The organism is Streptomyces sp. NPDC092370 (genome assembly GCF_044755265.1).
GTDB lineage: Bacteria > Actinomycetota > Actinomycetes > Streptomycetales > Streptomycetaceae > Streptomyces.
On the sequence record NZ_JBIVQO010000001.1, the window covers coordinates 1,178,128 to 1,394,845 of the forward strand.

A 216,718-nucleotide genomic window follows, 5' to 3' on the forward strand; every position below is an offset into this window, starting at 1 on the left:
TGCAGCAGGTGGCGGAGGCGGTCATCCAGGACGCCGAGGAGAAGAAGGCCAACAAGGGCTGAGAACTCGACGCGAGAGGCCCGCTCCCCTTCGTTTTCGGAAGGGGAGCGGGCCTCTCGGCGTGTGGGTGGGGACCTCAGTCCTCGCCGAGGTAGGCCTTGCGTACCGACTCGTCGTGCAGCAGGTCCTGCCCCGTCCCGGAGAGGACGACGTTGCCGACCTCCATGACGTGGCCCTGGTCGGCGAGGGAGAGCGCAGCCTGGGCGTTCTGTTCGACGAGGAGGATCGTCGTGCCCTGTGACTTCAGCTCCGAGATGGTCGCCATGATCTTCTGCATCATGATCGGGGAGAGACCCATGGAGGGCTCGTCGAGCATGAGGAGCTTCGGCTGGGACATGAGGGCGCGGCCCATGGCGAGCATCTGCTGTTCGCCGCCGGAGAGGGTTCCCGCTGCCTGCTTGCGGCGTTCCCCGAGGATGGGGAAGAGGTCGTAGGCGCGCTGGATGTCCTTCTCGATGCCTTCTTTGTCCTTGCGGAGGAACGCTCCGAGCTGGAGGTTCTCGGCGATGGTGAGGCGGGGGAAGATGTGCCGGCCCTCGGGGGAGTGGGCGAGGCCGAGGGCGACGATCTTGTGGGCGGGGATGCCGTTGAGGGGTTTGCCGTCGAAGAGGATCTTCCCGGATGTCGGCTTGAGCAGGCCCGACAGGGTGCGCAGGGTGGTCGTCTTTCCGGCGCCGTTGGTGCCGATGAGGGTGACGACCTGGCCTGCTTCGACGCTGAAGGAGATGCCTTTGACGGCTTCGATCTTGCCGTAGGAGACCCGGAGGTCTTCGACCTCGAGGAGTGCGGTCACTTGGCTTCTCCCTTGGTGCTGCTGGTGGTGCTGGTCGCGTCGGCGGCGGCTTCGGCGGCCTCGACCTCGGCGGCTTCGGCTTCCCCGGGGTCGCCTTCGAAGGGTTCGCCGAGGTACGCGGCGACGACACGTTCGTCGGCCTGGACGACCTGGGGGGTGCCTTCGACGAGCTTTTCGCCCTGGACGAGGACGGCGACGCGGTCGCTGAGGTTGAAGACGAAGCGCATGTCGTGCTCGATGAGGAGGACGGCGATGCCCTTGTCGCGGATGGCGAAGACGAGTTCCTCGGCGGCCCTGGTCTCCTGGGGGTTCATGCCGGCGGTGGGCTCGTCGAGCAGGAGCAGGCCGGGCTCGGAGGCCATGGCGCGTGCGATCTCGAGCTTGCGCTGTTCGCCGTAGGGGAGGTTGCGGGACAGGTGGTCGCGCTTGTGGGCGAGGCCGATGAACTCGAGGAGTTCCATGGCGCGTTCCTCGCTGGCGCGTTCGGCCTTCTTGAAGCCGGGGCCGCGCAGGAGGGCCGACCACAGTCCTTCCTTGGTCCGCGTGTGGCGGCCGACGAGGACGTTCTCGAGGACCGTCATGTTGGCGAACAGGCGGATGTTCTGGAAGGTGCGGGCGATGCCGGCCTGGGTGACCAGGTGGGGCTTGGGCGGGAGCACGGTGCCCTTGTAGGAGACGGTGCCCTCGGTGGGGACGTACAGGCCGGTCAGGCAGTTGAAGAAGGTGGTCTTTCCGGCGCCGTTGGGGCCGATGAGGCCGACGATCTCGCCGGCGTTGACGGTGAAGTCGACGGAGCGTACGGCGGTGAGGCCGCCGAAGCGCATCGTGACGCCGCGTGCTTCGAGTACAGGTGTTGTCATGTTCTTACGCCCCCGCCTTGGTGACGGCCGGTTCGTCGGTCAGCGTGGTCTGTTTGGGTACGTCGAGTTGGCCGGTCTCGTGGAATTCGAGCTGGCGCCGGCGGTTGGCGATGATGCCTTCGGGGCGGAAGCGCATCAGGAGGATGAGCGCGATACCGAAGGCGAGGAGCGACTTCTCCTGGAGGAAGACCAGCTTCTCGGGGAGGAGGTAGAGCAGGGCCGCGCCGAGGAGCGGTCCGGCGACCGTGCCCATGCCGCCGAGGACGACCGCGGCCAGGAGGAACGCGGAGTTGGGCGGGGTGGAGCCGGCGAACTGGTACGGCGTGGGGACCACGCTGTAGGTGACGTGGGCGCTGACGGTGCCGGCGAGGCCGGCGAGGGCGGCGCCGAGGGCGAAGGCGATGAGCTTGACGCGGAAGCCGTTGATGCCCATGGCGGTGGCGGCGGTCTCGTCCTCGCGGATGGCGATCCAGGAGCGGCCGATGCGGGAGTCCGCGGCACGCGTGTAGACGAGGACCACGATGGCCATGATGAGGACCATCAGCAGGTAGTGGTTGGCGAAGCGGCCGAGGGTGAATCCGCCGATGTCGTGGGCCTGGCCGAAGTTGAACCCGAAGAGGTTCAGGTCGGGGATGGACGGGATGCCGTTGGGGCCGTTGGTGACGTCGGGCCCGGACTGGCCGTCCATGTTGTTGACGGCGATGCGGAAGATCTCTCCGAAGCCGAGGGTGACGATGGCGAGGTAGTCGCCGCGCAGTCGCAGGGTCGGGGCGCCGATGAGGACGCCGAAAACGAGGGAGGCGGCGGCGCCTGCGAGGGCGGATGCCCAGAAGGGCAGGTGGACTCCGGAGATGGTGGAGAACTCGGAGCCGGAGACGAGGGCGGCGGTGTAGGCGCCGACGCCGAGGAAGGCGACGTATCCGAGGTCGAGGAGTCCGGCGAGGCCGACGACGATGTTGAGGCCGAGGGCGACGGTCCCGAAGATCAGGATGTTGACGCCGATGTTGGCGTAGTGGTCGTCGGTCTGGGTGAAGGGGAATGCGATGGCCGCGGCGAAGCCCATGGCGAGGGTGAAGCTGCGGTTGGCGGCGACCTGTGCGGAGAAGCGGTCGAGGAGGCCGGCGGTGTGCAGTGCCCAGAGGGTGAAGGTGACGACGAAGAGGTAGCCGACGAAGAGTTCGCCGTACTCGGTGTCGATGCCGTAGGTGAAGACGCCGAGGCCGATGATCGTCACGACGGTGATCACGGCCCGCTGGACCCAGGGCGCGGTGGCCTTGGGGGCGGGGATGCGCTCGGGCTTGGCGATGTAGGCCTTGAGGGCTGCCTTGGTGCCGTCGGTGCCGGTGCGCTCCTGGGGGAGGGCGAAGGCGCCGAGGACGGGCAGGAGGGAGGCGATGGCCGCGACCCAGCCGCCGGGTTCGAGGTTGACGACGCCGCCGAGGCTGATGCTGATGGCGATGACGGTGAACCAGGTGACGGTGAAGCCGCCGAGTGCGGTGAGCACGAGGGGTGCGTTGTTGCGGGCGGGCAGGAGCCAGCCGAGGCCGCGGACGCCGTAGGCGGCGAGCGCGAACAGTGTGGTGAGGAGGCCGGCGGTGAAGGTGAGCCACTGCAGGCCGCCGGGGTAGCCGTTGATGGTGAGGTCGCCGGGGAACTCGGCGGTCCAGGTCCAGGCGAGGAACGCGGAGGCGGCGGTGGCGATGCCGCCGGCGAGGAGCAGGGCGCGGGCGGCCGCGGCGGGCAGGGGTATGAGACCGCGCAGGGCGGGCGTCGGGGTGGGGACGGCGTCCGGCGCTGGGGTCTTCTTGGTCGTCTCGGTCATGTGATCACGCCCTGTCCGCGACGCGCTCGCCGAGCAGGCCTTGTGGCCTGAAGAGGAGCACGAGGATGAGGAGGCCGAAGGCCCAGACGTTGGCCCAGCTCTGGCCGCCGAGCTGCTGCATGCCGGGGATCTCGTCGATGTAGGCGGAGGCGAGGGTTTCGGCGATGCCGAGGACGACGCCGCCGAGCATGGCGCCGTAGATGTTGCCGATGCCGCCGAGGACGGCCGCGGTGAAGGCCTTGAGGCCCATGAGGAAGCCCATGCGGTAGTCGACGTTGCCGTACTTGAGTCCGTAGGCGACGGCGGCGACGGCGGCGAAGAAGCCGCCGATGGCGAAGGCGATGACGATGATGCGGTTGGTGTCGATGCCCATGAGCTGCGCGGTGTCGGGGTCCTGCGCGGTGGCCTGCATGGCTCGGCCGGTGCGGCTGCGGCGCACGAAGAAGGCGAGGGCGGCCATGCAGGTGACGGCGGCGAGGATGAGGAAGATGTCGGCGTCCTTGATGGTGACGGAGCCGATGTCGTGGGTGGCGTCGAGGCCGGGGAAGGCGCGGGCGCGGTCGGCGCCGGGGTAGAAGTTCCGGACGACCTCCTGGAGGGCCAGGGAGAGGCCGATGGCGGTGATGAGCGGTGCCAGGCGTGGTGCTCCGCGCAGTGGTCGGTAGGCGAACCGTTCCGCCCCGACGGCCATGAGGATGGCCACGAGGGCGCCGCCGATGAGCATCAGCGGTACGGCGAGGGCCATCGAGGTGCCGTCGGGCAGGATGTAGAAGTAGACCGTGAGGGCGCCGAAGGCCCCGGTCATGAAGATCTCGCCGTGCGCGAAGTTGATGAGCTGGACGATGCCGTACACCATCGTGTAGCCGATGGCGATCAGCCCGTACATCGAGCCGAGAAGCAGCCCGTTGGCCAGCTGTTGCGGCAGGGTGTTCACCGCATGGCCTCCATGTCGCTGGTGGTCGTGTGCACTGGATGCGTGCGTGGTCGCGTGCTGGGTGGGGGTGTGAAAACGGGCCGCGCGGTCGGGGTCCTCCTTCCGCGCGGCCCGGGGTTCGGCGTACTGGGGGCCGGAACTACTGGAGGTCGGCGGTGCCGGTCTCCACGGCCTTCCAGGCACCCTTCTCGACCTGGTAGACCGTCAGCTGCTTGTTGGTGGTGTCGCCGTACTGGTCGAAGGAGACCTTGCCGGTGAGGCCTTCGAAGTCGGACTTCTGGACGCCGTCGACGACCTTGGAACGCAGGTCGTTGATGTCGGTGGGCACCTTGCCGCCGTTGGCGTCGGCCGCGGCCTTGACGGCCTTGATGATGGCCGTGGTGGCGTCGTAGGCGTAGGCGCCGTAGGCGCCGTAGTCGCCCTTGTAACCCTTGTCCTTGTACGTCTGGATGAACTGCTTGGCCGCGGGCAGGGTGTCGGCGGGGACACCGATCGCGGTCACGAGGTCGCCCTCGGAGGACTTGCCGGCGGCCTCGATGTAGGTCGAGGCGAACATGCCGTCGCCGCCGAACAGCGGGATCTTGACGCCGGCGTCCTTGAGCTGCTTGGTGAGCAGCGCGGACTCGTCGTACTGGCCGCCGTAGTAGAGCAGGTCGGCGCCGGAGTTCTTGATCTTCGTGACGAGGGAGCCGAAGTCCTTGTCGCCGGTGTTGACGTGGTCGGTGGCGACGACCTTGCCGCCGAGCTTCTTGTACTGCTCGTTGAAGATCTTCGCGAGGCCGGCGCCGTAGGTCTGCTTGTCGTCGACGACGAAGGCCTTCTTCTTCTTGAGGCCGTTGTAGGCGTAGCCGGCGGCGAAGCTGCCCTGCAGTTCGTCGGTCGTGGCGGTGCGGAAGTACGTCTTGAACGGACGCTTCTTGTCCGTCTGCCAGTTCTTGCCCTGGGTCAGCTCGGGGGCCGTGTTCGCGGGGGAGATCTGGACCATGTTGGCCGAGGCGAACACCTGCTGCATCGTCTGGGCGACGCCGGAGTTCAGCGGGCCGACGGCACCGACGACGGTCTTGTCACCGACGAGGTTGGTGGCGTTGGACTGGCCGGTGGCGGGCTGCGCCTTGTCGTCCAGGGCCTGGAGCTTGAATTTCACGCCCGGGACCCAGTTGTTCTTGTTGGCGTCGTCGACGGCTATCTGAGCGCCGTACTGGATGCCGAGGCCGGTGGTGGAGTTCTCACCGGAGAGGGGGGCGTCCACGCCGATGGTGAACGTGGTGCTCCCGCTGTCTCCGCCCTTGTCACCGCTGTCGTCTCGGGAGCCGCAGGCGGTGAGAGTCAGAGCTCCGGTCGTGAGAACGGAGGTAAGAATCACCAAGGAACGCTGTCGCACAATCAGTCCTTTCACAGGCAGGCCCCGCCCTGGTCGGGGGGTGAGTGCCGCGCTGGTACCGAACTCCCGATGTGGAGCGGTGACTGGCCGTGACTCTAAGCCCGGGGTAAGGGCAGGGTCAGCGGCGCGGGCTGGCTTGTGACTTTCTTGTTATGACGTCGTGGATGCCGGGTCCCGGCCGGAGGCCTTCGTGGAGGGTTTGGTGGATTTTCGCCGAGGTCCGCATTCTGAGAACCCGCACTTCCGGTTGGCCATGGCTGAGATCATGTGCTGGTCGGGTCGCGCGCGGCCCGAAGGAGATCGAAGAGGTCCCGGGCGCGGGCACGGCCGAAGGTGAAACCGTGGGGTTGTATTGCGCGTGCGTTACGGAGCGTTACGCTGAGGAATGAGGTGCCCGGGGTCGGGGGCGGTTTCGGGGCGCTGGGAAACGGAGATTTCCACGGTGTCGTCGGGGGGTGTGCCGGCCGGGGCGGGCGGTGAGTCCGGCGGTGGAGGTGCCGGTGCCCGGAGGGTGACGGCGGGGCCGCGTCGCCGGTCACGGTGGACCGAACGAACTTGCGCTCGTGGGGGAGTCGCGGGGATGCGGGGGCGGGCGCCCGGGCGGGTGGCGGCCGGTTCCGGCGGTCGGTGGACCGGCCGCTCGGGCGCGGTGCGCCGGTGCCGGTGACGTCGCGACTCCGTTGCTGGTGGGCCGCGTGTGCCGGTTGCGCGGATCCGGACCGGAGGACGGACGGTGCCCCGCCGCTCGGTGGCTGCGGCGGGGCTGTCGGCCTCCCGTGCGACCGGTGGCCGCCGGTGGGGGCGGGTGGGGTGGGGCCGCCGCGGGTTACGGCAGCTTCACGAACGGTGAGAGGAAGGAGCGGGCGCCGGGGGTGTCCAGGCGGTACGTGACGTTGGTCGCGTAGCAGGGGGTGTCGCCGGTGATGGTGGTGGCGGCGAGAATCCTTTTGCCGCCGAGCACGGCGAAGTTGGGGCCGCCCGAGTCGCCGTAGCAGGCGCCGCCGTTGCCCTGGGGCGCGGTCATCGCGAGCCGGGCCCAGGAGGCGTTGAGGGCGTCGAAGGTGACGGGCGCCTTCATCCGGACACCGCCGCCGGGGTGGGTCTGGCCGCCGGGGCCGTTGACGGCCTCCTGGGTGCCGTACCCGGCGACGAGCCAGTCGGTGGCGTTCAGGCCCTGCGGGCCGAGCTTGCCGAGCTGGTTGGCGGTGGGCAGGGTCGCCGGAGTGAAGTTCCAGCGGGCCTTGACCTTGTCGGCGGGCAGCTGGATCACCGCGATGTCGCGGGTGTCGGAGGCGGGCCCCGGATAGTCGGGGTGGGTGTGGGCGGTGCCCGGGACGGCGACGGCGGCGGCCTGCGCGGCCGGGTCGCCCGGGTACTTCTTCGCCGCCGCGTCGAGCCCGGACTGCACGTCCTGGTCGAGGGAGACGTGGAACCGCACGTTGTCGGGCCAGTCCGAGGTGCAGTGGGCGGCGGTCAGGAAGGTGTCCGCGTCGATCATGGTGCCGGAGCAGACCCAGTCGGCCCGGTCGGGGGTCGCGGGGTCGCCGTCGTCGTCCCAGGTGGCCACGAGCGCGCCCACCTCGGTGCGTTCGGGGGCGGGCGCGGCGTTGTAGGAGTTGATGGCGGAGGACGGCAGCGCGGTGGCGAGCACGGTGGCACAGGCCGCGGCGGTGACGGCGAAGGCGCGTACGGAGGTCAAGAGAAACCCTTCTACGGGTGGGACGGGTCTTCTCCTGTGGGGGGAGCGCCAGTGAATCGCCCGGAGGCGGCCGCGACAAGAGCGCGCCCGCCCCTCCAGGGTTTTCCCTACGTCGCTCAGTTCGCGGCGCGGATGAGCTCCTCGTCGGCCGGCTTCACGTCGCGCAGGAGGCAGGTCAGCCGGGCCGTGCACACCCTCTTGTCGTTTTCGTCCGTGATGACGATTTCGTAGGTGGCGGTCGACCGCCCCCGGTGCACGGGCGTGGCCACACCGGTGACGAGCCCGGAGCGCACCCCGCGGTGGTGGGTGCAGTTCAGGTCGACACCCACGGCGATCTTGGAGCTGCCGCCGTGCAGCATCGATCCGATGGAGCCGAGCGTCTCCGCCAGCACCGCGGAGGCCCCGCCGTGCAGCAGTCCGTAGGGCTGGGTGTTGCCCTCCACCGGCATCGTCCCGACGACCCGGTCAGCCGACGCCTCGGAGATCTGGACGCCCATCCGGGTCCCGAGGTGGCCCGCGGAGAACAGGGCCGGGAGGTCCACGCCGAGCGCGGCGTACTCGTCGATGACCTCTTGCGGGAACTTCACATGCTGCTGCTCACCCATCGGGCCCGGCTCCGTTCGTCCTCGTCACTCGGTTGCCTGCGTCACTGAGCGAACGCTCAGTCGGCCGCCGATTGTTCCAGACGCACCACGACGGACTTGCTGGCCGGGGTGTTACTGGTGTCCGCCGTGGCATCCAGCGGCACCAGCACGTTGGTCTCCGGGTAGTAGGCGGCGGCGCAGCCCCGGGCCGTCGGGTAGTGCACGACGCGGAAACCGGGCGCCCGGCGCTCCACCCCGTCCCGCCACTCGCCGACCAGGTCGACGTAGACGCCGTCGGCCAGCTTCAGGGTCCGCGCGTCCTCGGGGTTGACCAGCACCACCCGGCGGCCGTTGCGGATGCCCCGGTAACGGTCGTCGAGGCCGTAGATCGTGGTGTTGTACTGGTCGTGCGAGCGCAGTGTCTGCAGCAGCAGGCGGCCCTCGGGCAGCCGTGGGTACTCCACGGGCGCGGCGGTGAAGTTGGCCTTGCCGGTGGCCGTGGGGAAGCGGCGCTCGTCGCGCGGGGCGTGGGGGAGCGCGAAGCCGCCGGGGCGCGCCACTCGCGCGTTGAAGTCCTCGAAGCCCGGGACGACACGCGCGATACGGTCCCGGATCGTCGCGTAGTCCTTCTCGAACTCCTCCCACGGCGTGCGGCTGTTCTCCCCCAGCACGCGGCGGGCCAGACGGCTGACGATGGCCGGCTCCGACAGCAGGTGCGGGCTCGCCGGCTCCAGCCGCCCCCGGGAGGCGTGCACCATGCCCATCGAGTCCTCGACCGTCACGAACTGCTCGCCGCTTGCCTGCAGATCCCGCTCGGTGCGGCCCAGCGTCGGCAGGATCAGGGCCCGCGCGCCCGTGACCGCGTGCGATCGGTTCAGCTTCGTCGACACGTGCACGGTCAGCCTCGCCCGCCGCATGGCCGCCTCGGTGACCTCCGTGTCGGGCGACGCCGAGACGAAGTTGCCGCCCATGGCGAAGAAGACCTTCGCCTCGCCGTCGCGCAGCGCGCGGATGGCCCGTACGACGTCGTAGCCGTGCTCGCGGGGCGGCGCGAAGCCGAACTCCCGCTCCAAGGCGTCCAGGAACGCCGGGGCGGGGCGCTCGAAGATGCCCATCGTGCGGTCGCCCTGCACGTTCGAATGCCCGCGCACCGGGCACACGCCCGCGCCAGGGCGGCCGATGTTGCCGCGCAGCAGAAGGAAGTTGACGACTTCCCTGATCGTGGGGACGGAGTGCTTGTGCTGCGTGAGGCCCATCGCCCAGCACACGATGGTGCGCCGGGAGTCGAGGACCATGCGGAGGGCCTTCTCGATGTCCTCGCGGGCCAGACCGGTCGCCGTGAGCGTCTCGTCCCAGTCGGCGGCGCGGGCGGCCTCGGCGAACTCCTCGAAGCCGTGCGTGTGCTCCCGCACGAACGCCTCGTCGACCGCGCCGTCCGTCTGAAGGATCATCTTGTTCAGGAGGCGGAACAGGGCCTGGTCGCCGCCGAGACGGATCTGCAGGAACAGGTCCGTGAGCGCGGCGCCCCTGACCATGCCCTGCGCGGTCTGCGGATTCTTGAAGCGCTCCAGGCCCGCCTCGGGCAGCGGGTTGACGCTGATGATCTTCGCGCCGTTGTCCTTGGCGTTCTCCAGCGCCGACAGCATGCGCGGGTGGTTCGTCCCCGGGTTCTGCCCGGCGACGATGATCAGGTCGGCCTTGTGGAGGTCCTCCAGCAGGACGCTGCCCTTGCCGATGCCGATCGTCTCCGACAGGGCCGAGCCGGACGACTCGTGGCACATGTTCGAGCAGTCGGGCAGGTTGTTCGTGCCGAACTCGCGGGCGAACAGCTGGAAGAGGAACGCGGCCTCGTTGCTGGTGCGGCCGGAGGTGTAGAAGACCGCCTCGTCCGGGGAGCCGAGCGCGGCGATCTCCTCGCCGATGATGTCGAAGGCGCGCTCCCAGGTGACCGGCTCGTAGTGCGTGCCCCCCTCCGGCAGGTACACGGGGTGGGTGAGCCGCCCCTGCTGGCCCAGCCAGTAGCCGCTGCGGCCGGCCAGGTCGGCGACCGGGTGCGCGGCGAAGAACTCGGGCGTGACCCGGCGCAAGGTGGCCTCCTCGGCCACCGCCTTCGCGCCGTTCTCGCAGAACTCCGCCTTGTGCCGGTGCTCGGGCTCCGGCCAGGCGCAGCCCGGGCAGTCGAAGCCGTCCTTCTGGTTCACGCTCAGCAGCGTCAGCGCGGTGCGCTTCACGCCCATCTGCCGCTGGGCGATCCGCAGCGTGTGCCCGATCGCCGGGAGCCCCGCGGCCGCGTGCTTCGGCCCGGTGACCTGCGGCGCGTCCTGAACCGGATCACTCTTCGGCGGCTTCGACGCCATCACACGCTCCTCTTCGACTGCGCTGTGAGGTACGTCTCCGATCCTCGCACGGGGTGGTGACGGCGGACGGGGGGAGGCCCGGGCGGAAAGGCGGTCCGCGGTGTCCCCGGCGGGGTGCGCCGAGCCCGGCACACGCGGGGCCGGGACCGAGTGTCAGTGGGGCGTGGCAGGATCGGGGGCGTGGCAGAGACAGCATCGAAGACGACCGACCAGACCTCCGGCGGCAGCCGGCCGCGACTGATGCTCATGGACGGGCACTCGCTGGCCTACCGTGCGTTCTTCGCGCTGCCCGCGGAGAACTTCATCACCGCGACGGGCCAGCCGACCAACGCGATCTACGGCTTCGCCTCGATGCTGGCCAACACGCTGCGCGACGAGGCGCCCACGCACTTCGCGGTCGCCTTCGACGTCTCCCGCAAGACCTGGCGCTCCCAGGAGTTCACGGAGTACAAGGCGAACCGCTCCAAGACACCGGACGAGTTCAAGGGCCAGGTCGAGCTGATCGGCGAGCTCCTGGACGCGATGGGCGCCGTCCGCTTCGCGGTCGACGGGTTCGAGGCGGACGACGTCATCGCCACGCTCGCCACCCAGGCCGAGGCCGAGGGCTTCGAGGTGCTGATCGTCACCGGCGACCGGGATTCGTTCCAGCTGGTCAGCGAGCACACCACCGTGCTGTACCCGACCAAGGGCGTCTCCGAGCTGACCCGCTTCACCCCGGAGAAGGTTTTCGAGAAGTACGGATTGACGCCCGCGCAGTACCCCGACTTCGCGGCCCTGCGCGGCGACCCCTCCGACAACCTCCCCGGGATTCCCGGCGTCGGCGAGAAGACCGCCGCGAAGTGGATCAACCAGTTCGGCTCCTTCGCCGAGCTCGTCGAGCGCGTCGAGGAGGTCAAGGGCAAGGCCGGCCAGAACCTCCGCGACCACCTGGAATCCGTCAAGCTCAACCGCCGGCTCACCGAGCTGGAGCGTCGGGTGGAACTCCCCAAGGGCGTCACCGACCTGGAGCGCGCGGCCTACGACCGCAAGGCCGTCGCGATGATCCTGGACACCCTGGAGATCCGCAATCCGTCACTGCGCGAGCGGCTCTTCGCCGTCGACCCCGGCGCCGAGGAGGCCGAGACCACCCCGATCAGCACCGAGGGCGTGCAACTGGACGGCACGGTGCTCGGCACCGGCGAGCTGCCCGCCTGGCTCACCGAGCACGGCACGCGGCCCCTCGCCGTCGCCACGGTCGACACCTGGGCGCTCGGCACCGGCTCGGTCGCCGAGGTCGCCCTCGCCGCGCCCGGCGGCCCCGCCGCCTGGTTCGACCCCTCCCAGCTGGACGAGGCCGACGAGAGGGCCTTCGCGGCCTGGCTCGCCGACGCCGGCCGGCCCAAGGTCTTCCACAACGCCAAGAGCGCCATGCGCGTCTTCGCCGAGCACGGCTGGAGCGTCGAGGGCGTCACCATGGATACCGCGCTCGCCGCCTACCTGGTCAAGCCGGGCCGCCGCTCCTTCGACCTGGACGCGCTGTCCCTGGAGTACCTGCACCGCGAGCTGACCCCCGCCGCCGCCGACGGCCAGCTCGCCTTCGGCGCGGACGAGGCCGCCGAGGCCGAGGCCCTGATGATCCAGGCCCGGACCGTCCTCGACCTGGGTCAGGCCTTCGAGAGCCGCCTGGAGGACGTCGGCGCCTCCGACCTGCTGCGCGACATGGAGCTGCCCACCTCCGCGCTGCTCGCCCGCATGGAGCGGCACGGCATCGCGGCCGACCGGCCCCACCTGGAGGCCATGGAGCAGATGTTCGCCGGCGCCGTCCAGCAGGCGGTCAAGGAGGCCCACGCGGCGGCCGGGCACGAATTCAACCTGGGCTCGCCCAAGCAGCTCCAGGAGGTCCTCTTCGGTGAGCTGGCCCTGCCCAAGACCAAGCGGACCAAGACCGGCTACACCACGGACGCCGACGCCCTCGCCTGGCTCGCCGGCCAGACGGACAACGAGCTTCCGGTGATCATGCTCCGCCACCGCGAGCAGGCCAAGCTCCGCGTGACCGTCGAGGGCCTGATCAAGACCATCGCCGCGGACGGCCGGATTCACACCACGTTCAACCAGACCGTCGCCGCCACCGGCCGGCTGTCCTCGACCGACCCGAACCTGCAGAACATCCCGGTCCGCACCGACGAGGGACGCGCGATCCGCCGCGGCTTCGTCGTCGGCGAGGGCTTCGAGTCGCTGATGACGGCCGACTACAGCCAGATCGAGCTGCGTGTGATGGCGCACCTCTCCGAGGACGCGGGCCTGATCGAGGCGTTCACCTCGGGCGAAGACCTGCACACCACGGCCGCCTCCCAGGTCTTCGCGGTCGAGGCGACCGCGGTCGACGCCGAGATGCGCCGGAAGATCAAGGCCATGTCGTACGGCCTGGCCTACGGACTGTCCGCCTTCGGCCTCTCCCAGCAGCTGAACATCGAGGCGGCCGAGGCCCGCGCCCTGATGGACGCGTACTTCGAGCGGTTCGGCGGCGTGCGGGACTACCTGCGCCGGGCGGTCGACGAGGCCCGTGCCACGGGATACACGGCGACGCTCTTCGGACGCCGCCGCTACCTCCCCGACCTCAACAGCGACAACCGCCAGCGCCGCGAGGCCGCCGAGCGGATGGCCCTCAACGCGCCGATCCAGGGCACGGCGGCCGACATCGTCAAGATCGCCATGCTCAAGGTGGACGACGCCCTGAAGGAGGCCGGCCTCGCTTCCCGCATGCTCCTCCAGGTCCACGACGAAATCGTGCTGGAGATCGCCCCCGGGGAGCGGGCCGCCGCCGAGGAACTGGTCCGCCGCGAGATGGCGAACGCCGTCCAGCTGCGTGTCCCGCTGGGCGTCTCGGTCGGCGCGGGACCGGACTGGGAGTCGGCGGCGCACTAGACGCTCCACGGCTGGGCCGGGGATGCCTCCGAGGGCGTGGTCGCAACGGGCGGCCGAGGAGTGCCCACGCTGTTGCGCATGGAGGCGGTCTCGGGCAGCCGGGGATGTTCCGTCTCGGCGAGTGTCCGGGGCGTGACCTGATCGGGGTCCGACGGGCGTGCCGGGTCGGGTGGGGAGCACCCGCGAAGTTGTCCCGGCCCGGGCCGCGACATCGGGTTCCGGCTCGGCCGGCGCATCGGGGACCCGGCGGGGCGAATGCGGACGGCTGCGGTGGGACCGACGCGTGGGAGTGCTCAGACGCCGAGGTCCTGCCTCGCCCGGCACGTCGGACCAGGCCTCGGCCGGGGCGCTGCGGTCCGGTCTCGGCCGGGGCGTCGCGGTCCGGTCTCGGCCGGGATGCCGGGGCCCGCCCCGGCCGGCACGCCGGGGTCCTGCTTCAGCCGGGCACCGACGTTCCGCTTGAACCGATGGGCCGGAATCTGCGAAGCCGGCGCACTCGGGCGTCCCGCTCCCGGCCTGTCCGGCACCCGCGGAACCGTCACTCGCGTGGCCCCCGAGAAGACGCCCCCGCCCCCGGCGGTGGTAAAGATGCGGGGCATGGGTATACGCACGTTCCTCAGCCGCACGGCACCCGGCGTGGCGCTCCCGCCGGTCCCGGCGTTCGAGGCCGCCGCGAGCACGGTTCGCGTCCCCGTCCCCCTCACCGCGGCCCTGCGCCACGCGACGGCGCACCTCCGGCAGCGTCTGACCGCTTGCGGTCGGTGGCCCACCGGTTCCCCGGGCACCAGCGGCCTCTCACCCGCCGTCACGGTCCTCCCCGGCGCCGTCGACCCGGCCACCGTCCTTGCCCTCGGCGGCCCCGAGGTCTGGTCCGCCCTCACCGGCACCGACGGTCCGCCCAGCCTCCCCGGCGCCGACACCATGCCGGCCGGCACGCATGAGGCGTCCCCCACCCACGGCACCCGTGGTGCCCCCGGCACTGCCGAAACCCCTGGCCAACCCTCGCGCCCCTGGGCCCGGCTGGCCTGGGACTGCCTGACGCTCGTCCTCACCCTGCTGCCGCGCCCCCGCCCCGGGCACACCACGATCACGGTGTACATCACGACCACCGACAGGGTGCTCAGCGAGCGGCCGGGCGGCTCGGCTCCGTCTCGGCGGCCGGGGCCGGACCGGCGGGGACCGGAACCGGACGCCGCACCCTGACTCCCACGGCGTAGAGCAGCAGCGCCGGGACGAGCCCCGCGCCCGCGCCGAAGCACACCGTCGGAATGATCTCCCACGGCTTCGCCTCCGAGCCCCAGTACGTCCACCACCGCAACGCCCGCTGCACCGCCCCGACCAGCGCGAAGCCGCAGATCACGGCGGCGGCAGCCCACCGGTCCCGTACCGCGAGCACGGGGATTGCCACCGGCTCCCGCAGGGGCGCCCCGCGCAGCGCGTGCGCCAGGAACACGGCGATCACGACCGCGGCCACCGCCGAACCGCCGTACTGCAGATACCAGTACAGCGGTGAGCCCGCGACCTCCCGGCCCAGCACCGGAAACAGCCGCATCCCCCACCGGTCGAGGTGCGTGAACGCGTCCCACACCACGTGGGTCGCCGCACCGAGCACCGCGGACACGTACCACCGCGCCACCAGTGACGGCCGCACCCGCGCACGGGGCACACCGCAGCGCAGCAGGGCCGCCACGCGCCCCTGCCGGGCCCGCGGCAGCAACGCCACGAGCGGTTCACGCACCAGCAGCCAGAACCCGACCAGCGCCCAGGCGATGAGCACATCGACGGTGAGGACGCCCGCACACGCATGCGTGACGTCACCGAACTCCATCGCCCCGGGCAGCACACTCGCCGCGTAATAGGTCATGTCGGGCGCGAAGGAGCCCGCCACGAGCACGGCGGGCACCAGCGGACCCCTGCCGGTGCCGTCCGTGCGGACGGCGGGCAGTACGGCTGCCGCATGGCTCAGCGTGAACGGCAACTCGGCTCCTCGCGGGGGTCGTTGCGCCAGGTCGGGCGTACCCGGCGGCCAGTGGATCAGTATGCGGGATGCCGCCTCGCAGACGGCGTCACGATCGCCCATGACCAACTGGTGAAAAGCGGTCACGAACGGGTGCCCGAGCAAAGGAAGTTGTCGTAGGGTCGCCAGAGTCGTCGCGCGGGGAGCGCGTCGAACTCGGGAACGCGGTAAAGAGCAGAGCAGGCGAGAAAACAGAGTGGTGACCGTCGGAGGGCAACCCCTCGGGCGGTTGGATCGTCACAACGGGCGAACACTGCAGACGTAGACCGGACGCTCGGCGTCCACGGGAGGGGTTCACTCTATGGCGGCGCAATTCGGCAGGAGGCTGTGCAAGGGGGCGGCGACCACCGCCGTGGCCGCGGTCGCGGTCGCGGCACTGTCCGCCTCCCAGGCTCCGGGCGTGAACGACCACGGCAGACAGGCCGCCGCCGACGCCACGCCCTCACCCGAAGCCAGTGCCTCCGACCGCAGCGCCACCGGCAATTCGCCGTACTACACGGACCTGCCCCCGCTCAAGAGCCCGAATCCGTCACCCTCCACGGGCCCCGGCCCGGGCGGCACGAGTCCCACGGAGTCAGGCATTCCCGCGACCGTCCTCGATGCCTACAAGAAGGCCGAGAGCGCGCTGCGCGACGCCAAACCCGGCTGCAACCTGCCCTGGCAACTCCTCGCGGCCATCGGCCGGGTGGAGTCCGGGCAGGCCCGTGGCGGCCAGGTCAGAGCCGACGGCACGACCATCAAGCCGATCCTGGGCCCGCAGCTCGACGGCAACGGCTTCGCCCTCATCAAGGACACCGACGACGGCGCCTACGACGGCAACAGCTCGTACGACCAGGCCGTCGGCCCCATGCAGTTCATCCCCTCCACGTGGGCCTGGGCGAGCCGCGACGGCAACGGCGACGGCAAGCAGGACCCCAACAACATCTACGACGCCGCCCTCGCCGCCGGCCACTACCTGTGCCGCAACAACTGGGACCTGTCCCAGCAGGGCGACCTCGACCGGGCGATCCTCAGCTACAACAACTCACGGGAGTACCTGAACCTCGTCATGAGGTGGCTGGAGTACTACCGCAAGGGCGCGCACGAGGTTCCGGACGGCACCGGCACGCTGCCCGGCAACCGCAGCGACGACGGCGCGGGCGCGGGCCCGGCACCCACCACACCCGGCACCACCATTCCGGGCCACTCGACGCCGAAGCCCGGCCCCAAGCCGGAGAAACCCGAAAAGCCCACGAAGCCCGGTGGTGGTGCGACCGCTCCGAAGCCGCCCACCAGTCCGCCCGCCACCCCGCCCGGTACGCCGTCCACGCCGCCCACGACGCCTCCCACTCCCACCGACACGGTGCACCACCTGGAGGACGCCGGAACCGCGAAGCTGACCGCCATGGCCGGCCACGCGTTCGACCGGCGGATCAGCACCCGCGCCGAGACGGTGGCCGGCAAGGCCGTCGCCAAGGTCAGGGTCCGCTTCACGATCGTCGGCGACACGGACACCACCTTCACCGGCGGCGAGAGCGTGGCCACGGTCGCCACCAACAGCTCCGGCGTCGCCGTGGCGCCCGCCCTGCGGGCGGGGGAGAAGACCGGGTCCGTCACGATCCGCGCCACCGTGGTGGGCCGTGCCGTCCCGGGCCTCGACTACAAGGCCACCGTCACCGAGCGAGCCGCCGACGCCCTCGCCCGCACCGGTGAGGCCGCGCTGGCCTGCGCCCCCGGCGGCAAGTTCGCCGACCCCATCGAGGTGAAGGCCACGTACAAGGGCGCCGTCGCCGACGGTGTCGCGGCCACCGCCACGCTGGTCAAGTCTCCGGACGACCCGGCCGCCAACGACAAGGGCCCCTACTTCAAGGACGCCGACGGCAAGCCCGTCCGCACCCTGACGGGTCTGAAGACGGACGCGAAGGGCTTGCTGAAGCTGCCCGAGCTGTACGCGGACGACACGGCCGGCACGTTCCTGCTGCGCATCACCACGGCGGGCGGCGCGACGCTCACGGTCGAACTCACGGTGGCTGCCGTGGCCGAGACGTCCTCGCCGAGCCCCTCGGCCAGTCCGAGCGCGTAGCTCTCCGGCACGACGGACGACGCCCCTCTTGCGAGAGGGGCGTCGTTGTGTGTGCAACGTGTTCTCATCTCCGCCGCGCGTTGCTACGGTGCCAAGAAACCTGACGGTGTATCAGTTCTGCCGTCACGATCCGTGGGGAGGCTCCGTATGCGCGCCCTCATCGCCGCCGCCACCGGTCTCGCCCTCGCGTTCGCCGTGGTCCTGACGCTGACCGCCCTCGGCTCCCCCTCGGGCGGGACGTCCCCGAAGCCGCTGCTGACGACGGTGCCCGCACACCCCTGACCGCCCGCCCGGGAGGGAGGCCGAGATGCGCCGCAAGGCCGGCCTGGTCCTGCTCGCCCTCGCCGTGTTCTTCGCGGCCCTGTCCCCGCTGCTGCGCTGGTACGCCTTCCCTCGCCTCGCCAAGGTCCCGGCGCACCAGTACCAGGACATGGTCCTGGAGGCGAAGGACGCCACCCTGCTCGACTACGCCACGATGCGGGCGAAGAAGGTCCCCAAGGTGACCATCGTGCAGACCCTCAAGGGCAACGTGGAGGCCTCCGAACGGATCGAGGAGTCGGCCGGCCGGGACGTCGTCGTCTGGGACGGCCTGTCCTACGTCGTCGGCCCGGACGGCAAGATGGTGTCGAAGATCCCCGAGCGCTACATCTTCGACGCCCACACCCAGGATCCCGTGCACGCCACCGGCGAGATGGTCGACGGGGACCCGGTACGCCGCCGGGGCATCGAGTTCAAGTGGCCGTTCCTCACGGAGAAGCGGGACTACGCGTACTTCGACGCCCAGGCCCGCGTCACCGCGCCCATCGAGTACAGGGGCACCGAGGACTTCCGAGGTGTGGAGGTCTACTACTTCGAGCAGACCATCCCCTGGACCAAGGTGAAGATCCCCAGGACCCTGCCCGTGAAGGGCCTCACCCCCGAGGCGGTCGCCCGGACCGGCACCACCCGCTGGTACACCACCGTCCGCAGGTTCTGGGTCGAACCCCTCACCGGCGCCCCCGTCTACGGAGAGGAGATCCACGAGGAGGAACTGCGCGGCGGTGCCCTCCTCGGCGACCGCGACAAGGTGACCGCCTTCGCCGGCCACGTGAAGATGCGCGAGGACTACATCGCCCACACGGTCGACCTGGTGAAAGCCCAGCGTCTGCTCATCCTGCTGATGACGTCCTACCTGCCGTGGGGTTTCCTGACCCTGGGCGTCCTCCTGCTCGCGCTCGCTCTGTACCTGGAGGCCCGCGGACGCCGCTCCTCGGGCCCGGCCCCCACGGCGACCGAGGAACCGTCGTCGGTCAGCGCCTGAGCCGCGCGTTGGTGTGCCGGGTCGGTTCGGCGCCCGCCGGGTCCTCGGGCCACGGATGCTTCGGATACCGGCCCCGCAGCTCCGCCCGCACGCCCTTGTAGCCGTCCCGCCAGAACGAGGCGAGATCGGCGGTGACGGCGGCCGGCCGCCCGGCCGGGGACAGCAGGTGCACCAGCAGGGGCACCCCGGCGACCCGGGGCGACTCCTGGAGCCCGAACATCTCCTGCAACTTCACCGCCAGCACGGGCTGCTCGGGCCGGGAGTAGTCGATCCGGACCTTCGACCCGCTCGGCACGGTCATCCGCTCCGGAGCCAGCTCGTCGAGCCGCCCGGCCTCCCCGCAGGCCCAGGGCAGCAGCCGCGCGAGCGCCTGCCCGGCATCGATCCGCGCCAGATCGGCCCGCCGCCGCGCCCGGCCGAGCTCCGGCTCCAGCCACTCCTCCACGCGCGCGTGGAGCGCCTCGTCGGAGACGTCCGGCCAAGGGGCCCCGAGATGCAGGCGCAGGAACGCCAGCCGCTGCCGCAGGACGCCCGCCTCCGCCGACCACCGCAGCAGCCCGAACCCCTCCCGCCGCAGCCCGTCGAGCAGCGCGTCGCGCACGAGCCCGGCGTCGGCGTCCCTCAGCACCCGCACCGCCAGCTCCACGGCCCCGAGCCGCTCCACCCTCCGCGCCACGACGTCCCCGTCGCCCCACCCGACCTCCTCGCGTTCCTCCAGCAAGGCGCCGGCCGCGAGCCGGGCCGTGTCCTCGTCGACGGCGGCCCCGAGCTGCACGCGCGCGTGCCCCTGGCCCACGGGCCGGTCGGCCATGGCGACGGCGATCCACGGGGAACCGCGCAGCGCGCTCCCGTCACCGGCCTCGGCGCGAGTCCCGGACGCCATGAGATACGACCCGCCGTCGGCCTTGGCGACCCGCTCGGGAAAGGCGAGAGCGGCGACAAGCCCGACCTGCTGTTCTTCGGAGAGGATCCCCGGCCCCGCGTCCTGTGCCCCGGCCGAGTGGGCAGCACCGGAAACGACGGCCCGCAGCCGCCGCACCTCACCGCGCCACCGCGCGGCATAGGCGTCACCCCCACGCCGGGCACGACGCAACGCACCGGCCAGATCGTCGCCGTACTCCCGCGGGGCCTCCTCGCTCAACAGCGCCACGACCTCCGCGGCCCTCCCGGCCCCCAGGAACGGGACGGAGTCGAGCAGCGCCCGCCCCAGCCGGGGATGCACCCTCACCCGGCTCAGCCGGACTCCCCGTTCGGTGGCCCGTCCGGCGGAGTCCACCGCTCCCACCGCCGTCAGGACGTCCCGCGCCGCCGCCATGGCCCCGCTCGGCGGGCCGTCCAGCAGCGCCAGCCCGGACGCGTCCGGATCGCCCCAGCACGCCACCTGCAACGCGAACGCCGTCAGGTCGGCCACCTTGATCTCCGGCGACGGATACCGCGGCAGACGCGCGTCCTCGGCCTCCGCCCAGCAGCGGTACACCGCCCCCGGTGCCTCACGCCCGGCCCGTCCCGCCCGCTGCCGGCCGGCCGCCTGCGACGCCCGTACGGTCGTCAGCGCGCTCAGCCCGCGCGCGTGGTCCACCCGCGGCTCACGCGCCAGCCCCGAGTCCACGACGACCCGCACCCCCGGCACCGTCAGCGAGGACTCCGCGACGGACGTGGCCAGCACGATCCGCCGCCGCTCCCCGGGCCGCAGCACCGCGTCCTGCACGGCCGCCGGCGCCCGCCCGTGCACCTGGAGCACCTCGACGTCGCCGAGCCCTCCGAGCTGCCCGGCGACCCGGGCGATCTCGCCCACGCCCGGCAGGAAACACAGCACGTCCCCGTCCCGTTCGGCCAGCGCCCGACGGACCACGGACGCCACATGCGTCAGCAGCGCCGGATCGACCCGCATCCCGTGCGGCGGCCGTACGGGACGCACCGGTGGCGCCCACACGGTCTCGACCGGATACGCCGCCCCGTGCGCCTCGACCACCGGTGCCCCGCCCAGCAGCCGCGCCCACCCCTGGGCGTCGGTCGTCGCCGAGGCGGCCACCAGCCGCAGCTCGGGCCTGAGCGTCTGCCGTACGTCCCACAGGAACGCCGCCGCCGTGTCCGCGTCCAGGTGCCGCTCATGACACTCGTCGAGCACCACCACGTCCACGCCGGCCAGCTCCTGGTCCCGCTGGAGCCGCTGCACCAGCACCCCGGTCGTGACGACCTCCACGCGGGTGTGCCGCCCGACGACCCGCTCGCCGCGCACGGTGTGGCCGACGCTCTCCCCGGGCTCCTCGCCCAGCAGCCAGGCCATCCGGCGCGCCGCGGCCCGGGCCGCGATCCGCCGCGGCTCGGCCACGATCACCCGCCGCTCGGGCCCCTTCCCCAGCAGCCCCGCCAGCGCCAACGGCACCAGGGTCGTCTTGCCGGTTCCCGGCGGCGCCACGAGGACGGCGGTGCCGTGCCCCTGAAGGGCATCGTCCAGGGCGGTCAGGGCGCCGCGTACGGGCAGGGAGTCCAGGGCGTCGTAACGGATCACGCCCTCAGTGTCGTACGCACACGCGGGACTCTCCCACGCGCGCGTGCCTCATTCCCGGTCGCACACGAAGATCGCCGTGCCGGGGATGAGGTTCCCGCGCAGGGGCGACCAGCCGCCCCACTCGGAGGTGTTCCAGGCCGGCCACTCCGGCTCCACCAGGTCGACCAGCCGGAAGCCGGACGCCACGACGTCCCGGACCCGGTCGCCGAGGGTGCGGTGGTGCTCGACGTACACCGCGCGGCCCTCGTCGTCCTGCTCGACATAGGGCGTGCGGTCGAAGTACGACCCCGACACCGACAGCCCCTCCGGCCCGGGCTCGTCCGGGAAGGCCCAGCGGATCGGATGCGTCACCGAGAAGACGAGCCGGCCGCCGGGCCGCAGCACCCGGCGCACCTCCCGCAGGACCTGGCGCGGGTCGGCGACGAAGGGCAGCGCCCCGTAAGCCGAGCAGGCCAGGTCGAACGCGCCGTCCGCGAAGGGAAGCGCACCGGCGTCGGCGCACACCAGGGGGAAGGAAGTACCGATGCGCAGGGCGTGCTGGAGCTGCCGGTGCGAGATGTCGAGGGCGACCGGGCGCGCACCCTGGGCGGTCAGCCACCGCGAGCACTGGGCGGCGCCGGCGCCGATCTCCAGGACGTCCCGGCCCTTCAGCCCTTCCGGGGGGCCGAGCAGTTCGGCCTCCACCTCGTCCAGACCCTCGGGGCCCCACACGAAGCGGTCGTCGCCGAGGAACGTGCCGTGCTCGATCTGGTACTCGTCCGCGTTGCGGTCCCACCAGCCGCGATTGGCCCGGGAGCTTTCCGTGACATCGGCATCGCGCCGGGTGGCCTCGGGTTCGGACGCTTCGGACTCTTGGATGATCGGCTCCCTCGTCGTACTCTTCCGTCCAGCCGGTCCCGGCGGTGGCACAAAGGGGGCGTCGTACGGCCTGCGTGGCCTCGGACGACAGGACTTGTGCCGGGTATGCGGCGATCCGCCCCGCGTGGGCGGCTTCGCGCATTGACCCTGCCCGGCTGCCCCCGTATGCTACAAGTTGCGCTGCGGGCCTGCGCACCTCAGACGTAGCAGGCTGCGCTCGCATCTGTATGTATGTCCCCTCGGTTGTCGAGGCGCCACCTTTTTTGAGTGGCGCTTCCTTGGCTGTCCGGCTTCTGCAGAGCGAAACGGGCTCCCGGCGTAGCAGTACCTACGACTTCAATGTCCGTACCGGAGCCCTTTCCCACATGACGAGCAGCACCGAGACCACCGCCACCACCCCGCAGGTAGCGGTCAACGACATCGGTAACGAGGAAGCCTTCCTCGCCGCGATCGACGAGACGATCAAGTACTTCAACGACGGCGACATCGTCGACGGCGTCATCGTGAAGGTCGACCGGGACGAGGTCCTGCTCGACATCGGTTACAAGACCGAAGGCGTGATCCCGAGCCGCGAACTCTCGATCAAGCACGACGTCGACCCCAACGAGGTCGTCGCCGTCGGTGACGAGATCGAGGCCCTTGTTCTCCAGAAGGAGGACAAGGAAGGCCGCCTGATCCTCTCGAAGAAGCGCGCCCAGTACGAGCGTGCCTGGGGCACCATCGAGAAGATCAAGGAAGAGGACGGGATCGTCACCGGTACCGTCATCGAGGTCGTCAAGGGTGGTCTCATCCTCGACATCGGCCTCCGTGGCTTCCTTCCGGCTTCCCTGGTCGAGATGCGCCGCGTCCGCGACCTCCAGCCCTACGTGGGCAAGGAGCTCGAGGCCAAGATCATCGAGCTGGACAAGAACCGCAACAACGTGGTCCTGTCCCGCCGTGCCTGGCTGGAGCAGACCCAGTCCGAGGTCCGCCAGACGTTCCTCACGACCCTCCAGAAGGGTCAGGTCCGTTCCGGCGTCGTCTCCTCGATCGTCAACTTCGGTGCCTTCGTGGACCTGGGTGGCGTCGACGGCCTGGTCCACGTCTCCGAGCTCTCCTGGAAGCACATCGACCACCCGTCCGAGGTTGTCGAGGTCGGCCAGGAAGTCACCGTCGAGGTCCTCGACGTCGACATGGACCGCGAGCGTGTCTCCCTGTCGCTGAAGGCGACCCAGGAAGACCCGTGGCAGCAGTTCGCCCGCACCCACCAGATCGGCCAGGTCGTGCCCGGCAAGGTCACGAAGCTGGTTCCGTTCGGTGCGTTCGTCCGCGTGGACGAGGGCATCGAGGGTCTGGTCCACATCTCCGAGCTGGCCGAGCGCCACGTGGAGATCCCGGAGCAGGTCGTCCAGGTCAACGACGAGATCTTCGTCAAGGTCATCGACATCGACCTCGAGCGCCGTCGTATCAGCCTCTCGCTGAAGCAGGCCAACGAGTCCTTCGGTTCGGACCCGGCCTCGGTCGAGTTCGACCCGACGCTCTACGGCATGGCCGCGTCGTACGACGACCAGGGCAACTACATCTACCCCGAGGGCTTCGACCCCGAGACCAACGACTGGCTCGAGGGCTACGAGACCCAGCGCGAGGCGTGGGAGACCCAGTACGCCGAGGCGCAGCAGCGCTTCGAGCAGCACCAGGCGCAGGTCATCAAGTCCCGCGAGGCGGACGAGAAGGCCGCTGCCGAGGGTGGCGAGGCTGCCGCTCCGGCCGCGTCCGGCGGCGGTGGCGGTTCGTACTCCTCCGAGGGCCCGGACAACTCCGGCGCGCTGGCCTCGGACGAGGCGCTGGCCGCGCTTCGCGAGAAGCTGGCCGGTGGGCAGAGCTGAACGCCCACTGAGCTGTAGCTCCTGACCGAGGGGCCGTACCTTCCGAGGTGCGGCCCCTTGGCGTTGCCGGGAGCGGGCCGGACGGGCGGATGCGCCCCGGCGGGGGTGTGTCGCGCAGCTCCCCACGTCCCGGCAGGCCGTCGCTCTCCCGCCGGCAAGATCATGATTCTCCTCCCGCGGGAATGCCCACGCCCGCACGGGCGTTGTGGAGTGTGAACACGAGGAGGAGCGGTCACTGTGCTTGATCCGCAGGGTTTGTACGCATGGGAGCCGAAGGGCCTGGCCGTCGTCGACATGGCGCTCGCCCAGGAGTCGGCCGGACTTGTCATGCTCTACCACTTCGACGGATACATCGACGCGGGCGAGACGGGCGACCAGATCGTCGACCGGGTGCTCGGCTCCCTGCCCCACCAGGTCGTCGCCCGCTTCGACCACGACCGGCTCGTGGACTACCGCGCCCGCCGCCCGCTGCTGACGTTCAAGCGTGACCGCTGGGCCGACTACGAGGACCCCGCCCTCGAGGTGCGGCTCGTGCAGGACGCCACCGGGGCGCCTTTCCTGCTGCTGTCCGGCCCCGAGCCGGACGTGGAGTGGGAGCGCTTCGCCGCCGCCGTGAAGCAGATCGTGGAGCGGCTCGGCGTCCGCCTCTCGGTCAACTTCCACGGCATCCCCATGGGTGTCCCGCACACCCGGCCCGTCGGCCTCACCCCGCACGGCAACCGCATCGACCTCGTCCCGGGCCACGCCAGCCCGTTCGAGGAGGCGCAGGTGCCCGGCAGCGCCGAGTCCCTCGTCGAGTACCGCCTGCTCCAGGCCGGGCACGACGTCCTGGGCGTCGCGGCCCATGTCCCGCACTACATCGCCCGCTCCCCGTATCCGGACGCGGCCCTGACGGTCCTGGAGGCCATCACGGCGGCGACCGGACTGGTGCTGCCCGGCATCGCCCACTCCCTGCGCTCGGACGCCCACCGCACCCAGACGGAGATCGACCGGCAGATCCGCGAGGGCGACGAGGACCTCACCGCGCTCATCGAGGGCTTGGAGCACCAGTACGACGCCGTCGCGGGCGCCGAGACCCGGGGCAACATGCTCGCCGAGCCGGTGGACATCCCCTCGGCGGACGAGATCGGCCTGGAGTTCGAGAAGTTCCTGGCGGAACGAGAAGGCGACAACTGATCCCAGGAGGACCTGGGCGAGGACGCCGTCAGAGGCAGGGCCTAAGCTGCGGGACATGCTGAAGGTGGGCCTGACCGGGGGCATCGGTGCCGGCAAGAGTGAGGTGTCACGGCTGCTCGTCGCGTGCGGAGCCGTGCTGATCGACGCGGACCGCATCGCGCGCGAGGTCGTCGCACCGGGGACGCCGGGACTCGCCGCGGTCGTCGAGGCCTTCGGCGAGGAGATCCTCGCCGACGACGGCAGCCTGGACCGGCCGCGCCTCGGCGCGATCGTCTTCGCCGACGCGCAGAAGCTCGCCACCCTCAACGCGATCGTCCACCCCCTGGTCGGCGCCCGCTCCCGCGAGCTCGAGGAGGCCGCCGCCGAGGACGCGGTCGTCGTCCACGACGTCCCGCTGCTCACCGAGAACGGTCTGGCGTCGCTCTACGACCTGGTGATCGTCGTCGACGCGGCCCCCGAGACCCAGCTCGACCGGCTGGTGCGGCTGCGCGGCATGAGCGAGGAGGACGCCCGGGCGCGGATGGCCGCCCAGGCGACGCGTGAGCAGCGCCGGGAGATCGCCGACATCGTCATCGACAACGACGTCCCGCTGCGGGAGCTGGAGCAGCGTGTGACGGGCGTGTGGGCCGAGCTGGTGCGCAGGTCGCAGGCGTCCCGGCCGTCTCCCGCGGAATAGCGCCGCCCTCGGGGGGCGTTGAACCCGTGCAGTGAGGGAAGGACTGTGCCGTGCCCGAGACCAGCGGTTCGACCGGACGTACCCCGGAGACGCATGTCATCGACTTCCGTGCCGCCGAGCAACTCCTCGCCGCGCGGGACCCGCGCGGCGCGGTGAAGCTGCTCGACGGCGTCATCGCCACACACCCCGAGAACACCGCGGCGCGGCTGCTGCGGGCGCGCGCCTTCTTCGCGGCGGCGCAGCTCAGGCCGGCGGAGCTCGAGTTCCAGATCGTCCTGGAGCGGGAGCCGGACAACGCCTTCGCGCACTTCGCGCTCGCCCGTACGTATGAGCGGCAGGGCCGTCCCGGTCAGGCGAAACGCCACTTCCGTCTGGCGGCCGCGCTGGACCCGAACCCTGAGTTCCTGAAGGCCGCGCGCTTCGACTCGTGACCGGCCGCCCCGTCCGTCTCAGGCGTGATCGTCCGGCGGCCGGTAGGGCGGGATGTCGGGGCCCGGCTGGTAGTGCGGGCCCTGCCGGATGTGCCGCAGGACGACGGCCAGGTCGATCGTGACGATCACCAGCAGCACACCGCAGGCGATGGCCCAGCCGGTCCGCCCGGTGATCAGGAAGGCAACCGTCCCGAAGAGCGCCCAGAGCAGCCCCCACAGGCTCAGCCAGAAGCGCGCCCGCAGGGCACTGCGCGCGGTTCGCGGTTCACTGCCTGTACGCATCTCGATCACCACTCCTGCTTGCAACGTACTCTTCGTGGCGAGGGCGCACCAAGGTCCACAGGGACACTGTTCGAGGCGCCGACACACTGTCCGAGATCCTGCTGGACCTCGCGGTGTCGCACGAGGACATCAGCGACGTGGTCGCCCTGCGGCGGACGCTCGCGGCGGATGCCGGGGTCATGAGGCTCCTGGGGGAGTGCGTCGAGGAGCTGGTGCGGGACATCGGAGAGGCCTGCGTCGAGATGCCGCTCGCCGAGCGCGTCACCGAAGCCCCGGCCGCGCTGGGTCCCTACTTCGCCGTGTACGTGTTCGTCGCGGCGCTGCCGCACGCGCGCGTCCCACCGCGAGCGGGGTGCCCCGGCCGGCGCCGGCCGCCGCACCCTCGCCGACCTGGGGCGGAACATGGCGTTCCAGCGACGGCGGCGCGGCAGGGGAGGGATGGAGCTTTCCCAGTGGCTCACGCGCCACTTCCGGGGCGAGCTGTACCAGCTGGGACGGCTCAAGTTCGAGCGGGCCCGCCTCGGGCAGCGCACGGGGCGGCGATGCGGTCGCCGGGCTGGACGCGGCACCGGGGAGCCTTGCCGGAACCTCCATATTCCGGACTTCCCTCGGGCCGCTGTCCCCGGCGGCCTGCGACCGTTCCCCGGGGTTTCCGCGGCAGCCGTCCGTGATCCTCGACTCCTGCCGCCCACCGCCCCGTTCACTCGGTCGAGTGGAGACTGCCGTCGCGGGAACGAGCGTGCGGACGCGGCCCGTTGGACGGGCATGGAGAGGAAATCGCGTGAGGGGTACGAGGGGACGGGACCCGGGGCCATCACCCCGGACGGCTGCGCGGTAGAGCTCTACTCCCGGCTGCCCGTCGGGAACGAACCGAAGGTGATCGCCGCCGCGGTGCCCCGCGGTGCGCACATCCTGGAGCTCGGCAGCGGAGTCGGACGCATGACCCACGCCCTGCTGGAGCAGGGCTTCAGGGTCACGGCGGTGGACGAGTCCGCCCCCATGCTGGAGCGCGTGCGCGGCGCGCGGACGATATGCGGCCCGATCGAGGAGCTGGACCTGGGCGAGACGTTCGACGTGGTGCTGCTCGCCTCGTTCCTCGTGCACGCGGGAGACGCCGAGGTGCGGCGCGGCATCCTGCGCACGTGCGTGCGCCATGTCGCGGAGGGTGGCTGCGTGCTGATCCAGCGCGAAGGCGAGGACTACCACGAGAACGTGCCACGCGAGCGCGAGGACCCCAGCGGTTTCACCGTGCGGATCGCGTCGTCGGAGCCGGTCGGCGACGGGATCAACGCGGTACGCGTCGAGTACGAGTTCCCGGACGCGGTCTGGACCCAGACGTTCCGCGCGCGGCCTCTGACGAAGGAACAGTTCGAGGGGGCGCTGGAGGAAGCGGGCCTGACGGTGGACCGCTATCTGACGCAGGACCGGACATGGGTCCGGGCGGTGCCGGCGGTCTGGGCGACGGCACCGGCGGGAAGGTGACCCGGCCGAAGTCGCCCCGCGTCGGGCGATGAGTCCGGCGACGGGGGGCGGTCTACCTCTCCGACACCAGTACGGACCGCTTCCCCAGGAGACCTCCATGTCCAAGGCCACCGCTTCCGTCCCCGCCGCCGGCTCCACCCCGGCCGGCGTTGTCATCGCCGAGTCCGCGACCGCTCGCGGGCGGCGTGCCCGGATCGCGCTGCGCACACTGCAGGTGCTGCTCGCCCTCTTCTACGCGATCCCGAGCGCCCTGCCCAAGTTGATCGGGCACGCGTCGGCCGCCGAGTCGTTCGAGCGGCTCGGCTGGGGCGGCGTGGGAATGTACACCATCGGCGTGCTCGAACTGGCCGGAGCCGTCGCCCTGTTGATACCGGTGCTCCAGTCGGTGGCGGCGATGGCGCTGGGCGCGTTGATGGTGGGCGCGTTCATCGTGCAAGTGACCGTCTTCGACGGGCAGTACGCGGCGACGCCGCTCATCCTGATCGTGCCGCTCGCCCTCATCGCCTGGGCGGGGCGGGGGCACAACGCCGACCTGGTGCGACTGCTGAGGCGACAGGCCTGACCGTCTCGCGTGCGACTGCGGCGGTGCCCGGGAGGCCGAGAGGCTCCTCCCAGGCACCGGCGCGCCGCTCGGTGTCAGACCTTCGGTTTGCCGAAGCCGGGGCCGGCGCCAGGACCGGGGAGCGGGCCGGGACCGCCCAGGCCGCGGAGGCGTTCCAGCTCGCGGCGGTCCCGCTTCGTCGGGCGGCCCGCGCCGCGGTCGCGGATGCCGGCGGGTGCGACGGCCTCGCGGGGCGGGGGCGGCGGGGAGTTGTCGATGTAGCACTGGGTGGCCACAGGGGCCCCGACCCGCTTGCGGATCAACCGCGTGACGACGACGACCCGCTCGTGCCCCTCGTGCCGTAGACGCACCTCGTCGCCGACGCGGACGGCGTGTGCGGGCTTCACGCGCTCCCCGTTGACCCGGACGTGGCCGCCCCGGCAGGCGGTGGCCCCCATGGAGCGGGTCTTGACGAGGCGCACGGACCAGATCCAGCTGTCGACGCGCACGGTCGTGCCGCCCTGCGGGCCCGCAGCCTCGGCAGCGGCGATCGCCGCCGCGACCTTGGGATCCAGGGACGTGGTGTCGCTGTTGCCGGAGCTGCCTGCGGCCTCGGGGGACTCGGGCACCGTCTCGTCGGGCCCGGCCGTCCTTTCGTACTCCGCACCTTGAGAAGCCATGTCCCCGACCTTAGCCCTCCGGGTCGCCCTGCCGGGCGGGACATCGTCCTGCGAACCGAGTCTGCCAAACAAGTTTTGCAAAAACTCTTTTGTAAAATCACCGGGCGATCTACCCTCCCGGCATGGACAGCGACGAGCAGCAGCGCGTACTCGACCCCGAGCGGGACGCCGCCGCCCTGAAGGCCCTCACCCACCCTCTGCGCATCCAGCTGCTCGGGCTGCTGCGGCAGGACGGGCCCGCCACGGCGAGTGAACTGGCCGCGCGGACGGGGGAGTCGTCGGCGTCGGCCAGTTATCACCTGCGGGTGCTGGCCAAGTACGCGTTCATCGCCGAGGCCGAGCACCGCGACGGGCGGGAGCGGCGCTGGCGGGCCGTGCACACCGTCACCTCCTGGAGCAACGAGACGATGGAGTCCACCGCGGCGGGCCGGGCCTTCGTCAGCCTGGCGCGGCGGCGGCAGATCGAGCACCTGGAGAGGACCCTGGCCCGGCACGAGGCGGACATGACCGCCGGGCGACTGGGCCAGGAATGGGTGGAGCCGTCCGGGATCAGCGACCTCATGCCCCGGCTGACGGCCGAGTCGCTCACCGAGCTCTTCGGTACCGTCGCCGCAAAGCTGGAGGAGCTGACCGCCCGGGACGCGGACGATCCGCGCGCCCAGCACGTCGTGTTCCTCACCGCCGGACTGCCCCTCGCCGCGCACGACCCCACCGGTCCGGGCCCCGGGGACAACGAGGCCGCTGACAATCCCGAGGCCACTCGGAGCCCCGAGGCTGAGAACCCCGAGGCCCCCGACCACGAAGGCACCTCGTGACGCGGCTGATGACCGAGTCGTCCGGAATACGGACCGCTCGCCGCCGGTACGTCGTCCTCTGCGCGCTCCTCTGGCTGCCGCCGGGCCTGGGCATGGCCACGATGGTCCTGCTGTTCGGCGAGCGCGGCATGTCCCTCGCCACGATCGCGGGGCTGTTCGCCGTCCACTCGCTGACCGTGGCCGTGCTGGAACTGCCCACGGGCGGACTCTCGGACGTCCTCGGGCGGCGGCCGGTCCTGGCCGTGGCCGGTGCGCTCGGCGGGGTCGCCTTCGTGATGACCGGCCTCGGCACCACCGCCTGGTCGCTCACCGCCGGCATGGTGCTCATGGGCGCGGCCCGCGCCCTGGCCAGCGGTACCGCCGAGGCCTGGTACGTCGACACGGTCCACTCGTGCTCCGGTCCCGGCGCCGAGCTGCGGACGGGTCTGGCCCGGGGCGGCTCGGCGACCTCTGCGGCGCTCGCGGCCGGCCTTCTGCTCGGCGGCGCCCTGCCCTGGCTGCTCGGCCTGGGCCCCGAGGCCGGTGCCCGGCTGAGCGAGACGACGTCCGGGGCGGTGCTGCCCCTGTCCGTTCCCCTGCTGCTGGGCGCCGTGTTGCGGATCGTCTTCGTCGCGTACGTCCTGGTCGCGCTGCGGGAGCCGTCCCGGCCGCCGGCCACCCGGCGTTCCGTGCTGGGGGGTGTTCCCGTCACGGTGCTGGACGGACTGCGGCTGGGCGGCCGGGACGCGCTGGTCCGCCGGATCCTGCTCGCCTCCGCCGCCGCCGGCAGCGCCGTGGCCGTCGTCGAACTGCTCGTGCCGAGCCGAACCGCCGCGCTGACGGGCGCGACCGGCTCGGGAGCGATGGTCTACGCCGTGCTGGCCTGCGCGTGCTTCGTCTGCTCCGGTGTCGGCAGCCATCTCGCGCCGCTCACCGCACGGGTCGCGGGCGGCGGTGAACGGGCCGTGCTGGTCGGTCTCGCGGCCGGTGCGGGGGGCCTGCTGCTGCTCGGGGTCACCGCGTCCTCGGTTCATCCATCGGCCACGGCCGTCGCGGTCGCCGGCTTGGGGCTGGTCTACCTCGGTCTCGGGGCGGCGGGCCCCAATGAGAACGAACTGCTGCACCGCAGGGTCGCCGGCGCGGGCCGTGCCACCGCCCTGTCCGTCCAGTCCCTCGCCCAGCAACTGGCCGGCGCGCTCACGGGCCTGGCCGTCGGGGTGCTGCGCCCGGGCCCGTTGCCCTGGCTGCTCACTGGCGCCGTACTGCTGTCCGGGGCCCTGCTCTGGCTGCGCCGGAGCGACGCACCCCGGATCGGCGAAGGGCCCGTGCGGGTCACCGGCGTCTGAGGCGGCGCGGCGGTGTGTCCGGGCCGCCCCCCCCGGTGATCTCGCCCCCCGTGACGACTGCGTCCCCCACCTGCGCCTACCGTGGAGTGATGGATGCGAGCGGCCTTCCCCTCCTCGACCGGCGGATCGCGGACTGCCGGGCCTGCCCGCGGCTGGTGTCCTGGCGCGAGGAGGCGGCCCGCGCCAAGCGAGCCGCCTTCGCGGACTGGACGTACTGGGGCCGGCCGGTGCCCGGTTTCGGGCCGGCGGACGCCCGGCTGCTGATCGTGGGGCTCGCCCCCGCGGCCCACGGCGGCAACCGCACCGGCCGGATGTTCACCGGCGACCGCTCCGGGGACGTTCTCTTCGAGGCGCTGTACGACGTCGGTCTCGCCTCCCAGCCGACCGCCGTGCACGCCGATGACGGTCTGGAGCTGTACGGCGTGCGCGTCACCTCGCCCGTGCACTGTGCCCCGCCCGCCAACAAGCCCACCCCCGAGGAGCGGGACACCTGCCGTCCCTGGCTCGTGCAGGAACTGCGGTTGCTGCGGCCGACGCTGCGGGCCGTGGTCGTGCTCGGCGGCTTCGGCTGGCAGGCCGCGCTGCCCGCGTTCGCCGAGGCCGGCTGGCCCGTGCCCCGGCCGCGTCCGGTCTTCTCCCACGGCGCCCGGTACCACCTCGACGGCTTGGAGCTGTTCGGCTGCTTCCACGTCAGTCAGCGCAACACCTTCACCGGCCGGCTCACTCCCGACATGCTGCGGGACGTCCTGCGGACGGCCGGGCGGGCGGCGGAGCTGCCGGCCGAAGGCGGCTAGGGAGCAGCACGCTGTGGATCCGCAGCTTCGAGCCGGCGCCCGCGACGAAAGGGAGCCAACGCGGCCATCCGCACCGAGCCGACCATGGTCCGCATCACCGCCACCGGCGCGCCCCGGGGAAGACACAGGCGCCGGTGGCCGCGAAGACCTCGTGCTCCAGGGCCGCGCCGTTGACATGGGCGTGCGGGCCGACGCATACCGCGTCACCGGGCGCGGCGGGGTGCGCGGGCCGGCCTCGCACCAGCGTGTTGTCCGTGACCACGACGTCCGACCCGGCCCGCGCCTCCCCGTCCTGCGCGGTGAGCACGGCCCCGTGCGGCACCCGGCGGCGCTCACCGAGGGCGACGACCCCGCACAGGACGGCCGTCGGGGCGACGTACGCGGACTCGGGGACGACGGGAGGCCGCCCGCGGTGCTCGGTCAGCAGGGAACTCTCCTCAGGCGGACGATCCCTCGGGTACCACGGCGATCGCCGTGATCTCCACCAGTTGTCCCGTGTACCCCAGACACGCCACGCCGATCAGCGTCGACGAGTGCGGACCCGCACTGAGACCGGACGCCTCGACCACACTCCATACGGCGGACAGCACGGCCGGTTCACCGCTCACCACATACACCTCGGTCGCCACCACGTGCGCCAGATCGCTCCCGACGGCGGCCAGTTGCTCCCGCAGGTTGTCGATGACCTGCTCGGCCTGCCGCACCGGATCTCCGGGTCCGACGAGCGAGCCGTCGGGGCCCAGCGGTACGGAACCGGCGAGGAACGCCAGCCGCGTGCCGGCCTCCACGACGGACACGTGGGAGTAGGCGGGCGGCGGGAAGAGGCTCGGGACGGTGACGCGGCGGATCACGTGAGGTCTCCGATCTGCGGGCGGCGACAGGACAACCCACCGATCATGAGGGGCCCGGCACGCGCCCGCACCCGTATTTGCGGTTCCCGGCGGCCGGGGCTCCCCCTACGCTTCCCTGGACCCCGCCTGCCCAGGCCCCCCCCCGTGCCCGTCCCGGACCGCGCCTTCCTCCACACCACCGCCGACCGCCTCGCCGCGCTGACCGCCGAAGCCGTCACCCTCGGCGGCTGCCGGGCCCGGGGCACCGAACGGCCCGGCGGCGACTGGGATCTGGCGGTCTACTACCGCGGTGCCTTCGACCCATCCGCCGGCACTGTGGGCGAGCGCCCCGGCGCGCTGGCACGGCATGGCCGCGGCCACCCCCTCCTACGTCACGGCCGGAGACGCCCCCAAGGGCGCCGTCACACAGGTCGCGGGCGCCATCGCCCTGGCCGCGACACAGACGGCGCACCCCGTGCGGGCGGCGCGCGGAGAATGGGTCACCGACGACCAAGAGCTGTTGGCACGGGCGGGGTCGGGAGAGGTGGACGCGATCCTGCGCACCCTCCGGACGGACCGGCCGCACTCGCCCGGACCGTGACCGACGCCGAGGAACTCCTCGCCCGGGCCGTGACCGATGCCGAGGAACTCCTCGCCCGGGCCGTGACCGCCGTCACCGCCGGGTGAACTGGACGCGGGTCGGCTGGACGGCGTCCGGGCGCAGCGCGATGCCGTCGACGGTGAGCTGTTCGCCGTAGATGTCGGTGAGCCTGAGGGGGCCGCCGCAGCCGGTGCCGTCGGGGGAGAGGAAGTAGTTGTACTCGGTACGCGTCAGCCGGCTCCAGCCGCTGCCGGTCCTGACCTCCAGCCGGGCCAGCGGGTTGCGGTGGCCGAGTGCCTGGATGCCGCACCAGTGGCTGCTGGAGCCGGTCTTGTAGCGGATCGAGAGGGTCTCGGACGTGCCGGGGCTCAGCAGGCTCCAGGTGACGGGTATCCGGCCCGTGGAGAGACCGGCGAGCTTCGCGAAGGCCTCCTTGCTGAGATCGAGCTGGCCGGGGGCGCAGGGCAGCGGGCACTCGTTGGTGACGCGGACGGTGACGGAGGCGCCGCTCGCCGCGCGGACCAGGATGTACGCCCCGCACGCCCGGGACGTCTCGTAGTCGGCGTGGTTCATCGCCGCGACCATCAGGTCGGACCCAGGGCCGTACAGGCAGGCGCCGTCACCGTCCTTGGCGTCGTAGTGGGTGGCGACACCGTTGTAGCCGACCCCGGGCCTGATGCGGCCTGCCAGGGGCGCCGTGCCGGACGCCGGACGCGGGGCGGACGACCGGGTGGCGGCGGGCGAGGGCCGCGCCGGCGCGGTGGTCGGGGTGGGCGCCGCAGAGGAGGAGGCCGAGGCGGCCGGGGAGGCAGTCGAGTGTTCCGGCGCCGGCGGCGTGGGCCTGTCGCTCGTCGGCGGTGCGCTCGGCCGGGTGCTGCCGGCCGCCGTCCGCACCGTCTCCGGTTCGCTGCCGGGACGCAGGGCGATCACCAGGGACACGAGCAGTCCCACGGCTGCCACGGCGACGGCCCAGACGAGGGTCGTGCGCCGCTTGCGGAGGGGACGGCGGTGCGATGCGGATGCCACGGATCAGTCCTTCGAGTCCTTGCGTGGTTCAGGAGAACGCGCGCTCATGACTCACCAGTGGCCGCCGGGCCCGGAAAGGTTGCCGGGGCCGGCGCTTGATTGCGTACATAAAGAACGCCGTTCTCGAGCCGCCCGACATGTTCCGGAAACCTATCCTCCAGGAACCCCGCCTACCGTGGACAGCCACACCCCGCCCCCGGCCACCGTCGCCCGAAGGCTCACCCCTGCCCTCGTCGAGACGACAGGAGCCCCGTGTCCCGCCGCATCACCCCGCACCTTCCGCCCTGGCTCGCGCACGCCCTGCGCGCTCAGCGGGGGCCCGTGCCCTGGAGCGCGGTGACGCGGGGTGCCCTGTCCGCCGGGCCCTTGCTGCTCCTGGCCGTCCGGACCGGCCTCACCTCCCTCGGTGTCGTCGCCGCCGTCGCCGCCATGCTCGCCGGCATCAACGACCGGCCCGGAAGCCGGCGCCTCTCGATCGAGCGGATCGGAGTACCCGCCGTGGGCGGTGCGGCGGGGGTCGTGATCGGGACGTACACCGGGCAGGGGGCCGGGGCGGTCGTGCTCACCGTGGTGCTCACCGCCGTCGGGCTCGTCGCCGGGGGAATGAGCGCCGTCGGGCCCGTGGCGTCCGCCGTCGGGACACAGCTGCTCGTCGGCGCCGCCATCGGCGCCGGGATGCCCCTGCCGGAGCCCGGGTGGGAGCGGGCACTCGCCTACCTCGCCGGAGCGGGATGGCTGCTCGTGCTGCGGCTCGTCCTGCCCACGCCCGGCTCCCTGGCCGGTGACTTCCGCTTCGACGGGGAGCGGGAGGCCGTCGCCGGTGTCTACGAGGCCGTCGCCGAACTGCTCGACGCCGTCGGAGGGCCGGACGCCATCCGCCGCCGGGCCGCGCTGACCGCCGCCCTCGACCACGCCCAGGACGCCCTCGCCGGGCCCCGGCTGCGGAGGTACGCGTCCTCCTCCACCGAGCGGCGGCTGCACGCGCAGTACGCCGCGGCCCTGCCCCTCGCCGAGGCCGCCACCGCGCTCGCCTGGGCCGAGGAGGCCGTCGCCGAGCGGGCCTCCGAAGGCCCCCGGCGACTCGCCGCCGCCGTACGCGGCAACACCCACACCGGGCCGCTGCCCGCCCCGTCCCGTGCGGCGCCCGCCCTGCGCGCCCTCGACGACGCCCTCCTGCACGCCGCCGAGGTGTTCGACCAGGGCGGGGGCGGCGATCTGCACACCCGTCCCCGCGGCGCCGGGGACCGGCTGCGCGCCGCCTTCGGCAGTGCCGGACGCGAGTACGGGCTGCGCGTCGGCCTCTGCTTCGGGGCCAGCTCGGCGGTCGCCCAGGCCCTGCACCAGAGCCAGTGGTACGGGCAGCACGAGCACTGGTACTGGCTTCCCGCCACGGCCGTGTTCCTCGTCAAGCCCGACCTGGGGCCGCTGGCCTCGCGGGTGCTGAACCGGGCCGCCGGGACCGTCCTCGGGGCGCTGCTCTTCGCCGGGTTCGCCGCCGTCCTGCCCCGCCCGGAAGGGCTCATCGCGCTGGTCGCCCTCAGCGGCGCGCTCATCCCCGTCGCCACCCGGCACTTCGCCGCCCAGACCGCCGTCGCCACCGTCCTCGTCCTCGCGCTCGTCATGGTCGGCGGCGAGCCCCAGGCCTCCGCCGGACGGATCGGCGAGACGCTGCTGGCCTGTGTGATCGTGCTGATCGCCGGACACCTGCCCATGCCCGGCCAGCGCGGCGGGGGAGTGCGGGCCCGGCTCACCACGGCGAGCGAGGCCGCCTACGCCTACCTCACGCATGTTCTCGACGAGCCCGACGCCCCGCGCGTCGGGACCTCGGGCACCCCGTCCGACCACCGCGCCACCCGCTGGACCCTGCGCCGCGAGGCGTACCGCACCCTCGCCGAGGCCCGTTCGGCCATCTCTCTCGCCGCGCACGAACTGCCCGCACTCGCCCGGCACACCGAGGGCGCGGACGAGGTCGCCCATCTCCTCGAACGCCTCGTCGACACCACGACCGCCTGTGCCGTGCACCTCGACGACACGGGTCGCCTCGGGCCCCGCCACAAGGAACGCCTCACAGCCGTCCTCGCCGAACTCGCCGGGCGGGGAGAACAGGTGGGACTGCGGCCGCCCCGGACGCCCCTCGCCGGATAGTGCGCCTGCTGGCCGGACCGCCCCCGGCCGGAGCTCCGTCTCCTCGTCGCGGCAGGCGCTCCGGCACCGGCGACGTGCTCAGCCGCCGCCCCGTGCCCACACCGGAGCGTGGTCCTGGCGCCCGTGCCGTGAGCCTCGGGGGACGGCGTCGGCCCCCGGCCGGCGGGCCGGCCTCGTCCTGGTCGACCTCGAGCATCGGCCCGTTCGACCTCACCGGCACTGAGCCGGCGGAGATGTGGGAGGGACCCGAGGGGCGCGCGTCGGCCTTTGGTGCGCCTGCGGGAAGTGAGGGCATCCGATAGCGCGACGAGTGAGGAGACTGATACGGAAAGTGAACACATACGCCAAGAGGCTGAGAGCTTGGTCACACTAGGCGGTGAACGCGTGTCAACTACGTCTCAGAACCGTCACTTCGCGAGCCGTTCACCCCATGGTTGGCGTTTAACTCTACGAGTACAGCGCTACATGGAGGTGCAGGGTGAACGGGCGAACGGTGCTCGAACGCTTTCCCGCCGGTGGGCCGCGTGGCTCCTGGCCTGCGGAGGAGTTCGCGCAGGCGCGGCGTCGGGAAGGCCTGCCCGCCGAGGTCGTCATGGACCTCGCCACGGACATGTTCCTGGTGATCGTGCGCAGCGGGGACGTGGCCGACGCCACCGCCTGACGTGTGGCCTCAGCCCGCCTTCGGCGTCGGCACCTTCGCGACCGGCGGGGGCGACGAGGCGAACTGCTCCGCCTGGAGCGCGTACAGCTCGGCGTAGAGCCCGCCGGCGGCCAGCAGCTCGTCCGGCGTCCCGGACTCCACGAGCCGGCCCTGGTCCAGGACGTGCACCAGATCCGCGTGCCGTACGGACGCCAGCCGGTGCGTGATCAGCACGACCGTCTGGCCGCTGTCGGCCAGGGCGCGGATCCGCTCGAAGACCTCCAGCTCGGCCCGGGCGTCCAGGGCCGCCGTGGGTTCGTCCACGATGAGGATGCGGCCCCTGCGGTAGGCCGCCCGGGCGATGCCCAGCCGCTGCCACTGGCCGCCCGACAGTTCGTGCCCGCCGCTGAAATTGCGGGCGAGCAGCGTGTCCAGCCCGCGCGGCAGGTCCGCGATCACGGCCTCCGCCCCGGCCTCGGCGACCGACGCGGCCAGCCGGTCCTCGCACACGGGCACCGAGGGACGCCCCAGGGCGACGTTCACCCGGGCCGTGAACGGCCAGCGTTTGAAGTCCTGCGCCACCATCGCGATCCGCTCGGCCAGCCGGTGCCGGTCGGCGGTCGCCACGTCCACGTCGTCCCACAGGATCCGGCCCCGCTCCGGGGTGTAGAGCCCGGCCAGCAGCTTGACCAGGGTCGTCTTGCCGGAACCGTTCTCACCGACCAGTGCCACGATCCGGCCCAGCGGCAGGCTGAGCGTCACGTCGTCGAGGGCGGGGCGGGGCGAGTCCCCCGGATAGCGGAAGGTGACGTTCTCGAAGCGGATCTCGTGCGGATCCTCCGGCAGCGACGTGCCGCCCGCCGGGATCGCCCACTGGTCCGCCTCGGTGTACAGCCGATGCAGATCGCCGACGAAGAGGGCCTCCTCGTGCAGCGCGTTGACCTCCACCACGAGCGTGTCCAGGCTCTGCGAGCCGGTCCGGATCGCGATCACGGCCGTACCCGCGACGGACAGGGCCATCGCCCCCGTCAACAGCAGCCCTCCCAGCGTCGCGTACGTCGCCACCGTGGCCAGGCCCGTCCACGCCGCCGCGATCAGGCCCGTGCGCGCGGCGAGCCCGGCGAGGCGCGCCTGCTCGGCCTCGGCCGTCTCCGACATCGCGCGGAAGTGCCGTAGCAGGAAGGAGCCCACCCCGTGCACCCTGATCTCGGGGGCCGCCTCGGGCTCGATCAGCAGACTGCCGAGCAGCCGGCCCGCGCGGGCGTGCTGCACCCAGGCGTGGAAGGACTCGTAACGCCGCCGGGCGACGGTCAGCGCGCTCCAGGCGCTCGGCAGGGTCATCGTGACCAGCAGCGGCAGCAGAGCCGGGTGCAGCACGGTCAGCACACCCGCCGCCGCGACCAGCGAGATCATCGCGTTGATCACGCGGGTGCCGTAGGAGATCATCCGGCGGGCGGATGCGGCGCCGTACTGCGCGGTGTCCAGCAGTTTGTGGAAGGCGTGGTCCTCGATCGCGGCCAGCTCCACGGCCGCTGCCCGCTCCAGGTACCGCTCGGTCGCCACCCGCTCCACCTTGGGCTCCAGCCGGCCGGTGGCGTAGGTGCTCGCGGCTCGCAGCAGCGCCGCGAGGAACATCACGACGGCCACCGTGACCAGGGCGGGGACGGCTCCGCGCAACCGGTCGTCGATCGGGCCGCCGCCCATCAGCCGGGCCAGCACGCTGTTCACCGCGAGCAGGCTCACCGCCTGCGCCACGCCCCGGCCCGCCTCGGCCGCCAGCACGATCCGCGCGGCGCCCCGGTCGGCCTGTCGCGCGAGCCGCAGGCTGGACGCCAGCAGGGACGGCAGCCGGGTGATCATGGCGCGGAAGTTCAGCTCCAGGAACGCGTCGGCGTGCTGGTTCCAGCCCATGTCGTAGCGCAGCGGCCCGCCGAAGAGCAGCCGCTCCGACTCGGACACCTCCGGCGCGGTGCGCTTCTTCCCCACCGTCGACCGACCTCCCCGCCTCGTGCCAGCCCGTGAGCGGCCCACTATCGCGGGGCCGGTCCGGGCCCGGGCAGGGCGCACCCCGGGGCGCCGGAAGCGCGCGGGCGCACGACCCGCCCCGGGGAGGCGGGGGGCGGCGCGGAGGTGTGCGGTGGTGCGGCGGAGGTCTGCCGGGTCCCGGCTACGCGCTGACGGGGCGGGACCAGGACGGCGCCGTCCCCGTGGCGCGGCACAGCGCCAGGTAGAGGGGGATCGGCGGGGTGTACGGAAGCGTGCCGTCGGGGCGGTGGATCAGGTCGGGGATCTCCGGCAGGTCCGGGACGACCGCGCCGGTGACGTACCGCGCCGGGTAGGGCCACTCCAGGGCCTGATCGGAGTCGGACGGCACCAGCCACCACCAGTGCGTCCCGTCGGCGTAGACGCAACCCACGCGGGGCAGCCGGGGCATCACCAGCGGGCCGACGTGGGCCGGGACCGCGACCGCGTCACAGCCGAGCGGTGCGGTCATGCCGTCGGGCACGGGCAGGCGCGGGGCCGGGCCGGGCGTGCGCAGTCCGCGCCCGACGCGGACCAGGGTGTCCAGATTCAGCACGCGGCCTGCGTGCACGGGGCTCATGTGGGCCCCAGGTCTCGGCGGCGCTCCTGCGGGGGGATCTCCGGGGCGTCCCGCAGGTGGCGTGCCTGGTGGGTGCCGTCCCCGTCGCCCGGGTCGTCGGCCGGGCCGCGCTTCGGGCGGGTGCCCCAGCCCAGGTCGCCGCGGGGGCCCGCCGGATCGGGCGGGGCGTCGGCCGTGCGCGGCAGCTCGGCCCAGACCAGCAGTCCGGGGCCGTCCTCGTGGGCACCCCAGGCATGGCAGAGGGCGTCGACGAGGAGCAGTCCCCTCCCGTGCTCCTCCTCGGGCTGTGTCCGGCTGGCGGCGTGGGGCTGGCCCGGGGCGCAGCCCTCGTCCCGCACCGCTATCCGCACGAGGTCGTCGCCGTCGTGCAGCTCGCACACGATGTGGGTGCTGGCCGTGTGGACGATGGCGTTGGTGACCAGCTCGGAAACCACCAGGGCCGCGCTGTCGCACGTGTCCTCGCACACCGACCAGCCGGTCAGCCGGGCCTGCGTCAGGCGTCTGGCCTGGGCGGGAGAACCCGGATGTGCGGCCAGCTCGAAACGGAACCGGCGCTCGGCAGCGACCCCGAGGGGGGCCTCTCCCGTGGCGGCGCCAAGCCCGAGAGGGCCTGCGGCGGCATCTGTTCCTAAGGGCACGGACGGAATCACGCTTGCCACTATCGCCCCGCCGTGAACACTTGGCAAGTGTCACTCTGAAAATTGCAGAGTGCTGTGTGACGGTCTGGAAGGGCGTGGCACACTGCTCGCAACAGCACCATGCGCGGCGCCAATTGAGACTGCCGAAGACTCGTTCGAGACACTTGTTCGAATCGACTCTTCGAAAAGGTTCTCGAATGGCGCCGCCGGGCTGTCAGCGTTCTTTTGTGGCCGGCTCGTCAGAACTCTTCGTGGAGGTGGAGCGTGAGTGAACCGCGGTCCGCACCGACGGTCGGTCAGGTCGTACTCGGCCGACGCCTGTTGGACTTGAGGGAACGCGCCGGGATGAACCGCGAGGAGGCCGCGCGCATCCTCCGCGTCGCCCCCGCCACCGTCCGCCGTATGGAGATGGCCGAGGTCACGCTCAAAATCCCGTACCTGCAACTGCTCCTCAAGGCGTACGGAATCTCCGACGAGGAGGCCGAGGCCTTCGTCCGGCTGGCCGAGGACGCCAACAAGCCCGGCTGGTGGCAGCGTTTCCACGACATCCTGCCCGGCTGGTTCTCGATGTACGTCAGCCTGGAGGGCGCCGCCGGCGTCATCCGCAGCTACGAGCCCCATTTCGTCCCCGGACTGCTCCAGACCGAGGAGTACGCGCGCGCGGTGCTCCGGTCCGGCGCCATCGGCCAGACCCGGCCCGAGGACATCGAGCGCCACGTCGCCCTGCGGATGCGGCGCCAGGACCTGCTCACCCGCGAGGACGCACCCCGGCTGTGGGTCGTGATGGAAGAGACCGCGCTGCGGCGCCCCGCCGGCGGCCCGGAGGTGATGCGTGACCAGATCGACAAACTGCTCGACGCCACGAAGCTGCCCAACGTGACGCTGCAGATCGCCTCGTTCGCCAATGGACCGCACCCGGGCACGTACGGGCCGTTCGTGCTGTTCCGATTCGCCGTGCCCGAACTGCCGGACATGGTCTACAGCGAGTACCTGACCGGCGCGGTCTATCTCGACGCGCGCACCGAGGTGGCGACCCATCTCGAGGTCATGGACCGCATGGCGGCGCAGGCCGCTACGGCACATCGCACGAAGGAGATCCTCCAGGATCTCCGCAAGGAGCTGTGAATGGATCGCATCAAGCCGCGCAAACACGTCTACAACGGCATGCCCGCGCGTGACTTGGGCAGCGAAGGCTGGCACAAGCCGTGGAGCGGCGGAAACGGAGGGAACTGCCTGGAGGCGATGAAACTCGCCGACGGCCGGATCGCCCTCCGCCAGTCCACCGACCCGGACGGGCCGGCGCTGATCTACACCACGGACGAGATGACGGCCTTCATCGAGGGAGCGAAGGCGGGGGAGGCGGACTTCCTGCTGTCCTGACGTGATTGCCGTTGCCGTCGCTCGACTTCCTCACGTTGCCTACGTTTCCATTCACGTTGTCACTGAATCGCTGGTGCTGAAATGACCACCCTCTGCGCCTCACGGAGTGCCACATGACCGGGCAGGACTCCACGTCGGCCGTCCACATCGACACGACCAGACCCCACCCCGCGCGGATGTACGACTGGTACCTCGGCGGCAAGGACAACTATCCGGTCGACGAGGAGATGGGCCGGCAGATGCTCACCCTCGACCCGAGGGTGCCGGTGATGGCACGGGTCAACCGCGCGTTCATGCACCGGGCCACGCGCTGGCTGGCCCAGAGCGGTGTCCGGCAGTTCCTGGACATCGGCACCGGCATCCCGACCGCACCCAACCTCCACCAGATCGCCCAGGAGACCGCCCCCGACGCCAGGGTCGTGTACTGCGACAACGACCCCATCGTGCTGGCCCACGCGGCGGCCCTGCTGCGCGGCACGGACGAGGGCGTGACCGAGTACCTCCAGGCCGACGTGCGCGACCCGGACGCCATCCTGGAGGGCGCGAGGAAGATCCTGGACCTCACCCGGCCCGTCGCCCTGTCGCTCGTCGCGCTGCTGCACTTCGTCTCCGACGAGGACGGCGCCCACGACCTGGTCCGCAGGCTGGTCACCGAACTGCCCTCCGGGAGCTACTTGGTGATGACCCATGCGACCGCCGACTTCACCCCGGAGGAGTCGAAGGCGGCCACCGAGAAGCTGCGCGCCGCCGGCGTCACCCTGGCCCTGCGCTCCCGCGAGGAGTTCACCCGCTTCTTCGACGGCCTCGACCTCGTCGAACCCGGCGTCGAGGTCCCCCACCGCTGGCACCCCGAGCTCGGCGAGCCCGTGCCCGGACAGGACGACGGGGTGATCCCGGGATACGGGGCGGTGGCTCGCAAGGTGTGAGAACCTCCGGGGTTCCCGGCGCGGGCCGCCGCTCTCCCGGGGCCCGGCATCCGTCCCGGGCCGGTCACGGAGGCGGCAGCGCACCGCACAGTGCCTCCAGGGCCGGCCCGTAGGCGTGCTCGGAGGGGGTCGCGTACCCCACGACGAGGCCGTCGCCCGCCGGCATGTCCGTCTCCGGGTGCCGGAACGCGGCGAGGCCGTCGAGGGCGATGCCCTGCCACGCGGCGGCCTTGACCGCGGACGCCTCGGTGCCGGGCGGCAGCCGCAGCACCGCGTGCAGCCCGGCCGCGATACCGGTGACCTCGATGTGCGGCGCGTGTGCGGCGAGCGCCGCGACGAGCCGGTCCCGTCGGCTGCGGTACCGCAGCCGCATCCGGCGTACATGCCGGTCGTACGCCCCCGAGGCGATGAAGTCCGCCAGACTCAACTGGTCGAGCACGCTCGCCCACGCCTCGCGCTCGCCCTTGGCGGCCACGACGGCGCCCGCGTACCGCTCCGGGAGCACCATCCAGCCCAGCCGCACCGCCGGCGAGAGGCTCTTGCTCACCGAGCCGATGTGGATCACCCGCTCGGGGTCGAGCCCTTGGACGGCACCGACCGGCTTGCGGTCGTAGCGGAACTCCCCGTCGTAGTCGTCCTCCAGGACCAGTGCGTCATGCGCGCGTGCCCAGTCGATCACGGCGGCCCGGCGCGCGGGGTGCAGCGGGCCGCCGGTCGGAAACTGGTGCGCCGGCGTGAGCAGCACCGCTCGCTGCCGCCCCAGCCGGTCGACCCGCGCGCCGTGTTCGTCGAGGGGGAGCGGCACGGTGCGCACCCCGGCGGACGCCAGGATCTCCCGGTGGAACCCGAGCCCGTACGCCTCCACCGCCAGCGGCCCGCGAAGGACGCCGCCTCCGAACAGCAGCCGCAACGCGTGCACGAAACCGGAGCAGATCACGATCCGGCCCGGCTCGGTCCGCACCCCACGCGCGCGTGCCAGGTACTGCGTGAGTGCCTCCCGCAGTTCCGGCCGGCCGGCAGGGTCGCCCGGACCGAACACCTCGTTGGGCGCCTGCTGCAGGGCCCGCCGGTAGGAGGCCAGCCAGGCGGTGCGCGGGAACGCCGAGGCGTCCGGTGTGCCCTGTGCGAGGTCGTGCCGGGGGCCACGCGCGCGTGGCGGTGCCTTCCTGGGCACGCGACGGGCGGGCCGCAGGGGCTCCGCCCGCTCAGCGACCCGGGTACCCGAGCCCTGCCGTGCGGTGAGCCAGCCCTCCGCGACGAGCTCCGCGTACGCGTCCGCCACCGTGTTGCGGGCGACGCCGAGGTCGGCGGCGAGCGAGCGGTACGGGGGCAGCCGCGTGTCCGGAGGGAGCCGCCCGCTGCGCACGGCCTCTCGCAGGGCCCGGGTCAGAGCCGCCCGCCGGCCGCCCGGCCCGGTCAGTTCCAGATGCAGGTCGGCCCCGACCCGTTCCGCGGAATTGACCCATGATGATGCCATGGAAATGCACTCTACAGCGGGTCTTTCCAGCTCGTAGGTTCGAGGGCATGACGACGAACACGAGCACGAACAGCACCCATGTGTCCCCGAAGCGGCTGGACTTCGGCACGTCCGCCCCGAAGGCCTTCCGGGCCCTCATCGCCTTCGACGCCGCCGCCCGTGAGGGCCTCGACCCGGCCCTCGTCGAGCTGATCCAGATCCGCTCCTCGCATCTCAACCACTGCGCGTACTGCCTGCACATGCACACCAACGACGCCCGTAAGGCCGGCGAGAGCGAGGACCGCCTCCACATGGTCGCCGTGTGGCGCGAGGCCCGCCACTTCTTCACCGAGCGGGAGCGGGCGGCCCTCGCCCTCACGGACGCGATGACCCTCGTCGCCGACGCCGGAGTCCCGGACGACGTCTACGCGCAGGCCGCCGCACAGTTCGACGACCACGAACTGGCCCAGGTGCTCGCCCTGATCTGCGCGATCAACACGTGGAACCGGGTGGCACTGTCGACGGGGAAGGCGGCGGGGACGGACGAGCGGTGACCGTCCTTCGGGGTGAGCCGGGAGCGTTCGGGGGCGGTGACCGTCCTTCAGGGTGAGCCGAAAGCGTCCTTGGGGGGGACCGTCCTTCGGGCGGGCGGGCGGGCGGGCGGGCGGGCGGGCGGGCAGGCAGGCAGGCTGTGCGTTCGAGTCGGCCGGCGGCCTACACCGCCATGGGCCGGTCGTACGGCCCGATCGGTGCCGGCAGCCGCGAGCTGCCCGTCAGATGACGATCGACGGCTGCCGCCACCGCCCGCCCTTCGGCGATCGCCCACACGATCAGCGACTGCCCCCGGGCCGCGTCCCCCGCGGCGAACACCCCGGGGACGTTCGTGGCGAAAGCGGAGTCCCGCGCGATCGTCCCGCGGGGCTCCATCTCCAGCCCCAGCTGGTCGACGAGCCCGTCCTCCCGGTCCGGCCCGGAGAAGCCGAGGGCGAGCAGCACGAGGTCGGCGGGGAGCGTGCGCCCGGTGCCTTCCACCGGGCGGCGCCGCGCGTCCACCTCGACCAGGTGCAGCGACCGCACCCGCCCCTGCGCGTCACCGTCGAAGCGCAGCGTGGACGCCGCGAACAGGCGTGCGTCCGCGTCCGCCACCGGGGCGGTGCGCAGATCACGGGCCTCCTCGTGGGCGGCGGACAGCCGGTACACCCGCATCGGGTAGGTCGGCCACGGCTCGGCCTCCTCGTCGCGCTCCGCGTCCGGCAGCGCGTAGATGTCCAGCTGGGTCACGGACACGGCACCCTCCCGGACGGCCGTGCCCAGGCAGTCCGCTCCGGTGTCGCCGCCGCCGACGATGACGACGTGCTTCCCGGCGGCCGACAGCGGAGACGTCTCCAGATCGCCCTCACACACCCGGTTGGCCAACGGCAGATACTCCATCGCCTGGTGAATGCCCGTCAGCTCACGCCCCGGCACCGGGAGCTCACGCCAGGCGGTCGCCCCGGTGGCGAGCACCACGGCGTCGTAGCGGGAGCGCAGCTCGTCGGCCCCGACGTCCGGGCCGACCGCCGTCGACGTCCGGAACTTCGTCCCCTCGGCCCGCATCTGCTCCAGCCGCCGTTCCAGATGGTGCTTCTCCATCTTGAAAGCCGGGATGCCGTACCGCATCAGCCCGCCGAGCCGGTCGTCCCTCTCGTAGACGGCGACCGTGTGCCCGGCCCGGGTCAGCTGCTGGGCCGCGGCCAGCCCGGTCGGGCCCGAACCGATCACCGCGACCGTCCTGCCGGACAGCCGCTCCGGCGGCCTCGGCGGCGCGAAGCCCTCCTCCCAGGCACGGTCGGCGATCGCGCACTCCACGTTCTTGATGGTGACGGCCGGCTGGTTGATCGCCAGCACACAGCCCGTCTCGCACGGAGCCGGGCACAACCGGCCGGTGAACTCCGGGAAGTTGTTGGTGGCGTGCAGCCGGTCGGCGGCCGCCCGCCAGTCGTCCCGGGACACCAGGTCGTTCCATTCCGGGATCAGATTGCCCAGCGGGCAGGCGTCGTGACAGAAGGGGATGCCGCAGTCCATGCACCGGTCGGCCTGCTTGCCGATGATCGGCAGCAGCGCCCCGGGGACATGAATCTCGTCCCAGTCGCGCGCCCGTTCCTCGACCGGCCTGCGCGGCCAGTCCTGGCGGGGCGTGGTCATGAAACCCTTGGGATCGGCCATGGCCGTCTTCCTTGCGTGCGCGTGTGACAGGCCGTGCGTCGTCGGGCGTTACTCGTCCCACTCGTTGGGCGGCACTCCTTTTCGCCACGATACGTCCGCCTCCCGGCCGGTGCCTGACGCCGCGGGGTGTGGGTGTCAGGCGAGAGCCAGCACGTACGCCAGTGCCGCTCCGGCCGAGGCCGCCGTACGGACGTGGTTCCACAGCGTCCACTCGCGCACATACACCGGCCAGTACGCCGCCGCCTCCGGTGTACCCGGCTCCAGACCGGCCAGCGCGTCGTTGCGCGGCACGTTCGCGACCATGGTCGGCCCGAGCGTGCCGAGCAGGTACAGCGCACTGCCCACCAGCAGCTCCACCGTCCCCTCCTCCGGCCACAGCACGAACGTCACCACCGCGATCACCGCACACAGCACGGCCGACCCCAGGAACACGATCATGAACGGCAACGTCACCGCCGCCACGTTGATCGCGTTCATCGCGGCGACCCCCTGCGCGGGCGGCAGCATGCCGAGGCCGCGCATCACGAAGGTCGAGAACCCGCAGAACACCCCGGCCACCAGCCCGGTCCCGAGCACACCCAGCACCGTGAGCACGAAGTACGGTCCGTCGATCATTGCTCTCCCGCCCGTCGCACCGGAACACCGCCCGGCACCCTTCCTCGACCCCAGTGAATTCCCGTACGGGCGCAGTGACCATGGCCGAGCGGCGCGGCGCCATAAGCGGACGTCCACGGCCCGCCGAGCGGCCGCGTCGATGGTATGACGGCCCACGACACCCACGGCACCCACGGCACCCACGGCGTGACGGAACCACGGAACCACGGCACGACGGCCGACGGCCGACGGTACGACTGCCGACGACATGATGGCTCAGAGTCCCAGGACTCTCGTGTCACCCCGCGGAGCCGAGCCCCGCCTCCGTCCACCCCCTCACCACCGACGCCACCGACGCCGCGATCCGCCGCCGCGCCTCGTGTCTCGGCACCCCGCTCATCAGCAGCCGGTCGTACGGCGTGTCCAGATGCCGTACGGACGCCACGACCGCCGAGGTCACCGCGGACTCGGCCAGCGCACGCCCCGCCGCGCTGCGGCCCACCCGCCCACTGCCCCGCTCCGAGGCGTGCAGGGCGATGGCCCGTGCCCGATCGGCCGGGCACCCGGGAAACAGCAGCAGGATCTCCGTCGCGAACGCCTCGGCGAACAGGGCGTCCTGAGCCGCTCGCCGCCGCGCGTCCCGCACCCGGCGCCGCCGTCTGGCCTCTGCGTCCGCCAGACACCGCTGCTCTGCCCTGGCCAGTGCCGTTTCCTCGACCAGCATGCCCTGCCGCTCGTATCGGCCCTTGCGCCGGTTGAACCGCACGACCACCGCCGACAGCGTGCTCTCCTCCCGTGATCTGCGGGTGAGCGCGGCGTCACCACGGGGCAGGAACACCAGATGCCCGAGGTCGGCACAGTCGAGGCAGTACGGGGCGCCGTCCTCGAGGACGAGCAGCGGCAACGGCCCCCGTCGGCACTCGGCGCAGTAGCGCCGCTTGAGGGGCTGGAAGGCGAGAAGTCCGGTGAAGGGCTGGAGCGTCGCACGGGGGGTCATAGAGGGTTCATTCCCGCTGGCGGCGGCATGAACTACGCAGTCCATCGCAGACCCAGGCGATCCGGGCACCGCCCTCGCGCGGCTCCCTCGGGCCGGGCGCTTCCTGCGCTGGGCTGACGCATCATGGGTCGTGTGCGACTCGAAGCGATCACCTGGGAACGGCTCGGCGACCAGCTCGCCCAGCGCCTCCTCGATCTGAAGCCCGCCGACGGCTCCCCCTGGCTTCGCATCGCCCTCGACGGCGCCCCGGCAGCCCGCCCGGGAGACCTCGCCGACCGGGTCTCCGAGGCGCTGCGTGTCCGCGGCCGCTCCTCGCTCGTGGTGGGCACGGAGGGCTTTCTGCGGCCCGCCTCGGTACGTCTGGAGTACGGCCATCAGGACGTCGAGGCCTACTACAGCGGCTGGTACGACACCGGCGCCCTGTGGCGTGAGGTGTTCGGCCCGCTCGAAGCCGACGGCGACGGTCGCGTCCTGCCCGACCTGTGGGACCCCGCCGCCGACCGAGCCACCCGCAGTCCCTATGTCGAACTCCCGCCCGGCGGCGTGCTGTTGCTGCACGGACCCTTCCTCCTTCGGCACTGGTTCCCCTTCGATCTGAGCGTCCATGTCCTCCTCTCGCCGGGCGCCTTGCGCCGCCGTACACCCGAGGCCGAGCACTGGGCCCTCCCGGCGTTCGAGCGCTACGAGCAGGAGACGGACCCGGTGGCCGCGGCCGATGTCCTGGTGCGGGCCGATGACCCTCGCCACCCCGCCTGGAGCGGTTGGAGCGGCTGACCAGCAGCCGGCAGCCGGGTGCCGGCGCCCGGTGGGGTGACGGTGGACGTGGGGGCGGCGGGGTCCGGGGCATGGGCGGGTGGCGGCAGGGTCCGGCACCCGGGCGGAGGTAACAGAGGCCGGCAGCGGGCCTTGGGGGCGGCTTCCGTGTGCGGGTGTCCGGTGGCGCGGCGAGAATGAAGGGCGCCGGGACTCGCGGTGCGTCCGGCGCCGCGCCGGCCGTCCGCCACCGGGAGGTACACATGACCACCGCCAAAGACATCATGCACCGCGGCGCCCAGTGGATCCCCGCCCACGAAACCCTCGACCGCGCCGCCCAGCTCATGCGCGAGCTGAACGTCGGCGCCCTGCCCATCAGCGACGAGAACGAGCGGCTCTGCGGCATCCTCACCGACCGCGACATCGTCGTCGGCTGCGTCGCCATGGGTCACGACCCCGCCAGGGTCACCGCGGGCGAGATGGCCAAGGGCACGCCCCGCTGGATCGACGCGGACGCCGACGTCGGCGACGTGCTCCGCGAGATGCGGGAGCACCAGATCCGCCGGCTGCCGGTGATCCAGGACAAGCGCCTGGTCGGCATGATCAGCGAAGCCGACCTGGTCCGGCATCTCGCGAAGGACCAGATCGCCTCCTGGGCGGAGAGTGTCTACGCCACGACCACGACGCACTGACCCCGACGCTCCCCCCGGGGCCCGGCAGGCCCTCGTGGGTCACGGCCCGGTTCAGAGCCAGCCGCTGCGCCGGAACCCCCGGTACAGGGCGAGACACGCCACGGATATCACGCCGATGACCATGCCGTAGCCATACCGCCAGTGCAGCTCCGGCATGTGGTCGAAGTTCATGCCGTACACACCGCACACCATCGTCGGCACGGCGACGATCGCGGCCCACGCGGTGATCTTCCGCATGTCCTCGTTCTGCGCGACCGTGACCTGCGCGAGGTGCGCCTGGAGAATGGAGTTGAGCAGTTCGTCGAAGGCCGCGATCTGCTCCTTCGCCCGCAGCAGGTGGTCCGAGACGTCGCGGAAGTACGCCTGTATCTCCGGGTCCACCGCGCGGATCGGCCGGGTGGCGAGGTCCTCCAGCGGCCTGCTGAGCGGCACCACCGCCCGCTTCAGTTCCAGCAGTTCACGCTTGAGCTGGTAGATGCGCCCCGGGTCGGCCCGCGCGCCGGCCTCCGAGAACACGTCCGTCTCCACCTGGTCGATGTCCGCGTGCACCGAGTCCGTGACCGTCAGATAGTCGTCGACCACGTGGTCCGCGATCGCGTGCAGCACCGCCGACGGGCCCTTGGCGAGCTGGCCCGGGTCGGACTCCAGCTCCTCGCGCAGCGGGCCCAGCGAACCGTGCCGGCCGTGTCGCACCGTGATCACGAAGTCCGCGCCGACGAACACCATGATCTCGCCGGTGTTCACCACCTCGCTGGTGGCCGTGAGTTCATCGTGCTCGACGTAGCAGACCGTCTTGAACACCGCGAAGAGTGTCTCGTCGTAGCGCTCCAGCTTGGGGCGCTGGTGGGCCTCGATCGCGTCCTCGACGGCCAGCGGGTGCAGGTCGAAGAGCTCGGCGATGCCCGCGAACTCGCTGTCCGTGGGCTCGTGCAGACCGAGCCAGACGAAGCCGTCCCGGCTCTTGCGCACCCGCTCCACGGCGTCCACCAGATCACCGCGCGCGTCGGTGCGCACGCCGTCCCGGTACGTCACGCAGTTCACCACCGAGGAGCCCAGCGGGGACCGGGCCGGGTGACTCAGGTCGACACGAGGACGCCGTCGGGCCAGCCGGGCCACCCTGCGAAGGCCGCCGACCCCGCCGAGGCTCGTCACCTTCCGCAGATTCCCTGCCATGGACATCCGGATCTCCTTGCGTGGAACTTCTCGCGCCGTTCCTGCGCCTTGGCGCGTCAGTCTGCCAGGCCTGTGTGAGCTGCGGGTAAGCCTGTGGATACGCCTCATTCCGCTTGGTATCCGGCTGTGGACGAACGACAGGCCGCGGCCGTGGCCCTGACACATCGACGCATGCCCGCGCCGAACGGTTCTGGCGTGGGGCGGCGTCCGACGCGGTTCTGCGTGCCGGAGCGTCGACGAGTACGGATAAGTCGGACAACTGGGATGATCGCGGCATGACGCGATCCAATGGGCATCTCCTCGACAACCGGCAGTCTCAGGCGGCCGAGCACTTCAGCGCCTTCGCCGCCCTCTTCGACCCCACGACGTTCCGACACCTCGAAGAGCTCGGCGTCGGATCCGGCTGGCGGTGCTGGGAGGTCGGCGCCGGCACCACCGTGGTGTCCTGGCTGGCGAAGAGGGTCGGCCCGACCGGACGTGTCGTCGCGACCGACACGGACACCTCACGGCTCGCCTCCGCCGCCCGGCCACCCGTCGAGGTGCGGGCCCACCAGCTCGGCGCGCCGGAACCCCCGGGGGAGGGCTTCGACCTCGTGCACGCCCGCCTCGCCCTCGTCCACGTGACCGACCGGCAACAGGCTCTGCGGTCCATGGTCATGTCCCTGCGCCCCGGCGGACGCCTCCTGGTCGAGGACGCCGACCCCGCCCTGCAACCCCTGCTCTGCCCCGACGAGTACGGCCCCGAGCAGCAGCTCGCGAACCGGCTGCGGCAGGGCTTCCGCACACTGCTCGCCGGCCGCGGGACCGACCTCCCCTGCGGCCGCACCCTGCCGCGACTGCTCCGGGAGGCCGGACTGACCCGGGTCCAGGCCGACGCCTACTTCCCCCTCACTTCGCCGGCCTGCGCGGCCCTGGAGTCCGTCACGATCCGCCAGGTCCGCGACCAGCTCGTCGGCGCGGGCCTCGCCACGGACCAGGACATCGACCGGCACCTCAGGAACGTCACGTCGGGAGTGCTCGATCTGACGACGGCCCCGATGATCTCGGCGTGGGCGCGCAAGCAGTAGGCGAAGGCGCCGAGGGGGTGAGCCGCGCAGCGGGGAACGGGGGCGTGGCGTGGAGGGAGCGGGGCCCGGAGGCCCGGACAGGCTCCTCAGCTCGGCAGGGGTGGTCTGCCGCCCACCCTCTCCACCGCTCGCGCACCCGCCCGGCAGCCCTCCACCGCGGCGTCCTCCGGCCCGGCACCCGCGAGCAGGGCGGCGAGGAACGCGCCGGTGAAGGCGTCACCGGCACCGGTCGTGTCCCGTGCTGCCGCCGGCGCGGCCGGAACGCGAGCGCACACCTTCCCCCCGCGAGCCACGACGGCGCCCTCATGACCCAGCTTGACGACGACCAGCGGCACGCGCAGGCTCAGCTCGGCCGCCGCCTCGGCCGCGTCGGCCGGCCCCGTCAGCAGGCACGCCTCGTCCCGGCTGGGCAGCAGGACGTCCACTCCTTCGACGAGCGCCAGGAAACGCTCGGCCCCCAGCTCCGCGAGGAAGCCGGCCGATGCCGGGTCCAGACTCACCGGCACCCCACGCACGCGTGCCGCTTTCACGGCCACCGTCACCAGGGCCCGGCTCGGCTCGGAGAACAGGAGGTAGCCCGACAGGTGCAGTCGGGCCACTCCGTCGAGCAGCGCGTCCGACCAGTCGGCGGGTTCGAGCCGCAACGACGCGCCGCTGTCCGTGAGGAACGTCCGCTCCGCCGAAGCACCCCCGTCGACCATGCAGACCACCGTGCCGGTCGGCACCAGCGGGTCCACGACGAGCCGCGGACGCACGCCCTGGGCGACGAGCTCCCGCTCGTGCCAGCCGGCCGCCTCCGCCCCCACGCGCCCGAGCAGCCGCACGTCCGGCGCTCCCTGGTGAGCCGCCCAGCAGGCGACGTTCGCGCCCGCCCCGCCCGCCACCGTCCGGATCGAGGCGGGCGTGTCCGTACCGGCCGCGAGGGGCCCTCGGTACCGCGCGACGACATCGGTGATGACATCCCCGACGACCAGCAGCCCGCGCCCCGCCGCCGTGCCCGCGCCCCCGGAGCCCGCTTCCGCTGCCGGCCCCGCGCCGCCGGCCGCCGTCATCCCCGGGTCCAGGCCGCCGCGATCCGTGCCGCCAGGCGAACGTTGCCGCGGACCGCCGCCAGGTTGGCGCTCAGGGAGGCGCCGTCCGTGTGCCGCACCAGATGGTCGAGCAGGAACGGCGTGACCGCCTGACCGGTGATCCCCTCCTCCGCGCAGGCGTGCAGCGCGTCCGCCAGCACGCGTGCGTGCAGGTCCGGATCGAGCTGCTCCTCCTCGGGGACGGGGTTGGCGACGATCAGCGCCGACTCCGGCCCGCCGAGCGTGTCCTGCGCCCGCATGACGCCCGCCACCTCCTCCGGCGTTCCCAGCGTCCAGTCCACCGGGTGCCCCGAGTCGGAGAGGTAGAAGCCGGGGAAGCGGCCGGTGCCGTAACCGGCCACGGCGACACCCAGCGTCTCCAGCCGCTGCAGGGTCGCCGGCACGTCCAGGATCGACTTCACCCCGGCACACACCACCGTGATGCGCGTGCGCGCCAGCAGCCCCAGGTCGGCCGACTCGTCCTGCGTGACGGTCCACTCCCGGTGGACCCCGCCGAGCCCACCCGTCGCGAAGACCCGTACACCCGCCCGCGCCGCCAGCAGCGCGGTCGCCGACACCGTGGTCGCCCCGTTCGCCCCGGACGCCACCGCGAGCGGCAGGTCACGGTGGCCCAGTTTGCGGATCCCGTTCTCGTTCGCGACCCGTTCCAGTTGCTCCTTGTCCAGGCCGACGTGCGGCCGCCCCTCCAGTACCGCGATCGTGGCGGGCACCGCCCCCTCCTGCCGTACGGCCGTCTCCAGCTCCAGCGCCACCTGGAGGTTGCGCGGCCGCGGCAGCCCGTGGGCGATGATCGTGGACTCCAGGGCCACGACGGGCCGGCGCGCGTCGATCGCCTCCCGTACTTCTTCGGACACCACCAGCACCACGCGCCCGCCTCCTGCCGTCGGTCAGTCGTCTTCCCTCATCTCTGGCGGGCGGCGTGCCGGGCCAAACCCTTGCGGGCCGCCGGACTCGTCACGAGCCTGGAGTGCATGACGGACCACACGCCACGTCTCGACCACGTCGTCCTCTGGGTGCGCGACCCGCTCGCCGCCGCCGACTTCTACGAGAAGGCCGTCGGCCTGAAAACGGTCAGGCTCGCGGAGTTCACCGCGGGCGAGGCACCCTTCCCGTCCGTGCGCGTCAACGACGAGACCATCCTGGACCTCATGCCGCTGACCTACGCCGAGCGCATGACGATGCTGCCCGGCTCAGCCGACAGCGCGGGGCACCCGGTGAACCACGTCTGCCTGTCGCTGTCCCGCGAGGCCTTCGACGCCCTCCTCAGCCGCCTGGAAGAACGCTCCGTACCGGTGTCGGACCTCTCCCACGACTCCTTCGGAGCCCGGGGCGCGGCCACCCGCAGCTTCTACTTCCGCGACCCGGACGGCAACGTCTTCGAGGCCCGGCACTACGACTGACCGGCCCCGGGTCTCAGAAGAGCGGCTCGGGAAGGACGCCCTCCAGGGCGAGCAGTCTCCGCTTCGTCTCCAGGCCGCCCCCGAAGCCGCCGATGCCGCCGCCGCTCTCGACCACCCGGTGACAGGGCACCACCACGGGCAGCGGATTGGCTCCCATCGCCGTGCCCACGGCCTGGGCCGCGCCCGGCTGACCGACCCGCGCGGCCAGATCGCCGTATCCGACGACCGTGCCGTACGGAACGCCCGAGGTCAGTTGGCGCAGGACCTCCCGGTTGAAGCCGGAGATCAGCGACCAGTCCAGCGGCAGGTCGAAGCCGCGTCGCGTCCCCGCGAAGTAGGCCTCGAACTGATGTATCGCCTCGGCGAGCAGCGGGGAGCCGGGGGCCTCGACGGGCTCGGTGCCCAGCCGCGACGCCAGTCGTTCGACCGCCCGGTCCCGCACCGTGTCCGTGGCGTGGAACACGACGTTGACCAGGCCGTGCCGGCTCGCGGCCAGCAGCAGCGGCCCGATCCCGCTCTCGACGACCGCCCACACGACCCGCGGTTCGTCCTGCCCTTGGCTGTCCATGCGCCCACAGTAGGACCCGCCACTGACAGCGCCGCCCGGCGGAACCCCGGATCAGCCGCCCACGGCCTTCCGCACCACATCCGGCCTGTTGGTGATGATCCCGTCGACGCCGTACGCGGCGACCCGCCGGGCCGTCCGCGCGTCGTCGACCGTCCAGGCGAAGACCTCCAGCGGTCTGCCGTGCGCTCCGTCGAACGCCTGTACGGAGGAGACGTATGCCGGGGAGAGCGAGCTGTGCGAGGGGTTGATCTGGTCGACGAACTCCGCGCAGGCGATCAGGTCCGACACCGGTGGCGTCCCCAGCAGGCCCGTCTTCACACCCGGCTTCAGCTCGTGCACCGTCCGCACGCTGTCCGCGCTGAAGCTCTGCACGATCAGCCGGCCCGTCCGATGCGGCCGGTCGAGCCAGCCCTCGTTGCTGAGAACCTTCAGCGTCTGCCGCTCGATGCCCGGGTACAGCTCCGGGTTCTTGATCTCCAGGAGGAGCTTCTGGTGATGACGCTCCAGGCGGTGCACGAACTGCTCCAGGGTCGGCACGCGCGCGCCCGCGTAAGCGGGTGAGAACCAGCTGCCCGCGTCCAGCCGGGCGATCTCGGCGGCCGTGAAGTCCTTCACCTTCCAGGGAGCCCGGCCGGGGAAGACCTCCTCGGCGTCGGTGGTGCGCCGCAGGTTGTCGTCGTGGATGACGACCAGTTCCCCGTCCCTGGTCCGCTGCACGTCGTTCTCCACCCAGCGGATGCCCAGCTCCGCCGCTCTGTCCACGGACGCCAGGGTGTTCTCGGGCGCGTAGGCGGAGGCGCCCCGGTGCGCGATGACCGGCGGGGACGGGCCGCCCCCCGCGGCCCCCGCGGAGGCGGGGAACAGGAGAGCGGCGGTTCCCAGGAGTGCGGTGGTCGAGGCGGCGACAGCGCGCGCATGCATGCGTACTCCTCGCGACGAGTGATCGGCGACATCACGGACAGCACAACTCTGACAGCAGAGGGTCAACGCGAGAGGGGTACGAGATGGCCACACGTTGAACGGAGTCGCCCCAACTCCGCTCACTGATACCGCACAACTGCGGCCAGGCCGTGTTTCTTTGCCGGAAAGTCGTTCGACCATTCCGGTGGGGGTCATACTCTCTGCGTCAACCCTGACCGCTCGTGCGGTCCTGGGAGGGGGCGCACATCAGGAATTCCGGGACGTACGAGGGCGGGAAGGCAGCCGCATGCAGGGCACGGTCGACGGATTCAGCTACGGCCTGGTCACACCCCTGGTGGCCTATTTCATGGCCTGCCTGGGCGGCGCACTGGGCCTGCGATGCACCACGAGATCCATGCTCGTCGCCCAGTCCTGGCGCCCCGGCTGGCTCGCCCTCGGCTCCGCCGCCATCGGCTCCGGCATATGGACCATGCACTTCATCGCGATGATGGGGTTCGCGGTCCGAGGGACCCCGATCCACTACGACAAGGCGATGACCTTCGCCAGCCTCGCCGTCGCGATCATCATGGTGGGCATCGGGATCTTCATCGTCGGATACAGGGGAGCCCGCGGGACGGCCCTGTTCACGGGCGGCACCATCACCGGCCTGGGCATAGCGTCGATGCACTACCTCGGCATGGCCAGCATGAGCCTGGACGGGAAGCTGCGGTACAACACCGTCACCGTCGCCATCTCCGTCGTGATCGCCATGTGCGCCGCCACCGCCGCCCTGTGGGCCGCCGGCCAAGTCAGGGGTTTCCTCTGGAGCGTGGGCGCCAGTCTCGTCATGGGACTCGCCGTCAGCGGCATGCACTACACCGGCATGGCCGCCCTCACCGTCCACCTGCACGGCACGGCCGAACCCGCCACGGGAGAGTCGCCCGCGACCCTGCTCGCCCCCATGCTGGTCGGCCCGCTCGCCTTCCTGCTCCTGGCCGGCGTCGTCGTCATGCTCGACCCGCTCATGGTCATGAGGAAGCCCGCCGTCGTCCCCGTCGAGCACAAGCCCGGCATCCCGGCCCACAGCCACGGCCGGCACCCCGCCCACCGCCTGCGGTTCCGCCCCCGCCGCACCGTGGAGCACCGAGAGTCCCGCACCCCGCAGAACCGCTGATCAGAGCCCCTTGTCAGTGCGGGGTCGTACGGTGGATGCCATGCGGCCCGTTTCAAAGATCGAACGCACGGTGGCGCCCTTCGAGGTCGTCAGCCCCTACCAGCCGAACGGCGACCAGCCGACGGCCATCGCCGAGCTCGCCCGGCGCATCGAAGCCGGTGAGAAGGACGTCGTGCTGCTCGGCGCGACCGGCACCGGCAAGTCCGCCACCACCGCCTGGATGATCGAAAAGCTCCAGCGCCCCACGCTCGTGATGGCGCCGAACAAGACGCTGGCCGCCCAGCTGGCGAACGAGTTCCGCGAGCTGCTCCCGAACAACGCCGTCGAATACTTCGTCTCGTACTACGACTACTACCAGCCCGAGGCGTACGTCCCGCAGTCGGACACCTACATCGAGAAGGACTCCTCGATCAACGAGGAGGTCGAGCGCCTGCGCCACTCCGCGACCAACTCGCTGCTCACCCGCCGCGACGTCGTCGTGGTCGCCTCGGTCTCCTGTATCTACGGCCTGGGCACCCCGCAGGAGTACGTGGACCGGATGGTCCCCCTCCGCGTCGGCGAGGAGATCGACCGCGACGAGCTGTTGCGCCGCTTCGTGGACATCCAGTACACGCGCAACGACATGGCCTTCACCCGCGGCACCTTCCGCGTCCGCGGCGACACCATCGAGATCTTCCCGGTCTACGAGGAGCTGGCCGTCCGCATCGAGATGTTCGGCGACGAGATCGAGGCGCTGTCCACCCTGCACCCGCTCACCGGCGAGATCATCAGCGACGACGAGCATCTCTACGTCTTCCCGGCCTCCCACTACGTCGCAGGACCCGAGCGCCTGGAGCGGGCCGTCAACGACATCGAGAAGGAGCTGGGCGAGCGCCTGACCGAGCTGGAGAAGCAGGGCAAGCTGCTGGAGGCCCAGCGCCTGCGCATGCGGACCACGTACGACATCGAGATGCTGCGCCAGATCGGCAGCTGCTCCGGCGTCGAGAACTACTCGATGCACTTCGACGGCCGCTCGCCCGGCTCCCCGCCCAATACCCTGCTGGACTACTTTCCGGACGACTTCCTGCTCGTCATCGACGAGTCGCACGTCACCGTCCCGCAGATCGGAGCCATGTACGAGGGTGACGCCTCCCGCAAGCGCACCCTCGTCGACCACGGTTTCCGGTTGCCCTCCGCCCTGGACAACCGCCCCCTGAAGTGGGAGGAGTTCCAGGAGCGCATCGGCCAGACGGTCTACCTGTCGGCCACCCCAGGCACCTACGAGATGTCCCGCTCGGACGGTTTCGTCGAGCAGATCATCCGCCCCACGGGCCTCGTCGACCCGGAGGTCGTCGTCAAGCCCACCGAGGGCCAGATCGACGACCTGGTGCACGAGATCCGGCAGCGCACCGAGAAGGACGAGCGCGTCCTGGTCACCACGCTCACCAAGAAGATGGCCGAGGACCTCACGGACTACTTCCTCGAGCTGGGCATCCAGGTCCGCTACCTGCACAGCGACGTCGACACCCTGCGCCGCGTCGAACTGCTGCGTGAACTGCGTGCGGGCGAGTACGACGTGCTGGTCGGCATCAACCTCCTGCGCGAGGGACTCGACCTGCCCGAGGTGTCCCTCGTGGCGATCCTGGACGCCGACAAGGAGGGCTTCCTGCGCTCCGGCACCTCCCTGATCCAGACCATCGGCCGCGCCGCGCGCAACGTCTCCGGCCAGGTCCACATGTACGCCGACAAGATCACCCCGGCGATGGAGAAGGCCATCGACGAGACCAACCGGCGCCGCGAGAAGCAGATCGCGTACAACACGGAACGGGGCATCGACCCCCAGCCGCTGCGCAAGAAGATCAACGACATCGTCGCCCAGATCGCCCGCGAGGACATCGACACCGAGCAGCTGCTCGGCTCGGGCTACCGCAAGGCGAAGAAGGACGGCGGGGGCACCAAGGCGCCCGTTCCCTCCCTCGGCAAGGCGGCCAAGGGCAAGGGCAAGGGCAAGGGCAAGGCCGAGGAGACGGTGCCGACCGACCGCCCCGCGGCCGAACTGGCCGGACAGATCGAGGAGTTGACCGCGCGGATGCGGGCCGCCGCGGCGGAGCTGCAGTTCGAGATCGCGGCCCGGCTGCGCGACGAGGTCTCCGAGATGAAGAAGGAACTGCGTCAGATGAAGGAGGCGGGCCTGGCCTGACAGCGTGCCGCGTACGCGCCGTGTTGCAAGACCGACACAAAGTGCGGACCGGGGTACGTCGCTGTCAGTGCCCCTGCGTAGGGTTCTGGTCAACCGCGACCACGCGGCAACAGGGGACGTTCGAGAGGGGAATCAGCGCGTGACCGTCAACATGACCAAGGGTCAGGCCATCAGTCTGCAGAAGAACGACGGTGGCAGCCTGACTGCGGTTCGCATGGGTCTCGGCTGGCAGGCGGCTCCCCGGCGCGGCCTGTTCGGCTCGCGCACCCGGGAGATCGACCTCGACGCCTCCGCCGTCCTGTTCGCGGACAAGCAGCCGGTCGACGTCGTCTTCTTCCGTCACCTGGTGAGCGACGACGGGTCGGTGCGCCACACCGGCGACAACCTCGTCGGCGGTGTCGGCCAGGGCGGCGACGACGAGGCGATCCTCGTCGACCTCGCACGGGTCCCGGTCCACATCGACCAGATCGTCTTCACCGTGAACTCCTTCACGGGCCAGACCTTCCAGGAGGTGCAGGACGCGTTCTGCCGCCTCGTCGACGAGACCAACGGCCAGGAGCTCGCCCGCTACACACTCGCGGGCGGCGGCCAGTACACGGCTCAGATCATGGCCAAGGTCCACCGCTCGGGCCCCGGCTGGGCGATGACGGCCCTCGGCAACCCCGCCAACGGCCGTACCTTCCAGGACCTGATGCCGGCAATCCTGCCGGTTCTCTGACGCACTCCCGGGCCCGGGGGGCCGGCGGGCAGCACACGACACCACACAACGACACAGGGGGGCGAAGGCGATGACGGCCGAGCTGGTGCGGGGGCAGAACCATCCGCTTTCCCAGGCTCGTCTCGAGATCCGCATCTCGGCCGCTACGCCGATCGTGGCCGTGGCCGCGCTCGGCGACGAGAACGGCCGGATCCACGGCGTGGAGTGGGTGGCCCACCCGGGTGCCCCCACCCAGCCGGGTCTCGAGGTCTCCCGGCAGGCCGCCGCCGACCACCGCCTCGCGGTGGACCTGGACGCCGTGCCGGAGGCCGTCCACCGCGTCAGTGTGCTGCTCGCCCTGCCCGTCGGCGGGACGGGCCCGATCCGTTTCGGCGCGGTGGCGGCCCCCTTCGCCGCCGTCACCGGCCTCGACGGGGGAGAGGTCGCCGGCTACACCATCACCGGCCTGGACGCCGAGTCGGCCGTCGTCGCCCTGGAGCTCTACCGCCGACAAGGCGCCTGGAAGGTGCGCGCCGTCGGCCAGGGCTACGCCGGCGGCCTCACCGAACTCCTCACCGATCAGGGGTTGCCGCAGGCCCACCAGCTCGCCGGCAGCATCAACGACGCGGTGGCCCGGGGAGTGGCCCGTTCGGTGCAGGCACCCCCGTCCCGCACGGCGGACGGCGACCGCTCCCGGCAGGCGGCGGCCCCGGCCCTCGGTCCGGACCAGGGCGGTACGGCGCCTCAGCCCGGTCCTGTGCCACCCCTGTCCCCGTACGGCGACCAGACGCCCGGTGGCCCGGAGCAGCCCGCTCCGCAGCAGCCGTCGTACCCCGGCGGCGCGCCCGACTCCAACGCCGTCGCCCAGCCGTCCGCGGCCGGGGGCCCGATCGACTACAGCCACCCGCGCCGCCGGAACGCCGCTCCGCCCCCTCCTCCGCCGACCGCGCCCCCGGCCGCACCCGGACAGCCCGCCCGGCCCGTCGCGGGTGACGCGACCGGCTGGTCCATGGAAGAGCGGCTCTACAACCAGGTGTGGGGCATGTTCGAGGACCTGGCCCGCACCACCGCCGCTTACCGCAGCGCCGTCGACTTCGCCGAGTCACGCATGGACAAGGAGCTGGAGCAGGTCCTCTCCGACCCGCGCAGCCGGATCGGTGGACAGGGTGACGCCGCCCGCGAGGCGGCCCGGGCGCGGCACGCCCAGCTCGTCGCCCGGGCCCGGGAGGCCCTCGACCGGGACCTCGCCCAGCTCGAGGCCGAGGCCGACGTCGTCGAACCGGCCCTTCCGGCGGCGTACGCCCGCTGGGACAACCCCGTCTGGCACGCCTACCGCGTGCCGATGGAGATCCCCATGGCCCTGCGCCTGGGCGACCTGCATCTCCCCGAGGCGGACCGGATCCGCATCCCGATGCTGGCCCGGCTGCCGCTGGAGCGCGGCCTGTGGATCGACAGCGGAGCGGCCGGATCGTCCGACGGTTCGTTCACCGACTCCCACGCCATGAGCCGTCTCGCCATGGAGACGGCGATCGCGCACGCGGCCAGGCTGCTGGCCGTTTATCCGGCCGGCGAGTTCACCGTCCATGTCATCGACCCGGCGGGATCGGGAGCGCAGTCGCTGGCGCCCCTCGTACAGACCGGCGTGCTCGCGGCCCCGCCCGCGCTCGGCGCCGCCGGGGTGACGGACGTGCTGGGCCGGCTCACCCAGCGGGTCGACCTGGTGCAGATGGCGGTCCGGGGTGGCGCCGCCGACTCCCTCCCGCCCGGCTTCGACACCTCCCAGCAGCTCCTGATCGTCAACGACTTCCCACACGGCTTCGACGACCGGGCCGTGAACCAGCTGCGTTACCTCGCCGACGAGGGCCCCGCCTTCGGCGTCCATCTGATGATGGTCGCCGACCGGGAGGAGTCCTCCGCGTACGGGCCTTTGCTCGATCCGCTGTGGCGTTCGCTGCTGCGACTGACACCGGTGGCCGACGACCACCTCGCCGACCCCTGGGTCGGCCATGCCTGGACGTACGAGCCGACGCTGGTGCCGCCCGGCAGCCAGATCCTCCAGCAGGTGCTCGCCCAGGTGGCCGCCGCCCGCACCAAGTTCACGTAAAGGGCCCTGACCAGGGAATTTGGCCTTTCTTTTGCCAAGCGCTTTACCTGTTCTTGGTGATTGGGTACTGTTGACGGCACGGAGGGGAGTACTCCCTGTCTGCTGCGGCGTACCCGTCAATACGGATCAGGCCAGATCCCGGGGCGTCGGCCCATCGTTGGGTGGAAGAGACCTCCGGCAGCGACGACGCTGACATTTGCCGTTACGACTGCCGGAGGCGCAGTGGATGTTTCCGCGACCCTATGGGTCCTGACGATCGTGGGCCTTGCCGCCCTTATCGCGGTCGACTTCTTCATCGGCCGCAAGCCGCACGACGTGTCGATCAAGGAAGCCGGGATCTGGTCGGTTGTCTGGATCGTGCTGGCCGCCCTCTTCGGGCTCGGTCTGCTTCTGTTCGCCGGCGGTCAGCCCGCCGGTGAGTTCTTCGCAGGCTTCATCACCGAGAAGTCGCTCAGCGTCGACAACCTCTTCGTCTTCGTCCTGATCATGGCGAAGTTCGCGGTGCCGTCGCAGTACCAGCAGCGGGTGCTGCTGATCGGTGTCCTCATCGCCCTGGTCCTGAGGGCGATCTTCATCGCCGCGGGTGCTGCGATCCTCGCCAGCTTCTCCTGGGTCTTCTACCTCTTCGGCGCCTTCCTCATCTGGACCGCCTGGAAGCTCATCCAGGAGGCCCGGGCGGACGAGGAGGACGAGGACTGGGAGGAGAACAAGTTGCTCAAGGCCGCCGAGCGCCGCTTCGGTGTGGCCGACCGCTATCACGGCACGAAGCTGTGGATCGAGGAGAACGGCAAGCGGGTCATGACCCCGATGCTGGTCGTGATGCTGGCCATCGGCACCACCGATGTGCTCTTCGCGCTCGACTCCATCCCCGCGATCTTCGGCCTGACCCAGGACCCGTACATCGTCTTCACGGCCAACGCATTCGCCCTGATGGGTCTGCGCCAGCTGTACTTCCTCATCGGGGGCCTGTTGAGGAAGCTGGTCCACCTCAGCTACGGCCTGTCGATCATCCTCGGCTTCATCGGCGTGAAGCTGGTGCTGCACGCACTGCACGAGTCGGGCGTCCACGTCCCGGAGATCAGTATTCCGGTCTCTCTCGGCGTGATCTGCGGCGTCCTGATCGTCACCACGATCACCAGCCTGCGAGCCTCCAAGAAGCAGGCGGCGGCCGAGGCGGCGCAGGGCAAGAGCGGAGGCGCTCCGAAGGACAGTGTCGACGTCTGACCTCGTCGGCCCCAGGAACAACCAGCACCGGGACCGGTGGTCGGCGCATTGCCGACCACCGGTCCCGCTGCTTGCTCTCTTACCTGAGCGCGGCCCCCGGCACGGGGGCGCCGAGGCCGGCTGGAGGTGCCATGAAGGCCGTGCAGATCATCGAGTTCGAGACCGAGCGTCTGGAAAGAGATGCAGCGGGTGCTCGAAGAAGCCGGGCAGCGCAACGCCGGCCGCGCGGGCGGCCCCACCCGCAGCATGCTGCTGAAGGACCGGGACAAGCCCACCCGCTGTCCGGCGCTGATCGAGTTCGAGTCGGTCGAGGAGGCCATGCGCAACAGCGACGACCCTGAGACGAGCGCGATGGCGCAGCGGCTGAACGCGCTCAGCATCGGCGAGCGGGTGTACACCGACTGCGACCTCTGGGACATGCGGGATCTCACGTAGCCCGGCCAGGGTGCCTTGAGGGGCCCGGCGACCGGAGCGCGGGGCCCCTTCACGTCTGCGACGATCACCGCATGATCGCTCGGCGCATGCGGCTCACGGCACGGTGGACGACCCCGATGCCCTTGCTCGCGGCCGTGCTCCTGGTCCAGACCGGCGGTGAGCGCGGAAAGGGGCCGACCGCGGCACTGCGCGACAAAACCAGCGGTGAGTACGGAGGGGGACCGGCCGTGCGCACCGTGATAGACCGGCTGTGAGCAGCGGTCCGCCACGGGCCGCGACCCTGAACGGACCGGAGGAACCGTGCCCCGCACCCTGGCCAACGCCCCGATCATGATCCTCAACGGCCCCAACCTGAACCTGCTCGGCCAGCGCCAGCCGGAGATCTACGGCTCCGACACTCTCGCCGACGTCGAGGCCATGTGTGCCAAGGCGGCGGCCGCGCACGGCGGTACGGTCGACTTCCGCCAGTCCAACCACGAGGGCGAGCTGGTCGACTGGATCCACGAGGCGCGGCTGAACCACTGCGGCATCGTGATCAACCCGGGGGCCTACTCCCACACCTCCGTCGCCATCCTGGACGCCCTCAACACCTGTGACGGCCTGCCGGTGCTGGAGGTCCACATCTCCAACATCCACCAGCGCGAGGCGTTCCGGCACCACTCCTACGTCTCGCTGCGCGCCGACGGGGTCATCGCGGGCTGCGGCGTGCAGGGGTACGTCTTCGGAGTGGAGCGCGTCGTGGCGCTGACCGGGGCGGCGCGGGCGGACGCGTAGGCGACACCGGCGAGGTAAGCAGCATGGCGAGCGCCTCTTACCGCCGCCCTGCTAGAGCCGCCCCGCCTCCACGATCCGCCGCAGGAAACGCCGCGTCCGCTCCTGCCGCGGATCCCCGAAGACCTGCTCGGCGGTGCCGCGTTCCAGGACCACGCCGCCCTCCAGGAAGCACACCTGGTCGGCGACATCCCGCGCGAAGCTCATCTCATGAGTGGCCAGCACCATGGTCATGCCCTCGTCCTTCAGGCCGCGGACGACGGTGAGCACCTCGCCCACCAGCTCGGGATCGAGGGCGGCGGTGATCTCGTCGAGCAGCAGCAGCCGTGGGCGTACGGCCAGGGCGCGCACGATCGCGACGCGCTGCTGCTGCCCACCGCTCAGCCGGTCCGGGTACTCGCCCGCCTTCCCCCCGAGCCCCAGCCGCTCCAGCAGCTCACGCGCGCGTGCCTCGGCCTCGGCCCGCGGCACCCCGTGCACACGCCGCGGGGCGAGCGTGATGTTCTCCAGCACCGTCATGTGCGGGAACAGGTTGTACGCCTGGAAGACCACGCCGATCCGGCGGCGTACCGCGTCCTGGTCGGCGCGCGGGTCGGTGATCTCCTCGTCGTCCAGCCAGATCGCCCCGTCGTCGATCTCCTCCAGCAGGTTCGCGCACCGCAGCAGCGTGGACTTGCCTGAGCCGGAGGCGCCGATCAGCGCGGTGACCGTGTGCGGCGCGACCTCCAGGTCGACGTCCCGCAGCACGACCGAGTCGCCGAAGGTCTTGCGGACGGACTCCATGCGCAGCACGGGAGTCTCGCTCATATGGCTCCTCCCTGGGTCTGCCGGCGGTCCATCCGGGCCGTCACCCAGTCCGTGAAGCGGGTCATGGGGATGGTCAGCGCGACGAAGACCAGACCCGCGACGATGTACGGGGTGTAGTTGAGGCTGCGGCCCACGATGATGTCGGCGGCCCGCACGGCGTCCACCGCACCGCCGATCGACACGAGCCCGGTGTCCTTCTGCAGGGACACCAGGTCGTTCAGCAGCGGCGGCACCTGGCGGCGCACCGCCTGGGGCAGCACCACGTGCCGCAGCGCCTGCCGGTTGCTCAGCCCCAGGGAGCGGGCCGCGGCGCGCTGCGAGGGGTGCACCGACTCGATGCCGGCGCGGAACACCTCGGCCACATAAGCCGAGTACGTCAGGGTGAGCGCGGTGCCGCCGAGGAGCACGGGGTCGACGGTCACCCCCTGGAGCCGCAGCGCCGGGACGCCGAAGACCACGATCATCAGGTTGATGATGAGCGGCAGCCCCCGGAAGAAGTCCGTGTACGCGGCGGCCAGGAAGCGCAGCGGGAAGAACACCGGGCCGCGCAGCGTACGGGCGACGGCGATCAGCATGCCGAGGACGAGCACCGCGGCCCCGCAGACCAGCAGCAGCCGGACGTTCAGCCACAGCCCTTCGAGGACCTTCACAAAAGCCTCGCGTGCGTACCCCGGGTCGAAGAAGGTCTCCTTGGTGCGCGCCCAGCCCGGCGCGTTGACGACGACCAGGTAGAGGACGGCCGCGGTCACGAGGGTCGACAGCGCCCCGATGGCCGTCGCGCGCCGGGCCCGGGCGCGTCGGTGGCGTTCGCGCTCCAGGCGCCGCTGTGACGGGACGTAACCTTCTGCCGCCTCGGGCTCGCCGGAGCCCTCCTCCTCCTTGTGCACCGTCACTTGAGCACCGGCGCGTCGACGGCGTCCGACAGCCACCGCTGCTCGATCCTCGCGAGCGTGCCGTCCTCGCGCAGCGCGTCCACGGCCCGTGAGACGCAGGAGGTGAGCGCGCTGCCCCGGTCGAGCACGAGACCGAACTGCTCCGGTGTGCCGCCCTGGTTCTCGAACTGACCGACGATCGTCGCGTCGGTGACCTCGGCCCCGGTGATGTAGAACGCGGTCGGCAGGTCCACGACGATGGCGTCGACCTGGCCGTTCTTCAGCGCGGACTTGGCCTGGTCGTTCTTGCCGTATGCGGCGGCGGCCCGCGTGGGGCGGACCACGTCGTTGATGTAGTCGAGGCTGGTGGTGCCGACCTGCGCGCCCAGGCTCACGTCCTTGAGGTCCGCGATGCTCTTCGCCTTCGCGGCCTTGGAGCCCTTCAGCGCCACGACGGCCTGGCGCACGTCGTAGTAGCCGGACGAGAAGTCCACGGCCTTCTTGCGTTCCTCGCTGATGGAGACCTGGTTGATATCGAAGTCGAAGGTCTTCTCGCCGGGCGCGAAGGCCTTGTTGAAGGGGACGGTCTGCCAGGCGACCTTGTCCTTGCCGTAGCCGAGCCGTTCGGCGACGGCGTAGGCGACCGCCGACTCGAAGCCCTTGCCGCCTGCGGGGTCGTCGTCCTCGAACCAGGGCTCGTAGGCGGGCTGGTCGGTGGCGATGGTCAGTGTGCCGGACGTCCGGGTCGCCAGCTTGCCCTTGTCGCAGGTGCTTCCGGCCGATGCCGAGGGCCCGCCGGACGCCTCCGGTTGCGGTGCGCAGCTCACGGCGGTGGCGAGGAGGACGACGGCGGCGGCAGCGCGGCGCAGGGAACGCGGGGCAGGGTGCATGGCGGGAGATTGACAGCCGACGGTCCCGTTTGTCGAGGTCACGGCAACATCTGTCCGGATGGTGGGAACGGGTGTTGCGTTCATGTGAACGGACCTGGAACGGCGCCGATTTCGGCGTGGGCCGGGGCCGCCGGCCGAGGGCGGGGATCGACAGGCCGGCGGCCCATCCGCTCAGGAGCCGTCATCCTGCGCGGGGCTGCTACCAGTTGACCGCGCAACCAAAGAGGAGGGGAGCGCCTGTGCGGCGCCGCTGCGTGCGAACGATTCACACGGGGCGCGTGCGCGGCTCACCACTCCACACGTTCGCGCCCCGCGCGGTCACGCACCACTCCGGCGCGTCCTTCACCAGCCGCGCGCGTGCCACTCCGGCAGGTGCGGGCGCTCCGCGCCCAGAGACGTGTCGTTGCCGTGCCCCGGGTAGACCCAGGTCTCGTCCGGAAGGGCGCCGAAGATCTTGGTCTCTACATCGTGGATGAGGCTGGCGAACGCCTTCGGATCCTTATGGGTGTTGCCCACACCGCCGGGGAAGAGGCAGTCCCCTGTGAACACATGGGGGTGCCCGTGCGGGTCGTCGTAGACGAGGGCGATCGAACCGGGTGTGTGCCCGACCAGGTGGCGCGCGGTGAGTTCCACCCGGCCCACCCGGATGGTGTCGCCGTCGTCGACCAGCACATCGGTGCGTACCGGGATGCCCTCGGCGTCCTCCCGGCCCGCGTACGTGCGGGCGCCGGTGGCCGCCACGACCTCGGCGAGCGCCTGCCAGTGGTCGCCGTGCCGGTGGGTCGTGACGACGGATGCGATGCCGTCGCCGCCGATCATGCCGAGCAGCGTCTCGGCCTCGTCGGCGGCGTCGATCAGCAACTGCTCGTCCGTGGCCCGGCAGCGCAGCAGATAGGCGTTGTTGTTCATCGGACCGACCGCGATCTTCGTGATCATCAGGTCCTTGAGCTCGTGCACATCGGCCGGTCCACCGACCGTCACCTCTCCGCTGTACGTCATGTTCGCCAGCCTATAGCGGGGGAGCGGCCACGGTCCCGTACCCGGGAAGTGGCCCTACAGCGGCGGCAACGCCGAGAGCGGGCCCCCGTCCACCTTCAGCGCGGCCCCGGTACGGCGGCCGGCGAGCCAGCCCAGCAGGTCCGCCGGAGAACCCGTGACGGTCACCTCCGGTCCGTCCTGGGCCTGCCGTCCCGTACTCCACGCGCGCGTGCCGTCCGTCAGGCGCGTGGGCGGTACGTCCGGGTGTCCGGCGAACCGGTCGGCCAGGAAGCCGATCTCCCGCTCGGTGAACTCCGCAGGAAGATCCTCCAGCTCGTACCCGATGCCCAGGTCCACGTGGTGCAGCTCCACCTCGACCCATCGCCGGAACGGCACCCGGGAGGCGGAGTCCGTGACACCGTTGCGCAGCTCCACCGTGCGCGCCCAGTCCGCCGGAGCCTCCCCGGCCTCCTGGAAGCGGGCGGCGCTCTCGCGCAGGTCGGCGAGCTGGACGTCGAGGCCGCGCGGGGCGTCCCGCTCGATGTCGGCGTCCCGGGCCGCGCCGGAGACGTACATGGGGCGCCCTTCGAGCACGTTCACCAGGGCGTCCGCGTTGCGGGCGAGGTGGGCCAGGACATGGCCGCGGCTCCAGCCGGGCAGCCGTGACGGGTGGGTCACAGCGGCGTTGTCCAGGGCGCCGACTGCGCTCAGCAGCCGTTCCGTCGCGTCACGTACAGACGCCAGGTCATGAGCGTGATCAATCATGCTGCTGACCTTAGCCCCGCCACTCCTTCGGGTGAAGGTGGTGAAGCAGTGCCGTAAATCGAAAGCACGTGCTATATGGTCGGACGTGGCGTCGGGCATGCTGGAGAGCCGGGGTTTGTTGACAACCCGTGAATCCGTCCGGCGTTGTCAGTGGCTCCCCCTAGTCTGAGAAGGACGGGGGCCCCGCCCCTGTCACTTCTCTCAAGAAAGGTGCGGACCGGCGTGGCCGACCGTCTCATCGTCCGTGGAGCGCGCGAGCACAACCTCAAGAACGTCTCGCTCGACCTCCCGCGCGACTCGCTCATCGTCTTCACGGGCCTGTCGGGGTCGGGCAAGTCCTCGCTGGCCTTCGACACGATCTTCGCCGAAGGGCAGCGGCGCTACGTCGAGTCGCTGTCCTCGTACGCCCGACAGTTCCTCGGCCAGATGGACAAGCCGGACGTCGACTTCATCGAGGGCCTGTCTCCGGCCGTCTCCATCGACCAGAAGTCGACCTCGCGCAACCCGCGCTCCACGGTCGGCACCATCACCGAGGTCTACGACTACCTGCGCCTGCTCTTCGCGCGCATCGGCAAGCCGCACTGCCCGCAGTGCCGCCGCCCGATCACCCGCCAGTCGCCGCAGGCCATCGTCGACCGTGTCCTGGAGCTGCCCGAGGGCAGCCGCTTCCAGGTGCTGTCGCCGCTGGTGCGCGAGCGCAAGGGCGAGTTCGTCGACCTCTTCGCCGACCTCCAGACCAAGGGCTACTCCCGCGCGCGGGTCGACGGCGAGACGATCCAGCTGTCGAACCCGCCCACGCTGAAGAAGCAGGAGAAGCACACCATCGAGGTGGTCGTCGACCGCCTCACGGTCAAGGACGGCGCCAAGCGCCGCCTCACCGACTCCGTCGAGACCGCCCTCGGTCTGTCCGGCGGCATGGTCGTGCTCGACTTCGTCGACCTCCCCGAGGACGACCCCGAGCGCGAGCGCATGTTCTCGGAGCACCTGTACTGCCCGTACGACGACCTGTCCTTCGAGGAGCTGGAGCCCCGCTCCTTCTCCTTCAACTCGCCCTTCGGCGCCTGCCCGGACTGCACCGGCATCGGCACGCGTATGGAGGTCGACCCGGAGCTGATCGTCCCGGACCCGGACAAGAGTCTCGACGAGGGTGCCATCCACCCCTGGTCCCACGGCCACACCAAGGACTACTTCGGCCGCCTGATCGGCGCCCTCGCCGACGCGCTGGGCTTCCGCACGGACATCCCCTTCGCGGGGCTGCCGCAGCGCGCCAGGAAGGCCCTGCTCCACGGCCACAAGACCCAGGTCGAGGTCCGCTACCGCAACCGCTACGGCCGTGAGCGCCGGTACACCACCGCCTTCGAGGGCGCCGTCCCGTTCGTCAAGCGCCGGCACAGCGAGGCGGAGAGCGACTCCAGCCGCGAGCGCTTCGAGGGCTACATGCGCGAAGTGCCCTGCCCGACCTGTGAGGGCACGCGCCTGAAGCCGATCGTCCTCGCGGTCACGATCATGGACAAGTCCATCGCCGAGGTCTCCGCGATGTCGATCAGCGACTGCGCGGACTTCCTGGGCGAGCTGAGGCTCACCGCCCGGGACAAGAAGATCGCCGAGCGCGTGCTGAAGGAGGTCAACGAGCGGCTGCGCTTCCTGGTCGACGTCGGCCTGGACTACCTCTCGCTGAACCGCGCGGCCGGCACCCTGTCCGGCGGCGAGGCCCAGCGCATCCGCCTGGCCACCCAGATCGGCTCCGGCCTGGTCGGCGTGCTGTACGTCCTGGACGAGCCGTCCATCGGCCTGCACCAGCGCGACAACCACCGGCTGATCGAGACCCTGGTCCGGCTGCGCGACATGGGCAACACGCTCATCGTCGTCGAGCACGACGAGGACACGATCAAGATGGCCGACTGGGTCGTCGACATCGGCCCCGGCGCCGGTGAGCACGGCGGCAGGGTCGTGCACAGCGGCTCCCTGAAGGAGCTGCTGGCCAACGACGAGTCGCAGACCGGGCAGTACCTGTCCGGCAGGAAGGCCATCCCGCTGCCCGACATCCGGCGCCCGCTGGACCCGTCCCGGCAGCTCACGGTGCACGGCGCCCGGGAGAACAACCTCCAGGACATCGACGTCTCGTTCCCCCTGGGCGTCTTCACCGCCGTCACCGGTGTCTCCGGTTCCGGCAAGTCGACGCTGGTCAACGACATCCTGTACACCCACCTGGCCCGCGAGCTGAACGGCGCCCGGAGCGTGCCCGGGCGGCACACGCGCGTGGACGGCGACGACCTCGTCGACAAGGTCGTGCACGTGGACCAGTCGCCCATCGGCCGCACCCCGCGCTCCAACCCGGCCACGTACACCGGCGTCTTCGACCACATCCGCAAGCTGTTCGCCGAGACCACCGAGGCGAAGGTCCGCGGCTACCTGCCCGGCCGCTTCTCCTTCAACGTCAAGGGCGGCCGCTGCGAGAACTGCGCGGGCGACGGCACCATCAAGATCGAGATGAACTTCCTCCCGGACGTCTACGTCCCGTGCGAGGTCTGCCACGGCGCCCGGTACAACCGGGAGACCCTGGAGGTCCACTACAAGGGCAAGTCCATCGCCGAGGTCCTCAACATGCCGATCGAGGAGGCCACGGAGTTCTTCGAGGCGGTCCCCGCGATCGCCCGGCACCTCAACACGCTGAAGGACGTCGGTCTCGGCTACGTCCGCCTCGGCCAGGCCGCGACGACCCTGTCCGGCGGCGAGGCGCAGCGTGTGAAGCTCGCCAGCGAGCTGCAGAAGCGCTCCACCGGCCGCACGGTCTACGTCCTGGACGAGCCGACCACCGGTCTGCACTTCGAGGACATCAGCAAGTTGCTGACGGTCCTGTCCGGGCTGGTCGACAAGGGCAACACGGTCATCGTCATCGAGCACAACCTCGACGTGATCAAGACCGCCGACTGGATCGTCGACATGGGCCCCGAAGGCGGCGCCGGCGGTGGCCTGGTCGTCGCCGAAGGCACGCCCGAGCAGGTGGCGGGGGTCCCGGCCAGCCACACCGGCAAGTTCCTGCGGGAGATCCTCGGCGCCGACCGCGTCAGTGACGCGTCCTCGGTGAAGGCACCCCGCAAGACGGCGGCCCGCAAGACCGTCGCGGCCAAGACGGCCTCGGCCCGCAAGACCGCCACCAAGACGGTCGGTGGCACGGCCGCCAAGAAGACGACGGCCAAGACCACCAAGGCCGCCGCGAAGAAGACGACCCGGACCAGCAAGGGCTGACGTCCCGGCCGAACGCGCCGTGCCCCACAGGAAATGTCCTGTGGGGCACGGCGCGTTCCGCGTGCGGTCAGGCGACCTTCGGCTCCACGAACTGCATGTCGAGCTGGATCTTGACCACTTCGCCGAGCAGACCGGGGGCGAAGTCGAGCCCGAACTCGCTGCGCCGGATCTCACCCGTCGCCTCGAACCCGGCATGCCGGCTGCCGTCCATCGGCACCTCGACCAGCCCGCCGAACTCCACGGCGAGCGTCACCGGACGGGTCACGCCGCCGATCGTCAGCTCGCCCTCCATGGTCCAGTCCTCACCCGCGCCCGACACCCGCGTCGAGCGGTACGTCATCGTCGGGCGCTTCTCCACGTCGAGCAGGTCGGAAGCGCGGACGTGCGCGTCCCGGTCGGGGTTGCCGGTGTCGACCGAGGCCAGGTCGACCGTCGCGGAGACCCGCACGTCCTCGACCCGCTCCCCGACGAACAGCTCGGCCTCCAGCCGCTCGAAGCGCCCCCGCACCTTCGCGATGCCCAGGTGCCGGATGGTGAAGTTGACGGAGGAGTGGAACGGATCGAGGGCCCACTGACCGGGAGTCAGCGGCAGGGCGGTGGTGGCGGTGTCATTCGTCATGCCCTCCACCCTGAGGGCCGCGCGGCCCGGAAGGGAGACCGGCCGGAGCCTGGTAGTGACGGGGCCACCCTCCGCGCCCGCGCGCCCGGTACGTTCGGCGGGTGAGCGACAACGAATTGGGCACGTTCCTGCGCACCTGGCGTGAAGCCGTCACCCCGGCCGAAGCGGGTCTGCCCGCGGGGCCCCGGCGTCGTACGCCGGGCCTGCGGCGCGCCGAACTGGCCACGCTCGCCGGCGTCAGCGTCGAGTACCTCACCCGGCTGGAACAGGGACGCGACCGCAACCCGTCCGCCCAGGTGCTGGGTGCCCTGGCCGACGCCCTGAACCTCTCCCTGCGCGACCGGATGCTGCTGCGTCGCCTGACCAAGGAGGCGGACGGCGGCGACCCGCTGCTCTGTGCGGCGGCCCCACCGCTCAGCCGCGCGGCGCGCCCCACCGTGCGGGCCGTGCTGGACCGCCTGGAACCGGCTCCCGCGCTGGTGGTCAACTGGATCGGCGACGTCCTCGCCCACACGGCCGGATACGAGCGACTGGTCGGCCCCCTCGGACTGCTCGACGACGAGCGGCCCAACCTGCTCCGGTACCTGTTCACCGACGAGCGGGCACGCAGCGCCTACCGCGAGTGGGACCGGGTGGCCGACGATCTCGTCGCCCGGCTCCGGCACGGCGTGCCCTTGCGGGACCCGTACCTCGCCGAGCTGGCCGACGAGCTGACGGTGACGGCGGGCGCGGACTTCGCCGACCGGTTCGCCGACCTGGCCATGACACCGCGGCGGACGGGCTCCCAGGACATCGAACACCCCGAGGCCGGTTCCCTGCGGCTGCTGGTCGAGACGCTCGCGCTTCCCCACGAGGGGCAGCAGGTCGTCATCCACCTCCCCGGGGACGACGCCACTGCCGCCGCCCTGGACCGCCTCAACGGCCGCCGCCCCGGCGCGCTGCGAGCCGTCCCGAGGGGGGAGACCGGCTGAGGCCCCTCGGTCAACCGCGCGGCCTCCTGCCCGGGTCAGCCCGTCAGCTCGTGCGCGTAGGGCGGCTCCGCCCCGGCCCGTGAGCAGGTGACGGCCGCCGCGCGGGCTGCGAAGCCCAGCAGTTCCGTCCAGCCGTCGGGGCCCAGGGCGGCCGCCGCGCGCCGGCTGAGGGCGTCGCGCACCGCGAGCCCGTGCAGCAGGGCGGCGTTGACCGTGTCGCCCGCGCCGATCGTGTCCACGACCGCCACACGTACGCCCGGCACCGCGTACTCGCCGCCGTCGGCGGTGAAAGCGGTCAGTCCGTCCCCGCCCCGGGTGATCACGACCGCCGCCGGACCGGCCGCCAGCCACTCCTGGGGCGTCCCGCCCAGCCACGCGGCGTCCTCCTCGGACAGCTTCAGCAGGCACACCGACGGCAGCCAGCTCTTGAACCGCGCCCGATAGGCGTCCGCGTCCGGGATCAGCCCGGGCCTGATGTTCGGATCCAGCGCGGTGAACACGCCCTGCGCGGACGCCCGGTGCATCAGTTCCTCGTACGCGCTCGCTCCCGGCTCCAGCACCAGCGAGCAGGTGCCGAAGGACACCGCCCGGGTGCCGGACGGCAGCGCCGACGGCGCCGAGAACAGCCGGTCCGCCGTCCCGTCGACGTAGAAGGAGTACGCCGCCGAACCGTCCGCGCCGACCGTGGCGACGGCGAGGGTCGTCGGCTCGGCGCCCCGCTGCACCGAGGACACCTCGACCCCGGTCCCGCGCAGCCGCTCCAGCAGGGCCTCCCCGAAGGCGTCGGACGACACCCGGGAGCAGAAGGCGGCGGAGGAGCCGAGGCGGCCCAGCGCCACGGCCGTGTTGAACGGGCCGCCGCCGAGCGCCGGCTGCAACGCCGCCAGGGCACCCGTGCCCTGCGGTACCAGGTCGATCAGTGCCTCACCGGCGACGACGATCACGACGGGGTTCCTTCCTCGGACGGGCTGGGGCAGCCGCAGGACGTGCGGTGGACGAAGGCGCAGGACAGGCGCACGGTCCGGGCGGGCCGGTCCGGTACGGCGAGGCGCTCCAGGAGCACGCCCACGGCCCGGGCACCGATGTCCTTGCCGGGCTGCGCGATCGCGGTGAGCCGGGGCGAGAACAGATCCGCCCAGGCGAAGTCGTCGAAACAGCACAGCGCGATGTCACCCGGTACGGACAGGCCGTGCGCGCTCAGGGCACGCAGCACGCCGATGGTCATGGCGTTGTTGCCGGTGACCAGGGCGGTGGGCGGCACACCGAGGGACAGCAGGGTCTCGGTGGCCTGCTCTGCGCCGGTCGACTCCGAGTCGCCGTGCACCAGCAGCCGCCCGTCGTACGCCAGCCCCGCGAACGCGAGACCGCTGCGGTAGCCGGTGATCCGCTCGCGCGTGGTGCTGAGCCCGGGCCGCCCCGCCACCAGCCCGATCCGCCGGTGACCGAGGCCGGCGAGATGGGTGACCAGCCGGGACATCGGTTCGGCGTTGTCGGCGCACACCTGGTCGAAACGCGGACCACCGGCGGCTCCCGGCGCGTCCACCAGCCGGTCCAGGAACACGGCCGGTACGTCGTGCCGCCCCAGGTAGGCGAGCAGCTCGCGGGGGTCGGCGGAGGGCGCGACGATCATGCCGTCCACCCGGCGCTCGTGCAGCAGCTGGACCACCTTGCGCTCGTGTTCCGGGTCGTCGTGCGGATCGGCGATCAGCAGGCTGTAGCCGGCCTCCAGCGAGGCGGCCTCGACGCCCTGGAGGATCTCCGTGAAGTACGGGTTGCTGATCGCGGACACCGCCAGTCCGATGGACCGGGTGCGGGACGTCACCAGGGAACGGGCCAGCGTGTTGGTGGTGTAGCCGAGCTCCTCCACGGCGTCGAGGACCGCCTGGCGGGTGTGCGGCAGCACCGGCCGGGTGCCGTTCAGCACGTGTGAGACCGTCGCCACGGAGACACCGGCTCTCCGCGCGACGTCGGCCATCGTCGCCATGGCGCTCCCCGCCTCCTCAGTGTCCAGGCGGGGAACGTACCGCATCGGAGGGGCGGACGTAAACGCTTACGCAAACGTTTACGCCGAGTGAAGGGCCGCAGCACCAATGTCGGGCCGCTGCCCTCCGAGCCGCTACTCCCAGTCCCAGCCGATCCCCAGGAACCCCGACCGCACCCGCGGCTCGACCAGGTGCACCGACCGGTGCCGGCCGCTCAGCTCCAGGTCCTGGCATCCGCTGCGCGGCGCCGCCGCCGAGTGCTGGACGAAGCGGTGGCAGCGCACCGGGAGGGCCGCCGCGTCGAAGCAGACCTGGAGGGCGTACTGGCCGCCGGGGGAGTCGAAGCCGCGGACGTACTCGCGGGACACGCCCGCCGTGCCGTCCTCGACGCCGTAGCGGAACAGGAAGGTGTCCCCGGCCCGCAGCCGGGTGTCGAAGAGCAGCTCGGCCGCGAGCACCCCCGTGTCGCGGTGCCAACGGACGAGTCCGGTCCGGCAGTTCTCCAGGGCGTGCACCCGCATGCGCTCCGGCGCGGCTCCCCGGTCGCCGTGGTGGACGGCCACGAAGCGGTCGATGCCGTCCCGATGGGCGCGCACGATGTGGTGCGACTCGCGCTCGGCCAGTTCGCGCCGGTACCCGATCCGGAGCCGTTCGTGGTGGCCGAGGGTGTGCAGGCCCCCGTCCGGCGGGCAGCCCAGCTCGGCCAGCAACTGGTCCAGGACTCCGGAGGCCTCGACGAGGGAGCGGTAGGAACGGGCGGGCGGCCGCAGCCCGGACGCGCTCCGCCCGGACTCCGCGAGCAGCCGGATCAGTGACTCCTCGGGAAGCGCCAGGATCTCCTCCAGCGCGCGCACGGCCCGCAGTGACTCCGGGCGCTGTGGGCGCCGGGCCCCCTGCTGCCAGTAACTCAGGCTCGTGACGCCGACCTTCACACCGTGGCGGGACAGATGGTGCTGCACGCGTTGCAGGGGCAGGCCGCGGGCGGCGATCGCGGCGCGCAGGGCGACGTGGAAGGGACCTTTTCGCAGGGCCGCGTCCAGTTCCGCGCTGGCGACGTCCACGTGCTGTGGGGCGTGCGGCATGCAGGGGCCTCTCTGTGAGTCGGCGACGGCTGGTCAGACCGTCGGCGCGGGCCGCCCGGGGCCGTCCCGTTGTGGCGCCAGGGAGGTCTTCACATCCGTACGCCGTCGTTCAGGGTCCCGAGTTCCCCCGCATTGAAGCGTGTTGACCTGGTCCCGACAACACCTGATGCCGGACAGTGACGTACCCGCTCCAGCCGGCTCCGTCCGGACATGCGAACGCCCGGGGTGTGCGCCCCGGGCGTTCGCAGTGGACGTCGTGTCTAGGAGCGGTCGCTTCCGCCCTGTTCCCGGAGGGCCAGGCGCTTGGCGCGCGCGATGTCGGGATCGCGCGGGTCCAGGGCATCGCGCAGCGCCAACGGCTCGTCCGTGTACCTGCGGGCACGGACCGCCCGCCGGGTTTTCTCGATCCGCATCCGCTTCATGTGCGCAGCCCTCCGACCCGTGGCCCGCCCGCTCCGCACCGGGAACGACGGTCCGCACCGACAACCTGTGCCTGCACCGGGACCGGCTCCGTCCGCCGGACGTCGCCTTGTCCCGTGGGTGAGCCCCATTCCCGCTCCCGGGGGGCCGTAACCCCGGGGCGGGACATGCCGTTGGAAACTGCCCTGCCGCCGGGGCGCGAGCGCACCCCGCGACCGCGCCGGACTGTCGGTGCTCGCCAGTAGGGTGTGAGACATGGCCGACCCCTCCAGCTACCGCCCCAAACCGGGTGAGATCCCCGACTCACCGGGGGTGTACAGGTTCCGTGACGAGCACCGCCGGGTGATCTACGTCGGAAAGGCGAAGAGCCTGCGCCAGCGCCTGGCGAACTACTTCCAGGATCTGGCGGGCCTGCACCCGCGCACCCGCTCCATGGTCACCACGGCCGCGTCCGTGGAGTGGACCGTGGTGTCCACGGAGGTCGAGGCGCTCCAGCTGGAGTACTCGTGGATCAAGGAGTACGACCCCCGGTTCAACGTCAAGTACCGCGACGACAAGAGCTACCCGTACCTCGCGGTGACGATGAACGAGGAGTACCCGCGCGTGCAGGTGATGCGCGGTCACAAGAAGAAGGGCGTCCGCTATTTCGGGCCGTACGCGCACGCGTGGGCGATCCGCGACACGGTCGACCTCCTGCTGCGCGTCTTTCCCGTGCGTACGTGCTCCGCGGGCGTCTTCAAGAACGCCACCCGCACCGGCCGCCCCTGCCTCCTCGGTTACATCGGCAAGTGCTCGGCGCCCTGCGTGGACCGCGTCTCCGCCGACGAGCACCGAGAACTGGCCGACGAGTTCTGCGATTTCATGACCGGCCGCACGAACACGTACATCCGCCGCCTGGAGAAGCAGATGGGCGAGGCGGCCGAGGACATGGAGTACGAGCGGGCGGCCCGGCTGCGTGACGACATCGAGGCCCTGAAGAAGGCCATGGAGAAGAACGCGGTCGTGCTCGCCGACGCGACCGACGCCGACCTGATCGCGGTCGCCGAGGACGAGCTGGAGGCGGCCGTCCAGATCTTCCACGTGCGTGGCGGGCGGGTGCGCGGCCAGCGCGGCTGGGTCACCGACAAGGTGGAGGAGATCACCACCGGCGCCCTCGTGGAGCACGCGCTGCAGCAGCTGTACGGCGAGGAGACGGGGGACGCCGTCCCCAAGGAAGTCCTGGTCCCGGCCCTGCCCGACCCCGTCGAGCCCGTCCAGGAGTGGCTCACCACGCGGCGCGGCTCAGGTGTCTCCCTGCGCATCCCGCAGCGTGGCGACAAGAAGGCCCTCATGGAGACCGTGCAGCGCAACGCCCAGCAGGCGCTGGTGCTGCACAAGACCAAGCGCGCTTCCGACCTGACCACGCGCTCACGCGCCCTGGAGGAGATCGCCGACGCCCTCGAGCTGGACAGTGCCCCGCTCAGGATCGAGTGCTACGACATCTCCCACCTCCAGGGCGACGACGTCGTGGCGTCCATGGTCGTCTTCGAGGACGGGCTCGCCCGCAAGAGCGAGTACCGCCGCTTCCAGATCAAGGGCTTCGCCGGACAGGACGACGTCCGCTCGATGCATGAGGTGATCACCCGCCGCTTCCGGCGCTATCTCGCCGAGAAGGAGAAGACGGGCGAGTGGGCAGACGACGAGCCCGCCGGGAGCGCCGAGAACGGTGAGAGCGCCGAGCACGAGAGTTCCCCCACCGGCACGGACACTCTCACCGGCACGGACACGCTCACCAGCGCGAACACCCTCACCGAGGACGACGGCCGTCCCAAGAAGTTCGCCTACCCGCCCCAGCTCGTGGTCGTGGACGGCGGCGCCCCCCAGGTCGCCGCCGCCCGGCGCGCCCTGGACGAGCTCGGTATCGACGACATCGCCGTCTGCGGTCTCGCCAAGCGCCTGGAGGAGGTCTGGCTGCCCGGCGACGACGACCCGGTGGTCCTGCCCCGCACCAGCGAGGGCCTGTATCTCCTGCAGCGCGTGCGTGACGAGGCCCACAGGTTCGCGATCAGCTACCAGCGCACGAAGCGGTCCAAGCGCTTCCGCTCCAGCCCCCTGGACGACGTCCCCGGTCTCGGGGACACGCGCAAGCAGGCACTGCTGAAGCACTTCGGCTCGTTGAAGAAACTGCGATCCGCCACCATCGACCAGATCTGCGAGGTCCCCGGCATAGGCCGCAAGACGGCCGAGACGATCGCCGTGGCACTTGCCCGGTCGGCCCCGGCCGCACCCGCCGTCAACACGGCGACTGGAGAGATCATGGAGGAGGAACCCGGCACCATGGGTTCCAGCGGGGAACCCGTGACGACGGGAGCCCCGGACGAACGACGGGGGCAGGAGACATGAATGTGAACGAGCACCACGGGCAGCAAGAGCAAACCGGAGACGGAGCACAGGTGAGTACGGGCACGCCCAACGAGAAGGTCCCGGTTCCGGAAGCGGCCATCCCCGAGTTGGTGATCATCTCCGGCATGTCCGGAGCCGGGCGGTCCACGGCGGCGAAGTGCCTGGAGGACCTCGGCTGGTTCGTCGTCGACAACCTGCCGCCCGCGCTGATCCCCACCATGGTGGAGCTCGGCGCCCGCTCCCAGGGCAACGTGGCGCGGATCGCCGTCGTCGTCGACGTGCGCGGCCGCCGCTTCTTCGACAACCTCCGCGAGTCCCTCGCCGACCTGGAGGCGAAGAACGTCACCCGGAGGATCGTCTTCCTGGAGTCCTCCGACGAGGCCTTGGTCCGCCGCTTCGAGTCGGTGCGCCGCCCGCACCCCCTCCAGGGCGACGGCCGCATCGTCGACGGCATCGCCGCCGAACGCGAGCTGCTGCGCGAGCTGCGCGGCGACGCCGACCTGGTGATCGACACCTCCAGCCTGAACGTGCACGAGCTGCGCGCCAAGATGGACGCCCAGTTCGCCGGCGAGGAGGAGCCGGAGCTGCGGGCCACGGTGATGTCGTTCGGCTACAAGTACGGCCTGCCGGTGGACGCCGACCTCGTCGTCGACTGCCGCTTCCTGCCGAACCCGCACTGGGTCCCGGAGCTGCGCCCCTACACGGGCCTCAACGAGGAGGTGTCGGGTTACGTCTTCAACCAGCCCGGCGCCAAGGAGTTCCTCGACCGCTACACGGAGCTCCTCCAGCTCGTCGCCACCGGCTACCGACGTGAGGGCAAGCGTTACGTGACCATCGCCGTGGGCTGCACGGGCGGCAAGCACCGCTCGGTCGCCATGTCGGAGAAGCTCGCCGCCCGGCTCGCCGCCGAGGGCGTGGAGACGGTGGTCGTACACCGGGACATGGGACGCGAATGACACGACGTACTCCGCGGCTGAGCCGGCTGCGCCGGGTGGTGCCCGAGGGCAACACGGGCGGCAAGGGCGGCCGGCCCGCCGAGGCCCGGGGCGCCAGACCGCGCCGCCGGGGCACCCAGCCCAAGGTCGTCGCCCTCGGCGGCGGCATGGGCCTGTCCGCCTCGCTGGCCGCGCTGCGCCGGATCACCGGTGACCTCACCGCCGTCGTCACCGTGGCCGACGACGGCGGCTCCAGCGGCCGGCTGCGCGACGAGCTGGGCGTGCTGCCGCCCGGCGACCTGCGCAAGGCGCTGGCCGCGCTGTGCGGCGACGACGACTGGGGCCAGACCTGGGCCCGGGTCATCCAGCACCGCTTCCAGTCCAAGGGTGACCTGCACGAGCACGCGGTCGGCAATCTGCTGATCGTCGCCCTGTGGGAGCAGCTCGGCGACCATGTCCAGGCACTCGACCTGGTCGGACGGCTGCTGGGCGCCCAGGGGCGGGTGCTGCCCATGTCCGCCGTGCCGCTGGAGCTCCAGGCCCTGGTCAAGGGCCACGACCCGGCGCGCCCGGAGGAGATCGACACGGTCCGCGGCCAGGCCACCGTCGCTCTGACCCCGGGCGAGGTGCAGTCCGTGCACCTGGTGCCGTGCGACCCGCCGGCCGTGCCCGAGGCGGTCGAGGCCGTCCTCGACGCGGACTGGGTGGTGCTCGGCCCCGGCTCCTGGTTCTCCTCGGTCATTCCGCACCTGCTCGTGCCCCGGTTGCTGGACGCGCTCTCGCAGACGAAGGCCCGCCGGGTACTCTCCCTGAACCTCGCGCCGCAGCCCGGAGAAACCGAGGGCTTCTCCCCGCAGCGTCATTTGGAGGTTTTGGGACGACACGCCCCTAAACTCGCCCTGGACGTGGTGCTGGCCGACGAGGCCGCCGTGCCCGACCGTGACTCCCTGACCGATGCCGCCAAGCGGTTCGGGGCCGCGGTCGAGCTGGCGCCGGTGGCCCGGCCCGACGGCACCCCGAGGCATGACCCGGAGCTGTTGGCCGCCGCGTACGACCGTATTTTTCGGATGCATGGAAGGATCGGCCCATGGCGATGACGGCAGCGGTGAAGGACGAGATCTCCCGGCTCCCCGTCACCCGGACCTGCTGCAGAAAGGCGGAGGTCTCCGCCATTCTGCGGTTCGCCGGCGGCCTTCACCTGGTGAGCGGTCGGATCGTGATCGAGGCGGAACTGGACACGGCGATGGCGGCCCGCCGACTCAAACGGGACATCCTGGAGATCTTCGGGCACGGCTCCGAGTTGATCGTGATGGCTCCGGGCGGGTTGCGCCGCGGTTCGCGCTACGTGGTGCGTGTGGTGGCGGGCGGTGACCAGCTCGCTCGCCAGACCGGCCTGGTCGACGGGCGGGGCCGCCCGATCCGCGGCCTGCCCCCGCAGGTGGTCTCGGGGGCCACCTGCGACGCCGAGGCCGCCTGGCGTGGCGCCTTCCTGGCGCACGGCTCGCTCACCGAACCCGGCCGCTCCTGCTCCTTGGAGGTGACCTGCCCGGGCCCCGAGGCCGCGCTCGCCCTCGTCGGCGCCGCCCGCCGCCTGTCGATCCCCGCGAAGGCCCGCGAGGTGCGCGGTGTGGACCGGGTCGTCGTCCGGGACGGTGACGCGATCGGCGCCTTGTTGACCCGCCTCGGCGCGCACGAGTCGGTGCTGGCCTGGGAGGAGCGCCGGATGCGCCGCGAGGTGCGGGCCACGGCGAACCGGCTCGCCAACTTCGACGACGCCAACCTGCGCCGCTCGGCCCGCGCGGCCGTCGCCGCCGGTGCTCGGGTGCAGCGTGCCCTGGAGATCCTCGCCGACGACGTGCCCGAGCACCTCGCCGCCGCCGGCCGGCTGCGGATGGAGCACAAGCAGGCTTCCCTGGAGGAGCTCGGCGCGCTCGCCGACCCGCCGCTGACCAAGGACGCCGTCGCCGGCCGGATCCGCCGCCTGCTGGCCATGGCCGACAAGCGCGCCTCCGACCTCGGCATCCCGGGCACGGAGGCCAACCTCAGCGAGGACCTGGCCGACAATCTCGTGGGCTGATGTCGACGGCCTGATCCCACAGACCGTCATCACACCGGTGCCGACGCCCAATTGGGTGGTCGGCACCGGTGTTCGCGTGTCGGTGAGGCGCCCTTGACTCGATCATGGTCTGTCATGAGCCTGGCATCTGTTCGCTGCTGTGGCGGACCCACGCTAGGGGGGTTCATGAGACGTAGAGCGAGATCGATCCTCGCTGTCGGCGCGCTCCTGATCGGCGGAGCGAGCTTCGCACCCATTGCACAGGCAGACCCGGGTGGTTCGACCCCGTCCGACCCGGACGAAGTCAAGGTCTTCCGCGCCGACGTCACCCGCAAGCAGGTACCCCTGCTGCTGGCGGCCGGCCAGGACGGTCACGAACTGAGCGAGCGGGTGCCCGAGAAGGGCACCGCGACCGTCGAGGTCTACCTGACGGACCAGCAGGCGAAGAAGCTGGAGAAACAGGGCGTCGGCCTCACCGTGCACGAGCTCTCCACCCGGGCCGAGGCCCGCGTCGAGGACGCCGCCGAGGGTGTGTTCCGCCCGTACAGCGGCAAGGGCGGCCTGCGGGAGGAACTCCTGCGCACCGCACAGGAGAACCCGGACCTCACCAAGGTCGTCTCCATCGGCAAGACCATCAAGGGCCAGGACATCCTCGCGCTGAAGCTCACCAAGGGCGCCAAGAAGACGAAGGACGGCTCCAAGCCCTCCGTCCTCTACATGTCCAACCAGCACGCGCGCGAGTGGATCACGCCGGAGATGACACGGCGTCTGATGCACCACTACCTGGACAACTACAGGAAGGACCGGCGCGTCAAGAAGATCGTCGACTCCACCGAACTGTGGTTCCTGCTGTCGGCCAACCCCGACGGCTACGACTTCACCTTCGCCGACCCCGCCAACCGGCAGTGGCGCAAGAACCTGCGGGACGTCAACGGCGACGGCACCATCACCACCGGCGACGGCGTCGACCTCAACCGCAACTTCGCCTACAAGTGGGGCTACGACGACGAGGGATCGTCCCCCAACCCCACCAGCCAGACCTATCGTGGCGGCGGGCCGAACTCCGAACCGGAGACCCAGGCCCTGGACGCCTTCCAGAAGCGGATCGGTTTCACCTACGGCATCAACTACCACTCCGCCGCCGAACTCATCCTCTACGGCGTCGGCTGGCAGGTGGCCACGCACACCCCGGACGACGTTCTGTACGAGGCGCTCGCCGGTACGCCCGACAACTCGGCGATCCCCGGCTACCACCCGCAGCTCTCCTCCGAGCTGTACACCACCAACGGCGAGGCGGACGGCCACGCGGCGAACGTCAACGGGCTGGCCATGTTCACCCCCGAGATGTCGACCTGCCAGACCGTCTCGGACCTCGATGCGAACGACGAGTGGAAGGCGGCCGACTGCCAGTCGGTCTTCACCTTCCCGGACGACGAGAAGCTGATCCAGCAGGAGTTCGCCAAGAACGTCCCGTTCGCACTCTCCGTGGCCGAGTCAGCCGCCCGTCCCGACCGGCCCTCCTCGTCGGTCGGCCTGACCGCCGCCGACTTCACCCCGGCCGCGTTCACCACGTCGTACTCCCGCGGCGCCGACCAGGAGGTCTCCGTCGTCGTACGCAAGTCGGTGCGCGACAAGGAGCTCAAGTACCGCGTCAACGGCGGGCGCACCCTGGACATGGCGCTCAAGCCCTGGAAGGGCGGTGAGACCTACGGCGGTGAGGACAACCTCTACTTCGACGAGTACCGGGCCAAGGTCAAGGACGGCGAGCCGGGCGACAAGGTCGAGGTCTGGTTCACCGGCGAGGCGAAGAGCGGCAAGAAGCTCTCCAGCGAGCGCTTCACCTACACCGTCGCCGAGCGCCCCCGGGCGAACACCCTGGTCGTCGCCGAGGAGGGCGCGGCCGCCACGCAGGCGCAGACGTACGTGGACGCGCTCAAGGCGAGCGGCCGCAAGGCGGTCGTCTGGGACGTCTCCCGGCAGGGCGCACCCGACGCGCTGGGCGTGCTGAGCCACTTCGACACCGTCGTCCACTACACGGGCGCGAGCGTCCCGGGCGTCGCCACCCAGCTCCAGCTGCGGGCCTTCCTCAACGAGGGCGGCCGGCTCATCGAGGCCGGTGAGCAGGCCGGCGGCAACGTGGACCTCGGCGGCGGCGCGCTGTCGAACGACTTCAGCCAGTACTACCTGGGCGCCTACACCCGTACCGCCACCCCCGGGGCGACCGGCTTCACCGGCTCCGGCGAGCTGGGCGGCGTCACCAGCCCGCTCGGCGCGGCCCCCGGCAACCCGCTGGACAAGGCCGGCACCTACAGCGTGACCTCGGACGAGCTCGGGACCGACGAGTTCCCGCAGTTCGCGAGCAAGGGCGCCGGGCAGTTCGCCGGCACGGTCAACCCGTACGGCCCGTTCGCGGGCTCGTCGATGGCCGCCGCCGTCCACACCGACGACGCCTACAAACGCCTCACCCGTACCGTGGACCTCACCCATGTCACCGCGGCCGACAAGCCCACCCTGCGCACCCAGCTGTTGTGGGACACGGAGCCCGGCTACGACCACGCCATCGTCGAGGCCCACACCACGGGTGCCGACGACTGGACGACCCTTCCCGAGGCGGGCGGTGCCACCCGGAGCGCCGTGCCGACGGAGTGCCAGGGTGGGTTCTACGTCAACGAGCACCCCTGGCTGAAGCACTACCTGACCGTGGCGGCCGACGGCTGCACCGCGACCGGCACCACCGGCACGTGGAACAGCCTCACCGGCGCCTCCAGCGGCTGGCGGCAGGTGAACTTCGACCTGAGCGCCTACGCCGGCAAGACGGTGGAGGTCTCGATCGCCTACGTCACCGACCCGGGCAGCGGCGGGCACGGCGTCCTCGCCGACAACGCCTCGCTCGTCGTCGGCGGCACGGAGAAGGAGACCGAGGGCTTCGAGACCTCGCTCGGCGCCTGGAAGGTGGCCGGACCTCCCGAGGGCAGCCCGGCCGTCCTGAAGGACTGGGCACGCACCGGCGTCCTGTTCCAGACGTACGGCGCCGTCACCACGGACGACACCGTGCTGCTGGGCTTCGGCCTGGAGCATGTCAGTGGCGCCGCCGACCGGGCGGCACTGATGAGGAAGGCGCTCGCCTCCCTGGACGGGTGATTTCCCTGGCCGACAGGGAACCCGTCCCCTGGCGAAATCGAGGGGGCCTGCTCTCGGTGGTGGGCGGTCCGTACCCCTACTGGCGGGTACGGACCGCCCTGCCGTGTATGAGGCATCTGGATGTCACCACCAGGGCTCGCGAGAGGTAGGGTCGTAGGCGGTCGGGGACATCCCAAACAGAGCTCGCCGGCACCTCGTGGCCGGCGTACCAACGAGGAGATCGGTTCGTGACGATCCGCGTAGGCATCAACGGCTTCGGTCGTATCGGTCGCAACTACTTCCGCGCGCTGCTGGAGCAGGGTGCAGACATCGAGATCGTGGCTGTCAACGACCTGGGTGACACCGCGACCACCGCTCACCTGCTGAAGTACGACACCATCCTGGGCCGTCTCAAGCAGGAGGTCACCCACACCGCCGACACGATCACGGTCGACGGCAAGACCATCAAGGTGCTCGCCGAGCGCAATCCCGCCGACATCCCGTGGGGCGAGCTGGGCGTCGACATCGTCATCGAGTCGACCGGCATCTTCACCAAGAAGGCCGACGCCGAGAAGCACATCGCCGGCGGCGCGAAGAAGGTCCTCATCTCGGCTCCGGCCAAGGACGAGGACGTCACCATCGTGATGGGCGTCAACCAGGACACGTACGACCCGGCGAACCACCACGTCATCTCCAACGCCTCCTGCACCACCAACTGTGTGGCGCCGATGGCGAAGGTCCTCGACGAGAACTTCGGCATCGTCAAGGGCCTGATGACGACGGTGCACGCGTACACCAACGACCAGCGCATCCTGGACTTCCCGCACAAGGACCTGCGTCGCGCGCGTGCCGCCGCCGAGAACATCATTCCGACCACCACGGGTGCCGCCAAGGCGACCGCGCTGGTCCTGCCGCAGCTCAAGGGCAAGCTGGACGGCATGGCCATGCGCGTCCCGGTCCCGACCGGCTCGGTCACCGACCTGGTGCTGGAGCTCGGCCGCGAGGTCACCAAGGAAGAGGTCAACGCCGCCTTCCAGAAGGCCGCGGAGGGCGAACTCAAGGGCATCCTCGAGTACACCGAGGACCCGATCGTCTCCTCCGACATCGTGAACGCCCCGGCGTCCTGCACCTTCGACTCCTCCCTGACCATGGTCCAGGAGGGCAAGAACGTGAAGGTCATCGGCTGGTACGACAACGAGTGGGGCTACTCCAACCGCCTCGTCGACCTTACGGTCTACGTCGGCAACCAGCTCTGATCAACCGAGCAGGCACGGCCATGTGACAGCAGGGCTCGGGCGGCGCGAGGATGCGCCGTCCGAGCCCTGAGTCACGTACAGATCAGAGCTGTTCGATCAAGAGCGCTTACGAGCGATCACGAGCTCTTTCAGGAGAGTCCCCTCATGAAGACGATCGACGAACTCCTCACCGAAGGGGTCGCAGGCAAGCGGGTCTTCGTCCGCGCCGACCTGAACGTGCCGCTGGACGGCACGCGCATCACCGACGACGGTCGCATCCGCGCCGTGCTGCCCACGGTCAAGGCCCTCGCCGACGCGGGCGCCCGGGTGGTCGTCGCCTCTCACCTGGGCCGCCCCAAGGGCGCCCCGGACCCGGCCTTCTCCCTCGCCCCGGCCGCCGCGCGCCTCGGCGAACTCCTCGAGGCGGACGTGGCCTTCGCGACCGACACGATCGGCGAGTCCGCCCGTGCCACCGTCGCCGGTCTCGCCGACGGCCGGGTCGCGGTCGTCGAGAACCTGCGCTTCAACGCCGGTGAGACGAGCAAGGACGACGCCGAGCGCGGCGCCTTCGCCGACGAGCTCGCCGCCCTCGCCGACGTCTACGTCGGTGACGGCTTCGGCGCGGTGCACCGCAAGCACGCGTCGGTGTACGACCTCCCGGCCCGCCTGCCGCGCTACGCCGGCTACCTCATCGCCACCGAGGTCGGCGTCCTGAGGAAGCTCACCGACGACGTCAAGCGGCCCTACGCGGTCGTCCTGGGCGGCGCCAAGGTGTCCGACAAGCTCGCCGTCATCGACCAGCTGCTCGGCAAGGCCGACCGCCTGCTCATCGGCGGCGGCATGGTCTTCACCTTCCTCAAGGCCAAGGGCCACGAGATCGGCACGTCCCTGGTGCAGGAAGACCAGCTCCCGGTCGTCCGGGAGTACATCGAACGCGCCGAGAAGAACGGCGTCGAACTGGTCCTGCCCGTGGACGTCGTGGTCGCGCCGGAGTTCCCGGACCTCAAGACCAAGGCCCCGGCCCAGGCCTCCACCGTCGCCGCGGACGCCATGCCCGCCGGCCAGATGGGCCTGGACATCGGCCCCGAGTCCCGCAAGCTGTACGCCTCGAAGATCGCCGACGCCGCCACCGTCTTCTGGAACGGCCCCATGGGCGTCTTCGAGCACCCCGATTTCGCCGAGGGCACCAAGGCGGTCGCCCAGGCCCTCCTCGACTCCCGGGCCTTCACGGTGGTCGGCGGTGGCGACTCCGCCGCTGCCGTCCGCATCCTGGGCTTCGACGAGAACGCATTCGGCCACATCTCGACCGGTGGTGGCGCCTCCCTCGAATACCTCGAGGGCAAGACGCTCCCCGGCCTCGCCGCACTGGAGGACTGACCTACATGAGCACGCGCACGCCGCTGATGGCGGGCAACTGGAAGATGAACCTCAACCACCTCGAGGCCATCGCCCACGTCCAGAAGCTCGCCTTCGCCCTGGCTGACAAGGACTACGAGGCCGTCGAGGTCGCCGTCCTGCCGCCCTTCACCGACCTGCGCTCCGTGCAGACCCTGGTCGACGGCGACAAGCTCAAGATCAAGTACGGCGCCCAGGACATCTCGGCGCACGACGGCGGTGCCTTCACCGGCGAGATCTCCGGCCCCATGCTGGCCAAGCTGAAGTGCACGTACGTCGCCATCGGCCACAGCGAGCGCCGCCAGTACCACGCCGAGACCGACGAGCTGGTGAACGCCAAGGTCAAGGCCGCCTACAAGCACGGTCTGACGCCGATCCTGTGCGTCGGCGAGGAGCTGGAGGTCCGCGAGGCGGGCAACCACGTCTCCCACACCCTCGCCCAGGTCGAGGGCGGTCTGAAGGACCTCCCGGCCGAGCAGGCCGAGACCGTCGTGATCGCCTACGAGCCCGTCTGGGCCATCGGCACCGGCAAGGTCTGCGGCGCCGAGGACGCCCAGGAGGTCTGCGCGGCGATCCGCGGCAAGATCGCCGAGCTGTACTCGCAGGAGCTGGCCGACAAGGTCCGCATCCAGTACGGCGGCTCGGTCAAGGCCGGCAACGTCGCGGAGATCATGGCCCAGGCCGACATCGACGGTGCCCTGGTCGGCGGTGCCTCACTGGACGCCGACGAGTTCGTCAAGATCGTGCGCTTCCGCGACCAGTGAGTATGCGGTAGCGGCGATCCGTCGTACCCTTGCGGGGTCCAGCGCTGTGCTGGGCCCCGCGTCGTCCGTCCGAATCCGAGGAAGTTGGTCCAGCCGTGGTTTTGGGGTTCTCGATCGCCCTGATCGTCTTCAGCCTGCTGCTGATGCTGCTGGTGCTGATGCACAAGGGGAAGGGCGGCGGCCTCTCCGACATGTTCGGTGGCGGCATGCAGTCCTCCGTCGGCGGCTCCTCGGTCGCCGAGCGCAACCTCGACCGGATCACCGTCGTGATCGGTCTGCTGTGGTTCGCGTGCATCATCGTGCTCGGCATCCTGATGAAGGTGAACAACTGACCGAGCCGCAATCCACACGCAACTCGTACGTAAGGCCCCATGTTCGGTACGCGCAGCAGAGCGCGGCCTATCATGGGGCTTGCGTCTAGGTGTGAGGGTTGTAACTCCAATCACTGGACGCGCGTTGGGCCTTACGTAGACTGAGGCGCTCGCAGCGAAGCGGAACGCCGACTCGCTTCGCGGCACCATCACGCAGGGAGTTACGACCGTGGCAAGTGGCAACGCGATCCGGGGAAGCCGGGTCGGGGCGGGGCCGATGGGCGAGGCCGAGCGCGGCGAGTCCGCGCCGCGGCTGCGCATCTCCTTCTGGTGCTCCAACGGACACGAGACCCAGCCGAGCTTCGCCAGCGACGCGCAGGTGCCCGATACCTGGGACTGTCCCCGCTGCGGCTTTCCGGCAGGCCAGGACCGGGACAACCCGCCGGACCCGCCGCGCATCGAGCCCTACAAGACGCATCTGGCGTACGTACGGGAGCGGCGCAGCGACGCGGACGGCGAGGCGATCCTCGCCGAGGCGCTCGCCAAACTCCGGGGCGAGATCTAGGATCTGTCGTTTGGATCACCCCGGCGTCGCGGGGCCTGGCACGCCCATCCGCGGCGTTGCCGTCGGTTGCCGATCCCCCCGGAGCTCTCGACCCCGCTCGAGCAGAGGGGACCCCCATCGCGTCGGCGCTCTCCTCCGCCTTGCAGCTGGACGCACCAGGCCCCGCTCGGGTCGGCTGACAGGGGCCGAGCCTCACAGCCGGCCTGATCCGAACGAAAGACCTTAGACGTCAGGACCGGCCGGGTACCAGCGGGTGCCTGGCCGGAGCTGTCTCCCGGCCTTCGCCACCGACCGGCTGTCAGTGGTGCCCCCTACGGTTTGTGCATCGGACGAACCATGAGGGGGAGCGGTGGCGGCGGTCGAGGTGGGTGGGGCGGCATGCGCGCCCGCGTGGCGCGGGGGCTTCGGACGGCTGTGGAGCGCCGCCGTGCTGTCCAGCTTCGGCGACGCGCTGCGGACGGCCGCGCTGCCCCTGCTGGCCGTCACCCTGACCGACGATCCGCTCCTCATCGCCTCCGTCACGGCCTGCGGCTATCTGCCCTGGATCGTCTTCGGCCTGCTCGGCGGGGCCGTCGCCGACCGGGTGGACCAGCGGCGGGCCATGTGGATGGTGGACGCCCTGCGCGGGCTGCTGGTCGCCGCCTTCGCGCTGGCCGTCGCGCTCGGACACGCCTCGATCGGTCTGCTCATCGTGCTGGCCGTCGCGCTCACCACCCTCCAGACCCTGTTCGACAACGCTGCCACGGCACTGCTGCCCTCCCTGGTCGACCGGGACGCGCTCGGCAGCGCCAACGCCCGGCTGATGACCGGTCAGCGCGTCGCGGGCGGTCTCGTCGGCGGACCCGTCGTGCCCCTGCTGCTGGCAGCCGGGACGGCCGTGCCGTTCGCGGCCGACGCCGTGACCTTCCTCGTGGCCGCCGCACTGATCGCCGCCCTGCCGGCGGCCGGCCCCGACCCGAAGCCGCGACCGGCGGGCAGCACGCTGCGCCGGGAGATCGCGGAGGGCCTGCGCACTCTGTGGCGGGACCGCGCCCTGCGCGCCCTGTGCACCGCCACGGCCCTGTGCAACGTCGGCATGGGCACTCAGCTGGCCATGCTGGTCCTCCTCGTCACCGACTGGCTCCGGGCGGGCCCGGCCGGATACGCGGCGGCGGGCACCGCCTTCACTTTGGGCAGCCTGGCCGGGGGAGCGGTGAACGGCCGGGTGGTGGCGCGGCTGGGCCGGCTGCGGTCGGTGCTGCTCGCCGGCTCGGTGCAGACCGCGCTCCTCGTCGTCATGGGTACGGTGCGCAGTCTGGCCGTGCTGGTGGGCGCGCTGGCCGTGTTCGGGCTCCTGGGCATGGTGTGGAACGTCAACACGACGACGCTCATGCAGGAACGCAGCCCGGCCGGGCTGCTGGGCCGGGTCAGCTCGGCCTTCCGGACCCTGGCCTTCGCCGGGGTGCCGCTCGGCGCCCTGCTGGGCGGAGCCGTCGCCACCGCCTGGGGGCCGAACACCCCGCCGCTGCTCACGGCCGCCTTCTTCGTCCTCGCCGTGGTCGCGCTGATACCCGTGCGCGAGGTGAACGTATCTGTTGCCGAGCCGGTGGACGGCGCCGCGACAGCCGATGTCACGGGCGGCTCCATTAGGTTGGGACCGGCAGCGGGGCAAGGTACGCAGGCAGGACAGGAAAGAAGGCTGAAGTCCGAGATGAACGCAGACGGCCGCACCAGGCTCAACCAGACGTCCGAGTGGGCGGCACTGGCCAAGCACCGTGAGGAACTGGGCGAAGCCGGGTTGCGCGAGCTGTTCGCCGCCGACTCCGGCCGCGGCACCGCGTACGCCCTCCGGGTCGGCGACCTGTACGTCGACTACTCCAAGCACCTCGTCACCGACGACACGCTGCGGCTGCTGCGCGAACTGGCCGCCGCCACCGACGTCTTCGGGCTCCGGGACGCCATGTTCCGCGGCGAGAAGATCAACACCACCGAGAACCGGGCCGTGCTGCACACCGCGCTGCGTGCCCCGCGGGACGCCGTCATCGAGGTCGACGGCGAGAACGTGGTGCCGGATGTGCACGCCGTGCTCGACAAGATGGCGGACTTCGCGAACCGAGTGCGTTCGGGCGAGTGGACCGGCCACACCGGCAAGCGGATCCGGAACATCGTCAACGTCGGCATCGGCGGCTCCGACCTCGGACCGGCGATGGCGTACGAGGTGCTGCGCGCCTTCAGCGACCGCTCGCTGACGGTGCGTTTCGTATCCAACGTGGACGGCGCCGACCTGCACGAGGCGATCCGGGACCTGGATCCGGCACAGACACTGTTCGTCATCGCCTCCAAGACGTTCACCACCATCGAGACGGTCACCAACGCCACCTCGGCCCGCTCCTGGCTGCTGGACGCGCTCGGTGACGACGCCGCCGTCGCCAAGCACTTCGTCGCGCTGTCGACGAACGCCGAGAAGGTCGCCGACTTCGGCATCGACACGGCCAACATGTTCGAGTTCTGGGACTGGGTCGGAGGCCGCTACTCGTACGACTCGGCGATCGGCCTGTCGTTGATGATCGCCATCGGCCCGGACCGCTTCCGGGAGATGCTCGACGGGTTCCGGATCGTCGACGAGCACTTCCGCACCGCGCCCGCCGAGTCCAACGTGCCGTTGCTGCTGGGCCTGCTGGGCATCTGGTACGGCAACTTCCACGACGCCCAGTCGCACGCGGTGCTGCCCTACAGCCACTACCTGTCGAAGTTCACCGCCTACCTCCAGCAGCTCGACATGGAGTCCAACGGCAAGTACGTCGGCCGGGACGGGCGCGAGGTGGAGTGGCAGACCGGCCCGGTCGTGTGGGGCACGCCGGGCACCAACGGACAGCACGCCTACTACCAGCTCATCCACCAGGGCACCAAGCTCATCCCGGCCGACTTCATCGGCTTCGCGCGGCCGGTCGGCGAGCTGAGCGAACAGCTGAAGGCGCAGCACGACCTGCTGATGGCCAACTTCTTCGCCCAGACGCAGGCGCTCGCCTTCGGCAAGACACCGGACGAGGTGCGGGCCGAGGGCGTGCCGGAGGAACTGGTGCCGCACAAGACGTTCCTGGGCAACCACCCGACGACCACGATCCTCGCGCCCGAGCTGACGCCCTCCGTCCTCGGCCAGTTGGTCGCCCTCTACGAGCACAAGGTGTTCGTGCAGGGCGCGGTGTGGAACATCGACTCCTTCGACCAGTGGGGCGTGGAACTGGGCAAGGTCCTCGCCAAGCGCGTCGAGCCCGCGCTGACCGAGGGCGCGGAGGTCGAGGGACTGGACGCCTCCACCGAGGCCCTGGTCGCCACGTACCGGGAGCTGCGCGGACGGCAGTGACCGTCGCGGACGGAAAGCGGGCGGCAGCGCGCCGTCCGCTTCCCGTAGAATCCCGGTCGATCATCACGGCGAGTGCTCGGGGGAGCGCGAAGTGGCACGCACACGCGGAAGTTGGACCGGCGGCGCACTGACGGTCCGGTCGCTGCTCAAACCCCAGGACGTGGCGCGGGCGGTGTTCCACCCCGCGTGGATACCGCAGCCGCTCGATCCGTCGGTGGAGCGGCTCAAGAGACTCCGCGTCATCGCCGGGGCGGTCGCGTCCCTCGGCGTGTACACCTTCATCGAGGGCGGGTTCGACTTCACGGAGCTGCTGGAGAACGCGATGACGGCCTCCGTGGTCCTGCTCTTCCTCACACCGCTGACGGTCGGGGCGATGCTGTGGGTCTGGCGGCGCGGCGGCACCGTGCGGCACCTGCGGACGCCCCTGATCAACTCCTTCCTGCTGCTGGTGCTGTTCGTCGGCTGCGTGGGCGCCCTGCTGGCGCTGGTGCAGACCGTGAACGGGTCGGCGAACCCCGCCGTGATCATCGGCGTCGGCCTGACGATGATGTGGATGCTGATCTTCACGGCCTACGGCGCGCTGCGGGTCTCCGGCAACTTCTTCGGCACGGCCGCCGTGCACCGCTGCCTGCCGCCGCTGCTCGCCATGGTGACCAGCTGGCTGGTGGCCGTCCCGGACCTCGTCACCGGTGATCTGCACGGGCTCAGCCTCACCCTCGGGATCGTCTTCATCCTGGGTGCTCCCGTGACCGTCAGTGCCATCGCGCTGCTGGAGATGGGGCGGCTCAAGCGGCGCTACGGAATCCGGCTGAAAGCCCATCCCGCCACCCTGGCACCGGCGCCCGGGCCGGTCCCGCCGATGCCTCCGGGCATGCCTCCGGCAGGCGCGCCGTACCTGCCCCCGCAGGGGAACCCGTACGGACATCCGTATGCGCCGGGCGGGCAGCACCCCTACGCGCCGCACCCGCCGTACGCCCCGCACCCGCACCCGCCGTACACCCCGCAGCACCCCTACGGCGGCTGACCGGCGCGAGGTCAGGCCACGGCGCTCAGCGTGTCCGCGAGCCGTCGCCGTGCCGCCCGCGCGGCGGGCACGGCGGCCAGGGCCGCCGCGCAGAGCACCGCTGCCGCGCCGAGCAGCAGCATCAGAACGGCGGACGGTCCCTGGGCGATCCCGGCGCCGATGCCGCTGGATCTTCCCTGGGCGTCGATCAGCCAGTGGGCGAGCGGCAGCCCCAGGGCCGTGGCGGCGAGGACGGCCGCCAGGGCGGTGAGGCCGGTGGCCGTGACCGTGATCGCCGTGATCTGCCGGGGGGACAGGCCGATCGCCTTCAGGGCCAGCAGGTCCCGTTCGCTCTCGCGGACGGTGCCGCCGATCGCGGTCAGCAGCTCGATGAGCCCGATGAGGGCGAGCACGGCGATCAGCCCGGCCACGACCGCGCGCAGCGGTGACAGCCCGTCCGCCGGGTTGGTCACCGTGTGCACGTCGAGGTGGCCGCGCCCGGCCGTGGCGAGCCGGTCGGCGACCTCCCGCGGGTCGGCTCCGGGCTCCAGGCGGAGCTCGTAGAGGGTCGGGCCGAGTCCTGGGTCGTTCGCGCGGAGCGTGTCGAGGGACGTGGAGATGACCCGGCCGGCGTTCTCCGGCTCGATGCTGCGGCCCACGATGTGCAGGATCTGCGGCTGGTCCCCGACGGTCATCCGGACCCAGTCGCCGACCCGTACGTCCAGCAGGTCGAGCAGCCCCTGCCCGGCCACGGCCTCGTCGGCGCCGCGGGCGGGGCGGCCCTCGGCGAGGGTGTACGGGTAGGGGGCCCGGTCGGTGCCGAGGCCACGCAGCGCGATGGTCGCCGTCTGGCCGGGCACCAGGGCGGCCGTCTCGACGCCCGGGTAGGCGGCGGCCACCTCCGGGTCGCGTTCCAGCAGCGTACGGGTCTGCTCCTCGCCGCGGCCGGTGTCGGCGCGGACGCTGAGCGTGGTGGGCAGGCCGATCCGCTCGGGCTCGCTGTGGAAGCGGTCGATGGTGGTCCAGGCGCTCATCGCCACCACGATCAGCAGCAGCGGCAGCGCCAGCCGGGCGACGGTGGCCAGAGACCGGGGACGGCGGGTGAACGCCTTGTGCCAGCCCAGCACCAGCGCGGGCGGGACGCGCACTCCCAGGGCCCGGCGCGCCACGCCGGACAGCTGCCCGCCCGAGGTCGCGGCCGGCCTCGGCACCGGCACCGGCGGCACCCGCCCGGCCCGCCAGGCGGCCAGCCCGGTGGTCGCGCCGATGAACAGGACGGCGCCCGCGGGGACCACGAGCAGCGCCACGGTGTGTCCGGGCAGCCCCTGCCACACGCCCACCGCGTCCCCGAGCCGCCCCGGGATCCGGCTGCCCAAGGCCTCGGCGAGACTCGCGGCGGCCACGGCACCCAGCAGGGCGTACGCGAGGTGCTGGAGCAGGAAGATCCGGACCACCTGGCCCGGGGTGAAGCCGATGGCCTTCAGGACGGAGAGGTCCCTCAGGTGGCCGCGGATACGGGTGCCGATCGCCCCGTGCACGGCGAGCCCGGCCGCGACCAGCGCACCCAGCCCGAACAGGCCCAGTACCTGACCGAGCAGCCGGTTGTCGCCCTGCGCCTCGGCGCGCGCCTGCTGCCAGGTGGAGACCTCGCCGATCGCCCCGGATCCCAGCACGGTCACGGCACGCTGGACGATGTAAGAGGTGTCGCCCGGGTCCGTCAGCCGCAGCCCGATCACCTGGCCGCCCGGGTCCGGCACGGCCGACGGCAGTGCCCAGACCAGGCCCGGCTGCTCACCGGGCCGGTAGCGCGGCTCGGCGCTGTCGGCGAGGCCCACGACGGTCAGCTCGCGGGCGGTGCCGGGCACGGTGAGGGTATCGCCGGGTTCGGCCAGCAGGGCGCGGGCGAGACGGCTCTCCAGGACCACGCCGTTCGGGGCCGAGGCGTTGAGCCAGTGGCCGGAGACGAGCGGGGGCCGGCCGACGGAGGGCCGCTCGGGGGTGGCGCGCAGCTCGACGGCGGCGCGGCTGCCGCGCGAGGAGACCGTGGTGGAGGCGGTGGGGTAGGGACCGGCGACGGAGTCGACACCGTCCAGCGCGGCCAGTCTCCCCGTGTCGGCCGCCGCGTCGGTGTGCAGCCACACGTGCGCACCGTGCGACTGCGTGAAGACGCGCTGCCAGGGGTTGGTCGCGTAGCCGAACAGGGCCGTGGCCAGCAGCAGGGAGGCGACGATGCCCGCGGTGGCGAGGACGAGGAACAGCGCCTCGCCGCGGTGCGTGCGCAGATCGGAGTGGGCCCAGCGCAGGGTGGCTCGCATACGGGTCAGCCCTTCCGGGGATCGTCGGACACCCGCACGTCAGTCCTTCAGCTCCAGCACACCGGATATCCCGGCGCGGCGCGGCGCGGTGGCGGTGCCGTCGAGTTCCGCGTCGTCGGCGATCCGGCCGTCGAAGAAGCTGATCACCCGGTCCGCGGCGCTCGCCAGCCGGGCGTCATGCGTGACCAGCACGATCGTCTGGCCGCGCTGGTGGAAACGGGTCAGCAGCCGCATCACCTCGCGGGTGCCCTTGCTGTCGAGGCTGCCCGCGGGCTCGTCCGCCAGCAGCAGCGGCGGGTGGTTGACCAGGGCCCTGGCCAGGGCGACGCGCTGCTGCTCGCCACCGGACAGCTCGCCCGGCATGCTCCGCTCCTTGCCCGTCAGGCCCAGCTCGGCCAGCAGCGTCTCCCGCTCGGCGCGCGCCTGCTTCGGCGCCGTCCCGGCGAGCAGGGCGGGCAGCTCCACGTTGTCCGCGACGGACAGGTTCGAGACGAGGTTGAAGAACTGGAAGACGATCCCGATCCGCTTCCTGCGCTCGATCGCCCAGCGGGCCTCGCTGTAGGTGCCGGTGGACTCGCCGTCGAGCCAGATGTGGCCCGCGTCCGGCCGCTGGAGCCCGCCCAGCAGATGCAGCAGAGTCGACTTGCCGGCGCCGGACGGGCCGGTGATCGCCACGAACTCGCCGGGCCGGACACACAGGTCGACGCCGCGTACGGCGTGGGCGGGCGCACCCTCGCCGTGGTGGGTCTTCACCAGCCCCTCGGCGCGCAGCACAGGAGCGGGACGGTCGTCGCTCACTCCAGCTCCTCCAGCTCTTCCTGGCACCGTTCCAGCCAGTCGAGGTCGGCTTGGAGGTGCAGCATCGCGCCCTCGATCAGCAGGTGCGCGATGCGGTTGTCGCGGTCTTCGGCGGCGGCCAGTTTCGACAGCTGCCGCATGGTGTTCAGATACTGGCGCCGCTGTTGGTTGATCAGGGTGATCTGCTCGGCGAGGCCGGTCTGCGGAGCGAGCGCCAGTTTCATGAAGAACTCGTCCCGTACCCGCGGCTCGTCCTCGGGCGCCTCGAACCAGGCGCGCAGCGCCTCCCGCCCGGTTTCGGTCAGGTGGTAGACCTTTTTGTTGGGCCGGCTGGACTGTGCCACGTCCTCGCCCTCGATCAGTCCCGACTTCTCGAGGCGGCCGAGGGTCACATAGATCTGGCCGACGTTCGGCTGAGGGTACGCGGAGCCCAGCAGTTGCTCAAGGTCCTGCTTGAGCTCGTAGCCGTGGGCGGGTCCGCGGGCGAGGAGGGCCAGGAGGGGCAGGCGCACGCGTGCAGTCCTCCTGTCTGGTCCAATGTGCTCCAGGCCCTAGTATCGCCCATACCTAACAGGTATACATGGCCTCGGATTCCGGGCAAGGGTGCCCAGCGCCGGTGTACAGGGAGGAACCTATGCGGTGGATCCATGCCGCGGGTAGGGGCCTTCTCGTTCTCGTCGTGGTCCTGACCGGGTATGTCGCCGCCGGAGCGCAGGCGGGCGAGCCCTCCGGGGACGCCCGGGGGCCGCTCACCCTGGCCACCGCCGGAGACCTCACCGGATACCTCGGCCCCCTGCTGGAGGGCTGGAACCGTACGCACCCCGGGGAGACGGTCGATCTCGTCGAGCTGCCGGACTCGGCCGACGAGACGCAGGCCCAGATGGCCACCGACCTGCGCGACGGCGACCGCAGCCGGTTCGACGTGCTCAACATCGACGTCAACTGGACGCCGGAGTTCGCCGCGGCGGGCTGGATCCGGCCCCTGCCCCGGGACCGCTTCCCGCTGAAGACGTTCCTCCAGCCGGTCGTGGACACGGCGACCTACGACGGGCAGCTCTACGCCGTCCCCTACGTCACCAACGCCGGCCTGCTCCTGTACCGCAAGGACGTCCTCGCGAAGGAGGGCGTGGCACCGCCGCGCACCTGGGCGGAGCTGGAGCGGTACGCGAAGACCATCGCTCCGAAGCACGGTCTCGACGGCTACGCCGGGCAGTTCCTGCCCTACGAGGGCCTCACCGTGAACGCGGCCGAGGCGGTCTACTCGGCGGGCGGCTCGATCCTCGGCGACGAGGGCGAGCGCGTCACCGTCGACTCGGCGGCGGCCCGCAGGGGCATCGGATTCCTGGCGCGCGGGGTACGGGAGGGCTGGATCCCGAGGGAGGCGCTGACGTACAAGGAGGAGGAGTCCAAGCAAGCCTTCCAGGACGGACGGCTGCTCTTCCTGCGGAACTGGCCGTACGCCTACGTCGGTGCCTCCGCCCCCGGCTCCAAGGTCGCCGGGAAGGTCGGCGCCGTGCCCCTGCCCGGGCCCGACGGGCCGGGGACGAGCGTCCTGGGCGGCTCCAACCTGGCCGTCAGCGCGCACACGCGGCACCCCGACTCGGCGGCCCGCCTGATCGCGTACCTCACCAGTGAGCGCGTCCAGCGCCAGGTCCTCACTCGCGGCGCGCTGCCGCCCGTACGGGCGGCTCTCTACAAGGACCCCGCGCTCATCCGCAGGTTCCCGTACCTGCCGACCCTGCGCACGAGCGTCCTCGCGGCCGAGCCGCGCCCCAAGAGCCCGCGCTACGACCAGGTCAGTCTGGTCGTGCAGGCGGTCGTGCACGACGCCATGGCGGGGCACCAGACCCCCGCGGCGGCGGTGGAGCGGCTGGCGCGGGAGCTCGCGCTCATCTCGCGCCGATAGCGCAGACACGCTCGGCGGCCCCCGCTCTACTTACTTGTTAGGTAACGCGCGGGTCTCATCTTGCTGCATTGTGCCCGGTAAGTCCTGATTAGGGCACCTCAACCTGGCGGTAGCTTCCGTCTTTTCATTGACACCCTCTCGACACGCCTACTTAACATGCATGCATAACCGCTGCCCTCCTCAGAGACAGGTCGATGGGTTGAACAGGCACCACTGGTGGCGTGACGCAGTGATCTATCAGGTGTACGTCCGCAGCTTCCTCGACAGCACCGGCGACGGCGTCGGCGACCTCGCCGGCGTCCGGGCCGGACTGCCGTACCTGAAGAAGCTCGGCGTCGACGGGATCTGGCTGAGCCCCTTCTATCCCTCGCCGCAGCACGACCACGGCTACGACGTGGCCGACTACTGCGACGTCGACCCGCTCTTCGGCGACCTCGCCGAGTTCGACCTGCTGGTGGGGGCAGCGCGCCGGCTCGGCATCAAGGTGCTGCTCGACATCGTCCCGAACCACTGCTCCAGCGAGCACCCCTGGTTCCGCGAGGCGCTCACCTCGGCTCCCGGCAGCCCGGCCCGCGCCCGCTTCCACTTCGCCGACGGCCGCGGCCCGGACGGCGCCGAGCCGCCCAACAACTGGCACGCCATGTTCGGCGGCCCCGCCTGGAGCCGGGTGACGGAGCCCGACGGCCGGCCCGGGCAGTGGTATCTGCACATGTTCACGCCCGAGCAGCCCGACTGGAACTGGCGCAACCCCGAGATCACCGCGGAGTTCGACAGGATCCTGCGCTTCTGGCTGGACCGGGGCGTCGACGGTTTCCGCATCGACGTCGCCGCCGGCCTCTTCAAGCACCCGGAGCTGCCCGACTCCGACGACCCGGAGGCCGACGCCCGCGCCCGCGACTCGGTCAACCCGCTCGCCTGGAACCAGCCCGAGGTCCACGACGTGTGGCGCCGCTGGCGCTCCACATGCGAGGAGTACACCGAGCGCGACGGCTGCGAACGCCTGCTCGTCGGCGAGGTCTCCGTCCCCACCGCACGCGAGCACGCCCGCTACGTCCGCCCCGACGAACTGCACCAGGCCTTCTTCTTCGACCTGCTCAGCGCCCCCTGGGACCCGGACGCCTTCCGGAAGGTCATCTCCGAGGCCATGCAGGACATCGCCGGCACCGGCTCGACGGTCACCTGGGTCCTCAACAACCACGACCAGGTCCGCACCGTGACCCGCTACGGCGAACCGGCCACGGACGGCAGCGGCCTCGGGGCCGCCCGTGCCCGCGCCGCCGCGCTGCTGATGCTGGCGCTGCCCGGCGCCGCGTACATCTACCAGGGCGAGGAGCTCGGTCTGCCGGAGGTCGTGGACCTGCCCGACGACGTCCTCACCGACCCGATCTTCCGCCGCACCGGCAGCCGGGCCCGCATCCGCGACGGCTGCCGGGTTCCGCTGCCCTGGTCGGGTCAGGCCTCGCCGTTCGGCTTCACCCCGGGCGTGGAGAGCGCCAAGCCGTGGCTGCCGCAGCCCGAGTACTTCGCCGAGTACGCCACCGACCGTGCCCTCGCCGACACCCGCTCCTTCTGGCACCTGTACCGCGACGGTCTCCAACTGCGCTCCGCCCTGCCCCAGTTGGGCGAGGGCACGCTGCGCTGGCTGGACGCCCCGCCCGGCGTCCTCGCCTTCGAACGCGGCGACCTGGTGTGCGCCGTCAACTTCGGTACCGCCCCCACGCCCGCTCCGGTCTCCGGCTCCCCCCTGCTCGCCAGCGGCCCCTGCCCGCCCGGAGTGCTCTCCGGGTCCACGGCCGCCTGGTGGATCCGTTCCTGAACGCCCGCAAGCGAACGCTTCGCAAGTCAACCCCCGAAGGGACATCAACGATGATGCGACGACGTACCACCCTGCTCACCGCCTGCACCGCCCTCGTCCTGGCGCTCGGCGCGACCGCCTGCGGAGGCGGACCGGTCTCGGCCGGCGGCGGCGACAAGGCGCTCAGCGGCCAGTCGATCACCGTGGCCGGCGTCTGGTCCGGCACCGAGCAGAAGAACTTCCAGAAGGTGCTGGACGCCTTCACCGAGAAGACCGGCGCCAAGACGCAGTTCACGTCCACCGGTGACAACGTCTCCACCGTCGTCGGCAGCAAGATCGAGGGTGGCAACGCCCCCGACGTCGTGATGGTCCCGCAGGTCGGCGTGCTCAAGCAGTTCGCGCAGAAGGGCTGGCTCAAGCCGCTGTCGAAGAAGACCGAGCAGGCCGTCGACGCGGGGTACGCCCCCGTGTGGAAGAAGTACGGCAGCGTCGACGGCACCCTGTACGGCCTGTACTTCAAGGCCGCCCACAAGTCGACCGTCTGGTACAGCCCCGACGCCCTCGAGCAGGCCGGGGTGAAGCCCCCGAAGAGCTACGACGAGATGCTGAAGGCCGGGCGGACGGTGTCCGACTCCGGTCTCGCCGCGTTCTCCGTCGCCGGTCAGGACGGCTGGACCCTCACCGACTGGTTCGAGAACGTCTACCTCTCCCAGGCCGGGCCCGAGAAGTACGACGCCCTCGCCGCCCACGAGCTGAAGTGGACCGACGCGTCCGTCGTCGACGCCCTCACCACGCTCGGCAAGCTCTTCAAGGACAAGCAGCTCATCGCCGGCGGCCAGAAGGGCGCCCTGAACACCGACTTCCCCGGCTCGGTGGAGAAGGTGTTCGGCCCGGAGCCCGAGGCCGGCATGGTCTACGAGGGCGACTTCGTCGCGGGCGTCGCCAAGGACCAGTTCGGCAAGAAGGTCGGCGAGGACGCGAACTTCTTCCCGTTCCCGGCGGTCGGCGGCGGCGAGGCGCCGGTCGTCAGCGGCGGTGACGCCGCCGTCGTCCTCAAGGACGGCAAGAACCAGAAGGCCGCCCAGGCCCTCCTGGAGTACCTGGCGACCCCCGAGGCCTCGGCCGTCTGGGCCGAGGCGGGCGGTTTCCTCTCCCCGAACAAGAAGCTCGACCTCGCCTCCTACGGGGACGACGTCACCCGCGCCACCGCCAAGTCCCTCGTCGACGCCGGCAGTTCGGTCCGCTTCGACATGTCCGACCAGGCCCCGGCCGCCTTCGGCGGTACGAAGGGCACCGGCGAGTGGAAGCTGCTGCAGGACTTCCTGCGCGACCCGTCCGACCCGAAGGGCACCGCGGCGAAGCTGGAGGCCGCGGCGGCCAAGGCGTACCAGGACTGATACGCCGTGACAGCCACCCTCGTGAAAGAGACGAGCCCCCCACCGCCCGGGCCGGTCGCCGACCGCACCCGGCGGCTGCGCCGGCGGGGGAAACTCATCGCCCTGCTGTTCGTGCTGCCCGCGCTGCTGCTGCTCGGCGCGCTCGTCGTCTACCCCGTGCTGTTCAGCATCGGCCGCAGCTTCTTCGACGCCTCCGGGACGAGCTTCGTCGGCGGCGACAACTACGCCGAGATGTTCCGCGACCCGGCGACCCTCAAGGCCGTCCGCAACACGGCTGTCTGGGTCGTCATCGCCCCGGCCCTGCTCACCGGCCTCGGACTGATCCTCGCCGTGCTGGTGGAGAAGGTCCGCTGGGCCACGGCCTTCAAACTGCTCCTGTTCATGCCGATGGCGGTCTCCTTCCTCGCCGCCGGCATCATCTTCCGGCTCGCCTACGACGAGGACCCCGACAAGGGCGTGCTCAACGCCGCGGTGGTCTCCGTCCACGACGCCTTCCAGGGGGAGTCCTCGTACCCGGCCGCCCGGGCGCGTGACGGCCAGGGCCTGACCAAGGACAAGGACGGCTCGTACCGCACGAGTGCGAGCGCCTCCCCCGGGGACGCGGTGACGCTGGGCCTGGTCGGCGTACAGCCCGCCGACCTGCCCGGCGGCGCCCGGCCCGCCTCCGCTGCGGCGGAGCGGAAGGCCGGCCCCGACGAACTGCGCGGGGTCGTCTACCTGGACTTCGTGCCCGGCGGGGGAGGCAAGCAGGGCAAGGTCGACCGGGGGGAGAAGGGACTGCCGGAGATGAAGGTCGAGGCGGCCCGCGACGGCGAGACGATCGCCACGACCACCACGGCCGCCGACGGTTCCTTCCGCTTCGAGGGCCTCGCGTCGGGTTCCTACCAGGTGAAACTGCCGTCGTCGAACTTCGCCCAGCCCTACCAGGGCGTCTCCTGGCTCGGACCGGCGCTGGTCACCCCGGCGATCATCGGCGCCTACCTGTGGATCTGGACCGGCTTCGCCATGGTGCTGATCGGCGCGGGACTGTCGACGCTGCCGCGGGACGCCCTGGAGGCGGCGCGGATGGACGGCGCGAACGAGTGGCAGATCTTCCGGCGGATCACGGTGCCGCTGCTCGCCCCCGTCCTGTCGGTCGTTTTCATCACCCTCGTCATCAACGTGATGAAGGTCTTCGACCTCGTCTACATCATCGCCCCCGGGCCCGTGCAGGAGGACGCGACCGTGCTCGCGACGCAGATGTGGCTGGTGTCGTTCGGCGGCGGCAACAACCAGGGACTCGGCAGCGCCCTCGGCGTGCTGCTCCTGCTGCTGGTCGTCCCGGCCATGGTGTTCAACGTCCGCCGTTTCCGAAGGGGGCAGCGATGAACGCGGTTCGGCGCGGGCTGGGCAGCGGGGTCGTCCAGGCCTTCCTCGTCCTGGTGGGCCTCGTGTGGATGACGCCGCTGGCCGGGCTGTTCCTGTCCTCGCTGCGGTCCTCCGAGGACACGGCGAAGGGCGGCTGGTGGACGGTGTTCTCCAGCCCCGGGCAGCTGTCCCTCGACAACTACTCGTCGCTGCTGGGGAACGCCGGGATCACCCAGGCGTTCTGGAACACGGTGCTGATATCGGTGCCGACGACGGTGCTGGTCGTGGTGGTCGCGGCCCTCGCGGGGTACGCCTTCGCGTGGCTGGACTTCCCCGGGCGGGAGGCGATCTTCCTGGTGGTGGTCGCGCTGCTGGTGGTGCCGGTGCAGATCGGTCTGCTGCCGGTCGCCAAACTCTTCGGACAGCTGGGCCTGTTCGGCACGATCCCCGGCGTCGTGCTCTTCCACGTGGCCTACGGTCTTCCCTTCGCGGTGTTCCTGCTGCGGAACTACTTCGCCGAGATGCCGAAGGAGATGCTGGAGGCGGCGCGCATGGACGGCGGCACCGAGTGGCGCATCTTCACACGGCTCGTCCTTCCCGTGGGACGGCCCGCGATCGCCTCCCTGGCCATCTTCCAGTTCCTGTGGGTGTGGAACGACATGCTGGTGGCACTGCTGTTCGCGGACAGCGCGTCACAGCCGCTGACCGTGGAACTCCAGTCGCAGATCCGCCAGTTCGGCAGCAACATCGATGTCCTGGCACCCGGGGCGTTCGTGTCCCTGGTCGTCCCCGTCGTCGTGTTCTTCGCTTTCCAGAGGCACTTCGTACAGGGCGTGATGGCGGGGTCGGTCAAGTAGCCGCCGCCCGTACCCGACGAGAGGGCCCCGCTCTGAACCCCACCTGACGGGGTTCGGAGCGGGGCCCTCTGTCCTGCCTAGGCCGAAGCCGGCGGGTACAGGGAACGCGGCAGCCGGGAAGCCGCGGCGGCGTCCAGCAGCCACAGTGTTCGGCTCCGGCCGTACGCGCCCGCCGCCGGCGCCTGGATCTCGCCCGCGCCCGAGAGGGCGATCGCCGCCGCCCCGGCCTTGTCCTCGCCCGCGGCCAGCAGCCACACCTCACGAGCCGCACGGATCGCCGGCAGGGTCAGCGTCACCCGGGTCGGCGGCGGCTTGGGCGCGCAGTGGACGCCGACCACCGTGCGGCCGGTCTCCCTGACCGCAGGCAGCTCCGGGAACAGCGACGCGACGTGCGTGTCCGGGCCCACGCCCAGCATCAGCACGTCGAAGGTGGGCACGGGCCCGTGGTTCTCCGGGCCGGCCGCCTGTGCCAGTTCCTCCGCGTACGCGGCCGCCGCCGCGTCCACGTCGGTGCCGTGAGGGCCGTCCGACGCCGGCATGGCGTGCACCCGCTTCGGATCGAGCGGCACCGAGTCGAGCAGAGCCTGATTCGCCTGGGTGACGTTGCGGTCCGGGTCCCCCTCGGGCAGGAACCGCTCGTCACCCCACCAGAGGTCGAGCCGGCTCCAGTCGATCGCGTCCCGGGCCGGCGCCGCGGCCAGGGCGGCCAGCAGGCCGTTGCCGTTGCGGCCGCCCGTCAGGACCACGGACGCCGAGCCCCGGGAGGCCTGCGCGTCCACGATCCTGGTGATCAGCCGGGCCGCCGCGGCCTGCGCCATCAGCTCCTTGTCGCGGTGCACGACGAGCTGCGGTGCCGTACTCACTGCGCCTCCGCCTTCCGGACCGGCTCCAGCGCGGGCGGTTCCCGCTTCACCGGTGCCTGCGCCGTCGCTTGCGCAGCGGGTGCTTTCGCAGCCGTTTCGACGGGAGCGGGGAGGGCGAGTCCTGCTCGCCCCTCACTTTTGGGCACCGAGCCCGAGGACTTCAGCCGGTCCACCCCGTAGCGCAGGGCGGACGCGTACGTGTCGTCCGGGTCCAGCCGCCGCAGCTCCTCCGCCATCAGTTCGGCGGTCTCCCGGCGCTTGAGCGCCACCGCCCGGTCCGGCTGGCCCTCGATGGAGAGCGTCGCCAGGGAGCCGTCGGCACGGTCCAGCTTGATGGGGCCGCAGTTGGTGTCCATCCGGACCGCCGTCAGACCGGGGCCACCGGACAGCGAGCGCTTCACGGGGACGTCCAGCCGGTCCGCGAGCCACATCGCCAGCAGCTCACAGCTCGGGTTGAACTCCTCGCCCTCCACCTCGACGGCCCGGACCTCGCAGGCCACCTGGTCCAGGGCCGCCGCCAGCATGGAGCGCCAGGGCGTGATGCGGGTCCAGGACAGGTCCGTGTCGCCGGGGGTGTAGGTCCCGGACCGGGTGGCCAGGTCCCGTACGGGCTGCTCGGAGGCGTACGTGTCGGTGACGCGGCGCTGGGCGAGGGCGCCCAGGGGGTCCTTCGCCGGGTCGAGCGGCGCGTTCACCGGCCACCACACCACCACCGGGGCGTCCGGCAGCAGCAGCGGCAGCACCACCGACTGGGCGTGGTCGACGACCTCGCCGTACAGCCGGAGCACCACCGTCTCGCCGGAACCCGCGTCCGCGCCGACCCGGACCTCCGCGTCGAGACGGGACTGCGTGCGGTCGCGGGGCGAACGGGAGACGCGCTTGATGACCACGAGCGTGCGGGCGGGATGCTCGTGCGAGGCGTCGTTCGCCGCCTTCAGCGCGTCGTAGGCGTTCTCCTCGTCCGTCACGATGACCAGCGTGAGCACCATGCCGACCGCCGGGGTGCCGATCGCCCGGCGGCCCTGTACCAGCGCCTTGTTGACCTTGCTGGCCGTGGTGTCCGTGAGGTCTATCTTCATGGCCGGCGCCAGCTCCGTCCGTGTCGCTCGAGCATTTCGTCCGCCTCGACGGGTCCCCAGGTACCGGCCTGGTACTGGGCGGGCTTGCCGTTCTTGTCCCAGTACTCCTCGATCGGGTCGAGGATCTTCCAGGACAGCTCGACCTCCTCGGTGCGCGGGAAGAGGTTCGAGTCACCGAGCAGAACGTCCAGGATGAGACGCTCGTACGCCTCAGGGCTGGACTCCGTGAAGGACTCGCCGTAGGCGAAGTCCATCGACACGTCCCGGATCTCCATCGACGTGCCCGGCACCTTCGAGCCGAAGCGGACCGTCACGCCCTCGTCCGGCTGGACGCGGATGACGATCGCGTTGGAACCCAGCTCCTCGGTGGCCGTGGAGTCGAAGGGGGAGTGCGGGGCCCGCTGGAAGACGACCGCGATCTCCGTCACCCGGCGGCCGAGCCGCTTGCCGGTGCGCAGGTAGAACGGGACGCCCGCCCAGCGGCGGTTGTCGATCTCCAGCTTGATCGCGGCGTACGTGTCGGTCTTGGACGAGGCATTGATGCCGTCCTCGTCGAGATAGCCGATCACCTTCGCGCCGCCCTGCCAGCCGGCCGAGTACTGGCCGCGCACGGTGTCCCGGCCCATGTCCTTCGGCAGCTTCACGGCGCCGAGGACCTTGGTCTTCTCGGCGGCCAGCGCGTCCGCGTCGAAGGAGGCCGGCTCCTCCATGGCCGTCAGGGCCATCAGCTGGAGCAGGTGGTTCTGGATGACGTCACGGGCGGCGCCGATGCCGTCGTAGTAGCCGGCCCGGCCGCCGATGCCGATGTCCTCGGCCATGGTGATCTGCACATGGTCCACGAAGGACCGGTTCCAGATCGGCTCGAACATCGTGTTGGCGAAGCGCAGCGCCAGGATGTTCTGAACGGTCTCCTTGCCCAGGTAGTGGTCGATGCGGAAGACCTGGTCCGGGGCGAAGACCTCGTGGACGACCTTGTTGAGCTCCTCGGCCGAGGCGAGGTTGTGGCCGAACGGCTTTTCAATGACCGCGCGGCGCCAGGATCCGCCCGTCTGGTCGGCCAGCTGGTGCTTCTTCAACTGCTGGATGACCACCGGGAAGGCCGACGGCGGAACCGACAGATAGAAGGCGAAGTTGCCGCCGGTGCCCTGTGCCTTGTCCAGCTCGTCGATCGTGGAGCGCAGCCGCTCGAACGCCTCGTCGTCGTCGAAGGTGCCCTGCACGAAGCGCATGCCCTGGATGAGCTGCTGCCAGACCTCCTCGCGGAAGGGCGTGCGGGCGTGCTCCTTGACCGCGTCGTGGACCTCCTGCGCGAAGTCCTCGTGCGCCCACTCGCGGCGGGCGAAGCCCACCAGCGAGAAGCCCGGCGGCAGCAGACCCCGATTGGCGAGGTCGTACACGGCCGGCATGAGCTTCTTGCGGGACAGGTCGCCCGTGACGCCGAAGATGACCAGGCCCGACGGCCCCGCGATACGCGGGAGCCGTCGGTCCGCGGGGTCACGCAGCGGGTTGCTGCTCGACACCTGTTCAGCCCTCCGAGGGGGCGAGGCGCTTCAGCTCGGCCTCGGTCGACTTCAGCAGGTCGTTCCAGGACGCCTCGAACTTCTCGACGCCCTCCTCCTCCAGCAGCCGGACCACGTCGTCGTACTTGATCCCGAGCCTCTCGACCGCGTCTAGGTCGGCACGGGCCTGCTCGTAGGTCCCGGCGACGGTGTCGCCGGTGATCTCGCCGTGGTCCTCCGTGGCGAACAGGGTCGCCTCCGGCATGGTGTTCACCGTGTTCGGAGCGACCAGGTCGGTGACGTACATGGTGTCGCTGTACGCCTTGTCCTTCACGCCGGTCGACGCCCACAGCGGACGCTGCTTGTTGGCGCCGGCCTTCTCCAGGGCGTTCCAGCGGTCCGAGGAGAAGACCTCCTCGTACGCCTGGTAGGCGAGGCGGGCGTTGGCGACGGCGGCCTTGCCGCGCAGCGCCTTGGCCTCGTCGGTGCCCAGGGCGTCGATCCGCTTGTCGATCTCGGTGTCCACGCGGGACACGAAGAACGACGCCACGGAGTGGATCTGCGACAAATCCAGGCCGCGCTCCTTGGCCTTCTCCAGGCCCTCCAGGAACGCGTCCATGACCAGGCGGTAGCGCTCCAGCGAGAAGATCAGCGTGACGTTGACGCTGATGCCAAGGCCGATGGTCTCGGCGATGGCCGGGATGCCCGCCTCGGTCGCCGGGATCTTGATGAGCGTGTTGGGCCGGTCCACCAGCCAGGCGAGCTGCTTGGCCTCGGCGACCGTCGCCCGCGTGTTGTGCGCCAGGCGGGGGTCGACCTCGATCGAGACCCGGCCGTCCTTGCCGCCGGTGGCGTCGAAGACCGGACGCAGGACGTCGGCGGCGTCACGGACGTCCGCCGTCGTGATCATGCGGATGGCCTCTTCGACCGTGACCTCGCGGGCGGCGAGGTCGGTCAGCTGCGTGTCGTAGCCGTCACCTTGCGAGATCGCCTTCTGGAAGATCGACGGGTTGGTGGTGACGCCCACGACGTGCTGCTGGTCGATCAGCTCGGCGAGGTTGCCGGACGTGATCCGCTTGCGCGACAGGTCGTCCAGCCAGATCGCCACGCCTTCCTCGGAGAGGCGCTTGAGTGCGTCTGTCATGGAAATTCCATCTCCTACGTGTCGTATATGAGCGTCAGCGCTGGGCTGCGGCGATCGATTCCCGGGCGGCGGCGGCCACGTTCTCGGCGGTGAAGTCGAACTCGCGGAAGAGCACCTTGCCGTCGGCCGAAGCACCGAAGTGCTCCAGGGAAACGATGCGGCCGGCGTCCCCCACGTACTTGTGCCAGGTGAGGCCGATTCCGGCCTCCACCGCGACACGGGCCCGGACGGACGGCGGCAGGACGCTGTCCCGGTACCCCTGGTCCTGCTGCTCGAACCACTCCACGGACGGCATGGACACCACGCGCGTGGGCACGCCGGCGCCCTGGAGCTGCTCGCGCGCCTCGACGGCGACGTGCACCTCCGAGCCGGTGGCGATCAGGATGACCTCGGGCTCGCCGCCTTCGGCCTCGAACAGGACGTAACCGCCCTTCGCCGCGTCCTCGTTGGGCTCGTAGGTCGGCACGCCCTGCCGGGTCAGCGCCAGGCCGTGCGGCTGGCCCTTGCCGAACTCCTTCGTCCAGCGCTTGAGGATCTCGCGCCAGGCGATCGCGGTCTCGTTGGCGTCCGCCGGGCGCACGACGTTCAGGCCCGGGATCGCGCGCAGCGACGCCAGGTGCTCGACCGGCTGGTGCGTCGGGCCGTCCTCGCCCAGGCCGATGGAGTCGTGCGTCCACACGTACGTCACCGGCAGGTGCATCAGCGCCGACAGCCGCACCGCGTTGCGCATGTAGTCGGAGAACACCAGGAAGGTGCCGCCGTAGATCCGGGTGTTGCCGTGCAGCGCGATGCCGTTCATCTCGGCGGCCATCGCGTGCTCGCGGATACCGAAGTGGATCGTGCGGCCGTACGGGTCCGCCTCCGGCAGCGGGTTGTCCGCCGGGAGGAAGGAGCTCGTCTTGTCGATCGTGGTGTTGTTGGAGCCGGCCAGGTCGGCCGAGCCGCCCCACAGCTCGGGGATGACCCCGCCGAGGGCCTGGAGCACCTTGCCGGAGGCGGCACGCGTGGCCACGCCCTTGCCGGTCTCGAAGACCGGGATCTTCTCCTCCCAGCCCTTGGGCAGCTCACCCCCCGCGACGCGGTCGTACTCCGCGGCGCGCTCGGGGTTGTTGTCCCGCCACTGCTGGTACGCCTTGTCCCACACCGCGCGGGCCGCCTGGCCCCGCTCCAGCGCCTTGCGGGTGTGCGTGATGACCTCGTCGGAGACCTCGAAGGTCTGCTCCGGGTCGAAGCCCAGGACCCGCTTGGTCGCCGCGACCTCGTCCTCGCCGAGCGCCGAGCCGTGCGCGGCTTCGGTGTTCTGCGCGTTCGGGGCGGGCCAGGCGATGATCGAGCGCATCGCGATGAACGACGGCCGGTCGGTGACGGCCTTGGCCTTCTGGATCGCCTCGTAGATCGCGGCCGGGTCCAGGTCGCCGTTGTCCTGCGGCTCCACACGCTGCACGTGCCAGCCGTAGGCCTCGTACCGCGCAGCGGTGTCCTCCGAGACGGCCGTCTCGGTGTCGCCCTCGATCGAGATGTGGTTGTCGTCCCACAGCAGGATCAGGTTGCCGAGCTTCTGGTGACCCGCCAGGGACGAGGCCTCGGCGGAGATGCCCTCCTGGAGGCAGCCGTCACCGGCGATGCAGTAGATGAAGTGGTCGAACGGGGACTCGCCCTCGGCGGCCTCCGGGTCGAACAGGCCGCGCTCGTAGCGGGCGGCCATCGCCATGCCCACCGCGTTGGCGACGCCCTGGCCGAGCGGGCCGGTCGTGGTCTCCACACCGGTCGTGTGCCCGTACTCCGGGTGGCCGGGGGTCTTCGAGCCCCAGGTGCGGAATGACTTCAGATCGTCCAGCTCCAGGCCGAAGCCGGCCAGGTACAGCTGGGTGTAGAGGGTCAGGGACGAGTGGCCGGCGGACAGCACGAAGCGGTCCCGCCCGACCCAGTCGGCGTCCGCCGGGTCGTGCCGCATCACCTTCTGGAAGAGGGTGTAGGCGGCAGGCGCCAGGCTCATCGCCGTACCCGGATGGCCGTTACCGACCTTCTGTACGGCATCGGCGGCCAGGACACGCGCGGTGTCGACGGCCCGCTGGTCCAACTCGGTCCACTCGAGGTCTGTGGTGGTCGGCTTGGTGCTCACCCTGGGTCAGGGCTCCTCTCCACATGTCGGATGCCGGTGTATCGGGGCGCCCACCGGCCGCAGCCGAGCCTACCCCCGTGGGACGTGCGTTTTTCCGAGTCACTCCAGAGTGCCGGGACTGATCACGGTCCGCCTCCTGACCGGGCCGTACCGCATTCGACAGGTGAATACGGAGCCGCTCATCCGGGTGCTCAATCGAGCTTCGGCGCGCCCTTCGGAAGGTGCCCGCCAACACGAGCGGACCCCCGCGAATGTCCGAGTCTGGGCAACGTCTAAAGTGGCGTGGTACGCGCGAGCCTTTACCGGGACTTCACAGGGGTGGGGCTTGCTGGGATGTCTCTGTAGGGGTGTGCGTGACGGCCGTTGAATCCCGTCCAGCGGGTGGGGGCACCACCCATGCCCTTAAGGCTATGGGGGAGCTAGGGGCGGACCAGAGCCCGGCCCACCGGCCGTTCGGGGCCCGTGTCAAGGCGTTCGTGGCTCTCACCAAGCCGCGGATCATCGAGCTGCTGCTGATCACCACGGTGCCGGTGATGTTCCTGGCGCAGCAGGGCGTGCCCGACCTGACGCTGGTGCTGCTGACGTGCCTCGGCGGTTACATGTCCGCGGGCGGTGCCAACGCCCTCAACATGTACATCGACCGCGACATCGACGCGCTCATGGACCGCACATCGCAGCGACCGCTGGTCACCGGCATGGTCAGCCCGCGCGAGTGCCTGGTCTTCGGCATCACGCTGGCGATCACCTCGACGCTGCTGTTCGGTCTCACCGTGAACTGGCTGAGCGCCTGGCTCGCCCTCGGCGCGCTCCTCTTCTACGTCGTCGTCTACACGATGATCCTCAAGCGCCGGACCTCGCAGAACATCGTGTGGGGCGGCATCGCCGGCTGCCTGCCCGTGCTGATCGGCTGGTCCTCCGTCACGAACTCCATGTCGTGGGCGCCGGTCATCCTCTTCCTCGTCATGTTCTTCTGGACGCCGCCGCACTACTGGCCGCTGTCCATGAAGGTGAAGGAGGACTACGCGCGCGTGGGTGTGCCGATGCTGCCGGTGGTCGCCTCCAACAAGGTCGTCGCCAAGCAGATCGTGCTCTACAGCTGGGTCATGGTCGCCGTCTCGCTGCTGCTGACCCCGCTCGGCTACACCGGCTGGTTCTACACGTCGGTGGCGCTGCTGGCGGGCGGCTTCTGGCTCTGGGAGGCGCACGGCCTGCAGAACCGCGCGAAGGCGGAGGTGACGGGCGCGAAGCTCAAGGAGATGCGCCTGTTCCACTGGTCGATCACGTACGTGTCGCTGCTGTTCGTGGCCGTCGCCGTCGACCCGTTCATCCCTGCGCTGGCGCACTGACGTACGTCACAGGGCCCTGCCCTCGCCAGTCGATCTACTCGTGAGTAGCATCCTGGCCATGGCAGACACGCAAGCGGTAGACCCGAAGGCCGAGCGCAAGGTGGCCCGGCTGGCCAAGCAGATCTCCTCCTTCTCCAAGGCCCACGGCGGCGCCGAGGGTCAGGTCGCCTACCTCGGCGAGCGCGGCGCCCGCATCGTCCTGGTCGGCGAGGACGGCAACTGGGGCGACCTGGTCGCCCCCTCGTACGAGATCGCCGAGAAGGCCGTGGAGAAGTCGGGCATCACGGCCCACGAGACCTTCGACGGCGAATTCGCGGCCAAGGTCAAGACGGGCCGCTACGAGTGGTCGCGGATGGCGGGGATCCAGGTGGGCGGACCCAAGAACGGCTGACCCCCCCGAGGGGCGCGGGGAACCGCGCGACCAGCCACATCCGGTCCGCAGCCGCCCTGCGACCCGCATCCCCGCCCCGGGACCGCGACCTGAACCCGGTTCACCCGTTAGGACCCGTAGGAACATGAGGGTCCACCCCGGGGAGCCCGGATGATCGAAACGCCGTCCCTAGTGGACCAGTACTGCCACGGAGTGCTGCGCACAGAGCTGGGCCTCGGCACCTTCGAGGCCCACCTCGGCCGCAGCCAGGGCCCACCCGCTCCCGGCACCACCCTCTTCGACACCCAGACCGGCTTCGCCGTCAGGCGCTGGTGCCCGCCCCTGCTCGGCCTGGAACCGCACTGCACGCCCGCCCGCTATCTGGCCCGACGCCGGGAACTGGGCGTACTGGAGTCCGGCCGCCGGCTCCTGCGCGGCAGCGGCATCACCACGTACCTGGTCGACACGGGGCTTCCCGGCGACCTGACGCGACCGGGCGAGCTGGCCTCCGCGGGAGCCGCCGAGGCCCGCGAGATCGTGCGCCTGGAACTCCTCGCCGAGCAGGTCGCAGACACCTCCGGAACCGTCGAGTCCTTCCTCGCCAACCTCGCCGAGTCGGTGCACGCGGCCGCCGCCGACGCCGTCGCCTTCACCTCGGTCGCGGGCGTACGGCACGGCCTCGCGCTCGCACCGCAGCCGCCCGGCCCGGGGGAGGTGCGCGGGGCGGCCGGGCGCTGGCTCGCCGGGCGCGGCGTGGGCGGGGAGCTGAGCGACCCGGTACTGCTACGGCATCTGCTGTGGAGCGCGGTCGCCTCGGGGCTGCCGCTCCAGCTGCACGCGGGGCTGGGCGCCCCCGGTCTGCGGATCGACCGTACGGACCCGGTGCTGCTGACGGACTTCGTGCGGGCCACGGCCGGCCTGGGCACGGACCTCGTCCTGCTGCACGGCGACCCGTATCACCGCCACGCCGCCCATCTCGCCGCTGTCTTCCCCCACGTCCACGTCGACTGCGGCGCCGCCCTGGTCCGCACGGGCGCCCGGGCCGCGACCGTGCTCGCGGAGACCATGGAGCTGGCTCCCTTCGGCAAGATCCTGTTCTCCACCGGCGCGCAGGCGCTGCCCGAACTCCACGTGGTGGGCGCCCGTCTGTTCCGCGAGTCCCTGGGGCGGGTGCTCGGTACCTGGGTCGCCGAGGGGGCGTGGTCCCTGGCCGACGCCCAGCGGGTCGCGGGCCTGCTGGCGTCGGGCAACGCGCGGCGCGTCTACGGGCTCGACCAGGGCTTCCCGGACTAGGCCTTCGTCAGGCCGGCCTCGACGGCCTGGCCGGGCACGCCGGCCGTCGGCTCCGACCGTTCGCGCAGCGACAGCACCACCCGCAGCACCCAGATCCACATCACGGCCGAGCCGAGCATGTGCAGGCCGACCAGGACCTCGGGCAGGTCCGTGAAGTACTGGACGTAGCCGATGACACCCTGCGCGAGCAGGATCAGGAACAGCTCACGGGTGCGGCTCAGCGGATCCTTGGGCGCGTCGACCGCCTTGAGGACGAACCACAGGGCGAACGTCAGTGTCACCACGATCCACGCCAGCACGGCGTGCAGCTTGCTCACCGTCTCCCAGTCGACGGGCATCCGCTCGACCTCACTGGAGTCGCCCGCGTGCGGGCCGGCGCCGGTGACGACCGTGCCGACCAGGATGAGCAGGACGGCCGCCGCGACCAGGAACCACACCAGCTGCCGCACGGCGCTGCCGACCAGCGGGCGCGGTGCCCCGTCGCCCTCACGGGTGCGCTGCCACATCACCGTGGCCACCGCGATGAGCGCCGACGTCGCCACGAAGTGTGCCGCCACCGTGTACGGGTTGAGACCGACCAGCACCACGATGCCGCCGAGCACCGCGTTGCTCATCACGATCCAGAACTGCGCCCAGCCCAGCCGGGTCAGGCCACGCCGGTACGGCTTCCGCGAACGCGCGGCGATGATCGCCCAGCCGACGGCGGCGCACAGCACGTACGTGAGCATGCGGTTGCCGAACTCGATGGCGCCGTGCATGCCCATCGCGCTGGTGGCGGTGAGCGAGTCGTCGGTGCACTTGGGCCAGGTCGGGCAGCCCAGGCCCGAGCCCGTCAGCCGTACGGCGCCACCGGTGACGACGATGATCACCGACATCAGGAGCGCGGAGAGCGCCGCGCGCCGGACCGTCCGGGGTTCCGGGGTCCAGCGCTCGGCGATGAAGGCGAGCGGATTGCGCAGGGCGGCCAGGGCGTCGGCGCGGGTCACGTTTGGCACGCGAACCATCGTAAGCCGCCGCTTGTGCACGCTTTCACGAGGGCCCCTCACGGGGCGCCCCCCCTACTCCCAGCGGAAGAACTTCCCGGCCGCCGCGAGTCCCACGACCGCCCAGACGGCCAGGATCCCCAGGTCGCCCCAGGGCATCCCGGCACCGTGCTGGAGCACGTCCCGCAGCCCGTCCGACAGGGCCGAGACGGGCAGCAGGCCGAGCACGTCCTGCGCGGCGGCGGGGAACTTGTCGAGCGGCACGATGATCCCGCCGCCGACGAGCAGCAGCAGGAACACCAGGTTGGCGGCGGCCAGCGTCGCCTCGGCCTTCAGCGTCCCGGCCATCAGCAGGCCCAGGCCCGAGAAGGCCGCCGTGCCGAGGACCAGGAGCAGCAGCACGGCGAACGGGTTGCCCTGCGGCGACCAGCCGAGCGCGAAGGCGATCGCCGTCAGCAGGATCACCTGGAGCACCTCGGTGACCAGGACGGACAGGGTCTTCGCCGTCATCAGGCCCCAGCGGGGCAGGGGCGAGGAGGCCAGCCGCTTCAGCACGCCGTAGCGGCGCTCGAAGCCGGTCGCGATGGCCTGGCCGGTGAACGCCGTCGACATCACGGCGAGCGCGAGGATGCCCGGTGCGAGGAAGTCGACCGCCTCGCCGGCGCCGGTGTCGACGATGTCCACGGTGCTGAACAGCGTCAGCAGCAGGGTCGGGATCACCACCGTCAGCAGCAGCTGCTCGCCGTTGCGCAGCAGCATCTTCGTCTCGAGCGCGGCCTGGGCCGCGATCATGCGGTGGAGGGGCGCCGCGCCGGGCTTCGGCGTGTACATCCCCGTGCCGGTGGCGGTCACGAGCGCAACTCCTTGCCGGTGAGCTCCAAGAAGACGTCCTCCAGGGTGTGCCGCTCGACCGAGATCTTCTCCGGCATCACGCCGTGCTGGGCGCACCAGGAGGTGACCGTCGCGAGCAACTGGGGGTCGACCTTGCCGGTGACCCGGTAGGAACCCGGTGTCAGCTCGGCGGCCGAGCAGTCGGCGGGCAGGGCCTTCAGCAGCGAGCCCACGTCCAGGCCGGGCCGGCCCGAGAAGCGCAGCGTGTTCTCCGCGCCGCCCCGGCACAGCTCCTCCGGGGAGCCCTGGGCGATGACCCGCCCCGCGTCGATGATCGCGACATCGTCGGCGAGCTGCTCGGCCTCGTCCATGTAGTGGGTGGTGAGGATCACCGAGACGCCGTCGGCGCGCAGATCACGGACCAGGTCCCAGGTGGCGCGGCGGGCCTGCGGATCGAGCCCGGCGGTCGGCTCGTCGAGGAAGACCAGTTCGGGGCGCCCGACCACGGCCATGGCCAGCGCGAGCCGCTGCTGCTGACCGCCCGACAGCCGCCGGTAGGTGGTACGGCCGCAGGAGCCGAGCCCCAGCCGCTCGATCAGCGCGTCCACGTCGAGGGGGTGCGCGTGCAGCTTCGCCACGTGCCGGAGCATCTCGTCGGCACGGGAACCCGAGTAGACGCCGCCGGACTGGAGCATCACGCCGATGCGGGGCCGCAGGCCGGCGGAGTCCGCGACCGGGTCGAGGCCCAGGACGCGCACCGTGCCGGAGTCCGGCTTCCGGTACCCCTCGCAGGTCTCGACCGTGGTCGTCTTGCCCGCCCCGTTGGGGCCGAGCACGGCGGTCACACCCGCCCGGGCCACCAGGTCGAGCCCGTCCACCGCGGTCTTCGGGCCGTACCGCTTCACCAGGGCCTGGACCTGGACCACGGGCTCACTTCGCATGGGTCCAGAGTCTAGGTACGCGCGCGGTGGCCCGGACCGCGGGGTGCGGCTACTCCTCCTCACGCGGTCGGTGGACCGCCAGCCACCGCTCGGCGAAGGCGACCGCGTCCGCCACCGGGAACAGCCGCGCCTCGGCCGCGCCCACCTTGCCGCGGACGACGGGACGGTCCCGTTCGAAGTCGTAGCCCAGCTCGTCGAAACGGTCCGAGCTGATCGACACCTCGGTCACGGTCTCCCAGCCGTCCGGACCCGGCCGGCCCACCGCGACGCGCGGGGAGGGTATCCGGTACTCGGCCAGGTGGAAGCTCGTGCAGGAGGCGTAGCCGGCGCCGAGCAGCAGCACGCGGGCGCCCATCGCCTCCAGCTTCGCCAGCGGGCTGCGCTCGCCGAGACGGCAGTCGGGCGCGTGCCCGTCGAGGATGTCCGCCGCGCGCGGGCCGAGTGCCGCGAACGAGGTCTGCGGATGCGCGCTGCGCTGCGCGCCGGGCCAGGTGCGCACGGTTTCCGGGACGACGCCGACCCCGCGGGCGGGCGTGATCCGCGGGTCGTAGGCGGGCATGGTGGCGCGGATGGCCGTCCACCACTGCGGGGGCACGGGCGGGTCGCTCCACAGGGCCGGGTCGGAGAGGTCACCGGTCTGGGTGGGGACCACGAGGGTGCCCTCCGGGCCGAGGGCGTCGAGCAGTCCTTGCACCACCGCCACGGGGCCGCCGTTGACCCAGCCGAGGGCGCTGAGCGAGGAGTGCACGAGGAGGGTCTCGCCGGTGCGTACGCCGAGGTCGCCGAGCTGCGTCCGGAGCGTCTCGCGGGTGACAAGAGGGCCGGTCGGAGGGGGTGTGGGCATGGTTTCGGAGTGTCCCCGAAGCAGCTGCCCCATGCCACCGGTTTGATCGATCAGAGATCGTTTCCGCAGGTCAGATTAGGTATGCCTAAGTGACGTAGGGCACCGTCGGATGGGCATGGGCGGCTTGCCGGGTCCGGAGGAATTACGCAACAATGGCGTTGTGAAAAACGTCGGCGAGGCACCTCACGAGGAGCTGGCGACCGGGGAGCGGTCCACCCGCAACCGCGTCGCGCGGTCCATCCTGGACCACGGCCCCTCGACCGTCGCCGAGCTCGCCGAGCGGCTGGGCCTCACCCAGGCGGCCGTGCGCCGGCACCTCGACGCCCTCACGGGTGACGGTGTCGTGGAGGCGCGCGAGCAGCGGGTGTACGGCGCGCGCACCCGAGGCCGGCCGGCCAAGGTGTTCGCCCTGACGGACTGCGGCCGGGACGCCTTCGACCAGTCGTACGACAAGCTCGCGGCGGACGCCCTGCGCTGGATCGCCGACCGCGAGGGCGGCAACGAGGCGATCGCGGCCTTCGCCCGCGCCCGGATCGCCGCACAGGCGGGCGCCTACCGCCGCGCGGTCGAGACCGCCTCGCCCGAGAAGCGGACCGAAGCGCTGGCCAAGGCCCTGAGTGCCGACGGGTACGCTGCTACGGCGCGCAGCGCGCCCCACCCCCAGCTGGGTGAACAGCTCTGCCAGCACCACTGCCCGGTCGCCCACGTCGCCGAGCAGTTCCCGCAGCTGTGCGAGGCGGAGACGGAATTTTTCGCGGAGCTGCTCGGTACGCACGTACAGCGGCTCGCCACCATCGCGCACGGCGACGGCGTCTGCACGACGTTCATCCCCAAGATTTCCCACAACGCATCTGCAAGCACGGCCGGGAGGAACCCCGCATGACTCTCCCCACGGAGACTGCCCACCCCGAGCTCGAGGGCCTGGGCAAGTACGAGTACGGCTGGGCCGACTCCGACACGGCCGGCGCCTCTGCCAAGCGCGGCATCAACGAGGACGTCGTCCGGGACATCTCCTCCAAGAAGAGCGAGCCGGAGTGGATGACCAAGCTCCGTCTCAAGGGCCTGCGCCTGTTCGAGAAGAAGCCCATGCCGAACTGGGGCTCGGACCTCTCCGGCATCGACTTCGACAACATCAAGTACTTCGTGCGCTCCACGGAGAAGCAGGCGGAGTCCTGGGAGGACCTGCCCGAGGACATCAAGAACACGTACGACAAGCTCGGCATCCCCGAGGCGGAGAAGCAGCGCCTCGTCGCCGGTGTCGCCGCGCAGTACGAGTCGGAGGTCGTCTACCACCAGATCCGCGAGGACCTGGAGGAGCAGGGCGTCATCTTCCTCGACACCGACACCGCGCTGAAGGAGCACCCGGAGCTCTTCAAGGAGTACTTCGGGACCGTCATCCCCGTCGGCGACAACAAGTTCGCGTCGCTGAACTCCGCCGTGTGGTCGGGCGGCTCCTTCATCTACGTGCCGCCGGGCGTGCACGTGGAGATCCCGCTCCAGGCCTACTTCCGCATCAACACGGAGAACATGGGCCAGTTCGAGCGGACCCTGATCATCGTCGACGAAGGTGCCTACGTGCACTACGTCGAGGGCTGCACCGCCCCGATCTACAAGTCGGACTCGCTGCACTCCGCGGTCGTCGAGATCATCGTCAAGAAGAACGCCCGCTGCCGCTACACGACCATCCAGAACTGGTCGAACAACGTCTACAACCTGGTCACCAAGCGCGCCGTCGCCTACGAGGGCGCGACCATGGAGTGGATCGACGGCAACATCGGCTCCAAGGTGACGATGAAGTACCCGGCCGTGTACCTCATGGGCGAGCACGCCAAGGGCGAGACGCTGTCCATCGCCTTCGCGGGCGAGGGCCAGCACCAGGACGCGGGTTCCAAGATGGTCCACATGGCGCCGAACACCTCGTCGAACATCGTGTCGAAGTCCGTGGCCCGCGGCGGCGGCCGCACCTCCTACCGCGGTCTCGTCGAGATCGGCGAGGGTGCCCACGGCTCGAAGTCCAACGTGCTGTGCGACGCGCTGCTCGTCGACACCATCTCCCGCTCCGACACCTACCCCTACGTGGACGTCCGCGAGGACGACGTGTCCATGGGGCACGAGGCGACTGTCTCCAAGGTCTCCGAGGACCAGCTCTTCTACCTGATGAGCCGAGGTCTGAGCGAGTTCGAGGCGATGGCGATGATCGTGCGCGGCTTCGTCGAGCCCATCGCCAAGGAGCTCCCCATGGAGTACGCGCTGGAGCTCAACCGGCTGATCGAGCTGCAGATGGAGGGCGCGGTCGGCTGACCCGCCCCCTCGACAGCAGACGTCCCACTCCCGAAAGAGAGCATTACGACAGCCATGGCTGAGGCCCAGAACATCCCGGTGGGCTCCACCACCGCCGGCTCGATCGCCGTCGCGGCCGAGTCGACCGTCGCCACGCGCATGAGCGCGCCCCCCTCCTTCGACGTGGCGGACTTCCCCGTCCCGCACGGCCGTGAGGAGGAATGGCGGTTCACCCCGCTGGAGCGCCTGCGCGGCCTGCACGACGGCACCGCCGTCGCCACCGGCAATGGCGTGAAGGTCGACATCCAGGCCCCCGAGGGCGTCACCGTCGAGGCCGTCGGCCGCGACGACGCGCGGCTCGGCAAGGCGGGCGTCCCGGTGGACCGCGTCGCCGCCCAGGCCTACTCGGCGTTCGAGAAGGCCGGGGTCGTGACCGTGCCCAAGGAGACCGTGCTCACCGAGCCCATCCGCATCGCGGTGCACGGCGAGGGCGGCACCGCCTTCGGCCACCAGGTGATCGAGCTGGGCGCCTTCGCCGAGGCCGTCGTGGTCATCGACCACACCGGTGACGCGGTGCTCGCCGCCAACGTCGACTACCTCCTGGGCGACGGCGCCAAGCTCACCGTCGTCTCCGTCCAGGACTGGGACGACAAGGCCGTCCACGTCGCCCAGCACAACGCGCTCGTCGGCCGTGACGCCTCCTTCAAATCCATCGTCGTCACCTTCGGCGGCGACCTCGTCCGACTGCACCCGCGCGTGCGGTACGCCGGCCCCGGCGGCGAGGCCGAGCTGTTCGGCCTGTACTTGACCGACGCGGGCCAGCACCAGGAACACCGCCTCCTGGTCGACCACAACCTCCCGCACTGCAAGTCCAACGTCGTCTACAAAGGCGCCCTCCAGGGCGACGACGCGCACGCGGTGTGGATCGGCGACGTCCTCATCGAGGCCAAGGCCGAGGGCACGGACACGTACGAGATGAACCGCAACCTGGTCCTCACGGACGGGGCGCGCGTGGACTCCGTCCCGAACCTCGAGATCGAGACCGGCGAGATCGTCGGCGCCGGCCACGCCTCGGCGACCGGCCGCTTCGACGACGAGCAGCTCTTCTACCTCATGGCGCGCGGCATCCCGGAGCAGGAGGCCCGCCGACTGGTGGTCCGCGGCTTCTTCGCCGAGCTCGTCCAGCAGATCGGCCTCCCCGACATCGAGGAGCGCCTGATCGCCAAGATCGAGGAGGAGCTGGAGGCGGCGGTCGCATGACCTTCGTACGCGCCTGTGGGCTCGGTGAGCTGGAGGAGGACACCCCGAAGCGGGTGGAACTCGACGGCACGCCCGTGTCCATCGTGCAGACCGAGGGCGAGGTGTTCGCGATCCACGACATCTGCTCGCACGCGAACGTCTCCCTGGCGGAGGGCGAGGTCGACGACTGCCACATCGAGTGCTGGCTGCACGGCTCGCGTTTCGACCTCCGTTCCGGCAAGCCCGACGCCCTCCCGGCGACGCGCCCCGTCCCCGTATACCCCGTAAAGATCGATGGGGACGACGTACTCGTCTCCCTCACCCAGGAGTCCTGAGGCATCCATGGCAACGCTTGAAATCCGAGACCTGCACGTCACCGTCGAGGCCGACAACGCCACGAAGGAGATCCTCAAGGGCGTCGACCTCACCGTGAAGCAGGGCGAGACGCACGCCATCATGGGCCCCAACGGCTCCGGCAAGTCGACCCTCGCCTACTCCCTCGCGGGTCACCCGAAGTACACGATCACCGGCGGCACCGTCACCCTCGACGGCGAGGACGTCCTGGAGATGTCCGTCGACGAGCGCGCCCGCGCCGGCCTGTTCCTCGCGATGCAGTACCCGGTCGAGGTCCCGGGTGTCTCCGTGTCGAACTTCCTGCGCACCTCCGCCACCGCCGTCCGCGGCGAGGCCCCCAAGCTGCGCACCTGGGTGAAGGAGGTCAAGGAGGCCATGGAGCGCCTCAACATGGACCCCTCCTTCGCCGAGCGCAACGTCAACGAGGGCTTCTCCGGCGGTGAGAAGAAGCGCCACGAGATCCTCCAGCTGGAGCTCCTCAAGCCGAAGATGGCGATCCTCGACGAGACCGACTCCGGCCTCGACGTCGACGCCCTGCGCGTCGTGTCGGAGGGCGTGAACCGCGTCCGCGAGACGGGCGAGGTCGGCACCCTGCTGATCACGCACTACACGCGCATCCTCCGCTACATCAAGCCCGACCACGTGCACGTCTTCTCCGGCGGCCGGATCGTCGAGTCCGGCGGCGCCGAACTCGCCGACAAGCTGGAGAACGAGGGCTACGAGGTTTACACGAAGCTCGACGGAGTCGACACGAAGGGTGGCGCATCCGCGTGACATCGCTGCCGGGCCTCCTCGACACCGAGGCGCTCCGCAAGGACTTCCCCATCCTGGACCGCCAGGTCCACGACGGCCGGAAGCTCGTGTACCTGGACAACGCGGCGACCAGCCAGAAGCCGCGCCAGGTACTGGACGCCCTGAGCGAGTACTACGAGCGCTACAACGCCAACGTCCACCGCGGTGTGCATGTGCTCGCCGAGGAGGCCACGGCGCTGTACGAGGGCGCGCGCGACAAGGTCGCGGAGTTCATCAACGCGCCCTCGCGTGACGAGGTGATCTTCACCAAGAACGCCTCCGAGTCGCTCAACCTCGTGGCGAACATGCTGGGCTGGGCCGACGAGCCCTACCGCGTGGACTCCGAGACCGAGATCGTCATCACGGAGATGGAGCACCACTCCAACATCGTGCCGTGGCAGCTGCTCGCGCAGCGCACCGGCGCGAAGCTGAAGTGGTTCGGCCTGACCGACGACGGCCGCCTCGACCTGTCGAACATCGACGAGGTCATCACGGAGAAGACGAAGATCGTCTCCTTCGTGCTGGTCTCCAACATCCTCGGCACCCAGAACCCGGTCGAGGCGATCGTGCGCCGCGCCCAGGAAGTCGGTGCGCTGGTGTGCATCGACGCCTCCCAGGCCGCGCCGCACATGCCGCTGGACGTCCAGGCGCTCCAGGCCGACTTCGTGGCCTTCACCGGACACAAGATGTGCGGTCCGACCGGCATCGGCGTCCTGTGGGGCCGCCAGGAGCTGCTGGAGGACCTGCCCCCGTTCCTCGGCGGCGGCGAGATGATCGAGACGGTGTCGATGCACTCCTCGACCTACGCCCCGGCGCCCCACAAGTTCGAGGCGGGTACGCCGCCGATCGCCCAGGCGGTCGGCCTCGGCGCGGCGATCGACTATCTCAACTCGATCGGCATGGACAAGATCCTCGCCCACGAGCACGTGCTCACCGAGTACGCGGTCAAGCGGCTGCTGGAGGTCCCCGACCTGCGCATCATCGGCCCCACCACGGCCGAGGAGCGCGGCGCGGCGATCTCCTTCACGCTCGGCGACATCCACCCGCACGACGTGGGCCAGGTCCTCGACGAGCAGGGCATCGCGGTCCGGGTCGGACACCACTGCGCCCGGCCGGTCTGCCTGCGGTACGGAATTCCTGCGACCACGCGAGCGTCGTTCTATCTGTACTCCACGCCGGCCGAGATCGACGCGCTGGTCGACGGCCTGGAGCACGTACGGAACTTCTTCGGCTGAGGGGTTGGCGAGCGATCGCATGAAACTGGACTCCATGTACCAGGAAGTCATCCTGGACCACTACAAGAACCCGCACGGGCGGGGCTTGCGGGATGGCGACGCCGAGGTGCACCACGTCAACCCGACGTGCGGTGACGAGATCACACTGCGCGTGAAGTACGACGGCACCACGATCGAGGACGTCTCGTACGAGGGCCAGGGTTGTTCGATCAGCCAGGCGAGCGCGTCCGTACTGAACGACCTCCTCGTCGGCAAGGACCTCTCCGACGCGCGGAAGATCCAGGAGACTTTCCTGGAGCTGATGCAGTCCAAGGGGAAGCTCGAACCCGACGACGCGATGGAGGACATCCTGGAGGACGCGGTCGCGTTCGCCGGGGTGTCCAAGTACCCGGCCCGGGTGAAGTGCGCCCTGCTGAGCTGGATGGCCTGGAAGGACGCTACGGCCCAGGTACTGGGCGGAGCCGACGCCGAGAAGGAGACGACGGCATGAGCGAGACCGTTGAGATGAAGCCGGCCTCGGAGGAAGAGGTCCGCGAGGCGCTGTACGACGTCGTCGACCCCGAGCTGGGCATCGACGTGGTCAACCTGGGCCTGATCTACGGCATCCACATCGACGACGCGAACATCGCGACGCTCGACATGACACTGACCTCGGCGGCCTGCCCGTTGACGGACGTCATCGAGGACCAGGCGAAGTCCGCCACGGACGGCCTCGTGAGCGAGCTGCGCATCAACTGGGTCTGGATGCCGCCGTGGGGCCCCGACAAGATCACGGACGACGGACGCGAGCAGCTGCGGGCTCTCGGGTTCAACGTCTGAGAGCGACGGACACACAGGAGGGCGGCACCCTTTCCGGGGTGCCGCCCTCCTGTGCTCAGCTCAGCCCGGCCACCATCCGGAACGACACGTCCGAGCGGTACAGGTGGCTGTTCTCGTAGGGGTCCAGGCGGAGCCGGAAGTCGCGGTGGCGCAGGAAACGGCCCGGGTAGTTGACCGATTCCAGCGCGACCGGGCCCGACGGGGACCAGGAGCGGGGGCAGAACGTGGCGTCCTGGCGGAAGAGGGACGAGCCGTCGTTCGTGTTCGCGACCAGGACGAAGCTGCGGTGGCGCAGATAACGGCCGTCGGCGGTGGTGAAGGAGTAGCAGGAGGAGTCGGCGAGGCCGGTGACGCGCTGGAAGGTGGCGTCCTCACGCTGCTCGGAGCCTGAGCCGATCCGTTCAAGGCGCACGTAGCCCTCACGCACCCGCCAGTAGCGGTCGGGGAAGTTGACCGAGCGTATGGAGGTGCCGTGCGAGGCCGGCGTCTTGGGGGGCTTCGGCGAGCCGGAGGACGCCTTCGGCGGCTTCGGCGACTTCTTCGCGGGCTCCGGGCTCGGGGCGGCGCTGGGTGCGCCGGTGGTGGGGGTGGGGCTGGGGGACGCGTGGCCGCGGCCCGCGCCGGCCTCCTGGGTGCCACCCTTGGACGGGGTCGCGAAGGAGATCAGGCCGCCCGGGGCCGAACTGCTCAGGGTGGTCGGCTCCGCCGCCCGGTGTTCCGGCTCGACGGGCTCCCTGTTCATCACGGTGATGGCCGTGGCGCAGGCGGTGATCGTCGCCAGGGCCAGCGCGCCCGCCAGCCAGAGTCGTCGGGTCCCCGGTGCCCGAGTGGTGTCCGGGGCCCAGCCGCTCTCCCAGGGGCGGTCCTGCGGCGGCCGGGACTTCTTTTCTGACATGCGCTGTTCCTCCGGCGGGGCACCCTTGACGGCGGCGCAGTTGTGGTGGCCCGGTGTGTGATCGGTGACACCGTAGTGGACGCGTGGGGCCGCTGGGACGCGTTTTGTGAGAGCGATTACTCACCGGTATCCAGGGTCGCCTTGCGTACGCTCGTACGTATGGTGTGTACGCTCGTACACATGGGTTATCTGCTGCTGTCCGGGGCCATCGCCGCCGAGGTGGGCGCGACCACGGCCATGAAGTACAGCGACGGCTTCAGCAGGCTCGGGCCGTCGCTGCTGACGGTCCTCGGCTACGTCGTCTCCTTCGGGCTCCTCGCGCAGACGCTGAAGACCGTCTCGGTCGGCGCGGCCTACGCGATCTGGGCCGGGGTCGGCACCGCCGCCATCGCCACGATCGGCATCGTCTTCCTGGGGGAGGGGATGAGCGTCGCCAAGGCCGCGGGGATCGCGCTGATCATCCTGGGGGTCGTGGTGCTGAACCTGGGCGGTGCCCACTGATGCCCCGGCGGCACGATCCCGAGCGGCGGCAGAGGATCATCGACGCGGCGATCCGGGTGGTGGGGGAGAAGGGCATCGCCGGGCTGAGCCATCGCACGGTCGCCGCCGAGGCCGACGTGCCGCTCGGCTCGACGACGTACCACTTCTCGACCCTCGACGAGCTGCTCGTCGCCGCGCTGCGGCAGGCCAACGAGGGCTTCGCCAAGGTGGTCGCCTCGCGGGGCGGCCTGGAGGACCCCCGCACCGATCTGGCCGCCGAACTCGCCGCATGGGTGGGGGAGTGGCTCGCGGGCGACCGTACGGGGGTGGAGCTGGAGTACGAGCTCTACCTGGCCGCCCTGCGCCGGCCCGCCCTGCGGCCCGTCGCCGCCGAGTGGGCCGAGGGCGTCGCCGAACTGCTGTCCCGGCGTACCGACCCGGTGACGGCCCGGGCCCTGGTCGCGCTGCTCGACGGGATCTGCTTGCAGGTGCTGCTCACGGAGGCACCGTACGACGAGGCGTACGCGCGCGAGGTGCTGCGCAGGGTGATCCCGTGAGGTGACGTGGCGGCGGACCGGTAGTACGACGGTCCTCTGATCCGGAGGACCCGAAAGGCCCGCCGGCCCCGAAAGACTCCCGCCGGACCTGTCGGAGCCGAAGACGCCCGCCGGGCCTGTCGGACCTGAGGACGCCCGCCGGGCTTGTCGGACCTGAAGACTCCCGCCGGGTCTGTCGGACCTGAAGAGACCGGCGACGAGACGCAGAGCAATCGCCGACGAGTGGTTGTTCGACCCCGTGTCCTCGATCAGACGCTTTCCGACGACCTCGAACGTCACGGCGAGGGACGAGGCCGCACAGCGGTCCTGGCCCCCGCCCGGCGACGGCAGGGTTGACGCCGAGGGGGGTGGTTTCCCGCGCCACGAGGGGAGCGGGTGGCCGCCGTGGCTGGGCGGTCTGCGGCGATGGGGGGTGGGGCCGAGGGTGGTGGTCCTGCGCCGCGGGGGAGCGCGGGTGGCCGCCGAGCCGTTCCGCAGAGGGCCCGGCCGACCGACTCGTCGCCGAGGGCGTCGTCCTCGGCGACGTGGTGCGGACAGGAGCGCCGGGGCCTTGGCCGAGCAGGGCGGGACCCCGCCGTTGCGTGCGCACCCCGACCCGGTCGGCTCGCACCCTGAGACGCCCCGCACCCGAGTTAGCCCCGACGCGCCCCGGCCGGTTAGGTTGCCCCCATGACCGACACGACTGCTCCTCGCACCACCGGCGCCGTGGCCGCCGGCCTCGCCACGATCGCCGCCGACGGCACCGTTCTGGACACCTGGTTCCCCGCGCCCGAGCTGGCCGACCAGCCCGGCCCGTCCGGCACCGAGCGGCTCTCCGCCGAACGGGCCGCGGAGCTGCTCGGCGGTGGCGCCACCGCGGCGATCGGCCCGGACGCCCGCCGGGGCGTCGAAGTGGTCGCGGTCCGCACGGTCATCGCCTCGCTCGACGAAAAGCCGATCGACGCGCACGACGCCTACCTGCGTCTGCACCTCCTCTCCCACCGCCTGGTCAAGCCGCACGGCCAGAGCCTGGACGGCATCTTCGGCTTCCTCGCCAACGTCGCCTGGACCTCGCTCGGCCCGGTCGCCGTCGAGGACCTCGAGAAGGTCCGGCTGAACGCGCGCGCCGAGGGCCTGCACCTCCAGGTGACCTCCGTCGACAAGTTCCCGCGCATGACGGACTACGTGGCCCCCAAGGGCGTCCGGATCGCCGACGCCGACCGGGTCCGCCTCGGCGCGCACCTCGCCGAGGGCACCACGGTCATGCACGAGGGCTTCGTCAACTTCAACGCCGGCACGCTCGGCACCTCGATGGTCGAGGGCCGCATCTCCGCCGGTGTCGTGATCGGCGACGGCTCGGACATCGGCGGAGGCGCCTCCACGATGGGCACCCTCTCCGGCGGCGGCAACGTCATCATCTCGGTCGGCGAGCGCTGCCTGATCGGCGCCGAGGCGGGCGTCGGCATCGCCCTGGGCGACGAGTGCGTCGTCGAGGCCGGCCTCTACGTCACCGCCGGCACCCGTGTCACCATGCCCGACGGGCAGATCATCAAGGCCCGCGAGCTGTCCGGCGCCTCCAACATCCTCTTCCGCCGCAACTCGGTCACCGGCACGGTCGAGGCCCGGCCGAACAACGCGGTGTGGGGCGGCCTGAACGAGATCCTGCACAGCCACAACTGACCTCCGCGCGACCCGTACGGATGACCCGGCGTGACCTCGCGATGGTTTCGGCAGATGAACGGGTGGACGCAGTGTCCGATCAGACGCCGAACCGACGAAATGAGGACCGGGGCATGAGGAACGATCGGGGGCGGGCCGTGGCACGCCGGCTGGCCGGGGTGGTCGCGGCGCTGGCGGTGTGCTGGCTGCCGGCGGGGGCCGCGCACGCCGATGAGACCAACACGGACTCGCACAACGGCCACCGGTTCGGTCTGGTCAACGTCAACGTCGGCCAGATCGACGACCCGGCGGAGGACGTGCTGGAGCACACGCTGCTGTTCGGCGACGGGTACGCCTGGAACTGAACAGAAAGAACAGACAGAACGGGCAGAACAGACGGGACGGCCCGTGCCGCAGGCGCCTGCGGCACGGGCCGTCCCGTCTGTTCTGCCCGTTCCCGTGCCGCGCCCCTTCAACGTTCGTGGTGCGCTGATCAGGCCCCGGTGAGAGTCGCGTGAAGCGACAGCAGGGTGTCGGTCGTGGCCGGGGCCGCGGGCCGGAGCGGGGCGCGGACCGGGCCTGCGGGGAGGGCCAGGGCGTTCAGCAGTGCCTTGGCCGTGACGGTGCCCGGCAGACCCGCGGACATGATCGCCTCGATGAGAGGTGTCGCCTCGTGCTGGAGGCGGGCCGCCCGGGCCGTGTCGCCCGCGTCGAACGCGTCCAGGACGGCCCGGAGACGGGCCGGGATCACGTTCGCGACCGTGCTGACGTAACCCGCGCCGCCGACGGCGTACAACGCGAGGTTGTGTTCGTCGCACCCCGCGTAGTACGCCAGGTCCGTGCGGGCCAGTACCTTCTGGGCGCCCAGGAAATCGGACGAGCAGTCCTTGACCGCGACGATCCTGGGATGTCCGGCGAGGCGGAGGATCGTCTCAGGTTCGATGCGGACGCCGGTGCGGGCCGGAATGTCGTAGAGCATGAGCGGGAGCTCACAGGCGTCCGCGATGTCCCGGAAGTGAGCCTCGATCGCCTCCTGGGGAGGCCTGCTGTAATACGGCGCCACCACCAACAGGCCGTCCGCGCCGGCCTTCTGCGCTTCCCTGGCCAGTTCGACGGTGTGCCGGGTGTCCGGTGTGCCGATGCCGGCCAGGACCTTCGCGCGGTCGCCCACCGCCTCTCTCACGGCGGCGATGAGGGCCGACTTCTCGGCGTCCGTGGTGGTGGGTGATTCGCCGGTCGTGCCGGAGAGGACCAGGCCGTCGCAGCCGTTGGCCACCAAGTGGGCGGCGAGGTGCTGGGCGCCGTCGAGGTCCAGGGTTCCGGAGGGCGTGAAGGGAGTGATCATGGCGCAGAGGGCGCGGCGGAAGGCGGGTGCGGGCGATGAGGTCATGGGGGTAGTGTCGGCGCGCCGATTATGTAGCTCCACTTAATTCTGCTTAGGAGTATCCGTAAGTTGGAGTGAAGTGTGTGGTCGGGATCGGAGGGCCGGCGTGCCCGAACTCCTTGCCGGGGTCGCGCTGCCACTGGCCTGGGAGCCTCGGGGGAGGCGCAGGGGTAGCGGGCGGGCCGTCCGGGTACCCGGGTGTTCCTGACTTCGAGAGGAGGCGGAACACGTGACCGGGACCATGGATCACCGGGCCGTGCACGAGGAGCGCCACTCCGTGGGCGAGCTCGTCGGGCAGGCCGCGGAGCAGCTCTCCACACTCGTACGGCAGGAAGTGGCTCTCGCCAAGGAGGAGCTGGCCGAGAAGGGGCGGCGAGCCGGGCGTGGCGGCGGGCTGCTCGGAGCGGCAGGCGCCGTCGGGTACGCAGGGCTGCTCGCACTGGCCGGTACGGGTGTCGCCGCGCTCTCGCTGGTGCTGCCCGTCTGGGCCGCGGCGCTGATCGTGACGGCGGTGCTGTTCGTGATCGCGGGGGTGCTGGCGGCGATGGGGCGGGGGCAGCTGCGGAAGGCCGCACCGCCCACGCCCGAGAAGGCTCTCGGCAGTGTCAGGGCGGACGTGGAGGAGATCAAGGAGAGGGCGCATCGATGACGGACGCGACGAGTGGGGCGAAGGGCCCCGATGAGCTGCGGCGGCAGATCGAGCGGACGCGCAGCGAACTCGGCGACACGGTGGCGGAGTTGGCGGGGAAGACGGACGTGAAGGGGCGTGCGCTGGCGCGGGCGGCCGATCTGCGGGACAAGGCCGGGGCGATGACGGTGCAGTTGCGCAGCACGGCCGCGCAGGCGGGGCACACCGTGCACGACAAGGCGACGCACACCGGACCCCGCCCCGTGCGGACCGTCGTCCAGGCAGGGATGCGCCACCCGGGACCGGTGCTGGTGGCCGGGGCGGCGGGGGCCGTGGTGGCGGTCGGCGTGCTGCGTTGGCGGCATGCGCACGCGCATCGCTGAGTGGAGTGCTCTGAGTGGACTCGGTGTGGAGTGCCCCTTCGTGGCGCGGGTTCGGTTTGCGGCGTGCGGGTTGCCGTGCGGGTTGCCGCGCCTGCGCGCCGCTGGGCCGGATCCGCCCGTTCCGGTAAGGCGCCGTGCACAGCACCCCCTTGACCTCAAGTTTGGTCGAGGTTGAAAGGTGGGGTGTGTTCGTGACCGGCGCTACGACTGGAGTGTTCATGAGCCGTCGAACCGAGCAGCACCCCGACCTCACCGACCCGCGAGCCGGTGCTCCCTTCTTCAGCACCTGGAGGGTGGGCACCCCCGAGCGGCAGTGGCAGACCGTGCAGGCCATCGGACGTACCTGGGAGCGGCGGCCCTGGCCGGCCGGGGATCTGCTGGCGTATCACGCGTACGTGGGGGACGACGGGTCCACCCTGATGCACTACTCGCAGTGGACCGCCGAACAGGCCTACGAGTCCTTCGTCAAGGTTCATCGGCAGGAACGCGTCGACGAGATCGACACCGCCGTGCCGGGGATCGAGCGGGTCGGACTCGGGCGGTACCGGCGCTACCGGAGCCGGGAGCGCGCTGCCGGGGACACACGGGCGCCGGGCCTGATCGTGACCGTGCGGGTCGACTTCGAGAGTGGGGCGGAGGGACGCCGCGAGGAGTGGGTCGACCTCGTGCTCAAGGCCATGGACGGCGACCCGGAGGGGCACGCCGGGCTGCTCTCCGCGCACTTCCACCTCAGTACGGATGGCGGGCACGTGCTGAACTACGCGGAGTGGGAGAGCGCCGAGGCCTATGACCGGGCGCTGGCCGCCCCGGCGAGCGAGGCGTGGGAGCGGGTACGGGCGTACCCGGGGATGAAGGGGAGCACCGGCAGCCGGTACGAGCACGCTCTGGGGCTGGTGCCGGACTGATCGGCGGGTGCGGGGCCGGCCGGACCGCCGGTCCGGCCGGCCCCGCACAGTGTCACGGGCGGAAACGCAGGATCTGCGGGTCGTGGTCGCTGATCTGGTCGTTGAACTCCGCGTTGACGTGCACGCTGTCGTACTCGAAGTCGCAGTCGCGGCGGATCGACGGGCTGATCAGGATCTGGTCGAGGACCTGGCTGTTGCCCTGGTAGACGTAGGAGTAACGCTCGCTGCGCGGCAGCGACTTGATCGCCGACCACAGTTCGCCGCCGCCTTCGAGGAGCTCCGCGGTCCGGGAGAACTCGAAGTCGTTGATGTCGCCCAGGGCAATGACGTCCGCGTTCTTCTGCGTGTCGAGGATGTCCTTGACGAAGGCGTTCACCAGGGTCGCCTGCCGGTGCCGCTGTGTCTCGGAGCTGCGGGACGGCGGCTGGTACTGCGAGGTGAGGCCCTGGTCGCCGCCCTTGGAGTTGAAGTGGTTAGCGATCACGAAGACCGAGCGGCCGCGGAAGACGAACTCGCCGGCCAGGGGCTTGCGGCTGTTCTTCCACGCCTCGTCGGCGGGGGCGATCCGGCCCGGGCTGAGCGTCAGATGCGCCTTGCCGCGGATCTTCGTCACGCCGGTGGCCGTCGTGGCGTCACCGCCGGCGCGGTCGGCGAAGGAGACCCGCTCCGGGTTGAACAGGAACACCTGGCGGATGTTGCCGCCCGGCTCACCGCCGTCGGTGCCGTCGGCCGGGTCGATCGAGCGCCAGTCGTACGTCGGGCCCCCGGCCGCGGCGATCGCGTCGATCAGCTTGGTGAGGGTCTGGTCGGCCGCGACCGTGCCGTCGTTCTTCGCGCCGTTGTTGTCCTGGATCTCCTCCAGGGACACGATGTCGGGCGACTTCAGGTTGTTCACGATCGCGGAGGCGTGGGCGGCGAACGTGTCGTCGGTCGGGTCGAGGTTCTCGACGTTGTAGGTGGCGACCGCGAGTTCGGAGGAGCGCTGCTTGCGGGTCGTCTCGCGCTCCAGGCCCGCACTCTTCAGCGTGCCCAGCTCGCTCGCGACGAGGGTGTAGCCGCCGAACTGGTTGTAGTCCAGGGGGCCCGCGGTGCTGCCCGCGAGAGTGTCGCCGACGTGCGCCTTGGGGAAGTCCGCCGTCGGTCCGAGGGACTGGATCTGGAGACGGCCGGTGTTCTGGTCGTCGTAGGAACCGTAGACCGTGCCGCCGCGGTGGTTGCGGTTCTCGTGCGGCTTCACCGTCACCCAGAGCTCGGTGTACGGGTCGGTGGCGCCGACGACGCGGGTGTCGGTGACCCGGACGGACATGCCCTCCAGCGCCTCGTAATAGTCCAGGGCGTACGCCGAGGGCTTGAGGGGGAGCGCGTTGATCGAGCCGTTCGCGGCGGCGTCTCCGGCCGGGGCGTAGGCGGCGGGGACCGAGCGCGAGGTGATCGCCGTGGCGGCGGGGAGCGCGTTGCCGCTGGAGACGACCGTGGTCGTCGGCTTGGTGATCTCCGTCAGCGACTGGTTGCCGGAGGCCGCGCCGCCGGGGACGAACTCCGAGACCGTGCCGCTGACCGTGACGGAGTCACCGACGGCGACCCCCTTCGGCGCGGAGCTGGTGAAGACGAAGACGCCCTCGCTGGTCGCCGGGTCGGCGTCCGGGTTCGGGTCCTGGATCCAGAAGCCGCGGGACGAGCCGTAGCTCCGGATGCCGGTGACGATTCCGGCCACGTCCGTGACCTGCTTGCCGGCGTACGGGGATGTGCGGGTGCTGCCCTGAACATCGTGGATGCGGACCGATTCCGCGTGCGCGGGGCTGGTGAGGACGATCGTGGATGCCGCGGAGCACGCGGCGGCGACGGTGAGCGCGGCGAGACGCGCGGACGACTTGCTCGGCAACGGGGTTCCCTCCGGGGACGTGACAGAGCGCCGGGACGAGGGCGGACACGTGTGGAATGGCTGTGTCGCTACCTGTGGGGCGGGTGCGGTGGACGCGCGTAGAGGAAGGGGACGGGTGGGCCTGGTGGGGCCGGCCCGGTGAACAAGTGTCCGCCGACTTCTACGCGCGTCAATCTCCAGCCTGTTCATGTCACTTGTCAAGGTTTCGGCCATGTACGGCGGCTGACGGGGAGATGAAGCGGGCGGCATGGGTGGAAATCCGTCTAGGCTGAGCGGCTGAGTCGTATGAAGGCGCCCTAGGAGAAACAGCCGATGTCAGACAGCTCCCCCCTGCCGCCGGTGCGGCTGCACACCGAAGCGGAGCTGGCGCGCGACGCACTGTCCACGCCGTTGCTGTCCCGGGCCGCCCGGCTCGCCCGCTGGGCCGGGCCGGACACCCGTGTCGACGCCGGGGGAGGGCTTGTCGACGAACAGTTGCCCGCAGCCGCCGAGGCGCTCGGGCTGAGCGGGGACGACGCCGCCGCCGACGCCAGTGAGGCGTGGCGGGTCGCCGTGGACGCCGGGCTCGTCGAGGTCGGCGACGAGCAGGAGGGCACCGTGACGGCCGGTGAGGATCTGGCCCTGCTCACCGGTGGCTCGCCGCAGGACGTGCTCGCCGTGTGGCTCGCCGCCCTGGAGACCGTGCTCGCCGACGCGAGCGTGCCCGATCTCGACGGACTCCTGGCCGAGGACGGCGAGGTCGACCTCTCCGCCCTGGACTGGGACCCGGAGGCCGAGGCCGAGTTCCTCGACGGCGTGCTCGGCAACCTCTATCTGCTGACCGCCGGCGAGGACGCCCCCGGTGGAGCCCCGGTGCCGTTGCCGGCGCTGGCCGCCTCGGTGATCGTGCCCAGCGACATGAGCGAGCCCACCAACGACGTCCTGGAACAGGTCTCCGACGCGATGATGCGGCTGGACGACCAGTTCAGGATGCTGGAGCCGGTGGGCTTCGTCGAGTACCAGCCCGTCGACGAGGCGCTCATGGTCGACGCCGACGAGGAGCCCGCGGCGCCCGTCGACGACACCGACGTCTCCCGCTACGGCATGGTCCGGCTCACCCCGCTCGGCCTGTACGGCATGCGCGCCCGGCTGCTGAAGGCCGGGTTCGACGCACCGGCCGTCGGGGACCTCGCCGACAAGGGGGCCGACGCGCTGCTCGACGGCACCGCGGAGTTCCCTCCCGGCGCCGCGCAGGCCGAGACCGAGCAGTGGCTTCAGCATCGTGAACCACTCGCCGCGGCACGGGAGTTGCTGGCGGCGGCCCGTGGTTCGGACGCCGGGGCACCGTTGCGGCGGTTGCGGTGTCAGCAGGCCCTGTCGCTCGTCGGGCCGTCGGCCGAGCCCGCCTTGCGCGAGGTGCTCGACGACGCCGAGCTGGGCGGGCTCGCACGGGTGTGGCTGACCGAGCACGGTGCGAAGGACGTGCCCGCGCCGTCCGAGGCGATGGTGTACTGGCTGACCATCGACACGGTGGCCGCGCAGCTCGCCGCGGAGGGGAACTCCGAGGAGCTGCGGGCGCTGGTGGAGGGGCTCGCGCAGCAGCACGGTGGGTTCTTCACGGCGGTGTGGCGGGTCGATCACCCTGCGACCGCCGATGTGCTGGAGGCCATGGGGCGGTTGCACCCCGACAAGAAGGTCGCCAAGGAAGCACGGAAGGCCGCGTTCAAGGCACGGTCGCAGCACGGAGGCTGAGCGTCCCCATCCGGTGCGGCGCCGTTGTGGCTGGTCGCGCCCACGCGGCGGAGCCGCATAGGAGAACAGGCCCGCGCCCCTTCGGGCGCCGTTCAAGTCGCGTTCACAGATGAGCGGGACGGTGTTGCCGAACGAGGTCCGCCACCCTCCACGGCATCCTCACCGTCACAGGAGACACCATGTCGCTCACCCGCAGGGACTTCGCCAGAAACACCGCGATCACCGGTGCCGGTGTCGCTCTGGCGGGCAGCGTCGGCGCCCTCGCCACCGCGCCGAACGCCCTCGCGTCCACCGACACCGACAGCGCGGGGGACGAGGCGGCGGACGCGCGGCACCGAGTCGGCTACGGGCCGCTCGTCCCCGACCCGAAGGGCATCCTCGCCCTGCCCGCCGGCTTCACGTACCGCGTCATCACCCACAGCGGCAAGACCAAGCTGGAGTCCGGTGAGTCCACGCCGTCCAACCACGACGGCACCGCCGCCTTCGACGGTCCCCGCGGCACCACCCTGCTCGTCAACAACCACGAGCTGAAGGGGCCGCGCGCCAACTGGAAGTACCCGGTGCCGCTTATTGAGGGCCTCGTCTACGACCCGGCCGCGGCCGGCGGCTGCACCGTCGTCGAGGTGCGCCCCGACGGACGAGTCGCCGAGTGGGTCGGCATCGCCGGCACCTCCACCAACTGCGCCGGCGGTACCACCCCCTGGGGGACCTGGCTCACCTGCGAGGAGAACTCCGACAAGGCCGGCGTCAACGGCATGACCAAGGATCACGGCTACGTCTTCGAGGTCGACCCGTGCGACCGGCGGGCCAACCGCGCCCCCAAGCCGCTGAAGTTCTTCGGCCGCTACGACCACGAGGCCGTCGTCATCGACCCCAAGCGCGGCCACGCCTATCTCACCGAGGACGCCGCGGGCCCCAACGGCCTCTTCTTCCGCTGGACCCCGCCCCGCGGCTTCGAGTACGGCCCCGGGAAGTTCCGGGGCCTCGCCGACGACGCCGGTGTCCTCCAAGCGCCCAAGTGCTTCGACTCCGGCGGCTCGTTCGTCGACGACCTGTCCCGCGCCACGAAGATCGGCACCGTCTACGGCGTCGACTGGGTGGACGTGCCCGACCGCGACGCCCGCACCGTCCCCGTGCGCAAGCAGTTCAGGGACGACCAGGTCACCCGCGCCCGCAAGCTGGAGGGCATGTGGTGGGGCGACGGCGGCGCCTACATCGTCTCCTCCTACGCCCGTGAGGAGAGCCCTGTACAGCACGACGGCCAGGTGTGGTTCTACGATCCCAGGCGCCGCACGCTGACCCTGAAGGTCCTGCTCGGAGTGAACCCCGACCCGTCCCAGGACGGCGCGTTCGACGGCCCCGACAACATCACCGTCTCCCCGTACGGCGGCCTCGTCATCGCCGAGGACGGCGAGGGCGTGCAGCACCTGTTCGGCGCCACCGACAGCGGCCGCACCTACCCGATCGCCCGCAACGAGCTGAACGTCGGCACCGAGGAGGAGCCGGAGTACAGCGAGTTCGCCGGAGTCACCTTCTCGCCCGACGGCCGGACTCTCTACGCCAATATCCAGACACCCGGCATCATGCTCGCCATCACCGGCCCCTGGAAGCGCCAGAAGCGGTCATAAATTCGCTCGCGGTTCCCAACTCGCGCCTCCTACAGTGAGATCACAACGTCACGCACCTCCCGGTGCGATGGCAGCGGCTACTTCTCTTCCAAAGAATCCGACGCCGCCGCCGATTTGATCTCGGGAGGCGCAGCATGTGGTGGGTGCCCGGTGCGAAGGCAACGGTTACTTCCTGGATCGGAGGGTTGCGGGTTCGAGTCCCGTCAGCGACTTCGGGTCGCTGTAGCTCAATGGGTAGAGCATCTGAACAAGTCCGTCGCCGACTTCTGTCCTCGGGCACCCACCTCTTTGTACCGCATGCAGCGTCTCCCCCGAAACACGAATGAATTCGGGGGAATTCACCATGGCGCGATTCAATTCCAAGGCGGCCCGCGCGCGTCCCGTCTCGCGCGTCACGTCCACCGGGCGTGTGCTGCGCACCTACGAGGGCGGCCGGGGCCGTGAGCGGGACGCCCGCTCCGAACTGTTCCTGCTCGCCGTCTCCCACTTCGTCACCCAGCAGACCTTCTACGAGACCGGCGACGACCGCGACGACCGCTTCGTGAAGCTCGTGCGCGAGCTCGCCGTCACCGACCCGGAGTGGACGGCCGGCCTGCTCGGCTGGCTGCGCGGCGCGGGCAACCTGCGCACGGCCTCGCTCGTCGGCGCCGCCGAGTACGTCAAGGCCCGTCTGGACGCGGGCGCCGAGGACGGCCCGTCCAACCGGCAGGTCGTCGCCTCGGTCCTGCGGCGGCCCGACGAGCCCGGCGAACTGCTCGCGTACTGGACCGCCATGCACGGCCGCAACGTGCCGAAGCCGGTCAAGCGCGGCATCGCCGACGCCGTGCGCCGGCTCTACCACGGCAACGCACTGCTGAAGTACGACACCGCCTCCAAGGGCTACCGCTTCGGTGACATCCTCAACCTCGTGCACGCGGCGCCGGACCCGGCCAAGCCGTGGCAGGGCGAGCTGTTCCGCTACGCCCTCGACCGCCGCCACCACCCCGACACGGCCGTACCGCCGGCGTCGGACCACGTCCTGGCGGCCCACCGCGAACTGATGGCGCTGCCCGTCGAGGAGCGGCGTGCGGTCGTGACCTGCGAGGGCGGTGCCCAGCGGCTGGCCGCGGCCGGGATGACGTGGGAGGCGCTGGCGGGCTGGTTGCAGGGGCCGATGGACAAGGCGGCATGGGAGGCCGTGATCCCCTCCATGGGCACCATGGCGCTCGTGCGGAACCTGCGGAACTTCGACGAGGCCGGTGTCTCGGACGAGGTGGCCGAGCGGGTCGCGGCGCGGATCAGCGACCCGGCGGAGGTCGCACGTTCGCGGCAGTTCCCCTTCCGGTACCTCGCCGCGTACCGGCACGCGCCGTCGCTGCGCTGGTCGTACGCCCTGGAGCGGGCGCTCGGCCACTCGCTGGCCAACGTGCCCGCGCTGCCCGGCCGGACGCTCGTGCTCGTCGACCGTTCGGGCTCGATGTTCTGGTCGCGGCTGTCGGACCGTTCGGAGCTCAACCGCGCCGACGCCGCGGCGATCTTCGGTACGGCGCTGGCGCTGCGGGCGGAGCGCGCGGACCTGGTCCAGTTCGGCTCGACGAGCGACCGTGTGGCGTTCCGCGCGGGGGAGTCGGTGCTGAAGATCCTCGACCGCTTCGGCGACCTGGGCGGCACCGACACCACGGAAGCCGTGCGCCGGCACTACAAGAAGCACGACCGGGTGCTGATCGTCACCGACGAGCAGTACACGCACCACCACCGGGGCGACCCGACCGAACAGGTCCCGGCGGACGTACCGGTCTACACCTGGAACCTCGCCGGATACCGGGCCGGCCACGGCCCGTCGGGGAAGGGCAACCGGCACACGTTCGGGGGGCTCTCGGACGCCGCCTTCCGGATGGTCCCGCTGATCGAGGCCTCCCGGAACGCCGACTGGCCCTGGGCGGCCTGAGGACCGTGGCCCGCACCGCGTGGGGAGTGCGGGCCACGGTTCGATACGCGCCCCTTGTCGGGCGCAGTACTGACATCTAACATTTCAGTTCATGGAGGCCATCCGGCCCGTACCCCGCACCCTGCTCAGGGACCGGGCGTACGAGGCGATCAGGGACGCCATCGTGGCCGGGGAGATCGAACCGGGAGCGGTCGTGCGGGACGCCGAGCTGGCGCAGCGGCTCGGGCTGTCCCGGGCACCGGTGCGGGAGGCGTTCTCCCGGCTGGTGGACGAGGGGCTGCTGGAGAGCAAGCCGCAGAGCTACACCCGGGTGACCCCTCTGGTGACCGCCGACGTGCGGGACGCCGCCGCCGTCGTCGGGGCCATGCACGAACTCGTCACACGCGCCGCCGTGCCCCGGCTGGACGCCGCCGGCATCGCCGCGATGCGCGCCGCCAACGAGCGGTTCGCCGCGGCCGTGGACACCGGGGACGTGGACACGGCCCTGCGCGCCGACGACGCCCTGCACGACGTCCTCGTCCGGGCGAGCGGCAACCGCGCGGCCGGTGCGACCGTCGCCCGCTACACCCCGCTCATCCGGCGCCTGGAGCGACGGCGCTTCGGCGAGGGCGGCAGCTGCCGCTCGGCCGGGCTGCACGAGCGACTGATCGACGCCTGCGCGGCCGGTGACGTGGCCACGGCGGTCCACGTCACGGCGGAGATCTGGCGGGGGCTCGAAGAGCTCGCCGACTGAGACCGACCCCCACCCAGGGAGGACCCATGTCCCTTTCCTCGTACGAGCGTTACCCCCTGCTCTTCGGGCCCTCGCCCGTACACCCCCTGGAACGGCTCACCGCGCACCTCGGCGGTGCCTCCCTCTGGGCCAAGCGCGAGGACTGCAACTCCGGTGTGGCGTACGGCGGCAACAAGACCCGCAAACTGGAGTACCTGGTCGCCGACGCGCTCGCCCAGGGCTGCGACACGCTCGTCTCGATCGGCGGGGTGCAGTCCAACCACACCCGCCAGGTCGCGGCCGTCGCCGCCCGGGCCGGGCTCGCGTGCGTGCTCGTGCAGGAGAGTTGGGTGGACTGGCCCGACGCGGTGTACGACAAGGTCGGCAACATCCTGATCAGCCGGCTCGCCGGGGCCGATGTGCGGCTGGTGAGGGCGGGGTTCGGCATCGGCTTCAAGGAGAGCTGGGAGCAGGCGCTCAGGGAGGTCGAGGAGTCGGGCGGCAGGCCGTACGCCATCCCGGCCGGTGCCTCCGACCATCCGCTCGGCGGCCTCGGCTTCGCCGGGTGGGCCTTCGAGGTCGCCGAACAGGAGCGGGAGCTGGGCGTCTTCTTCGACACCGTCGTGGTGTGCTCGGTGACCGGATCGACCCAGGCCGGCATGGTCGCCGGGTTCGCCGCGCTGGAGGAGGCGGGCGGACGGCCCCGGCGCGTGCTCGGCATCGACGCCTCGGCGAAACCGGCCGCCACCCGCACCCAGATCGCCCGCATCGCCCACCGCACCGGGCGGCTGATCGGTGTGAAGCGCGAACTGACCGAGTCCGACGTCGAACTCGACGAGCGGTATCACGCGGGTGTCTACGGCGTCCCCGACGAGACCACCCTGGCGGCGATGCGGCTCGCGGCCAGGACGGAGGGAATGGTCACCGACCCCGTGTACGAGGGCAAGTCCATGGCCGGGATGACCGACCTGGTGGCGAGGGGCGAGATCGGCCGCGACGCCACCGTCCTCTACGCCCACCTGGGCGGTCAGCCGGCTCTGAACGCCTACAGCGCGCTGTTCTGACCGCCGCTGCGAGCGGGCACGGGAATCATCCGGCGGGCCGTCGGGTTGTCGCGGACATCCGACGTCCCGGAGGAGCCGCCATGCCCGACGAGCCAGCCGTTCGCGAACTGCGTCTGGTCGTGACCGCCGACGACTACGACGCCGCGCTGCACTTCTACCGGGACGTGCTCGGTCTGACCGAGCAGGCCGCGTTCGCGTCGGAGGACGGACGGGTCACGATCCTCGACGCCGGGCGGGCCACCCTGGAGCTGACCGACCCGAACCACGCCGCGTTCATCGACGAGGTGGAGGTGGGGCGGCGGGTGGCCGGGCACATCCGGGTCGCCTTCCAGGTGGACGACTCCGTCACCACGACGGCGAGACTCGCCGCCGCCGGAGCGGAGGTCGTCGCCGAACCGACGCGCACCCCCTGGAACTCCCTGAACTCCCGCCTCGAAGCGCCCGGCGCCCTCCAGCTGACGCTGTTCACCGAGCTGGGCGACTGACGGATCTCCGGCAAGGCGTCCGAGCGCGCCATCGCCGGTGCCGGGCCGGGTCCGTGCCGGACCGGTCCGCCGGTCCCGGGCCGGGTGTCTGCCCGGCCGCGCAACCGGAGGGAGGCGCGTCCGGCGGCCCTTGCCGGGCAGGCTCCGGCGTCGGCACCCGGGGGCGCCGTCGCTGGTGCCGGGCCGGGCCGGGTCCGTGCCGGGCGGGGGTGGCGGTACGAATCCGCCCAGGCCGCCCGCGGCGCCGACGATGCCGGTGACCGAACCGACCTCGTCCGCCGGGGCCACCAGCGCCGCCAGGACAAAGACGGCGCCGCTGCCTCGCCGAGCGCGGCGGCCATCGACAGGAACGCGATCGTGCCGACCGGTGCCAGGGCCTAAGTGAGCGACTGCGCGAAGGCGCCCACCAGGACCACGGCCAGCGACCCGCCCAACACCCGGACCGGTCCGCCGGTCCCGGGCCGGGTGTCTGCGCGGCCGCGCAACCGGAAGGGGGCGCGTCCGGCGGCCCCTGCCGGGCAGGCTCCGGCGCCGGATACAGTGCTGAGCGTGTGGACCGACAACCAGCGTGCGGAGCCGAGTGCCGAACGGCCCGACGGTGTCCGGCGCCGGGCCACGATCCACGACGTCGCACGCCTGGCCGGGGTGTCGCGCCAGACGGTCTCCCGGGCGGTCAACGACAAGGGCGAGATCGACCCCGGCACCAAGAAGCGCGTCCTGGAGGCGGCGCGGCTCCTGGACTACCGGCCGAGCCGGTTCGCCCGCGGACTCGTCCAGAAGGGCGCGGTGACGGCCGGCCTGGTCATCCCGGACCTGCGCAACCCGTTCTTCCCCGAGGTGGCCGCCGGGGTGCTGGAGGCGGCCGAGCAGCGCGGCTGGCAGGTCGTCGTATGGGACTCCCGGATCGACGAGGCCAGGGAGCGGGAGGCCCTCGACGTGCTCTCCCACCAGGCGGACGCGGTCGTGGGCTACTTCAAGGACCCGGACGACGTACTCGCCCGGCACCTCGGGGGCGTGCCGCTGGTGCTGCTGGAGCGCGGACCCCGGCAGACCCGGTTCGCGGCCGTGGGCATCGACGCCGCCACCGGCGTCGAACAGGGCATGAACCATCTGTTCCGCGCGGGGCACCGCAGGATCGGCATGCTGGACGGCGTGCACGGGCCCGGGCCTCGCAGGCAGACCTTCCTGGAGCAGGCGCGGCGGCTCGGCCTGCCCGTCGACGAGCACTGGGTCGTGACGTGCCCCGAGCACAGTGTGGCGGGCGGCGAGGCCGGGATGGACCGGTTGCTGACCGCGCGGCCCGCGATCACCGCGGTCTTCGGCTTCAACGACCTGATCGCGGTCGGGGCGATGCGCGCCGCCCGCCGCCGTGGCCGGAGCGTTCCGCAGGACCTGGCCGTGCTCGGCTTCGACGGCCTCTCCCTGGGCGAGCTGGTCGAACCCGCCCTGACCACCCTGCACATCGACAAGCGGCAGCTGGGACGGCTGGCCGTGGAGCAGGTGGCCCGGCTGCGCGCGGGTGAGGAGCCACTGCGGGGCGCCGACGCGTGGGTGACGCCCGACCTCGTGGTCCGCGACTCCGCCTGATTCCGTCCTGCTCCGGTCCGCCGAGGGCGCTGGTCGCCCCGGGCGCGGCCGACGCCATCGGCCGTGCGCTGACGGAGAGGTGAGCGGCCGGACCAGGGGCCCGCCGTCTCGGTAAGGTGCCCAGGGAGTCCCCGGTTCGTGAGGAGTGGTCGCGTGGCGCAGGTCAGGCCCATGCGGGCGGATGCCCGGCGTAACCACGAGCGGTTGCTGAGGGTGGCCGTGGAGGCGTTCGCCGAGCACGGGGAGGGTGCCTCGCTCGATGACATCGCCAAGCGCGCCGGGGTCGGCTCCGGCACGCTGTACCGGCACTTCCCGACCCGGCGGGCGCTGCTGGAGGCCGCGTACCTGGACCGTGTCGAGGCGATCGCGGCCCGGGCCGGTGTGCTCGCGGCCGAACGGCCACCGGGCGAGGCGCTGGGGGAGTGGCTGTACGAACTGGGCGCCGGGATGATCCGGATGCGAGGGCTGAAGGCGCTGCTGGGCCCGGCTGTCACGGACTCCGGGTCCCTCGCGAACACGGCCTGCGGCGACTCGGTCAAGGCCGCGGCGGGGCGGCTGGTGCGGGCGGCGCAGGAGGAGGGCACGCTGCGGCGGGACGTCGAGCCGATCGATGTGCTGCGGCTGGCGCACGGGGTGGCGACGGCGTCGGAACCGGCGGACGGGGCGGACCGGCTCATCCGGCGGTATCTGACGCTGCTGATGGAGGGACTGGCGGCGGGGCGCCGCTGATCCCGCGAGCCCGACGCCGGACGCCCCCTGGCCAGGGGGCGTCCCGGGAGGCCGGTTCGGTGATTACAGGGCCTGCGCCGCCGGCTTCACCATCCCCCTCACCGTGCGGGACTTCACGAAGTCGCCCATGGCCGTCATGTCCCACTCGCCGGAGAACTGGCGGATCAGCTTGGCCATCAGGACGCCGGTCTGGGGCTCGGCGCCGGTGAGGTCGAAGCGGACCAGTTCCTCGCCGGTCGCGCCGTCCAGGAGGCGGCAGTAGGCCTTGGCGACCTCCGTGAACTTCTGGCCGGAGAAGGAGTTGACCGTGAAGACCAGACCGGTGACCTCCTGGGGCAGGCGGCCGAGATCGACCGTGATGACCTCGTCGTCCCCGCCGCCCTCGCCCGTGAGGTTGTCACCGGAGTGCCGGATCGCGCCGCCCACGATCTGGAGCTTGCCGAAGTAGCAGCTGTCGATGTGGTTGCGCTGCGGCCCGTAGGCGATGACCGAGGCGTCCAGGTCGATGTCCTTGCCGCGGTAGGCCGGCTCCCAGCCGAGCCCCATCCTGACCTGGGACAGCAGGGGGCGGCCGCCCTTCATCAGGGAGACGGTCTGGTTCTTCTGGAGGCTGACGCGCCCCTTGTCGAGGTTGATCTTCCCGGCGCCGGGCGCGGGCGGAGGAGGCGTGGCCGGGGCGGCCGGGGGCGCGGCGGGAGCGGTAACGGGCGGGGCGGGCGGCTGCACCGGGGCCGGCGGCGGGGTCACCGGCTGGGCCGGGGCGGCTGCCGGTTCCTCCACCGTGACACCGAAGTCCGTGGCGATGCCCGCGAGGCCGTTCGCGTATCCCTGGCCGACGGCCCGGGCCTTCCACTGGCCGCCGCGCTGGTAGACCTCCACGATGACCAGGGCCGTCTCGCTGCCGAGCTGCGGGGGCGTGAACGAGGCCAGGACGGAGCCGTCGTCGGCGTTGCGGATCGTGGCCGTCGGCTCGATGCCCTGGAAGGTCTGGCCCGCGGCGTCCGGGCTCGCGGTGACGACGATCTTCTCGATGCCCGGGGGGAGGGCCGTCGTGTCGACCACGATCGCGTCGGGCGCACTGCCGCCGCCCGAGCGGTACGTCACGCCCGGGCCCGAGGGCTGGTTGTAGAAGATGAAGTCGTCGTCGGAGCGCACCTTGCCGTCGGCGGTGAGCAGCAGGCCCGATACGTCGAGCCGCACCGGGGCGGCGACGTCCACCGTCACGCGGGCGGCGGCCAGGGGGATGTTCGAGCCGGGGGTCATAGCTGTCATGCCCGGTGAACGAGCGAGGCGGTTTTGCCGTTCCCTTACCTCGCGGCCAATCGGGTCACCGGCGATTTCGGGGGTGGTCGCGGGCGGCGCGTTCATTGCCCCGTTTGTAATTGCCGGTCCAGCGGGCCATGACGAGCTGGGGGTCAAAGCCCTCGACCTCGGCGAGGAATTGCGCGGCCCGGGGGCCGTTCAGCGTGGTGGCGGGGCGGCCGTGGTGGCTGATGCGGACGGTTCCGCCCGCGTGCTGCTCGTAGGCGAATCCGTGAGGTCGAGGCATGGCGCGAGCGTACGGGGGCGGAGGCGGGTGTCCCACCGGTTTTCGCCCGCCCCCGCCCGTCCCGGGCCCGCCCCTCCGACGCGACGTCCAGGGCTTCCGCATCGCGGTGAGCGAGGACTGCGCGAGCGCGGTCCGGCCGCGCGGCACGGCCGACTTCGCGACGCCCGCGGTGGCCCGTCGCGCCTACGGCACGACCACGATCTTGCGGCCGACACCGGCCGCGAACTGCTCCAGCGCCTCGGGGTACCGCTCCAGCGGGATGCGGTCGCTGATGAAGATCTCCGGGTCGAGGACACCGTTCGCGAACAGCTCCGCCGCCCTCTCGAAGCTGTGCAGCACCGCCATCGAGCCCGTGATGGTGATCTCCTGGTTGTAGACGCGGTAGGGGTCGATCGTCACGCGCGTCGCGTAGTCGGCCACGCCGAACTGCAGGAACGTGCCCGCCTTGGCCACCCGGTCCAGGCCGTCCTGGATCGCCGCCGCGTTGCCCGTGGCGTCGACGACCAGGTCCCAGCCCTGTGGGCGGTCCAGTTCGTCGGGGTTCGCCGCGGACGCCGAGACGCCGAGGCGGCGGGCCGTCTCCAGCCGGGCGGGGTTCACATCGACCACGTCCACGCTCGCCGCGCCGGTGCGCTTGGCCAGCTCCAGCATCATCAGGCCCATCGTGCCGGAGCCGTAGATCAGCACGTGTGCGCCGAGACGTGACTGGAGGACGTCGTAGCCGCGGACCGCGCAGGACAGCGGCTCCACGAGCGCCGCGTCCTCGGTGCGGACGTGGTCGGGGAGCCTGACGCAGTTCGCCACGGGGGCGACCGCGTACCGCGCGGCTCCTCCGGCGGTCGTGACGCCGATCGCCGCCCAGCGTTCGCAGAGGTTGTTGTGGCCGGTGCGGCAGTAGCGGCACTCGTGGCAGTACAGGGACGGGTCGACGGCGACCCGGTCGCCCACCGCCACCTCGGTCACCTGCCTGCCGACCCCGACCACCTCGCCCGCGAACTCGTGCCCGGGCACGATCGGCAGCTTCGGGGCGAACTCGCCCTGGAGGATGTGCAGATCCGTGCCGCACAGTCCGCAGGCCGCGACCTCGACGACGACCTCGCGCGGCCCTGGCGTCGGGTCCGGGACCTCGGCGACGACGGCCCTGCCCACGGACTCGATGACGGCGGCCTTCATTTCACGGCTCCCAACGACAGACCCTGGACCAGCTTGTCCTGGGCGGCGAACCCCGCGGCGAGCACCGGCAGGGAGATGACGAGCGACGCGGCGCACACCTTCGCCAGGAACAGGCCCTGGCTGGTGATGAAGCCGGTCAGGAAGACGGGGGCGGTCTCGGCGACCACACCGGTCAGCACCCGGGCGAACAGCAGCTCGTTCCAGCTGAAGATGAAGCAGATCAGGGCGGTGGCGGCGATACCGGGCAGGGAGATCGGAGCGACCACGCGCGCGAGGACCGTCGGCAGCCGTGCTCCGTCCACCCGGGCCGCCTCGATCACCGCGACCGGGATCTCGGCGAGGAACGACTGCATCATCCACACCGCGATCGGCAGGTTCATGGAGGTGTAGAGGATGACCAGCAGCCAGATGTTGTCCAGCATCCCGGCGTTCTTGGCGAACAGGTAGATCGGCAGCAGGCCGGCCACCGCGGGCAGCATCTTCGTGGAAAGGAAGAAGAACAGCACGTCCGTCCACTTGCGGACGCGGTTGACGGACAGCGCGTACGCCGCCGGGAAGGCCAGCAGCAGGACCAGCAGCGTCGAGGCCACGGACGCGACGAGGGAGTTGACCAGAGCCGGCCAGGGGCTCGCGCCGCCGCCCGCGCCGAAGAACTCGCGGTAGCCGTCCAGGGTCAGCGAGGCCGCGAAGGACGGCGGGTTGGTCGCCGCGTCCGCCTCGGAGTGGAAGGACGTCAGCGCCATCCACGCGATGGGCAGGAAGAACGCGATGCCGAGCAGCCAGGCCAGCAGGCGCAGGCCCGCCCCCTTGCCACGGACACGGCGGACACGGAGTGCGGTGGTGCTCATGCGCGGGAGACCTCCTCGCGGAACAGGGACGACACCACGCGCAGGGCGAAGGTCGCGATGACGATCGAGCCGATGACCACCAGGACGCCCGCGGCCGAGGCGAGGCCGTTCTCGTGGGCCTGGTAGAAGCTCTGGTAGACGGTGTAGGGGAGGTTGGCGGTGCCGAGTCCCCCGGACGTGATCGTGAAGACCGCGTCGAAGTTCTGGACGATGTAGATCGAGCCCAGCAGGGCGCCCAGTTCGAGGTAGCGGCGCAGGTGGGGGAGTGTCAGATGGACGAAGATCTGCCAGTCGCCCGCCCCGTCGACCCGGGCCGCCTCGATCTGCTCGTGGTCCCGGCTCTGCAGGCCGGCGAGCAGGATCAGCATCATGAACGGTGTCCACTGCCACACGAGGGAGGCCTCGACGGCGAGCAGCGGGGTGGTGGAGATCCAGTCGGGCTGTGGGCCGCCCACATAGTGCAACAACCCGTTCAACAGGCCGTATTCAGGGTTGTAGAGCACATGCTTCCAGAGCAGGGCCGCCGCGACGGGCACCACCAGGAAGGGCGCGATCAGCAAGGTCCGTACGAGGCCCCGGCCGCGGAACCTCCGGTCGAGCAGTAGTGCCAGGACGAGTCCGAGGACCAGGCTGGCCAGGACCACCGCCACCGTCAGCAGCACGGTCGTCCACACCGAGTGGCGCAGGTCCGGATCGGTGAGGACCTCCTGGTAGTTGTCCACGCCGGTGAAGCGGCGGGCGTCGGGATAGAGGGAGTTCCAGTCGAAGAAGGAGATCACCAGCGTGGCCACGAAGGGCAGCTGGGTGACGACGATCATGAAGATCAGGGCGGGCAGCAGCGGGGCGCGGGTCGCCCAGGCGCGCAGCCGGGTGGAGGGGCGGCGGACCGGGGTGTGCAGCTCTGGTGTGGCCACGGGGGCCGTCGTGGTGGCGGTCATCGTCCCTCGTACTCCTCGGAGATCTTCTCGGCGAGCGCTTGTGACTTCCTCAGGGCCTCCTCGACGGACTGGCGTCCGGCGATGGCCGCGCTGATCTCCTGGGAGACCTTGGTGCCGAGGTCCGTGAACTCGGGGATGCCGACGAACTGGATGCCGGGTGCGGGCCGCGGCTGCACGCCGGGGTCCTTCGGGCGGGCCTTCTCGATGGCCTCCTTGGTCATCTCCTGGAAGGCACCGGCCTCCTTGCGGTAGTCGGGGTGGGCGTAGGTCGACGCCCGCTTGCCGGCCGGGACGTTGGACCAGCCGGAGGTGTCCCCGACCAGTTCCTCGTAGCCCTTGCCGGACGCCCAGGAGACGAACTTCCAGGCGTTGTCCGGGTTGCGGGAGGCCTTCTGGATGCCCCAGGCCCAGGTGTAGAGCCAGCCGGAGGACTTCGTCTTCTCGACGGGGGCGGGGGCGTAGCCGACCTTGCCCTTGACGGGGGAGTTCGCCGCTTCCAGGGACCCGGCCGCGGAGGTGGCGTCGTACCACATCGCGACCTTGCCCTGGGTCATGTTGTTCAGGCACTCGGCGAAGCCGGACTGGGCGGCGCCGGACTCGCCGTGCTCGCGCACCAGGTCGACATAGAACTTCGTCGCCTTCTCGAAGGCGGGGGAGTCGAGCCGCGCCTTCCAGTCCTTGTCGAACCAGGTGCCGCCGAAGGTGTTCACGACCGTGGTGAGCGGGGCCATCACCTCGCCCCAGCCGGGCAGGCCGCGCAGGCAGATGCCCTTCATGCCGGGCTCGGCGCCGTCCGCCTTCGCCGCGAGGTCCGCCACCTGCCGCCAGGTGGGGTGCGCGGGCATCGTCAGGCCCTTCTTGTCGAACACGTCCTTGCGGTACATCAGGAACGACGACTCGCCGTAGAAGGGCTGGCCGTAGAGCTTGCCGTCGTCGGCGGTGAGGGACTGGCGCATCGGCTTCAGGACGTCCTGCTCGTGGTAGGCCGGGTCCGCGGCGACGTAGCCGTTCATCTCGCGCAGCCAGCCGTTGCGGGCGTAGATCGGTATCTCGTAGTTGGACAGCGTGGCGACGTCGTACTGCCCGGCCTGGTTGGCGAAGTCCTGGCTGATCTTGTCGCGGACGTCGTTCTCGGGCAGGACCGTGAAGTTGACCTTGATGCCCGTCTCCTCGGTGAAGTGGGCGCGGGTCAGCTTCTGCAACTCGACCATCTGCGGGTTGTTGACCATGAGGACGTTGATGGCGTCGCCGCCGGAACCGGTCCCGCCCGCGCCGGCCCAGCAGCCGGAGAGCAGCGGGGCGAGCAGCGTCCCTGCGGCGGCCAGGGCGAGCGTGGCTCGCGGTGGCCGTCGTCGGCTCTGGGTTCGCATGGATCGCTCCTGGATGTATGGGGAGATAAGGGGCATCACGGGGCGTGCGGGCGCCCTGGAAGGTCGTGGGGTCGATGTGCGGTCAGACCCGGATGACCTGCGGTCCGAGCAGCGAGTAGCGGTGGGCCTCGGCGGTCGGCAGCAGGGTGCTCGTCACGATCGCCTCCAGCGTGGCGACCTCGGTGAACCGGCAGAAGCTGACCGCCCCGAACTTGGTGTGCACGCCCGCGAAGACCACACGGCGGGCCGCCCGGATCGCCTGGGCCTTGACCTCGCTGACGGCCGGGTCGGGGGTGGTGAGGCCGTGTTCGCGGGAGATGCCGTTGGCGCCGATGAAGGCGAGGTCGACGACGAAGCCGGACAGCATCTTCGTCGTCCAGTGGTCGACGGTGGCGAGGGTGCCGCGCCGCACCCGGCCGCCGAGCAGCAGCACGCAGATGTGCTCGGCCTCGGCGAGGACGCCCGCGACCGGCAGGGACGCGGTGACCACGGTCAGCGGCCGGTCCCGGGGCAGCGCCTCGGCGATGAGCTGGGGGGTGTAGCCCTCGTCGACGAAGACGGTCTCGGCGTCGCCGAGCAACTCCGCAGCGGCGGCCGCGACCCGGCGCTTCTCCGGGACGTGACTGGTGGCCCGGAAGGCGAGCGTCGTCTCGAAGCCGGCGCTCTCCACGGGGTAGGCGCCGCCGTGGGTGCGGCGCAGCAGGCCGTGGTCCTCCAGGACGCGCAGGTCCCGCCGCACGGTCTCCTTGGCCACACCCAGCTCGGTGGCGAGTGCGGTGACGTCGACCGTGCCCTCGCGTCGTGCGGCCAGCACGATCGCGCGCCGGCGTTCTTCCGCCGTACTGGTAGTCATACCGGCACGTGCCTCCCGCTCCGCTGCCCGTTCGGGCCCTGTGCGGCCCATGGGGGAAGTTCTACAGCGGGCATGCGGCACTGACCAGGCCTGTTGGGGACTCGATGCTGCCCGGTTGTGCCCGTTCGATACGGGGTGTGCCCGTCACGGACCTGCGCCGGTGCTCCTCGGGAAGTGGGATCGGGCAGCGGTGGTGCCCGAACAGGGCGGCGGGCGGGCCCGTTCGGTGCCCGCCCGCCGTCGTGTGACGACTTTTCCGGTCAGTACGGCCAGATCGGCGGGTCCGTCACGAACGGGCCGCCCAGGTAGGCGTGCGCCTCGTTGCCGTCCTGCAGCTCGCCCTGCTCGGCGATGAGTTTTTCGGCGAACGGCTCGGAGTCGTCCTGCGGCTCGTAGCCGAGCGCCCGGGCGCTGGTGAGGTCCCACCACAGCCGGGTGTTGGCGGAGGAGCCGTGGACGACGGTGTGGCCGACGTGCTCGGCGGTCAGCGCCGCGTGGAAGAGGCGGGCGCCGTCGGCGGGGCTCATCCACACCGAGAGCATGCGCACGCTGGTCGGCTCGGGGAAGCAGGAGCCGATGCGCACCGAGACCGTCTCCACGCCGTGCTTGTCCCAGTAGAACTGCGCGAGGTCCTCGCCGAAGCACTTGGACAGGCCGTAGAAGGTGTCCGGGCGGCGCGGGGTGTCGACCGGGATGAGCGCGCCCGGATCGAGAGGTGCGTCGCCCCGGGGGCGCGGGGTGTAGCCGACGGCGTGGTTGGAGGAGGCGAAGACGATCCGGCCCACGCCCTCCTCGCGGGCCGCCTCGTACAGGTGGTAGGTGCCCTCGATGTTCGCCTTGAGGATCTTCTCGAAAGGGGCTTCCAGGGAGATGCCCGCGAGATGGATGATCGCGTCGACGCCCCGGACCGCCTCGCGTAGGGCGTCCCGGTCGGCGAGGTCGGCGGTGATCGCCTCGGGTGCCCCCTCGATCGGGCGGATGTCCAGCAGGCGCAGGTCGTAGCCGTAGTCCGGGAGCAGGTCCCGCATCAGCGTGCCGAGGCCGCCGGCGGCGCCGGTGAGCAGGACGGTGCGGGGAGCGGGCATCCTCGGGTCTCCTTGATCGCCGACCGTGTGCATATGCGCGCACGGCATTCATATGCGTGGACACGCTAAGGATCAGGCGCAGAGCCCGTCAAGTATGCCGTGGAGAAGGGTGAATCCGCAGGTGCGTCACGGGTGTGCGTGCTTGACCGGCCCCGAGGCGGCGCCTTAGCGTGGACTCGTTCAGAAATATAGACGCCAATCATGAATATGGAACCGGGAGAGCTCGTGACGTCAGCCCCTCTCGCCGCTCGACTCGACATCCCCAGCGGACCGCTGTTCTTCCCGGTCACCGCCTACGGACCCGACGGCTCCGTGGACCTCGACACCTACCGCACGCACGTCCGCCGCGGGGTGGAGGCCGGGGCCGCCGCCGTGTTCGCCTGCTGCGGCACCGGCGAGTTCCACGCCCTGACACCCGAGGAGTTCGAGGCCTGTGTACGGGCCGCCGTCGAGGCCGCCGACGGGCGCGTACCGGTCGTCGCGGGCGCCGGGTACGGCACCGCGCTCGCCGTGCGCTACGCCCGCCTCGCCGAGGCCGCCGGCGCGGACGGCCTGCTCGCCATGCCGCCCTACCTCGTCGTCGCCGGGCAGGAGGGGCTGCTGCGGCACTACCGGGAGGTGGCCGCCGCGACCGCCCTGCCGGTCATCGTCTACCAGCGCGACAACGCCGTGTTCACCCCGGCCACGGTCGTCGGACTCGCCCGCACGGACGGGATCATCGGCCTCAAGGACGGGCTCGGCGACCTCGATCTCATGCAGCGCATCGTCAGCGCCGTCCGCACCGAAACCACCGGCGACTTCCTGTACTTCAACGGCCTGCCGACCGCCGAGCAGACCCAGCTCGCCTACCGCGCCCTCGGTGTGACGCTCTACTCGTCCGCCGTCTTCTGCTTCGCGCCGGAGATCGCCCTCGCCTTCCACCGCGCCCTCGCGGCCGGTGACGACGCCACCGTGCGGAGACTGCTGGACGGCTTCTACCGCCCGTTCGTCGAACTGCGCGCCCAGGGCCGCGGGTACGCCGTCGCGCTGGTCAAGGCCGGGGTACGGCTGCGCGGCCTCGACGTCGGGGAGGTGCGGCCCCCGCTGCACGAGCCGGCCGGGGATCATGTCAAGCAGCTCGCCGAACTGATCGAGCGGGGCCACGCGCTGCTGGAGGAGACCAAGTGAAGGCGTCGGCATTCGTCTACCCCTGGGACGTCAACGGGGACCCGGAGGCACCCGGGCGGATCGCCGCGCTCGGCGTGCGGCAGGTGACGCTCGCCGCCGCCTACCACTCCACGCGCGCCCTCACACCCCGCCATCCCCGCCACCGCATCGTCACCGCCGAGCACTCCGCCGTGCTGTACCCGGTGGACGACCGCTGGGCCGGGCGCGAGCTGCGCCCCTACGCGGCAGGCGCCTGGGCCCCCGGCGACGCCTTCGGCGAGGCCGCCACCGCGCTCACCGAGGCCGGTCTGGAGGTGCACACCTGGGTCGTCCTGGCGCACAACTCCCGCCTCGGCGCCGAACACCCGGACACCTCGGTCGTCAACGCCTACGGCGACCGCTACCCCTGGGCGCCGTGCATCGCGCAGCCCGCCACGCGCACGTACCTGACCGACCTGGCCGCCGACGCGGCGGTCCGGCCCGGGGCGCGCGGCACCGAACTGGAGTCCCTCGGCTGGTACGGACTTCAGCATCTGCACGCCCACGACAAGACCGGCGGCATCGGTCTCGGGGACGCCGGGCAGTACCTGATGGCGCTGTGCTTCTGCCCGACCTGCCGGGACGGCTACGGCCGGCATGGCCTGGACGCCGGCGAACTGGCGGCCGCCGTACGGACCGCGCTGGAGCCGGTCTGGCGGGGCGCGCCCTCCGACGGAGGCTGGACGGGCATCGAGAAGCTCCTCGGCGAGACCCTCGCCCACACGACACGCGCGTACCGCGACGACACCGCCCGCACCCTCCAGGAGCAGGCCGTCGCGGCGGTCCGCGCGGCGGCGCCCGAGGGCTTCCAGGTGCTGCTGCACGCGGACCCGGTGCCGTACCACGTCGGCGCCAACCCCGGGGTCGACCCGGCGCACATCCTGTCCGTCGCGGACGGCGTGGTCGTGCCCTGTGCGGGTGGCATCGGCACACTGACACCGTTCGCGCGGCAGGGCCGCCGGGGCGCCGTCCTCGCGGCCAACTTCACCGTCGTCTCGGGGATGGGCGGCAGCCCGGGCACCCTCGCCGCAGACGCGGCCGGGGCCCGGGAGCTCGGCGCCACCGAACTGCGGCTCTATCACGCCGGGCTGGCGTCCGACGGCGACCTGGAGGCGGTCCGCTCCGCCCTCGCCGAGCTCTGACACGGCGCGGCCGCCGTCACCAGCAGGCCACGGCGGCGGCCATCAGCGCCAGCCGGTGGCTCACCAGCTCGACCAGGGCCGCCCCGGCGGCCGGCCGGGCCACGTTCGGTGCGTGCACCAGGGTGTGGGCGGTGGCCGTGACGCGGCCCAGCGGCGCACCCGGCGTCTCGTGGTGCACGGAGGCCAGCGCGGCGATCGGCACGGCGGGCGGCCCGACGCCGATCCGCGCCGCACACCAGGGCCACTGGGTCGGACGGCACCGGCCGCAGGGCCACGGCGACAGCCAGCAGGGCGATCCCGGACGCCGCTAAGCGCCGTGCGCCCAGGTGACGCAGGGCGGAGCCGGAGAGCAGGCCGACCGCGACCGAACCCGGCGCCCTGCACGGCGTACGGCACGCCGGTGTACGCGGGGGAGTGCCCGAGGGCGTCGACGACGGCGTACACCGTCGCCCCGTTCACACCGGCGCAGAGCATGGCGGCGCCGCCCGCCAGGACCACGGGGCGCAGCACGGGGTGCGCCCACAGGTGCCGGACGCCCTCGGCGGACCGCCGCCGAGGGCTGCCGAGGGGCGGCGCGGGCTTGTCCTCCCATACGCGCAGTGCCGCGTACAGGGCTGTGGCCAGCACGAACGTCGCTGCGACCAGGAGGGCGACACTCGCGCCACCGTACGCCGCGCAGAGGCCCGCGCCCGTCGGCGGGCCAGGAGTTTCATGCTCTGCGCAGCGCTCATGCGCAGGCCGTTGAAGTCGCCCGGCAGGGCCGGTCGACCGCCGTCGCCGCCAGCGCCGACTCGCCGCGTCGTGGACGGCGCCCGCCGCCCCGTATACGAACAGCAGCGCGTACAGCAGCCACAGGTCACCCGGGGCGTCGACCCTCAGGAGGGTGAGCAGTAGGTCCACCAGGAGCAGGTTCACCCCGATCAGCAGCGGCTTGCGGCGGACCCGGTCGGCGAGAGGGCCCAGCAGCGGTCCCACCGGGGTCGGCAGCACAGGGCGAGCACGCACAGCGCGGCCCGGCCGTCCGAGCCGGTCAGGTCCTTGACCCCCACGCCGGACGCCAGCCACAGGGCCGACGCGCCGAAGCCGGAGACCACCGGACCGCAGAGGCAGAGCCCGCGGTCGCGGTCGCGCAGGACGCGCACGAGGGCCGGGTCGTCTCGGCCGTCACGCCTCGCCGTCGTGCGGCTGAGGATCCGGGCGGCGGATCGGGCAGGTTCCTCGGACAAGGCCCGGACGAGCGATGACTTTCGTGCCCGGGGCCGGTCTACCTCCCGAGACGACACTCGGAGGAGCACCCATGACCGACATCACCGGGACGACCGGTACGTCCCTCGACCTCGGGCCCCAGACGGAGGTCCTGGCGCGGCTCGTCGCCGGCGTCACCGACGAACAGCTGGCCGACCCGACGCCCTGCCCGAAATACGAGGTGCGCCACCTGCTCGGCCACCTGGCGGGACTGGCCGCCGCCTTCCGTGACGCCGCACGCAAGGACCTCGGCGCCACGACCGACACCAGCCCCGACTCCGCGCTGCCGGACCTCGCGCCCGGCTGGCGCGAGGAGCTGCCCGAGGTCCTCGCCGAACTGGCCGAGGCCTGGCGCGACCCGGCGGCCTGGACGGGCATGACCCGGGCCGGAGGCGTCGACCTGCCCGGCGAGATCGCGGCCCTCGTCGTCACCGACGAACTGGTCGTGCACGGCTGGGACCTGGCCCGCGCCACCGGGCAGCCGTACAGCCCCGACCCGGCCGCGCTCCGGGCCTGCCACGACTTCCTCGCCGCGGCGGTCGACGACCCCGGCCGGGGCGAGATCTTCGGCCCCGTCGTCCCCATCGAGCCCGAGGCCTCCCTGCTGGACCGGGCCGTGGGACTGAGCGGTCGGGACCCGAGGTGGACACGCATGCCGTAGGGCGGCCGGGTGGCCACGTCATGGGGCGGCCGGACGGCCACTGCCTCGTCCCGTGGGACGGTACGAGGTGGGGGACGGGGACGACGAGGGGGGACATCCCTGGAGCCTTCAGCTCCTCCTCGGTGAACCGTGTGCCGCCGTGCCATCTGCCCCTGTGATCGCCGCACCCGGAGTTCCGGCTGCCCGGGTGAACCCGGCGGTGTCGGCGCGGTGGCGCATAGCCTCCACGCCATGTCTCTCACCTTGACCGTCCTCGGGACGGCCTCCCCGCATCCCCGCCCCGACCGCCCCTGCTCCGGTTACCTGCTGCGCGGCGGCGGGGCCGAGGTGTGGGTGGACGCCGGGCCCGGGACCTTCGCGGAGTTGCAGCGGCACACCGACCCGGCACGGCTCACCGCCGTGTGGATCTCGCATCTGCACGCGGATCACTGTGCCGATCTGCTGTCCGCGGTGTACGGCCTCGCGTACGGCGGGCTCACCCCGGCCGCGCCCGTGCCGGTGTACGCCCCGGCCGGGTGCGTTCAGCGTCTCGCCGGGTTCTCGGCACGGCCCGACGCCGGTTTCCTGGACGGCATCCTGGACTTCAGGACCGTGCACGACGGCCATGTGGCCCGGCACGGCGGCCTCACCCTCACCGCACACGCCGTCACCCACGACGTCGAGTCGTACGGGCTGCGGGCCGAAGCCGGCGGGCGGGTCCTCGCCTACTCCGGTGACAGCGGCCCCTGCCCCGCCCTGGCCGAACTCGCCCGCGACGCCGACCTGTTCCTGTGCGAGGCGGACATCGACACGCATCGCGAAGGCGAACAGGTCCATCTCACTCCCGAGGACGCCGGTGCCGTCGCCCGCCGGGCGGGGGTGCGGGAGTTGCTCGTCACGCACGTCGGTCCCACGCTCACCCCCGAGGCCGCGACCGCACGCGCCGCCGTCGCCTTCGGCGGCCCCACCGCCACCGCCCACCCCGGTGCCACCAGGAGTGTGTGAACGGCACCACAGCTTCTGTGTCGAAAGCATTGACGAAACAAACGCGCCCTCCTACCGTCATCGCGTCGTACTTCGTACGTCATATATGAGACGCGATATGCGAGATCCGATACGCGATCCATCGAGACGCGAGATCCGAGAGGCGCGCATGACCTCTGTGCCCACGCCGATCCCCTCCCGCACGCAGTACGTGCTGGAGGGGATCAAACACCGCATCCTCACGGGGCAGTTGACGCCCGGGCAGGCGCTCGTCGAGACCGAGCTCGCCGCGCAGTTCGGGGTGTCCAAGACCCCGGTGCGCGAGGCGCTCAAGACCCTCGCCGGGACCGGGCTGGTCGTGATGAGCCAGTACAAGGGCGTCACCGTGCGCATGGTGGACGCGGACATGGCGCGCGAGGTCTACGACGTCCGGCTGCTGCTGGAGCCCGAGGCGCTGAAGCGGGCCGTGCAGCGCGGGGCCTCCCTGGACGTCGCCCGGGAGGCGCTGACCAGGGCCGACGCCGCCACCGACACCGCCGAACGCTCCCTCGCCAACCGGGAGTTCCACCGCGCCCTGTACCTGCCGTGCGGCAACCCGCTGCTCGGCCGGATGCTCGACGAGGTGCGCGACCAGGCCGCCCTCGTCTCCGCCGTCGCCTGGGCCGCCTCGCCCTCCTGGGAGCGGGAGGCCGGTGAGCACCGGGAGATCCTGCGGCTCGCCCTCGACGGCGACGCCGACGGCGCGGCGCGTGCCCTGCACGCCCACATCGCGTCCTTCGTGCAACGCGCTTTCCCCGAGGCAGGACTGCAACAGGAAGGTCAGGAATGAGCGGCGTCGCGTTCGAGGCCCAGCGGGCGGCCCTGGCCGATGTGGTGGCGATCCCGGTGACCCCGTTCGCCGAGGACGGATCCGTCGCGCGGGACACCCACCGGGCTCTGCTGCGCCGTCTGCTCGACGGCGGCATCAGCACCCTCACCCCTAACGGCAACACGGGCGAGTTCTACGCCCTGACCCCCGAAGAGCGCCGGCTCGTCACGGAGCTGACGATCGACGAGGCCGGGGAACGGGCCGTCGTCCTGGTCGGTGTCGGGCACGACATCCCCACCGCCATCGCCTCCGCCCGGCACGCACGGGAGCTCGGCGCGCAGATGGTGATGGTCCACCAGCCCGTCCACCCGTACGTCTCCCAGGCCGGCTGGGTCGACTACCACCGGGCCATCGCCGGGGCCGTGCCCGAGCTGGGTGTCGTGCCGTACGTCCGCAACGCGCAGCTCACCGGTGCCCGGCTCGCCGAACTCGCCGACGCCTGCCCGAACGTCATCGGCGTGAAGTACGCCGTCCCCGACGCGGCCAGGTTCGCCGCGTTCGCCCGGGACGCGGGTCTCGAGCGGTTCGTGTGGGTGGCGGGGCTCGCCGAACCGTACGCACCCTCCTACTTCTCCGCCGGGGCCACCGGTTTCACCTCGGGGCTGGTGAACGTCGCCCCGGCCGTCTCCCTGAACATGATCGAGGCGCTGCGCTCGGGCGACTACCCGGCCGCGATGAAGGTCTGGGAGCAGATCCGCCGCTTCGAGGAGCTGCGCGCCGCCAACGGCTCCGCCGACAACGTCACCGTCGTCAAAGAGGCCCTCGCCTCCCTCGGCCTGTGCCGCCGCGAGGTCCGCCCGCCGAGCAAGCCGCTGCCGGAGAGCGAACGCGCCGAGGTCGCCGCCATCGCCGCAGGGTGGTCGATATGACAGGCCGCAAGCGCCCCGAGGAGCTGCGCAGCCACCAGTGGTACGGCACCGAAGGGCTGCGCACCTTCAGCCACCGCGCCCGCACCCGCCAGCTGGGCTATCTGCCCGAGGAGCACCTGGGCAAGCCCGTCATCGCGATCCTCAACACCTGGTCCGACATCAACCCCTGCCACGTCCATCTGCGCGAGCGGGCCCAGGCCGTGAAGCGAGGGGTGTGGCAGGCCGGTGGTTTCCCGCTGGAGTTCCCGGTCTCCACGCTCAGCGAGACCTTCCAGAAGCCGACCCCGATGCTCTACCGCAACATGCTCGCCATGGAGACGGAGGAGCTGCTGCGGTCGTACCCGGTCGACGGGGCCGTGCTGATGGGCGGCTGCGACAAGTCGACGCCCGCCCTGCTCATGGGGGCGGCCAGCGCCGATCTGCCGGCGGTCTTCGTGCCGGCCGGGCCGATGCTGCCGGGCCACTGGCGGGGCGAGGTCCTCGGCTCCGGTACCGACATGTGGAAGTACTGGGACGACAAGCGGGCCGGCGTCATCGGCGACTGCGAGATGCAGGAGCTGGAGAGCGGCCTCGCCCGCTCGCCCGGCCACTGCATGACGATGGGCACGGCCTCCACGCTGACCGCCGCGGCCGAGGCCCTCGGCGTCACGGTGCCGGGCGCCTCCAGCATCCCGGCCGTCGACTCCGGGCACGACCGGATGGCCGCCAGGGCGGGCATGACGATCGTCGAACTGGTCCACAAGGACCGGAAACTGAGCGACATCCTCACCGCCGAGGCCTTCGAGGACGCCGTGACGACCGTGCTCGGACTCGGCGGCTCCACCAACGCCGTGATCCACCTGATCGCCATGGCGGGCCGCGTGGGTGTCCGGCTCACCCTCGACGACTTCGACCGCGTCGCCCGCACGGTCCCGGTGCTGGCCAACGTACGGCCCGGCGGACAGACGTATCTGATGGAGGACTTCCACTTCGCCGGCGGTCTGCCCGGGTTCCTCTCCCGGATCCCGGACCTGCTCCACCTGGACCGGCCCACCGTCTCGCACGACACCCTGCGCGAGCAGATCGCCGGCGCCCGGGTCCACCACGACGACGTCATCCGGACCCGGGACAACCCGGTCGCGCCGGAGGGCGGGGTGGCCGTGCTGCGCGGCAACCTCTGCCCGGACGGCGCGGTCATCAAGCACATCGCCGCCGAACCGCACCTGCTCAAGCACACCGGGCCCGCCGTCGTCTTCGACGACTACCGGACCATGCAGCGCACCATCAACGAGCCGGCGCTCGGCATCACCGCGGACCACGTCCTCGTGCTGCGCAACGCCGGCCCCAAGGGCGGACCCGGCATGCCCGAGTACGGGATGCTGCCGCTGCCCGACCACCTGCTCAAGCAGGGCGTGCGGGACATGGTCCGGATCTCCGACGCGCGGATGAGCGGCACGAGTTACGGCGCGTGCGTGCTGCACGTCGCGCCCGAGTCGTACGTCGGCGGACCGCTCGCCCTGGTACGGACCGGCGACAGCATCACCCTCGACGTCGAGGCGCGCGTCCTCCATCTCCACGTCGACGACGAGGAACTTCAGCGGCGCAGGGCGCGGTGGACCCCACCGCCCACCCGCTACGAGCGCGGCTACGGCGCGCTCTACAACGAGCAGATCACGCAGGCCGACACCGGCTGCGACTTCGAGTTCCTGGCCCGCCCGGGCACCGTGCGGGACCCCTACGCGGGCTGAACCGCACGACCCACGCGCCACCCCGCACCACCTTTGCTCCTCAGCACGACCCGGCACGACCCTGCCCGTGAAGAAAGCGCTTCCCACGCACGCATCGACGCACGACGTACCACGACGTACTGAGAACGGAGAACAGTCATGGCCCAAGCCGCAGCCGTGGCGAAACCGCCCGCGCCACCCCGGCGGCGCCGGGCCTCCGCCACGCCGCGCAGGCTCCCGTACCTGCTCATCGCGCCGGCCGCCCTGCTGATGCTGGGGTTCATCGCCTACCCGGTCATCAGCGTCTTCTACTACAGCCTGCAGAACTACAACCCGACCAAGCCGTGGCGGAACGGCTACGCGGGCTTCGACAACTTCGTCCACGCCTTCACCGAGGACCCCGTCTTCTGGGACACGCTGGTCTTCAGCGCCCAGTGGGTCGTCGTCGAGGTCGGTCTCCAGCTGCTGTTCGGCCTCGCGCTCGCCCTGATCGTCAACCAGACCTTCGTGGGCCGGGGCCTGGGGCGGGCCCTGGTCTTCTCCCCGTGGGCCGTCTCCGGCGTGCTGACCTCCGCGATCTGGGTGCTGCTCTACAACTCCCAGACGGGCATCACCCGATACCTCGCCGACATGGGCATCGGCTCCTACGGCACCAGCTGGCTGTCGGACACCTCGACCGTGTTCCCGGCGGCGATCGTCGCCGATCTGTGGCGCGGCGTGCCCTTCTTCGCGATCCTCATCCTCGCCGACCTCCAGTCCGTCTCGAAGGACCTCTACGAGGCCGCCGAGGTCGACGGCGCGAGCCGGCTGAAGCAGTTCTGGCACATCACCCTGCCGCACCTGAAGGACGCCATCATCCTGTCCACGCTGCTGCGCGCGGTGTGGGAGTTCAACAACGTCGACCTGCTCTACACCCTGACCGGCGGCGGTCCCGCGGGCGAGACGACCACGCTGCCGCTGTACATCGCCAACACATCCGTCGACGCCCACAACTTCGGCTACGCGTCGGCCCTGACCACGGTGGCGTTCGTGATCCTGCTCTTCTGCTCGATGGTCTACCTGCGGCTGAGCAAGTTCGGAGGCGAGGGCAAGTGAGCGTCAAGGAAGCCACCAAGCAGGCGCCCGCCCCCGTGCCCGCCACCCCCGAACCGCCGCGCCCCGCCAAGGGGCACCGTGCCTGGGACGAGGCGCCCCGCTGGCAGATCTACCTGCCCCTGGGCATCTACCTGCTCTTCACGCTCGTCCCCTTCTACTGGATCCTGCTCTTCTCGCTGCGCCCGGCCGGTTCGACCTCGCTCGTGCCCTGGCCGATGACCTTCGACCACTTCGAGAAGGTCTGGACGGAGCGCAGCTTCGGCACCTACTTCACCAACAGCGTGCTCGTCGGCGTCGCCACCCTGATCATGACGACGCTCGTCGCGCTGGCCGGCGGCTACGCGCTCGCCCGGTTCGACTTCAAGGTCAAGCGGGCGTTCATGCTGGGTCTGCTGTGCTCCCAGTTCGTGCCGGGCGCGCTGCTGCTGGTGCCGCTGTTCGAGATCTTCGCCGAGCTCCAGATGATCAACTCGCTCGGCAGTGTCATCCTCGCCGAGACGGTCTTCCAGCTGCCGCTGTCGATGATCCTGATCAGCAACTTCATCAAGAACGTGCCGTACTCCCTGGAGGAGGCGGCCTGGGTCGACGGCTGCAACCGGATGACGGCTTTCCGGATCGTGGTGCTGCCGCTGCTGCGGCCCGGTCTGATCGCCGTCGGCTCGTTCGCGTTCGTCCACTCCTGGAACCACTTCCTGTTCGCCCTGATGTTCCTGAACAACCAGGACAAGCAGACGATCCCCGTCGGCCTCAACAGCCTGATGAGCGCCGACAGCGTCGACCTGGGCGCGCTCGCCGCGGGCGGCATCATCGCGGCCGTCCCGGTGGTGATCGTGTTCGCCTTCATCCAGAAGTGGCTGATCACCGGGTTCAGCGCGGGGGCGGTGAAGGGATGAGGGGCCGACACCTGGCCGTCACCGCCGGCCCGTTGGGGGTGCTCTGCGTGCCCGCGCACGCTGAGGCCCGGGACATAAGCCGCGACACCCTCCCCGCGAACGACGGCTGGGCCGCCGAGGGAGCGGGCACCCCCGGCGGCGCCGCCGCCGACGCCGACCACGTGTACACGGTGACCGACCCCGCCGGGCTCGTCCGCGCCCTCGACGGCGGCAGCGACACCCCGAAGATCATCAAGATCGCCGGGACGATCGACGCCAACACCGACGACCACGGCGACCGGCTGGACTGCGCCGACTACGCCACCGACGGCTACCGCCTGAAGAAGTACCTCGCCGCCTACGACCCCCGCACCTGGGGCTCCGCCAAGCCCAGCGGCCCCCAGGCGGAGGCCCGCCAGGCCTCCGCCGCACGGCAGGCCGAGCGGATCGTCCTGCCCGTCGGCTCGAACACCACCCTCGTCGGCCTCGGCGACTCGGCCGTCCTCAAGGGCGCGAGCCTCCGGGTCAAGAACGCGGACAACCGCTACTCCCTCGGCGTCTCCACCGAGTCGAGGATCTACGCGGAGAACAACGCCTTCCACGCACCCGGCCACGTGGAGGTCGCCGACCTGGTCAAGAGCTGGAACGGCACCGCCCTGCACCAGAACGGCACGCTCTTCGACGGCTTCCCGGTCGACCTGCTCGCGATCCACAACGCCTACAACTCGGGCAGCGAGCGCGATCTGACGGCCGACGTCGGCTGGACGCCGACCCTGCACGGCCGGATCGACGGTGCCCAGATGGCCGACCGGGCCGTGGCACGTGGTGCCGGCGCGGGGAGGATCCCATGATCGATCCCATGAGCGATCGCCTGAGCACACCCCTGCCCGTCGTCCTCGCCGGAGCCCGCGGTCACGGCCGCTGGCACATCGAGAACATCCGCCGCCTCCAGCGCAAGGGCATCGTCCGGCTCGCCGGAGTGTGCGAGCTGACTGCGCTGACCGAGGAGGAGCTCGGCGACCTGGGCAGCCCCGAGCAGTCCGCCGACTTCGGTGCCCTGCTGGACGCCACCGGCGCCCGGCTCGCGGTGATCTGCACACCGATCCCCACCCACACCGACCTCGCGCTCACGGCGGCCGGGCGGGGCGTGCACCTCCTCCTGGAGAAACCGCCCGCCCCTTCCTACGCCGAGTTCCGCCGCATGGCCGACGGGGTCGCCGCGGCCGGTGTCGTCTGCCAGATCGGCTTCCAGTCCCTGGGCTCGCACGCCCTGCCCGCCGTCCGCGAGCTGGTGGCGGAGGGTGCGATCGGGCAGCTGGCCGGGCTCGGCGGGGCCGGTGCCTGGGTGCGCGACGAGGATTACTTCCGGCGGGCGCCCTGGGCGGGCAAGCGGCGGCTGAACGGCGTCGACGTGATCGACGGGGCGCTGACCAACCCCCTCGCCCACGCCGTCGCCACCGCCCTCGCCCTGGGGGGCACGACCCGCGCCGAGGACGTCACCGGCATCGAGACCGAGCTGCTGCGGGCCAACGCCATCGAGTCCGACGACACCTCCTGCGTCCGCGTCACCACGGCACAGGGCCACCCGGTCACCGTCGCCGCGACCCTGTGTGCCGAGCAGGCGGACGAGCCGTACGTGCTGGTGCACGGCAGCAGCGGCCGGATCACCTTCTGGTACAAGCAGGACCGCGTGCTGCTCCAGCGCGCGGGACACGGCCCGGAGGAGTCCGAGCACGGCCGCACCGATCTGCTGGAGAACCTCGTCGACCACCTCACCACCGGCGCGGACCTGCTGGTCCCGCCGGACGAGACCGGCGCCTTCATGAAGGTCGTGGAGGCCATCCGCACGGCCCCCGACCCGGTGCCGCTGCCGGACACCGTCTGGCACCGCGTCCCCGGCGAGAGGCGCCGTGTCGTGCCGGGCATCGACGGACTCGTCGCGGCCGCCGCCGACACCCTCTCCCTCTACTCCGAGCTCGGCGCCCCCTGGGCGCACCTGTCGAACGAGGTGAGCACCCGATGACCAGCAACGACACCGCGGTCCTGCGCGTCGCGGGCCGGCCGGTCGGGCGGTACGTCACCCGGCCCGAGCTGCCGGCCCGGCTCTCCCCGCGACCGTATCTGCACCCCGTCACCACCCTGGCCGGCACGGCCGTGACCGAAGTCGGCCCGGCCGACCACGCACACCACCTCGGCGTCGGTGTCGCCGTTCCCGACGTCGAGGGGTTCAACTTCTGGGGCGGACGCACCTACGTCCGCGACCAGGGCCCGACCGAGCTCGACAACCACGGCGCGCAGCGGCACATCGCGTTCCAGCTGCGCGACCCGGACGGCTTCGTGGAGGAGCTGCGCTGGGTGGCCGCCGGCGGCGAGCTGTTGCGCGAGCGCCGTACGGTCGCGGCCACCGAACTCACCGAACGGGCCTGGGCGCTGGACCTCACCTTCTCCCTCACCAACGTCACCGGGGGCCCGCTGTCCGTCGGCAGCCCCGCGACCAATGGGCGCCCGGGCGCGGCCTACGGCGGGTTCTTCTGGCGGGCCCGCAAGGAGTCCTCGGCGCCGGAGGTTTTCACGGCCGGGACCGAGGGCGAGGAGAACGTCCACGGCCGCCCCGCCGACTGGCTGGCCCTGCGGGGCGGCACCTGGACGCTGGTCTTCGCCGGCGCCACCGAACGCACCGACCCGTGGTTCGTGCGCACCGAGGAGTACCCGGGCGTCGGCTCCTCCCTGGCCTGCGACGAGCGGGTGCCGATCCCGCCGGGCGGGACCGTGGTGCGCCGGGTGGTCACCGTCGTCGCCGACGGCCGTCTCGACCGGGACACGGCAGCGGCCCTCGTCCGCAAGGCGGTGAGCCCGTGACCTCCGAGACCTACCGCAACCCGATCCTGGACGCCGACTGGTCCGACCCGGACGTCGTGCGCGTCGGCGACGACTTCTACCTGACCGCCTCCAGCTTCGGCCGCGCCCCCGGTCTGCCGCTGCTGCACTCCCGGGACCTCGTCAACTGGACCCTGGTCGGCCACGCGCTCGAACGACTGGAACCGGCCGCCGCGTTCGAGAAGCCCCGGCACGACTGCGGGGTCTGGGCCCCCTCCCTCAGGTATCACGACGAACGCTTCTGGATCTTCTGGGGCGACCCCGACCACGGCATCTTCCAGGTCAACGCCCCACGGATCAGGGGCCCCTGGACCCGCCCGCACCTGGTGAAGGCCGGCCGGGGTTTGATCGACCCCTGCCCCCTCTGGGACGAGGAGACCGGAGAGGCCTACCTGGTCCACGCCTGGGCCAAGTCACGCTCCGGCGTCAAGAACCGCCTCACCGGGCACAGGATGCGTCCCGACGGCACCGAACTCCTCGACGAGGGCAAGGTGATCGTCGACGGGGACCGCATACCCGGCTGGTTCACCCTCGAAGGGCCCAAGCTCTACCGGCACGACGGCTGGTTCTGGATTTTCGCCCCCGCCGGTGGTGTGGAGACCGGCTGGCAGGGCGCCTTCCGCTCGCGCGGCTTCTTCGGGCCGTACGAGGAGAGGATCGTCCTGGAGCAGAAGGACACCGGCGTCAACGGCCCCCACCAGGGCGGCTGGGTGCGCACCCCGTCCGGTGAGGACTGGTTCCTGCACTTCCAGCAGCGCGGCGCCTACGGCCGGGTCGTGCACCTCCAGCCGATGCGCTGGGGCCCGGACCACTGGCCGGTACTCGGGGACGACGGCGCCCCCGTCGCCGAACACCGCCGCCCGGCCCTGCCACCGCAGCCGCCCGCAGCGCCCGCCACGGACGACGACTTCCCCGGCGGACGGTACGGCCGCCAGTGGCAGTGGACGGCCAACCCGGGCGAGGGCTGGGCCACCCAGCACTCCGGTGACGGCCTGCGGCTCACCTGCGTGCGCTCGGTCGACACGCACGACCTGCGTGCACTCCCGAACCTCCTCACCCAGAGGCTGCCCGGCGTCCCGTCCGCCGTTGAGGTGGAGCTGCGCCTGCACAGTGAGGAGCCGGGGGCGCGGGCCGGGCTCGCCGTCCTGGGGGACGCGTTCAGCTGGATCGGTCTCCAGCGCGGGGCCGACGGCACGGTCCACCTCGTGCACCGGTTCGCGGAGGGGGCCGCCGAGCGGGAGCGCGACGCGGCCCATCCGCGCCTCGCGCCCGGGGGACGCGTCAGGCTCCGCGTCGAGATCGGCGCCGGGGCCCGCTGCCGCTTCTCCTACGACCTCGGCGACGGTCCGTGCCCGTCGGGTCCCGTCTTCGCCGCCACCCCCTGGCGCTGGGTCGGCGCCCTGCTCGGCCTCTTCGCCCTCGCGCCCGTCGGGCCGGGACACGCGGGCGCCGCCACGTTCACGCACTTCCGGATCACCGACCTGTAACCCACCGCATCCGCACGCCCACCACGCCTGTTGGGAGCCGCAATGACGCACCTCCATAGCAAGCGCTTGCCCAGACCCGGTGTCGCCCTGGCCGCCGTCGCGGGCCTGGTCGCCGCCCTGGGACTGGGCGCGACCGGGGAGGCGAGGGCCGCCGAACCCGCCCCCGCCGAGATGTCCGCACCGGCGGCCGCCCGCTGGACCGACCAGGCCCACGGCTTCGCCTCGCTGGCCGGAGGCACCACGGGAGGTGCCGGCGGCAAGGTCGTCACGGTCACCGACCAGGCCTCGCTGGCGAAGTACGCGGCCGCCGAGGAGCCCTACGTCATCCGGGTGGCGGGGACGGTCGCCGTCCAGCCCTTCGGCTCGGACATCGTCGTCACCTCGAACAAGACGATCATCGGCGTCGGCGACACCGGTGAGATCGTCCACGGCGAACTGCACCTCGATCCCGGCACCCACAACGTCATCATCCGCAATCTGACGATCCGCGACTCCTACGTCGAGGGCGACTGGGACGGCAAGACCACCGACTTCGACGCCATCCAGATGGACGCCGTCCACCACGTCTGGATCGACCACAACCGCTTCACCCGCATGGGCGACGGGCTGCTCGACATCCGCAAGGACAGCCAGTACGTGACCGTCTCCTACAACCAGTTCAGCAACCACAACAAGGCGTTCGGGATCGGCTGGACGACCGACGTCCAGACGCAGATCACCATCGACCACAACTGGTTCACGGGCACGAAGCAGCGCAATCCCTCGGCGGACAACTGCGCCTACGCGCACCTCTACAACAACTACATCTCCGCACAGGTGGCCGATGGGGACCCCGTGTGGACGTACGGGAACTGGTCCCGGGGCCGCAGCAAGATGGTCATCGAGAACGGTTACTACGACAGGGTGCAGCATCCCTACCAGGCCGACTCCACCGCCGAGTTGGTGGAGCGGGGGTCGATCCTGAGGAAGACGAGCGGGCGGACCGACGAGTGGGGTGCCGCCTTCGACCCGCGGGACTTCTACGACTACCGGCTCGATCGGGCCGCCGCCGTCCCCGCCCTGGTGAAGAGATTCTCCGGTCCGCAGCGCCGGATCGGTGTGACCCTCGACGTCCCGGGCGCCTACCCGACCGTGCAGGCCGCCGTGGACGCCGTGCCCGAGGGCAACGACGTGCCGGTGACGATCGCGATCGCGCCGGGCACCTACCGGGAGAAGGTGTTCATCCCGGCGACCAAGCCGAGGATCCTGCTCCGGGGGACCGGACACGACCGCTCCGACACCGTCATCGTCCACGACACGCCCGCCGAGTACGGCGGTTCCACGGGCAGCGCCACCGTGCGCATCGCAGCGAACGACGTCACCGCGCGCAACCTCACCTTCAGCAACGACTTCGACGAGGCCGCGGTCGAGCTGAAGGGCGAACAGGCCCTGGCCATGAAGACGACCGGCGACCGGATCGTCTTCGAGAACACCGCCTTCCTGGGGAACCAGGACACCCTGATGACCGACAGCCCCAAGCTGAACGTGATCAGCCGGGTGTACGTCCGCGACTCGTACATCGAGGGCGACGTCGACTTCGTCTACGGGCGGGCGACGACCGTGATCGAGCGATCCGTGATCAAGGCGCTCACCCGGGGGTCCACGACCAACAACGGCTACATCACGGCCGCTTCGACGTGGAAGGACAACCCGTACGGGTTCCTGATCACCCGCTCGAGGATCGTGAGCGACGCGCCGGCCGGGAGCTTCCACCTCGGCCGGCCCTGGCACCCGGGCGGCGAGCCGAACGCGGTGGCCCAGGTGCTGATCCGCGACACCTGGCTGCCCGCCGCGATCAAGTCCTCGCCGTGGACCGACATGAGCGGGTTCTCGTGGAAGGACGCGCGCTTCACGGAGTACCGGAACTACGGACCGGGAGCCGCTGTCACCCAGGACCGGCCGCAGATGAGCGACGAGGACGCGCGGACGCACACCGTCACCGCCTACCTCGAGGGCAGCGACAACTGGGCGCCCCACACCCGCCACTGACCCCCACGACGTCACATCTCCGTTTTGATCCAGAAGAGAGAGCCGACCAATGAAGAGCAGCATCCGCACAAGCAGGCGCGTGGCCACGGCCGTCGCCCTGGGCTCCGTTCTCGCCCTGACCGCGACCGCCTGCGGTGACGACGGCAGCGGCGCCGGTGGCGACAAGGGGGCAGAGGGCAGCGGCAAGGGCAAGATCGTCTTCTGGGACAACAACGGTGGTGTCCGCACGGACATCTGGAAGCAGATCATCGCCGACTTCGAGAAGGCGAACCCGTCCATCAAGGTCGAGTACGTCGGTATCGCCGCCACCGAGTACCAGTCCAAGGTCGACACCGCCATCCAGGGCGGCGGCCTGCCGGACGTCGGCGGTGTCGGCGCGGCGATGGCCGCCGGGTTCGCCGCCCAGAACGCGCTGGATCCCCTGGACGGCCGACTCGGCAAGTCCCCGCTCAAGGGCAAGCTCAACGAGGGCATGGTCCAGTCGCTGAAGTCCGCCGGTGGCGGGGAGGCGCTGTACTCGATCCCGACCTCGGCGAACAACGGCACCCTCTACTACCGCACCGACCTGTTCCGGAAGGCGGGCCTGGACGCGCCCACCACCTGGGAGAAGTTCTACGAGGCCGCCGAGAAGCTCACCGACGCCAAGAAGAACGAGTTCGGCTACACCATCCGCGGCGGCGCGGGCTCCATCGCACAGGCGCTGGACGCGATGTACGGGCAGTCCGGCATCACGTCCTTCTGGGACGCCGGCGGCAAGAAGACCACGGTCAACGACCCGAAGAACGTCGAGGCGCTGCAGAAGTACGCCGGCCTGTACAAGAAGTACACGCCGGCCGCCGACCTCAACAACGACTTCACCAAGATGGTCGCGCAGTGGGACTCCGGCACGATCGGGATGCTCAACCACAACCTGGGCTCCTACCAGGACCATGTGAAGGCGCTCGGCCCGGACAAGTTCCGCGGTATCCCGCAGCCCACCGGCCCCGGCGGCAAGCGCGTCCAGGTCTCCAACCCGGTCGACGGTCTCGGCCTGTTCAAGAGCTCCAAGAACAAGGAGGCCGCCTGGAAGTTCATCGAGTTCGCCGCCTCGCACGAGTCCAACTCCAAGTGGAACGAGTCGGCCGGCGCCATCCCGTCCCACACGGACGCGGCCAAGGACGCCTGGATCTCCGAGGCCGAGCCGACCAAGCTCGCCGCCGGGGCTCTCAATGACGGCTCCACCACCATCGTCCAGCTGCCGTACTACCTGCCGGACTGGAACAGCATCTCCAAGGCCGACAACGAGCCCGCCTTCCAGAAGGTCCTGCTCGGTGACATGAGCGCCAAGGAGTTCCTGGACAAGATGGCCGATCAGCTGAACGAGGCCCAGGCGGAGTGGGACCAGCAGAAGGGCTGACGCTGCCGTGTCCCGCCCTGGGACGGCCTGCGGTATGCAGGCCCCGTGTCCCGCCCTGGGACGGCCTGCGGTGTGCAGGCCCCGTGTCCCGCCCTGGGACGGCCTGCGGTGTGCAGGCCCCGCGGGCCGTCCCGGGCCGGCCGCGCACACGCGGCGGAGCCGTGTACGCAGGCACCACACCCCCGCGCCCCTGAGGGCCCGCTGAACGAAAGGTCTGTCGTGTCCTTGAGTCGTAGACAAGTCACCGCGGCCGCTGCCGCCGCCGTTCCTCTCACCTTCGCCGCGGCCGGTAGCGCGCAGGCCGCCGGCCGCCGCACCCGGACCCTCTACATCGCCGGTGACTCCACCGCCGCCCGCAAGTACGCCGACGCGGCACCCGAAACCGGGTGGGGAATGGCGCTTCCCTTCTTCCTCCACAAGGATCGGCCGGTCGCCAATCACGCGGTCAACGGACGTAGTTCCAAGAGCTTCGTCGATGAAGGACGGCTCGGCGTCATCCTCCGGCAGATCAAGCCGGGCGACTTCCTGCTCATCCAGTTCGGTCACAACGACGAGAAGGGGAGCGATCCCGCCCGGTACACAGAGCCCTGGACGACTTACCAGGACCATCTGCGGATGTACATCGACGGAGCCCGGGAGCGTGGCGCGCGGCCCGTGCTCGCCACGTCCGTCGAGCGGCGCAAGTTCGACGCGACCGGCAAGGCCGTGCCGACGCACGGCGACTACCCGGCGGCGATGCGGGCGCTGGCCGAGGAGGAACAGGTGACACTGCTCGACATCCAGGCGCTGTCGATCGCGCTGTGGCAGCGGCTGGGCGTCGAGGAGACGAAGAAGTACTTCAACTGGACCGCGACCGAGCAGGACAACACGCACTTCAATCCGCCCGGCGCGATCGCCGTGGCGCGGCTCGTCGCGCGGGAGTTGCTGCGTACGCGGGTGCTCGCGCCGAGCGAGGTGCGCCGGCTGGACGAGACGATCCCCGAGTCCTGGATCACCTGGCCGAAGGCCACCGCGTAACACCCCGTCCCCGGAAAAGGAGAACCGCGCCATGCAGGCACGCATATGGCATGGGCATGCCATAATCAAGAGAGTTGCCGCGCTCGCCGGCTGCACCGCGCTGGTGCTGTCCCTCACCGGCACCGCCGCCGCTCAGGCCGACTCCCGCGATCCCGCCCGGCAGACGCTCGGGGCGAAGGATGGATGGGGGTCCCACGGCACCGGGACCACCGGCGGTGCCGCCGCCGACGCCGAGCACGTGTACACCGTGACCACCTGGGCCCAGTTCAAGGCCGCCCTCGCCGCGGGGGGCGGCGCACCGAAGATCATCAAGGTGAAGGGGACCATCGACGCGGTCTCCGAGGGCTGCGACGCCTTCGCCGCGCCCGGGTACGACTTCGACGCCTACCTGGAGAAGTACGCGCCCGAGACGTGGGGACTGGACCAGGACCTGAGCGGCGAGCCCGCCGACAGCCCGGAGGGGCTGCGCCGCGCCTCCGCCGACCATCAGGACCAGGCCATCAAGGCCAACGTGCCCGCCAACACCACCATCATCGGGGTCGGGAAGAACGCGGGCTTCAAGGGCGCCAGCCTCCAGATCAAGGGCGTCGACAACGTCATCGTCCGCAACCTCACCCTCGAGAGCCCCCTCGACTGCTTCCCGCAGTGGGACCCGACCGACACCTCCACGGGCGCCTGGAACTCCGAGTACGACACCGCCGTCGTCTACGGCTCCACCCACGTCTGGATGGACCACAACACCTTCACCGACGGCAGCCACCCCGACAGCAAGGCCCCGACGTACTTCGGCACCCTGTACCAACAGCACGACGGCGAGCTGGACATCGTCCGGGGATCCAACTACGTCACCGCCTCGTGGAATGTGTTCGCCGACCACGACAAGACGCTCATGATCGGCAACAGCGACAGCGAGTCGACGGCCGTGGGCGACCGGGGCAAGCTCAAGGTGACGCTGCACCACAACCTGTTCCGCAACCTGGTCGAGCGCGCGCCGCGCGTCCGCTTCGGGCAGGTCGACTCGTACAACAACCACTACGTGGCCGGCCAGGACTACGTCTACAGCTTCGGCATCGGCAAGGAGTCCCAGCTCGTCGCCGAGCACAACGCCTTCACGCTGCCGAGCACGGTCAGCCCGGCGAAGATCCTGAAGAAGTGGACGGATTCGCCGGTCACCGCCACGAACAACCACGTCAACGGCAAGCTGACCGACCTGATCGCCGTGCACAACGCGGAGATCCCCGGCGAGATCCTCCGGTCGGGCGCCGGCTGGACGCCGGCCCTGCGGACCAAGGTCGACCCGCCGAAGGCCGTCCCCGGCATCGTCGACCACCGCGCGGGCGCCGGCCGCATCTGCTGACGCCCCCGAGAAACCGGCCGGGCCGGGCGCACGCCACGAGGTGCGCCCGGCCCGGCCACCCCGGGACCACCACCCGCACGAGCCGCACCGCGAAGGGGCAGCCGCATGTCCTCGCACGCCTTCCCCGCCGTGCTGCTCCTGCACGATCACGGCGCCGGGTTCGACATCGGGAAGGAGAAACTCGTCCGGCCCTGGTACGACGGCACGCGGCTCGCGTCCGCCCGCGCGTGGGCGGTACCTACTTCAGCGGGCGGTTCGTCGGTGACGAACTGGCCCGGCGCTGTCATGTGGTGCTGTGTCTGGACCCGCTCGGCTGGGGCGACCGCGGGCCCTTCGCCTACGAGCAGCAGCAGGCCTTGGCGTCCAACCTCTACCACCTCGGCTCCTCGCTCGCCGGGGCTGATGGCCCGGGAGGACGAGCGGGCCGCCGCCTTCCCGGCCGGGCTCGACCGGGTGGACGCCGGGCGGGTCGCGGCCGTCGGCTTCTCCGTGGGCGCCTACCGGGTCTGGCAGACCGCCGCCCTCAGCGACCACGTCGCGGCCGCGGCGAGCGTCTGCTGGATGACCGGCCTGAAGGAGATGTTGGTGCCCGGCAACAACACGCTGCGCGGGCAGTCGGCGTACTACATGCTCCACCCCGGCCTCGCCCGGCACCTCGACATCCCCGACGTGGCGAGCATCGCCGCACCCCGGCCGATGCCGTTCTTCCACGGAGGCCTCGACCCGCTGTTCCCGGCCGGGGGGGCGTGCGGGTCGCGTACGACAAGCTGCGTGCCGTCTGGCGCTCGCTCCACGCCGAGGAGCGGCTACGGATGAAGACGTGGCCGGAGCTCGGCCACGTCTTCACCCACGCGATGCAGGACGAGGTCGTCAGCCGGTTCGACGACGTCCTGTGGGAGTCACCGTCGTACCGGCTTGATCCCCTCCAGGGTCGGCACCACCGGCTTGATGCCGCCGTCGGCCGCGAACTCCATGCGGTCGATGGTCGTCTCCCGGTGCATGCCGTCGCCGCCCGGCCTGCCGGGACCGTTGAGGGCGAAGCGGTGGTAGACGGCGTACCAGTCGTCGGTGCCCGGGGCGTTCACCACCGAGTGGTGGCCGGTGCCGAGGATGCCGTACTCGGGCCGCTTCTCGAGGATCGTCCCGCGCTTGGTCCACGGGCCGAGCGGGGACGGCCCCGTCGCGTACGCCACGTGGTAGTTCTCGCTGCGGGTGTCGTCCTCCGACCACATGAAGTAGTACGTGCCCTTCCGCTTGATCACGAAGGAGCCCTCGCGGAAGTTGTCGGGGGTGATGTCCTGCACCTTCGACGCGTCGTACGACACCATGTCGTCGTTCAGCGGTACCACGTACCCACGGCCGTTGCCCCAGTACAGGTAGGCCTGGCCGTCGTCGTCGGTGAAGACCGCCGGGTCGATCATCTGGCCCTTCAGCGACCCGCCCTTGGCGACCAGCGGCTTGCCGAGCGCGTCCTTGAAGGGGCCGGCGGGGGAATCCGCCACCGCCACACCGATCTGCTGCTCGGCGCAGTAGTAGAAGTAGTACTTACCGTTCCGCTCGGCGATGGCGGGGGCCCAGGCGTTCTTGTCGGCCCAGCTCACGTCCGGCCCGAGGTCGAGGATGACGCCGTGGTCCTTCCAGTGGACCAGATCCTTCGACGAGTACGCCTTGAACTTGGTGCCGCTCCAGCCCTGGAAGCCGTCCGTCGTCGGGTAGATCCAGTACCGGCCGTTCAGGTACTGCACGTCGGGGTCGGCGTTCAGGCCGGGCAGGATCGGGCTGCGGGTGCGGACCGCCTCGACCGTCCACGTGCGCCTGGTGCCGTCGGCGGCGGTGACCGTGTACTTCTGCGGCTTGCGGAAGTCGCGGCGGGTCCCGGACTTCGGGCTGAGCTTCGCGCCCTCACCGACCCACAGCTTCGGGGCGAGGCCCCGCGGATCGGCGTCCGGCTCCATGGGCAGGACGACCTTCGAGGCGCTGTCCGTGACGATCGAGTAGCCCTTCTGGTGCTTCGCCGTCGCGTCCACGACCGAGGTGGGCGTGGCCGGGTAGGCAGCCAGCAGGCGGTCGTACTCCTTCTGCGTCACCGGCAGGACCGTGCCGTGCCGGGGGCTCACCGGGAGCTGGTAGTTCTCCGAGGGGGTCCACTTGCCGGAGGCGAGGTCGGTGGTCTCGAAGGGGATGTAGCCGCGGCCGCCGTACTCGTCGATGAACAGGTACCACTTCTTCTCGGTGTTCGACTTGAACACCGTCGGGCCCTCGCCGCGGTCCATCGCTGCCTTGCCGATGCAGTCGGCCACGAAGTCGTACCTCGTCGAGGTCAGGGAGGTGGACTTCTCACCGGTGACGAACTTCGAGCAGGGGCTGGAGGAGCTCGGGTCCCGCTCGTCCTTGGTGTAGCGGTAGTACTCGTCCTTGTACTTCACGACCGTGGAGTCGATCACCGAATACCCCGGGTCGTTCCAGACCTTCGGCTCGCTGAAGGTGCGGAAGTCCTGGGTGGTCGCGTACAGCATCTTGTTGTAGGTGTTGCCCTTGTGGTCCGGGTCGTCGTCGGCGTACAGCTTCGACGCCCAGAAGACGACGTAGGCTCCGAGCTCGTCGTCCCAGTAGGCCTCCGGGGCCCAGGTGTTGCCCGCGCTGTCCGGGGAGACCTTCACCAGGCGCTGGTCGGTCCAGTGGACCAGGTCGGTGGACTCCCACACCATGATCGACTTGCTGCCGTGTCGTTGCACCTGGTCCCAGCTGCCGCTGGAGTTCCGGTACATCCGCAGGTCGGTGGCGATCAGGTAGAACTTGTCGCCCTCGGGGGAGCGGATGACGAACGGGTCGCGCAGGCCCTTCTCGCCGATCGTGGACGTCAGCACCGGCTTGCCGGCGTTCAGTTCACGCCAGTGCAGCGGGTCGTTGCCGCGGCTGAGGGCGTAGCGGATCTGCTCGCCGTCGGCGGTGCCCTCGCCGGTGAAGTAGGCGAAGAGGTAGCCGGCGTACTTGCTGTGCTTCACGGGTGGTGCTCCGGGGTCTGCGGTGCTGGGCGGCGCCGTGAGGAGGGTCAGGAGCAGGCCGGTCAGGGCCAGGAAGGGAAGCAGGAGCGTGCGGGCGATGCGGGAGCGCATGACACTTCCTGTCGGAGTGTGGGGGATTCTGTTGGATAACGGTCCTCGGAGTTTCACCGGAGGGACGCAGGGCGTCAACGGGTGAGCGTGAGGCCGGTGGTTCCGAAACTTTCGGAACGCCGGTGTCCCCGGCAGACGGGACGGCGGCAACCCTTTGCGGCACGGTGGCGACTGGTGGACGGAAACGCGCCGGAGCGGGCCCCTCCGGACCGTTTCCGTCCCCGGCCCTCCAGGAAAGGAACGCTCCGTGCTACCGAGCACCGGACGCCACCGCAGGACCCGCACGCTCTCCATCGCCGCTGCCGTGGCCTGTGCCGCGGGGGCCGGCGGCGTCTATCTCGGGCTGTCGACCGGCGGCGCCCGGGCCGCCTCGACGACGGTCACCGTCTCCACCACCGCCCAGCTCGAGAAGGCCGTGAAGAACGCCACCGCCGGCACCGTGATCCAGGTGCGCGGCGGCACCTACCACCCGGCCGCCACCCTCGGATCCACCGCGAACGGCACCGGTTCCGCACCCATCACCCTGCGGGCGTACCGCGGCGAGAACGTGCGGATCGACGGATCCGAGCTGCCCGCGGGTTCCTGGCTGGCCGACATCCACGGCGACCACTGGACCGTCCAGGACCTCGCCTTCGTCAACTCCCCGGCCCAGGGCTTCGTCGCCACGTCCTCCGTCGGCGGGATCTTCAGGAACCTGGTCACCGCGGACAACGGCGACTCCGGCTTCACCCTGCGCGGCGACGGCACCATCGGCAACCTCGTGCAGAACCTGGACAGCCACGGAAACTACGACCCGGCCGGTCACGGCCGGAACGCCGACGGCATCGCGGTCAAGTTCGGCTCAGGCACCGGCAACCGGATCACCGGAGCCCGGCTGTACGACAACTCCGACGACGGCCTCGACCTGTGGCAGTTCTCCTCGCCGGTCACCATCGAGCACTCCTGGGCCTTCGGCAACGGCGAGAACCGCTGGAAGGACACGGCCTTCGAGGGCGACGGCGACGGCTTCGAGCTGGGCGGCGGTGGCGTGTCCGCCGCGCACGTCGTCAACGGCAACGCGGCCTGGGACAACAGGCGGCACGGCTTCACCGGCGACTCCAACACCGCCGCCATCGCCCTGAACCGCAACTCCGCACACGCCAACGCCCGGAACGGCTTCTCCTTCGCCACCGGCAAGGCCCGGCTCGGCGGAAACCTCGCCGTCGGCGACAAGGCCGGCCCCGCGCGGCTCGGCGCCGCCACGGTCTCCGCCGGCAACACCTGGGACAGCGGCGTCGCCACCCCGCCCTTCAGGTCGACGGACGCGTCCGGCGTGTACGGAGCCCGGCGGGCGGACGGGTCCCTGCCCGCGACGACGTTCCTGACGACCGGCTCCACGGCCATCGGCTCGACGATGGTCTAGGAGCCCGCGGCCCACCGCGGGATGCCCGCACACAGGGAGACGCCCCCGCCGGTGCGAAACGGCGGGGGCGTCGTGCCGACCGGTCGAGGGGGGCTCGACCGGTACCGTCCGGCCGTCCGGAGGGGGGCTCCGGAGGGCCGAGGTGCCGGGACGTCCGACTGGGGGGTCGGAGACCCGGCATCCGGTCGGCCCGAGGGGGGACCAGGGCCAACCGGAGTCACAGGGGGCAAGGCCCTACTGGTAGCTGATGTCGGAGGCCTTGAACAGGCAGCTCTTGCCGTCCGGGCCGGGCGGCGTCAGCTCCTTGGGCTCCTTGCCCGTGTTGTTGCCCTCGAAGCGCACACACGTTTTGATCTTCTTCTTGCCGTCACCGTGGATACGGATCCTCGACAGCGTCGCCGTGTCGCCGTAGTTGGCGTTCACCCCGACGATCGAGTTCATCGGCGCCGTCACGTCGATGTCGCTGAGCACGATCGTGCGCTTGTGCTGCGTCTTGCAGTTGCCGCAGGAGCGGACCAGCTTGCCGGCGTCTCGCACCTGGAAACCGGACACGTTCAGCGTGCCGGCACCGTTGAACTGCAGCACCTTGTCGTCGGCGTTCCTCGCGCCGCCGCCGATCACCTTGTACACCGCGGACGAGGACTTGCCCTTGAAGCTGGCGGCGTCCTCGCCGACGTCCGTCCACCACACGTTCTCCAGGGTGCAACTGCCCTTGCAGTGCACACCGTCCGCGGCCGGGGTGCCAATGATGACGTTCTTGAGGACCGCGCCGTCGGCCAGCTCGAAGAGCGGGTCCTGCCCCTCGTCCTGGCTGCCGCCGCCGAGCGCGCCGGTGCCGTAGAACATCTTCATGCCGCCGTCGCGCACACCGGAGACCGGGATGGTCTTGGACACGGGCGTCTTGCCCTTGTCCGTGGGCCAGGAGGACGCGGCGCCCGCCGTCGACAGCATCGACGTGGTGACGATCGCCGCTCCCGTGATGCCGACAGCGGACATCGCGGCGATCACCGCCCGCCGCCTGGTGACGCTGCGGCGGTGGCGGACGCGCCGTTCTGCTGGTGCAGTCATGTACCGATTCCTCAGGTGGGGGGTGACTCTTGCGCATGGTGGTCGTCACCGGTGAAGAAAAAGTTGCCGCCTCTTCGGGTCTTTTTCACGAGCCACCGTCGCCGTCGGCCACGGCGGCGAACCCGCCGCCCACCGACAGCTGTCGCGAACCGGCGGTGGCCGTCACCGCGTAGGCGTCCTCTCCCGCGTCGCGGCCACCGCGCGCGTGGCCGTACTGGCCGGCGAACACCCACTCGCCCGCCGGGACCGTACGGCCCTTCTTGAGGGTCCAGGTGTAGACGAGGAAACCGTCCCGCTCGGCGACCGTGAGGACGAAGTCCTCCTCCGGCAGGGAGCGCCAGGCACCCGCGTCGGAGATCCCGCCGGTCTGGGCGACCTTCAACCGCACGCTCAGCGCGGTCAGTTGCTCGCCGGTCTTGAGGGTGATGTTGCTCTGCGCCCAGAAGTCGTTGCTGTGCGGGTCGACCGAGCCGTCCGACCACAGCGGACCGTCCTCGGCGGTGGCGGGCGCCCGTTCGGTGGCCGGGGCACCCGGCGTCCTCGACGGCGGCGGGCCGGACTCGTGGCGCTCCGACGGGCTGCTCGGCGCCGGCTCCTCGGGAGGCGGAGGTGCGGGGGCCCGGCTCGTCGCCTCCGGGGACGGCGCGGGGGTCGGCGAGGTCGCCACCTCCTGCCGTCGCGGGGCGGTCTCCTCCTTCACCGCGGACGCCACCGCGTAGCCGCCCACCGCCAGCACGCCGGCGACCGCGGCCGTAGCACCGGCCACCCGCATCCAGCCGACCACCGGAGGGCGCGTCGCCCGGTGTCCGGAACCGGCCGGACCGGCCATGCCGCGCTCGATCCGGGCCAGCATGCGCTCCCGGTCGGGCTCGTGCGTCCCGGCCGCCTCGTGCAGCCGGGTGCGCAGTTCCTCGTGCACGTCCCGCCGCATGGTCATCGGTCCCTCCCTCCGCCCTCACCGGTGCGCACGCTCTCCACGGCGGGCGAGCAGTGCGGAGCACCCAGCGTCACGTGCATCCGCCGCGGCACTGCCTGGGGTCCCAGCAACCGCTGCAGTTCGGCCATCCCCTTCGAGGTCTGGCTCTTCACGGTACCCACCGACACCCCGAGCGCCAGCGCCGTGTCCTTCTCCGACAGGTCGAACGCGTGCCGCAGCACGACACACGCCCGCTTGCGGAACGGCAGCCTGCGCAACGCCTCCTGCACGTCGACCACGCCCGCGACGTCCGGATTCTCGGTGTTCTCCTCGCGCTGCGACCAGAACAGGGCGATGCGCCGCCGCTCGCGCACCGCGCTGCGGATGCGGGTACGGGCCAGGTTGGCGACCACCCCGCGCGCGTACGCCACCGGATGGTCGGCCGCGCGCACCCGGTCCCAGCGGTGCCACAGCGCCAGCAAGGCGTCCGCCGCCAGATCGTCGGCGATGTCCGCCTCGCCCGTCAGGAGGTGCGCGAGACGGGACAGTTCGGCGTAGTGGCGCTCGAAGAAGGCGTGGAACTCCACGGAGGCGGCGTCGTCGACGACTGTGCCCACGGGCGACCTCTCCTCGCAGCGGCTACGGGTGCTCCCGTCCGGGGGCACCCTGTGGCTGTCATGCAGATGACATGTGATCATCCGGGGGAGACCCGGACGAGATCGGGAAGCGTAGCAGCGATCGTCGAACAGTTCGTACGGAGCTTCGAACGGCGTATGACGGGCCGCACTCCGATTCCGTAACACGGAGAAAACCCGAACGGGGTTCAAGGCGGGCACAATCCGGCCAGCATCCGCACACCGATCACCCAGGCACCGAGGAGCACGCGTCATGTCCGAACCGCAGCAGGTCACCGACCGGCCACCCACCGAGGACCCCCGGGCGAACAGCGTCGACCGGTTCTTCCGGATCTCCGAGCGAGGTTCCACCTTCGGCCGGGAGGTCCGCGGCGGCTTCGCCACCTTCTTCACGATGGCCTACATCCTTGTCCTGAATCCCATCATCCTGGGCAGCGCGAAGGACAAGTTCGGGCACCAGCTGGACGCCGTCCAACTCACCACCGCCACCGCCCTGGTCGCCGCGGTCATGACGATCATCATGGGCGTGGGCGGGAACCTGCCCCTGGCGCTCGCCGCCGGACTCGGCCTGAACGCCGTGGTCGCCTTCCAGATCGCCCCGCTGATGAGCTGGGACGACGCCATGGGCCTGATCGTCCTCGAAGGCCTGCTGATCTGCGTGCTGGTGGTCACCGGTCTGCGCGAGGCCGTCATGCACGCGATACCCCAGCCGCTCAAGCAGGCGATCAGCGTCGGCATCGGCCTGTTCATCGCCTTCATCGGCTTCGTCGACGCCGGTTTCGTCAGCCGCATCCCGGATGCCGCGAACACCACCGTGCCCGTCCAGCTGGGCGGCACCGGCACCCTCGCCGGCTGGCCGATGCTCGTCTTCTGCCTCGGCGTGCTGCTGACGATCGGACTGCTGGCCCGCAAGGTCAAGGGCGCCATCCTGATCAGCATCGTCACCATGACCGCGCTGGCGATCCTGGTCGACTCGCTGGCCGACATCAAGTCCTGGGGCCTGACCACACCCTCCTGGCCGGACCGGCTCGTCGACGCCCCCGACTTCGGGCTCATCGGCGACTTCGACCTGTTCGGCGCCTTCAGCGCTCCCGGCGTCGGTGTCGTCACCGTCGTCCTGCTGATCTTCACCCTGATCCTGTCCGACTTCTTCGACACCATGGGCACGGTCGTCGGCATCAGCGCCGAGGCCGGCCTGCTCGACGAGGACGGCAAGGTCCCGAACCTGGGCCGGGTGCTGCTCATCGACGGAGCCGCCGCGGTCGCGGGCGGTGCGGCCTCCGCCTCCTCGGCGACCTCCTACATCGAGTCCGCTGCCGGTGTCGGCGAGGGCTCGCGCACCGGCTTCTCCAACCTCGTCACCGGTGGCCTGTTCGGTCTCGCGCTGTTCCTGACCCCGCTGCTCACCATCGTCCCGCTCCAGGCGGCCGCACCGGCCCTGGTCGCCGTCGGCTTCCTGATGATGACTCAGGTCAAGCACATCGACTGGGACCGCTACGACATCGCCATCCCCGCGTTCCTCACCATCGCGGTGATGCCGTTCACCTACTCCATCACCAACGGCATCGGGGCCGGTTTCCTCGCCTACGTCGTCATCACGACCGTGCTCGGCAGGGCGAAGGAGGTCCACTGGCTGCTGTGGGGGACCTCGGCGCTGTTCCTCGTGTACTTCGCGATCGACCCGATCGAGCAGCTCCTCGGCGCGAAGTGACGATGACGGGCCGCCCCCGGGGGGAGGGGGGCGGCCCGTCTCGTCTCTACAGACGGATTGTCGGCGGCTGAGGTTCAGTCCTTGAGCGCCGCTTGCATCATCGCCTTGGCGACCGGCGCCGCGAGGCCGTTGCCGCTGACCTCCGAGCGGGCGGCGTCCGACTGCTCGACGACCACCGCCACGGCGACCTCCTTGCCCGACGAGTCGGACGTGCCGAACGAGGTGAACCAGGCGTACGGCACCTGGCTGTTGTTCTCGCCGTGCTGGGCCGTACCCGTCTTGCCGCCCACGGTCGCGCCCGGCACCCGGGCGTTCGTGCCCGTGCCCTTGTTCACGACCGTCTCCATCGCCGATTGCAGCTGCTCGGCGGTCGAGGAGCTGACGATCTCCTTCGAGCCCGCGTCGTCGTAGTCCTCCAGCACGTCACCGCCGCTGTTGGTGATCTGCGCAACCATGTGCGGCGAGACCAGCTTGCCGCCGTTGGCTATGGCCGCTGACACCATGGCCATCTGCAACGGGGTGGCGGTGACGTCGAACTGGCCGATGCCCGTCAGGGCCGTCTGCGACGGGTCCATGCCCGACGGGTACACGCTGGTGTAGGCCCGGACCGGCACGTCCAGCTTGTCGTCGTCGAAGCCGAACCGGTCGGCCATCGCCTTCACCTTGTCCTGGCCCAGCTTCACGGCCATCTTCGCGAAGACGTTGTTGCACGAGTACTCCAGCGCCGTGCGGATCGTGGCGTTCGTGCAGGGCGCGTTCGGGTTCTCGTTCGACAACTCCCGGCTGGTGCCCGGCAGCGTGTACGGGTCGGGGCTGTCCGTCCGCTCGTCCACCGACGAGTACAGCCCGTCCTCCAGCGCGGCCGCCGCCACGACCAGCTTGAACGTCGAGCCGGGCGGCAGCGGTTGCCGCAGCGCGCGGTTGACCAGCGGCTTCTCCGGGTCCGAGGTGAGCTTCTGCCAGGCCGACCCCGCCGTGTCGGCGTCGGTCAGCGAGGAGGGGTCGTACGACGGCGTCGACACGACCGCGAGGATCTTCCCGGTCTTCGGGTCGATGGCGACGGCACCGCCCTTCTTGTCGCCGAGCGCCTCGTAGGCCGCCTTCTGCACGTCCGGGTCGATGGTCGTGACCACGTTGCCCGGCTCGGCCCGCTGGTCGGTGAGCGTGTCCATCACGGACCTCAGTCGGCTGTCCGTGCCGTTGAGCAGATCGGTGTAGATGCCCTCCAACTGGGTCGGGGCGTACGCCTGCGACGCGTATCCCGTGACCGCCGCGTACAGCGGGCCGTTCGTGTAGGTCCGCTTGTACTTCAGGTCGCCCGTCTTCGTCGGCGCCGAGCCGGTGACCGACCGGCCGCCCACGATGATGTTCCCGAGCGGCGCCGAGTACGTCTCGATCGCGTTCCGCCGGTTGTCCTTGTCGTCTGCCAGCGCCCGGCCCTCGTAGAACTGCACCCAGGTCGCCCTGACCAGCAGAGCCAACACCAGGAGCAGTGCGAAGACCGAAGCGCGCCTGATCGTCTTGTTCATTCCGAACAGGAGGACGAGCCACACCGGGCGGATCGTTCCCGTCCGTCCTGTTTCTCACCCAACGCGCCGGGTTTCTCACCCGACGCGCCGGTTTTCTCATCCGCCGTTCAGAAAACCCGCCTCGTACGCCGCGATCACCGCCTGTGTGCGGTCCCGGGTGCCGGTCTTGGCCAGCACCGCCGCGACGTGCGACTTCACGGTGGCCGGGCCGACCTCCATCCGGCGCGCGATCTCCGCGTTGGTGAGCCCCTCCGCCAGGTGCCGCAACACCTCCCGTTCGCGTCCGGTGAGTTTCGCCACCCACGCGGGCGGTGCCGGGTGCGCGCGGGCGTGCTCGGTCGCGAGGGTGCGGACGGCCGCCGGGAACAGCAGGCTGTCACTGCGTGCGACGAGCCGGACCGCCTGCACGAGCGCGTCGGCGTCCGCCCGCTTCAGCAGGAACCCGGCGGCTCCGGCGCGCAGCGCGTCGTACACGTAGGAGTCGTTCTCGAAAGTCGTCACGACGACGATCCGGGGCGGCTCGTCCAGGGTGGCGAGGATCTGCTCGGTGGCGCGGATCCCGTCGACCTGCGGCATCCGGACGTCCATGAGGACGACGTCCGGCCGCAGCTCCCGGACGACCGACACCGCCTCCGCGCCGGTGGCCGCCTCGCCCACCACCTCCAGGTCCGGCTCAGCGGAGAGGATGGCGCGCAGCGCGGTGCGCACCATGCGCTCGTCGTCGGCGAGGACGACACGGACGGTGGCCGGGCGGGTCACAGGGGCCCCTTCATCGGCAGGCGGGCGTGCAGCCGCCAGGTCTGCGCCGGGGTCGGTCCGGCCGTCGTGGTACCGCCCAGCAGCCTGGCCCGGTCGGCGATCCCGCGCAGCCCGTGGCCGCCGCCGGTGCGCGAGGGCGCCGGGCCGGCCACGGGATTCTCCACGGTGATCTCCAGGTCCCCGTCCGCCACCGCGATCCACACCTCGACGGCGGCCCGCTCACCGGCGTGCCTGAGGGCGTTGCTCAGTCCCTCCTGCACGATGCGGTAGGCCTCGCGGGACAGCAGCGGGGGCAGCGCCTCCAGATCGGCGCCCACGGTGGCCCTCACGCGCCGTCCGCCCGCCCGGGTGTGTCGCAGCAGCCCGTCGAGGTCGGCGGCGAGGGTGGGGGCCGGGGCCGTGCCGGGGGCGTCGCCGTCACGCAACACGCCCAGGACGGCGTCGAGTTCACCGACCGTGCGCCGGGTGGTGTCCTCGATCGCGGCGAGGGCCTCGCGCACGAAGGCAGGATCGGAGTCGAGGACCCGGCGGGCCGCGCTCGCCTGGAGGGTGACCGCGCTCAGGGCGTGGCCGACGGAGTCGTGCAGCTCCCGCGCCAGCCGGTTGCGCACCGCGAGGTCGGCGGCGCGGGCCTCGGCGGCGGCGAGCCGCTCCCTCGGCGTGGGGCCGAGCAGCGGGGGCGCCCAGCGGGCCAGCAGTGCGCCGCAGCCTGCCGCGCAGCCGGCGAGGACGATCAGCGACGCCACGCCGGCGACCGGGGCCAGCGCCAGCACCCAGGTGTGGTCGAAGGCCTCGGGCAGCCCGAGCCGGCTGTCGCGCACTCCCGCGAGGACCGGCAGCACGATCAGCGCGGCGGCGAACGGCGGAAGCGCCAGCGACATCCCCGCGATGATGCCGCCGAACCCGAGATGCAGCGTGAACCAGGCCGCGGTCCGGCCCTTCTCGCCCCGCGTCCCGGCCGGCCCGAACGCGAGCCGGTCCTCGTCCACGCCGCACAGCCAGCGCACGGCGGCGGACTCCAGCGGCCGGGTCAGCGGGAACAACGAGGTGACGGCCGCGAGCGGCAGGCCCACACCGAACGAGGCGAGCTGGAGGGGGAAGGAGCCGAAGACGTCCGTGGCGCCGGCGACCGGGCCGATGATCACCGAGCCGACGAGGACGTACGGCATGGCCAGCGCACCGCCGAGGATCAGGTGGATCCAGCGCAGGCGCGCCCGCCGGCCGAACAGCAACCCGGCGACCGCGCTCACGCCGCCCGCCGCGCCGCTTCGGCCGAGCGCTCCGTGAGGTGGTAGGCGCCGATGGCGGCGACGAGGAGGCCCACGAGCATCTGGCCAGCGTAGGCGAGGTTCATCGGCGGAGTGGGGCGGTCGGCGAGGTCCGCCACGCCCCCCACGGAGGCCAGCGACAGCCATCCGCCCCAGCAGGCCACGGCACTCGACCCCACCCAGGCGAGACCGAGCGGCACCGGCACCGGCAACGCCCGGCCGCGCCGGAAGGCCAGCAGCACGACGCCGGTGACCGCCGCGAGGAGGAAGACCACGTACAGCGTCTCCAGGACGTAGAAGTCACCGCCCCGCTCCGCGGCCCGGCCCTCGCCGAGCCCGGAGGAGACACCGCAGGCCCAGAGGACGTGGAGCGTGAGCGGCGGCAGGGCGAGCACGGCGGCGGCCACGGCGAGGGCCCGGTGGGCCGGACCGAGGGCACTGACGGGCAGGTCCCACACCCGCCCGCGCCACAGATGCCCCCAGCGGTCCCGCGCGTAGAGCACGAACAGACCGCCCAGCGCGAGCCCTTGCGCGATGAACCCCGTGTACACGACGGCGAACACCCACTCGTCGAGGAAGGCCTCACGGCCCGCCGACGAGCCGCCGCCCCCGCCGAACACCCTCGCCACCAGCTGCGCCGGGAACCCGGCCATGATCGGTGCGAGCAACCCGGTGGCGACCCACACGGGGAACGCGAGCAGCCACGCGGGCACCCGCATCCCCCAGGGCCGGGTCAGCACCAGCGCGAGCACGATCACCGCGCTGTCCAGCAGCATCGACAGCCCGTTGACGACGGCCATGGTCAGGCGGTCGTCCAGCAGCGGGCTCCCCTCGGGAATCCCGAGGCTACTCCCGGCGATCCAGGCGGCCTTGAGGGCGAGGTAGGGCCCGCAGGAGACGACGGCCACGGCACGGAGGACTCGCCGGGGGCGGTCGGCACGGACGGCGGGGCCGGGAGCGGCAGGGGGAGCGATCGACTGCGTCATGCGATCAGGCTCCCGCGGGGAAGGCTCCCTGCACCTCCTGCCCGGCGACGATCCGCCTCCGCCGGACGGGGGAGAACCCCGGGGCCGCTCAGCCCTCCAGGATCAGCACCGTCTCGTCGATCTCGGCACCCCGGGCCGTGGCGTACCCCCGGGCCGCCGCCACCACCCGGAAGCCGCACTTCTCCAGCACGCGCAGCGACCCCGCGTTGTCCGACGCCGCCCGTGCGTACAGCGGGCGCTCGGGCACCTCGGCGAGCAGCGCCAGCAGAGCCTGGGTGGCGATGCCCTTGCCCCAGTACGCGCGGTCGATCCAGTACGTCACCTCGCGCTCGCCCGGCACCCCGTACACCGCCGCGCTGCCGACCACGTCACCGTCGGCCAGGACGGTGCGGGCGACGACATCGGGCGAGGAGCGCTGCCGGGACCAGCGGGTGTCGAAGGCGGCCCGGTCGGCCGGATCCTCGGGGGTGAAGGCCGCCATGCTCAGGGACTCGGGGTCGTTCATCTGCCGGAAGAAGACCGGCAGATCGCTGTCGTGGACCTGGCGCAGCTCGACATTCATGCCTCAGAGCCTACGGGTGGCCAGTGTCAGCCGGTCCCGCGCGTCGAAGAGCGCGTCCTTCACCAGCTGTTCGTGCGCCGGGGTCAGCCGCGCCACCGGCACCGAGCAGCTGATCGCGTCGCGCGCCGGTGTGCGGTAGGGGATGGCCACGCCGAAGCAGCGCAGCCCCAGGGTGTTCTCCTCGCGGTCCACGGCGAAGCCCTGCTCCCGCACCTGGCGCAGCTCCTCGATGAGCTTCTCCCGGTCGGTGATCGTGTGCTCGGTCAGCGCGGGCAGCGTCTCCGGGAGCATCTTGCGGACCTGCTCGTCCGAGTAGGTGCTCAGCAGCGCCTTGCCGAGGGACGTGGAGTGCGCGGGCAGCCGGCGCCCGACCCGGGTGAAGGGGCGCAGATAGTGCTGGGACTGGCGGGTGGCCAGGTAGACGACGTTGGTGCCGTCGAGGCGGGCGAGGTGGATCGTCTCGGTCGTGTCGTCCGAGAGCCGGTCCAGCGTCGGGCGGGCCGCCGCGACGACCTCGTCGCCGTCGATGTACGACGTGCCCACCAGCAGGGCCCGCACCCCGATTCCGTACCGTGTGCCGGTCGCGTCCGTCTCCACCCAGCCCAGCTCGACCAGGGTGCGCAGCAGCATGTAGAGGCTGGACTTGGGATACCCGACGGCCTCCTGGACCGCCGCGAGGGAGTGCATGCCGGGGCGCCCGGCGAAGTATTCGAGCAGTTCAACCGTTCGTACCGCGGACTTGACCTGCGCTCCGCCGCCCGTCTCGCCAGCCGACATCGCCCTTGACCCCTTCGTTGGACGGGAAATAGTCTCCACAGCATATTCATCACCAGAGACAGCGTTCAGTATATCGAACGTCCCTGGTGGATGACCCAGTACTGCGGCATTACATGTGTGGAGGGACCCGCGGTGGCAGCAGCACCAGTCTGGAGTGTCGACCCCCGAACCGGGAAGCAGCGTGAACAGGTTGCGGTGGAGGCCACAGCCCAGGAGGTGGACGCCGCCGTCCGCGCCGCGCACGAGGCCCGCGGCGCCCTGGCCGACCGCACGGTCCGCGCGGCCTTCCTGCGCACCGCCGCCGAGGAGCTCCAGGCGGCCAAGGACGGTCTCGTCGAGACCGCCGACGCCGAGACCGCGCTCGGCCCGGTCCGGCTGACCGGCGAGCTCGCCCGCACCTGCTACCAGCTGCGGGCCTTCGCGGACATCGTCGACGAGGGCGCCTTCCTCGACGTCGTCATCAACCACCCCGACGACACCGCGACCCCGCCCATCCCGGACCTGCGCCGCTACAAGGTGGCGCTGGGCGTCGTCGCCGTCTACTCGGCGTCGAACTTCCCCTTCGCCTTCTCGGTCGCGGGCGGTGACACCGCGAGTGCCCTCGCGGCCGGCTGCCCGGTCGTCGTCAAGTCCCACCCGGACCACCCGGCCCTGTCCGAGTACGTCGCCAAGGTGCTGCGCCGCGCCGCCGCCCGGCACGACATCCCCGAGGGTGTCGTGGGCCTGGTCCACGGCTTCGAGGCGGGCGTCGAGCTGATCAAGCACCCGCTGGTCGCGGCGGCCGGCTTCACCGGTTCCGTACGCGGCGGCCGGGCGCTCTTCGACGCCGCCGCGGCCCGCCCGGTCCCGATCCCCTTCCACGGCGAGCTGGGCTCCCTGAACCCGGTCGTCGTCACGGAGGCCGCGGCCGCCGAGCGGGCCGAGGCGATCGGCGCGGGCCTCGCCGGTTCGATGACGCTGGGCGTCGGCCAGTTCTGCGTGAAGCCGGGCCTCGTCCTCGCGCCGGCCGGTGCCGCCGGGGACGCCCTGCTGAAGTCCCTGACCGACGCCGTCAGCGACACCGACGCCGGGGTCCTGCTCGACCACCGGATGCGCGACAACTTCGTCGCGGGCGTCGCCGAGCGGGCCGCACTGCCCGACGTCGAGTCCCCCGTCACCCCGGGCGCGGGCGGCGAGCACACCGTCAGCGCGGGCTTCCTCACGGTGCCGGCGAGCAAGCTGGCGGCCGAGGGCGAGCACGACCTGCTCCTGGAGGAGTGCTTCGGGCCGGTCACCGTGGTGGCCCGCTACGAGGACGAGACCGAGGTGAAGGCGGTGCTGTCGCGGCTGCCGGGCAACCTCACGGCGACGGTGCAGCTGTCCGAGGAGGAGGCGGCGGGGCAGGGCCGCGGAGCCGAGATCCTCGCGGAGCTGACGCCGCTGGCGGGGCGCGTGCTGGTGAACGGCTGGCCGACGGGTGTCGCCGTCGCGCCGGCCCAGCACCACGGTGGTCCGTACCCGGCCACCACGTCCACGTCCACGTCGGTCGGCGGGACGGCGATCGAGCGGTGGATGCGGCCCGTCGCCTATCAGAACGCCCCCGAGGCGTTGCTGCCGGCGGAGTTGCGGGACGACAACCCGCTGGGGCTGCCTCGGCGGTTCAACGGGCGCCTGGAGCGTTAGCGCCGAGGGGGTGCGGTGATCGGTCGGCCTGTGGTCCGTTGTGGCTGGTCGCGCCCACGCGGCGGAGCCGCAAATTGACACAGTCCCGCGCCCCTGAGGGGTGGACCTGGAAGACTGAGTCGAATGGATCTCGAACTTCCCGAACTGCCGTTCCCCTTGCGTACGTACGGGCCCGACGGTCACTGGTCCTACGAGGACGGCGTGCTCACCGGGTGGGCCGGGTCGCGGCAGGACCGGTTCGTTCCGCCCACCGATGAGCAGCTGGACCCCGCCTCCGACGCGCCCCGGCTGCTCGGTGCGCCCGAAGGCGACTTCCAGCTGATCGCCAAGGTCACCGTCGGGTTCGGCGCGGCCTTCGATGCCGGTGTGCTCTACGTGCACGTCGGGGAGCGGGCCTGGGCCAAGCTCTGCCTGGAGTACTCCCCGGACGTCCCCACCGTCTGCACGGTGGTGACCCGGGGGCACTCCGACGACGCCAACTCCTTCGCCGTGGAAGGCAGTTCCGTCTGGCTCCGGGTGAGCCGCACCGGCCGCGCCTTCGCCTTCCACGCCTCCCGCGACGGTGAACGCTGGGTCTTCGTCCGTCTTTTCACCCTCGCCGGCGAGAAGGAGACGGAGGCGGCCCTGGTCGGCTTCATGACCCAGTCCCCGATGGGCGAGGGCTGCGTGGTGACGTACGACCACATCGAGTTCAGGCCGTCCTGGCCGAAGGATCTGCGCGACGGCAGCTGAGGCCGGGCCGGGAACCGCTGCCCCGCGCGATCACGTCATCGGTTCCATGATCAGGGACCGAGTGACCCCAGGCCGAGTGATCCGTACCGTCCTGCCCGCCGAGGTGGCGGACGTCGTCGCGCTGCACGCGCGGGCCCGGGCGACGTACTACCCCGGCGGGCCGCCGCAGGACGGCACCGACTGGTCCGCCTCCTGGCGCGGCGCCCTCACCCGGCCGGACGGGCGGGTGCTGTGCGTCGTGGAGGCGGGCCGCATCATCGGCCTGGCCTCCTTCTGCGTCCCCGAGGGCGCACCGGTGGACAGGGTGAAGCTGTTCCAGTTCCACGTCGACCCCGGCCACTGGCGTCGCGGCGTCGGCGCCGCGCTGCACGCGGCGTGCGTCGAGGAGTGGCGGGCCGACGGCCGTCGGGAGGCCGTTCTGGACGTGCACGTGGACAACCTGCGGGCCCAGGCGTTCTACCGGCGGATGGGATGGGCCCCGGAGCCGGCCGGGGAGGGGGACCACCATCTGCGGATGCGGTTCGCCCTGTGCGGGGAATGAACCCCGCTGCTTGAACGTTCATGCACCTGGCGGAGGGAGTCTCCGTACCGTACGACCTGGAGAGAGCCGAGACATGCGCGTCGAGATCTGGAGCGACATCGCCTGCCCCTGGTGCTACGTGGGCAAGGCCCGCTTCGAGAAGGCGCTGCGGGACTTCCCGTACCGCGACGAGGTCGAGGTGGTGCACCGCTCCTTCGAGCTCGATCCGGGCCGCGCCAAGGACGACATCCAGCCCGTGATCACGATGCTCACCAAGAAGTACGGGATGAGCGCCGCGCAGGCGGAAGCCGGGGAGGACAACCTCGGGGCCCAGGCCGCCGCCGAGGGGCTCGACTACCGCACCCGGGGCCGCGACCACGGCAGCACCTTCGACATGCACCGCCTGCTGCACTTCGCGAAGGAGCAGGGCCGCCAGGAACAGCTCCTCGACCTGCTCTACCGGGCCAACTTCGCCGAGGAGCGCTCCGTCTTCAACGACGACGAGCGGCTGGTGGAGCTCGCCTCGGCCGCCGGGCTGGACGCCGAGGCCGTGCGCGCGGTGCTCGCCGACCCGGCCGCGTACGCCGACGAGGTGCGTGCCGACGAGCGCGAGGCCGCGCAGCTCGGCGCGAACGGCGTACCGTTCTTCGTCCTCGACCGGAAGTACGGCGTCTCCGGTGCCCAGCCCGCCGAGGTGTTCGCCCGGGCCCTCACCCAGGCGTACGGCGAGCGCTCGCCCCTGAAGATCGTCGAGAGCGGCGACGCCGACGGCGCGGGCGCCTGCGGGCCGGACGGCTGCGCCGTACCCCAGCACTGAAAAGCCCAGCTCGGAGCGCATCCATAAGCGTTCCTTGGCCGCATCACGCAGAAATCGGCAATGGACGGGGAGATCCCGGGGACGCAGAGTGGTCCCATGGAGACCTTCGAGAACCTCGTCCGTGCCGAGTTCACCCCGAAGCACACCTACCTCAACACCGCGAGCAACGGGCTCCTGCCCGCCCGCACCGTCGGCGCCGTGCAGCAGGCCGTGCGGATGCGCGCCGAGGGCACGCCCCTGGGTCCCCTGTACGAGGACGTGGAGGCCGCCCGCGCGTCCTTCGCCCGGCTGGCCGGCGTGCCCGCCGAGCGGGTCGCGACCGGGGCCTCGGTCGCCGAGTACGGCGGGCTGATCGCCGCGTCCCTGCCCGCCGGTGCCGAAGTCCTCACGGCGGAGGGCGACTTCTCCTCGCTGGTGAACCCGTTCCACGCGCGTGGCGACCTCAAGGTGCGGGCCGTGCCGCTGGAACGGGTCGCCGAGTCCGTCCGCCCCGGCACCGCGCTCGTCGCGGTCAGCTCCGCCCAGTCCGCCGACGGCCGCCTCGCCGACCTGCCGGCCGTGCGCGAGGCCGCCCGGGCGCACGGCGCCCGCACCTACGTCGACGCCTCCCAGTCGGCCGGCTGGCTGCCGATGGAGGCCGACGCCGACGACTTCCTCGCCGCCGTCGGCTTCAAGTGGCTGCTGGGCCCGCACGGCGCCTCGTTCTTCGTCGCCCCGCAGGACTTCGGCGGGCTCACGCCGCTGCTCGCCGGCTGGGTCGCCGGGGAACGCCCATGGGACAGCTGCTACGGCCCGGTCGAGGAACTCGCCCACTCCGCGCGGCGGTTCGACGTCAGCCCCGCCCTGTTCACCTACGCCGGGCTGAGGGCTTCACTGGAACTGCTCGAAGAGATCGGCATCGACGCCGTGCACGCACACGACGTCGGCCTCGCGGACCGCTTCCGCGCCGGACTCGCCGGGCTGGGACACGAGCCGGTGCCCGCGCCGGGCTCTGCGATCGTGTCGGTGCCGGGGCTCGGCCACCGGCAGGGCGAACTGAGCCGGGCGGGCATCGAGGTCTCCGACCGGGCCGGGAACCTGCGGGCCGCGTTCCACCTCTACAACGCCCCCGCGGACGTGGACCGGCTTCTGGAGATCCTCGCGGCATGACACAACCGGGCGGGGCCTCCCGTCCCACACGAGGAGGTCCCACCCGGCAGTTCTGTCACACGGTCACTTCACCGCTGACCGGCCTTCACCGCACCGGCGTGAAGTCCCGCGCCCCGATGCTGTGTCTTGCGGGGGCGACCCCCGGGCCCCCGGCCGGAGGGGCGGTCACCGCACCGGCGTGAAGTCCCGCGCCCCGATGAACTCCGGTCGCCGCACCGGTGCCGCGAAGGGTTCCACCGCCGTGTTCTCCACGCTGTTGAACACGATGAACACGTTGCTGCGCGGGAACGGCGTGATGTTGTCGCCGGATCCGTGCATGCAGTTGCAGTCGAACCAGGTCGCCGAACCAGCCTTGCCCGTGAACAACTTGATGCCGTGCTGCGAGGCCAGCTGGGTCAGCGCCTCGTCCGAGGGTGTGCCCGCGTCCTGCATCTGCAGCGACTTCTTGTAGTTGTCCTTCGGCGTGGCCCCCGCGCACCCGAGGAACGTCTTGTGCGACCCCGGCATGATCATGAGCCCGCCGTTGGTGTCGTAGTTCTCGGTCAGCGCGATCGAGACCGACACCGTGCGCATCCGCGGCAGACCGTCCTCCGCGTGCCACGTCTCGAAGTCCGAGTGCCAGTAGAAGCCACTGGCACCGAACCCCGGCTTGACGTTGATCCGCGACTGGTGGACGTACACGTCCGAGCCGAGGATCTGCCGCGCCCGTCCGACGACCCGCTCGTCGCGGACCAGCCGGGCGAACACCTCGCTGATCTTGTGCACCTCGAAGACCGAGCGGATCTCCTTGGACTGCGGCTCGACGATCGACCGCTCGTCAGCACGGATGTCGGGGTCGGTGACCAGCCGGTTCAGCTCGTCCCGGTACACGGCGACCTCGTCCGGGCCGATGAGCTCGTCGATGGCCAGGAAGCCGTCGCGCTCGAAAGCCAGCAGATCGGCCGGCGCGACCGGGCCCGGGGCGTCGGGGGCGCCCCAGACGACCGGGTCCTGACGCGGCGTGAGCACCTCGGTGGCGCCGCGAGTGGGATACAGGTCGGTGATACCGGTGGTGGTCTCGGTGATGGCGGTCATGGAAACGTCACACCTCCTCGGTGAGCAGCGGGTAGACGCCGTTCTCGTCGTGGTCCTCCCGTCCGGTCACGGGCGGGTTGAACACGCAGAGGCAGCGGAAGTCCTGCTTGACACGCAGCGTGTGCCTCTCGTGCCCGTCCAGGAGGTACATGGTGCCGGGCGTGATGCTGTGCGTCTGCCCGGTCTCGTGGTCGGTCAGATCGGCCTCGCCCTCCACGCACACGACGGCCTCGATGTGGTTCGCGTACCACATCGACGTCTCCGTACCCGCGTACAGAATCGTCTCGTGCAGGGAGAAGCCGACCTTCTCCTTGGCGAGGACGATGCGTTTGCTCTCCCACGTGCCGGACGCCGCCTTCACGTGCCGGTCGGTACCTTCGATCTCCTTGAACGAACGGACAATCACGGTGCTGCGATGCCTCCTAGATGGGTGGTGCTCTCGGTTCGGTGTCAGGCGGTCTCTCGGACGGCGCGGGCCAGCGTGCTCAGGCCCTCGTCCAGTTCCTCCGGCGTGATGGTGAGGGCCGGGAGCAGCTTCACGACCTCACTCTCCGGGCCGGACGTCTCGATGAGCAGTCCGAGCTCGAAGGCACGCTTGGCGACCTTGCCGGCGCGTGCCTTGTCGTGGAACTCCAGGCCCCACACCAGGCCGCGGCCCCGGTACTCCTTCACGTCGGCCAGGTTCTCCTCGGTGATGGAGATCAGCGCCTGCTCGACCTGTTCGCCGCGCTTGCGGGTCTGCTTCTCCATCGCGGAACCGTCGACCCAGTACGTCTCCAGGGCCGCGGTGGCCGTGACGAACGCGGGGTTGTTGCCGCGGAAGGTGCCGTTGTGCTCGCCGGGCTCCCAGACGTCGAGCTCGGGCTTGAACAGGCACAGCGACATGGGCAGTCCGTAGCCGCTGATCGACTTGGAGACGGTGACGATGTCCGGCGTGATGCCCGCCTCCTCGAAGGAGAAGAACGCGCCGGTACGGCCGCAGCCCATCTGGATGTCGTCGACGATCAGGAGCATGTCCTGCCGCTCGCACAGCTCGGACAGGGCGCGCAGCCACTCGGGCCGGGCCACGTTGATGCCGCCCTCGCCCTGCACGGTCTCGACGATCACGGCGGCGGGCTTGTTGAGACCCGAGCCCTGGTCCTCCAGGAGCCGCTCGAACCACAGGAAGTCCGGAACCTGGCCGTCGAAGTAGTTGTCGAACGGCATCGGGGTGCCGTGCACCAGCGGGATGCCGGCGCCGGCCCGCTTGAACGCGTTGCCGGTCACGGCCAGCGAGCCCAGCGACATGCCGTGGAAGGCGTTGGTGAACGACACGATCGACTCGCGCCCCTTCACCTTCCGCGCCAACTTCAGCGCGGCCTCCACGGCGTTGGTGCCGGTCGGGCCGGGGAACATGACCTTGTACGGCAGGTCACGCGGGCGCAGCAGCAGGTTCTGGAAGGCCTCCAGGAACGTGCGCTTGGCGGTGGTCGACATGTCGAGCCCGTGCGTGACGCCGTCCCGCTCCAGGTAGTCGATCAGTGCGCGTTTCAGGACCGGGTTGTTGTGCCCGTAGTTCAGTGACCCGGCTCCTGCGAAGAAGTCGAGGTACTCATGACCGTCCTCGTCGTACATGCGGCTGCCCACCGCACGGTCGAAGACGGTGGGCCAGCCGCGGCAGTAGCTGCGCACCTCGGACTCGACGGTCTCGAAGACGCTCAGGTCGGGCTGGGTGATGGTCACGACGAATCGCTCCTCGGTACGTGGGGGAAGTCTGCGGGAGTGGGTGGGGCGGGAAGTCTCAGTGGGGCAGGGGGCCGATGCGGTACAGCACCTCCGCGTCGTGCGGCCCGTCGGGGAACAGGCCCGTGCCGAACAGCACCTCGCGCTCCAGCCGCGCGCCGTGACGCTCGGCGAACGAGGTGAACAGGCGCTCCGAGGCGGTGTTGCCCGGAGTGATGGTGGTCTCCAGCGTCGTCACCTCTCGCTCGGTCACGGTCCGCGCGACCAGACCGTCGAGCAGCGCGGCGGCCAGTCCGCGCCCGCGATGGGCCTCGTCCACCGCCACCTGCCAGATCAGCAGGGCGCGCGGGTTGTCCGGCCGCACGTACCCGGTGATGAAACCCATCGGCTCGCCGTGCTCGTCACGGGCCACAGCCGATGTGGCGGCGAAGTCGCGGCACCACAGCAGATAGCTGTAGGACGAGTTCACGTCGAGAACCTTCGAGTCCTTCGCCATCCGCCAGAGTGCGGCTCCGTCAGCCACCGTGGGGCGGTCGATTTGCGGATCTGCTTGTACGGCAGTCATGCGAAATGAACTTACCCAGCGAAATTCAAAATTGCATCGCCGGTCAGGGTTACATACGGGGGTTCGTCTGTGTTATCACGCGAGCGCGAAGGATCCCTTGATGAGGAGGTGGAATGCCCGGTCTTGTCCGGTAATTACCGGCCAAAGCGGTCACGGTGTGTAACGCGTCACAGCCATGTAACCCCCACGAGACCTGCCAGAATTTCCCCGCCGAGTATCCTCAAAATCTGCGCGTTTAGGATCGGGGAAAGCGGGCAGAAGAATACGGGAAGCTATTCTTGAGACAATTCTTAATTGTGTGCCAGCTTACATGTGGGATGTATCGGAAAGCACGTGGAATTCAGGCTCCGGTCACTCCGTGGATACGTTCCCGCAGGAGATCGGCGAGGTGCTGCACCAGTCCGAGCGGCGTCGCGACCACGGCTCGGCCGCCACGACCCGCACCTGAGCGTCGTCCGGCCCGGCACACTTCAGCGCCGGCGTGGTCCGGTGGAAGGCCGGCCAACTCTCGAGCATGGCCCGCTCGTCACCGGTGAGGTGGGGGACGGAGCGGCCGTCGGGAAGGGCCGGGTCACCAGCGGGTGTGCCGACGGTCATAGGGGGAGCACGACACGGGGCACCGGCAACGGCGCCCCGGTACGCGGATGTCCGGTGCCTTTCGGCAGCGGACTACCGCCACGCCTCCTCGGCGGCCCGAAGCGCCCCCTCCATGTCGACCGGCAGTCCCTGCTCGCAGAGCGCCACCCCCAAGGCCACCAGACTCGCGCGCACGGCCCCGGGCGTCGCATCCGCGCCGTAGTGGTTGACCCGGATCATCTCCTTGGCCAGCGCGCCTCCGCCCGCGGCCAGCGGCACCGCCGGATCCGCGGCCAGCGCCCGCCGGACCAGCTCCGACGCCACCAGCTCCGACGGCGCCCGCAGCGTCGTGGCGACGGGCGCCGCGTCCCGGGCCTCGTACACGTACGGCTCCAGTCCGCCACCGAGCGCGACCGCCCCGGCCCGCGTCGCCGCCGCGGCGGAGGCGTGCCGGGCCATCACGGCCTCCAGCCCCGCCGTCTCGATCCGCTCCACACACGCCTCCAGCGCCAGCATCTCCAGCTGCGCGGGCGCGTGGAGCAGCGCCGCGCGGCCGCCGTCGATCCACCGCTCCTTCCAGTCGAGCAGCGACAGGTACGACCGGCGGGGCGCCTTCGGGTTCGCCGCCATGCGGGCCCAGGCCCGCTCGCTGACCGACACCGCCGACACCCCGGCCGGGCCGCCCATCGCCTTCTGCGCGCCGATCACGCACAAGTCCACGCCCCAGGCGTCCGGCAGTACCGGTTCGGCCCCGATCGACGCCACGGCGTCCAGGTAGAACAGCGCCCCGTGCGCCCGCACGACCTCGCCGACCTCCGCGACCGGGTTGGTGTTGCCGGTCGCCGCCTCCGCGTGCACCAGGGACACGAAGTCGATGGCCGGGTGCTCGGCGAAGGCCTGCCGGATCTCCTCGGCCGTCACGGCCGTGTGGAAGGGCACCGCCAGGTCGATCACCGTGGCGCCGCAGTCCCGCAGCCAGTCGCCGAAGGTCTGCCCGTACGGTCCCGTGATGACGTTGAGCGCCGTCGTGCCCGGACCGGCCGCGGCACGGATCGCACCCTCCAGCGGCAGCAGCGCCTCGCCCTGCATGATCACGACGTCCTGCCCGGTGTTCAGCAGCCGCGCCACACGGTCCTCGATCGCGGCGAAGCGGTCCGCGCCGAGCGGGGTCAGGTCCAGAAACGGATGCGTCACGGCAATGCTCTCTTCACTCACAGCAGTTCGATCGCATCGAGGGTAACCGGCGGCCCTCACCTCCTCACGCGGCGAGTCCCGCGGACACCGGCCCCCTTCGAGGTCCGTCGGCCGCCTCACTAAGGTGCGGTGCATGAGCGACACGGTGCTGCACGTGAAGGGACGGGTGCTCGTCGGGCCCGAGGACGTCCGGGACGAACTGTGGGTGGTCGACGGCCGCGTCTCCTACGACCGCCCCGCCGGCGCCCGCGACGTCCGCACCGTCGTCGGCTGGGCCCTGCCCGGCCTCGTCGACGCGCACTGCCACGTGGGACTCGACCGGCACGGCCCCGTCCCCGCGGACGTCGCCGAGAAGCAGGCCCTGACCGACCGGGACGCGGGCACGCTGCTCATCCGCGACGCCGGCTCGCCCTCCGACACCCGCTGGATCGACGACCGCGAGGACCTGCCGAAGATCATCCGTGCCGGGCGGCACATCGCCCGGACCCGCCGTTACATCCGCAACTACGCCTGGGAGATCGAGCCGGAGGACCTGGTCGCCTACGTCGCCCAGGAGGCCCGGCGCGGCGACGGCTGGGTCAAGCTGGTCGGTGACTGGATCGACCGCGACCTCGGCGACCTGTCGGCGTGCTGGCCCCGCGACGCCGTCGAGGCGGCGATCTCCGAGGCCCACCGCCTGGGAGCCCGCGTGACCGCGCACTGCTTCGCGGAGGACTCCCTGAGGGACCTCGTCGAGGCGGGCATCGACTGCATCGAACACGCGACGGGCCTGACCGAGGACCTCATCCCGCTGTTCGCCGAGCGGGGCGTGGCCATCGTGCCGACCCTGGTCAACATCGCCACCTTCCCGCAGCTCGCCGAAGGCGGCGAAGCCCGCTTCCCGCGCTGGTCGGCCCATATGCGCCGACTCCACGAACGCCGCTACGACACCGTCCGGGGCGCCTACGACGCGGGGATCCCGGTCTTCGTCGGCACCGACGCCGGCGGCAGTCTCGCCCACGGCCTGGCCGCCGCCGAGGTCGCCGAACTGGTCACCGCCGGCATCCCGCCCGTCGAGGCCCTCGCGGCGGGCACCTGGACGGCCCGCACCTGGCTCGGCCGCCCCGGCCTGGACGAGGGCGCCCCCGCCGACCTCGTCGTCTACGACGAGGACCCGCGCGCGGACGTACGGGTGCTGGCGTCGCCGCGCCGGGTGGTGCTGAACGGGCGCGTGGTCGGGTAGCCGCGAGGGCGACGGCGGGGAACGCCTGTGCCGTGCCGGACGGTCAAGGTCTCCTACGATCCAGCCACGTTGGAGTGAAGTGGCGTCAGATCACTCAGGGTGTACGCGCCGCGAGACGAATGTTTCAGGGACCCGAGCCTGTCTCTCCTGGAGCCTCCACCGTGAACAGCACTTTCTTCCGTCTGCCCGTACGCCGTCTGGCGACCGTCGCGACGGTCATGGCCCTGGCCGCCGGGCCCGTGACACTGACCGGCGCGGGCCCGGCGTACGCCGCCGACGACCACGGCCGCGCGAGCGCGGTCACCCTGCGCACCGGCCTGGACGTCTCCCTGCTGAACAAGTCGGTGAACGTCCCGCTCGCCGTCTCCCTCAACGAGGTCCAGGCTCCCCAGAGCGCCGAGGAGACCACACTGACGGCCCGTCTGGACGCGGTGAACGGCGGCCGGCCCTTCAGCGTGCTGCGCGCCGAGGTGGCTCACGCGAAAGCCACGACCAGTGCCACGAAGGCCGAGGCGGCCTCCACCCTGGTCCATGCCCGCCTGCACGTCCCCGGCCTGCCGCTGCTGGCGGTGATCGAGGTCGAGCAGATCACGTCGAAGGCCACCTGTGAGGTCGGGGAGAAGCCGGTCGCCACGGCCGCCATTCCCGGCTCGGTGACCGTGCTCGGCGAGCGCGTGAACCTCACCGCCGAGGGCTCGGCGGACGTCAAGGTGCCCGGCGTCGGCGAGGTGCGTCTGGATCTGTCGAGCACCCGGACGACGGCCCGTTCGGCCGCCGCCACCGCCCTCGAACTGAAGGTGTCGGTCAACCCGTCGAAGCTGAACGTCGCCGAGGTCGACGGCACGCTCACCCTGGCAGAGGCCGCCTGCAAGACGCCCGCACCCGCGTCCGCGCCTGCGTCCGAGCCGGCACCCGCGTCCGAGCCCGCACCCGCCTCCGAGCCTGCGTCCGAGCCCGCGGCCGGCGCACAGCCCCCGGCCGATGCGTCCGCCCCGCGGGCCGACGCCAAGCCGCAGGGAGCAGTCACCGAGGAGAGGCTGGCCGAGACCGGCGGTGACTCGACGACGCCGTACCTCGTGGGCGGCGGGATCGCCCTGCTCGTGGCAGGTGGGGGAGCGGTGGTGCTGGCCCGCCGCCGCGGCTGATCCCGTAGCCGGGGGTGGCGGCGAGAGCTTTGAGGAGTCGGTGCCTCACGGGCTCCAAGGCCTGCTCCAGTGCCCACGGAAGCCCGGGCCTCAGTGCCGCAACGCCCGCTCGAGCGCCCGCAGGAACCCGTCGCTCGTGGCGCGGTCCCGCACCGCCAGCCGCAGCCACTCCTCGTCCAGGCCGGGGAACGTGTCCCCGCGGCGCACGGCGTAACCGAGGTCGCGCAGGCGGCGGCGTACCTCGGACGCCCGCTCCAGGCGGATCAGGACGAACGGGCCCTGCGCGGGCCCGGCGACGCGCAACCCGGCCGGGGCGAAGCGGGCGAGACCGGCCAGCAGATGCGCGCGGTCCGCGGCGATGCGATGGGCCGCGTGGGCCGCCTCCGCCACCGCCTGCGGCCCCACGCACGCCTCGGCCGCGGCCAGCGCCGGGGTCGACACCGGCCACAGCGGCTGCGCGCGTTCCAGGTCCTCGACGGTCTCCGCCGCCGCCAGGACGTACCCGATCCGCAGCCCGGCCAGCCCCCACGTCTTGGTCAGACTGCGCAGCACCACGAGGCCGGGCACATCGGTACGGCCGGCCAGGGCCTCGTGTTCGCCCGGCACCGCGTCCATGAACGCCTCGTCGACCACCAGCACCCGCCCGGGCCGGGCGAGTGCGGTGATCGTGTCCGCCGGGTGCAGCACCGACGTCGGGTTGGTCGGGTTGCCGATCACCACCAGGTCCGCGTCCTCGGGGACGGCCGCCGGGTCCAGCCGGAAGCCGTCCTCCTCCCGCAGCAGCACCCGGCCGACCGTGTGCCCCGCGTCCCGCAGCGCCGCCTCGGGCTCCGTGAACTGGGGGTGGACGACGACCGGCCGGCGCACCTTCAGCGCCCGCGCCAGCAGCACGAACGCCTCCGCCGCTCCCGCCGTCAGCAGCACCCGCTCCACCGGCAGCCCGTGCCGGGACGCCACCGCCGCCCGCGCGGCACGCCCGTCCGGGTAGGCGGCCAGGCCGCCGAGCGACGCGGCGATGTGCTCCCTCAGCCACTCCGGCGGCGTGTGCGCGCGGACGTTCACGGCGAGGTCGACGAGCGAGCCGCCGTCGTCCCGGACCTCCGCGTCGCCGTGGTGGCGCAGATCGTGCCCGCTCTCAGTGCGCATGCGAGTGAGCGCCGTGGTGGTGGTGCCCGTGACCGTGTCCGTGGTGGTGGTCGTCGTCGTCCGGGTGGAAGTGCGGCTGCTGCGGCATGCCCACCTTGTCCTCGAAACCGGGCAGCGCGATGCGGTACACGCACGAGTCGCAGTTCATCCGCAGATCGCCCTTGACGGCCTCCTCGTACCGCTCCCACACCAGGTCCAGCAGCTCCGGCTCCGGCCCGATGACGTCGGCGGAGACCACCTCGACCTCCGGGTGCGCGGCCGCCCAGCCCTCCGTCTGGTGCCGCACCCGGTCCGGCAGGATGCCCGTGAACAGGAAGTAGGGCAGGACCACGATCCGGCGGGCACCCAGCCGCACGCAGCGGTCGAGCCCGCTGGGCACGTCCGGTGCCGCCAGCGACACGAACGCCGTCTCGACACCGGCGTACCCGCGCCCCTCCCACAGCAGCCGGGCCGCCTTGTGCACCTCGGCGTTGGCGTCCGGGTCCGTGGAGCCGCGCCCGACCAGCAGCACCGTCACGTCGGCCCGGTCCCCGGGCGTGCGGCCCGCCGACCCCAGGGCCTCGTCCAGCCGCCGCTCCAGCACGTTCAGCAGCGCCGGATGCGGGCCGAGCGGACGCCCGTAGGTGTAGGAGATGCCGGGGTGCCGCTCCTTCTCGCGGGCCAGGGCCGCCGGGATGTCGCCCTTGGCGTGCCCGGCGGAAACCAGCATCAGCGGGACGGCGGCGAAGCGCCGCACGCCCTGTTCCACCAGCTCGGTGACGGCCTCGCCCAGCGGCGGCGGGGACAGTTCGATGAAGCCGCCCGCGACGGGCAGTTCGGGGTGTCTGGCCCCCAGCCGCCGTACGAAGTCGCGGAACGCCTCCGCTCCGGCGTCGTCGCGGGTGCCGTGGCCGGCGATGAGCAGGGCGGGCGGGGTGGTCACAGTTTCTCCTCGGAGGAAGTGGGGTGGTACAGCAGGGCGTTGAGCGCGGCGGCGGCGACCGCCGACCCGCCCTTCTCGGACACGTTGCTCACGGCGGGCAGTCCGCTCTCGCGCAGCGCGGCCTTCGATTCGACGGCTCCGACGAAACCGACGGGCAGGCCGATGACGAGCGCGGGGTCGGCGTCGAGCGTCAGCAGTTCCTCCAGCGCGGTCGGCGCGTTGCCGATCACCCAGAGGGCACCGGGGCCGACCTGCTCGTGAGCGAGCCGGATCGCGTGCGCGGAACGGGTCAGCCCCGGACCGGACTCGGCGTCCTTCAGACGGCAGACGGTCTCCCGCCGGGTGATCCCGGCACCGACCATCTCCACGTCCACGACCACGGGCGCCCCGGCGTGCAGCGCCGCGTGCGCCTTCTCCAGGGCTGCCTCGTCCATGACGAGGTCGGTGGCGTAGTCGAGGTCGGCGGCGGAGTGGATGACCCGCTCCACGACCGCCCGGGTCAGGGGCGGGAAGTGCGAGGTGTCCAGCCGGGCGCGCAGACGCCGGTAGGACTCCACCTCGATCGGATGAACGACGCGGTTCACTCGGAGCCCTCCTGTGCCGACTGCCAGCGGTAGCCGCGCGGGGTCACCATGCGCCCCGCGATGTCCCTGGTCGCGGTGTTGCCCACGGTCACGACCGTCATCATGTCGACCGTCGCCGGGTCGAGAGCCCCCAGCGTCGTGAGCCGGCTGGACTCGTCCGGCCGCGAGGCGTTGCGTACGACACCGACCGGTGTGGCCGGTGCCCGGTGCTCGGCGAGGATGCCCAGTGCCTTGGGGAGCTGCCAGTCGCGGCCGCGCGAACGCGGGTTGTAGAAGGTGACCACGAGGTCGGCCTCGGCCGCCGCGCGCACCCGCCGCTCGATGACCTCCCACGGTGTGTGCAGGTCGGACAGGCTGATCGACACGTGGTCGTGACCCAGCGGGGCGCCCAGGATCGCGCCGGCCGCGAGCGCCGCGGTCACGCCGGGAACTCCGACCACGTCGATGTCGTCGGAGGCCTCGGCCAGCGCGGGGGAGGCCATGGCGTAGACGCCGGCGTCCCCGCTGCCGATCAGCGCGACGGCCTGCCCCTTGCGGGCCTCCTCGACCGCCGTGCGCGCCCGCTCCTCCTCGGCCCCGAGTCCCGACTCCAGGATCAGGGTGCCGGGCCGCAGCAGGTCACGGATCTGGTCGACGTACTGGTCGAGCCCCACGAGCACACGGGCGCGCCGGAGTTCGGCCTTCGCACGCGGTGTCAGCAGGTCCCGGGCGCCCGGCCCGAGCCCGACCACCGCGAGCCGCCCGCGCCCCGGCCTCCGTACGACGGCACAGGTCGCCATCGCCGGGCGCGCGGCCGACTTCCGCTTGGGGACGAGGAGTTCGCCCCCGCCGACGAGCGCGGCGGCCTCGGCCACGGACGGGGTGCCGACGGCCGCGAGCGGTGCGTCGGACGGGTTGGGCACGTCGACCCCGGCCAGCTCCTCGGCGGAGTACGTCACCAGGGGCACCGCGAGCCGCCGCGCCGCCTCGACGATGCCGGGCTCCGCGGCCTTGGCGTCGACGGTGGCCAGCTCGGCGACGGACGCCGGGGACAGCCCGGCCTCCCGCAGGGTGTCCTCGACCAGCCCGAGGACCTCCTCGACGGGGGCGCCCTTGGACGCCCCGACCCCGACGACCAGCGTCGGCGGCCGCAGCACCGCCTCGCGCCCGGCCGCCTCCACGAGCCGGTCGGTGAGCCGGATCGTGTACGGGCCCTCGTCGGTCACCGGCAGCGGCGGCAGCGGCCAGGCCACCTCGGCCCGCAGTGCCACCGCCTCGCCGTCCAGCAGCGCCCGCGACACCGCGGCGACATCGCCCTCGACCGGCAGGCCGAGGGTGTCCAGGCCCGGCAGGTCCACGGCGTCCGTGGCCGTCGTCACGACCGGCTCGGCGCCCAGCACCTCGCCCACCTCGCGGGCCAGTTCATTGGCCCCGCCCGCGTGCCCGCCCAGCAGGGACACGGCGAACCGCCCGCCTTCGTCGACGCACACCACACCCGGGTCCTCGGTCTTGCCGGACAGCAGCGGTGCCACCAGCCGCACCACCGCCCCCGTCGCCAGGAAGCACACGAGCTGCTCGCACTGCGCGAACGCCGTCCGTACGGCGTCCCCGACGGGACCCTCGTACACACGCGTGCGGTCCGGCCACGCCGCGGCCAGCCGGTCCCGCGCAGCCGCTCCCGCCGCGGTGGCGGAAATGAGGCCGATCACTGAGCGACTCCTTCTTCTACAGCTGCCGGAGGCCGGACGCCCCACAGCAGGAAAACGGGGTTGGTCGCCGCGAGCCGGGTCACGTCCCCGGGCAGCGGCGCGAGCCGCGACGACTGCAACAGCACGCCGTCGCAGGTGAGACCGGCGCCCGTCAGGGCCTCGCGCGCGGCCGGTACCCGGTCGAGCGCCGCCATGGCGACGACCACCGTGCGCCGGGCACGCCGCGCACACGCGGCGACGACGGCGGGCAGTTCGCGCCCGCCACCCCCCACGAACACGGCGTCCGGGGCCTCGGCGAGATCCGCCAGCACCTCCGGTGCCCTGCCCTGCACCACGCGCACGTCCACGCCGTGCGCGGCGGCGTTGGCACGGACCCGCTCCACCCCGTCGGCGGCCTTCTCCACGGCGGTGACGGCCGCACCCAGCCGCGCGCACTCCACGGCCACGGACCCCGAGCCCGCGCCCACGTCCCACACCAGGTCACCCGGACGCGGCCCCAGCCGGGCCAGGGCCAGCGCCCGCACCTCGAACTTGGTGATCATCGAGTCCCGGTGGGTGAACTCCGCCTCCTCCAAGGCCCAGCCGGCGGGCCGTTCGCCGGGCCCCGCGACGGTCCGCACGGCCCCGAGGGCGCGCGTCCGGTCCAGGCACAGCACCACGTTCACCGCCGTGCCCCAGTCCCGGGCGGCGGCCTCGGCGGGCGTCACCCGCTCCACGCGCTCGGCCGGCGAGCCGAGCCCGGAGGCGACGACCAGCACCCGCGGCGCGTCCAGCAACGCCGCACCCAGCTCCGCGGGACCCGCTCCCGGCCCGGTCAGCACAGCCGTCTTCGCCTGCGCCCGGCACACGTTGACGGCCGTGCGCAGCTCCCGCCCGTGGGCGCTCACCACCACGGCGTCGTCCCAGGGCAGCCCGATCCGCGCGAACGCGGCGGCCACGGACGACACCCCGGGCCGCACCTCCAGCCGCTCAGGCCCGAACCGCTCGGCCAGCACCCGCACGATCCCGAAGAAGCCCGGATCCCCGGACGCCAGCACGACGACCCGCCCGCCCTCGCCGACCTGCCGCTCGACCGCGTCGAGGGCGGGGGCCAGGGGCCCGAGCACGATCCGCTCGGCCGACTCCGGCAGCCGTACGGCGTCCAGGTGCCGCTGCCCGCCGACGACCAGCCGGGCCCCGGCCAGGACGTCCTCGCCCACCGGTGCCCCGGTGCCGGTCCCGACCACGGTGATCATGTACTGGCACCCCGTTCACGCAGAGCCCTGCGGGCCTCGGGGTCGGCCTTGCGGTAGCCGTGGAAGTGCCCCGGGTGGTACAGGTGCGAGCGCGTGCCGTGCGCGTCGAGCGCCGGGCCGACCAGGAACAGGGTGTGCTTCCAGAGCTTGTGCTCCTTGACCGTCTCCTCCAGCGTGCCGATCGTGCACTTCACGATCAGCTCCTCGGGCCAGGTCGCCTGGTACGCCACCACGACCGGGGTCGTCGTCGGGTAGCCGCCCTCCAGCAGCTCCCGCACGAGCTGCCCGCTGCGGGCGGCGGAGAGGAACACCGCCATGGTGGTGCCGTGCTTGGCGAACTCACGGACCTCCTCCCCGGGCGGCATCGGCGTCTTGCCACCACCGAGCCGGGTCAGCACGACCGACTGCGCGACCTCGGGGATGGTCAGCTCGCGCCGGGCGAGCGCCGCGACGGCCGAGAAGGAGGACACCCCGGGCACGATCTCGGTCGCGATGCCGATCTCGGCACACCGGTCGACCTGCTCCTGCGTGCCGCCCCACAGGGCCGGGTCACCGGAGTGGATGCGGGCGACCTTGAGGCCCTCGGCGCGGGCCCGCTCGTACACGGCGACTACGTCCTCCAGGGACATGGTCGCCGAGTCCAGGACCTCCGCGTCCTCACGGGCGTGCTCCAGGACCTCCTCCTGGACCAGGCTGGCCGCCCAGATCACCACGTCGGCCTCGGCGATGGCGCGCGCGGCGCGGAACGTCAGCAGGTCGGCGGCGCCGGGACCGGCGCCGACGAAGGTCACTTTGCCGGCGGGGGCGTCGGCCATGGGATGGGTCCTCTCGTACAGGGGGGTGAGCGGGGGTGGGGTGGCGGACGGGCGGGTCAGAGCTTCCCGCCCCGTCCGCCGTCGCGCCGGGCGGGCGCGATGAGCGTCGAAAGATAGGGCAGGGGCGCGTCGCCGAGCTCGGCGGCCGGACGTACCGACTCCTCGGGCAGCCCGAGCGCCGAGCCCCACACGGCGTCGCCGAGCCGCCCGGTCTCGCGCAGCGCCTCGGCCACCTCGTGCGCCTGCCGCCCGAACTTGTAGGCGACCACGGTCCCGGGCCCGGCCAGGGCGTCCTTCAGCACGGCGGCCCCGGCGGTGACGGGCACGAGCGTCAGCGGCTCGGTGCCCTCGGTCAGCACGGCACCCGACCGGGCGGCGAGGTCCTGCATGGCGGTGATCCCGGGCACGGTCTCCACGACGGTCCCCGGCACCGACTCGGCGATGGTCTGCGCGAGATACGTGAACGTCGAGTAGACGTTGGGATCCCCGATGGTCGCGAAGGCCACGGCGGCATGACGACGCAGCAACTGCGCGACCCGGTCCCCGGCCGCGTCCCAGGCGGCCTCGCGCCGCCCCCGGTCGCTGCGCTCGTTCAGCGCGAACACGACGCGCACGACCTTCTCCTCGGGCACGTAGTGCAACACCGTCGCCTCGGCCCGGCCACGCTCCCCGCTGTCCATCACGGGGACCACCACGACATCGGCCTCCCGCAGGGCGTTGACCCCCTTGACGGTCACCAGCTCCGGATCCCCGGGCCCTACACCGACTCCGATCAGCCTGCTGCTCATGACGTCCGGCACCTCTCGACGAACCGACGGGCGACACCGGGCTCGGACGCCCAGTGCGTGTGCAGATAGCTCGCGTGCACACCGCGCTGTACGAAACCTTCGACCCGCGGCCGGGGGCCGCGGACCCCCCAGGCGGGTTCCGTCCCCGACCCGGGCTCCACCACGGTCCGGTGGAACTCGTGTCCCCGCATCCGTGTCCCGGCCACCGCGAGCACACTGTCGCCCACGGCCACGGCGTCCCGGTAGCCCAGAGTGAGCCGCTCGGTCATTCGCGCCCCGGCGTCCAGCACCCCGCACATCGGCAGCCCGTCCAGCTCCCGGCACAGGTACAGCAGCCCCGCGCACTCGGCGGCGACGGGAGCGCCGCTTCCCGCCAGCTCGGCCACGGCCTTGCGCAGTGGTTCGTTGGCGGACAGCTCCGAGGCGTACACCTCGGGGAACCCGCCCCCGATCACCAGCCCGGCGGTCCCCTCGGGCAGTTCCTCGTCCCGCAGGGGGTCGAAGGTGACGACGTCGGCCCCGGCGGCGGTGAGGAGTTCGGTGTGTTCGGCGTAGGAGAAGGTGAACGCAGACCCACCGGCGACGGCGACGACGGGTGCACGCCCCCCGACAGCTTCGCCCGACCGCGTCGCCCCGGCGGGGGGCGCCGGCCTTTCATCCGAGTGTGTCGGGTGGTGGGTGGGTGAGGCGGGGGTCCACGGGGCGGAGCCCCCTGGTACGGCACCGGCTGCACGTGCCAGGGCTTCCAATGCTCCCAGGTCACAACCGTCCTGGACCTGCGCAGCCATCGCAGCGACGGCCTCGACCGCCGCACCCTGCCGTTCGGCTACAGGAACCAGACCGAGATGCCGAGAAGGCGTGGACACCTGCGAAGCCCGCCGCAAGGCGCCCAGCACCGGCACCCCGGCCTGCTCCAGCGCCTCCCGCAGCAACTCCTCGTGCCGGTCCGAGGCGACCTTGTTCAGGATCACGCCCCCGACCCGCACCTCCGGGTCCCAGGACGCGAACCCGTGCACCAGCGCCGCCACCGACCGCGACTGCGACGACGCGTCGACGACCAGCACCACCGGCGCCCGCAACAGCTTGGCGACATGAGCCGTCGAGGCGAGCTCACCCTCTCCGGCGGCCCCGTCGTACAGCCCCATCACGCCCTCGACGACCGCGATGTCACAGCCCCGCGCCCCGTGCAGGAACAGCGGCCCGACCAGCTCGGGCCCGCACAGGTACGCGTCGAGGTTCCGTCCCACCCGCCCGGTCGCGAGCGCGTGGTACCCGGGGTCGATGTAGTCCGGCCCGACCTTGTGGGGGGACACGGCGAGCCCCCGCGCGGCGAACGCGGCCATCAACCCCGTGGCGACGGTGGTCTTGCCGCTGCCCGAGGAGGGCGCGGCGATGACCAGCCGAGGGACGGAACCACTCACCACTCGATGCCCCTCTGGCCCTTCTGGCCCGCGTCCATCGGATGCTTGACCTTGGACATGTCGGTCACGAGATCGGCGAAGTCCACGAGTTTCCCGGGCGCGTTCCGCCCGGTGATGACGACATGCTGCGTTCCGGGCCGGTCCCGCAGCACGGAGATCACCTCGTCGGTGTCCACCCAGCCCCAGTGCATCGGGTAGGCGAACTCGTCCAACACGTACAGCCTGTACGTCTCGGCGGCCAGGTCACGCTTGACCTGCTCCCAGCCCTCCCGGGCCTTCTCCTCGTTGTCCATCTGGGCATCGCGCTGCACCCAGGACCAGCCCTCGCCCATCTTGTGCCAGTCGACGGACCCGCCCTCCCCGGACGCCCCCAGCACCCGCAGCGCGTTCTCCTCGCCGACCTTCCACTTCGCCGACTTGACGAACTGGAACACCCCGATCGGCCACCCCTGGTTCCAGGCCCGCAGCGCGAGCCCGAAGGCGGCGGTGGACTTGCCCTTGCCGACGCCCGTGTGCACGACGACCAGCGGACGGTTCCGGCGCTGCCGTGTCGTCAGCCCGTCGTCCGGCACCACACTCGGCTGTCCCTGCGGCATTACGCGGCCCTCCTCTGTACGTCCTTCACGAGCCCGGCGATGCTGTCCGCCCGCAACTCGTCCAATGTCACGGCCGTACCGCCCAGTTCACCGGCGAGCTGCCCGGCGAGCCCCAGCCGCACCGGCCCCGACTCGCAGTCCACGACCACCGAGGCGACACCGTCGGCCGCGAACAACCGCGCCGCACGCCCGGCCAGGGCGACGGGCTCCGGGCCGCCGGTGGCCCGTCCGTCCGTCACGACCACGACCAGCGGCCGCCGCGCGGGATCGCGCAGCCGCTCCACGCGCAGCACGTCGTGGGCGCGCAGCAGCCCGGCGGCGAGCGGTGTGCGCCCGCCGGTCGGCAGCGTCTCCAGCCGGGCCGCCGCCGCGTCCACGGACGAGGTCGGCGGCAGCGCGACATCGGCGCCCGAGCCCCGGAAGGTCACCAGTCCCACCTTGTCGCGCCGCTGGTAGGCGTCCAGCAACAGCGACAGCACGGCGCCCTTCACGGCGCTCATCCGCTGCCGTGCCGCCATCGAACCGGAGGCGTCCACGACGAACAGCACGAGATTGCCCTCGCGCCCCTCGCGGGTGGCCTGCCGCAGATCGTCCCGGCGCACGACCAGGCCCGGTCCTGAGCGCCCACGCGCCCGCTGGTGGGGTGCCGCGGCCTGCACGGTCGCCGCCAGGTGCAGCTTGGTGAGCGCGCCCCGCGGCCGCCGGGCCCCGGTCGTGCGCCCCTGCTCGGTCCGCGCCCGCGAACGCCGCCCGGCGGCACCCTCGCCGATCCCGGGCACGCTCAGCACCTTCGTCCGGAACGGTTCGGAAGCCCGTACGGCCGACTGCTCGCCGGCCCCCGAGGGCCGCGGTTGCCCGTTCTCCCCGGCCTCGGGTCGGGCCGCGGTGTCGCCGTCGCCCTGCGGGGCGTCGTCGGGTTCCGGCTGTCCGCCGCCCCCGCCCGGCCCGTCCGGCCCGGGGTCCGGATCCGGATCGTCGTCGTCCGAGCCGCCGAACTCCTCCAGCGTCTCGTCCAGCTTGTCCTCGTCGAGCCCCGGCGCGTCGAAGGGGTTGCGCCGCCGCCGGTGCGGCAGCGCGAGCAGCGCCGCCTGCCGGACGTCCTCGGCGAGCACGTCCGTGCGCCCGGCCCAGGCCGCCAGCGCCGTGGCGGTCCGCGCCATCACGATGTCCGCGCGCATGCCGTCCACCTCGAAGGCCGCACAGGTCGCGGCGATCTGCCGCAGCGCGCCGTCGCCCAGCCGCACGGACGGCAGCAGCTCCCGCGCCGCGATGATCCGCGCCCGTACGGCGGCCTCCTCCTCGGCCCAGCGCGCGGCGAATCCGCCGGGGTCGTCGTCGTAGGCCAGGCGCCGCCGGACGACCTCCACCCGCTGGTCCGGCTCCCGCGAGGCCGCTACCTCGACGGTCAGCCCGAACCGGTCGAGCAACTGCGGCCGCAGTTCGCCCTCTTCGGGATTCATGGTGCCGACGAGCAGGAAGCGGGCGGCGTGCCGCACGGAGACGCCCTCGCGCTCCACGTACGAGGCGCCCATCGCGGCTGCGTCCAGCAGCAGGTCGACCAGGTGGTCGTGGAGGAGGTTGACCTCGTCGACGTAGAGGATCCCGCGGTGCGCGTCGGCGAGCAGGCCCGGCTCGAAGGCCTTCACGCCCTCGGACAGGGCCCGCTCGATGTCCAGCGCGCCGACCAGCCGGTCCTCGGAGGCGCCGACGGGCAGCTCGACCATCCGGGCGGGCCGCTCGACGCCGGTGCCGGCCTCGTGCGGCCCGTCCGGGCACACCGGGTCGGGGGAGGAGGGATCGCACGAGAAACGGCATCCCGGGACGACCGGGACCGCCGGCAGCAGCGCCGCCAGCGCCCGCACCGCGGTCGACTTGGCCGTGCCCTTCTCACCGCGCACCAGCACACCGCCGACCGCCGGTGAGACCGCGTTCAGCAGCAGCGCGAGCCGCAGGTCGTCCTGGCCCACGACGGCCGTGAACGGAAAGGGGGTGGTCACTTCTCGTCGCCCTCCAAGTCGCCTTCGAGTTCCAGGTAGGTGGCCCGCAGCCGCTCCAGCGTCTGAGCGTCCGGCTCGGCCCACAGTCCGCGCTCGGCGGCCTCCAGCAGCCGCTCGGTGATGCCCCGCAGCGCCCAGGGGTTGGACTTCTTCATGAAGTCCCGGTTCTCCGGGTCGAAGACGTACTCGGCGCTGAGCTTCTCGTACATCCAGTCGTCCACGACCCCGGCCGTGGCGTCGTACCCGAACAGGTAGTCCACGGTCGCCGCCATCTCGAAGGCGCCCTTGTAGCCGTGCCGCCGCATGGCCGCCATCCAGCGCGGGTTGACCACGCGGGCGCGGAAGACGCGGTGCGTCTCCTCGCCGAGCGTGCGGGTCTTCACCTGGTCCGGGGTGGCCGAGTCACCGACGTACGCCTCGGGGCTCGCGCCCGTCAGGTGGCGCACCATGGCGACCATGCCGCCGTGGTACTGGAAGTAGTCGTCGGCGTCGACCAGGTCGTGCTCGCGGGTGTCGACGTTCTTCGCGGCGACGGCGATCCGCTTGAACGCCGTCTCCATGTCCCCGCGCGCCGCCCGGCCGTCGAGCCCACGGCCGTAGGCGTAGCCGCCCCACACCGCGTACACCTCGGCGAGGTCCGCGTCGGAGCGCCAGTTGCGGGCGTCGATCAGCGGCAGCAGACCGGCCCCGTAAGCCCCCGGCTTGGAGCCGAAGATGCGGGCGGTGGCCCGCCGGCGGTCCCCGTGCTCGGCGGTGTCCTGGTCGGCGTGCGCCCGGACGTGGTTGGACTCGGCCGGCTCGTCCAGGTCGGCGACCGTGCGCACGGCGTCGTCGATCAGCCCCACCACGTGCGGGAACGCGTCCCGGAAGAAGCCCGAGATGCGGACCGTGACGTCGATGCGCGGCCGGCCGAGCTCGGCCAGGGGGATCACCTCGAACCCGGTCACGCGCCGCGAGGCGTCGTCCCACACCGGCCGGCAGCCCAGCAGCGCCAGGATCTCGGCGATGTCGTCGCCCTGGGTGCGCATGGCGGAGGTGCCCCACACCGTCAGACCGACGGACGTGGGGTACTCACCGGTGTCCTGCAGATACCGCTGCACCAGCGAGTCCGCGAGCGACTGCCCGACCTCCCAGCTCAACCGGGACGGAATGGCCTTGGGGTCGACGGAGTAGAAGTTCCGGCCCGTCGGCAGGACGTTGACGAGCCCGCGGGTCGGCGAACCGGACGGTCCGGCCGGGACGTAGCCGCCCTCCAGGGCCCGCAGGATGTGCCCGATCTCGTCGGTGGTCTGCTCCAGCCGCGGCACGACCTCGGCGCAGGCGAACTCCAGCACGGCGACGGCCTCGGGCAGTTCGGCGCCGAGGACCTCCCGGATCAGCGGCGCGCTCTCGGCGAGGGCCCAGCCGCGCTCCTCCATGCCCTCCGCGAGCCGCCGGCACAGCTGCTCCAGCAGGTCGATCGCGTCGGCGGCGCTGCGGGCCGGGCCGTCCACCAGGTCCGTCAGCTCGGCGGGCACCTTCACCGCAGCGCCCGGCTCGGCCAGCAGCTCCTTCTCCACCAGACCGAAGTGCCGCGCCAGCGAGGCCCTCAGCCCCGGCAGCGCGTTGGCCTGCCCGCCCCACACCTGCGAGGCGCGCAGGACGGCCAGCACGAGGTTGACGCGCGGTTCACCGACCGGCCCACCGCCCAGGATGTGCAGGCCGTCGCGGATCTGCACGTCCTTGATCTCGCACAGATAGCCGTCGATGTGCATGACGAACTCGTCGAACGCCTCGTCGTCCGGCTGCTCGTCGACGTGCAGGTCGTGGTGGAGCTCGGCCGCCTTGACCAGCGTCCAGATCTGGGCGCGCACGGTCGGGGCCTTCGTCGGGTCCAGGTCCGAGACGAGCGCGTACTCGTCGAGGAGCTGCTCCAGCTTGGCCAGGTCGCCGTAGGTGTCGGCGCGGGCCATCGGCGGCACGAGGTGGTCGACGACCGTGGCGTGCCCGCGCCGTTTGGCCTGGGTGCCCTCACCCGGGTCGTTGACGATGAACGGGTAGATCAGCGGCAGGTCCCCGAGGACCGCGTCCGGGGCGCAGCCCCCGCCGAGCCCGAGGCCCTTGCCGGGCAGCCACTCCATGGTGCCGTGCTTGCCCATGTGGACGATGGCGTCGGCGCCGAAACTGTTCTCCAGCCACCGGTAGGCCGCCATGTAGTGGTGGGACGGCGGCATGTCCGGGTCGTGGTAGATCGCGATCGGGTTCTCGCCGAAACCGCGCGGCGGCTGGATCATCACGACGACGTTCCCGAACTGCAGGGACGCCAGCACGATGTCGTCCCCGTCGACGTAGAGGCTGCCCGGCGGCTCGCCCCACGCCTCGGTCATGGCGTCCTTCAGCTCCGGGTCGAGCTTCTCGAACCACGCCCGGTAGTCCGCCAGCGGCACCCGCGCGGGCGCGGCGGCCAGCTGCTCCTCCGTCAGCCACTCCACGTCGTGCCCGCCGGCGTTGATGAGCCGGTGGATCAGCTCGTCCCCCTCGTCCGGATGCCCCTCGACGACGTACCCGGCGTCCCGCAGCGCGTCCAGCACCCGCACCGCCGAGGCCGGGGTGTCGAGCCCGACCGCGTTGCCGACCCGGGAGTGCTTGGTCGGGTACGCGGTGAAGACCAGCGCCAGCTTCTTCTCGGCGTTCGCCTTGTGCCTGAGCCGCGCGTGCCGTACGGCGATGCCGGCGACGCGTGCGGCGCGCTCCGGGTCGGCGACGTACACGGGCACGTCGTCCGGGCCCTGCTCCTTGAAGGAGAACGGCACGGTGATCAGCCGTCCGTCGAACTCCGGGATCGCCACCTGCATCGCGGCGTCCATGGGGGAAAGGGCGGCGTCCGACTCCGCCCAGGCCTGCCGGGAGGACGTCAGGCAGAGGCCCTGCAGCACGGGGATGTTCAGCTCCGCGAGGGCGCCGATGTCCCAGGCCTCCTCGTCACCGCCGGCCGAGGCCTGCGAGGCGTGGGTGCCGCCGGCGGCGAGCACGGTCGCGACCAGGGTGTCCGCCCGCCCGAGGATCTCGTACAGCCCCGCGTCCGCGCCGCGCAGCGAGCCGCAGTACACGGGCAGCGCATTGGCGCCCCGCGCCTCGATCGCGTCGCACAGGGTGTCGACGAAGGCGGTGTTGCCGCTCAGGTGGTGGGCCCGGTAGAAGAGCACGCCGACGGTCGGCCGGCCGTCCACCCGGGCGCGCTCACCGTGGACGCCGTACTCCGGCATCGTGCGCGGCTCGACGAACCCCTCGCCGGTCAGCAACACGGTGTCGGAGAGGAACCGGGCGAGTTCGGTGAGGTTGTCCGGCCCGCCCTCCACGAGGTACTTCAGCGCCTCGGCCACGACACCGGCCGGGACGGACGACTCGGCCATCAGCTCCGCGTCCGGCACGGCCTCGCCGCCCAGCAGCACGGTGGGGACGCCGGAGGCCTTCAGGGCGGCGAGCCCGTCCTCCCAGGCCCGCTTGCCGCCGAGCAGCCGGACGACGGCGATGCCGGCTCCGTCCAGCAGGGCCGGGAGCTCCTCCCGGACGTCCACGCGGGTGGGGTTGCCGATCCGGTAGTCGGCACCGGAGGCGGCCCGGGCCGCCAGCAGGTCCGTGTCGGCGGTCGACAACAACAACACAGTGCTCATGCGGGTGCTCCCGGTGGAATGAAGGGCAGTCCTTGTGGCGCGCCGGACTCGATGAGCCGCCACAGCGCGTCCGTGTCCGCGTGCTGTTCGATCAGGTCACCGAGCCGGTCGAGCTGCTCCTCGCGCAGCGCGGCGAACGAGGTGTCCGGAGCCGGCACGAAGCGGCGGCCCGCGGCGGCCGCCACCTCCCGCAGAAAGGCCCGCCGGAAACCGTCCGACTCCAGAGAGCCGTGCCAGTGCGTGCCCCAGGTCTGGCCGACCCGGCACCCGTCCAGGAAGGGTTCTCCGCCGGCCACATCGGCGACCCCGTGGTGGATCTCGTAGCCCTCGACGGGCTCCCCGAGGGCCTCGCCCGCCGGCCGGGTGAGGGTCTTCTCGCGGGCGAACCGCACCCGCACGGGCAGGATCCCGAGCCCGTCGACGTGACCCCGGCGGCTCTCGACGTCGTCCTCGATGTGTTCGCCGAGGATCTGGAAACCACCGCAGATGCCGAGGACGGGCCGCTGCTCGGCGGCCCGGCGGGCCAGGGCCCCGGCGAGGCCGCGCTCGCGCAGCCACTCCAGCGCGCGGACCGTCCCGCGGGTGCCGGGGACGATGACGAGGTCGGCGTCGGACAGCTCCTCCGGCCGGTCCACGAACCGCACCACGACGCCCGGTTCGGCCGCCAGCGCGTCCACGTCGGTGAAGTTGGACATGAGCGGCACGGCGCAGACCGCGACGCGCAGCACGTCCTCCCCGACCGGCGGGGCGACGACGGACTCCCGCACCGCTCCCCGCAGGGAGACCCGCAGCCCGTCCTCCTCGTCGATCCCGAGCCCGTGCCGGAACGGCAGCACGCCGTACGTCCGCCGCCCGGTCAGGTCGCGCAGCATGTCAAGACCCGGCTCCAGCAGGGAGACGTCCCCGCGGAACTTGTTGACGAGGAACCCGGCGACGCAACGCTGGTCCTCGGGCGACAGCAGCGCCACCGTCCCGAAGAACGAGGCGAACACACCACCCCGGTCGATGTCGCCGACGACGAGCACGGGCAGCCCGGCACCCCGGGCGATCCCCATGTTCACGATGTCCGTCCGCCGCAGATTGATCTCGGCGGGAGAACCGGCCCCCTCGCAGATCACTGCGTCATACGTGCCCCGCAATTGCTCCAGGCAGTCCAGCACCGTCCCGAGCAGCCTCTGCTGCCGCCCGCCGTGGTACCCGCGCGCACTCATCTCCCCGACCGGCTTGCCCAGCAGCACGACCTGACTGCTCTGCTCACCTCCGGGCTTGAGCAGCACGGGATTCATCAGCGCGGTCGGCTCGACCCGGCAGGCCTGCGCCTGCATGGCCTGCGCCCGCCCGATCTCGGCCCCCTCCTTCGTCACGAAGGAGTTCAGGGACATGTTCTGCGCCTTGAAGGGCGCGACCTTGACGCCCTGCCGCACCAGCCACCGGCAGATCCCGGCGGTCACGACGCTCTTGCCCGCGTCGGAGGTGGTACCGGCGACGAGAAGACCACCGTTCACGTCAATTCCCCCTCTTGAGCAACCGCGCACCGGCGCACACCCCGAGCGCGAGCCAGGTGACGCGCCGCGACAGCCGCACGGCCCGTTCGACATCGCGCGTGCCGACGGCACGTCCTTGCGTGTTCAGCACGGGCCGGTGCTCCACCCGCCCGCCGTACGAGAGCGTCCCGCCCAGCCGCACCCCGAGAGCCCCCGCGAAAGAGGCCTCCACGGGACCGGCGTTGGGGCTCGGATGCTTCGCCGCGTCGGCCCGCCAGGCCCGCACGGCGCCCCGGGGATCCGGCCCGGCCAGGGCGGCGAGGACCGCGGTCAGCCGCGCCCCCGGCCAGCCCGCGAGGTCGTCCAGCCGCGCGGAGGCCCACCCGTACCGCCGGTAGCGGGCCGACTTGTGTCCGACCATCGCGTCCAGGGTGTTGACGGCCCGGAACCCGAGCAGCCCCGGCACCCCGCCGACGGCTCCCCACACCAGGGCCCCGACCACCGCGTCGGAGGTGTTCTCGGCGACCGACTCGACCACGGCCCGGGCGATCCCGTCGGCATCGAGGGCCTGTGGGTCCCGCCCGCACAGATGCGGCAGCCGGGCCCGGGCCGTCTCGACGTCACCGGCCTCCAGAGCACGCCCGATGGCCCGGGCCTCCCGGGCGAGTGAAGTCCCCCCGACCACGGCCCAGGTGGCGGCACCCGTCAGCGCGACGGAGGCGACGCAGGACCTCCGCACGGCACGTGCGGCGACGGAGCCGAGGGCGACGGCCCCCGAGGCACACACGGCGGTATGCAGCGCGCCCCACCCGCGGTGGTCCCGCCACAACACCCGTTCCACGGCACTCGCGGCCCGTCCGAACGCGGCGACCGGATGCCCCCGGCGAGGATCACCGAGCAGCAGGTCACCGATCAGACCGGCGGCGGCGCCGTACGCGAAGACGCGACCGGCACCCATGGGCTCAGCCGGCCGGAAGGGCAGGCGGAGGCGGGGTGTTGGAACGGGATCGGCAGCCGCGCATGGCGATACGTGTCCTCACTCAGGGTGTCCACGCCCTGGTTCGACGAGACCGGCGGCGAGAGTTCCTGGCTCCCGGGGATCACTACCCCGGTGACAGTGGCGGGACCGCGCCGGACTCTCACCGGCTTCCTCTCCTGCCGCCGTACTGGCCCCGGCAGTCCACCACGGCCGGCAACCGCCGTCAACTTGCCGTTGACCTGCGAGGGGAGAGTGTGGAGAACCCCACACCGGCCCCTTCCCGCACACGACGACCGGGCGGGGGGGGGGGGCCCCCCCCCCCCCCCCCCCCCCCCCCCCCGGGGGGGGGGGGGGGCCCCCCCCCCCCCCGGACACCCCCCTGGGGGCGGGGACCGGGGGGGGGCACAAACAATCACCCCCCCATTTACCAGGG

The 216,718-nt window shown here is 71.5% G+C and carries 194 protein-coding genes, 4 pseudogenes and 1 riboswitch (1 of these 199 cut by a window edge); of the genes and pseudogenes, 108 read left to right on the forward strand and 90 right to left on the reverse strand.

Annotated features, from left to right (window positions below):
• Positions 1–62 carry the end of an ANTAR domain-containing response regulator gene (locus ACIQHQ_RS05285; RefSeq protein WP_402610246.1) on the forward strand. The gene continues 598 nt to the left of window position 1, outside the view, so only the last 62 of its 660 coding nucleotides appear in the window; the start codon falls outside the window, past its left edge; its stop codon occupies positions 60–62.
• Between the two features lie 74 nt (positions 63–136).
• Here ACIQHQ_RS05285 and ACIQHQ_RS05290 read toward each other — a convergent pair whose 3' ends face one another.
• The 8 genes from ACIQHQ_RS05290 to ACIQHQ_RS05325 form a co-directional block, all read right to left on the reverse strand.
• The gene (locus ACIQHQ_RS05290; protein ID WP_402610248.1) at positions 137–853 is read right to left on the reverse strand and encodes an ABC transporter ATP-binding protein; all 717 of its coding nucleotides are present in this window, start codon (positions 851–853) and stop codon (positions 137–139) included.
• Positions 850–1,713, reverse strand: a complete 864-nt coding sequence (locus ACIQHQ_RS05295; protein WP_402610250.1) for an ABC transporter ATP-binding protein — start codon at positions 1,711–1,713, stop codon at positions 850–852. Before ACIQHQ_RS05295 ends, ACIQHQ_RS05290 begins: the two co-directional genes overlap by 4 nt.
• Before the next feature lie 4 nt (positions 1,714–1,717).
• Positions 1,718–3,535 carry a branched-chain amino acid ABC transporter permease gene (locus tag ACIQHQ_RS05300; RefSeq protein WP_402610252.1) on the reverse strand — a complete coding sequence of 606 codons (1,818 nt, stop codon included), beginning with the start codon at positions 3,533–3,535 and terminating at the stop codon, positions 1,718–1,720.
• Positions 3,536–3,539: 4 nt separating this feature from the next.
• Positions 3,540–4,469: a branched-chain amino acid ABC transporter permease gene (locus ACIQHQ_RS05305; RefSeq protein WP_402610254.1), complete on the reverse strand. Its 930-nt coding sequence runs from the start codon at positions 4,467–4,469 to the stop codon at positions 3,540–3,542.
• Between the two features lie 139 nt (positions 4,470–4,608).
• A complete protein-coding gene (locus tag ACIQHQ_RS05310) occupies positions 4,609–5,835 on the reverse strand; it encodes a branched-chain amino acid ABC transporter substrate-binding protein (protein ID WP_402610626.1) in 1,227 nt (408 codons plus the stop codon).
• 841 nt (positions 5,836–6,676) lie between these two features.
• Entirely contained in the window at positions 6,677–7,549 is an 873-nt protein-coding gene (locus ACIQHQ_RS05315; protein WP_402610256.1) for a trypsin-like serine protease, read from the reverse strand.
• Between the two features lie 116 nt (positions 7,550–7,665).
• On the reverse strand, positions 7,666–8,154 hold the full coding sequence (locus ACIQHQ_RS05320; protein WP_402610258.1) for a PaaI family thioesterase: 489 nt from the start codon (positions 8,152–8,154) through the stop codon (positions 7,666–7,668).
• A gap of 56 nt (positions 8,155–8,210) precedes the next feature.
• Positions 8,211–10,490 carry an FdhF/YdeP family oxidoreductase gene (locus tag ACIQHQ_RS05325; protein WP_402610260.1) on the reverse strand — a complete coding sequence of 760 codons (2,280 nt, stop codon included), beginning with the start codon at positions 10,488–10,490 and terminating at the stop codon, positions 8,211–8,213.
• A 180-nt stretch (positions 10,491–10,670) separates the two neighbouring features.
• Here ACIQHQ_RS05325 and polA point away from each other — a divergent pair, with 180 nt between their 5' ends.
• A complete protein-coding gene (gene polA / locus ACIQHQ_RS05330; RefSeq protein WP_402610262.1) occupies positions 10,671–13,394 on the forward strand; it encodes a DNA polymerase I in 2,724 nt (907 codons plus the stop codon).
• A gap of 597 nt (positions 13,395–13,991) precedes the next feature.
• Positions 13,992–14,597 (forward strand): hypothetical protein, encoded by a 606-nt coding sequence (locus ACIQHQ_RS05335; protein WP_402610264.1) that lies wholly within the window; start codon positions 13,992–13,994, stop codon positions 14,595–14,597.
• Here the strand turns inward: ACIQHQ_RS05335 and ACIQHQ_RS05340 are convergent.
• Positions 14,515–15,372: a DUF4184 family protein gene (locus ACIQHQ_RS05340; protein WP_402610627.1), complete on the reverse strand. Its 858-nt coding sequence runs from the start codon at positions 15,370–15,372 to the stop codon at positions 14,515–14,517. The two genes, ACIQHQ_RS05335 and ACIQHQ_RS05340, sit on opposite strands and share 83 nt — an antisense overlap.
• A 340-nt stretch (positions 15,373–15,712) precedes the next feature.
• On the opposite strand from ACIQHQ_RS05340, the gene ACIQHQ_RS05345 reads away from it, so the two are divergent.
• The 3 genes from ACIQHQ_RS05345 (at position 15,713) to ACIQHQ_RS05355 (ending at position 18,773) form a co-directional block, all read left to right on the forward strand.
• Positions 15,713–17,473: a lytic transglycosylase domain-containing protein gene (locus tag ACIQHQ_RS05345; RefSeq protein ID WP_402610266.1), complete on the forward strand. Its 1,761-nt coding sequence runs from the start codon at positions 15,713–15,715 to the stop codon at positions 17,471–17,473.
• Positions 17,474–17,620: 147 nt separating this feature from the next.
• Complete coding sequence (locus ACIQHQ_RS05350; protein WP_107426737.1) at positions 17,621–17,755, forward strand: SPW_0924 family protein; 135 nt, start codon at positions 17,621–17,623, stop codon at positions 17,753–17,755.
• A 25-nt stretch (positions 17,756–17,780) separates the two neighbouring features.
• The gene (locus ACIQHQ_RS05355; protein WP_402610268.1) at positions 17,781–18,773 is read left to right on the forward strand and encodes a DUF3068 domain-containing protein; all 993 of its coding nucleotides are present in this window, start codon (positions 17,781–17,783) and stop codon (positions 18,771–18,773) included.
• Here ACIQHQ_RS05355 and hrpB read toward each other — a convergent pair.
• Both hrpB and ACIQHQ_RS05365 read right to left on the reverse strand, forming a co-directional pair.
• Positions 18,763–21,285, reverse strand: coding sequence for an ATP-dependent helicase HrpB (gene hrpB, locus ACIQHQ_RS05360; RefSeq protein WP_402610270.1), 2,523 nt, complete (start codon positions 21,283–21,285; stop codon positions 18,763–18,765). The genes ACIQHQ_RS05355 and hrpB overlap by 11 nt on opposite strands.
• Before the next feature lie 48 nt (positions 21,286–21,333).
• Positions 21,334–22,194 (reverse strand): class I SAM-dependent methyltransferase, encoded by an 861-nt coding sequence (locus tag ACIQHQ_RS05365; RefSeq protein ID WP_402610272.1) that lies wholly within the window; start codon positions 22,192–22,194, stop codon positions 21,334–21,336.
• Positions 22,195–22,508: 314 nt separating this feature from the next.
• Between ACIQHQ_RS05365 and rpsA the strand changes: the two genes are divergently transcribed.
• The 4 genes from rpsA (at position 22,509) to ACIQHQ_RS05385 (ending at position 26,291) form a co-directional block, all read left to right on the forward strand.
• Positions 22,509–24,008, forward strand: a complete 1,500-nt coding sequence (gene rpsA, locus ACIQHQ_RS05370; protein WP_352116718.1) for a 30S ribosomal protein S1 — start codon at positions 22,509–22,511, stop codon at positions 24,006–24,008.
• A gap of 237 nt (positions 24,009–24,245) precedes the next feature.
• A complete protein-coding gene (locus ACIQHQ_RS05375; protein WP_402610275.1) occupies positions 24,246–25,184 on the forward strand; it encodes a PAC2 family protein in 939 nt (312 codons plus the stop codon).
• 55 nt (positions 25,185–25,239) lie between these two features.
• Positions 25,240–25,860 carry a dephospho-CoA kinase gene (coaE, locus tag ACIQHQ_RS05380; RefSeq protein WP_402610277.1) on the forward strand — a complete coding sequence of 207 codons (621 nt, stop codon included), beginning with the start codon at positions 25,240–25,242 and terminating at the stop codon, positions 25,858–25,860.
• 50 nt (positions 25,861–25,910) lie between these two features.
• A complete protein-coding gene (locus ACIQHQ_RS05385) occupies positions 25,911–26,291 on the forward strand; it encodes a tetratricopeptide repeat protein (RefSeq protein ID WP_402610279.1) in 381 nt (126 codons plus the stop codon).
• An 18-nt stretch (positions 26,292–26,309) separates the two neighbouring features.
• On the opposite strand, the gene ACIQHQ_RS05390 is transcribed toward ACIQHQ_RS05385, so the two are convergent.
• Positions 26,310–26,573, reverse strand: coding sequence for a DUF6343 family protein (locus ACIQHQ_RS05390; RefSeq protein ID WP_402610281.1), 264 nt, complete (start codon positions 26,571–26,573; stop codon positions 26,310–26,312).
• A 137-nt stretch (positions 26,574–26,710) separates the two neighbouring features.
• Between ACIQHQ_RS05390 and ACIQHQ_RS05395 the strand changes: the two are divergent.
• The 3 genes and pseudogenes from ACIQHQ_RS05395 to ACIQHQ_RS05405 form a co-directional block, all read left to right on the forward strand.
• A pseudogene (locus tag ACIQHQ_RS05395) lies at positions 26,711–26,990 on the forward strand (acyltransferase domain-containing protein); the annotation flags it as partial.
• 348 nt (positions 26,991–27,338) lie between these two features.
• The gene (locus tag ACIQHQ_RS05400) at positions 27,339–28,055 is read left to right on the forward strand and encodes a class I SAM-dependent methyltransferase (RefSeq protein WP_402610628.1); all 717 of its coding nucleotides are present in this window, start codon (positions 27,339–27,341) and stop codon (positions 28,053–28,055) included.
• A 97-nt stretch (positions 28,056–28,152) separates the two neighbouring features.
• Complete coding sequence (locus ACIQHQ_RS05405) at positions 28,153–28,617, forward strand: DoxX family protein (protein ID WP_402610283.1); 465 nt, start codon at positions 28,153–28,155, stop codon at positions 28,615–28,617.
• A gap of 74 nt (positions 28,618–28,691) precedes the next feature.
• Here ACIQHQ_RS05405 and ACIQHQ_RS05410 read toward each other — a convergent pair whose 3' ends face one another.
• Positions 28,692–29,276, reverse strand: a complete 585-nt coding sequence (locus ACIQHQ_RS05410) for an RNA-binding S4 domain-containing protein (protein WP_402610285.1) — start codon at positions 29,274–29,276, stop codon at positions 28,692–28,694.
• Between the two features lie 122 nt (positions 29,277–29,398).
• Between ACIQHQ_RS05410 and ACIQHQ_RS05415 the strand changes: the two genes are divergently transcribed.
• The 3 genes from ACIQHQ_RS05415 to ACIQHQ_RS05425 all read left to right on the forward strand — a co-directional run bounded on the left by ACIQHQ_RS05415 (position 29,399) and on the right by ACIQHQ_RS05425 (position 32,210).
• Positions 29,399–30,091 carry an ArsR/SmtB family transcription factor gene (locus tag ACIQHQ_RS05415; RefSeq protein WP_402610287.1) on the forward strand — a complete coding sequence of 231 codons (693 nt, stop codon included), beginning with the start codon at positions 29,399–29,401 and terminating at the stop codon, positions 30,089–30,091.
• The gene (locus ACIQHQ_RS05420) at positions 30,088–31,416 is read left to right on the forward strand and encodes an MFS transporter (RefSeq protein WP_402610289.1); all 1,329 of its coding nucleotides are present in this window, start codon (positions 30,088–30,090) and stop codon (positions 31,414–31,416) included. Before ACIQHQ_RS05415 ends, ACIQHQ_RS05420 begins: the two co-directional genes overlap by 4 nt.
• A gap of 89 nt (positions 31,417–31,505) precedes the next feature.
• The gene (locus tag ACIQHQ_RS05425) at positions 31,506–32,210 is read left to right on the forward strand and encodes a uracil-DNA glycosylase (protein WP_402610291.1); all 705 of its coding nucleotides are present in this window, start codon (positions 31,506–31,508) and stop codon (positions 32,208–32,210) included.
• Between the two features lie 94 nt (positions 32,211–32,304).
• Here the strand turns inward: ACIQHQ_RS05425 and ACIQHQ_RS05430 are convergent, their stop codons facing one another.
• Positions 32,305–32,517, reverse strand: coding sequence for a hypothetical protein (locus tag ACIQHQ_RS05430; RefSeq protein ID WP_402610293.1), 213 nt, complete (start codon positions 32,515–32,517; stop codon positions 32,305–32,307).
• Positions 32,518–32,647: 130 nt separating this feature from the next.
• Positions 32,648–33,061, reverse strand: a complete 414-nt coding sequence (locus tag ACIQHQ_RS05435; protein WP_402610295.1) for a RidA family protein — start codon at positions 33,059–33,061, stop codon at positions 32,648–32,650.
• A 289-nt stretch (positions 33,062–33,350) separates the two neighbouring features.
• On the opposite strand from ACIQHQ_RS05435, the gene ACIQHQ_RS05440 reads away from it, so the two are divergent.
• Positions 33,351–33,641: a DNA polymerase beta domain-containing protein gene (locus ACIQHQ_RS05440; RefSeq protein ID WP_402610297.1), complete on the forward strand. Its 291-nt coding sequence runs from the start codon at positions 33,351–33,353 to the stop codon at positions 33,639–33,641.
• A gap of 72 nt (positions 33,642–33,713) precedes the next feature.
• Here ACIQHQ_RS05440 and ACIQHQ_RS05445 read toward each other — a convergent pair whose 3' ends face one another.
• On the reverse strand, positions 33,714–34,667 hold the full coding sequence (locus ACIQHQ_RS05445; RefSeq protein ID WP_402610299.1) for an expansin EXLX1 family cellulose-binding protein: 954 nt from the start codon (positions 34,665–34,667) through the stop codon (positions 33,714–33,716).
• A 252-nt stretch (positions 34,668–34,919) separates the two neighbouring features.
• Here ACIQHQ_RS05445 and ACIQHQ_RS05450 point away from each other — a divergent pair, with 252 nt between their 5' ends.
• Together ACIQHQ_RS05450 and ACIQHQ_RS05455 are read left to right on the forward strand one after the other, a co-directional pair.
• Entirely contained in the window at positions 34,920–36,812 is a 1,893-nt protein-coding gene (locus ACIQHQ_RS05450) for an FUSC family protein (protein ID WP_402610301.1), read from the forward strand.
• A gap of 478 nt (positions 36,813–37,290) precedes the next feature.
• Positions 37,291–37,473, forward strand: coding sequence for a hypothetical protein (locus ACIQHQ_RS05455; protein ID WP_184912631.1), 183 nt, complete (start codon positions 37,291–37,293; stop codon positions 37,471–37,473).
• Between the two features lie 9 nt (positions 37,474–37,482).
• Here the strand turns inward: ACIQHQ_RS05455 and ACIQHQ_RS05460 are convergent, their stop codons facing one another.
• From ACIQHQ_RS05460 to ACIQHQ_RS05470, 3 genes are all read right to left on the reverse strand, one after another.
• A complete protein-coding gene (locus ACIQHQ_RS05460; protein WP_402610304.1) occupies positions 37,483–39,438 on the reverse strand; it encodes an ABC transporter ATP-binding protein in 1,956 nt (651 codons plus the stop codon).
• 181 nt (positions 39,439–39,619) lie between these two features.
• Positions 39,620–40,054: a hypothetical protein gene (locus ACIQHQ_RS05465; RefSeq protein ID WP_402610306.1), complete on the reverse strand. Its 435-nt coding sequence runs from the start codon at positions 40,052–40,054 to the stop codon at positions 39,620–39,622.
• Complete coding sequence (locus ACIQHQ_RS05470; RefSeq protein ID WP_402610308.1) at positions 40,051–40,740, reverse strand: ATP-binding protein; 690 nt, start codon at positions 40,738–40,740, stop codon at positions 40,051–40,053. The genes ACIQHQ_RS05465 and ACIQHQ_RS05470 overlap by 4 nt, the downstream gene beginning before the upstream one ends.
• Positions 40,741–40,956: 216 nt before the next feature.
• Here ACIQHQ_RS05470 and ACIQHQ_RS05475 point away from each other — a divergent pair, with 216 nt between their 5' ends.
• The 3 genes from ACIQHQ_RS05475 (at position 40,957) to ACIQHQ_RS05485 (ending at position 42,998) form a co-directional block, all read left to right on the forward strand.
• Positions 40,957–41,817: a helix-turn-helix transcriptional regulator gene (locus ACIQHQ_RS05475; protein WP_402610310.1), complete on the forward strand. Its 861-nt coding sequence runs from the start codon at positions 40,957–40,959 to the stop codon at positions 41,815–41,817.
• Positions 41,818–42,072 (forward strand): DUF397 domain-containing protein, encoded by a 255-nt coding sequence (locus tag ACIQHQ_RS05480; protein ID WP_030852880.1) that lies wholly within the window; start codon positions 41,818–41,820, stop codon positions 42,070–42,072.
• A 113-nt stretch (positions 42,073–42,185) separates the two neighbouring features.
• Positions 42,186–42,998 (forward strand): SAM-dependent methyltransferase, encoded by an 813-nt coding sequence (locus ACIQHQ_RS05485; RefSeq protein WP_402610312.1) that lies wholly within the window; start codon positions 42,186–42,188, stop codon positions 42,996–42,998.
• Positions 42,999–43,062: 64 nt separating this feature from the next.
• Here ACIQHQ_RS05485 and ACIQHQ_RS05490 read toward each other — a convergent pair whose 3' ends face one another.
• Positions 43,063–44,475: a PLP-dependent aminotransferase family protein gene (locus ACIQHQ_RS05490; RefSeq protein WP_402610314.1), complete on the reverse strand. Its 1,413-nt coding sequence runs from the start codon at positions 44,473–44,475 to the stop codon at positions 43,063–43,065.
• A gap of 47 nt (positions 44,476–44,522) precedes the next feature.
• On the opposite strand from ACIQHQ_RS05490, the gene ACIQHQ_RS05495 reads away from it, so the two are divergent.
• Positions 44,523–45,008: a carboxymuconolactone decarboxylase family protein gene (locus tag ACIQHQ_RS05495; RefSeq protein ID WP_402610316.1), complete on the forward strand. Its 486-nt coding sequence runs from the start codon at positions 44,523–44,525 to the stop codon at positions 45,006–45,008.
• A gap of 160 nt (positions 45,009–45,168) precedes the next feature.
• Here the strand turns inward: ACIQHQ_RS05495 and ACIQHQ_RS05500 are convergent, their stop codons facing one another.
• From ACIQHQ_RS05500 to ACIQHQ_RS05510, 3 genes are all read right to left on the reverse strand, one after another.
• Complete coding sequence (locus ACIQHQ_RS05500) at positions 45,169–46,659, reverse strand: glutamate synthase subunit beta (RefSeq protein ID WP_402610317.1); 1,491 nt, start codon at positions 46,657–46,659, stop codon at positions 45,169–45,171.
• A gap of 135 nt (positions 46,660–46,794) precedes the next feature.
• A complete protein-coding gene (locus tag ACIQHQ_RS05505) occupies positions 46,795–47,274 on the reverse strand; it encodes a DUF1772 domain-containing protein (protein ID WP_402610318.1) in 480 nt (159 codons plus the stop codon).
• A 277-nt stretch (positions 47,275–47,551) separates the two neighbouring features.
• Positions 47,552–48,250, reverse strand: a complete 699-nt coding sequence (locus ACIQHQ_RS05510; protein ID WP_402610319.1) for a DUF2293 domain-containing protein — start codon at positions 48,248–48,250, stop codon at positions 47,552–47,554.
• Between the two features lie 123 nt (positions 48,251–48,373).
• Between ACIQHQ_RS05510 and ACIQHQ_RS05515 the strand changes: the two genes are divergently transcribed.
• Positions 48,374–49,024 carry a uridine kinase gene (locus ACIQHQ_RS05515; RefSeq protein WP_402610320.1) on the forward strand — a complete coding sequence of 217 codons (651 nt, stop codon included), beginning with the start codon at positions 48,374–48,376 and terminating at the stop codon, positions 49,022–49,024.
• Between the two features lie 242 nt (positions 49,025–49,266).
• Positions 49,267–49,695: a CBS domain-containing protein gene (locus ACIQHQ_RS05520; RefSeq protein ID WP_402610322.1), complete on the forward strand. Its 429-nt coding sequence runs from the start codon at positions 49,267–49,269 to the stop codon at positions 49,693–49,695.
• Positions 49,696–49,746: 51 nt separating this feature from the next.
• Here the strand turns inward: ACIQHQ_RS05520 and ACIQHQ_RS05525 are convergent, their stop codons facing one another.
• Positions 49,747–50,874, reverse strand: coding sequence for a magnesium and cobalt transport protein CorA (locus ACIQHQ_RS05525; protein WP_402610324.1), 1,128 nt, complete (start codon positions 50,872–50,874; stop codon positions 49,747–49,749).
• Positions 50,875–51,143: 269 nt separating this feature from the next.
• On the opposite strand from ACIQHQ_RS05525, the gene ACIQHQ_RS05530 reads away from it, so the two are divergent.
• On the forward strand, positions 51,144–51,935 hold the full coding sequence (locus ACIQHQ_RS05530; RefSeq protein ID WP_402610326.1) for a methyltransferase: 792 nt from the start codon (positions 51,144–51,146) through the stop codon (positions 51,933–51,935).
• An 86-nt stretch (positions 51,936–52,021) separates the two neighbouring features.
• Here ACIQHQ_RS05530 and ACIQHQ_RS05535 read toward each other — a convergent pair whose 3' ends face one another.
• The gene (locus ACIQHQ_RS05535; protein ID WP_402610328.1) at positions 52,022–52,987 is read right to left on the reverse strand and encodes a carbohydrate kinase family protein; all 966 of its coding nucleotides are present in this window, start codon (positions 52,985–52,987) and stop codon (positions 52,022–52,024) included.
• On the reverse strand, positions 52,984–53,892 hold the full coding sequence (locus ACIQHQ_RS05540) for a pseudouridine-5'-phosphate glycosidase (protein WP_402610331.1): 909 nt from the start codon (positions 53,890–53,892) through the stop codon (positions 52,984–52,986). Before ACIQHQ_RS05540 ends, ACIQHQ_RS05535 begins: the two co-directional genes overlap by 4 nt.
• A gap of 105 nt (positions 53,893–53,997) precedes the next feature.
• On the opposite strand from ACIQHQ_RS05540, the gene ACIQHQ_RS05545 reads away from it, so the two are divergent.
• Entirely contained in the window at positions 53,998–54,426 is a 429-nt protein-coding gene (locus ACIQHQ_RS05545) for a VOC family protein (protein ID WP_402610333.1), read from the forward strand.
• A gap of 13 nt (positions 54,427–54,439) precedes the next feature.
• On the opposite strand, the gene ACIQHQ_RS05550 is transcribed toward ACIQHQ_RS05545, so the two are convergent.
• Positions 54,440–54,994 (reverse strand): methylated-DNA--[protein]-cysteine S-methyltransferase, encoded by a 555-nt coding sequence (locus ACIQHQ_RS05550; protein ID WP_402610335.1) that lies wholly within the window; start codon positions 54,992–54,994, stop codon positions 54,440–54,442.
• A gap of 51 nt (positions 54,995–55,045) precedes the next feature.
• Positions 55,046–55,915: a glycerophosphodiester phosphodiesterase gene (locus tag ACIQHQ_RS05555; RefSeq protein ID WP_402610337.1), complete on the reverse strand. Its 870-nt coding sequence runs from the start codon at positions 55,913–55,915 to the stop codon at positions 55,046–55,048.
• A 286-nt stretch (positions 55,916–56,201) separates the two neighbouring features.
• Between ACIQHQ_RS05555 and ACIQHQ_RS05560 the strand changes: the two genes are divergently transcribed.
• The 8 genes from ACIQHQ_RS05560 (at position 56,202) to aroQ (ending at position 64,481) form a co-directional block, all read left to right on the forward strand.
• Positions 56,202–57,068, forward strand: a complete 867-nt coding sequence (locus ACIQHQ_RS05560; protein ID WP_402610339.1) for an MHYT domain-containing protein — start codon at positions 56,202–56,204, stop codon at positions 57,066–57,068.
• A gap of 40 nt (positions 57,069–57,108) precedes the next feature.
• Positions 57,109–59,247 carry an excinuclease ABC subunit UvrB gene (gene uvrB, locus ACIQHQ_RS05565; RefSeq protein ID WP_402610341.1) on the forward strand — a complete coding sequence of 713 codons (2,139 nt, stop codon included), beginning with the start codon at positions 57,109–57,111 and terminating at the stop codon, positions 59,245–59,247.
• Between the two features lie 139 nt (positions 59,248–59,386).
• Positions 59,387–59,965 carry a TerD family protein gene (locus ACIQHQ_RS05570; protein WP_402610344.1) on the forward strand — a complete coding sequence of 193 codons (579 nt, stop codon included), beginning with the start codon at positions 59,387–59,389 and terminating at the stop codon, positions 59,963–59,965.
• Between the two features lie 70 nt (positions 59,966–60,035).
• Positions 60,036–62,048, forward strand: coding sequence for a TerD family protein (locus ACIQHQ_RS05575; RefSeq protein ID WP_402610346.1), 2,013 nt, complete (start codon positions 60,036–60,038; stop codon positions 62,046–62,048).
• Between the two features lie 222 nt (positions 62,049–62,270).
• The gene (locus ACIQHQ_RS05580) at positions 62,271–63,272 is read left to right on the forward strand and encodes a TerC/Alx family metal homeostasis membrane protein (protein ID WP_402610348.1); all 1,002 of its coding nucleotides are present in this window, start codon (positions 62,271–62,273) and stop codon (positions 63,270–63,272) included.
• Between the two features lie 189 nt (positions 63,273–63,461).
• A complete protein-coding gene (locus ACIQHQ_RS05585) occupies positions 63,462–63,707 on the forward strand; it encodes a hypothetical protein (RefSeq protein WP_402610350.1) in 246 nt (81 codons plus the stop codon).
• A gap of 71 nt (positions 63,708–63,778) precedes the next feature.
• Positions 63,779–63,961, forward strand: coding sequence for a hypothetical protein (locus ACIQHQ_RS05590; RefSeq protein ID WP_402610351.1), 183 nt, complete (start codon positions 63,779–63,781; stop codon positions 63,959–63,961).
• Positions 63,962–64,007: 46 nt separating this feature from the next.
• Positions 64,008–64,481: a type II 3-dehydroquinate dehydratase gene (gene aroQ, locus ACIQHQ_RS05595; protein ID WP_402610352.1), complete on the forward strand. Its 474-nt coding sequence runs from the start codon at positions 64,008–64,010 to the stop codon at positions 64,479–64,481.
• Between the two features lie 51 nt (positions 64,482–64,532).
• Here the strand turns inward: aroQ and ACIQHQ_RS05600 are convergent, their stop codons facing one another.
• From ACIQHQ_RS05600 to ACIQHQ_RS05620, 5 genes are all read right to left on the reverse strand, one after another.
• Complete coding sequence (locus ACIQHQ_RS05600) at positions 64,533–65,285, reverse strand: amino acid ABC transporter ATP-binding protein (RefSeq protein ID WP_402610354.1); 753 nt, start codon at positions 65,283–65,285, stop codon at positions 64,533–64,535.
• Positions 65,282–66,178: an amino acid ABC transporter permease gene (locus ACIQHQ_RS05605; RefSeq protein ID WP_402610355.1), complete on the reverse strand. Its 897-nt coding sequence runs from the start codon at positions 66,176–66,178 to the stop codon at positions 65,282–65,284. Before ACIQHQ_RS05605 ends, ACIQHQ_RS05600 begins: the two co-directional genes overlap by 4 nt.
• Positions 66,175–67,047 (reverse strand): ABC transporter substrate-binding protein, encoded by an 873-nt coding sequence (locus tag ACIQHQ_RS05610; protein WP_402610357.1) that lies wholly within the window; start codon positions 67,045–67,047, stop codon positions 66,175–66,177. The genes ACIQHQ_RS05605 and ACIQHQ_RS05610 overlap by 4 nt, the downstream gene beginning before the upstream one ends.
• Before the next feature lie 342 nt (positions 67,048–67,389).
• Complete coding sequence (locus tag ACIQHQ_RS05615; protein ID WP_402610359.1) at positions 67,390–68,046, reverse strand: MBL fold metallo-hydrolase; 657 nt, start codon at positions 68,044–68,046, stop codon at positions 67,390–67,392.
• 54 nt (positions 68,047–68,100) lie between these two features.
• The gene (locus ACIQHQ_RS05620; protein WP_402610361.1) at positions 68,101–68,790 is read right to left on the reverse strand and encodes a maleylpyruvate isomerase family mycothiol-dependent enzyme; all 690 of its coding nucleotides are present in this window, start codon (positions 68,788–68,790) and stop codon (positions 68,101–68,103) included.
• Positions 68,791–69,012: 222 nt separating this feature from the next.
• Between ACIQHQ_RS05620 and uvrA the strand changes: the two genes are divergently transcribed.
• Complete coding sequence (uvrA, locus tag ACIQHQ_RS05625; RefSeq protein WP_402610363.1) at positions 69,013–72,039, forward strand: excinuclease ABC subunit UvrA; 3,027 nt, start codon at positions 69,013–69,015, stop codon at positions 72,037–72,039.
• Between the two features lie 67 nt (positions 72,040–72,106).
• Here uvrA and ACIQHQ_RS05630 read toward each other — a convergent pair whose 3' ends face one another.
• Positions 72,107–72,658 (reverse strand): YceI family protein, encoded by a 552-nt coding sequence (locus tag ACIQHQ_RS05630; protein WP_402610365.1) that lies wholly within the window; start codon positions 72,656–72,658, stop codon positions 72,107–72,109.
• 101 nt (positions 72,659–72,759) lie between these two features.
• On the opposite strand from ACIQHQ_RS05630, the gene ACIQHQ_RS05635 reads away from it, so the two are divergent.
• Positions 72,760–73,629, forward strand: a complete 870-nt coding sequence (locus ACIQHQ_RS05635; RefSeq protein WP_402610367.1) for a helix-turn-helix domain-containing protein — start codon at positions 72,760–72,762, stop codon at positions 73,627–73,629.
• Between the two features lie 35 nt (positions 73,630–73,664).
• Here the strand turns inward: ACIQHQ_RS05635 and ACIQHQ_RS05640 are convergent, their stop codons facing one another.
• From ACIQHQ_RS05640 to ACIQHQ_RS05655, 4 genes are all read right to left on the reverse strand, one after another.
• A complete protein-coding gene (locus ACIQHQ_RS05640; RefSeq protein ID WP_402610369.1) occupies positions 73,665–74,573 on the reverse strand; it encodes a carbohydrate kinase in 909 nt (302 codons plus the stop codon).
• Positions 74,570–75,613 carry a LacI family DNA-binding transcriptional regulator gene (locus ACIQHQ_RS05645; protein ID WP_402610370.1) on the reverse strand — a complete coding sequence of 348 codons (1,044 nt, stop codon included), beginning with the start codon at positions 75,611–75,613 and terminating at the stop codon, positions 74,570–74,572. Before ACIQHQ_RS05645 ends, ACIQHQ_RS05640 begins: the two co-directional genes overlap by 4 nt.
• A gap of 132 nt (positions 75,614–75,745) precedes the next feature.
• Complete coding sequence (locus ACIQHQ_RS05650; protein WP_402610372.1) at positions 75,746–76,693, reverse strand: hypothetical protein; 948 nt, start codon at positions 76,691–76,693, stop codon at positions 75,746–75,748.
• A gap of 260 nt (positions 76,694–76,953) precedes the next feature.
• Positions 76,954–77,106, reverse strand: coding sequence for a hypothetical protein (locus ACIQHQ_RS05655; RefSeq protein WP_200839649.1), 153 nt, complete (start codon positions 77,104–77,106; stop codon positions 76,954–76,956).
• 262 nt (positions 77,107–77,368) lie between these two features.
• Between ACIQHQ_RS05655 and uvrC the strand changes: the two genes are divergently transcribed.
• From uvrC to ACIQHQ_RS05720, 13 genes and pseudogenes are all read left to right on the forward strand, one after another.
• Entirely contained in the window at positions 77,369–79,495 is a 2,127-nt protein-coding gene (gene uvrC, locus ACIQHQ_RS05660; RefSeq protein ID WP_402610374.1) for an excinuclease ABC subunit UvrC, read from the forward strand.
• Complete coding sequence (gene rapZ, locus ACIQHQ_RS05665; RefSeq protein WP_402610376.1) at positions 79,492–80,451, forward strand: RNase adapter RapZ; 960 nt, start codon at positions 79,492–79,494, stop codon at positions 80,449–80,451. The genes uvrC and rapZ overlap by 4 nt, the downstream gene beginning before the upstream one ends.
• Positions 80,448–81,527, forward strand: a complete 1,080-nt coding sequence (gene yvcK / locus ACIQHQ_RS05670; protein WP_402610378.1) for a uridine diphosphate-N-acetylglucosamine-binding protein YvcK — start codon at positions 80,448–80,450, stop codon at positions 81,525–81,527. The genes rapZ and yvcK overlap by 4 nt, the downstream gene beginning before the upstream one ends.
• Positions 81,518–82,507, forward strand: a complete 990-nt coding sequence (gene whiA, locus ACIQHQ_RS05675) for a DNA-binding protein WhiA (protein WP_402610380.1) — start codon at positions 81,518–81,520, stop codon at positions 82,505–82,507. Before yvcK ends, whiA begins: the two co-directional genes overlap by 10 nt.
• A gap of 165 nt (positions 82,508–82,672) precedes the next feature.
• Positions 82,673–85,627, forward strand: a complete 2,955-nt coding sequence (locus ACIQHQ_RS05680) for a M14 family zinc carboxypeptidase (protein WP_402610382.1) — start codon at positions 82,673–82,675, stop codon at positions 85,625–85,627.
• A gap of 227 nt (positions 85,628–85,854) precedes the next feature.
• Positions 85,855–86,862, forward strand: a complete 1,008-nt coding sequence (gene gap, locus ACIQHQ_RS05685; protein WP_402610384.1) for a type I glyceraldehyde-3-phosphate dehydrogenase — start codon at positions 85,855–85,857, stop codon at positions 86,860–86,862.
• A gap of 144 nt (positions 86,863–87,006) precedes the next feature.
• A complete protein-coding gene (locus tag ACIQHQ_RS05690) occupies positions 87,007–88,218 on the forward strand; it encodes a phosphoglycerate kinase (protein WP_402610386.1) in 1,212 nt (403 codons plus the stop codon).
• Positions 88,219–88,223: 5 nt separating this feature from the next.
• Positions 88,224–89,000, forward strand: a complete 777-nt coding sequence (tpiA, locus tag ACIQHQ_RS05695; protein WP_352116662.1) for a triose-phosphate isomerase — start codon at positions 88,224–88,226, stop codon at positions 88,998–89,000.
• Positions 89,001–89,101: 101 nt separating this feature from the next.
• Positions 89,102–89,332 (forward strand): preprotein translocase subunit SecG, encoded by a 231-nt coding sequence (secG, locus tag ACIQHQ_RS05700; RefSeq protein ID WP_102907469.1) that lies wholly within the window; start codon positions 89,102–89,104, stop codon positions 89,330–89,332.
• A 208-nt stretch (positions 89,333–89,540) separates the two neighbouring features.
• On the forward strand, positions 89,541–89,876 hold the full coding sequence (locus tag ACIQHQ_RS05705; RefSeq protein ID WP_398901958.1) for an RNA polymerase-binding protein RbpA: 336 nt from the start codon (positions 89,541–89,543) through the stop codon (positions 89,874–89,876).
• A gap of 364 nt (positions 89,877–90,240) precedes the next feature.
• A pseudogene (locus ACIQHQ_RS05710) lies at positions 90,241–91,458 on the forward strand (MFS transporter); the annotation flags it as partial.
• A gap of 108 nt (positions 91,459–91,566) precedes the next feature.
• Positions 91,567–93,219 carry a glucose-6-phosphate isomerase gene (gene pgi, locus ACIQHQ_RS05715; protein ID WP_402610629.1) on the forward strand — a complete coding sequence of 551 codons (1,653 nt, stop codon included), beginning with the start codon at positions 91,567–91,569 and terminating at the stop codon, positions 93,217–93,219.
• Between the two features lie 91 nt (positions 93,220–93,310).
• The gene (locus ACIQHQ_RS05720; RefSeq protein WP_402610389.1) at positions 93,311–94,243 is read left to right on the forward strand and encodes a hypothetical protein; all 933 of its coding nucleotides are present in this window, start codon (positions 93,311–93,313) and stop codon (positions 94,241–94,243) included.
• Between the two features lie 11 nt (positions 94,244–94,254).
• On the opposite strand, the gene ACIQHQ_RS05725 is transcribed toward ACIQHQ_RS05720, so the two are convergent.
• Genes ACIQHQ_RS05725 through ACIQHQ_RS05735 form a run of 3 tightly spaced genes read right to left on the reverse strand, consistent with a single transcriptional unit; the run spans position 94,255 to position 97,847 of the window.
• On the reverse strand, positions 94,255–96,537 hold the full coding sequence (locus ACIQHQ_RS05725) for an FtsX-like permease family protein (protein ID WP_402610391.1): 2,283 nt from the start codon (positions 96,535–96,537) through the stop codon (positions 94,255–94,257).
• Between the two features lie 39 nt (positions 96,538–96,576).
• Entirely contained in the window at positions 96,577–97,335 is a 759-nt protein-coding gene (locus ACIQHQ_RS05730; RefSeq protein WP_402610393.1) for an ABC transporter ATP-binding protein, read from the reverse strand.
• Positions 97,332–97,847 (reverse strand): PadR family transcriptional regulator, encoded by a 516-nt coding sequence (locus tag ACIQHQ_RS05735; protein ID WP_402610395.1) that lies wholly within the window; start codon positions 97,845–97,847, stop codon positions 97,332–97,334. The genes ACIQHQ_RS05730 and ACIQHQ_RS05735 overlap by 4 nt, the downstream gene beginning before the upstream one ends.
• A 122-nt stretch (positions 97,848–97,969) precedes the next feature.
• Here ACIQHQ_RS05735 and ACIQHQ_RS05740 point away from each other — a divergent pair, with 122 nt between their 5' ends.
• The 5 genes from ACIQHQ_RS05740 (at position 97,970) to ACIQHQ_RS05760 (ending at position 104,637) form a co-directional block, all read left to right on the forward strand.
• Positions 97,970–99,241 carry an ABC transporter substrate-binding protein gene (locus ACIQHQ_RS05740; protein ID WP_402610397.1) on the forward strand — a complete coding sequence of 424 codons (1,272 nt, stop codon included), beginning with the start codon at positions 97,970–97,972 and terminating at the stop codon, positions 99,239–99,241.
• 160 nt (positions 99,242–99,401) lie between these two features.
• Positions 99,402–101,057 (forward strand): glycoside hydrolase family 13 protein, encoded by a 1,656-nt coding sequence (locus ACIQHQ_RS05745; RefSeq protein ID WP_402610399.1) that lies wholly within the window; start codon positions 99,402–99,404, stop codon positions 101,055–101,057.
• Between the two features lie 50 nt (positions 101,058–101,107).
• Positions 101,108–102,433, forward strand: a complete 1,326-nt coding sequence (locus tag ACIQHQ_RS05750) for an ABC transporter substrate-binding protein (RefSeq protein ID WP_402610401.1) — start codon at positions 101,108–101,110, stop codon at positions 102,431–102,433.
• A 6-nt stretch (positions 102,434–102,439) separates the two neighbouring features.
• Complete coding sequence (locus ACIQHQ_RS05755) at positions 102,440–103,801, forward strand: carbohydrate ABC transporter permease (RefSeq protein ID WP_402610403.1); 1,362 nt, start codon at positions 102,440–102,442, stop codon at positions 103,799–103,801.
• The gene (locus ACIQHQ_RS05760) at positions 103,798–104,637 is read left to right on the forward strand and encodes an ABC transporter permease subunit (RefSeq protein ID WP_390989662.1); all 840 of its coding nucleotides are present in this window, start codon (positions 103,798–103,800) and stop codon (positions 104,635–104,637) included. The genes ACIQHQ_RS05755 and ACIQHQ_RS05760 overlap by 4 nt, the downstream gene beginning before the upstream one ends.
• Positions 104,638–104,714: 77 nt before the next feature.
• Here the strand turns inward: ACIQHQ_RS05760 and pgl are convergent, their stop codons facing one another.
• Genes pgl through tkt form a run of 5 tightly spaced genes read right to left on the reverse strand, consistent with a single transcriptional unit; the run spans position 104,715 to position 111,344 of the window.
• A complete protein-coding gene (pgl, locus tag ACIQHQ_RS05765; RefSeq protein ID WP_402610405.1) occupies positions 104,715–105,500 on the reverse strand; it encodes a 6-phosphogluconolactonase in 786 nt (261 codons plus the stop codon).
• Positions 105,497–106,579 (reverse strand): glucose-6-phosphate dehydrogenase assembly protein OpcA, encoded by a 1,083-nt coding sequence (opcA, locus tag ACIQHQ_RS05770; RefSeq protein ID WP_402610407.1) that lies wholly within the window; start codon positions 106,577–106,579, stop codon positions 105,497–105,499. The genes pgl and opcA overlap by 4 nt, the downstream gene beginning before the upstream one ends.
• Complete coding sequence (gene zwf, locus ACIQHQ_RS05775) at positions 106,576–108,099, reverse strand: glucose-6-phosphate dehydrogenase (protein ID WP_402610409.1); 1,524 nt, start codon at positions 108,097–108,099, stop codon at positions 106,576–106,578. Before zwf ends, opcA begins: the two co-directional genes overlap by 4 nt.
• 4 nt (positions 108,100–108,103) lie before the next feature.
• Entirely contained in the window at positions 108,104–109,222 is a 1,119-nt protein-coding gene (gene tal / locus ACIQHQ_RS05780; RefSeq protein WP_402610411.1) for a transaldolase, read from the reverse strand.
• 34 nt (positions 109,223–109,256) lie between these two features.
• Positions 109,257–111,344: a transketolase gene (tkt, locus tag ACIQHQ_RS05785; RefSeq protein WP_402610413.1), complete on the reverse strand. Its 2,088-nt coding sequence runs from the start codon at positions 111,342–111,344 to the stop codon at positions 109,257–109,259.
• A 347-nt stretch (positions 111,345–111,691) separates the two neighbouring features.
• Here tkt and ACIQHQ_RS05790 point away from each other — a divergent pair, with 347 nt between their 5' ends.
• From ACIQHQ_RS05790 to ACIQHQ_RS05800, 3 genes are all read left to right on the forward strand, one after another.
• Positions 111,692–112,690, forward strand: a complete 999-nt coding sequence (locus ACIQHQ_RS05790) for a heme o synthase (protein WP_402610415.1) — start codon at positions 111,692–111,694, stop codon at positions 112,688–112,690.
• 58 nt (positions 112,691–112,748) lie between these two features.
• Positions 112,749–113,081: a hypothetical protein gene (locus ACIQHQ_RS05795; RefSeq protein ID WP_402610416.1), complete on the forward strand. Its 333-nt coding sequence runs from the start codon at positions 112,749–112,751 to the stop codon at positions 113,079–113,081.
• A gap of 150 nt (positions 113,082–113,231) precedes the next feature.
• Positions 113,232–114,353, forward strand: coding sequence for an amidohydrolase family protein (locus ACIQHQ_RS05800; protein ID WP_402610418.1), 1,122 nt, complete (start codon positions 113,232–113,234; stop codon positions 114,351–114,353).
• On the opposite strand, the gene ACIQHQ_RS05805 is transcribed toward ACIQHQ_RS05800, so the two are convergent.
• The 4 genes from ACIQHQ_RS05805 to ACIQHQ_RS05820 are packed head-to-tail and all read right to left on the reverse strand — an operon-like array spanning position 114,350 to position 117,952.
• Positions 114,350–115,357 (reverse strand): heme A synthase, encoded by a 1,008-nt coding sequence (locus ACIQHQ_RS05805; protein WP_402610419.1) that lies wholly within the window; start codon positions 115,355–115,357, stop codon positions 114,350–114,352. The genes ACIQHQ_RS05800 and ACIQHQ_RS05805 overlap by 4 nt on opposite strands.
• A 54-nt stretch (positions 115,358–115,411) precedes the next feature.
• Entirely contained in the window at positions 115,412–116,167 is a 756-nt protein-coding gene (locus tag ACIQHQ_RS05810) for an ABC transporter permease (RefSeq protein ID WP_402610630.1), read from the reverse strand.
• Positions 116,168–116,184: 17 nt separating this feature from the next.
• A complete protein-coding gene (locus ACIQHQ_RS05815; protein WP_402610420.1) occupies positions 116,185–117,108 on the reverse strand; it encodes an ABC transporter ATP-binding protein in 924 nt (307 codons plus the stop codon).
• Between the two features lie 49 nt (positions 117,109–117,157).
• Positions 117,158–117,952 carry an aminoglycoside N(3)-acetyltransferase gene (locus ACIQHQ_RS05820; RefSeq protein WP_402610422.1) on the reverse strand — a complete coding sequence of 265 codons (795 nt, stop codon included), beginning with the start codon at positions 117,950–117,952 and terminating at the stop codon, positions 117,158–117,160.
• A gap of 160 nt (positions 117,953–118,112) precedes the next feature.
• Here ACIQHQ_RS05820 and ACIQHQ_RS05825 point away from each other — a divergent pair, with 160 nt between their 5' ends.
• Genes ACIQHQ_RS05825 through ACIQHQ_RS05860 form a run of 8 tightly spaced genes read left to right on the forward strand, consistent with a single transcriptional unit; the run spans position 118,113 to position 124,671 of the window.
• Entirely contained in the window at positions 118,113–118,835 is a 723-nt protein-coding gene (locus ACIQHQ_RS05825; protein WP_402610424.1) for a helix-turn-helix transcriptional regulator, read from the forward strand.
• Positions 118,832–120,253, forward strand: a complete 1,422-nt coding sequence (sufB, locus tag ACIQHQ_RS05830; protein WP_031143583.1) for a Fe-S cluster assembly protein SufB — start codon at positions 118,832–118,834, stop codon at positions 120,251–120,253. Before ACIQHQ_RS05825 ends, sufB begins: the two co-directional genes overlap by 4 nt.
• Before the next feature lie 54 nt (positions 120,254–120,307).
• Positions 120,308–121,492 (forward strand): Fe-S cluster assembly protein SufD, encoded by a 1,185-nt coding sequence (gene sufD / locus ACIQHQ_RS05835; protein ID WP_402610426.1) that lies wholly within the window; start codon positions 120,308–120,310, stop codon positions 121,490–121,492.
• Positions 121,489–121,806 carry a non-heme iron oxygenase ferredoxin subunit gene (locus tag ACIQHQ_RS05840; RefSeq protein WP_142164656.1) on the forward strand — a complete coding sequence of 106 codons (318 nt, stop codon included), beginning with the start codon at positions 121,489–121,491 and terminating at the stop codon, positions 121,804–121,806. Before sufD ends, ACIQHQ_RS05840 begins: the two co-directional genes overlap by 4 nt.
• A gap of 7 nt (positions 121,807–121,813) precedes the next feature.
• Positions 121,814–122,599 carry a Fe-S cluster assembly ATPase SufC gene (gene sufC / locus ACIQHQ_RS05845; RefSeq protein ID WP_402610427.1) on the forward strand — a complete coding sequence of 262 codons (786 nt, stop codon included), beginning with the start codon at positions 121,814–121,816 and terminating at the stop codon, positions 122,597–122,599.
• A complete protein-coding gene (locus ACIQHQ_RS05850) occupies positions 122,596–123,852 on the forward strand; it encodes a cysteine desulfurase (protein WP_402610429.1) in 1,257 nt (418 codons plus the stop codon). Before sufC ends, ACIQHQ_RS05850 begins: the two co-directional genes overlap by 4 nt.
• Before the next feature lie 19 nt (positions 123,853–123,871).
• Positions 123,872–124,342: a Fe-S cluster assembly sulfur transfer protein SufU gene (sufU, locus tag ACIQHQ_RS05855; protein WP_033310795.1), complete on the forward strand. Its 471-nt coding sequence runs from the start codon at positions 123,872–123,874 to the stop codon at positions 124,340–124,342.
• Positions 124,339–124,671 (forward strand): metal-sulfur cluster assembly factor, encoded by a 333-nt coding sequence (locus ACIQHQ_RS05860; protein WP_028809645.1) that lies wholly within the window; start codon positions 124,339–124,341, stop codon positions 124,669–124,671. Before sufU ends, ACIQHQ_RS05860 begins: the two co-directional genes overlap by 4 nt.
• A 55-nt stretch (positions 124,672–124,726) precedes the next feature.
• Here ACIQHQ_RS05860 and ACIQHQ_RS05865 read toward each other — a convergent pair whose 3' ends face one another.
• Positions 124,727–125,566, reverse strand: coding sequence for an AbfB domain-containing protein (locus ACIQHQ_RS05865; RefSeq protein ID WP_402610431.1), 840 nt, complete (start codon positions 125,564–125,566; stop codon positions 124,727–124,729).
• 180 nt (positions 125,567–125,746) lie between these two features.
• Here ACIQHQ_RS05865 and ACIQHQ_RS05870 point away from each other — a divergent pair, with 180 nt between their 5' ends.
• From ACIQHQ_RS05870 to ACIQHQ_RS05885, 4 genes are all read left to right on the forward strand, one after another.
• A complete protein-coding gene (locus tag ACIQHQ_RS05870; RefSeq protein WP_402610433.1) occupies positions 125,747–126,067 on the forward strand; it encodes a DMT family transporter in 321 nt (106 codons plus the stop codon).
• Positions 126,067–126,603: a TetR/AcrR family transcriptional regulator gene (locus tag ACIQHQ_RS05875; protein ID WP_402610435.1), complete on the forward strand. Its 537-nt coding sequence runs from the start codon at positions 126,067–126,069 to the stop codon at positions 126,601–126,603. The genes ACIQHQ_RS05870 and ACIQHQ_RS05875 overlap by 1 nt, the downstream gene beginning before the upstream one ends.
• Before the next feature lie 669 nt (positions 126,604–127,272).
• Positions 127,273–128,262 (forward strand): 2,3,4,5-tetrahydropyridine-2,6-dicarboxylate N-succinyltransferase, encoded by a 990-nt coding sequence (dapD, locus tag ACIQHQ_RS05880; protein WP_402610437.1) that lies wholly within the window; start codon positions 127,273–127,275, stop codon positions 128,260–128,262.
• 113 nt (positions 128,263–128,375) lie between these two features.
• Positions 128,376–128,606 carry a hypothetical protein gene (locus ACIQHQ_RS05885; protein ID WP_402610439.1) on the forward strand — a complete coding sequence of 77 codons (231 nt, stop codon included), beginning with the start codon at positions 128,376–128,378 and terminating at the stop codon, positions 128,604–128,606.
• Positions 128,607–128,734: 128 nt separating this feature from the next.
• Here ACIQHQ_RS05885 and dapA read toward each other — a convergent pair whose 3' ends face one another.
• Positions 128,735–129,631, reverse strand: a complete 897-nt coding sequence (gene dapA / locus ACIQHQ_RS05890; RefSeq protein WP_402610441.1) for a 4-hydroxy-tetrahydrodipicolinate synthase — start codon at positions 129,629–129,631, stop codon at positions 128,735–128,737.
• Positions 129,632–129,854: 223 nt separating this feature from the next.
• On the opposite strand from dapA, the gene ACIQHQ_RS05895 reads away from it, so the two are divergent.
• The 3 genes from ACIQHQ_RS05895 (at position 129,855) to ACIQHQ_RS05905 (ending at position 131,541) form a co-directional block, all read left to right on the forward strand.
• Positions 129,855–130,274 carry a phage holin family protein gene (locus tag ACIQHQ_RS05895; protein WP_402610443.1) on the forward strand — a complete coding sequence of 140 codons (420 nt, stop codon included), beginning with the start codon at positions 129,855–129,857 and terminating at the stop codon, positions 130,272–130,274.
• On the forward strand, positions 130,271–130,636 hold the full coding sequence (locus ACIQHQ_RS05900) for a DUF3618 domain-containing protein (RefSeq protein ID WP_402610445.1): 366 nt from the start codon (positions 130,271–130,273) through the stop codon (positions 130,634–130,636). Before ACIQHQ_RS05895 ends, ACIQHQ_RS05900 begins: the two co-directional genes overlap by 4 nt.
• 218 nt (positions 130,637–130,854) lie before the next feature.
• Positions 130,855–131,541, forward strand: a complete 687-nt coding sequence (locus ACIQHQ_RS05905; protein ID WP_402610447.1) for an antibiotic biosynthesis monooxygenase — start codon at positions 130,855–130,857, stop codon at positions 131,539–131,541.
• A 52-nt stretch (positions 131,542–131,593) separates the two neighbouring features.
• Here the strand turns inward: ACIQHQ_RS05905 and ACIQHQ_RS05910 are convergent, their stop codons facing one another.
• Positions 131,594–133,423 carry an endonuclease/exonuclease/phosphatase family protein gene (locus tag ACIQHQ_RS05910; RefSeq protein WP_402610449.1) on the reverse strand — a complete coding sequence of 610 codons (1,830 nt, stop codon included), beginning with the start codon at positions 133,421–133,423 and terminating at the stop codon, positions 131,594–131,596.
• 312 nt (positions 133,424–133,735) lie between these two features.
• On the opposite strand from ACIQHQ_RS05910, the gene ACIQHQ_RS05915 reads away from it, so the two are divergent.
• From ACIQHQ_RS05915 to ACIQHQ_RS05950, 8 genes are all read left to right on the forward strand, one after another.
• Positions 133,736–135,154 carry a hypothetical protein gene (locus tag ACIQHQ_RS05915; protein ID WP_402610451.1) on the forward strand — a complete coding sequence of 473 codons (1,419 nt, stop codon included), beginning with the start codon at positions 133,736–133,738 and terminating at the stop codon, positions 135,152–135,154.
• A gap of 179 nt (positions 135,155–135,333) precedes the next feature.
• A complete protein-coding gene (locus ACIQHQ_RS05920; RefSeq protein WP_402610453.1) occupies positions 135,334–136,782 on the forward strand; it encodes an alkaline phosphatase PhoX in 1,449 nt (482 codons plus the stop codon).
• A gap of 343 nt (positions 136,783–137,125) precedes the next feature.
• Positions 137,126–138,709, forward strand: coding sequence for a TROVE domain-containing protein (locus tag ACIQHQ_RS05925; protein ID WP_402610455.1), 1,584 nt, complete (start codon positions 137,126–137,128; stop codon positions 138,707–138,709).
• Positions 138,710–138,800: 91 nt separating this feature from the next.
• Positions 138,801–139,442 (forward strand): GntR family transcriptional regulator, encoded by a 642-nt coding sequence (locus ACIQHQ_RS05930; RefSeq protein ID WP_402610457.1) that lies wholly within the window; start codon positions 138,801–138,803, stop codon positions 139,440–139,442.
• 26 nt (positions 139,443–139,468) lie between these two features.
• On the forward strand, positions 139,469–140,485 hold the full coding sequence (locus ACIQHQ_RS05935; protein ID WP_402610460.1) for a 1-aminocyclopropane-1-carboxylate deaminase: 1,017 nt from the start codon (positions 139,469–139,471) through the stop codon (positions 140,483–140,485).
• Between the two features lie 80 nt (positions 140,486–140,565).
• Positions 140,566–140,970 (forward strand): VOC family protein, encoded by a 405-nt coding sequence (locus tag ACIQHQ_RS05940; RefSeq protein WP_402610462.1) that lies wholly within the window; start codon positions 140,566–140,568, stop codon positions 140,968–140,970.
• 549 nt (positions 140,971–141,519) lie between these two features.
• Positions 141,520–142,557 (forward strand): LacI family DNA-binding transcriptional regulator, encoded by a 1,038-nt coding sequence (locus tag ACIQHQ_RS05945; RefSeq protein WP_402610464.1) that lies wholly within the window; start codon positions 141,520–141,522, stop codon positions 142,555–142,557.
• 153 nt (positions 142,558–142,710) lie between these two features.
• The gene (locus ACIQHQ_RS05950; RefSeq protein WP_402610466.1) at positions 142,711–143,286 is read left to right on the forward strand and encodes a TetR/AcrR family transcriptional regulator; all 576 of its coding nucleotides are present in this window, start codon (positions 142,711–142,713) and stop codon (positions 143,284–143,286) included.
• Between the two features lie 63 nt (positions 143,287–143,349).
• On the opposite strand, the gene ACIQHQ_RS05955 is transcribed toward ACIQHQ_RS05950, so the two are convergent.
• From ACIQHQ_RS05955 to ACIQHQ_RS05990, 8 genes are all read right to left on the reverse strand, one after another.
• Positions 143,350–144,549, reverse strand: a complete 1,200-nt coding sequence (locus ACIQHQ_RS05955) for a TerD family protein (protein ID WP_402610631.1) — start codon at positions 144,547–144,549, stop codon at positions 143,350–143,352.
• Positions 144,550–144,613: 64 nt separating this feature from the next.
• The gene (locus ACIQHQ_RS05960; RefSeq protein WP_402610468.1) at positions 144,614–144,835 is read right to left on the reverse strand and encodes a hypothetical protein; all 222 of its coding nucleotides are present in this window, start codon (positions 144,833–144,835) and stop codon (positions 144,614–144,616) included.
• A 183-nt stretch (positions 144,836–145,018) separates the two neighbouring features.
• Positions 145,019–146,008 carry a zinc-dependent alcohol dehydrogenase family protein gene (locus tag ACIQHQ_RS05965; protein WP_402610470.1) on the reverse strand — a complete coding sequence of 330 codons (990 nt, stop codon included), beginning with the start codon at positions 146,006–146,008 and terminating at the stop codon, positions 145,019–145,021.
• Complete coding sequence (locus tag ACIQHQ_RS05970) at positions 146,005–146,856, reverse strand: carbohydrate ABC transporter permease (RefSeq protein ID WP_402610472.1); 852 nt, start codon at positions 146,854–146,856, stop codon at positions 146,005–146,007. Before ACIQHQ_RS05970 ends, ACIQHQ_RS05965 begins: the two co-directional genes overlap by 4 nt.
• On the reverse strand, positions 146,853–147,794 hold the full coding sequence (locus ACIQHQ_RS05975; protein ID WP_402610475.1) for a carbohydrate ABC transporter permease: 942 nt from the start codon (positions 147,792–147,794) through the stop codon (positions 146,853–146,855). The genes ACIQHQ_RS05970 and ACIQHQ_RS05975 overlap by 4 nt, the downstream gene beginning before the upstream one ends.
• Positions 147,791–149,164: an ABC transporter substrate-binding protein gene (locus ACIQHQ_RS05980; RefSeq protein WP_402610477.1), complete on the reverse strand. Its 1,374-nt coding sequence runs from the start codon at positions 149,162–149,164 to the stop codon at positions 147,791–147,793. Before ACIQHQ_RS05980 ends, ACIQHQ_RS05975 begins: the two co-directional genes overlap by 4 nt.
• 82 nt (positions 149,165–149,246) lie before the next feature.
• Entirely contained in the window at positions 149,247–150,017 is a 771-nt protein-coding gene (locus tag ACIQHQ_RS05985; protein ID WP_402610479.1) for a DeoR/GlpR family DNA-binding transcription regulator, read from the reverse strand.
• A gap of 260 nt (positions 150,018–150,277) precedes the next feature.
• On the reverse strand, positions 150,278–151,102 hold the full coding sequence (locus ACIQHQ_RS05990) for an NAD-dependent epimerase/dehydratase family protein (RefSeq protein ID WP_402610481.1): 825 nt from the start codon (positions 151,100–151,102) through the stop codon (positions 150,278–150,280).
• A gap of 225 nt (positions 151,103–151,327) precedes the next feature.
• Between ACIQHQ_RS05990 and ACIQHQ_RS05995 the strand changes: the two genes are divergently transcribed.
• Both ACIQHQ_RS05995 and ACIQHQ_RS06000 read left to right on the forward strand, forming a co-directional pair.
• Positions 151,328–152,269, forward strand: a complete 942-nt coding sequence (locus ACIQHQ_RS05995; protein WP_402610482.1) for a 5-dehydro-4-deoxyglucarate dehydratase — start codon at positions 151,328–151,330, stop codon at positions 152,267–152,269.
• Positions 152,266–153,429, forward strand: a complete 1,164-nt coding sequence (locus ACIQHQ_RS06000; RefSeq protein ID WP_402610483.1) for a hypothetical protein — start codon at positions 152,266–152,268, stop codon at positions 153,427–153,429. The genes ACIQHQ_RS05995 and ACIQHQ_RS06000 overlap by 4 nt, the downstream gene beginning before the upstream one ends.
• On the opposite strand, the pseudogene ACIQHQ_RS06005 reads toward ACIQHQ_RS06000, so the two are convergent.
• A pseudogene (locus ACIQHQ_RS06005) lies at positions 153,366–154,622 on the reverse strand (MFS transporter). The gene ACIQHQ_RS06000 and the pseudogene ACIQHQ_RS06005 sit on opposite strands and share 64 nt — an antisense overlap.
• A gap of 104 nt (positions 154,623–154,726) precedes the next feature.
• Between ACIQHQ_RS06005 and ACIQHQ_RS06010 the strand changes: the two are divergent.
• The 16 genes and pseudogenes from ACIQHQ_RS06010 to ACIQHQ_RS06085 all read left to right on the forward strand — a co-directional run.
• Positions 154,727–155,335 carry a TIGR03086 family metal-binding protein gene (locus tag ACIQHQ_RS06010; protein WP_402610484.1) on the forward strand — a complete coding sequence of 203 codons (609 nt, stop codon included), beginning with the start codon at positions 154,727–154,729 and terminating at the stop codon, positions 155,333–155,335.
• A gap of 231 nt (positions 155,336–155,566) precedes the next feature.
• Entirely contained in the window at positions 155,567–156,319 is a 753-nt protein-coding gene (locus ACIQHQ_RS06015; protein WP_402610485.1) for an MBL fold metallo-hydrolase, read from the forward strand.
• 148 nt (positions 156,320–156,467) lie between these two features.
• Complete coding sequence (locus tag ACIQHQ_RS06020) at positions 156,468–157,127, forward strand: GntR family transcriptional regulator (protein WP_402610486.1); 660 nt, start codon at positions 156,468–156,470, stop codon at positions 157,125–157,127.
• Positions 157,124–158,035: a dihydrodipicolinate synthase family protein gene (locus tag ACIQHQ_RS06025; RefSeq protein WP_402610488.1), complete on the forward strand. Its 912-nt coding sequence runs from the start codon at positions 157,124–157,126 to the stop codon at positions 158,033–158,035. The genes ACIQHQ_RS06020 and ACIQHQ_RS06025 overlap by 4 nt, the downstream gene beginning before the upstream one ends.
• Entirely contained in the window at positions 158,032–159,762 is a 1,731-nt protein-coding gene (gene araD, locus ACIQHQ_RS06030; protein WP_402610489.1) for an L-arabinonate dehydratase, read from the forward strand. Before ACIQHQ_RS06025 ends, araD begins: the two co-directional genes overlap by 4 nt.
• 138 nt (positions 159,763–159,900) lie before the next feature.
• On the forward strand, positions 159,901–160,836 hold the full coding sequence (locus tag ACIQHQ_RS06035; RefSeq protein ID WP_390990507.1) for an ABC transporter permease subunit: 936 nt from the start codon (positions 159,901–159,903) through the stop codon (positions 160,834–160,836).
• Positions 160,833–161,729 carry a carbohydrate ABC transporter permease gene (locus ACIQHQ_RS06040; protein WP_402610490.1) on the forward strand — a complete coding sequence of 299 codons (897 nt, stop codon included), beginning with the start codon at positions 160,833–160,835 and terminating at the stop codon, positions 161,727–161,729. The genes ACIQHQ_RS06035 and ACIQHQ_RS06040 overlap by 4 nt, the downstream gene beginning before the upstream one ends.
• Positions 161,726–162,559, forward strand: a complete 834-nt coding sequence (locus ACIQHQ_RS06045) for a hypothetical protein (protein WP_402610491.1) — start codon at positions 161,726–161,728, stop codon at positions 162,557–162,559. The genes ACIQHQ_RS06040 and ACIQHQ_RS06045 overlap by 4 nt, the downstream gene beginning before the upstream one ends.
• An 8-nt stretch (positions 162,560–162,567) precedes the next feature.
• Positions 162,568–163,731 carry a Gfo/Idh/MocA family protein gene (locus tag ACIQHQ_RS06050; protein WP_402610492.1) on the forward strand — a complete coding sequence of 388 codons (1,164 nt, stop codon included), beginning with the start codon at positions 162,568–162,570 and terminating at the stop codon, positions 163,729–163,731.
• Positions 163,728–164,567, forward strand: a complete 840-nt coding sequence (locus ACIQHQ_RS06055; RefSeq protein WP_402610493.1) for a PmoA family protein — start codon at positions 163,728–163,730, stop codon at positions 164,565–164,567. Before ACIQHQ_RS06050 ends, ACIQHQ_RS06055 begins: the two co-directional genes overlap by 4 nt.
• Entirely contained in the window at positions 164,564–166,072 is a 1,509-nt protein-coding gene (locus ACIQHQ_RS06060) for a family 43 glycosylhydrolase (protein ID WP_402610494.1), read from the forward strand. The genes ACIQHQ_RS06055 and ACIQHQ_RS06060 overlap by 4 nt, the downstream gene beginning before the upstream one ends.
• Before the next feature lie 42 nt (positions 166,073–166,114).
• Positions 166,115–168,100: a pectinesterase family protein gene (locus ACIQHQ_RS06065; protein ID WP_402610495.1), complete on the forward strand. Its 1,986-nt coding sequence runs from the start codon at positions 166,115–166,117 to the stop codon at positions 168,098–168,100.
• A gap of 49 nt (positions 168,101–168,149) precedes the next feature.
• A complete protein-coding gene (locus ACIQHQ_RS06070) occupies positions 168,150–169,496 on the forward strand; it encodes an ABC transporter substrate-binding protein (protein WP_402610496.1) in 1,347 nt (448 codons plus the stop codon).
• Positions 169,497–169,715: 219 nt separating this feature from the next.
• Positions 169,716–170,513: a rhamnogalacturonan acetylesterase gene (locus ACIQHQ_RS06075; protein WP_402610497.1), complete on the forward strand. Its 798-nt coding sequence runs from the start codon at positions 169,716–169,718 to the stop codon at positions 170,511–170,513.
• Positions 170,514–170,544: 31 nt separating this feature from the next.
• On the forward strand, positions 170,545–171,870 hold the full coding sequence (locus ACIQHQ_RS06080; RefSeq protein WP_402610498.1) for a polysaccharide lyase family 1 protein: 1,326 nt from the start codon (positions 170,545–170,547) through the stop codon (positions 171,868–171,870).
• Between the two features lie 120 nt (positions 171,871–171,990).
• Positions 171,991–172,763, forward strand: a pseudogene (locus ACIQHQ_RS06085) (dienelactone hydrolase family protein); the annotation flags it as partial.
• 6 nt (positions 172,764–172,769) lie between these two features.
• On the opposite strand, the gene ACIQHQ_RS06090 reads toward ACIQHQ_RS06085, so the two are convergent.
• Positions 172,770–174,986, reverse strand: coding sequence for a family 43 glycosylhydrolase (locus ACIQHQ_RS06090; RefSeq protein ID WP_402610499.1), 2,217 nt, complete (start codon positions 174,984–174,986; stop codon positions 172,770–172,772).
• A gap of 247 nt (positions 174,987–175,233) precedes the next feature.
• Here ACIQHQ_RS06090 and ACIQHQ_RS06095 point away from each other — a divergent pair, with 247 nt between their 5' ends.
• Positions 175,234–176,388, forward strand: a complete 1,155-nt coding sequence (locus ACIQHQ_RS06095) for a pectate lyase (protein ID WP_402610500.1) — start codon at positions 175,234–175,236, stop codon at positions 176,386–176,388.
• A 234-nt stretch (positions 176,389–176,622) separates the two neighbouring features.
• Here ACIQHQ_RS06095 and ACIQHQ_RS06100 read toward each other — a convergent pair whose 3' ends face one another.
• The 3 genes from ACIQHQ_RS06100 to ACIQHQ_RS06110 form a co-directional block, all read right to left on the reverse strand.
• Entirely contained in the window at positions 176,623–177,456 is an 834-nt protein-coding gene (locus tag ACIQHQ_RS06100) for a pectate lyase (RefSeq protein ID WP_402610501.1), read from the reverse strand.
• Positions 177,457–177,541: 85 nt separating this feature from the next.
• Positions 177,542–178,393 carry a hypothetical protein gene (locus ACIQHQ_RS06105; RefSeq protein WP_402610502.1) on the reverse strand — a complete coding sequence of 284 codons (852 nt, stop codon included), beginning with the start codon at positions 178,391–178,393 and terminating at the stop codon, positions 177,542–177,544.
• Positions 178,390–178,989: a SigE family RNA polymerase sigma factor gene (locus ACIQHQ_RS06110; RefSeq protein WP_402610503.1), complete on the reverse strand. Its 600-nt coding sequence runs from the start codon at positions 178,987–178,989 to the stop codon at positions 178,390–178,392. Before ACIQHQ_RS06110 ends, ACIQHQ_RS06105 begins: the two co-directional genes overlap by 4 nt.
• A 271-nt stretch (positions 178,990–179,260) precedes the next feature.
• Between ACIQHQ_RS06110 and ACIQHQ_RS06115 the strand changes: the two genes are divergently transcribed.
• Positions 179,261–180,718 carry an NCS2 family permease gene (locus ACIQHQ_RS06115; protein ID WP_402610504.1) on the forward strand — a complete coding sequence of 486 codons (1,458 nt, stop codon included), beginning with the start codon at positions 179,261–179,263 and terminating at the stop codon, positions 180,716–180,718.
• A gap of 74 nt (positions 180,719–180,792) precedes the next feature.
• Here ACIQHQ_RS06115 and ACIQHQ_RS06120 read toward each other — a convergent pair whose 3' ends face one another.
• The 6 genes from ACIQHQ_RS06120 to ACIQHQ_RS06145 all read right to left on the reverse strand — a co-directional run bounded on the left by ACIQHQ_RS06120 (position 180,793) and on the right by ACIQHQ_RS06145 (position 186,599).
• Complete coding sequence (locus tag ACIQHQ_RS06120; protein ID WP_402610632.1) at positions 180,793–182,247, reverse strand: peptidoglycan D,D-transpeptidase FtsI family protein; 1,455 nt, start codon at positions 182,245–182,247, stop codon at positions 180,793–180,795.
• Positions 182,248–182,343: 96 nt separating this feature from the next.
• Positions 182,344–183,006, reverse strand: a complete 663-nt coding sequence (locus tag ACIQHQ_RS06125) for a response regulator (protein WP_402610505.1) — start codon at positions 183,004–183,006, stop codon at positions 182,344–182,346.
• Positions 183,003–184,256 (reverse strand): sensor histidine kinase, encoded by a 1,254-nt coding sequence (locus tag ACIQHQ_RS06130; protein ID WP_402610507.1) that lies wholly within the window; start codon positions 184,254–184,256, stop codon positions 183,003–183,005. Before ACIQHQ_RS06130 ends, ACIQHQ_RS06125 begins: the two co-directional genes overlap by 4 nt.
• Positions 184,253–185,260, reverse strand: a complete 1,008-nt coding sequence (locus tag ACIQHQ_RS06135; protein WP_402610508.1) for a hypothetical protein — start codon at positions 185,258–185,260, stop codon at positions 184,253–184,255. The genes ACIQHQ_RS06130 and ACIQHQ_RS06135 overlap by 4 nt, the downstream gene beginning before the upstream one ends.
• Positions 185,261–185,348: 88 nt before the next feature.
• Complete coding sequence (locus ACIQHQ_RS06140; protein ID WP_402610509.1) at positions 185,349–185,822, reverse strand: GNAT family N-acetyltransferase; 474 nt, start codon at positions 185,820–185,822, stop codon at positions 185,349–185,351.
• A gap of 3 nt (positions 185,823–185,825) precedes the next feature.
• Positions 185,826–186,599 (reverse strand): IclR family transcriptional regulator, encoded by a 774-nt coding sequence (locus ACIQHQ_RS06145; RefSeq protein WP_031109054.1) that lies wholly within the window; start codon positions 186,597–186,599, stop codon positions 185,826–185,828.
• A 132-nt stretch (positions 186,600–186,731) separates the two neighbouring features.
• On the opposite strand from ACIQHQ_RS06145, the gene ACIQHQ_RS06150 reads away from it, so the two are divergent.
• The 5 genes from ACIQHQ_RS06150 to ACIQHQ_RS06170 all read left to right on the forward strand — a co-directional run bounded on the left by ACIQHQ_RS06150 (position 186,732) and on the right by ACIQHQ_RS06170 (position 191,479).
• Positions 186,732–188,261 (forward strand): aldehyde dehydrogenase (NADP(+)), encoded by a 1,530-nt coding sequence (locus ACIQHQ_RS06150; protein WP_402610510.1) that lies wholly within the window; start codon positions 186,732–186,734, stop codon positions 188,259–188,261.
• Between the two features lie 123 nt (positions 188,262–188,384).
• Positions 188,385–188,993, forward strand: coding sequence for a DUF1349 domain-containing protein (locus ACIQHQ_RS06155; RefSeq protein WP_402610511.1), 609 nt, complete (start codon positions 188,385–188,387; stop codon positions 188,991–188,993).
• Between the two features lie 46 nt (positions 188,994–189,039).
• Positions 189,040–189,534, forward strand: a complete 495-nt coding sequence (locus tag ACIQHQ_RS06160; RefSeq protein ID WP_402610512.1) for a GNAT family N-acetyltransferase — start codon at positions 189,040–189,042, stop codon at positions 189,532–189,534.
• Between the two features lie 73 nt (positions 189,535–189,607).
• The gene (locus tag ACIQHQ_RS06165) at positions 189,608–190,330 is read left to right on the forward strand and encodes a DsbA family oxidoreductase (protein ID WP_402610513.1); all 723 of its coding nucleotides are present in this window, start codon (positions 189,608–189,610) and stop codon (positions 190,328–190,330) included.
• Positions 190,331–190,426: 96 nt separating this feature from the next.
• Positions 190,427–191,479 (forward strand): aminotransferase class V-fold PLP-dependent enzyme, encoded by a 1,053-nt coding sequence (locus ACIQHQ_RS06170; protein WP_402610514.1) that lies wholly within the window; start codon positions 190,427–190,429, stop codon positions 191,477–191,479.
• A 165-nt stretch (positions 191,480–191,644) separates the two neighbouring features.
• Here the strand turns inward: ACIQHQ_RS06170 and thpD are convergent, their stop codons facing one another.
• From thpD to ACIQHQ_RS06195, 5 genes are all read right to left on the reverse strand, one after another.
• On the reverse strand, positions 191,645–192,544 hold the full coding sequence (gene thpD, locus ACIQHQ_RS06175) for an ectoine hydroxylase (RefSeq protein WP_402610633.1): 900 nt from the start codon (positions 192,542–192,544) through the stop codon (positions 191,645–191,647).
• 16 nt (positions 192,545–192,560) lie between these two features.
• Positions 192,561–192,959, reverse strand: coding sequence for an ectoine synthase (locus ACIQHQ_RS06180; protein WP_402610515.1), 399 nt, complete (start codon positions 192,957–192,959; stop codon positions 192,561–192,563).
• A 44-nt stretch (positions 192,960–193,003) separates the two neighbouring features.
• Positions 193,004–194,275 carry a diaminobutyrate--2-oxoglutarate transaminase gene (gene ectB / locus ACIQHQ_RS06185; protein ID WP_402610516.1) on the reverse strand — a complete coding sequence of 424 codons (1,272 nt, stop codon included), beginning with the start codon at positions 194,273–194,275 and terminating at the stop codon, positions 193,004–193,006.
• Positions 194,276–194,333: 58 nt separating this feature from the next.
• Positions 194,334–194,840 (reverse strand): diaminobutyrate acetyltransferase, encoded by a 507-nt coding sequence (gene ectA, locus ACIQHQ_RS06190; protein WP_402610517.1) that lies wholly within the window; start codon positions 194,838–194,840, stop codon positions 194,334–194,336.
• A gap of 669 nt (positions 194,841–195,509) precedes the next feature.
• Positions 195,510–196,610 (reverse strand): pyridoxal-phosphate-dependent aminotransferase family protein, encoded by a 1,101-nt coding sequence (locus tag ACIQHQ_RS06195; protein WP_402610518.1) that lies wholly within the window; start codon positions 196,608–196,610, stop codon positions 195,510–195,512.
• A gap of 133 nt (positions 196,611–196,743) precedes the next feature.
• Between ACIQHQ_RS06195 and ACIQHQ_RS06200 the strand changes: the two genes are divergently transcribed.
• Both ACIQHQ_RS06200 and ACIQHQ_RS06205 read left to right on the forward strand, forming a co-directional pair.
• On the forward strand, positions 196,744–197,832 hold the full coding sequence (locus ACIQHQ_RS06200; protein WP_402610519.1) for an amidohydrolase family protein: 1,089 nt from the start codon (positions 196,744–196,746) through the stop codon (positions 197,830–197,832).
• 161 nt (positions 197,833–197,993) lie between these two features.
• The gene (locus ACIQHQ_RS06205; RefSeq protein WP_402610520.1) at positions 197,994–198,977 is read left to right on the forward strand and encodes an SCO1860 family LAETG-anchored protein; all 984 of its coding nucleotides are present in this window, start codon (positions 197,994–197,996) and stop codon (positions 198,975–198,977) included.
• A 90-nt stretch (positions 198,978–199,067) separates the two neighbouring features.
• Here ACIQHQ_RS06205 and cobC read toward each other — a convergent pair whose 3' ends face one another.
• From cobC to ACIQHQ_RS06270, 13 genes are read right to left on the reverse strand one after another with little or no spacing between them, the layout of a single operon-like run.
• Positions 199,068–200,123 carry an Rv2231c family pyridoxal phosphate-dependent protein CobC gene (gene cobC / locus ACIQHQ_RS06210; protein ID WP_402610521.1) on the reverse strand — a complete coding sequence of 352 codons (1,056 nt, stop codon included), beginning with the start codon at positions 200,121–200,123 and terminating at the stop codon, positions 199,068–199,070.
• Positions 200,113–201,045 (reverse strand): sirohydrochlorin chelatase, encoded by a 933-nt coding sequence (locus ACIQHQ_RS06215; protein ID WP_402610522.1) that lies wholly within the window; start codon positions 201,043–201,045, stop codon positions 200,113–200,115. The genes cobC and ACIQHQ_RS06215 overlap by 11 nt, the downstream gene beginning before the upstream one ends.
• The gene (locus ACIQHQ_RS06220) at positions 201,042–201,629 is read right to left on the reverse strand and encodes a precorrin-8X methylmutase (RefSeq protein ID WP_402610523.1); all 588 of its coding nucleotides are present in this window, start codon (positions 201,627–201,629) and stop codon (positions 201,042–201,044) included. Before ACIQHQ_RS06220 ends, ACIQHQ_RS06215 begins: the two co-directional genes overlap by 4 nt.
• Complete coding sequence (gene cobJ, locus ACIQHQ_RS06225) at positions 201,626–203,317, reverse strand: precorrin-3B C(17)-methyltransferase (protein ID WP_402610524.1); 1,692 nt, start codon at positions 203,315–203,317, stop codon at positions 201,626–201,628. Before cobJ ends, ACIQHQ_RS06220 begins: the two co-directional genes overlap by 4 nt.
• Positions 203,314–204,552: a precorrin-6y C5,15-methyltransferase (decarboxylating) subunit CbiE gene (gene cbiE, locus ACIQHQ_RS06230; RefSeq protein WP_402610525.1), complete on the reverse strand. Its 1,239-nt coding sequence runs from the start codon at positions 204,550–204,552 to the stop codon at positions 203,314–203,316. Before cbiE ends, cobJ begins: the two co-directional genes overlap by 4 nt.
• Entirely contained in the window at positions 204,549–205,367 is an 819-nt protein-coding gene (gene cobM / locus ACIQHQ_RS06235) for a precorrin-4 C(11)-methyltransferase (RefSeq protein ID WP_402610526.1), read from the reverse strand. The genes cbiE and cobM overlap by 4 nt, the downstream gene beginning before the upstream one ends.
• Positions 205,368–205,423: 56 nt before the next feature.
• Positions 205,424–206,155, reverse strand: a complete 732-nt coding sequence (gene cobI / locus ACIQHQ_RS06240) for a precorrin-2 C(20)-methyltransferase (protein ID WP_402610527.1) — start codon at positions 206,153–206,155, stop codon at positions 205,424–205,426.
• Positions 206,152–207,576, reverse strand: coding sequence for a cobyrinate a,c-diamide synthase (locus tag ACIQHQ_RS06245; protein WP_402610528.1), 1,425 nt, complete (start codon positions 207,574–207,576; stop codon positions 206,152–206,154). The genes cobI and ACIQHQ_RS06245 overlap by 4 nt, the downstream gene beginning before the upstream one ends.
• Positions 207,573–208,172, reverse strand: a complete 600-nt coding sequence (cobO, locus tag ACIQHQ_RS06250) for a cob(I)yrinic acid a,c-diamide adenosyltransferase (protein ID WP_031110986.1) — start codon at positions 208,170–208,172, stop codon at positions 207,573–207,575. The genes ACIQHQ_RS06245 and cobO overlap by 4 nt, the downstream gene beginning before the upstream one ends.
• Entirely contained in the window at positions 208,172–210,169 is a 1,998-nt protein-coding gene (locus tag ACIQHQ_RS06255; protein WP_402610529.1) for a putative cobaltochelatase, read from the reverse strand. Before ACIQHQ_RS06255 ends, cobO begins: the two co-directional genes overlap by 1 nt.
• Positions 210,166–213,822 carry a cobaltochelatase subunit CobN gene (cobN, locus tag ACIQHQ_RS06260; RefSeq protein WP_402610530.1) on the reverse strand — a complete coding sequence of 1,219 codons (3,657 nt, stop codon included), beginning with the start codon at positions 213,820–213,822 and terminating at the stop codon, positions 210,166–210,168. The genes ACIQHQ_RS06255 and cobN overlap by 4 nt, the downstream gene beginning before the upstream one ends.
• Positions 213,819–215,327 carry a cobyric acid synthase gene (locus ACIQHQ_RS06265; RefSeq protein ID WP_402610531.1) on the reverse strand — a complete coding sequence of 503 codons (1,509 nt, stop codon included), beginning with the start codon at positions 215,325–215,327 and terminating at the stop codon, positions 213,819–213,821. Before ACIQHQ_RS06265 ends, cobN begins: the two co-directional genes overlap by 4 nt.
• A 1-nt stretch (position 215,328) precedes the next feature.
• Positions 215,329–216,264 carry a cobalamin biosynthesis protein gene (locus ACIQHQ_RS06270; protein WP_402610532.1) on the reverse strand — a complete coding sequence of 312 codons (936 nt, stop codon included), beginning with the start codon at positions 216,262–216,264 and terminating at the stop codon, positions 215,329–215,331.
• A gap of 99 nt (positions 216,265–216,363) precedes the next feature.
• Positions 216,364–216,522, reverse strand: a riboswitch (cobalamin riboswitch).
• Between the last annotated feature and the right edge of the window lie 196 nt (positions 216,523–216,718).

Excerpts from the sequence above, each read along its gene's own strand:
- ACIQHQ_RS05295 (WP_402610250.1), bottom strand. The coding sequence starts at position 1,713 with ATGACAACACCTGTACTCGAAGCACGCGGCGTCACGATGCGCTTCGGC.
- ACIQHQ_RS05300 (WP_402610252.1), bottom strand. The coding sequence starts at position 3,535 with ATGACCGAGACGACCAAGAAGACCCCAGCGCCGGACGCCGTCCCCACC.
- ACIQHQ_RS05320 (WP_402610258.1), bottom strand. The coding sequence starts at position 8,154 with ATGGGTGAGCAGCAGCATGTGAAGTTCCCGCAAGAGGTCATCGACGAG.
- ACIQHQ_RS05325 (WP_402610260.1), bottom strand. The coding sequence starts at position 10,490 with ATGGCGTCGAAGCCGCCGAAGAGTGATCCGGTTCAGGACGCGCCGCAG.
- ACIQHQ_RS05335 (WP_402610264.1), top strand. The coding sequence starts at position 13,992 with ATGGGTATACGCACGTTCCTCAGCCGCACGGCACCCGGCGTGGCGCTC.
- ACIQHQ_RS05345 (WP_402610266.1), top strand. The coding sequence starts at position 15,713 with ATGGCGGCGCAATTCGGCAGGAGGCTGTGCAAGGGGGCGGCGACCACC.
- ACIQHQ_RS05350 (WP_107426737.1), top strand. The coding sequence starts at position 17,621 with ATGCGCGCCCTCATCGCCGCCGCCACCGGTCTCGCCCTCGCGTTCGCC.
- ACIQHQ_RS05355 (WP_402610268.1), top strand. The coding sequence starts at position 17,781 with ATGCGCCGCAAGGCCGGCCTGGTCCTGCTCGCCCTCGCCGTGTTCTTC.
- rpsA (WP_352116718.1), top strand. The coding sequence starts at position 22,509 with ATGACGAGCAGCACCGAGACCACCGCCACCACCCCGCAGGTAGCGGTC.
- coaE (WP_402610277.1), top strand. The coding sequence starts at position 25,240 with ATGCTGAAGGTGGGCCTGACCGGGGGCATCGGTGCCGGCAAGAGTGAG.
- ACIQHQ_RS05390 (WP_402610281.1), bottom strand. The coding sequence starts at position 26,573 with ATGCGTACAGGCAGTGAACCGCGAACCGCGCGCAGTGCCCTGCGGGCG.
- ACIQHQ_RS05400 (WP_402610628.1), top strand. The coding sequence starts at position 27,339 with ATGGAGAGGAAATCGCGTGAGGGGTACGAGGGGACGGGACCCGGGGCC.
- ACIQHQ_RS05405 (WP_402610283.1), top strand. The coding sequence starts at position 28,153 with ATGTCCAAGGCCACCGCTTCCGTCCCCGCCGCCGGCTCCACCCCGGCC.
- ACIQHQ_RS05410 (WP_402610285.1), bottom strand. The coding sequence starts at position 29,276 with ATGGCTTCTCAAGGTGCGGAGTACGAAAGGACGGCCGGGCCCGACGAG.
- ACIQHQ_RS05415 (WP_402610287.1), top strand. The coding sequence starts at position 29,399 with ATGGACAGCGACGAGCAGCAGCGCGTACTCGACCCCGAGCGGGACGCC.
- ACIQHQ_RS05425 (WP_402610291.1), top strand. The coding sequence starts at position 31,506 with ATGGATGCGAGCGGCCTTCCCCTCCTCGACCGGCGGATCGCGGACTGC.
- ACIQHQ_RS05465 (WP_402610306.1), bottom strand. The coding sequence starts at position 40,054 with ATGAGCCCCGTGCACGCAGGCCGCGTGCTGAATCTGGACACCCTGGTC.
- ACIQHQ_RS05480 (WP_030852880.1), top strand. The coding sequence starts at position 41,818 with ATGGATCGCATCAAGCCGCGCAAACACGTCTACAACGGCATGCCCGCG.
- ACIQHQ_RS05485 (WP_402610312.1), top strand. The coding sequence starts at position 42,186 with ATGACCGGGCAGGACTCCACGTCGGCCGTCCACATCGACACGACCAGA.
- ACIQHQ_RS05490 (WP_402610314.1), bottom strand. The coding sequence starts at position 44,475 with ATGGCATCATCATGGGTCAATTCCGCGGAACGGGTCGGGGCCGACCTG.
- ACIQHQ_RS05495 (WP_402610316.1), top strand. The coding sequence starts at position 44,523 with ATGACGACGAACACGAGCACGAACAGCACCCATGTGTCCCCGAAGCGG.
- ACIQHQ_RS05500 (WP_402610317.1), bottom strand. The coding sequence starts at position 46,659 with ATGGCCGATCCCAAGGGTTTCATGACCACGCCCCGCCAGGACTGGCCG.
- ACIQHQ_RS05505 (WP_402610318.1), bottom strand. The coding sequence starts at position 47,274 with ATGATCGACGGACCGTACTTCGTGCTCACGGTGCTGGGTGTGCTCGGG.
- ACIQHQ_RS05510 (WP_402610319.1), bottom strand. The coding sequence starts at position 48,250 with ATGACCCCCCGTGCGACGCTCCAGCCCTTCACCGGACTTCTCGCCTTC.
- ACIQHQ_RS05515 (WP_402610320.1), top strand. The coding sequence starts at position 48,374 with ATGGGTCGTGTGCGACTCGAAGCGATCACCTGGGAACGGCTCGGCGAC.
- ACIQHQ_RS05520 (WP_402610322.1), top strand. The coding sequence starts at position 49,267 with ATGACCACCGCCAAAGACATCATGCACCGCGGCGCCCAGTGGATCCCC.
- ACIQHQ_RS05525 (WP_402610324.1), bottom strand. The coding sequence starts at position 50,874 with ATGTCCATGGCAGGGAATCTGCGGAAGGTGACGAGCCTCGGCGGGGTC.
- ACIQHQ_RS05530 (WP_402610326.1), top strand. The coding sequence starts at position 51,144 with ATGACGCGATCCAATGGGCATCTCCTCGACAACCGGCAGTCTCAGGCG.
- ACIQHQ_RS05535 (WP_402610328.1), bottom strand. The coding sequence starts at position 52,987 with ATGACGGCGGCCGGCGGCGCGGGGCCGGCAGCGGAAGCGGGCTCCGGG.
- ACIQHQ_RS05545 (WP_402610333.1), top strand. The coding sequence starts at position 53,998 with ATGACGGACCACACGCCACGTCTCGACCACGTCGTCCTCTGGGTGCGC.
- ACIQHQ_RS05550 (WP_402610335.1), bottom strand. The coding sequence starts at position 54,994 with ATGGACAGCCAAGGGCAGGACGAACCGCGGGTCGTGTGGGCGGTCGTC.
- ACIQHQ_RS05555 (WP_402610337.1), bottom strand. The coding sequence starts at position 55,915 with ATGCATGCGCGCGCTGTCGCCGCCTCGACCACCGCACTCCTGGGAACC.
- ACIQHQ_RS05560 (WP_402610339.1), top strand. The coding sequence starts at position 56,202 with ATGCAGGGCACGGTCGACGGATTCAGCTACGGCCTGGTCACACCCCTG.
- uvrB (WP_402610341.1), top strand. The coding sequence starts at position 57,109 with ATGCGGCCCGTTTCAAAGATCGAACGCACGGTGGCGCCCTTCGAGGTC.
- ACIQHQ_RS05575 (WP_402610346.1), top strand. The coding sequence starts at position 60,036 with ATGACGGCCGAGCTGGTGCGGGGGCAGAACCATCCGCTTTCCCAGGCT.
- ACIQHQ_RS05590 (WP_402610351.1), top strand. The coding sequence starts at position 63,779 with ATGATCGCTCGGCGCATGCGGCTCACGGCACGGTGGACGACCCCGATG.
- ACIQHQ_RS05600 (WP_402610354.1), bottom strand. The coding sequence starts at position 65,285 with ATGAGCGAGACTCCCGTGCTGCGCATGGAGTCCGTCCGCAAGACCTTC.
- ACIQHQ_RS05610 (WP_402610357.1), bottom strand. The coding sequence starts at position 67,047 with ATGCACCCTGCCCCGCGTTCCCTGCGCCGCGCTGCCGCCGCCGTCGTC.
- ACIQHQ_RS05615 (WP_402610359.1), bottom strand. The coding sequence starts at position 68,046 with ATGACGTACAGCGGAGAGGTGACGGTCGGTGGACCGGCCGATGTGCAC.
- ACIQHQ_RS05620 (WP_402610361.1), bottom strand. The coding sequence starts at position 68,790 with ATGATTGATCACGCTCATGACCTGGCGTCTGTACGTGACGCGACGGAA.
- ACIQHQ_RS05630 (WP_402610365.1), bottom strand. The coding sequence starts at position 72,658 with ATGACGAATGACACCGCCACCACCGCCCTGCCGCTGACTCCCGGTCAG.
- ACIQHQ_RS05645 (WP_402610370.1), bottom strand. The coding sequence starts at position 75,613 with ATGGCGACGATGGCCGACGTCGCGCGGAGAGCCGGTGTCTCCGTGGCG.
- ACIQHQ_RS05650 (WP_402610372.1), bottom strand. The coding sequence starts at position 76,693 with ATGCCGCACGCCCCACAGCACGTGGACGTCGCCAGCGCGGAACTGGAC.
- ACIQHQ_RS05655 (WP_200839649.1), bottom strand. The coding sequence starts at position 77,106 with ATGCGGATCGAGAAAACCCGGCGGGCGGTCCGTGCCCGCAGGTACACG.
- uvrC (WP_402610374.1), top strand. The coding sequence starts at position 77,369 with ATGGCCGACCCCTCCAGCTACCGCCCCAAACCGGGTGAGATCCCCGAC.
- rapZ (WP_402610376.1), top strand. The coding sequence starts at position 79,492 with ATGAATGTGAACGAGCACCACGGGCAGCAAGAGCAAACCGGAGACGGA.
- yvcK (WP_402610378.1), top strand. The coding sequence starts at position 80,448 with ATGACACGACGTACTCCGCGGCTGAGCCGGCTGCGCCGGGTGGTGCCC.
- whiA (WP_402610380.1), top strand. The coding sequence starts at position 81,518 with ATGGCGATGACGGCAGCGGTGAAGGACGAGATCTCCCGGCTCCCCGTC.
- ACIQHQ_RS05680 (WP_402610382.1), top strand. The coding sequence starts at position 82,673 with ATGAGACGTAGAGCGAGATCGATCCTCGCTGTCGGCGCGCTCCTGATC.
- ACIQHQ_RS05690 (WP_402610386.1), top strand. The coding sequence starts at position 87,007 with ATGAAGACGATCGACGAACTCCTCACCGAAGGGGTCGCAGGCAAGCGG.
- tpiA (WP_352116662.1), top strand. The coding sequence starts at position 88,224 with ATGAGCACGCGCACGCCGCTGATGGCGGGCAACTGGAAGATGAACCTC.
- pgi (WP_402610629.1), top strand. The coding sequence starts at position 91,567 with ATGAACGCAGACGGCCGCACCAGGCTCAACCAGACGTCCGAGTGGGCG.
- ACIQHQ_RS05725 (WP_402610391.1), bottom strand. The coding sequence starts at position 96,537 with ATGCGAGCCACCCTGCGCTGGGCCCACTCCGATCTGCGCACGCACCGC.
- ACIQHQ_RS05740 (WP_402610397.1), top strand. The coding sequence starts at position 97,970 with ATGCGGTGGATCCATGCCGCGGGTAGGGGCCTTCTCGTTCTCGTCGTG.
- ACIQHQ_RS05745 (WP_402610399.1), top strand. The coding sequence starts at position 99,402 with ATGCATAACCGCTGCCCTCCTCAGAGACAGGTCGATGGGTTGAACAGG.
- ACIQHQ_RS05750 (WP_402610401.1), top strand. The coding sequence starts at position 101,108 with ATGATGCGACGACGTACCACCCTGCTCACCGCCTGCACCGCCCTCGTC.
- ACIQHQ_RS05760 (WP_390989662.1), top strand. The coding sequence starts at position 103,798 with ATGAACGCGGTTCGGCGCGGGCTGGGCAGCGGGGTCGTCCAGGCCTTC.
- opcA (WP_402610407.1), bottom strand. The coding sequence starts at position 106,579 with ATGAAGATAGACCTCACGGACACCACGGCCAGCAAGGTCAACAAGGCG.
- tal (WP_402610411.1), bottom strand. The coding sequence starts at position 109,222 with ATGACAGACGCACTCAAGCGCCTCTCCGAGGAAGGCGTGGCGATCTGG.
- ACIQHQ_RS05795 (WP_402610416.1), top strand. The coding sequence starts at position 112,749 with ATGGCAGACACGCAAGCGGTAGACCCGAAGGCCGAGCGCAAGGTGGCC.
- ACIQHQ_RS05800 (WP_402610418.1), top strand. The coding sequence starts at position 113,232 with ATGATCGAAACGCCGTCCCTAGTGGACCAGTACTGCCACGGAGTGCTG.
- ACIQHQ_RS05805 (WP_402610419.1), bottom strand. The coding sequence starts at position 115,357 with ATGGTTCGCGTGCCAAACGTGACCCGCGCCGACGCCCTGGCCGCCCTG.
- ACIQHQ_RS05810 (WP_402610630.1), bottom strand. The coding sequence starts at position 116,167 with ATGTACACGCCGAAGCCCGGCGCGGCGCCCCTCCACCGCATGATCGCG.
- ACIQHQ_RS05815 (WP_402610420.1), bottom strand. The coding sequence starts at position 117,108 with ATGCGAAGTGAGCCCGTGGTCCAGGTCCAGGCCCTGGTGAAGCGGTAC.
- ACIQHQ_RS05820 (WP_402610422.1), bottom strand. The coding sequence starts at position 117,952 with ATGCCCACACCCCCTCCGACCGGCCCTCTTGTCACCCGCGAGACGCTC.
- sufB (WP_031143583.1), top strand. The coding sequence starts at position 118,832 with ATGACTCTCCCCACGGAGACTGCCCACCCCGAGCTCGAGGGCCTGGGC.
- sufD (WP_402610426.1), top strand. The coding sequence starts at position 120,308 with ATGGCTGAGGCCCAGAACATCCCGGTGGGCTCCACCACCGCCGGCTCG.
- ACIQHQ_RS05840 (WP_142164656.1), top strand. The coding sequence starts at position 121,489 with ATGACCTTCGTACGCGCCTGTGGGCTCGGTGAGCTGGAGGAGGACACC.
- sufC (WP_402610427.1), top strand. The coding sequence starts at position 121,814 with ATGGCAACGCTTGAAATCCGAGACCTGCACGTCACCGTCGAGGCCGAC.
- sufU (WP_033310795.1), top strand. The coding sequence starts at position 123,872 with ATGAAACTGGACTCCATGTACCAGGAAGTCATCCTGGACCACTACAAG.
- ACIQHQ_RS05860 (WP_028809645.1), top strand. The coding sequence starts at position 124,339 with ATGAGCGAGACCGTTGAGATGAAGCCGGCCTCGGAGGAAGAGGTCCGC.
- ACIQHQ_RS05865 (WP_402610431.1), bottom strand. The coding sequence starts at position 125,566 with ATGTCAGAAAAGAAGTCCCGGCCGCCGCAGGACCGCCCCTGGGAGAGC.
- ACIQHQ_RS05870 (WP_402610433.1), top strand. The coding sequence starts at position 125,747 with ATGGGTTATCTGCTGCTGTCCGGGGCCATCGCCGCCGAGGTGGGCGCG.
- ACIQHQ_RS05875 (WP_402610435.1), top strand. The coding sequence starts at position 126,067 with ATGCCCCGGCGGCACGATCCCGAGCGGCGGCAGAGGATCATCGACGCG.
- dapD (WP_402610437.1), top strand. The coding sequence starts at position 127,273 with ATGACCGACACGACTGCTCCTCGCACCACCGGCGCCGTGGCCGCCGGC.
- ACIQHQ_RS05885 (WP_402610439.1), top strand. The coding sequence starts at position 128,376 with ATGAGGAACGATCGGGGGCGGGCCGTGGCACGCCGGCTGGCCGGGGTG.
- dapA (WP_402610441.1), bottom strand. The coding sequence starts at position 129,631 with ATGACCTCATCGCCCGCACCCGCCTTCCGCCGCGCCCTCTGCGCCATG.
- ACIQHQ_RS05900 (WP_402610445.1), top strand. The coding sequence starts at position 130,271 with ATGACGGACGCGACGAGTGGGGCGAAGGGCCCCGATGAGCTGCGGCGG.
- ACIQHQ_RS05905 (WP_402610447.1), top strand. The coding sequence starts at position 130,855 with ATGAGCCGTCGAACCGAGCAGCACCCCGACCTCACCGACCCGCGAGCC.
- ACIQHQ_RS05915 (WP_402610451.1), top strand. The coding sequence starts at position 133,736 with ATGTCAGACAGCTCCCCCCTGCCGCCGGTGCGGCTGCACACCGAAGCG.
- ACIQHQ_RS05920 (WP_402610453.1), top strand. The coding sequence starts at position 135,334 with ATGTCGCTCACCCGCAGGGACTTCGCCAGAAACACCGCGATCACCGGT.
- ACIQHQ_RS05925 (WP_402610455.1), top strand. The coding sequence starts at position 137,126 with ATGGCGCGATTCAATTCCAAGGCGGCCCGCGCGCGTCCCGTCTCGCGC.
- ACIQHQ_RS05930 (WP_402610457.1), top strand. The coding sequence starts at position 138,801 with ATGGAGGCCATCCGGCCCGTACCCCGCACCCTGCTCAGGGACCGGGCG.
- ACIQHQ_RS05935 (WP_402610460.1), top strand. The coding sequence starts at position 139,469 with ATGTCCCTTTCCTCGTACGAGCGTTACCCCCTGCTCTTCGGGCCCTCG.
- ACIQHQ_RS05940 (WP_402610462.1), top strand. The coding sequence starts at position 140,566 with ATGCCCGACGAGCCAGCCGTTCGCGAACTGCGTCTGGTCGTGACCGCC.
- ACIQHQ_RS05955 (WP_402610631.1), bottom strand. The coding sequence starts at position 144,549 with ATGACCCCCGGCTCGAACATCCCCCTGGCCGCCGCCCGCGTGACGGTG.
- ACIQHQ_RS05960 (WP_402610468.1), bottom strand. The coding sequence starts at position 144,835 with ATGCCTCGACCTCACGGATTCGCCTACGAGCAGCACGCGGGCGGAACC.
- ACIQHQ_RS05965 (WP_402610470.1), bottom strand. The coding sequence starts at position 146,008 with ATGAAGGCCGCCGTCATCGAGTCCGTGGGCAGGGCCGTCGTCGCCGAG.
- ACIQHQ_RS05970 (WP_402610472.1), bottom strand. The coding sequence starts at position 146,856 with ATGAGCACCACCGCACTCCGTGTCCGCCGTGTCCGTGGCAAGGGGGCG.
- ACIQHQ_RS05975 (WP_402610475.1), bottom strand. The coding sequence starts at position 147,794 with ATGACCGCCACCACGACGGCCCCCGTGGCCACACCAGAGCTGCACACC.
- ACIQHQ_RS05980 (WP_402610477.1), bottom strand. The coding sequence starts at position 149,164 with ATGCGAACCCAGAGCCGACGACGGCCACCGCGAGCCACGCTCGCCCTG.
- ACIQHQ_RS05985 (WP_402610479.1), bottom strand. The coding sequence starts at position 150,017 with ATGACTACCAGTACGGCGGAAGAACGCCGGCGCGCGATCGTGCTGGCC.
- ACIQHQ_RS05990 (WP_402610481.1), bottom strand. The coding sequence starts at position 151,102 with ATGCCCGCTCCCCGCACCGTCCTGCTCACCGGCGCCGCCGGCGGCCTC.
- ACIQHQ_RS06010 (WP_402610484.1), top strand. The coding sequence starts at position 154,727 with ATGACCGACATCACCGGGACGACCGGTACGTCCCTCGACCTCGGGCCC.
- ACIQHQ_RS06015 (WP_402610485.1), top strand. The coding sequence starts at position 155,567 with ATGTCTCTCACCTTGACCGTCCTCGGGACGGCCTCCCCGCATCCCCGC.
- ACIQHQ_RS06020 (WP_402610486.1), top strand. The coding sequence starts at position 156,468 with ATGACCTCTGTGCCCACGCCGATCCCCTCCCGCACGCAGTACGTGCTG.
- ACIQHQ_RS06025 (WP_402610488.1), top strand. The coding sequence starts at position 157,124 with ATGAGCGGCGTCGCGTTCGAGGCCCAGCGGGCGGCCCTGGCCGATGTG.
- araD (WP_402610489.1), top strand. The coding sequence starts at position 158,032 with ATGACAGGCCGCAAGCGCCCCGAGGAGCTGCGCAGCCACCAGTGGTAC.
- ACIQHQ_RS06035 (WP_390990507.1), top strand. The coding sequence starts at position 159,901 with ATGGCCCAAGCCGCAGCCGTGGCGAAACCGCCCGCGCCACCCCGGCGG.
- ACIQHQ_RS06045 (WP_402610491.1), top strand. The coding sequence starts at position 161,726 with ATGAGGGGCCGACACCTGGCCGTCACCGCCGGCCCGTTGGGGGTGCTC.
- ACIQHQ_RS06050 (WP_402610492.1), top strand. The coding sequence starts at position 162,568 with ATGAGCGATCGCCTGAGCACACCCCTGCCCGTCGTCCTCGCCGGAGCC.
- ACIQHQ_RS06055 (WP_402610493.1), top strand. The coding sequence starts at position 163,728 with ATGACCAGCAACGACACCGCGGTCCTGCGCGTCGCGGGCCGGCCGGTC.
- ACIQHQ_RS06065 (WP_402610495.1), top strand. The coding sequence starts at position 166,115 with ATGACGCACCTCCATAGCAAGCGCTTGCCCAGACCCGGTGTCGCCCTG.
- ACIQHQ_RS06070 (WP_402610496.1), top strand. The coding sequence starts at position 168,150 with ATGAAGAGCAGCATCCGCACAAGCAGGCGCGTGGCCACGGCCGTCGCC.
- ACIQHQ_RS06080 (WP_402610498.1), top strand. The coding sequence starts at position 170,545 with ATGCAGGCACGCATATGGCATGGGCATGCCATAATCAAGAGAGTTGCC.
- ACIQHQ_RS06090 (WP_402610499.1), bottom strand. The coding sequence starts at position 174,986 with ATGCGCTCCCGCATCGCCCGCACGCTCCTGCTTCCCTTCCTGGCCCTG.
- ACIQHQ_RS06100 (WP_402610501.1), bottom strand. The coding sequence starts at position 177,456 with ATGACTGCACCAGCAGAACGGCGCGTCCGCCACCGCCGCAGCGTCACC.
- ACIQHQ_RS06105 (WP_402610502.1), bottom strand. The coding sequence starts at position 178,393 with ATGACCATGCGGCGGGACGTGCACGAGGAACTGCGCACCCGGCTGCAC.
- ACIQHQ_RS06115 (WP_402610504.1), top strand. The coding sequence starts at position 179,261 with ATGTCCGAACCGCAGCAGGTCACCGACCGGCCACCCACCGAGGACCCC.
- ACIQHQ_RS06120 (WP_402610632.1), bottom strand. The coding sequence starts at position 182,247 with ATGAACAAGACGATCAGGCGCGCTTCGGTCTTCGCACTGCTCCTGGTG.
- ACIQHQ_RS06135 (WP_402610508.1), bottom strand. The coding sequence starts at position 185,260 with ATGACGCAGTCGATCGCTCCCCCTGCCGCTCCCGGCCCCGCCGTCCGT.
- ACIQHQ_RS06140 (WP_402610509.1), bottom strand. The coding sequence starts at position 185,822 with ATGAATGTCGAGCTGCGCCAGGTCCACGACAGCGATCTGCCGGTCTTC.
- ACIQHQ_RS06145 (WP_031109054.1), bottom strand. The coding sequence starts at position 186,599 with ATGTCGGCTGGCGAGACGGGCGGCGGAGCGCAGGTCAAGTCCGCGGTA.
- ACIQHQ_RS06155 (WP_402610511.1), top strand. The coding sequence starts at position 188,385 with ATGGATCTCGAACTTCCCGAACTGCCGTTCCCCTTGCGTACGTACGGG.
- ACIQHQ_RS06160 (WP_402610512.1), top strand. The coding sequence starts at position 189,040 with ATGATCAGGGACCGAGTGACCCCAGGCCGAGTGATCCGTACCGTCCTG.
- ACIQHQ_RS06165 (WP_402610513.1), top strand. The coding sequence starts at position 189,608 with ATGCGCGTCGAGATCTGGAGCGACATCGCCTGCCCCTGGTGCTACGTG.
- ACIQHQ_RS06170 (WP_402610514.1), top strand. The coding sequence starts at position 190,427 with ATGGAGACCTTCGAGAACCTCGTCCGTGCCGAGTTCACCCCGAAGCAC.
- ectA (WP_402610517.1), bottom strand. The coding sequence starts at position 194,840 with ATGACTGCCGTACAAGCAGATCCGCAAATCGACCGCCCCACGGTGGCT.
- ACIQHQ_RS06200 (WP_402610519.1), top strand. The coding sequence starts at position 196,744 with ATGAGCGACACGGTGCTGCACGTGAAGGGACGGGTGCTCGTCGGGCCC.
- cobC (WP_402610521.1), bottom strand. The coding sequence starts at position 200,123 with ATGCGCACTGAGAGCGGGCACGATCTGCGCCACCACGGCGACGCGGAG.
- cbiE (WP_402610525.1), bottom strand. The coding sequence starts at position 204,552 with ATGATCACCGTGGTCGGGACCGGCACCGGGGCACCGGTGGGCGAGGAC.
- cobM (WP_402610526.1), bottom strand. The coding sequence starts at position 205,367 with ATGGCCGACGCCCCCGCCGGCAAAGTGACCTTCGTCGGCGCCGGTCCC.
- cobI (WP_402610527.1), bottom strand. The coding sequence starts at position 206,155 with ATGAGCAGCAGGCTGATCGGAGTCGGTGTAGGGCCCGGGGATCCGGAG.
- cobO (WP_031110986.1), bottom strand. The coding sequence starts at position 208,172 with ATGCCGCAGGGACAGCCGAGTGTGGTGCCGGACGACGGGCTGACGACA.
- cobN (WP_402610530.1), bottom strand. The coding sequence starts at position 213,822 with ATGAGCACTGTGTTGTTGTTGTCGACCGCCGACACGGACCTGCTGGCG.
- ACIQHQ_RS06270 (WP_402610532.1), bottom strand. The coding sequence starts at position 216,264 with ATGGGTGCCGGTCGCGTCTTCGCGTACGGCGCCGCCGCCGGTCTGATC.